Annotated in this window: 205 protein-coding genes, 3 tRNA genes, 1 other RNA gene, 8 pseudogenes and 1 riboswitch (2 of these 218 only partly in view); of the genes and pseudogenes, 109 read left to right on the top strand and 108 right to left on the bottom strand. The window is 57.1% G+C overall.

The genetic code is table 11. The features are described from left to right. Positions 1–2,043 carry the 5' portion of a DNA topoisomerase IV subunit A gene (gene parC, locus K5I40_RS12120; protein WP_223074615.1) on the bottom strand. Its footprint begins 216 nt before the window's first position, so 2,043 of the gene's 2,259 nt are visible here — the first part of the coding sequence; its start codon is at positions 2,041–2,043; the stop codon falls past the left edge of the window. 119 nt (positions 2,044–2,162) lie between these two features. Beyond that, a complete protein-coding gene (locus K5I40_RS12115; RefSeq protein WP_138370223.1) occupies positions 2,163–2,564 on the bottom strand; it encodes a YgiW/YdeI family stress tolerance OB fold protein in 402 nt (133 codons plus the stop codon). Positions 2,565–2,703: 139 nt separating this feature from the next. Between K5I40_RS12115 and qseB the strand changes: the two genes are divergently transcribed. From qseB to lysM, 5 genes are all read left to right on the top strand, one after another. Then, a complete protein-coding gene (gene qseB, locus K5I40_RS12110; RefSeq protein ID WP_138370224.1) occupies positions 2,704–3,363 on the top strand; it encodes a quorum sensing response regulator transcription factor QseB in 660 nt (219 codons plus the stop codon). Then, positions 3,360–4,709, top strand: coding sequence for a quorum sensing histidine kinase QseC (gene qseC, locus K5I40_RS12105; RefSeq protein WP_223074614.1), 1,350 nt, complete (start codon positions 3,360–3,362; stop codon positions 4,707–4,709). The genes qseB and qseC overlap by 4 nt, the downstream gene beginning before the upstream one ends. A 105-nt stretch (positions 4,710–4,814) precedes the next feature. Continuing rightward, complete coding sequence (locus tag K5I40_RS12100; RefSeq protein WP_138370226.1) at positions 4,815–5,396, top strand: NAD(P)H-dependent oxidoreductase; 582 nt, start codon at positions 4,815–4,817, stop codon at positions 5,394–5,396. A 29-nt stretch (positions 5,397–5,425) separates the two neighbouring features. Continuing rightward, positions 5,426–5,740: a putative quinol monooxygenase gene (locus K5I40_RS12095; protein ID WP_039031847.1), complete on the top strand. Its 315-nt coding sequence runs from the start codon at positions 5,426–5,428 to the stop codon at positions 5,738–5,740. Between the two features lie 138 nt (positions 5,741–5,878). Further along, positions 5,879–6,319, top strand: coding sequence for a peptidoglycan-binding protein LysM (gene lysM, locus K5I40_RS12090; RefSeq protein WP_138370227.1), 441 nt, complete (start codon positions 5,879–5,881; stop codon positions 6,317–6,319). A gap of 43 nt (positions 6,320–6,362) precedes the next feature. Here the strand turns inward: lysM and K5I40_RS12085 are convergent. From K5I40_RS12085 to K5I40_RS12075, 3 genes and pseudogenes are all read right to left on the bottom strand, one after another. Further along, positions 6,363–7,549, bottom strand: a pseudogene (locus K5I40_RS12085) (glycoside hydrolase family 88 protein). Between the two features lie 28 nt (positions 7,550–7,577). Then, the gene (locus tag K5I40_RS12080) at positions 7,578–8,822 is read right to left on the bottom strand and encodes an oligosaccharide MFS transporter (protein WP_171029962.1); all 1,245 of its coding nucleotides are present in this window, start codon (positions 8,820–8,822) and stop codon (positions 7,578–7,580) included. Positions 8,823–8,853: 31 nt separating this feature from the next. Then, positions 8,854–10,662, bottom strand: coding sequence for a DUF2264 domain-containing protein (locus K5I40_RS12075; RefSeq protein WP_223074613.1), 1,809 nt, complete (start codon positions 10,660–10,662; stop codon positions 8,854–8,856). Positions 10,663–10,828: 166 nt separating this feature from the next. Here K5I40_RS12075 and K5I40_RS12070 point away from each other — a divergent pair, with 166 nt between their 5' ends. After that, positions 10,829–11,665: an AraC family transcriptional regulator gene (locus tag K5I40_RS12070; protein WP_223074612.1), complete on the top strand. Its 837-nt coding sequence runs from the start codon at positions 10,829–10,831 to the stop codon at positions 11,663–11,665. 6 nt (positions 11,666–11,671) lie between these two features. On the opposite strand, the gene K5I40_RS12065 is transcribed toward K5I40_RS12070, so the two are convergent. After that, the gene (locus tag K5I40_RS12065) at positions 11,672–13,144 is read right to left on the bottom strand and encodes a Cu(+)/Ag(+) sensor histidine kinase (RefSeq protein ID WP_223074611.1); all 1,473 of its coding nucleotides are present in this window, start codon (positions 13,142–13,144) and stop codon (positions 11,672–11,674) included. After that, positions 13,134–13,817, bottom strand: a complete 684-nt coding sequence (gene cusR, locus K5I40_RS12060; RefSeq protein WP_039031778.1) for a copper response regulator transcription factor CusR — start codon at positions 13,815–13,817, stop codon at positions 13,134–13,136. Before cusR ends, K5I40_RS12065 begins: the two co-directional genes overlap by 11 nt. A gap of 189 nt (positions 13,818–14,006) precedes the next feature. Here cusR and K5I40_RS12055 point away from each other — a divergent pair, with 189 nt between their 5' ends. From K5I40_RS12055 to K5I40_RS12040, 4 genes and pseudogenes are all read left to right on the top strand, one after another. After that, positions 14,007–15,386, top strand: coding sequence for an efflux transporter outer membrane subunit (locus K5I40_RS12055; RefSeq protein WP_039031777.1), 1,380 nt, complete (start codon positions 14,007–14,009; stop codon positions 15,384–15,386). 30 nt (positions 15,387–15,416) lie between these two features. Then, positions 15,417–15,758, top strand: a complete 342-nt coding sequence (gene cusF, locus K5I40_RS12050; RefSeq protein WP_223074610.1) for a cation efflux system protein CusF — start codon at positions 15,417–15,419, stop codon at positions 15,756–15,758. Between the two features lie 175 nt (positions 15,759–15,933). Beyond that, a pseudogene (locus tag K5I40_RS12045) lies at positions 15,934–17,064 on the top strand (efflux RND transporter periplasmic adaptor subunit); the annotation flags it as partial. Further along, complete coding sequence (locus K5I40_RS12040; RefSeq protein ID WP_223074609.1) at positions 17,061–20,207, top strand: CusA/CzcA family heavy metal efflux RND transporter; 3,147 nt, start codon at positions 17,061–17,063, stop codon at positions 20,205–20,207. The pseudogene K5I40_RS12045 and the gene K5I40_RS12040, both read left to right, overlap by 4 nt. Here the strand turns inward: K5I40_RS12040 and rclR are convergent. Beyond that, on the bottom strand, positions 20,204–21,067 hold the full coding sequence (rclR, locus tag K5I40_RS12035; protein WP_223074608.1) for a reactive chlorine-specific transcriptional regulator RclR: 864 nt from the start codon (positions 21,065–21,067) through the stop codon (positions 20,204–20,206). The two genes, K5I40_RS12040 and rclR, sit on opposite strands and share 4 nt — an antisense overlap. A 159-nt stretch (positions 21,068–21,226) precedes the next feature. On the opposite strand from rclR, the gene rclA reads away from it, so the two are divergent. After that, the gene (rclA, locus tag K5I40_RS12030) at positions 21,227–22,558 is read left to right on the top strand and encodes a reactive chlorine resistance oxidoreductase RclA (RefSeq protein WP_223074607.1); all 1,332 of its coding nucleotides are present in this window, start codon (positions 21,227–21,229) and stop codon (positions 22,556–22,558) included. Between the two features lie 34 nt (positions 22,559–22,592). On the opposite strand, the gene parE is transcribed toward rclA, so the two are convergent. The 5 genes from parE to nudF are packed head-to-tail and all read right to left on the bottom strand — an operon-like array spanning position 22,593 to position 27,002. Then, positions 22,593–24,485, bottom strand: a complete 1,893-nt coding sequence (gene parE / locus K5I40_RS12025; protein ID WP_039031772.1) for a DNA topoisomerase IV subunit B — start codon at positions 24,483–24,485, stop codon at positions 22,593–22,595. 28 nt (positions 24,486–24,513) lie between these two features. Next, complete coding sequence (gene yqiA / locus K5I40_RS12020) at positions 24,514–25,095, bottom strand: esterase YqiA (protein ID WP_039031771.1); 582 nt, start codon at positions 25,093–25,095, stop codon at positions 24,514–24,516. Beyond that, complete coding sequence (cpdA, locus tag K5I40_RS12015; RefSeq protein ID WP_039031770.1) at positions 25,095–25,922, bottom strand: 3',5'-cyclic-AMP phosphodiesterase; 828 nt, start codon at positions 25,920–25,922, stop codon at positions 25,095–25,097. Before cpdA ends, yqiA begins: the two co-directional genes overlap by 1 nt. Before the next feature lie 28 nt (positions 25,923–25,950). Next, entirely contained in the window at positions 25,951–26,373 is a 423-nt protein-coding gene (locus tag K5I40_RS12010; RefSeq protein WP_003862516.1) for a DUF1249 family protein, read from the bottom strand. Then, positions 26,370–27,002, bottom strand: coding sequence for an ADP-ribose diphosphatase (gene nudF, locus K5I40_RS12005; protein WP_223074606.1), 633 nt, complete (start codon positions 27,000–27,002; stop codon positions 26,370–26,372). Before nudF ends, K5I40_RS12010 begins: the two co-directional genes overlap by 4 nt. 205 nt (positions 27,003–27,207) lie before the next feature. Here nudF and tolC point away from each other — a divergent pair, with 205 nt between their 5' ends. The 3 genes from tolC (at position 27,208) to K5I40_RS11990 (ending at position 30,638) form a co-directional block, all read left to right on the top strand. Then, a complete protein-coding gene (gene tolC, locus K5I40_RS12000) occupies positions 27,208–28,629 on the top strand; it encodes an outer membrane channel protein TolC (protein ID WP_039031768.1) in 1,422 nt (473 codons plus the stop codon). Between the two features lie 174 nt (positions 28,630–28,803). Beyond that, positions 28,804–29,475: a DUF1190 family protein gene (locus K5I40_RS11995; RefSeq protein WP_138370236.1), complete on the top strand. Its 672-nt coding sequence runs from the start codon at positions 28,804–28,806 to the stop codon at positions 29,473–29,475. Between the two features lie 2 nt (positions 29,476–29,477). Beyond that, positions 29,478–30,638: a glutathionylspermidine synthase family protein gene (locus K5I40_RS11990; protein ID WP_139563640.1), complete on the top strand. Its 1,161-nt coding sequence runs from the start codon at positions 29,478–29,480 to the stop codon at positions 30,636–30,638. Positions 30,639–30,732: 94 nt separating this feature from the next. Here the strand turns inward: K5I40_RS11990 and ygiD are convergent, their stop codons facing one another. Next, positions 30,733–31,521 carry a 4,5-DOPA dioxygenase extradiol gene (gene ygiD / locus K5I40_RS11985; RefSeq protein ID WP_223074605.1) on the bottom strand — a complete coding sequence of 263 codons (789 nt, stop codon included), beginning with the start codon at positions 31,519–31,521 and terminating at the stop codon, positions 30,733–30,735. A gap of 196 nt (positions 31,522–31,717) precedes the next feature. On the opposite strand from ygiD, the gene zupT reads away from it, so the two are divergent. After that, a complete protein-coding gene (gene zupT / locus K5I40_RS11980) occupies positions 31,718–32,491 on the top strand; it encodes a zinc transporter ZupT (protein WP_039031764.1) in 774 nt (257 codons plus the stop codon). A gap of 40 nt (positions 32,492–32,531) precedes the next feature. Here zupT and ribB read toward each other — a convergent pair whose 3' ends face one another. Beyond that, positions 32,532–33,185 (bottom strand): 3,4-dihydroxy-2-butanone-4-phosphate synthase, encoded by a 654-nt coding sequence (gene ribB / locus K5I40_RS11975; protein WP_139563642.1) that lies wholly within the window; start codon positions 33,183–33,185, stop codon positions 32,532–32,534. 103 nt (positions 33,186–33,288) lie between these two features. Further along, a riboswitch (FMN riboswitch) is annotated at positions 33,289–33,439 on the bottom strand. 120 nt (positions 33,440–33,559) lie between these two features. Here ribB and K5I40_RS11970 point away from each other — a divergent pair. Further along, positions 33,560–33,856: a ubiquinone biosynthesis accessory factor UbiK gene (locus tag K5I40_RS11970; RefSeq protein WP_138370240.1), complete on the top strand. Its 297-nt coding sequence runs from the start codon at positions 33,560–33,562 to the stop codon at positions 33,854–33,856. 85 nt (positions 33,857–33,941) lie between these two features. On the opposite strand, the gene hldE is transcribed toward K5I40_RS11970, so the two are convergent. From hldE to K5I40_RS11955, 3 genes are read right to left on the bottom strand one after another with little or no spacing between them, the layout of a single operon-like run. Next, positions 33,942–35,372 carry a bifunctional D-glycero-beta-D-manno-heptose-7-phosphate kinase/D-glycero-beta-D-manno-heptose 1-phosphate adenylyltransferase HldE gene (gene hldE / locus K5I40_RS11965; RefSeq protein WP_223074604.1) on the bottom strand — a complete coding sequence of 477 codons (1,431 nt, stop codon included), beginning with the start codon at positions 35,370–35,372 and terminating at the stop codon, positions 33,942–33,944. A 40-nt stretch (positions 35,373–35,412) separates the two neighbouring features. After that, entirely contained in the window at positions 35,413–38,271 is a 2,859-nt protein-coding gene (gene glnE, locus K5I40_RS11960) for a bifunctional [glutamate--ammonia ligase]-adenylyl-L-tyrosine phosphorylase/[glutamate--ammonia-ligase] adenylyltransferase (protein WP_223074603.1), read from the bottom strand. An 18-nt stretch (positions 38,272–38,289) separates the two neighbouring features. Further along, a complete protein-coding gene (locus tag K5I40_RS11955; protein ID WP_223074602.1) occupies positions 38,290–39,591 on the bottom strand; it encodes an inorganic triphosphatase in 1,302 nt (433 codons plus the stop codon). A 238-nt stretch (positions 39,592–39,829) separates the two neighbouring features. On the opposite strand from K5I40_RS11955, the gene K5I40_RS11950 reads away from it, so the two are divergent. After that, a complete protein-coding gene (locus tag K5I40_RS11950) occupies positions 39,830–40,450 on the top strand; it encodes a TIGR04211 family SH3 domain-containing protein (RefSeq protein ID WP_039031844.1) in 621 nt (206 codons plus the stop codon). Positions 40,451–40,511: 61 nt separating this feature from the next. Then, positions 40,512–41,753, top strand: a complete 1,242-nt coding sequence (locus K5I40_RS11945; protein ID WP_039031759.1) for a multifunctional CCA addition/repair protein — start codon at positions 40,512–40,514, stop codon at positions 41,751–41,753. Positions 41,754–41,763: 10 nt separating this feature from the next. Here the strand turns inward: K5I40_RS11945 and bacA are convergent, their stop codons facing one another. Both bacA and folB read right to left on the bottom strand, forming a co-directional pair. Next, positions 41,764–42,582, bottom strand: a complete 819-nt coding sequence (gene bacA, locus K5I40_RS11940; RefSeq protein WP_039031758.1) for an undecaprenyl-diphosphate phosphatase — start codon at positions 42,580–42,582, stop codon at positions 41,764–41,766. Between the two features lie 90 nt (positions 42,583–42,672). Then, a complete protein-coding gene (gene folB / locus K5I40_RS11935; protein WP_223074601.1) occupies positions 42,673–43,056 on the bottom strand; it encodes a bifunctional dihydroneopterin aldolase/7,8-dihydroneopterin epimerase in 384 nt (127 codons plus the stop codon). A gap of 107 nt (positions 43,057–43,163) precedes the next feature. Between folB and plsY the strand changes: the two genes are divergently transcribed. From plsY to ureG, 9 genes are all read left to right on the top strand, one after another. Beyond that, on the top strand, positions 43,164–43,778 hold the full coding sequence (gene plsY, locus K5I40_RS11930; protein WP_039031756.1) for a glycerol-3-phosphate 1-O-acyltransferase PlsY: 615 nt from the start codon (positions 43,164–43,166) through the stop codon (positions 43,776–43,778). A gap of 213 nt (positions 43,779–43,991) precedes the next feature. After that, positions 43,992–44,819 (top strand): urease accessory protein UreD, encoded by an 828-nt coding sequence (locus K5I40_RS11925; protein WP_223074600.1) that lies wholly within the window; start codon positions 43,992–43,994, stop codon positions 44,817–44,819. A gap of 10 nt (positions 44,820–44,829) precedes the next feature. Next, positions 44,830–45,132, top strand: a complete 303-nt coding sequence (locus K5I40_RS11920) for an urease subunit gamma (RefSeq protein ID WP_039031754.1) — start codon at positions 44,830–44,832, stop codon at positions 45,130–45,132. A 9-nt stretch (positions 45,133–45,141) separates the two neighbouring features. Next, complete coding sequence (locus tag K5I40_RS11915) at positions 45,142–45,456, top strand: urease subunit beta (RefSeq protein ID WP_039031753.1); 315 nt, start codon at positions 45,142–45,144, stop codon at positions 45,454–45,456. Next, complete coding sequence (gene ureC / locus K5I40_RS11910) at positions 45,449–47,152, top strand: urease subunit alpha (protein ID WP_223074599.1); 1,704 nt, start codon at positions 45,449–45,451, stop codon at positions 47,150–47,152. The genes K5I40_RS11915 and ureC overlap by 8 nt, the downstream gene beginning before the upstream one ends. Positions 47,153–47,161: 9 nt before the next feature. Continuing rightward, entirely contained in the window at positions 47,162–47,626 is a 465-nt protein-coding gene (gene ureE, locus K5I40_RS11905) for an urease accessory protein UreE (protein WP_223074598.1), read from the top strand. Positions 47,627–47,635: 9 nt separating this feature from the next. Then, the gene (locus tag K5I40_RS11900; protein ID WP_138370248.1) at positions 47,636–48,175 is read left to right on the top strand and encodes a HupE/UreJ family protein; all 540 of its coding nucleotides are present in this window, start codon (positions 47,636–47,638) and stop codon (positions 48,173–48,175) included. Beyond that, positions 48,175–48,849, top strand: coding sequence for an urease accessory protein UreF (locus tag K5I40_RS11895; RefSeq protein ID WP_223074597.1), 675 nt, complete (start codon positions 48,175–48,177; stop codon positions 48,847–48,849). Before K5I40_RS11900 ends, K5I40_RS11895 begins: the two co-directional genes overlap by 1 nt. Positions 48,850–48,858: 9 nt before the next feature. Continuing rightward, positions 48,859–49,476, top strand: coding sequence for an urease accessory protein UreG (ureG, locus tag K5I40_RS11890; protein WP_039031748.1), 618 nt, complete (start codon positions 48,859–48,861; stop codon positions 49,474–49,476). Between the two features lie 47 nt (positions 49,477–49,523). On the opposite strand, the gene K5I40_RS11885 is transcribed toward ureG, so the two are convergent. Beyond that, positions 49,524–51,506 (bottom strand): S8 family serine peptidase, encoded by a 1,983-nt coding sequence (locus K5I40_RS11885; RefSeq protein ID WP_223074596.1) that lies wholly within the window; start codon positions 51,504–51,506, stop codon positions 49,524–49,526. 332 nt (positions 51,507–51,838) lie between these two features. Here K5I40_RS11885 and K5I40_RS11880 point away from each other — a divergent pair, with 332 nt between their 5' ends. Further along, complete coding sequence (locus K5I40_RS11880; RefSeq protein WP_223074595.1) at positions 51,839–52,504, top strand: response regulator transcription factor; 666 nt, start codon at positions 51,839–51,841, stop codon at positions 52,502–52,504. Between the two features lie 19 nt (positions 52,505–52,523). Here the strand turns inward: K5I40_RS11880 and tsaD are convergent, their stop codons facing one another. Continuing rightward, positions 52,524–53,537, bottom strand: coding sequence for a tRNA (adenosine(37)-N6)-threonylcarbamoyltransferase complex transferase subunit TsaD (gene tsaD, locus K5I40_RS11875; RefSeq protein WP_039031745.1), 1,014 nt, complete (start codon positions 53,535–53,537; stop codon positions 52,524–52,526). A gap of 236 nt (positions 53,538–53,773) precedes the next feature. Between tsaD and rpsU the strand changes: the two genes are divergently transcribed. The 3 genes from rpsU (at position 53,774) to rpoD (ending at position 57,848) form a co-directional block, all read left to right on the top strand. Then, positions 53,774–53,989, top strand: coding sequence for a 30S ribosomal protein S21 (gene rpsU / locus K5I40_RS11870; RefSeq protein WP_001144069.1), 216 nt, complete (start codon positions 53,774–53,776; stop codon positions 53,987–53,989). A 116-nt stretch (positions 53,990–54,105) separates the two neighbouring features. Further along, positions 54,106–55,851 carry a DNA primase gene (gene dnaG / locus K5I40_RS11865; protein ID WP_138370252.1) on the top strand — a complete coding sequence of 582 codons (1,746 nt, stop codon included), beginning with the start codon at positions 54,106–54,108 and terminating at the stop codon, positions 55,849–55,851. 14 nt (positions 55,852–55,865) lie between these two features. Next, on the top strand, positions 55,866–57,848 hold the full coding sequence (gene rpoD / locus K5I40_RS11860) for an RNA polymerase sigma factor RpoD (RefSeq protein WP_072036725.1): 1,983 nt from the start codon (positions 55,866–55,868) through the stop codon (positions 57,846–57,848). A gap of 89 nt (positions 57,849–57,937) precedes the next feature. On the opposite strand, the gene mug is transcribed toward rpoD, so the two are convergent. Continuing rightward, a complete protein-coding gene (gene mug, locus K5I40_RS11855; RefSeq protein ID WP_223074594.1) occupies positions 57,938–58,444 on the bottom strand; it encodes a G/U mismatch-specific DNA glycosylase in 507 nt (168 codons plus the stop codon). A 125-nt stretch (positions 58,445–58,569) separates the two neighbouring features. Between mug and K5I40_RS11850 the strand changes: the two genes are divergently transcribed. Further along, positions 58,570–58,645 (top strand) — tRNA-Ile (locus tag K5I40_RS11850). 60 nt (positions 58,646–58,705) lie between these two features. Here the strand turns inward: K5I40_RS11850 and K5I40_RS11845 are convergent. The 3 genes from K5I40_RS11845 to K5I40_RS11835 all read right to left on the bottom strand — a co-directional run bounded on the left by K5I40_RS11845 (position 58,706) and on the right by K5I40_RS11835 (position 61,745). Further along, entirely contained in the window at positions 58,706–60,088 is a 1,383-nt protein-coding gene (locus tag K5I40_RS11845; RefSeq protein ID WP_223074593.1) for an APC family permease, read from the bottom strand. Beyond that, positions 60,078–60,254: a hypothetical protein gene (locus K5I40_RS11840; RefSeq protein WP_176556487.1), complete on the bottom strand. Its 177-nt coding sequence runs from the start codon at positions 60,252–60,254 to the stop codon at positions 60,078–60,080. The genes K5I40_RS11845 and K5I40_RS11840 overlap by 11 nt, the downstream gene beginning before the upstream one ends. Positions 60,255–60,326: 72 nt before the next feature. Beyond that, positions 60,327–61,745: a glutamine synthetase family protein gene (locus K5I40_RS11835; protein ID WP_223074592.1), complete on the bottom strand. Its 1,419-nt coding sequence runs from the start codon at positions 61,743–61,745 to the stop codon at positions 60,327–60,329. Between the two features lie 224 nt (positions 61,746–61,969). On the opposite strand from K5I40_RS11835, the gene puuD reads away from it, so the two are divergent. The 8 genes from puuD to K5I40_RS11795 all read left to right on the top strand — a co-directional run bounded on the left by puuD (position 61,970) and on the right by K5I40_RS11795 (position 69,273). Beyond that, positions 61,970–62,722: a gamma-glutamyl-gamma-aminobutyrate hydrolase gene (gene puuD, locus K5I40_RS11830; protein ID WP_197057144.1), complete on the top strand. Its 753-nt coding sequence runs from the start codon at positions 61,970–61,972 to the stop codon at positions 62,720–62,722. A 25-nt stretch (positions 62,723–62,747) separates the two neighbouring features. After that, on the top strand, positions 62,748–63,305 hold the full coding sequence (gene puuR, locus K5I40_RS11825; RefSeq protein WP_039031738.1) for an HTH-type transcriptional regulator PuuR: 558 nt from the start codon (positions 62,748–62,750) through the stop codon (positions 63,303–63,305). 257 nt (positions 63,306–63,562) lie between these two features. After that, the gene (gene puuC / locus K5I40_RS11820) at positions 63,563–65,050 is read left to right on the top strand and encodes an aldehyde dehydrogenase PuuC (RefSeq protein WP_223074591.1); all 1,488 of its coding nucleotides are present in this window, start codon (positions 63,563–63,565) and stop codon (positions 65,048–65,050) included. 2 nt (positions 65,051–65,052) lie between these two features. Beyond that, positions 65,053–66,333 carry an FAD-binding oxidoreductase gene (locus tag K5I40_RS11815; protein WP_039031736.1) on the top strand — a complete coding sequence of 427 codons (1,281 nt, stop codon included), beginning with the start codon at positions 65,053–65,055 and terminating at the stop codon, positions 66,331–66,333. 42 nt (positions 66,334–66,375) lie between these two features. Then, the gene (gene puuE, locus K5I40_RS11810) at positions 66,376–67,641 is read left to right on the top strand and encodes a 4-aminobutyrate transaminase (protein ID WP_223074590.1); all 1,266 of its coding nucleotides are present in this window, start codon (positions 66,376–66,378) and stop codon (positions 67,639–67,641) included. Positions 67,642–67,967: 326 nt separating this feature from the next. After that, a complete protein-coding gene (locus K5I40_RS11805) occupies positions 67,968–68,459 on the top strand; it encodes an Hcp family type VI secretion system effector (protein WP_138370254.1) in 492 nt (163 codons plus the stop codon). Positions 68,460–68,468: 9 nt separating this feature from the next. Next, entirely contained in the window at positions 68,469–68,864 is a 396-nt protein-coding gene (locus K5I40_RS11800; protein WP_139563654.1) for a polymorphic toxin type 44 domain-containing protein, read from the top strand. Continuing rightward, positions 68,842–69,273 (top strand): hypothetical protein, encoded by a 432-nt coding sequence (locus K5I40_RS11795; RefSeq protein WP_138370256.1) that lies wholly within the window; start codon positions 68,842–68,844, stop codon positions 69,271–69,273. The genes K5I40_RS11800 and K5I40_RS11795 overlap by 23 nt, the downstream gene beginning before the upstream one ends. A 42-nt stretch (positions 69,274–69,315) precedes the next feature. On the opposite strand, the gene K5I40_RS11790 is transcribed toward K5I40_RS11795, so the two are convergent. The 12 genes from K5I40_RS11790 to K5I40_RS11735 all read right to left on the bottom strand — a co-directional run bounded on the left by K5I40_RS11790 (position 69,316) and on the right by K5I40_RS11735 (position 85,053). Next, positions 69,316–69,768 carry a hypothetical protein gene (locus tag K5I40_RS11790; RefSeq protein ID WP_223074589.1) on the bottom strand — a complete coding sequence of 151 codons (453 nt, stop codon included), beginning with the start codon at positions 69,766–69,768 and terminating at the stop codon, positions 69,316–69,318. Between the two features lie 336 nt (positions 69,769–70,104). After that, entirely contained in the window at positions 70,105–71,094 is a 990-nt protein-coding gene (locus K5I40_RS11785) for a glycosyl hydrolase family 8 (RefSeq protein WP_223074588.1), read from the bottom strand. A 9-nt stretch (positions 71,095–71,103) separates the two neighbouring features. Beyond that, complete coding sequence (bcsD, locus tag K5I40_RS11780; protein ID WP_039031732.1) at positions 71,104–71,571, bottom strand: cellulose biosynthesis protein BcsD; 468 nt, start codon at positions 71,569–71,571, stop codon at positions 71,104–71,106. Then, positions 71,571–75,443: a cellulose biosynthesis protein BcsC gene (locus tag K5I40_RS11775; protein ID WP_039031731.1), complete on the bottom strand. Its 3,873-nt coding sequence runs from the start codon at positions 75,441–75,443 to the stop codon at positions 71,571–71,573. The genes bcsD and K5I40_RS11775 overlap by 1 nt, the downstream gene beginning before the upstream one ends. Positions 75,444–75,456: 13 nt before the next feature. Beyond that, positions 75,457–77,922 carry a cellulose biosynthesis cyclic di-GMP-binding regulatory protein BcsB gene (bcsB, locus tag K5I40_RS11770; RefSeq protein ID WP_223074587.1) on the bottom strand — a complete coding sequence of 822 codons (2,466 nt, stop codon included), beginning with the start codon at positions 77,920–77,922 and terminating at the stop codon, positions 75,457–75,459. Beyond that, the gene (gene bcsA / locus K5I40_RS11765; protein ID WP_052246239.1) at positions 77,919–80,039 is read right to left on the bottom strand and encodes a UDP-forming cellulose synthase catalytic subunit; all 2,121 of its coding nucleotides are present in this window, start codon (positions 80,037–80,039) and stop codon (positions 77,919–77,921) included. Before bcsA ends, bcsB begins: the two co-directional genes overlap by 4 nt. Before the next feature lie 21 nt (positions 80,040–80,060). Beyond that, positions 80,061–80,867 (bottom strand): cellulose biosynthesis protein BcsQ, encoded by an 807-nt coding sequence (gene bcsQ, locus K5I40_RS11760; RefSeq protein ID WP_039031729.1) that lies wholly within the window; start codon positions 80,865–80,867, stop codon positions 80,061–80,063. Next, positions 80,858–81,457, bottom strand: coding sequence for a cellulose biosynthesis protein BcsO (gene bcsO, locus K5I40_RS11755; protein ID WP_138370260.1), 600 nt, complete (start codon positions 81,455–81,457; stop codon positions 80,858–80,860). The genes bcsQ and bcsO overlap by 10 nt, the downstream gene beginning before the upstream one ends. A 461-nt stretch (positions 81,458–81,918) precedes the next feature. Next, complete coding sequence (locus K5I40_RS11750; RefSeq protein WP_223074586.1) at positions 81,919–82,581, bottom strand: DUF799 domain-containing protein; 663 nt, start codon at positions 82,579–82,581, stop codon at positions 81,919–81,921. Between the two features lie 11 nt (positions 82,582–82,592). Continuing rightward, complete coding sequence (locus K5I40_RS11745) at positions 82,593–82,937, bottom strand: DUF4810 domain-containing protein (RefSeq protein WP_039031726.1); 345 nt, start codon at positions 82,935–82,937, stop codon at positions 82,593–82,595. A 12-nt stretch (positions 82,938–82,949) separates the two neighbouring features. Further along, entirely contained in the window at positions 82,950–83,627 is a 678-nt protein-coding gene (locus K5I40_RS11740) for a CsgG/HfaB family protein (protein ID WP_039031725.1), read from the bottom strand. A 1,042-nt stretch (positions 83,628–84,669) separates the two neighbouring features. After that, positions 84,670–85,053, bottom strand: coding sequence for a hypothetical protein (locus K5I40_RS11735; RefSeq protein ID WP_223074585.1), 384 nt, complete (start codon positions 85,051–85,053; stop codon positions 84,670–84,672). Between the two features lie 248 nt (positions 85,054–85,301). Between K5I40_RS11735 and K5I40_RS11730 the strand changes: the two genes are divergently transcribed. Then, positions 85,302–85,439 (top strand): SymE family type I addiction module toxin, encoded by a 138-nt coding sequence (locus K5I40_RS11730; protein WP_223074584.1) that lies wholly within the window; start codon positions 85,302–85,304, stop codon positions 85,437–85,439. Positions 85,440–85,483: 44 nt separating this feature from the next. Here the strand turns inward: K5I40_RS11730 and K5I40_RS11725 are convergent, their stop codons facing one another. From K5I40_RS11725 to K5I40_RS11715, 3 genes and pseudogenes are all read right to left on the bottom strand, one after another. Then, positions 85,484–85,720 (bottom strand): hypothetical protein, encoded by a 237-nt coding sequence (locus tag K5I40_RS11725; protein WP_223074583.1) that lies wholly within the window; start codon positions 85,718–85,720, stop codon positions 85,484–85,486. After that, positions 85,717–85,974 carry a hypothetical protein gene (locus K5I40_RS11720; protein WP_223074640.1) on the bottom strand — a complete coding sequence of 86 codons (258 nt, stop codon included), beginning with the start codon at positions 85,972–85,974 and terminating at the stop codon, positions 85,717–85,719. The genes K5I40_RS11725 and K5I40_RS11720 overlap by 4 nt, the downstream gene beginning before the upstream one ends. 253 nt (positions 85,975–86,227) lie before the next feature. Then, a pseudogene (locus K5I40_RS11715) lies at positions 86,228–86,818 on the bottom strand (hypothetical protein); the annotation flags it as partial. Positions 86,819–86,852: 34 nt separating this feature from the next. Here K5I40_RS11715 and K5I40_RS11710 point away from each other — a divergent pair. Beyond that, entirely contained in the window at positions 86,853–86,990 is a 138-nt protein-coding gene (locus tag K5I40_RS11710; protein ID WP_223074582.1) for a SymE family type I addiction module toxin, read from the top strand. Positions 86,991–87,032: 42 nt separating this feature from the next. On the opposite strand, the gene K5I40_RS11705 is transcribed toward K5I40_RS11710, so the two are convergent. Genes K5I40_RS11705 through K5I40_RS11695 form a run of 4 tightly spaced genes read right to left on the bottom strand, consistent with a single transcriptional unit; the run spans position 87,033 to position 98,097 of the window. Further along, complete coding sequence (locus K5I40_RS11705; protein WP_039031723.1) at positions 87,033–87,347, bottom strand: hypothetical protein; 315 nt, start codon at positions 87,345–87,347, stop codon at positions 87,033–87,035. Beyond that, positions 87,344–90,598, bottom strand: a complete 3,255-nt coding sequence (locus K5I40_RS24135; protein ID WP_405023083.1) for a hemagglutinin repeat-containing protein — start codon at positions 90,596–90,598, stop codon at positions 87,344–87,346. Before K5I40_RS24135 ends, K5I40_RS11705 begins: the two co-directional genes overlap by 4 nt. Next, on the bottom strand, positions 90,532–96,417 hold the full coding sequence (locus tag K5I40_RS11700; protein ID WP_405023084.1) for a filamentous hemagglutinin N-terminal domain-containing protein: 5,886 nt from the start codon (positions 96,415–96,417) through the stop codon (positions 90,532–90,534). The genes K5I40_RS24135 and K5I40_RS11700 overlap by 67 nt, the downstream gene beginning before the upstream one ends. A gap of 12 nt (positions 96,418–96,429) precedes the next feature. After that, positions 96,430–98,097 carry a ShlB/FhaC/HecB family hemolysin secretion/activation protein gene (locus K5I40_RS11695; RefSeq protein WP_223074581.1) on the bottom strand — a complete coding sequence of 556 codons (1,668 nt, stop codon included), beginning with the start codon at positions 98,095–98,097 and terminating at the stop codon, positions 96,430–96,432. A 292-nt stretch (positions 98,098–98,389) separates the two neighbouring features. Here K5I40_RS11695 and K5I40_RS11690 point away from each other — a divergent pair, with 292 nt between their 5' ends. Continuing rightward, positions 98,390–99,559, top strand: a complete 1,170-nt coding sequence (locus K5I40_RS11690) for a DNA repair protein (RefSeq protein ID WP_223074580.1) — start codon at positions 98,390–98,392, stop codon at positions 99,557–99,559. On the opposite strand, the gene K5I40_RS11685 is transcribed toward K5I40_RS11690, so the two are convergent. Then, on the bottom strand, positions 99,560–100,324 hold the full coding sequence (locus K5I40_RS11685; protein WP_255588946.1) for a siderophore-interacting protein: 765 nt from the start codon (positions 100,322–100,324) through the stop codon (positions 99,560–99,562). It lies immediately after the preceding gene. A gap of 236 nt (positions 100,325–100,560) precedes the next feature. On the opposite strand from K5I40_RS11685, the gene K5I40_RS11680 reads away from it, so the two are divergent. Continuing rightward, the gene (locus K5I40_RS11680) at positions 100,561–101,106 is read left to right on the top strand and encodes a PadR family transcriptional regulator (RefSeq protein WP_223074579.1); all 546 of its coding nucleotides are present in this window, start codon (positions 100,561–100,563) and stop codon (positions 101,104–101,106) included. On the opposite strand, the pseudogene K5I40_RS11675 reads toward K5I40_RS11680, so the two are convergent. After that, positions 101,103–102,652 (bottom strand): annotated as a pseudogene (locus tag K5I40_RS11675) (methyl-accepting chemotaxis protein). The gene K5I40_RS11680 and the pseudogene K5I40_RS11675 sit on opposite strands and share 4 nt — an antisense overlap. Before the next feature lie 337 nt (positions 102,653–102,989). Beyond that, positions 102,990–104,510 (bottom strand): PAS domain-containing methyl-accepting chemotaxis protein, encoded by a 1,521-nt coding sequence (locus tag K5I40_RS11670; protein ID WP_039031718.1) that lies wholly within the window; start codon positions 104,508–104,510, stop codon positions 102,990–102,992. Positions 104,511–104,941: 431 nt separating this feature from the next. On the opposite strand from K5I40_RS11670, the gene ygjG reads away from it, so the two are divergent. Beyond that, positions 104,942–106,321 carry a putrescine aminotransferase gene (gene ygjG / locus K5I40_RS11665; RefSeq protein ID WP_223074578.1) on the top strand — a complete coding sequence of 460 codons (1,380 nt, stop codon included), beginning with the start codon at positions 104,942–104,944 and terminating at the stop codon, positions 106,319–106,321. A gap of 147 nt (positions 106,322–106,468) precedes the next feature. On the opposite strand, the gene K5I40_RS11660 is transcribed toward ygjG, so the two are convergent. After that, positions 106,469–107,071, bottom strand: a complete 603-nt coding sequence (locus K5I40_RS11660; protein ID WP_223074577.1) for a helix-turn-helix domain-containing protein — start codon at positions 107,069–107,071, stop codon at positions 106,469–106,471. Between the two features lie 42 nt (positions 107,072–107,113). On the opposite strand from K5I40_RS11660, the gene K5I40_RS11655 reads away from it, so the two are divergent. After that, positions 107,114–107,803 carry a B3/4 domain-containing protein gene (locus K5I40_RS11655; RefSeq protein ID WP_223074576.1) on the top strand — a complete coding sequence of 230 codons (690 nt, stop codon included), beginning with the start codon at positions 107,114–107,116 and terminating at the stop codon, positions 107,801–107,803. Between the two features lie 97 nt (positions 107,804–107,900). On the opposite strand, the gene lsrG is transcribed toward K5I40_RS11655, so the two are convergent. Genes lsrG through lsrA form a run of 6 tightly spaced genes read right to left on the bottom strand, consistent with a single transcriptional unit; the run spans position 107,901 to position 113,586 of the window. After that, positions 107,901–108,194: a (4S)-4-hydroxy-5-phosphonooxypentane-2,3-dione isomerase gene (lsrG, locus tag K5I40_RS11650; protein WP_039031714.1), complete on the bottom strand. Its 294-nt coding sequence runs from the start codon at positions 108,192–108,194 to the stop codon at positions 107,901–107,903. Continuing rightward, entirely contained in the window at positions 108,191–109,078 is an 888-nt protein-coding gene (lsrF, locus tag K5I40_RS11645) for a 3-hydroxy-5-phosphonooxypentane-2,4-dione thiolase (RefSeq protein WP_223074575.1), read from the bottom strand. Before lsrF ends, lsrG begins: the two co-directional genes overlap by 4 nt. Before the next feature lie 11 nt (positions 109,079–109,089). Next, entirely contained in the window at positions 109,090–110,091 is a 1,002-nt protein-coding gene (lsrB, locus tag K5I40_RS11640) for an autoinducer 2 ABC transporter substrate-binding protein LsrB (protein ID WP_039031712.1), read from the bottom strand. A gap of 1 nt (position 110,092) precedes the next feature. Continuing rightward, on the bottom strand, positions 110,093–111,070 hold the full coding sequence (gene lsrD, locus K5I40_RS11635) for an autoinducer 2 ABC transporter permease LsrD (RefSeq protein ID WP_039031711.1): 978 nt from the start codon (positions 111,068–111,070) through the stop codon (positions 110,093–110,095). After that, a complete protein-coding gene (gene lsrC / locus K5I40_RS11630) occupies positions 111,071–112,102 on the bottom strand; it encodes an autoinducer 2 ABC transporter permease LsrC (protein ID WP_223074574.1) in 1,032 nt (343 codons plus the stop codon). After that, positions 112,099–113,586, bottom strand: coding sequence for an autoinducer 2 ABC transporter ATP-binding protein LsrA (lsrA, locus tag K5I40_RS11625; RefSeq protein ID WP_223074573.1), 1,488 nt, complete (start codon positions 113,584–113,586; stop codon positions 112,099–112,101). The genes lsrC and lsrA overlap by 4 nt, the downstream gene beginning before the upstream one ends. Positions 113,587–113,800: 214 nt before the next feature. Between lsrA and lsrR the strand changes: the two genes are divergently transcribed. From lsrR to K5I40_RS11610, 3 genes and pseudogenes are all read left to right on the top strand, one after another. Beyond that, entirely contained in the window at positions 113,801–114,772 is a 972-nt protein-coding gene (lsrR, locus tag K5I40_RS11620) for a transcriptional regulator LsrR (RefSeq protein WP_039031708.1), read from the top strand. 33 nt (positions 114,773–114,805) lie between these two features. Next, a complete protein-coding gene (gene lsrK, locus K5I40_RS11615) occupies positions 114,806–116,440 on the top strand; it encodes an autoinducer-2 kinase (protein WP_223074572.1) in 1,635 nt (544 codons plus the stop codon). 217 nt (positions 116,441–116,657) lie between these two features. Next, positions 116,658–118,678 (top strand): annotated as a pseudogene (locus K5I40_RS11610) (FAD-dependent oxidoreductase). 92 nt (positions 118,679–118,770) lie between these two features. Here K5I40_RS11610 and rlmG read toward each other — a convergent pair. Next, positions 118,771–119,907 (bottom strand): 23S rRNA (guanine(1835)-N(2))-methyltransferase RlmG, encoded by a 1,137-nt coding sequence (gene rlmG, locus K5I40_RS11605; protein WP_039031706.1) that lies wholly within the window; start codon positions 119,905–119,907, stop codon positions 118,771–118,773. 85 nt (positions 119,908–119,992) lie between these two features. On the opposite strand from rlmG, the gene K5I40_RS11600 reads away from it, so the two are divergent. The 4 genes from K5I40_RS11600 to sstT all read left to right on the top strand — a co-directional run bounded on the left by K5I40_RS11600 (position 119,993) and on the right by sstT (position 124,331). Then, positions 119,993–120,496, top strand: coding sequence for a YgjP-like metallopeptidase domain-containing protein (locus K5I40_RS11600; RefSeq protein WP_138370282.1), 504 nt, complete (start codon positions 119,993–119,995; stop codon positions 120,494–120,496). A 69-nt stretch (positions 120,497–120,565) separates the two neighbouring features. Continuing rightward, entirely contained in the window at positions 120,566–121,564 is a 999-nt protein-coding gene (locus tag K5I40_RS11595) for a Gfo/Idh/MocA family protein (protein ID WP_138370283.1), read from the top strand. Positions 121,565–121,836: 272 nt separating this feature from the next. Continuing rightward, a complete protein-coding gene (locus tag K5I40_RS11590; RefSeq protein WP_223074570.1) occupies positions 121,837–122,805 on the top strand; it encodes a TerC family protein in 969 nt (322 codons plus the stop codon). Positions 122,806–123,089: 284 nt separating this feature from the next. Then, complete coding sequence (gene sstT, locus K5I40_RS11585; RefSeq protein WP_139563681.1) at positions 123,090–124,331, top strand: serine/threonine transporter SstT; 1,242 nt, start codon at positions 123,090–123,092, stop codon at positions 124,329–124,331. Between the two features lie 137 nt (positions 124,332–124,468). On the opposite strand, the gene K5I40_RS11580 is transcribed toward sstT, so the two are convergent. Further along, positions 124,469–125,956 (bottom strand): UxaA family hydrolase, encoded by a 1,488-nt coding sequence (locus tag K5I40_RS11580; RefSeq protein WP_223074569.1) that lies wholly within the window; start codon positions 125,954–125,956, stop codon positions 124,469–124,471. Positions 125,957–125,973: 17 nt separating this feature from the next. Further along, positions 125,974–127,386, bottom strand: a complete 1,413-nt coding sequence (uxaC, locus tag K5I40_RS11575) for a glucuronate isomerase (protein WP_223074568.1) — start codon at positions 127,384–127,386, stop codon at positions 125,974–125,976. 468 nt (positions 127,387–127,854) lie between these two features. Between uxaC and K5I40_RS11570 the strand changes: the two genes are divergently transcribed. From K5I40_RS11570 to K5I40_RS11520, 11 genes are all read left to right on the top strand, one after another. Beyond that, a complete protein-coding gene (locus K5I40_RS11570; RefSeq protein WP_039031699.1) occupies positions 127,855–129,153 on the top strand; it encodes an MFS transporter in 1,299 nt (432 codons plus the stop codon). A 121-nt stretch (positions 129,154–129,274) separates the two neighbouring features. Continuing rightward, on the top strand, positions 129,275–130,051 hold the full coding sequence (exuR, locus tag K5I40_RS11565) for a transcriptional regulator ExuR (protein WP_138370285.1): 777 nt from the start codon (positions 129,275–129,277) through the stop codon (positions 130,049–130,051). 351 nt (positions 130,052–130,402) lie between these two features. Beyond that, positions 130,403–131,065 (top strand): DedA family general envelope maintenance protein YqjA, encoded by a 663-nt coding sequence (gene yqjA / locus K5I40_RS11560; protein ID WP_039031697.1) that lies wholly within the window; start codon positions 130,403–130,405, stop codon positions 131,063–131,065. Positions 131,066–131,069: 4 nt separating this feature from the next. Then, the gene (gene mzrA / locus K5I40_RS11555) at positions 131,070–131,453 is read left to right on the top strand and encodes an EnvZ/OmpR regulon moderator MzrA (protein WP_039031696.1); all 384 of its coding nucleotides are present in this window, start codon (positions 131,070–131,072) and stop codon (positions 131,451–131,453) included. A gap of 154 nt (positions 131,454–131,607) precedes the next feature. After that, positions 131,608–131,976, top strand: a complete 369-nt coding sequence (locus K5I40_RS11550; protein ID WP_223074567.1) for a DUF1090 domain-containing protein — start codon at positions 131,608–131,610, stop codon at positions 131,974–131,976. Between the two features lie 29 nt (positions 131,977–132,005). Further along, complete coding sequence (locus K5I40_RS11545; protein ID WP_039031694.1) at positions 132,006–132,311, top strand: YqjD family protein; 306 nt, start codon at positions 132,006–132,008, stop codon at positions 132,309–132,311. Between the two features lie 2 nt (positions 132,312–132,313). After that, on the top strand, positions 132,314–132,712 hold the full coding sequence (locus K5I40_RS11540) for a phage holin family protein (RefSeq protein WP_039031693.1): 399 nt from the start codon (positions 132,314–132,316) through the stop codon (positions 132,710–132,712). Further along, complete coding sequence (locus K5I40_RS11535) at positions 132,709–133,023, top strand: YqjK-like family protein (RefSeq protein WP_039031692.1); 315 nt, start codon at positions 132,709–132,711, stop codon at positions 133,021–133,023. Before K5I40_RS11540 ends, K5I40_RS11535 begins: the two co-directional genes overlap by 4 nt. Before the next feature lie 221 nt (positions 133,024–133,244). Next, entirely contained in the window at positions 133,245–133,637 is a 393-nt protein-coding gene (locus tag K5I40_RS11530) for a DoxX family protein (RefSeq protein WP_176556488.1), read from the top strand. 65 nt (positions 133,638–133,702) lie between these two features. Next, a complete protein-coding gene (locus K5I40_RS11525; RefSeq protein ID WP_039031690.1) occupies positions 133,703–134,689 on the top strand; it encodes a glutathione S-transferase family protein in 987 nt (328 codons plus the stop codon). A 105-nt stretch (positions 134,690–134,794) separates the two neighbouring features. Next, positions 134,795–135,160: a DUF805 domain-containing protein gene (locus K5I40_RS11520; protein WP_039031689.1), complete on the top strand. Its 366-nt coding sequence runs from the start codon at positions 134,795–134,797 to the stop codon at positions 135,158–135,160. Positions 135,161–135,199: 39 nt separating this feature from the next. Here K5I40_RS11520 and K5I40_RS11515 read toward each other — a convergent pair whose 3' ends face one another. Next, a complete protein-coding gene (locus K5I40_RS11515) occupies positions 135,200–136,096 on the bottom strand; it encodes a LysR family transcriptional regulator (protein ID WP_039031688.1) in 897 nt (298 codons plus the stop codon). Between the two features lie 105 nt (positions 136,097–136,201). On the opposite strand from K5I40_RS11515, the gene K5I40_RS11510 reads away from it, so the two are divergent. Next, a complete protein-coding gene (locus tag K5I40_RS11510; RefSeq protein WP_039031687.1) occupies positions 136,202–136,903 on the top strand; it encodes a pirin family protein in 702 nt (233 codons plus the stop codon). Positions 136,904–136,951: 48 nt separating this feature from the next. Here K5I40_RS11510 and K5I40_RS11505 read toward each other — a convergent pair whose 3' ends face one another. Together K5I40_RS11505 and K5I40_RS11500 are read right to left on the bottom strand one after the other, a co-directional pair. Beyond that, positions 136,952–137,362 (bottom strand): Spy/CpxP family protein refolding chaperone, encoded by a 411-nt coding sequence (locus tag K5I40_RS11505; RefSeq protein ID WP_039031686.1) that lies wholly within the window; start codon positions 137,360–137,362, stop codon positions 136,952–136,954. Between the two features lie 141 nt (positions 137,363–137,503). Next, positions 137,504–138,145, bottom strand: a complete 642-nt coding sequence (locus K5I40_RS11500) for a helix-turn-helix domain-containing protein (RefSeq protein WP_223074566.1) — start codon at positions 138,143–138,145, stop codon at positions 137,504–137,506. Positions 138,146–138,459: 314 nt separating this feature from the next. On the opposite strand from K5I40_RS11500, the gene K5I40_RS11495 reads away from it, so the two are divergent. Further along, on the top strand, positions 138,460–139,923 hold the full coding sequence (locus K5I40_RS11495; RefSeq protein WP_223074565.1) for a DUF1254 domain-containing protein: 1,464 nt from the start codon (positions 138,460–138,462) through the stop codon (positions 139,921–139,923). Positions 139,924–139,973: 50 nt separating this feature from the next. Here the strand turns inward: K5I40_RS11495 and rnpB are convergent. The 5 genes from rnpB to garP all read right to left on the bottom strand — a co-directional run bounded on the left by rnpB (position 139,974) and on the right by garP (position 144,631). Further along, positions 139,974–140,350: RNase P RNA component class A (rnpB, locus tag K5I40_RS11490), an RNA gene on the bottom strand. A 32-nt stretch (positions 140,351–140,382) separates the two neighbouring features. Continuing rightward, positions 140,383–141,528 carry a glycerate 2-kinase gene (gene garK / locus K5I40_RS11485; protein WP_223074564.1) on the bottom strand — a complete coding sequence of 382 codons (1,146 nt, stop codon included), beginning with the start codon at positions 141,526–141,528 and terminating at the stop codon, positions 140,383–140,385. 60 nt (positions 141,529–141,588) lie between these two features. Further along, entirely contained in the window at positions 141,589–142,479 is an 891-nt protein-coding gene (gene garR / locus K5I40_RS11480; RefSeq protein WP_039031684.1) for a 2-hydroxy-3-oxopropionate reductase, read from the bottom strand. Between the two features lie 31 nt (positions 142,480–142,510). After that, a complete protein-coding gene (gene garL / locus K5I40_RS11475; protein ID WP_223074563.1) occupies positions 142,511–143,281 on the bottom strand; it encodes a 2-dehydro-3-deoxyglucarate aldolase in 771 nt (256 codons plus the stop codon). A 15-nt stretch (positions 143,282–143,296) separates the two neighbouring features. Then, on the bottom strand, positions 143,297–144,631 hold the full coding sequence (gene garP / locus K5I40_RS11470; RefSeq protein WP_039031682.1) for a galactarate/glucarate/glycerate transporter GarP: 1,335 nt from the start codon (positions 144,629–144,631) through the stop codon (positions 143,297–143,299). Positions 144,632–145,045: 414 nt separating this feature from the next. Here garP and garD point away from each other — a divergent pair, with 414 nt between their 5' ends. The 8 genes and pseudogenes from garD (at position 145,046) to K5I40_RS11430 (ending at position 153,083) form a co-directional block, all read left to right on the top strand. Beyond that, entirely contained in the window at positions 145,046–146,617 is a 1,572-nt protein-coding gene (gene garD, locus K5I40_RS11465; RefSeq protein WP_039031681.1) for a galactarate dehydratase, read from the top strand. Positions 146,618–146,796: 179 nt separating this feature from the next. Continuing rightward, positions 146,797–147,651, top strand: coding sequence for a tagatose bisphosphate family class II aldolase (locus K5I40_RS11460; protein ID WP_223074562.1), 855 nt, complete (start codon positions 146,797–146,799; stop codon positions 147,649–147,651). A gap of 22 nt (positions 147,652–147,673) precedes the next feature. Beyond that, a complete protein-coding gene (gene gatZ, locus K5I40_RS11455; protein ID WP_223074561.1) occupies positions 147,674–148,945 on the top strand; it encodes a tagatose-bisphosphate aldolase subunit GatZ in 1,272 nt (423 codons plus the stop codon). 14 nt (positions 148,946–148,959) lie between these two features. Beyond that, a complete protein-coding gene (gene gatA, locus K5I40_RS11450; protein WP_223074560.1) occupies positions 148,960–149,427 on the top strand; it encodes a PTS galactitol transporter subunit IIA in 468 nt (155 codons plus the stop codon). A 27-nt stretch (positions 149,428–149,454) separates the two neighbouring features. Continuing rightward, positions 149,455–149,738 (top strand): annotated as a pseudogene (gene gatB, locus K5I40_RS11445) (PTS galactitol transporter subunit IIB). 4 nt (positions 149,739–149,742) lie between these two features. Next, positions 149,743–151,113: a galactitol-specific PTS transporter subunit IIC gene (locus K5I40_RS11440; RefSeq protein WP_223074559.1), complete on the top strand. Its 1,371-nt coding sequence runs from the start codon at positions 149,743–149,745 to the stop codon at positions 151,111–151,113. 42 nt (positions 151,114–151,155) lie between these two features. Beyond that, entirely contained in the window at positions 151,156–152,199 is a 1,044-nt protein-coding gene (gatD, locus tag K5I40_RS11435) for a galactitol-1-phosphate 5-dehydrogenase (RefSeq protein WP_223074558.1), read from the top strand. 110 nt (positions 152,200–152,309) lie between these two features. Next, complete coding sequence (locus K5I40_RS11430; RefSeq protein ID WP_139563695.1) at positions 152,310–153,083, top strand: DeoR/GlpR family DNA-binding transcription regulator; 774 nt, start codon at positions 152,310–152,312, stop codon at positions 153,081–153,083. Between the two features lie 94 nt (positions 153,084–153,177). Here K5I40_RS11430 and rsmI read toward each other — a convergent pair whose 3' ends face one another. After that, complete coding sequence (gene rsmI, locus K5I40_RS11425) at positions 153,178–154,041, bottom strand: 16S rRNA (cytidine(1402)-2'-O)-methyltransferase (RefSeq protein WP_223074557.1); 864 nt, start codon at positions 154,039–154,041, stop codon at positions 153,178–153,180. A 62-nt stretch (positions 154,042–154,103) separates the two neighbouring features. Between rsmI and K5I40_RS11420 the strand changes: the two genes are divergently transcribed. The 4 genes from K5I40_RS11420 to dolP are packed head-to-tail and all read left to right on the top strand — an operon-like array spanning position 154,104 to position 157,756. Next, entirely contained in the window at positions 154,104–156,206 is a 2,103-nt protein-coding gene (locus K5I40_RS11420) for a penicillin-binding protein activator (RefSeq protein WP_223074556.1), read from the top strand. Further along, the gene (locus K5I40_RS11415) at positions 156,164–156,559 is read left to right on the top strand and encodes a YraN family protein (RefSeq protein ID WP_223074555.1); all 396 of its coding nucleotides are present in this window, start codon (positions 156,164–156,166) and stop codon (positions 156,557–156,559) included. Before K5I40_RS11420 ends, K5I40_RS11415 begins: the two co-directional genes overlap by 43 nt. A gap of 21 nt (positions 156,560–156,580) precedes the next feature. Beyond that, complete coding sequence (gene diaA, locus K5I40_RS11410) at positions 156,581–157,171, top strand: DnaA initiator-associating protein DiaA (RefSeq protein WP_032614385.1); 591 nt, start codon at positions 156,581–156,583, stop codon at positions 157,169–157,171. 9 nt (positions 157,172–157,180) lie between these two features. Next, complete coding sequence (gene dolP, locus K5I40_RS11405; protein WP_039031669.1) at positions 157,181–157,756, top strand: division/outer membrane stress-associated lipid-binding lipoprotein; 576 nt, start codon at positions 157,181–157,183, stop codon at positions 157,754–157,756. A gap of 33 nt (positions 157,757–157,789) precedes the next feature. On the opposite strand, the gene K5I40_RS11400 is transcribed toward dolP, so the two are convergent. Further along, positions 157,790–158,434: an NAD(P)H-binding protein gene (locus K5I40_RS11400; protein ID WP_039031668.1), complete on the bottom strand. Its 645-nt coding sequence runs from the start codon at positions 158,432–158,434 to the stop codon at positions 157,790–157,792. A gap of 126 nt (positions 158,435–158,560) precedes the next feature. Between K5I40_RS11400 and K5I40_RS11395 the strand changes: the two genes are divergently transcribed. Further along, on the top strand, positions 158,561–159,079 hold the full coding sequence (locus K5I40_RS11395; protein ID WP_039031667.1) for a type 1 glutamine amidotransferase domain-containing protein: 519 nt from the start codon (positions 158,561–158,563) through the stop codon (positions 159,077–159,079). Here the strand turns inward: K5I40_RS11395 and K5I40_RS11390 are convergent. Further along, positions 159,059–159,493 (bottom strand): YhbP family protein, encoded by a 435-nt coding sequence (locus K5I40_RS11390; RefSeq protein WP_223074554.1) that lies wholly within the window; start codon positions 159,491–159,493, stop codon positions 159,059–159,061. The two genes, K5I40_RS11395 and K5I40_RS11390, sit on opposite strands and share 21 nt — an antisense overlap. A gap of 14 nt (positions 159,494–159,507) precedes the next feature. Between K5I40_RS11390 and K5I40_RS11385 the strand changes: the two are divergent. Beyond that, a pseudogene (locus K5I40_RS11385) lies at positions 159,508–159,848 on the top strand (GIY-YIG nuclease family protein). Here the strand turns inward: K5I40_RS11385 and K5I40_RS11380 are convergent. Then, positions 159,835–160,338 (bottom strand): GNAT family N-acetyltransferase, encoded by a 504-nt coding sequence (locus K5I40_RS11380; protein ID WP_039031664.1) that lies wholly within the window; start codon positions 160,336–160,338, stop codon positions 159,835–159,837. The pseudogene K5I40_RS11385 and the gene K5I40_RS11380 overlap by 14 nt on opposite strands. Beyond that, on the bottom strand, positions 160,332–160,856 hold the full coding sequence (locus tag K5I40_RS11375) for an SCP2 domain-containing protein (RefSeq protein ID WP_223074553.1): 525 nt from the start codon (positions 160,854–160,856) through the stop codon (positions 160,332–160,334). Before K5I40_RS11375 ends, K5I40_RS11380 begins: the two co-directional genes overlap by 7 nt. Before the next feature lie 221 nt (positions 160,857–161,077). On the opposite strand from K5I40_RS11375, the gene K5I40_RS11370 reads away from it, so the two are divergent. The 3 genes from K5I40_RS11370 (at position 161,078) to K5I40_RS11360 (ending at position 164,046) form a co-directional block, all read left to right on the top strand. Beyond that, positions 161,078–162,073, top strand: coding sequence for a peptidase U32 family protein (locus K5I40_RS11370; protein WP_039031662.1), 996 nt, complete (start codon positions 161,078–161,080; stop codon positions 162,071–162,073). An 8-nt stretch (positions 162,074–162,081) separates the two neighbouring features. After that, complete coding sequence (locus tag K5I40_RS11365; protein ID WP_039031661.1) at positions 162,082–162,960, top strand: U32 family peptidase; 879 nt, start codon at positions 162,082–162,084, stop codon at positions 162,958–162,960. Between the two features lie 78 nt (positions 162,961–163,038). Then, complete coding sequence (locus K5I40_RS11360) at positions 163,039–164,046, top strand: luciferase-like monooxygenase (RefSeq protein ID WP_223074552.1); 1,008 nt, start codon at positions 163,039–163,041, stop codon at positions 164,044–164,046. Between the two features lie 85 nt (positions 164,047–164,131). Here the strand turns inward: K5I40_RS11360 and mtr are convergent, their stop codons facing one another. From mtr to K5I40_RS11305, 12 genes are all read right to left on the bottom strand, one after another. Beyond that, positions 164,132–165,376, bottom strand: coding sequence for a tryptophan permease (gene mtr / locus K5I40_RS11355; protein ID WP_223074551.1), 1,245 nt, complete (start codon positions 165,374–165,376; stop codon positions 164,132–164,134). A 142-nt stretch (positions 165,377–165,518) separates the two neighbouring features. Then, positions 165,519–167,426, bottom strand: coding sequence for a DEAD/DEAH family ATP-dependent RNA helicase (locus tag K5I40_RS11350; RefSeq protein ID WP_039031658.1), 1,908 nt, complete (start codon positions 167,424–167,426; stop codon positions 165,519–165,521). Further along, complete coding sequence (gene yrbN, locus K5I40_RS24130; RefSeq protein WP_138370335.1) at positions 167,419–167,499, bottom strand: protein YrbN; 81 nt, start codon at positions 167,497–167,499, stop codon at positions 167,419–167,421. The genes K5I40_RS11350 and yrbN overlap by 8 nt, the downstream gene beginning before the upstream one ends. Positions 167,500–167,608: 109 nt before the next feature. Beyond that, a complete protein-coding gene (nlpI, locus tag K5I40_RS11345) occupies positions 167,609–168,493 on the bottom strand; it encodes a lipoprotein NlpI (protein ID WP_039031657.1) in 885 nt (294 codons plus the stop codon). 110 nt (positions 168,494–168,603) lie between these two features. Continuing rightward, positions 168,604–170,736: a polyribonucleotide nucleotidyltransferase gene (pnp, locus tag K5I40_RS11340; RefSeq protein ID WP_039031656.1), complete on the bottom strand. Its 2,133-nt coding sequence runs from the start codon at positions 170,734–170,736 to the stop codon at positions 168,604–168,606. 240 nt (positions 170,737–170,976) lie between these two features. Continuing rightward, positions 170,977–171,246 carry a 30S ribosomal protein S15 gene (rpsO, locus tag K5I40_RS11335; protein ID WP_032614416.1) on the bottom strand — a complete coding sequence of 90 codons (270 nt, stop codon included), beginning with the start codon at positions 171,244–171,246 and terminating at the stop codon, positions 170,977–170,979. 152 nt (positions 171,247–171,398) lie between these two features. After that, entirely contained in the window at positions 171,399–172,337 is a 939-nt protein-coding gene (gene truB / locus K5I40_RS11330) for a tRNA pseudouridine(55) synthase TruB (protein ID WP_223074550.1), read from the bottom strand. Next, positions 172,337–172,738, bottom strand: a complete 402-nt coding sequence (gene rbfA / locus K5I40_RS11325; RefSeq protein WP_039031654.1) for a 30S ribosome-binding factor RbfA — start codon at positions 172,736–172,738, stop codon at positions 172,337–172,339. The genes truB and rbfA overlap by 1 nt, the downstream gene beginning before the upstream one ends. 108 nt (positions 172,739–172,846) lie before the next feature. After that, entirely contained in the window at positions 172,847–175,537 is a 2,691-nt protein-coding gene (gene infB / locus K5I40_RS11320) for a translation initiation factor IF-2 (protein ID WP_039031653.1), read from the bottom strand. A 24-nt stretch (positions 175,538–175,561) separates the two neighbouring features. Further along, on the bottom strand, positions 175,562–177,064 hold the full coding sequence (gene nusA, locus K5I40_RS11315; protein ID WP_039031652.1) for a transcription termination factor NusA: 1,503 nt from the start codon (positions 177,062–177,064) through the stop codon (positions 175,562–175,564). Positions 177,065–177,091: 27 nt separating this feature from the next. Then, positions 177,092–177,544, bottom strand: a complete 453-nt coding sequence (gene rimP, locus K5I40_RS11310) for a ribosome maturation factor RimP (RefSeq protein ID WP_032614627.1) — start codon at positions 177,542–177,544, stop codon at positions 177,092–177,094. Between the two features lie 207 nt (positions 177,545–177,751). Next, positions 177,752–177,828 (bottom strand) — tRNA-Met (locus K5I40_RS11305). 286 nt (positions 177,829–178,114) lie between these two features. On the opposite strand from K5I40_RS11305, the gene argG reads away from it, so the two are divergent. Then, positions 178,115–179,449 (top strand): argininosuccinate synthase, encoded by a 1,335-nt coding sequence (gene argG, locus K5I40_RS11300; protein WP_039031651.1) that lies wholly within the window; start codon positions 178,115–178,117, stop codon positions 179,447–179,449. A gap of 155 nt (positions 179,450–179,604) precedes the next feature. Here the strand turns inward: argG and K5I40_RS11295 are convergent. The 6 genes from K5I40_RS11295 to rlmE form a co-directional block, all read right to left on the bottom strand. Next, positions 179,605–179,691, bottom strand: a tRNA-Leu gene (locus tag K5I40_RS11295). Between the two features lie 13 nt (positions 179,692–179,704). Continuing rightward, a complete protein-coding gene (gene secG, locus K5I40_RS11290; protein ID WP_223074549.1) occupies positions 179,705–180,037 on the bottom strand; it encodes a preprotein translocase subunit SecG in 333 nt (110 codons plus the stop codon). 221 nt (positions 180,038–180,258) lie between these two features. Further along, a complete protein-coding gene (gene glmM / locus K5I40_RS11285) occupies positions 180,259–181,596 on the bottom strand; it encodes a phosphoglucosamine mutase (protein WP_114385673.1) in 1,338 nt (445 codons plus the stop codon). Then, positions 181,589–182,437, bottom strand: a complete 849-nt coding sequence (gene folP / locus K5I40_RS11280) for a dihydropteroate synthase (protein WP_223074548.1) — start codon at positions 182,435–182,437, stop codon at positions 181,589–181,591. The genes glmM and folP overlap by 8 nt, the downstream gene beginning before the upstream one ends. A 94-nt stretch (positions 182,438–182,531) precedes the next feature. After that, positions 182,532–184,466: an ATP-dependent zinc metalloprotease FtsH gene (gene ftsH / locus K5I40_RS11275; RefSeq protein ID WP_039031647.1), complete on the bottom strand. Its 1,935-nt coding sequence runs from the start codon at positions 184,464–184,466 to the stop codon at positions 182,532–182,534. Positions 184,467–184,568: 102 nt separating this feature from the next. Then, positions 184,569–185,195 (bottom strand): 23S rRNA (uridine(2552)-2'-O)-methyltransferase RlmE, encoded by a 627-nt coding sequence (gene rlmE / locus K5I40_RS11270; RefSeq protein WP_039031646.1) that lies wholly within the window; start codon positions 185,193–185,195, stop codon positions 184,569–184,571. Between the two features lie 122 nt (positions 185,196–185,317). Between rlmE and yhbY the strand changes: the two genes are divergently transcribed. Further along, entirely contained in the window at positions 185,318–185,611 is a 294-nt protein-coding gene (yhbY, locus tag K5I40_RS11265; RefSeq protein ID WP_032614629.1) for a ribosome assembly RNA-binding protein YhbY, read from the top strand. A 152-nt stretch (positions 185,612–185,763) separates the two neighbouring features. On the opposite strand, the gene greA is transcribed toward yhbY, so the two are convergent. Further along, the gene (gene greA / locus K5I40_RS11260; RefSeq protein WP_039031645.1) at positions 185,764–186,240 is read right to left on the bottom strand and encodes a transcription elongation factor GreA; all 477 of its coding nucleotides are present in this window, start codon (positions 186,238–186,240) and stop codon (positions 185,764–185,766) included. 246 nt (positions 186,241–186,486) lie between these two features. Between greA and dacB the strand changes: the two genes are divergently transcribed. Genes dacB through pmrB form a run of 3 tightly spaced genes read left to right on the top strand, consistent with a single transcriptional unit; the run spans position 186,487 to position 189,625 of the window. Beyond that, on the top strand, positions 186,487–187,920 hold the full coding sequence (gene dacB, locus K5I40_RS11255; RefSeq protein WP_039031644.1) for a serine-type D-Ala-D-Ala carboxypeptidase: 1,434 nt from the start codon (positions 186,487–186,489) through the stop codon (positions 187,918–187,920). A gap of 2 nt (positions 187,921–187,922) precedes the next feature. Then, positions 187,923–188,585, top strand: coding sequence for a two-component system response regulator PmrA (gene pmrA, locus K5I40_RS11250; RefSeq protein ID WP_223074547.1), 663 nt, complete (start codon positions 187,923–187,925; stop codon positions 188,583–188,585). Beyond that, positions 188,582–189,625: a two-component system sensor histidine kinase PmrB gene (gene pmrB, locus K5I40_RS11245; RefSeq protein ID WP_138370305.1), complete on the top strand. Its 1,044-nt coding sequence runs from the start codon at positions 188,582–188,584 to the stop codon at positions 189,623–189,625. The genes pmrA and pmrB overlap by 4 nt, the downstream gene beginning before the upstream one ends. Before the next feature lie 36 nt (positions 189,626–189,661). Here pmrB and cgtA read toward each other — a convergent pair whose 3' ends face one another. From cgtA to rplU, 4 genes are all read right to left on the bottom strand, one after another. Next, positions 189,662–190,837 (bottom strand): Obg family GTPase CgtA, encoded by a 1,176-nt coding sequence (gene cgtA / locus K5I40_RS11240; protein WP_039031641.1) that lies wholly within the window; start codon positions 190,835–190,837, stop codon positions 189,662–189,664. Then, complete coding sequence (locus tag K5I40_RS11235; protein ID WP_039031640.1) at positions 190,834–191,817, bottom strand: DMT family transporter; 984 nt, start codon at positions 191,815–191,817, stop codon at positions 190,834–190,836. Before K5I40_RS11235 ends, cgtA begins: the two co-directional genes overlap by 4 nt. 96 nt (positions 191,818–191,913) lie before the next feature. Then, a complete protein-coding gene (gene rpmA / locus K5I40_RS11230; RefSeq protein ID WP_007673187.1) occupies positions 191,914–192,171 on the bottom strand; it encodes a 50S ribosomal protein L27 in 258 nt (85 codons plus the stop codon). A 19-nt stretch (positions 192,172–192,190) separates the two neighbouring features. Next, a complete protein-coding gene (rplU, locus tag K5I40_RS11225; protein ID WP_003025032.1) occupies positions 192,191–192,502 on the bottom strand; it encodes a 50S ribosomal protein L21 in 312 nt (103 codons plus the stop codon). Positions 192,503–192,757: 255 nt separating this feature from the next. Here rplU and ispB point away from each other — a divergent pair, with 255 nt between their 5' ends. After that, positions 192,758–193,729: an octaprenyl diphosphate synthase gene (gene ispB / locus K5I40_RS11220; protein WP_039031639.1), complete on the top strand. Its 972-nt coding sequence runs from the start codon at positions 192,758–192,760 to the stop codon at positions 193,727–193,729. A 230-nt stretch (positions 193,730–193,959) separates the two neighbouring features. Further along, the gene (gene sfsB, locus K5I40_RS11215) at positions 193,960–194,247 is read left to right on the top strand and encodes a DNA-binding transcriptional regulator SfsB (protein WP_039031638.1); all 288 of its coding nucleotides are present in this window, start codon (positions 193,960–193,962) and stop codon (positions 194,245–194,247) included. A 60-nt stretch (positions 194,248–194,307) separates the two neighbouring features. Here the strand turns inward: sfsB and murA are convergent, their stop codons facing one another. The 7 genes from murA to mlaF all read right to left on the bottom strand — a co-directional run bounded on the left by murA (position 194,308) and on the right by mlaF (position 199,099). Further along, complete coding sequence (gene murA / locus K5I40_RS11210; protein WP_039031637.1) at positions 194,308–195,567, bottom strand: UDP-N-acetylglucosamine 1-carboxyvinyltransferase; 1,260 nt, start codon at positions 195,565–195,567, stop codon at positions 194,308–194,310. 52 nt (positions 195,568–195,619) lie between these two features. Then, a complete protein-coding gene (gene ibaG, locus K5I40_RS11205) occupies positions 195,620–195,874 on the bottom strand; it encodes a BolA family iron metabolism protein IbaG (protein ID WP_032614457.1) in 255 nt (84 codons plus the stop codon). Positions 195,875–196,000: 126 nt separating this feature from the next. Next, positions 196,001–196,291, bottom strand: coding sequence for a lipid asymmetry maintenance protein MlaB (gene mlaB / locus K5I40_RS11200; RefSeq protein WP_039031636.1), 291 nt, complete (start codon positions 196,289–196,291; stop codon positions 196,001–196,003). A gap of 1 nt (position 196,292) precedes the next feature. Then, positions 196,293–196,928 (bottom strand): phospholipid-binding protein MlaC, encoded by a 636-nt coding sequence (gene mlaC, locus K5I40_RS11195; protein ID WP_039031635.1) that lies wholly within the window; start codon positions 196,926–196,928, stop codon positions 196,293–196,295. A gap of 3 nt (positions 196,929–196,931) precedes the next feature. Continuing rightward, positions 196,932–197,492, bottom strand: a complete 561-nt coding sequence (mlaD, locus tag K5I40_RS11190) for an outer membrane lipid asymmetry maintenance protein MlaD (RefSeq protein WP_139563703.1) — start codon at positions 197,490–197,492, stop codon at positions 196,932–196,934. A 4-nt stretch (positions 197,493–197,496) separates the two neighbouring features. Next, the gene (mlaE, locus tag K5I40_RS11185; RefSeq protein WP_223074546.1) at positions 197,497–198,279 is read right to left on the bottom strand and encodes a lipid asymmetry maintenance ABC transporter permease subunit MlaE; all 783 of its coding nucleotides are present in this window, start codon (positions 198,277–198,279) and stop codon (positions 197,497–197,499) included. 7 nt (positions 198,280–198,286) lie between these two features. Beyond that, positions 198,287–199,099 (bottom strand): phospholipid ABC transporter ATP-binding protein MlaF, encoded by an 813-nt coding sequence (mlaF, locus tag K5I40_RS11180; RefSeq protein WP_039031633.1) that lies wholly within the window; start codon positions 199,097–199,099, stop codon positions 198,287–198,289. A 230-nt stretch (positions 199,100–199,329) separates the two neighbouring features. Between mlaF and K5I40_RS11175 the strand changes: the two genes are divergently transcribed. From K5I40_RS11175 to npr, 11 genes and pseudogenes are all read left to right on the top strand, one after another. Next, complete coding sequence (locus K5I40_RS11175) at positions 199,330–200,307, top strand: calcium/sodium antiporter (protein ID WP_039031632.1); 978 nt, start codon at positions 199,330–199,332, stop codon at positions 200,305–200,307. A 13-nt stretch (positions 200,308–200,320) separates the two neighbouring features. After that, positions 200,321–201,307, top strand: a complete 987-nt coding sequence (kdsD, locus tag K5I40_RS11170; RefSeq protein WP_223074545.1) for an arabinose-5-phosphate isomerase KdsD — start codon at positions 200,321–200,323, stop codon at positions 201,305–201,307. Positions 201,308–201,321: 14 nt separating this feature from the next. Then, positions 201,322–201,888, top strand: a complete 567-nt coding sequence (kdsC, locus tag K5I40_RS11165; RefSeq protein ID WP_039031836.1) for a 3-deoxy-manno-octulosonate-8-phosphatase KdsC — start codon at positions 201,322–201,324, stop codon at positions 201,886–201,888. Next, positions 201,885–202,460, top strand: coding sequence for an LPS export ABC transporter periplasmic protein LptC (gene lptC, locus K5I40_RS11160; RefSeq protein WP_039031630.1), 576 nt, complete (start codon positions 201,885–201,887; stop codon positions 202,458–202,460). The genes kdsC and lptC overlap by 4 nt, the downstream gene beginning before the upstream one ends. After that, positions 202,429–202,983, top strand: coding sequence for a lipopolysaccharide ABC transporter substrate-binding protein LptA (gene lptA / locus K5I40_RS11155; protein WP_039031629.1), 555 nt, complete (start codon positions 202,429–202,431; stop codon positions 202,981–202,983). The genes lptC and lptA overlap by 32 nt, the downstream gene beginning before the upstream one ends. A gap of 6 nt (positions 202,984–202,989) precedes the next feature. Beyond that, positions 202,990–203,715, top strand: a complete 726-nt coding sequence (gene lptB / locus K5I40_RS11150) for an LPS export ABC transporter ATP-binding protein (protein WP_039031628.1) — start codon at positions 202,990–202,992, stop codon at positions 203,713–203,715. 47 nt (positions 203,716–203,762) lie between these two features. Next, positions 203,763–205,195, top strand: a pseudogene (gene rpoN / locus K5I40_RS11145) (RNA polymerase factor sigma-54). 22 nt (positions 205,196–205,217) lie between these two features. Continuing rightward, the gene (hpf, locus tag K5I40_RS11140) at positions 205,218–205,505 is read left to right on the top strand and encodes a ribosome hibernation promoting factor (RefSeq protein ID WP_039031626.1); all 288 of its coding nucleotides are present in this window, start codon (positions 205,218–205,220) and stop codon (positions 205,503–205,505) included. Between the two features lie 82 nt (positions 205,506–205,587). Beyond that, entirely contained in the window at positions 205,588–206,079 is a 492-nt protein-coding gene (ptsN, locus tag K5I40_RS11135) for a PTS IIA-like nitrogen regulatory protein PtsN (protein WP_039031625.1), read from the top strand. Positions 206,080–206,124: 45 nt separating this feature from the next. Then, positions 206,125–206,979: an RNase adapter RapZ gene (rapZ, locus tag K5I40_RS11130; protein WP_039031624.1), complete on the top strand. Its 855-nt coding sequence runs from the start codon at positions 206,125–206,127 to the stop codon at positions 206,977–206,979. Beyond that, entirely contained in the window at positions 206,976–207,248 is a 273-nt protein-coding gene (gene npr / locus K5I40_RS11125; RefSeq protein ID WP_032614489.1) for a PTS phosphocarrier protein NPr, read from the top strand. The genes rapZ and npr overlap by 4 nt, the downstream gene beginning before the upstream one ends. Here npr and mtgA read toward each other — a convergent pair. The 5 genes from mtgA to lptF form a co-directional block, all read right to left on the bottom strand. After that, entirely contained in the window at positions 207,245–207,970 is a 726-nt protein-coding gene (gene mtgA, locus K5I40_RS11120) for a monofunctional biosynthetic peptidoglycan transglycosylase (RefSeq protein WP_139563704.1), read from the bottom strand. The genes npr and mtgA overlap by 4 nt on opposite strands. Beyond that, positions 207,967–208,620, bottom strand: coding sequence for an isoprenoid biosynthesis glyoxalase ElbB (gene elbB, locus K5I40_RS11115; RefSeq protein ID WP_039031835.1), 654 nt, complete (start codon positions 208,618–208,620; stop codon positions 207,967–207,969). Before elbB ends, mtgA begins: the two co-directional genes overlap by 4 nt. Positions 208,621–208,843: 223 nt before the next feature. Beyond that, on the bottom strand, positions 208,844–211,186 hold the full coding sequence (arcB, locus tag K5I40_RS11110) for an aerobic respiration two-component sensor histidine kinase ArcB (protein ID WP_251929708.1): 2,343 nt from the start codon (positions 211,184–211,186) through the stop codon (positions 208,844–208,846). A gap of 134 nt (positions 211,187–211,320) precedes the next feature. Beyond that, on the bottom strand, positions 211,321–212,403 hold the full coding sequence (lptG, locus tag K5I40_RS11105; RefSeq protein WP_039031621.1) for an LPS export ABC transporter permease LptG: 1,083 nt from the start codon (positions 212,401–212,403) through the stop codon (positions 211,321–211,323). Continuing rightward, a complete protein-coding gene (lptF, locus tag K5I40_RS11100) occupies positions 212,403–213,503 on the bottom strand; it encodes an LPS export ABC transporter permease LptF (protein ID WP_039031620.1) in 1,101 nt (366 codons plus the stop codon). Before lptF ends, lptG begins: the two co-directional genes overlap by 1 nt. A gap of 266 nt (positions 213,504–213,769) precedes the next feature. Between lptF and pepA the strand changes: the two genes are divergently transcribed. The 5 genes from pepA (at position 213,770) to K5I40_RS11075 (ending at position 220,319) form a co-directional block, all read left to right on the top strand. Continuing rightward, positions 213,770–215,281, top strand: coding sequence for a leucyl aminopeptidase (gene pepA, locus K5I40_RS11095; RefSeq protein WP_039031619.1), 1,512 nt, complete (start codon positions 213,770–213,772; stop codon positions 215,279–215,281). A gap of 121 nt (positions 215,282–215,402) precedes the next feature. Next, entirely contained in the window at positions 215,403–215,846 is a 444-nt protein-coding gene (gene holC / locus K5I40_RS11090; RefSeq protein ID WP_039031618.1) for a DNA polymerase III subunit chi, read from the top strand. Then, complete coding sequence (locus K5I40_RS11085) at positions 215,846–218,701, top strand: valine--tRNA ligase (protein WP_039031617.1); 2,856 nt, start codon at positions 215,846–215,848, stop codon at positions 218,699–218,701. The genes holC and K5I40_RS11085 overlap by 1 nt, the downstream gene beginning before the upstream one ends. An 11-nt stretch (positions 218,702–218,712) precedes the next feature. Then, positions 218,713–219,216, top strand: a complete 504-nt coding sequence (locus tag K5I40_RS11080; protein ID WP_039031834.1) for a GNAT family N-acetyltransferase — start codon at positions 218,713–218,715, stop codon at positions 219,214–219,216. Positions 219,217–219,299: 83 nt separating this feature from the next. Next, the gene (locus tag K5I40_RS11075; protein ID WP_039031616.1) at positions 219,300–220,319 is read left to right on the top strand and encodes an NAD(P)-dependent alcohol dehydrogenase; all 1,020 of its coding nucleotides are present in this window, start codon (positions 219,300–219,302) and stop codon (positions 220,317–220,319) included. Positions 220,320–220,408: 89 nt separating this feature from the next. Here the strand turns inward: K5I40_RS11075 and K5I40_RS11070 are convergent, their stop codons facing one another. Next, positions 220,409–222,046, bottom strand: a complete 1,638-nt coding sequence (locus tag K5I40_RS11070) for a dihydroxyacetone kinase subunit DhaK (protein WP_223074544.1) — start codon at positions 222,044–222,046, stop codon at positions 220,409–220,411. A gap of 137 nt (positions 222,047–222,183) precedes the next feature. On the opposite strand from K5I40_RS11070, the gene K5I40_RS11065 reads away from it, so the two are divergent. Then, the gene (locus K5I40_RS11065) at positions 222,184–223,686 is read left to right on the top strand and encodes a helicase HerA-like C-terminal domain-containing protein (protein ID WP_223074543.1); all 1,503 of its coding nucleotides are present in this window, start codon (positions 222,184–222,186) and stop codon (positions 223,684–223,686) included. Here the strand turns inward: K5I40_RS11065 and K5I40_RS11060 are convergent. Continuing rightward, entirely contained in the window at positions 223,663–224,607 is a 945-nt protein-coding gene (locus tag K5I40_RS11060) for a TIGR01212 family radical SAM protein (RefSeq protein WP_223074542.1), read from the bottom strand. The two genes, K5I40_RS11065 and K5I40_RS11060, sit on opposite strands and share 24 nt — an antisense overlap. A gap of 681 nt (positions 224,608–225,288) precedes the next feature. On the opposite strand from K5I40_RS11060, the gene gltB reads away from it, so the two are divergent. Together gltB and K5I40_RS11050 are read left to right on the top strand one after the other, a co-directional pair. After that, positions 225,289–229,749, top strand: coding sequence for a glutamate synthase large subunit (gltB, locus tag K5I40_RS11055; RefSeq protein ID WP_223074541.1), 4,461 nt, complete (start codon positions 225,289–225,291; stop codon positions 229,747–229,749). A gap of 9 nt (positions 229,750–229,758) precedes the next feature. Continuing rightward, positions 229,759–230,686, top strand: partial view of a glutamate synthase small subunit gene (locus tag K5I40_RS11050; RefSeq protein ID WP_039031611.1) — the 5' portion only. 491 nt of this gene lie beyond the right edge of the window; only the first 928 of its 1,419 coding nucleotides appear in the window; it begins with the start codon at positions 229,759–229,761; its stop codon lies beyond the right edge, outside the window.

Raw genomic sequence — 230,686 nt, 5'->3', positions numbered from 1 at the left:
CGCTGCCGCATCCGCCGCGGAGATGTTGATGATCTTATTGCCTTTGCCTTTCGACAGCTGCGGCAGATCGCTGAGCGGGAACATCAGCATGCGGCCGGCAGCGGTGATCGCCAGCAGCATGTCGCTCTCGTTTTCAATCACCAGCGGCGGCATGACCCGGGCATTGTCCGGCAGGCTGATCAACGCCTTGCCCGCACGGTTACGCGAGATCAGATCGTTAAAGGTACAGATGAAGCCGTAACCCGCATCGGAGGCCAGCAGCAGCTTCTGCTCATCGCCTTCCATCAGCATATGTTCGACGGTCGCCCCCGGCGGCAGCGTCAGCTTGCCGGTGAGCGGCTCGCCCTGCCCGCGCGCAGACGGCAGGGTAATAGGATCGATGGCATAGCTGCGCCCGGTGGTATCGATAAAGGCCACCGGCTGGTTGCTCTTGCCCTTCACCGCGGCTTTGAAGCTGTCGCCGGCTTTGTAACTTAAGCCCGGCGCGTCGATGTCGTGACCTTTGGCGCTGCGCACCCAGCCGCTCTGTGACAGCACAATGGTCACCGGCTCGGACGGCTGCATGTCATGCTCGCTCATCGCTTTGGCTTCTTCGCGCTCGTGCAGCGGTGAACGGCGATCGTCGCCGAAGGCGTCGGCATCGGCCTGCAGCTCTTTCTTCAGCAGGGTGTTCATCTTGCGCTCGGAGGCGAGGATCGCCTGGAGCTGATCGCGCTCTTTTTCCAGCTCGTTCTGCTCACCGCGGATCTTCATCTCTTCCAGTTTGGCGAGATGGCGCAGTTTCAGCTCGAGGATCGCTTCGGCCTGGGTTTCGCTGATGCCAAAGCGCGACATCAGGGCCGGCTTCGGCTCGTCCTCGGTGCGAATGATCTCAATCACTTCGTCGATGTTGAGGAACGCCACCAGCAAACCTTCAAGGATATGCAGGCGCTTAAGCACTTTCTCCAGACGGTGATTCAGACGACGGCGCACCGTATCGCGGCGGAACGTCAGCCACTCGGTGAGGATCTCCAGCAGGTTTTTCACCGCCGGACGGCCGTCCAGCCCGATCATGTTCAGGTTGATACGGTAGCTTTTTTCCAGATCGGTGGTGGCGAACAGGTGGTTCATCACCGGCTCCATGTCCACGCGGTTAGAGCGCGGCACGATCACCAGACGGGTCGGGTTCTCGTGGTCGGATTCGTCGCGCAGGTCATCAACCATCGGCAGCTTTTTATTGCGCATCTGGGCCGCGATCTGCTCCAGCACTTTCGCGCCCGAGACCTGGTGCGGCAGCGCGGTGATGACCACGGCGCCGTCCTCTTTGGTCCACACCGCGCGCATGCGCACGGAGCCGCGACCGTTCTGGTAGATTTTGCGGATTTCCGCGCGGGAGGTGATGATCTCCGCTTCGGTCGGGTAGTCCGGCCCCTGCACGATATCCAGCAGCTCGTCCAGCGAGGTCTTCGGCTGTTCAATCAGGGCGATCGCCGCTTTCGCCACTTCACGCAGGTTGTGCGGCGGGATATCCGTCGCCATCCCCACGGCAATGCCGGTGGTGCCGTTCAGCAGAATGTTCGGCAGACGCGCAGGCAGCATTTTCGGCTCCTGCATCGTACCGTCGAAGTTGGGTACCCACTCCGCGGTGCCCTGGCCCAGTTCGCTGAGCAGCAGTTCGGCATATTTAGAGAGACGGGATTCGGTGTAACGCATCGCCGCGAACGACTTAGGATCGTCCGGCGCGCCCCAGTTCCCCTGGCCGTCGACCAGCGGGTAACGGTAGGAGAACGGCTGGGCCATCAGCACCATCGCTTCATAACAGGCGCTGTCGCCGTGCGGATGGTATTTACCCAGAACGTCACCCACGGTACGGGCGGATTTTTTAAACTTGGCGCTGGCGTTCAGGCCCAGCTCAGACATCGCATAAACGATGCGGCGCTGAACGGGTTTCAGGCCATCTCCAATAAACGGCAACGCCCTGTCCATGATGACGTACATGGAGTAGTTCAGGTAGGCGTTTTCCGTAAATTCATGTAGCGCGAGGCGCTCTGCCATATCGCTCATTTAATGGGATTCCTCAACTCAGAAACCTGCTGGTTTCAGGCAATATTGCCGCAGATACTACCTCATCTGGCGAGTCGAGTCACAAAGAAAAAGGGCCGGAATACCGGCCCCTCGGTGGGTTATTTATTCAGCTTGATAACCTGTTTCACGTCGATTTCGAAATCGTTCCACTCTTTATCCACTTTGCCCTGCAGTTCAACCTTATCCTGCGGGGTAATGGTCTGGCCGTTCCAGTGCTTGTTGTCGATCTCCACGTTTACCGTGCCGCTCTCATCGCGGAAGGTGTAGCGGTCATCAGACAGCCGCTCGGTGATGTTTCCGCGCAGCTTCACCCAGCTGTCGTCCTTCATATCCTTGACCTTCTGCGCCGTGGTGAGGTTGGCGTCATTATCGACAAAACCACCCTGCTGGGTTTGCGTCTGGGTTGCCGTTGCGGATGGGCCGTTAAACCCGCCCTGCGCCGCAAAAACCGGCGCGGTGGTGATCATCATGATGGCAGCAATAGCAGCGAATTTTTTCATCTTAACTCTCCCTTTAATGTCGTTTCGCAGTCCATTAAACAGGGTAAACCTTAACGACTTCTTAAGCGGAAAATTTAAATTTTTTTACTGTACAGCCGGGCGTTACAGAGGGTTTACTGGCGGCATCAGGGAGGGAAATATGCGCATTTTACTGGTAGAAGACGACAAACTGATTGGCGATGGCATCAAGGCCGGGCTGACGAAAATGGGCTTCAGCCTGGACTGGTTCACCGACGGTGACACTGGCCGCGCGGCGCTCTACAGGGCCCCCTATGACGCGGTGGTGCTCGACCTGACGCTGCCGGGTCTTGACGGGCTGCAGATCCTGCGCGAGTGGCGGGAAAAGGGGCGCAGCGAGCCGGTGCTGATTTTAACCGCGCGGGATGCACTCGACCAGCGCGTCGAGGGGCTGCGTCTCGGGGCCGATGATTATCTCTGTAAACCCTTTGCCCTGATCGAGGTGGCCGCCCGCCTCGAAGCGCTGGTGCGCCGCAGCCACGGGCAGGCGCACAGCGAACTGCGCCACGGCAGCGTGACGCTCGATCCCTCCCGTCTGGTGGCCGCGCTCAATGGCGACACCCTGGTGCTGAAACCGAAAGAGTTCGCCCTGCTGGAGCTGTTAATGCGCAACGCTGGCCGCGTGCTGCCGCGCAAACTGATTGAAGAGAAGCTCTATACCTGGGATGACGACGTCTCCAGTAACGCCGTGGAAGTCCACGTTCACCATCTGCGCCGCAAGCTCGGCAGCGACTTTATCCGCACCGTGCACGGCATCGGTTATACCCTGGGTGATGCATGAAACTGACCCAACGCCTGAGCCTGAAGCTGCGCCTGACGCTGCTGTTCCTGGTGCTGTCGCTGGCGGCGTGGTTCGCCGCGAGTATCGTCGCCTGGCATCAGACCACCGATAAGCTCGATAAGCTATTCGACACCCAGCAGATGCTGTTTGCTAAACGGCTGCTGACGATGGATCTCGACGAGATTCGCGCCCCGGCGCGCATGCGCGAGGTGCCAAAAAAAGCGAAACACGGCCATCTGGATGACGACGCCCTGGCCTTCGCCATCTACACCCCCGACGGCAAAATGGTGCTGAACGACGGCGAGAACGGGCGCGACATTCCGTATCACTATCGCCGGGAGGGTTTCGACAACGGGCGGCTGGACGACGATAACGACGAATGGCGATTCCTGTGGCTCACCTCACCGGACGGCAAGTACCGGGTGGTGGTCGGCCAGGAGCGGGAGTACCGTCAGGAGATGGCGCTGGACGTGGTGCGCTCGCAGCTCACGCCGTGGCTGGTGGCGCTGCCGGTGATGCTGCTGTTGCTTATCGTGCTGCTGAGCCGTGAACTCTGGCCGCTGAAAAAGCTGGCGCACACCCTGCGCGCCCGCTCGCCGGATGCCACCGATCGGCTGGCGACGCACGGCGTGCCCGTTGAGGTTCGCCCGCTGCTCGACGCGCTGAATCATCTCTTCGCCCGCACCCAGGCCATGATGGCACGCGAGCGCCGCTTTACCTCGGATGCCGCCCACGAGCTGCGCAGCCCGCTTACCGCCCTGAAGGTGCAGACCGAGGTGGCGCAGCTGTCGCTGGACGATCCTGAGGCGCAGGCGAAAGCCCTGATCCAGCTGCATGCCGGTATCGACCGGGCAACGCGGCTGGTTGAGCAGCTCCTGACGCTGTCGCGCCTGGATTCGCTGGAGAGCCTCGAGGATGTGGGATCCCTGAACATGGCCGATCTGCTTCAGTCGGCGGTGATGGATAGCTATCATCCGGCGCAGCAGGCCGGGATCGAAATGCGCCTGAATATTAACGCTCCGCAGGTCACGCGTCCCGGCCAGCAGCTGCTGCTGAGCCTGCTGGTGCGCAACCTGCTGGATAACGCCGTGCGCTACAGCCCGCGCGGCAGCGTGGTGGATGTGACTCTTGATAGCCGCAGTTTTACCGTGCGTGACAACGGTCCGGGCATTGCCCCCGACGCGCTGGCGCGGATCGGCGAGCGTTTCTATCGCCCGCCCGGACAGGAGCAAACCGGCAGCGGGCTGGGGTTGTCCATCGTGAAGCGGATTGCCGCCCTGCACCGGATGACGGTCACGCTCAGCAATGCGCCGGACGGCGGATTTGCCGTTACCCTCGGCTGGTAGAGATTATTGCGTTTTTAGCAAAAGACTTTGCACATTTTGCTCATTTTACCGCACCGCTGTCGCGCGTAGAATGGCCCTCAGACTCGCTACTCTGAGGACAACTTAATGAGCAATATTCTGATTATCAACGGCGCGAAAAAATTCGCCCACTCCAATGGCCAACTGAATGACACCCTGACCGAGGTCGCGGACGGTTTCCTGCGCGACGCCGGACATGATGTTAAGGTCGTGCGCACCGACGGCGAATACGATATCCAGGCCGAAGTGCAGAACTTCCTCTGGGCTGACGTGGTTATCTGGCAGATGCCAGGCTGGTGGATGGGCGCGCCGTGGACCGTGAAAAAGTACATGGACGATGTCTTTACCGAAGGTCACGGCTCGCTGTACGCCAGCGACGGCCGCACCCGTTCCGACGCCTCGAAGAAGTACGGTTCCGGCGGTCTGATCCAGGGCAAAAAATACATGCTCTCCCTGACCTGGAACGCCCCGATGGAAGCCTTCACCGAAGAAGATCAGTTCTTCCACGGCGTGGGCGTTGACGGTGTTTATCTGCCGTTCCACAAAGCCAACCAGTTCCTGGGAATGGAGGCGCTGCCGACCTTTATCACTAACGACGTGATCAAAATGCCGGACGTGCCACGCTATATCGCAGAATATCGCAAGCATCTGGCTGAGATTTTTGCTTAACTGGTAGCATGTTATCAGGAGAAATGACCATGCTTACCGTTATTGCTGAAATCCGTACCCGTCCTGGACAACATCACCGTCAGGCGGTGCTGGATGAGTTCGCGAAGATTATCCCAACCGTTTTAGAAGAAGCCGGCTGCCACGGCTATGCGCCGATGGTGGACACCGCCGCAGGCGTCAGCTTCCAGACTACCGCCCCGGACTCCATCGTGATGGTTGAGCTGTGGGAAACCGTGGCGCACCTCGAAGCGCATCTGCAGACTCCGCACATGAAGGCGTGGAGCGAAGCGGTGAAAGGTGACGTTCTGGAAACGCATATCCGTATTCTGGAGAGCGGGGTTTAACCCTCACCCCAACCCTCTCCCAAGGAAGGAGGAGGAGAATCGTAGGCCCGGTAAGCGTAGCGCCACCGGGCTTTTTTTATCACCTTAAAGCGCACCTGCTATGCTTATTCCTGATTTCATTGTTATCTGGAGGAAGGAATGGGAATTTTTAACTTCGTTAAAGAAGCAGGTGAAAAGCTGTGGGACAACCTGACCGATCACAAAGGTCAGAGCGATAAAGTCTCGGAGCATCTTAAAAAGCTCAATATCCCGGGCGCCGAGAAGGTGCAGGTCAACGTCAACGACGGCAAGGCCGTGGTGACGGGCGACGGGTTGACCCAGGAGCAGAAAGAGAAAATCCAGGTCGCGGTGGGGAACATCGCCGGGGTCAGCGAGGTGGAAAACAGCATCACCGCCACCGACACCCAGCAGGAAGCCACCTACTACACGGTTAAATCGGGCGACACCCTGAGCGCCATCTCCAAAACCGTGTATGGCGATGCGTCGAAGTACAACAAAATCTTTGAAGCCAACCGCCCTATGCTCTCCAGCCCCGATAAAATTTATCCGGGCCAGACGCTGCGTATCCCTGAAGCCTGAGGATAAGCTATCCCCTCTCCTCTGTCAGGAGAGGGGAAAATGACTACCAGTACAGTTTCCAGCTCTGGGTAAAGCGCACCAGCGCTTCGACGTAGAAGTAATCTCCCCAGCTGGCACACTCATCCACGCCTTTATTGCTGGCGAGGTGGTACACCGAGTGCTTCAGCACGCCGTTGCCCTTCTCCTCTTTGCCCATCAGATAGTGCTTCGTCAGCGACGACATAATGCCTTTCGCCCACGCCAGATAGCGCGCCCGGTCGGGGTCGGTCACCGGCAGGTGCTTCACCAGCTCCAGCAGACCGCAGACCGCAATCGCCGCCGAGGAGGCGTCGCGCAGGGCGTCGGTGCCCACCAGGGCCAGATCCCAGTGGCAGACGTAATCTTCTGGCAGACGGTTAAGGAAGTAGTTCGCCAGCCGCTTCGACAGGGCGATCATCGTCTCGTCGCCGGTGTAGATATAGCTCAGCAGGAAGCCGTAAATCCCCCACGCCTGGCCGCGCGACCAGCAGGAGTCATCCGCATAGCCCTGCTGGGTATTGCCGTAGCGCGGCGCGCCGGTGACCACATCCATATAGTAGGTGTGGAAGGTGGAGGCATCTTCACGAATCAGCCAGGTCGCGGCCTGCATCACGTGGGCTTTAGCGGCCTCGGCAAAGCGCGGATCGCCGGTCTGCTCGGTTGCCCAGTAGAGCAGCGGCAGGTTCATGTTGCAGTCGATGATCATCCGTCCGGCCTGCTCCGGATCGGAGAGATCGCCCCACGCCTGGATGATCTTCGCCTTCTCGTGGAAGCGCTCCAGCAGGGCTTCCGCCGCCAGCAGCGAGAAGCCGCGCGCCTCGCGGTTACCGGTCAGTCGCCAGTCCGCCACGCAGGAGAGCGTATACAGGAAGCCGAGATCGTGGGTGTTGGTGTCGCTGCGCCCGGCAATGCGCAGGCCAAACGAGCGGGTGTGCTTGCGGGCCATCGCGCGAAACTTCTCGTCGCCGCTCATCTCCCACGCCAGCCACAGCTGCCCGGTCCAGAAGCTGGTGGTCCACTCGACGTTATCGGTCAGGGGATAGAACCCCTCCCGGCAGGTTTCTGCCGGGAACTTGTCGCCGAATTCCGTTAAATGACGGCTAATCAGGTCGAGGATGTGGCGCGCGCCGAGCTTAATTCATCGCTAAAGGCATGTTCATCCACGGGCACAGGAATATCGCCCAGGTGCTCCTCAGTGATACGACTTAACATAATTCGGTTCCTTCTTTGACGGCGTAAATTAGTGGTGTTCTGCAACGTTCAGCGTTTTTGCCCCGCGCCATTTGCTCTGGCAGGCGGATAACGTGAAGGCGGAAATAAGGGTAAAGGTCAGCGCCGTAGCGCCCATGATGATATAGGTCTGCTCAAAGCCGATGCGGTCATACATATATCCCGCAGGGGAAGAGACCACCACGTTGCCGACGTAGAGCATCGCCTGATAGCCCAGCAGGTACATGGTGGCGTTGACGCGTTTATCGAAATGCTCGGCGATATATTTAAAGACCGACACCAGCAGGAGACAGATTTCCAGGCCGTAGAGCGGCTTGAGAACGGAAATAAGCAGGTGCGAATCGCACATCCCGGAAATAATCAGCCGCGCCCCGACAATCAGGCCAACGATTAATAACCCGCGTTTGGCGCCAATAAAGTTCACGAACAGCGGGATCACCATATACATGACGAACTCCATCCCCGACTGCACGGTGCCCAGATAGCCAAACACCGCGTTGCCCTGGTGAACATCATCGAAGAAGGTGACGAAATAGCGGGAGAACTGCTGCTCGGCGATAAACATCATCCACGCCACGCCCGCCACGTAGAGGCAGAAGGCCCAGAACTTGCGGCTGCGCAGTAAGGCATAGACATCCGCCGGGGCGATTTTCTCTTTGGTCAGCACCTCACCGGCGTGCGCCGAGTTAGTGTTCACCTTCAGGCTCAGCAGGACAATCAGCATGATCACCGACGCCACGCTGCCCATAATGAAGTTGTACGCCGGAGAGAGGTTAAACAGCAGGCCGGAGAACGAAGATGCCACCGCCCAGCCGAGCGATCCCCACATGCGGATCTGACCAAACTCCATACCGTTGAGACGGCTGAAACGGTCGGAATAGGATTCGCACGCCGCCACGCCCGCATACCAGGCGAAACTTAAATAGAGCGCGCCGATAATAATCCCCAGCATGGTGTTGGACATTAACAGCGGCTGATAAACGTAAATAAAGAACGGCGCCATCAGGGCGGACATCGCCACCACGAAATAGAGCAGGTATTTGCTCATGCCGATCTTATCCAGAATATAGCCGTAGATCGGTTTGAGAATAACGGAGAAGACGCCGTTCACCGCAAATACGGTGCCGATGACCGAACCGCTCAGATTCGCTTTTTGCCCGAGCCAGATTGCCAGCAGGCCAATACTGGCCGACCAGGTAAAGAAATAGAGAAAAATAAAACTGCTGATTTTGTAATATTCAGTTTTGTTACTCATACCATCCTCGCCGATATCCAGGGTAAGGCGCTTATAAAATGAACGACAGCTTACGTTCGCTTCCGGACGCGCAAATCACGGCCCGGTTATCTTTTATTTCCAGTTGCGGAGTGTTTGCTTCCTGAATCTCTTCCCCGGTGGCGAGCACCGCGCTGCACAGCCAGCTCTCTCCAGGTAAAAGCGTGGTGGTGAGCACCGGAATGGCGGCACACTCCGCAAACATGATGCTGCTGTTCGGCGGCGTCACCACGCTGTCGGGCTGACGGGTGATGGCCGGCGAGAGATCGACAATCGCGCTGCTACCGTTCTTCGCATTCAGGAAACTGCCGCGTCCGATAAGCCGGGGGTCGGTTTTCATGACCGCAAACCCGCCCTCCACCGTCTGTAGGGTGCGCGCGCTGTTGATGCGGTGCAGGCGCAGATGCCACTCGCCGAACGGCACCAGCCAGCTCTCGATGTGGACGTCATGCCACGGCGACCAGCGCGAAAAGATGAAGTTCTCGTCGACGCGAACCTCCTCGCATTCGCGGCGACCGCGGAAGTAGTTATCGCCATCCGCCAGCAGCAGCATGGAGTCGCAGGCGGCATGCTTCAGCCCGAAGCGTCCGCGCTCGATGGTGAAACCAAAGCGGCTGGAGTAGGCAAATTTGGTGTATTTCGCCTCGGTGTTGACGTAGTTGTTCAGCTCCAGCTGCCCGGCGGTGAGCATCGTGACGTGATCCGCCTGCATCAGGATCTGCCCGGCATGGGGGATGACCCGTTTTTCGGCCAGCGCAGGCAAGGGCTGCTCTTGTGCCTGCCAGAACGGATGGCTCTTCGGCAGGGCCAGGATCAGGTAGGTTTTCAGCGCCCAGTAGGGCGAGCCCGGCGCGTTATAGTCCTCGCACATCGCCAGATTCGGGTAGGCAAAGCCGAGCGTCAGGATGCCGTCGCGATCGGTAATCGGCTGCTGCTGCCACCAGCGCAGATGACGCAGAACGATCCCTTTCACGATGCCCGGCGTGAAGACCTCCAGCCCGGAGAAGGCCACCGCGCTCCAGAAGGCGACCATCGCGAAGCGGTAGGTCAGGCTGCGGCCAAAGGGCACCGATGCGCCGTCGGCGGCCGACATATAGATAAAATCTTCCGCAAACAGCGCTGAGCGCTGGCGCAGCACCGCTGCCCGGGCGTCATCCCCGCTCAGAGTGGCGTAGATCAGGCCGTAAAAGTGAAATGCCATGGAGATGTAGTAGTCTTTTGGCCGACCCGGGCCGTCGGAGTACCAGCCATCCCCCAGATAGTAAGCGTCCATCATGGCGAAGCGGCGATCGATGGCCTGCTGGTCGTACGGCAGCCCGGCGCGCTTAAAGCCAAGCTGAACCATAATGGCGAAGTAGTTCCAGTTGCTGTCCGGCATGGTCGCGTCGGTGATCTGATTCAGCCAGGCGTGCAGGTTCATCACCTCGCGCTCGCTGAAGCGATCCGTGAGCCTCTCCTGCAGCAGCGCCAGCCCCAGGCCATAGGCCGCCATCTCCACCAGCCGCTGATCGTAAGGCGCGGTTTCGCCCCAGTAGCCTGCGCTTTGTGGGTCGGTGCCCTCTTTAATAGCGGTGATGTACTTGTCGCTGAACGGCGTGCTGTCCCCTGCGGCCATCAGCGGAAACAGCCCCCACAGCACCCGGGACAGCCCCTCCATCTCGGCAACATCCGTGGCGTAGTGGGCACAGGTATCGCCCAGTGAAAAACGGGAGCTGCCCGCCGGGAACTGCTTGTCCACAGCCGTCAGCAGCCTGTTCAGCGACGCCACCAGATCCTGGCGGGATGACAACGGATTTGATTTTTCTTTGTTTACCGCGCACATAGGCTCGTCCTCGTAATCAACTGCGGCAAAGCATAGTTAATCAGCAAGGTGCAGAAATGTTAGCCGGGTCACAGGAGTGAGAGATGAATAAACCCGCAGTTGAGGAAATTTAAAAAGGTGGTTTATAAAGGGGCAGGAAAAGGAAAAAGTTGAGTTTTATTGCACTATGCGCGAGACCCCGACGGCGGAACACCTTGAGCTGATTGCCCTGAACGATACCATCGTGTCGTTCAGTCGCCTGTTCGCCAACACCGTGCGCTATCACCACTGGCACCAGTGTCTGGAAATTCTCTATGTCGAAGAGGGCTTTGGCGTGGCGATTGTCGATAATCGCCACTACACCATGCGCCCCGGCAGGCTGTTTTTCTTCCCGCCGTTCACCCTGCATAAGGTGATGGTCGATCCCCAGGCTGAGGCGAACTATCGCCGGACCATTATTCATCTCGACCAGCATGCGGTGATGAAAGCCCTTCGCGATTTTCCCCAGACCCAGCAGCGGCTAAAGAAGCTGTCCCGGCGCGGGGGAGAGGCCTGGGTGGGGGACGTGGCGCACTGCCACAGCCATATCGATCATCTGTTCAGCTGCTACCCCCCGCCGCTGAACAGCGAGCGTGTCGCCAGCCTGCTGATCGGCCTGTTCGCCATGCTGCCGCACGATGACGAAGGCCAGCCCGGGAATAGTCAGGGTATCGCCAGCCAGGTGATGTTCTGGCTGGATGAGCACTATCGACAGAAATTCAGCCTTGATGCCCTGGCAGATGAGCTGGGGAAATCCCGCAGCTACGTATCACGGAAATTTCATGCCGAAACGGGCGAGAAAATTCACGATTATCTGAATACGTTAAGGTTACGCAAAGCCTGCGAGTGCCTGCTGCACTCGGATGCCAGCGTGCGGGAGATTGCCGCGCGGGTGGGGTTTTCGGACGTGACCTATTTTATCAGCGCGTTTAAAAAGGGCATCGGCGAGACGCCCTTACAGTACAGGAAGAATCACACCGGCTGAGAATGTTTATTGCACCGGGATCTGCTGGCGGTGCTTCGCGGGCAGGGTCAGAATAAAGCGCGTGGATTTTATATCTGACTCAACGGATACCCGGCCGTAATGGGCGGTAATAATGGACTTAACGATAGCCAGACCGATTCCGCTGCTGCTTTCATCCTTGCGCTGCCGGGAGGGATCGACCCGATAAAAACGATCGAACAGCCGGGGTAAATGCTCTGGCGCAATGGGGGGGCCGGGGTTCTCCACAATAATATGGACTTCCCCCTCCCCGGCGCGCAGGTGGACGGTAATGGTGCCCCCGCGCGGCGTGTAGCGGATGGCATTGGAGAGTAAATTGCTCAAAGCCCTGCGCAGCATCAGCGGGTCACCCTCCACCAGACTGGTGTGCCCTTCCAGCCTGAGCGCCACCCCGCGCTCCTCGGCCAGGGCCTCAAAGAAGTCGAATACCGTGGTGACCTCCGCCGCCAGGTCCAGCGTCTCTTTCTCGGGGATCAGCTGGTTGTTGTCTGCCTGAGCAAGGAACAGCATATCGCTGACCATTTTCGACATCCGCGAGAACTCCTCCAGACTGGAGTACATCACCTCCTCCAGCTCTCTGGCACTCCGCGGCTGGCTGAGGGCGATTTCGGTTTGCGTCACCAGGTTAGTGATCGGGGTGCGCATTTCGTGGGCAATATCGGCAGAAAAATTGGCCTGCCGGTTAAAGACATCCTCAATGCGCTCAATCATATGGTTAAAGGAGATCACCAGCCGTTCCAGCTCAATAGGGACATCTTCGTTATTTAACCGGACACCCAGATCTGCGGAGCTAATATTCTTGATCTGCTGACTTAAGCTGCGGATAGGTTTATGCCCCTGATAGACGGCAAACAGCACAATAAAGATCACGATAACGCTGATTATCGAGGCCATTATCATCAGCTTATTTTTGAGGTCGTTAATATAATGAAGATGAAAATTGATCGATAACGCCATCAGTAAATTATAGGCCTGGGTGCCATCGGCTTTTTTGCCGATGGGCAGCATCATTAAACGCCAGGTGCTGTTGTCCATCGGCTCGTTATTATGCATTCCCTGATGAGGAGAAGGATCGTGCCATGAGAGGACATTCCCGGCGCGTAACTCACGGGCAAGGGCGGGATCGCCGAGAATAGCGCTCAGATCGGGTCCGATCGCAGACTGGAAAACGGGTCGGTCATCGGTATCCAGCAGCATGACCGAGACGCTGGCGTAGCCTGCGACCACATTTTGCAGGATTTCCAGCCGCTGTTTTTCCGGCTCTTCCTGATGGCTCAGTACCGTCTCCAGCGTGGCGCCAATCTGCTTCATATCGTGAATATCACGCTCTTCAAAATGGGCCTTTACGGAGTGGATCATTATCCAGGTAAAGACAAAAAAAGAGGCGATAGTGGCAAGGCTAATAAAAAATGTCAGGCGCGTGGCCAGAGAAAATGGCCGGGAGGAGCGCTTAAAGATCATCCGGAACCTCAAGCATATAGCCTACGCCGCGCACCGTCTGAATTAACCGCGGCTCAAAGTCGTTATCAATTTTTGCCCGCAGCCTTTTCACTGCCACATCAATGGCGTTGGTGTCACTGTCAAAATTCATGTCCCACACCTGCGAGGCAATCAGCGAACGGGGCAGGACTTCGCCCTGGTGACGAATAAAGAACTCCAGCAGGGTAAACTCTTTGCTGGTCAGCGTAATGCGGGTGCCGCTGCGGGTGACTTTTCGGCTGACCAGGTCGAGGGTTAAATCGGCTACCTGAAACTGGCTTTCGACAATGACGGCAGCGCCACGGCGTAACAGCGTTTTTACCCGCGCCAGCAGTTCAGCAAAGGCGAAGGGTTTCACCAGATAGTCATCCGCCCCCAGCTCAAGCCCCTTAACCCGGTGCTCAATGGTGCCGAGCGCAGTCAGCAGCAGGATGGGCATGCCTTTGTTGGCTGCACGCAACATTCTGACAATGTCCCAGCCGTTCACATCCGGCAGCATGATATCGAGGATCAGCAGGTCATAGTCGGCGGTCATCGCCAGGTGGTAACCATTCAGTCCGTTATCTGTCAGATCGACGACGAACCCGGCCTCGGTCAATCCTTTGGTTAAATACTCACCCGTTTTTTTCTCATCTTCGACGATCAGCAGCTTCATGACACCCTTCTCCCTGCACCTTATTTGCGAGTTTTTGATTGTAGGGCAGAGGGATCGGATAGCAATGGCTTAATCGCAAAATGACAGCTTTGTCATTTTCCTGTCACCCGTCAAACAGAGTCCCTTTTGTAGAGTAAGCCCCACTGAGACATACCCATTATTAAGCGTCCTGTCCGGGCCATAAAAACTATGCACAATTTAAAATTACTGACGCTCAGCGGGATATTTGTTCTGACGGGCTGTATTTCCCTGGCACCGAATTATTCACGCCCTGATTCCCCGGTTCCACAGCAATTTTCCCTTAGCCAGAATCAGCTGGTGTCGACGCCTGCGAATTATCAGGATACGGGCTGGCGGAGGTTCTTTGGCGATCCGCAGGTGAAAAAGTTGATCGGTGAAGCCCTGCTGAATAACCGCGACCTGCGAATGGCAGCGCTGAAGGTGCAGGAAGCCAGAGCGCAATATGGCGTGACGGATGCCGACCGCTATCCGCAGCTCAACGCGACCGCGAGTAAAACCTGGAGCGGTAAACTTGCGGACGATAGCGGCACCCGGCAGCAATATCAGGCCGGGCTGGATCTCAATTACGATCTCGATTTCTTTGGCCGTTTAAAAAATCTGAGTGAAGCCGAACGGCAGAACTATTTTGCCAGCGAAGAAGCACGCCGTGCGGTCCATATTCTCCTCATCGCAAATGTGTCACAAGGTTATTTCAGGCAGCGACTGGCGTATGCGCAATTACAGGTTGCTCAGGAGACGTTAGCCAATTATACGCAGTCGTATGCCTTTATAGAGAAACAGCTGATCACCGGCAGCAGCAACGTGCTGGCGCTGGAGCAAGCGCGCGGGGTTATTGAAAGTACCCGCAGCGATATTGCGAAACGCAAAGGGGAACTGGCGCAGGCGAATAATGCGTTACAGCTGCTGCTGGGCACCTATAACACCCTGCCGGACGATACCGCGGTAAGCGAGGTGGATATCAACGGCGTAACGTTACCGCCATCGCTCTCTTCGCAGATCCTGTTGCAGCGTCCCGATATTATGCAGGCCGAACATGGTCTGCTGGCTGCCAATGCGAATATTGGCGCTGCCCGCGCGGCCTTTTTCCCCTCCATCACCCTGACCGGCTCGTTATCCGGCAGTAGTACCGATCTTTCAAGCCTGTTTTCAAACGGGATGTGGAATTTTATACCCAAAATCGAGCTGCCTATTTTTAACGCCGGGCGTAATCAATCCAGCCTGGATTTAGCGGAAATTCGCCAGCAACAGTCGGTGGTGAATTACGAGCAAAAAATAGAGTCCGCCTTTAAAGAGGTTGCCGACACCCTGGCGCTGCGCCAAAGCCTGGCGGATCAGCTCGCAGCCCAGAAGCGTTATCTGGCCTCGCTGCAGATTACCCTGCAGCGCGCTCAGACCCTCTATCAGCATGGCGCGGTCAGCTATATCGAAGTGCTGGATGCCGAACGCTCCCTGTTTGCCACCCGACAGACCTTACTCGACCTTAATTACGCCCGTCAGGTCAACGAAATTACCTTATTCACCGCCCTCGGCGGCGGCTGGATTGAATAACGACATCACCCAACTTAAGGAATAGTAATCATGAATATCGTCTCTAAAGCCGTTCTGTTCAGCCTTTTTTCTGCTGTCGCCTTTAGCGCGACAGCCAGTGAGATGAGCACAATGCATGCGGCGGCGCAGACTGCGCAGCAAGAGCAGATCGTACAGGCCACGGGTGAAGTCAAACTCATCGATCCGGACGCGAAAAAAATCACCATTGCCCACGGCCCCGTCGCCGCGCTGAACTGGCCAGCGATGACGATGCGTTTTACCTTCACCCAGGCATCGCAAATCCAGGGCATAACAGCGGGTGACCAGGTCGAATTTACGTTTATCCAGCAGGGCAATATCTCACTGTTGCAGGATATTCGCCGCCAGGATTAATCGTGGCGTACATCATCAATGGAACGTGCATGGGCAATAATATGACGTTTTTTACCCCTAAAAACACCGCGCTTCTGGTCAGCGGCGTAATACTCGGCGGGATACTTTCAGCGGGTGTGTCCTCTTATTTTCAGCAGCACATTCAACGGCTGATGTTCCTCATGATGCAGAACACGCCTCGCGGAAAGTGCTGTTCTGGTATGACCCGATGTATCCAAATACCCGTTTCGACAAGCCCGGCAAATCGCCGTTTATGGATATGGATCTGGTACCAAAATACGCCGATGGCGATGCGGACGCCGCCGCTGCGCCGGGGATCCGCATCGATCCCACTCAGACCCAGAATCTCGGCGTAAAGACAGAGCCCGTTCGCCGCGGGTCGCTGGAATATCGCCAGACTTACCCGGCAAACGTCAGCTACAACGATTACCAGATTGCGATTATCCAGGCGCGGTCGGCCGGTTTTATCGAGAAAGTGTACCCCCTCACCGTCGGGGATAAAGTGCAAAAAGGCGCGCCGCTGGTGGAGCTCACCATCCCGGAGTGGGTTGAAGCACAAAGTGAATATTTACTGCTGCGTGACACCGGCGGAACCGGCACCCAGACCGAAGGCATTCTTGAGCGCCTGCGGCTGGCGGGTATGCCTGATGAGGATATTCGTCGCCTGAAAACAAGCCGTAAAATCCAGACCCGGTTTACCCTGAAAGCGCCGATTGATGGCGTCATTACTGCCTTTGACCTGCGCGCCGGGATGAACATCGCCAAAGACAATATTGTCGCCAAAATCCAGGGAATGGATCCCGTGTGGATCAGCGCTGCGGTACCGGAATCCATAGCATGGATGATCACCGATGCGTCACAGCTGGCGATTTCGGTTCCGGCCTGGCCGGATAAATCCTTCGCCATCAGGAAATGGTCGCTGCTGCCAAGCGTTGATGCCACCACCCGGACGCTGCAACTGCGGCTGCTGGTGGATAACCCCGATGAGTCGTTGAAACCGGGCATGAATGCCTGGCTGAAGCTGAACAGCAAAAGTCAGCCCATGCTGTTGATCCCGTCTAAGGCGCTAATCGACAACGGTGACGAGCAGCGGGTGATCACCGTTAATGCCGACGGGCGCTTTGTACCGAAGCGGGTCCAGGTGTTCCATGAGTCGCAGGGGGTGACGGCGATCCGCAGCGGGATTGCTGAAGGGGAAAAAGTCGTGTCCAGCGGCCTGTTCCTGATCGACTCCGAGGCCAATATCGCCGGTGCCCTCGACAGGATGCGCGCGGCCGATACGTCAGCACAAGGACATGAACAATGATTGAATGGATTATTCGCCGTTCGGTAGCCAACCGTTTCCTGGTCGTGATGGGGGCGTTATTTCTCAGTATCTGGGGTACCTGGACCATTATTCACACCCCGGTTGATGCCCTGCCGGACCTGTCCGATGTTCAGGTGATTGTCAAAACACAGTATCCCGGACAGGCGCCACAGCTGGTGGAAAACCAGGTCACCTACCCGCTGAGCACCACCATGCTCTCGGTGCCGGGGGCGAAAACGGTGCGCGGCTTTTCACAGTTTGGTGATTCCTACGTGTACGTCATTTTTGAGGACGGCACCGATCAGTACTGGGCGCGTTCCCGTGTACTGGAGTACCTCAATCAGGTGCAGGGTAAACTGCCCGCAGGGGTCAGTGCCGAAATAGGCCCGGACGCCACCGGCGTGGGCTGGATCTTTGAGTATGCGCTGGTCGATCGCAGCGGCAAACACGATCTCGCCGAGCTGCGTTCATTACAGGACTGGTTCCTGAAGTATGAGCTGAAAACGATCCCTGACGTGGCGGAAGTGGCGTCGGTGGGCGGCGTGGTCAAAGAGTATCAGATCCTGGTCGATCCGCAGAAACTGACCCAGTTCGGCATCAGCCTGGCAGAGGTTAAATCGGCACTGAATGCCTCGAATCAGGAAGCAGGCGGCTCCTCGGTTGAGCTTTCCGAAGCGGAATATATGGTGCGGGCCAGCGGCTATCTGCAAAGCATTGATGATTTCAACAGCATCGTCTTAAAAGCCGGTGCCGAGGGTGTGCCGGTCTATCTGCGTGACGTCGCGCGGGTCCAGATTGGCCCCGAGATGCGCCGCGGCATTGCCGACCTCAATGGCGAAGGCGAAGTCGCCGGGGGCGTGGTGATCCTGCGTTCCGGTAAAAACGCCCGGGCGGTCATTTCAGCGGTAAAAGCGAAACTGGACACCCTCAGAAAGAGCCTGCCAGACGGGGTGGAGATCGTGACCACCTACGATCGCAGCCAGCTGATTGACCGGGCGATTGACAACCTGAGCCATAAGTTACTGGAAGAGTTCGTGGTGGTTGCGCTGGTCTGCGCCCTGTTTCTCTGGCATTTACGTTCGGCGCTGGTGGCGATTATTTCACTGCCGCTGGGCCTGTGCTTTGCCTTTATCATCATGCATTTTCAGGGGCTTAACGCCAATATCATGTCGCTGGGCGGGATTGCTATCGCCGTCGGGGCAATGGTCGATGCCGCCATCGTGATGATTGAAAATGCCCATAAACGCCTTGAGGAGTGGGACCACCAGCATCCAGGGCAGAAAATGTCCAACGCCACGCGCTGGCAGGTGATCACCAACGCCTCGGTAGAGGTAGGTCCGGCGCTGTTTATCAGCCTGCTGATCATCACCCTGTCATTTATTCCCATCTTTACCCTCGAAGGCCAGGAAGGTCGTCTGTTCGGCCCCCTGGCCTTTACCAAAACCTGGTCGATGGCCGGGGCCGCGCTGCTGGCTATTATGGTGATCCCGGTCCTGATGGGCTTCTGGATCCGGGGTAAAATCCCGGCAGAAAACCGTAATCCCTTGAGCCGCGTGCTGATCCGCCTGTACCACCCGCTGCTGCTGAAGGTGCTGCACTGGCCGAAAGCGACCCTGCTGGTGGCGATGCTGTCGATCCTGACGATTATCTGGCCGCTCAGTAAAGTTGGGGGTGAGTTTCTGCCGCAAATCAATGAAGGCGATCTGCTGTATATGCCCTCCACCCTGCCGGGCATATCGGCCGCGCAGGCGGCTCAAATGTTGCAAATTACCGACAAACTGATCATGACCGTGCCGGAAGTGGCCCGCGTCTTCGGCAAGACCGGGAAAGCCGAAACGGCGACCGACTCCGCGCCGCTGGAGATGGTGGAAACCACCATCCAGCTGAAACCTGAAGATCAGTGGCGACCGGGGATGACGATGGACAAAATCATCGCTGAACTGGATAAGACCGTACGTCTGCCAGGACTGGCGAACCTCTGGGTACCGCCCATCCGTAACCGCATTGATATGCTCTCGACCGGGATAAAAAGCCCGATTGGCATCAAAGTGTCAGGCACGGTGCTGGCGGATATCGACGCCCTGTCGGAACAGATCGAAGTGGTCGCCAGAACGGTACCCGGCGTGACGTCTGCCCTGGCCGAACGGCTGGTTGGCGGGCGTTACCTGAACGTCGATATTCAGCGTGAGAAAGCCGCTCGTTACGGCATGACCCCCGCTGACGTGCAGCTGTTTATCACCTCTGCGGTTGGCGGGGCGATGGTCGGCGAAACGGTGGAAGGCATCGAGCGCTATCCGATTAACATCCGCTATCCGCAACGTTATCGCGACAGCCTGGAGCAACTGCGCCAGCTGCCGATCCTGACCCCGATGAAACAGCAAATTACGCTGGCGGATGTCGCCGAGGTGAAGGTGACGTCCGGGCCGTCGATGCTGAAAAGTGAAAATGCCCGGCCCACAGGCTGGAACTATATCGATTCCCGCGATCGCGACATGCTGTCGGTCGTGAACGATCTCAAAAAAGCGATCGCCGAAAACGTGCAGCTCACGCCGGGCACCAGCGTGACCTTCTCCGGTCAGTTTGAGTATATGGAGCGCGCCAGCCAGAAGCTGAAACTGATGGTACCCATGACGCTGACGATCATCTTTATACTGCTGTATCTGGCCTTCCGCCGCGTTGGCGAAGCCTTGCTGATTATCACCAGCGTGCCTTTTGCGCTGGTGGGGGGGATCTGGTTCCTCTACTGGATGGGGTTTCATCTGTCGGTTGCCACCGGTACCGGGTTTATTGCGCTGGCCGGGGTCGCCGCAGAGTTTGGCGTGGTGATGCTGATGTATCTGCGCCATGCCATTGAGGCGGATCCTTCCCTGGACAATCCGCGCACCTTCAGCGCCGAAAAACTGGATGCGGCGCTGTATCAGGGTGCGGTTCTGCGCGTGCGGCCTAAGGCGATGACGGTAGCGGTGATCATTGCCGGGTTACTGCCCATTTTATGGGGCACCGGGGCCGGCTCAGAGGTCATGAGTCGGATTGCCGCCCCGATGATTGGCGGGATGATTACCGCTCCGCTGCTGTCGCTGTTTATCATCCCGGCGGCCTATAAACTGATGTGGCTGCGCCGATCCCGCCGCACCGGGGGTTAACCGGGTTGTCCCAGGGCCTGAACCCGTTTTCGGTATTCCCCAGGGGTGCAACCGAACGCCCGGGTGAAGGCCTTATGAAACGACGATTCACTGGCATAGCCCACCGACTCGGCAATCAGCAGGATTGATCGCGAATCGCGTGACAGGGCCTGGGCAGCAATCTGCATCCGCAGGGTTGTCAGCACCGCCAGGGGGGTTGAATCAGACACCTCGCGAAAAAGCTGGGCAAAGCTGGCGCGTGACATATGTACCCGACCTGCCAGCGCTTCAACGGTCCAGGGGTGGGAGGGCTGTTCCAGCATCTGGAAGATCACCGTGCCAAGCCGGGGATGCAGCAGCAGATTCAGCACGTTTTTCTCGGACGAGGCGTTGTGGGTCAGCCAGTCACGCACCGCGAGCGCAAACAGCGCCGCCCCCTGCTGGCTGCACAGCAGGTTAGAGCCGGGCCGATCCGCGCTGGACTCCTGCTGCATCAGGGCGATTGCCGCCTGCAACCAGCGAAACGTGGTGCTGTCAGCATCCGGCGCCAGCCACAAGGCTTCTGGCAGTGCCGTCAGGAAATAACGCGCCGAAGGCTGGAGCTGCAAACTGCCGCAGACGATAAAGGTCAGCGCCTCCCCTTTCTGGCTCAAACGATGGGCGGAATTCTGCGGCAGGATCACCACCCTTCCCGGGCGCAGGGTGTAAATCTCACCAGAAGGTAACTCCACCTCGGCACCGCCCTCGGTAACCGTATGCCAGCGAATGACCGCAAGATCGCCTGCGGCATGGGGCAGTTGCCAGTCGTGACTCAGATGGCAGTTTTTATCGATACTCCCTTCGGCTGCATTAAGGATCAGCAAACGGCTTAGCGCATCCATACCGGACTCCTGAACAGTAAATTAAGGCCTGGATTATACATTAAGAGCCAATTAAAAGACGATTGAACAGTATTACCAGCGTTACGGAGAAGCGGCTTTTTAACCCTCGTCGGTATACTTCTCACATCAAATATTCATCCAGACACGTGGAGAGACGCTGTGGAACAGTATCAGGCAATCATTATCGGATTTGGCAAGGCGGGGAAAACTCTGGCAGCAACCCTGGCAAAAGAGGGGTGGAAAGTGGCGATCGTTGAACAGTCCAGTTCAATGTACGGCGGAACCTGCATCAATATCGGCTGTATCCCAACCAAGACCCTGGTTCATGGTGCGCACCAGAAACACGGCTTTGCCGCAGCAATGGAACGTAAATCCTCTGTGGTGGAATTTTTACGTGAGAAAAATTACGTCAATCTGGCGCAGTCAGAGAACGTTGACATCATTGATGGGCGGGCTGAGTTTATCGATAACACCAGCGTTCGCGTGTATCAGGATGACGGGGTGATTGAACTTAAGGGTAACAAGATATTCATTAATACTGGCGCGCAATCTGTCGTCCCGGATATCGACGGGATCACCACCACGCCCGGCGTGTATGACAGCACCGGACTGCTCAATTTGACCACCCAGCCAGAGCACCTCGGCATTCTCGGTGGGGGGTACATCGGAGTGGAATTCGCGTCGATTTTTGCCAACTTTGGCAGCAAAGTGACCATCTACGAAGCGGCTCCCCTGTTCCTGCCGCGCGAAGATCGTGATGTCGCCGATGCCATAGCAGCCCTGCTGCGTGATGATGGCGTCAACATTATCCTCAATGCCCAGGTGCAGGCGCTTTCTTCCCGGGAGGGTCGCGTACTCATCCATACGCCAGAGGGGGTTGATGACGTTGACGCATTGCTGGTCGCTTCCGGGCGCAAACCGGCCACGGAACAGCTGCAGTTGCAGAATGCGGGTGTGGATGTCGATAGCCGCGGAGGCATCATCGTCAATAAATACCTGCGTACCTCTGCCGATAATATCTGGGCGATGGGGGATGTCACCGGAGGTTTGCAGTTTACCTATATTTCCCTCGATGACTTTCGCATCGTGCGCGATAGCTTGCTGGGTGAAGGGAAACGCACAACGGACGATCGCCAGAACGTGCCTTACTCGGTGTTTATGACGCCCCCGCTTTCACGGGTGGGTATGACGGAGGAGCAGGCGCGCGCCAGCGGATTAAACATCAAAGTTGCCACCCTGCCCGTTGCGGCTATCCCGCGTGCAAGAGTCATCGATGATACCCGTGGTGTGCTCAAAGCGGTGGTAGATGCGGACAGCCAGCGAATTTTAGGGGTCTCACTGCTCTGCCCTGATTCACATGAAATGGTCAATATCGTCAAAACGGCGATGGATGCCGGGCTGCCGTATACCGCTCTGCGGGATCAAATTTTCACCCATCCTACGATGAGTGAATCGCTGAACGATCTGTTTGCCGGCTTTATCTGCCCCTGAAAGCAAAAACCCTGCATCGCAGGGTTTTCAGGTATCAGCCCTCGATATCCGCCAGGTCGCCCTTCTCCTGCAGCCAGTTGCGGCGGTCTTCCGAGCGCTTCTTGGCCAGCAGCATATCCATCATCGCGTTGGTCTGCTGCTCGTCTTCATCGCTGATGGTGAGCTGCACCAGACGGCGGGTATTTGGATCGAGCGTGGTTTCGCGCAGCTGCAGCGGGTTCATCTCGCCCAGCCCTTTAAAGCGCTGCACGTTAGGTTTGCCCTTCTTGCGCTTGAGCTGCTCCAGTACGCCCGCTTTCTCTTCTTCCGTCAGGGCGTAATAGACCTCTTTACCGAGATCGATACGGTACAACGGCGGCAGCGCCACATACACATGGCCGTTTTTCACCAGCGTACGGAAGTGCTTCACGAACAGCGCGCACAGCAGGGTGGCGATGTGCAGACCATCGGAGTCCGCATCCGCAAGGATACAGATCTTGCCGTAACGCAGCTGGCTCAGATCCTCGCTGTCCGGATCGATACCGATCGCCACAGAGATGTCATGCACCTCCTGTGACGCCAGCACCTCATCGGAAGAGACTTCCCAGGTATTCAGGATCTTACCCTTCAGCGGCATGATCGCCTGATATTCACGATCGCGCGCCTGCTTGGCCGACCCGCCCGCGGAGTCCCCTTCGACGAGGAACAGCTCGGTGCGGTTCAGATCCTGCGCGGTACAGTCCGCCAGCTTGCCGGGCAGCGCAGGGCCGCTGGTGAGCTTTTTACGCACCACTTTCTTCGCGGCACGCAGACGGCGCTGGGCGCTGGAAATTGCCATTTCGGCCAGCATCTCTGCGGCCTGCACGTTCTGGTTCAGCCACAGGCTGAAGGCATCTTTTACCACGCCGGAGACAAACGCCGCGCACTGGCGCGAGGAGAGGCGCTCTTTGGTCTGCCCGGCAAACTGCGGATCCTGCATCTTCACGGAGAGGACGTAGGCGCAGCGCTCCCAGATATCTTCCGCCGACAGCTTCACGCCGCGCGGCAGAATATTGCGGTATTCGCAGAACTCACGCATCGCGTCCAGCAGGCCCTGGCGCAGGCCGTTAACGTGCGTTCCGCCCTGCATGGTCGGGATCAGGTTAACGTAGCTTTCGGTCAGCAGCTCGCCGCCTTCCGGCAGCCACAGCAGCGCCCAGTCCACCGCTTCCGTATCACCGGCAAAATTACCGATAAAGGGTTTTTCCGGCAGGGTCGGCAGGCCGTTAACCGCTTCGCCCAGGTAATCGTTCAGGCCGTCCTGGTAGCACCAGCGCTGTTCGCTGTTGTTGACCTCATCCTTGAAGGTGATCTCCACCCCAGGGCAAAGCACCGCTTTCGCTTTCAGAATGTGCGTTAAGCGTGAGACGGAGAAGCGCGGGCTGTCGAAGAAGCTCTCGTCCGGCCAGAAGTGGACGCTGGTGCCGGTATTGCGTTTGCCGCAGGTGCCGATCACCTTCAAATCCTGCACTTTATCGCCATTCTCGAAGGCGATGTTGTAGACCTGGCCGTCGCGCTTAACGGTCACTTCAACCCGTTTTGACAGGGCGTTGACCACGGAGATACCTACCCCGTGCAGACCACCCGAGAACTGGTAATTTTTGTTGGAGAACTTACCGCCCGCGTGCAGGCGGCAGAGGATCAGCTCAACGGCCGGCACACCCTCTTCCGGGTGGATATCGACAGGCATGCCGCGGCCGTCGTCGATCACTTCCAGCGACTGGTCGGCATGCAGGATAACGTCAACGCGTTTGGCATGACCCGCCAGCGCTTCGTCAACACTGTTATCAATAACTTCCTGGCCCAGATGGTTTGGGCGCGTAGTATCGGTGTACATCCCCGGACGGCGGCGAACCGGCTCAAGCCCGGTGAGTACCTCAATGGCATCAGCGTTATAGGTTTGCGTCATGATTTAAACTAGCAATTCGCAGCGATTGTCAGAGGCTGTGCAGACCAAGGAAATCGACAATCTGGGTGAAATGATCCTCAAAGCCCGTGAAGGCATGATTACCGCCCTCTTCTACAGTCTGGCGGCAGGAGGCGTAATACGCCACTGCCTGGCGATAATCCAGCACTTCATCACCCGTCTGTTGCAGCAGCCAGATGAGATCTGGCGCTTCCAGCGGATCAATCTGCATAACTTTGAGGTCGTAAATATGGCGAGACTCTAGCACATATTGCTGTCCGGTGTAGGGGTTCTCGTTGTGGCCGAGATAGCCCACCAGCAGCTCAAAAGGCCGCACCGCCGGGTTTACCACCACAGCAGGGACCATAAAGCACTGGGACAGCCAGGTGGCGTAGTAGCCGCCGAGGGAGGAGCCCACCACGCCAAAGGACTCGCCGCCGTGCGCCATGACGATGGCCTCCAGCATTTCGGCGGCGTCTGCCGGGTACGGCGGCAGTTGCGGGACGATCATCTCAACGTGGGGATGATGCACTTCCAGCCATTGGCGAAACAGCGTCGCTTTTGCCGAGCGCGGGGAGCTGTTGAACCCGTGCAGATAGAGGAGCGCAGACATCAGTATCCTTCTGAAGCGGTATCCGGGCGGAACTCGGTGCCTTGCAGGCGGCAGACTTCGGTCGTCAACGAGCCGTCGGCATGCAGTTCCAGCCAGCGCCAGCCTGGCGCAATGGTATCTAACGTGAAGTTCGCGCAGTGCGGTTTAAACTGCACGCAGGTAGAAGGCGTAGCCAGCAGGCGGCGACCGTTCCAGTCGAGATCCTGCTCCTGGTGAATATGGCCGCAGAGTAAGTGCTTCACCCGGGGGAATTTTTCCAGCACCTGATCCAGCGAGGCAGAGTTGCGCAGGCTGTGCTGATCGAGCCAGCTGCATCCTGCCGGCAGCGGATGATGATGCAGTAAAAGCAGGGTGTGACGCGCCGGCTCGGCCTCAAGTTTCGCTTCGAGCCACTCCAGCTGAAAATCGCTCAGCTCACCGTGCGGTACGCCGAAGACCTGGCTGTCGAGCAGCAGAATTTGCCAGTTGTCACCGGTGTAAACCCTTTTGGCTGGAGAAATGCCTGAATCCTGAAGCGCGCTGTACATCGCAGGTTGAAAATCGTGATTTCCGGGTAGCCAGACGCAGGGCGCGTTAAAGCTCGCGATACCTTCAGCGAAATGCTGATAAGCCGCGGCGGTTTGGTCCTGCGCCAAATCGCCCGTTGCGACTATCAGATCGCATTCGCGCTTCTGGGCATGAATGGCTTCCAGAACAGCCTGATAACTCTCCCAGGTGTTCACACCTAACAGGGTCTCATGCTTATTGGCAAACAGGTGAGTATCGGTAATTTGTAATACCCTGACTGGCGCCCCACCAGCAACAGTCAGGTTCAACAGGCTTTCCAAATGGTGTCCTTAGGTAGGTTTCACGACGCTAACAAACCGGAATCGCCATCGCTCCATGTGCTAAACAGTATCGTAGCCAGTCGGCCAAAAACTGATTAATTTGATGCTTTTCGTCACGTTGATGCAACTTTTTATTTGGGTAATCATATCGCGCTTTGAAGCGGAAGATCTGCTGACTTGAACACACTTCAGCGACCATCGCGTCGTGGTACAGCCGCACCGTCATCGACGGCAGGCTCCAGTAGCTGATGGAAGGCGCCGTTTGTTCAATTTCCACCAGCGTAGTGTAACGGGTTGATTCTGTAATCGTTAACCGATACTGCGCGTTGCTCACCTGATAGCTCACTGTTTCGCCGGGCGCGTCGTTACGCGGCAGCAATCGGCGCAGCTGGGCGAAATTGGTTTCGCACAGGCGCATCATTTCAGGGAAGTCAGGTGTATAACGCTTCATTTTTTCCACTCGTTTCGTAAGTCCTGATAATGCAGCTGGAGCCATTGCAAAGCGATGACAGAAGCCGCGTTGTCGATTTTCCCCTCTTCTACCCATTGATAAGCCTGCTCCCGACTTACCACATGAACACGAATATCTTCGTTTTCATCAACCAGACCGTGAATACCTTGTGCGGTCGTGGCGTCCACTTCGCCTACCAGAACCGATAAACGCTCGCTGGTGCCACCGGGGCTTGCCAGATAATTCGAAATCGGTTTTGTGCGCCCGACAATCAGCCCGGCCTCTTCCATCGCCTCACGACGCGCGACGTCATCCGGCGTCTCGCCCGCTTCAACCATCCCGGCCACCATCTCCAGCAGCCACGGGCTTTCGCTGGTATCCAGCGCGGCAATGCGAATCTGCTCTATCAGTACCACTTCGTCCCGCATTGGGTCAAAGGGTAGCAAGACTGCGGCATGCCCGCGCTCAAAAATTTCGCGCTTCACTTCGCCACTCATTTCGCCGTTAAACAGACGGTGGCGAAAACGGTACAATTCCAGTGAAAAAAATCCGCTGTAGAGCGTTTCTCGTGCAATAATTTCTACATCGTTTTTTGTGAAAGTCACTGGCATCTTTTCTGGTTTATGCATGTTTGCATCCTGTTATAAATGGTGACGTTAACGTGAAATTCAATTTTGCTTAACTGCGGTTTCTAACTCAGTATGGTAAATTGGTGCAAGTTACCGCCGCATGGCACGGAACGCCAACCTTTTGCAGTGGCGAAGTCTGCTAGAATCGGTAGATATTTTTTAATTAGATCAGCGCTAACAAAGAGCTTCACAACAAGGAAAGCAAATGAAGAAATTGCTCCCCATCCTCATCGGCCTGAGCCTGACGGGCTTCAGCGCGTTGAGTCAGGCAGAGGACCTGATGCAGGTTTATAAGCAGGCACGTCTGAGCAACCCGGAACTGCGTAAGTCCGCCGCCGATCGTGATGCTGCATTTGAAAAGATTAATGAAGCACGCAGCCCATTATTACCACAGCTGGGTTTAGGTGCAGATTATAGCTATAACAACGGTTACCGTGATGCTAACGGCGTCGATTCTAACGTAACCAGCGGTTCACTCCAGTTAACCCAGACGCTGTTTGATATGTCCAGATGGCGTAACCTGAGCCTGCAGGAAAAATCGGCCGGTATTCAGGATGTCACTTATCAGACCGACCAGCAAACGCTGATCCTCAATACCGCAACCGCCTACTTCAAAGTACTGAGCTCAATCGACACGCTCTCCTATATTGAAGCGCAGAAACAAGCCATCTACCGCCAGTTAGATCAGACCACCCAGCGTTTCAACGTGGGACTGGTAGCGATCACCGACGTGCAGAACGCCCGTTCACAGTACGATAGCGTACTGGCGAACGAAGTGACGGCGCGTAACGATCTGGATAACGCCGTAGAACAGCTGCGTCAGGTCACCGGCAACTACTATCCACAGCTGGCCTCGCTGAACGTTGATCGCTTCAAAGCCGAAAAGCCGCAGGCGGTGAATGCCCTGCTGAAAGAAGCTGAAAACCGTAACCTCAGCCTGCTGCAGGCGCGATTGAGCCAGGATCTGGCCCGCGAGCAGATCCGCCTGGCACAGGATGGTCATCTGCCAACCCTGAGCCTGAGCGCGTCTACCAGCGTGTCTAATACCAGCTACAGCGGTTCCAGAACCAGCGGTGCCCAGTACAACGACAGCGATGTCGGCCAGAATAAAATCGGCCTGAACTTCTCCCTGCCAATCTATCAGGGCGGCCAGGTTAATTCTCAGGTCAAACAGGCGCAGTACAACTTTGTGGGTGCCAGCGAGCAGCTTGAAAGCGCGCACCGCAGCGTGGTGCAGACCGTGCGTTCCTCCTTCAACAACGTGAACGCCTCTGTCAGCAGCATCAACGCCTACAAACAGGCCGTGGTTTCTGCCCAGAGCTCACTGGATGCTTCTGAAGCTGGCTACGCGGTAGGTACCCGTACCATCGTTGACGTGCTGGATGCGACCACCACGCTGTACAACGCCAAACAACAACTCTCCAACGCCCGTTACAACTACCTGATTAACCAGCTGAACATCAAGCAAGCGCTGGGTACGTTGAACGAGCAGGATCTTCTGGCACTGAACGGCTCTTTGGGTAAACCCATCTCCACTACCCCAGAAGTCGTGGCTCCGGAAAATCCACAGCAGGTTGCCTCTGCTGATGGCTTAACCGCAGCCGCTGCAAGCACCAACGCTAACTGATGCTTATACCCGGCCGGAGCTCTCCAGGCCGGGTAGTATCGCGCTGTCCGACAAAAAAACGTAAGCCAACGTAAAGATCCCCCAGATTCGCCCCCATCGCTTCAATTTCCACCACTCATCCTCTATTCTGAGCCTTATTTTCTGTGTTTTACCACTGGGTCCTGGAAGACAATCATGAAACGGACAAAATCCATTAATCACGCGACGTTCCGCAAAAGCTGGAGCGCTCGTCACCTCACTCCTGTCGCCCTGGCGCTGGGCGCTGTGTTTATGCTGGCAGGCTGTGAGAAAACCGACGAAACGGTATCCCTCTATCAGAATGCCGATGACTGTGCTGCAGCCACCGGTAAAAGCGCGGAGTGTACCGCTTCATACAACAACGCCCTGAAGGAAGCGGAACGTACCGCGCCGAAATACGCCAGCCGTGAAGACTGCGTGGCGGAATTTGGCGAAGGTCAATGCCAGCAGGCACCTGCTCCGGCTCAGGCGGGCACGGCACCTGAAAACCAGGCCCAGGCACAATCCAGCGGTAGCTTCTGGATGCCATTAATGGCCGGTTACATGATGGGTCGTCTGATGAGCGGCGGCGCAGGCTACCAGCAGCAGCCGTTGTTCAGTTCGAAAAACCCGGCCAGCCCGGCATACGGCCAGTACACCGATGCCAGCGGTAAAGGTTACGGCGCAGCCCAGCCAGGCCGCACCATGACCGTTCCGAAAACCGCCATGGCGCCAAAACCGGCTACCACCAGCACCGTCACCCGCGGCGGCTTTGGTGAGTCTGTTGCTAAACAGAGCACCATGCAGCGCAGCGCGGCCGGCACTTCAACACGCTCCATGGGCGGCTGATAATGGAACGAGTCAGTATTGTTGAGCGCCCGGACTGGCGCGAAAAAGCCACCGAATACGGTTTCAACTTCCACACCATGTACGGCGAGCCGTACTGGTGTGAAGATGCCTACTACAAGCTGACCCTCGCCCAGGTTGAAAAACTGGAGGAGGTCACGGCAGAGCTGCACCAGATGTGCCTGAAGGTGGTGGAGAAGGTGATTGCCAGCGATGAGCTGCTGACCAAATTCCGCATTCCGAAACACACCTGGGGCTTTGTGCGTCAGTCGTGGAAAACCAACCAGCCGTCGCTCTATTCCCGCCTCGATCTGGCGTGGGATGGTACCGGCGAGCCGAAGCTGCTTGAGAACAACGCCGATACGCCGACCTCCCTGTATGAGGCGGCCTTCTTCCAGTGGATCTGGCTGGAAGATCAGCAGAACGCAGGCAACCTGCCGGAGGGCAGCGACCAGTTCAACAGCCTGCAGGAGAAGCTGATTGAGCGCTTCGCTGAACTGCGCGAGCAGCACGGCTTCAATCTGCTGCACTTTGCCTGCTGTCGTGACACGGTTGAAGATCGCGGTACGGTACAGTACCTGCAGGACTGCGCCGCCGAGGCAGACGTTGCCAGCGAATTCCTCTACATGGAAGATATCGGGCTCGGTGAAAAAGGCCAGTTTACCGACCTGCAGGATCAGGTGATCAGCAACCTCTTCAAGCTCTACCCGTGGGAATACATGCTGCGCGAAATGTTCTCGACCAAGCTGGAAGACGCTGGCGTGCGCTGGCTGGAGCCGGCCTGGAAGAGCATCATCTCCAACAAAGCCCTGCTGCCAATGCTGTGGGAGATGTTCCCGGATCATCCGAATCTGCTGCCTGCCTACTTCGCGGAAGATGACTATCCGCAGATGGATAAGTATGTCAAAAAGCCGATTTTCTCCCGCGAAGGGGCTAACGTATCGATTATCGAAAACGGTAACACCGTGGAAGCGGTAGAAGGTCCGTATGGCGAAGAAGGGATGATCGTCCAGCAGTTCTGTCAGCTACCTAAGTATGGCGACAGTTACATGCTGATCGGCAGCTGGCTGATCAACGACCAGCCCGCCGGGATTGGCATTCGCGAAGATCGCGCGCTGATCACCCAGGATCTGTCGCGCTTCTATCCGCATATTTTTATTGAGTAGTTGATTTGCCGGGTGGCGCTGCGCTTACCCGGCCTACAAAACCATGCGAACCCGTAGGCCGGGTAAGGCGAAGCCGCCACCCGGCATTTATTGATTACCCCACCTGCACCGACAACATACTCAAACTGCCCATCTCGATGCCGTCCACCGGAGTCGTAATCGGTTCCTGACCATCCCACGCGCCTAAGATATAGAGCAGCGGCAGGAAATGTTCCGCCGTCGGGTTGGAGAGTGAACCGCCGTCGTGCGCGAGATAGTTCACCAGCGGATGTTCCTCTGCTGGCCCCTGCCAGGTCAGGTTTTCTTTTACGTAATCGTTGAACGATGTCGCCCACGGATATGGCGTGTTTTCACCATGCCAGCGGGCGGTGCGCAGGTTATGCACCACGTTGCCACTGGCCACCAGCATGATGCCCTCGTCACGCAGCGCCGCAAGCTTCTTGCCTGTCTCCAGGTGCCAGGCCGCGGGTTTGGTGCTGTCGATACTCAGCTGCACCATCGGGATATCGGCATCGGGATACATTTTTATCAGCACGCCCCAGGAGCCATGGTCAAAACCCCACGCCTCTTTATCCAGAGCGACCGGGACAGGTGCCAGCAGCTCCACCAGCTGCTGCGCCAGGGCCGGCGAACCCGGTGCCGGGTAGTGCGTGTCGTACAGCGCCTGCGGAAAACCACCAAAATCATGAATCGTTTTCGGTGCTTCCATCGCGGTGACGCCGGTACCATGGGTAAACCAGTGTGCAGAAATCACCACGATAGCTTTCGGACGCGGCAACGTCTCTCCCAGATGACGCCAGGTGCGGGTATAGACGTTATCCTCCAGCACGTTCATGGGGCTACCGTGGCCTAAAAACAGCGCTGGCATACGAGAAGATGTCATGATGATATCCTTACACAAGATGTCGATTTGATAGCTTTACCTTACCTGTTATCAGGATAAGATGAACTCAGATAACCATGATGAAGATCATCAGGAAATTTGAATGTAAGAGATCTGTAAAGGCGCCTGGACCCGCTCGCTTTACGCGCGTTTAGCCTTTAATATGAATGAGAATCATTATCATAAGGAGAGGTGAATGTCAGTTCCCCTGATTCTGACTATTCTTGCAGGCGCCGCCACTTTTATCGGTGCCATGCTCGGCGTGCTGGGCCAGAAGCCCTCAAACCGCGTGCTGGCATTTTCCCTCGGCTTCGCCGCCGGGATTATGCTGCTTATCTCCCTGATGGAGATGCTACCCGCCGCCCTTGGCACCGAAGGTATGTCGCCGGTGCTTGGCTACGGGATGTTTGTCTTTGGCCTGCTGGGCTATTTTGCGCTGGACAGAATGTTACCCCATGCGCACCCGCAGGATCTGATGCAAAAAGGAACTCAGCCGCTGCCGCGCAATCTGCGTCGTACCGCGCTGCTGCTGACCCTGGGTATCAGCCTGCATAATTTCCCGGAAGGCGTTGCCACTTACGTGACCGCCAGCAACAATCTGGAGTTAGGCTTTGGCATTGCCCTGGCGGTGGCGTTGCACAATATCCCTGAAGGGCTGGCGGTTGCCGGACCGGTCTATGCGGCCACCGGGTCAAAGCGTAAAGCGGTGTTCTGGGCAGGTATTTCCGGGATGGCGGAGATCGCAGGCGGCGTGCTGGCCTGGCTTATTCTCGGCAGCCTGATCTCGCCGATTGTGATGGCAGCCATTATGGCGGCAGTGGCGGGCATTATGGTGGCGCTGTCGGTAGATGAGCTGATGCCGCTCGCCAAAGAGATCGACCCGAATAATAACCCCAGCTACGGCGTGCTGTGCGGGATGTCGGTGATGGGACTCAGTCTGGTGCTGCTCCAGACGGCAGGAATAGGATAAAAAAACGCCGGGTTAACCCGGCGTTTTTTATGCTGCGTTATCAGCTGGCTTTGCGCTCGTTCGCCTGGCGATACGCCACCAGATCTTCGATAGTCACAACAGCCATGTTGTGTTTAACCGCAAAGTCGATGCACTCCGGCGCACGAGCCATAGAGCCATCATCATTGGTCAGTTCACACAGGACACCGGCGGGTTTGAAGCCTGCCAGCGTCACCAGATCGATAGTCGCTTCGGTGTGACCGCCGCGAGTCAGGACGCCGCCCGGCTGCGCGCGCAGCGGGAAGACATGGCCTGGGCGATTCAGGTCAGAAGGTTTTGCCCCATCGGCAATGGCGGCACGCACGGTGGTGACGCGGTCAGCGGCAGAGACGCCGGTGGTCACGCCGCTGGCGGCTTCGATGGTAACGGTAAAACCGGTACCGTAAGCGCTGGTGTTGTTCTCTACCATCATAGGCAGATCCAGCTGTTTACGGCGATCTTCGGTGATACACAGGCAAACAATACCGCTGCCGTGACGGATGGTCAGCGCCATCTGTTCAACGGTCATGGTTTCGGCGGCGAAAATCATATCGCCTTCGTTTTCACGATCTTCATCGTCAAGCACCATCACGCCGCGGCCTTCGCGAAGCGCAGCAAGCGCATGCTCAACACGGTCAGTAGAGGTACCGAAAGAGGAAAGGAGCGTCTGATTCATGGTAAAAAAACCTCATTAAAATTATGGTTACCAGAATCAGGGCAGTCTTAGGAGCGCCGTAGTACGGCAAAAAATAACGTGAGCGGGCCTCGCCCGGCTGGTTCGTTACTCTCTCCCATCCGGACTTTAACCGTCGGCCCCGGAATTACACCGGATCTGCTGACCTTTGAGTTTGCACCCAAAGCGCTCGCGGGCTTTCAACATGGTGTTGATTTACCGCCGGTGGGGAATTTCGCCCCGCCCTGAGAATAAGCGGGATAACTATAACGCTAATGATTATGTTCGGCAACGCATAAGCTTCACACAATTCTGGTTTAAGGATCCCCGTAACGCGCTACAATGGTTCTAAACACCTTTTCTTCAAGGGAACTATGATGATCGACCCAAAAAAAATTGAACAACTTGCCCGCCAGGTCCATGAATCCATGCCAAAAGGCGTGCGTGAGTTTGGTGATGATGTTGAGAAAAAGATCCGCCAGGTGCTGCAGGCGCAGTTGATGCGTCTGGATCTGGTCAGCCGTGAAGAATTTGACGTGCAGACGCAGGTGCTGTTGCGCACCCGCGAGAAGATTGCCCTGCTGGAGCAGCGCCTGACCGAGCTGGAAAACCGTAATGTTGTTGATGAAGTAAAACCGGCCCCGGCGATCCCACCGGTGGACGATCAGGCTTAAGCCTGTAACGCCCGGTGGCGCTTCGCTTACCGGGCCTACAAGCTTATGTTGGGGTGCGGGCATCAGCCCGCACGATCTGTAACGGCTACTTGCTGTCTTTCTGGATCTTCTTGATGATGTTGGTGGTTGAACACCCGTCCTCAAAGTTGAGCACCATCACTTCCCCGCCGTTAGCCCACACCTCTTCGCTACCCGCGATCTGTTCAGGCTTGTAGTCACCGCCCTTAACCAGCAGATCCGGCAGGATCCCGGCAATCAGACGCTGTGGGGTGTCTTCTTCGAACGAGACGACCCAGTCCACCGCTTCCAGCGCGCCCAGCACGATCATCCGCTGCTCAAGCGGGTTCACCGGACGGGTTTCGCCCTTCAGACGTTTGGTAGACGCATCGCTGTTCACCGCCACAATCAGGCGATCGCCCAGCTTGCGCGCGTTCGCCAGATAAGAGACGTGACCCGCGTGCAGAATGTCGAACACGCCGTTGGTCATCACCACTTTTTCACCACGCTTACGCGCGGCGGCAACGGCCACTTTCAGCTCGTCTTCGCTCATCACGCCAAAACCGGTATCGGCACGACCGCGCACCGCGTTTTCCAGCTCGATTGGCGAAACGGTAGAGGTACCCAATTTGCCCACCACAACGCCTGCAGCGGCGTTAGCAAAATAGCAGGCCTCTTCCAGGGTGTTGCCCGCCGCCAGGGTGGCCGCCAGCACGCCAATCACCGTATCGCCCGCACCGGTGACGTCATACACTTCCTGCGCCTGGGTTGGCATATGCAGCGGCGCTTTGCCCGGCTGCAGCAAGGTCATCCCCTGCTCGGAACGGGTCACCAGCAGGGCGGAGAAGTCAAAATCGGCGATGATCTTCATGCCGCGCTCGACAATCTCATCTTCGCTTTTGCATTTACCCGCCACCGCTTCAAATTCAGAGAGGTTAGGCGTCAGGAGCGTCGCCCCGCGATAGCGCTCGAAGTCGGTGCCTTTCGGGTCGATCAGCACCGGCACACCGGCAGCACGCGCCAGTTTGATCATCTGCTGAACGCTGGCCAGCGCCCCTTTCGCGTAGTCGGAGAGCACCAGCGCGCCGATGTTGCCCAGCGCCTGGTTGATGCGCTCGTGCAGCGGCTCAGGATCCACGCCTTCAAAGCCCTCTTCAAAATCGAGGCGGATCAGCTGCTGGTTGCGCGACAGCACGCGCAGCTTGGTGATGGTCGGGTGCGTCGGAACAGAAACGAAATCACATTTGACGTTCACATCCGCCAGCGTCTTGCTCAGCGCCCGTGCGGCGTCGTCGATGCCGGTTAAGCCCACCAGACGGGAATGCGCACCGAGAGACGCAATGTTCATCGCCACGTTTGCCGCGCCGCCGGGACGCTCTTCAATGGTATCCACCTTCACCACCGGGACCGGGGCTTCCGGGGAAATGCGGCTGGTTGGCCCATACCAGTAGCGATCCAGCATGACATCGCCAACAACCATAACTCCAGCACGTTCAAACTCTGGCAGTGTTACTTTCATTCCTGACTCCAGAAAGATTCACAATTTGCGCGCGATAATATCACACTTGTTTTGTTACGCACGGTTCCACCAGCCACTTCTGCCAGCAGGCGCGCACCAGCTCTCGCTCGGCGTTAAAGCAGTCGAGCGGCAGATGACCGGGCTGCTCCTGCAGCGCCAGATGGTGCAGCTCATCGCGCAGCGTGGTGTAAGCCCGGGTCAGCGCCAGCGCCTCGTGCTCGTCCATAATGTCGTTCTGCGCCAGCAGTTCCAGAATGCGCACGTTATCCGACCAGCGGGTCAGCTTCGGTTTGGCGTGGGCGTCGCGCAGCACCAGATACTGGGTAATAAACTCAATATCGGTGATACCGCCCTCATCGGCTTTAATATCAAAGCGATCCTTGTGTTTGTTCCCCAGGTGGGCGCGCATTTTCTCGCGCATCTCGCGCACCTCGGTTTGCAGCGTCTGGCCCTCTCGCGTGGCGGTGAGCACGTCACGACGAATGGCATCGAACTGCGCTTTCAGCTGCGGATCGCCGTATACCACCCGGGCGCGCACCAGGGCCTGATGTTCCCACGTCCAGGCCTCGTTCTTCTGATACTCGGCGAACGACTCGGTGGACGTCACCAGCATGCCCGCCGCCCCGGACGGACGCAGGCGGGCATCCACTTCATACAGAATGCCCGACGAGGTGCGGGTGCTGAACAGGTGCATGATGCGCTGGGCCAGGCGCAGGTAGAACTGACGCCCGTCGATGTCACGCTCGCCGTCGGTCATGACATCCACCGGGCAGTCGTGCAGGAAAATCAGGTCCAGATCGGAGCTGTAGCCCAGCTCCCAGCCGCCCAGCTTGCCGTATCCCACCACCGCAAAGCCGCGCCCTTCCCGATCGGCAAGGTGTTTCGGCTGGCCGTAACGCGCCACCATCTGCACCCACGCCTGATGGACCACGGCATCGATAATGGCTTCCGCCAGCCAGGTTAAGTGATCGCTCACTTTCATTACCGGCAGCGTTCCGGCGATATCGGCAGCGGCCACGCGCAGCAGCTGCGCCTGCTTAAACTGGCGCAGCGCCTCCAGCTGTTGCTCTTCGTCCTCTTCCGGCACGCGCAGCAGATACTGGCGCAGCTCGTCCCGGTAGGCGTCGGTCGCCGTCGGCTGATAGAGGGTGTTGGGATCGAGCAGCTCGTCCAGCAGCAGCGGATAGCGCGCCAGCTTGGTCGCCACCATCGGCGAGGCGGCACAGAGCGAAATCAGGTGCTTAAGCGCACCAGGGAACTCGCTCAACAGCTCCAGATAGGTGGTTCGGGTGATGATCCCGCTGAGCAGCGGGGTCAGGCGCGACAGCGGCACCGGGGCATCGGCGCGGGAGCAGACGTCGCTGAGCAGGTGCGGCATCAGGTGGTCGAGCACCTGCCGCCCGCGCGGGCCAATGGCGCGCTTGTTCAGCTCAAGGCGGAAGTCGGCAATCAGCGCCACCACCCGATGACGGTCGTCGTCACTTAAATGCGCCAGCACCGGGGTGGTGTCATCTTCCTGCAGCGCATCCTGCCACAGCTCGCGCCAGTGCTCGGACAGCTCATCATCCTGCGATTCGCTTTCATCGTCGCCGATCAGGTCGTTAAAAATACGTCGTACCGCTGCCATATGCGCATCCAGCGCGTCGGTCAGCGCCTGCCAGTCGTCCACGCGCATGCCCCAGGCGAGGCGGGCGCGATTGAGTTCATCCCCCGGCAGGGTCTGGGTTTGTTCGTCGTTAATGCTCTGCAGCAGGTTCTCCAGCCGACGCAAAAAGAGGTAGGCGTCACGCAGGATTTGCGCGTCGCCTTCCGCCAGCAGGTTAAGCTGCGCGATAGCCTCAAGCGTCGGCAGCAGCGAGCGGGACTGCAGCGACGGCTCGCGTCCGCCGCGGATCAGCTGGAATACCTGGACAATAAACTCGATCTCGCGGATGCCGCCCGCCCCCAGCTTGATATTGTCTTTCAGGCCGCGACGCCGTACTTCCCGGGCGATCATCCCTTTCATGTTGCGCAGCGACTGAATAACGCTGAAGTCAATGTAGCGACGGAACACGAACGGGCGCAGCATGGCGCGCAGCTCAGAGGCATAGGCGCCGTCGTTATCGCCCATGATCCGCGCCTTAACCATCGCGTAGCGCTCCCAGTCGCGCCCCTGCTCCTGGTAATAGTCTTCCAGCGCGGCAAAGCTCAGCACCAATGGGCCGCTGTCGCCGAACGGACGCAGGCGCATATCCACGCGATAGACAAAGCCGTCCTGGGTGGGTTGATCCAGAGCCTTAATCAGCCGCTGGCCCAGACGGGTAAAGAACTGGGCGTTATCCAGCTCACGGCGTCCGCCGCGGGTGGTGCCCTTCTCCGGCCAGGCGAAGATCAGGTCGATGTCCGACGAGAAATTGAGCTCGCCGCCGCCCAGCTTGCCCATCCCTAAAATCAGCAGCGGCTGCGGGGTGCCTTCATCGCTGCACGGCGTGCCCCACTCAAGGCAGCAAGCGTTGTACAGCCAGTCGCGCGCGGCGACGATCAGGGTTTCCGCCAGGTGACTTAACTGCTGCAACGTGCTCTCTTCACTCACCAGCATCAGCGCCTGCGCCCAGGCGATGCGCACCATCACCCGACGGCGGAAGTGGCGCAGCACGCGCATCAGCGCGGCTTCATCGCTGACCTCCGCCAGCGCGTCGCCTAACCACCGGGCGTAGTGCTGCCACTCATCCGCCTGGGGCGGCGCGGCCTCAAGTTCAGTCAGCCAGTCAGGATGGGCGGTGACACTCTCCTGGACAAAGTCGCTGAACGCCAGCATCTGCCGGGCCTGCTCGCTTAATGACGAGGCGGGTAGTGCTTCCGGCAGACGCTCACATACCGTCTGCCACTGCTGCTGTAAGGGTGAAGAAAGCGGCATCATGGGGGTTCCTTGCCTGCGTTAACGTTTTCCGCTGTGCAGCCAGAATGGCTCCTGCGAAATGGCTTCGTTACGGAAATGCTCAATTTCAATGTGCTGGCGGGTCTTGATGGCATACAGCAGCCCCTGCCAGTTTTCCAGCCAGGCGCGGGCCACCGGGCCGTCGTACGCCCCTGACAGAAGCAGCATGCTGTCGACGTTACGCGCCAGACGAATCAGCTGATCGCCATACTGGTCGCCCAGCGGATGGGCGAAAATGGTTTTCAGTTCCGCCGCGTGGCGGGAGAGCTGGATATCGGCGAAACGCTTGAAGTTATCGGCAATTTTGGCCTGCGCTTTTGCATCCAGGAAGGTACGCCAGCCGCGGGTCACCAGAAACTCGGTCAGCGCCAGTTTCGCGGTAGCGGTTTGCGGGCTGTAGACCGCCGTCTCGGCAGAGACATCCGACGCCATCAGGGTTTCGGTCTGGGTCAGCAGATCGCGTAAGTGAGCGCTCGCTTTACGTGGCACAATGCCGCCGAACAGCGTCAGGCTGTGACGCACCAGCGCCATCGCCGCCAGCACCTCGGCTTTCGCCCCTTTCACGCCGCGGACCCACAGCTCTTCGTGGTACTGCCACTGGCTCAGCGCCAGCTCCAGCGAGGCTTCAAACCCCTGCTCGATGGACGATTTAGGCGCGACACGCATAATCTCAAGCGGTTTCAGGGTGCGCGGCGCATTGCCCTGGGCCAGATGATAGCCACGGGCCGCCTTGCTCAGGCTCCCCTGACGCAGACCGCTCTGGGTCACCAGCTTGCGCGCCAGCTTCAGCACGTCATCGGCGTGGCCTTCCAGCAGCTCAAGCTCCAGCTCGCAGATGGGTTCCTGGAACTCACCCGCTTTCACCTCGCCCCGGTCGAGGGCGATTTCGATGCGGCTTTTCCCTTCGTTCACCAGCCACTTTTCGCGCCAGAAATCGGTGCTGAATAGCGGGCTGGCGCTCTCCTGCAGCCCTACAGGCAACTGGCCTTCCGGCCACACTTCCGCCGGGAAACGGGCCAGATCCAGCGCAGGCTGGTCGATTTCAATATTGTATTCCGGGCGCTGATGCAGGCCGCCGACCACGCGACCGGCGATTTTCATGGTCATCTCGTAGCGACCATCAACACCGCGAATGCGCAGCCCCATATCATGGCGACGCAGCCACAGGTCCTGGGTTTCGTAATAGATGTTGAGCAGTTGCACCGGCTCGTGATGTTCACCTGTCAGCTGGTGCAGATGGTTTTTCAGCGCGTCAACGCTGTCATTTTCAACGATAAACTTTAATTCGATTTCCTGAGCCATGGCCTTGTTCTTTTGATTGCAGCACTGCGGGGTAAATTTAGGCGAACTTACTCGCCAGTTTTTTGTCAGTAAATAGTATTTTGCGCCAGATTGCCACGCAATGAGCAATTTGACGGCCGTAGAGTTTGCGAAAGTGGCAAACAGTACACGGAGGATTCCGAATGCTGACGAATCCTTTGCGTGGAGAAGCCGTTACCACTACTATCGTTCCACTTTTTATGAAAATAACGACTGCCTGATGCTTAAATTACGCCTAATCGGACTGACATTACTTGCCTTTAGCGCCGCGACAGCGGTTCATGCTGAAGAGAAACGCTACGTTTCTGACGAACTGAATACCTGGGTACGCAGTGGACCGGGTGACAATTATCGCCTCGTGGGTACGATTAATGCCGGCGAGGAAGTGGTGCTGTTACAGAGCAACGCCGACTCCAGCTATGGCCAGGTGCGCGACAGCAGCGGCCGTACCGCGTGGATCCCGTTGAAAGAGCTTAGCACCAGCCCAAGCCTGCGCACCCGCGTGCCGGATCTGGAAAACCAGGTCAAAACCCTGACCGACAAACTCACCAACATCGACGCCACCTGGAATCAGCGCACGGCTGAAATGCAGCAGAAAGTGGCCCAGAGCGACGGGGTGATCAACGGTCTCAAAGACGAAAACCAGAAGCTGAAAAACGAGCTCATCGTCGCCCAGAAAAAGGTGAGCGCAGCCAACCTGCAGCTGGATGACAAACAGCGCACCATCATCATGCAGTGGTTTATGTATGGCGGCGGCGTGCTGGGTATGGGTCTGCTGCTGGGTCTGGTGCTGCCGCATCTGGTGCCGAGCCGTAAGCGTAAAGACCGCTGGATGAACTAAATCGCTATCTCTGCCACACTTACGTATTATTTTGCCAAATTTTGATACGGGAGAGTGTGGCGTGAAGATTTATCTGGTCGGTGGTGCGGTTCGTGATGCGTTGTTAGGTCTGCCGGTCAAAGATAAAGACTGGGTGGTGGTGGGAGCCACCCCTCAGGAGATGCTCGATGCGGGCTACCAGCAGGTAGGCCGCGATTTTCCTGTCTTTCTGCACCCCCAAAGCCGCCAGGAGTATGCTCTGGCGCGTACCGAGCGCAAATCCGGCGTCGGCTACACCGGTTTCACCTGCCATGCCGACCCGGACGTCACCCTCGAAGACGATTTACAGCGCCGCGACCTGACCATCAACGCCCTCGCGCAGGATGAAGACGGCCATATTATTGATGCCTACGGCGGTCAGACGGATCTGCAAAACCGCATTCTGCGCCATGTTTCCCCCGCTTTTTCCGAAGATCCGCTCCGCGTACTGCGCGTGGCGCGTTTTGCTGCCCGCTATGCCCATCTGAGCTTCCGCATCGCCGATGAAACCCTGGCGCTGATGACCGCGATGACCGAAGCAGGCGAGCTGGAACACCTTACCCCCGAACGCGTGTGGAAAGAGACCGAGAATGCGCTGACCACGCGCAATCCGCAGGTTTTCTTTCAGGTGCTGCGCGACTGCGGGGCGCTGAAGGTGCTGTTCCCGGAACTGGACGCGCTGTTTGGCGTACCGGCCCCGGCGAAGTGGCACCCCGAGATCGATACCGGTATCCATACCCTGATGACCCTGAGCATGGCGGCGATGCTCAGCCCGGAGGTGGATGTCCGCTTTGCCACCCTCTGCCACGACCTCGGCAAGGGATTAACCCCGCCGGAGTTATGGCCGCGCCACCACGGACACGGCCCGGCGGGCGTGCGTCTGGTGGAAAAGGTCTGCCAGCGGATGCGGGTGCCTAATGAGATCCGCGATCTGGCGAAGCTGGTCGCCGAGTTCCATGACCTGATCCACACCTTCCCGATCCTCAAACCGGCCACCATCGTTAAGCTGTTCGACAGCATTGACGCCTGGCGCAAGCCGCAGCGCGTGGAGCAGATCGCCTTAACCAGCGAAGCCGACGTGCGCGGGCGCACCGGGTTTGAAGCCTGCGATTATCCGCAGGGGCGGTTGCTGCGCGAAGCCTGGATCGTTGCGAAAGCCGTGCCGACGAAAGCGGTGGTCGAGGCCGGATTTAAAGGCCCGGAGATTCGGGAAGAGTTAACCAAACGGCGGATTAAGGCGGTAGCGGACTGGAAGGAAAAGCGTTGCCCCCAGCCTGAAGGCTGAGGGCGGGCAATCAGAAGAAGACCACGTAAACCGCGGCCGCCACGATAAAGCGATAGATGGCGAACGGGATAAACGAGATGCGCTTGATCAGCTGCAGGAAGGTTTTGATGGCGATCAGCGCCACAATAAAGGCGGTGATAAAGCCCACCGCAAACATCGGGATGTCGCCGGCGGTCAGGAAGTGGTAGCTCTTGTAGAGGTCGAGCGCGGTGGCGCCCATCATCATCGGCACCGCCAGCAGGAAGGAGAACTCAGAGGCCGCATAGCGGCTCACGCCCATCAGCATCCCGCCTGAAATCGTCGCCCCGGAGCGGGAGAAGCCCGGCCACAGCGCCAGACACTGGAAGCAGCCAATCATAAACGCCTGACGGTAGGTCATATCATCCAGACCCGGTGCGCGCGGCTCTTTCGGCTTCAGCAGCTCGGCGGCAATCAGCAGAACACCGCCGACCACCAGGGCATACATCACGTTAATCGGGTTAAACAGCGACTTGATGGTGTCGTGGAGCACCAGCCCCAGCACCACCGCCGGGATCATGCCGAGCAGAATGTGCAGCAGCGTCAGACGCCCTTTGCCGGAACCTTCATGCGGCGGATGACCAAAATGAATGCCAATCAGGCCGAACAGGCGACGCCAGAACATCACCACCACCGCCAGAATGGATCCTAACTGGATCACCACTTCAAAGGTTTTCGCCGTTTCGCCCTCGAACCCCAGCAGGTGACCGACAATGATCATGTGACCTGTACTGGAAACCGGCAAAAACTCTGTCAATCCTTCGACCACACCCAGTATTGCTGCCACCAGCAGGGAGTGCATATCGCTCATCAATAAACCCCTAAAAAGACAGAAAAAACGGGTTACCGCGAGGGTAACCGTAAAAGGAACAGCTGTAAGACTGATTTAACAGGAATTGGTTTAACGTTTATACCGTTTAATATTTCCTTTCAGATTTTGGCTACGCTCAATAATGACGCCGACGTTGGCGGCCCGCGCCACTGCGCCAGGCTTGCTGAGTTTGATGCGCACCCATGGGGAATTGAAGCGGCTCAGCAGCAGCTCCGCCACCTCTTCCGCCACGCGCTCCACCAGCGCAAAACGCTGGCCTTCTACGTGGCTGATGACCGCTTCACTCACGTCGGCATAGCTCAGACAGTCGTTCACATCATCGCTTTTTGCCGCGGCGACGTTATCCCAGCCCATTTCGATATCGAACACCAGTTTCTGTTCGATGGTCTGTTCCCAGTCATACACCCCGATAGTGGTGATTACCGAAAGTTGCTCTATAAATACTATATCCATCACGACCTGCCTGGTTTTTGGCTAAACCGGATACCACTCCCGGCGAATTATGCGTATTATCCACAGATGCTAAGTACAAAACGACATTTTCAAAACGGAACAGCGTTATGAGTGCAATCGCGCCTGGAATGATCCTCCTCGCCTACCTTTGCGGCTCAATTTCCAGCGCCATTCTGGTCTGCCGTATTGCCGGGTTACCCGACCCACGCGTAAGCGGTTCCGGGAATCCGGGGGCGACCAATGTACTACGAATTGGCGGCAAAGGAGCAGCCGTAGCGGTTTTGATTTTTGACGTTCTGAAAGGAATGCTTCCCGTCTGGGGCGCGTATGCGCTGGGCGTCACGCCGTTCTGGCTGGGGCTGATTGCGATTGCCGCCTGTCTGGGCCACATCTGGCCGGTATTCTTTGGTTTTAAAGGCGGAAAAGGCGTCGCCACTGCCTTCGGTGCCATTGCACCTATCGGCTGGGATCTGACCGGCGTGATGGCCGGCACCTGGCTGCTCAGCGTGTTGCTTAGCGGTTACTCTTCTCTTGGCGCCATCGTCAGCGCGCTGATTGCCCCGTTTTATGTCTGGTGGTTTAAGCCGCAGTTTACCTTTCCGGTGTCGATGCTCTCTTGTCTGATCCTGTTGCGTCATCATGACAATATTCAGCGGTTGTGGCGTCGCCAGGAGACGAAGATCTGGAGCAAGTTGAAGCGGAAGAAGAAAGAGCCGCAGTAGGGTTTTAGCGGCAACGGTGTTGAGCGACGGAGAAGCCGGGTGGCGGCTGCGCCTTACCCGGCCTACAAAATCCACAACATGCACTATCCGTAGGCCCGGCAAGCGCAGCGCCGCCGGGCATTGCGGCACCCCATCCATAAGCGACTCATATGACAGCCTTCATTTCCGCCAGGGCATACTAAAAAAACCCGACGGCGAGCAGATGGATGAAGCATGTCAGCAACTCAGGCGCATGAAAAAACAGCGAAAGGCTGGCAGGCATCCCTTGCGCTGCACTTTTCCCACACGCCTGAAAAAACCCTCCTTCACTCTGCCCGCCACGTCGGGCCGCTCACCGTGCAACGCCCGTTCTATCCCGAAGGCGAAACCTGCCATCTCTATCTGCTGCATCCCCCTGGCGGGATTGTCGGCGGGGACGAACTGGCGATCGGGATCCACCTTGAGGCCAGAAGCCATGCCCTGATCACCATGCCCGGCGCCAGCAAGTTCTATCGCAGCACGGGCGCGCTGGCGCGGCTGGATCAGCACTTCACCCTGGACGAGCAGGCAACCCTCGAGTGGCTGCCGCAGGACACGATTTTCTTCCCCGGCTGCAACGCCGCCCTGCGCTCGGTGTTTCATCTCCAGCGCAGCAGCACGCTGCTGGCCTGGGAACTGTTTTGCCTGGGCCGCCCGGTGATCAACGAAGCCTTTAGCCACGGTCGTATTGAGAGCCGCCTCGAAGTCTGGCTTGAGGGCGAGCCGCTGTTAATCGAACGCCAGCATCTGGCCGACGGCGATCTGACGCCGGTGGCGGAACATCCGTGGATCGGCACGCTGCTGTTTTATCCCGCCAGCGACGCGCAGCTGGAAGATGTCCGCGCGCTGCTGGCCCCGCTGCAACAGGTTGCCGGAGCCACCCTCACCGACGGCCTGCTGTCGGTGCGCTTTCTTGCCCATGACAACCTGATTTGCCAGCAGGCGATGCGTGAGATCTGGCAGCACCTGCGTCCGCAACTTACCGCCAGAGCTCCCTGCTCGCCCCGCATCTGGCACACCTGAGAGAAGCACGATGGAACTGACCCCCAGAGAAAAAGACAAGCTGTTGCTGTTTACCGCCGCGCTGGTGGCGGAGCGTCGCCTCGCCCGCGGCGTGAAGCTCAATTACCCGGAATCGGTGGCCCTGATCAGCGCCTTCATTATGGAAGGGGCGCGCGACGGGCAGACGGTTGCGGAACTGATGGAAGCGGGCCGCCATGTCCTGACCCGCGCGCAGGTGATGGAGGGCGTGCCGGAGATGATCCCGGACATTCAGGTGGAGGCCACCTTCCCGGACGGCTCCAAGCTCGTCACCGTCCACAACCCGATCCTCTGAGGGGGCAGCATGATCCCAGGTGAATATCAGATACAACCCGGCCAGATTGTTATTAATGCGGATCGCAAAACCCAGACGGTGATCGTCGAGAACCACGGCGACCGCCCGATCCAGGTGGGATCCCACTACCACTTTTATGAGGTGAACCCGGCGCTGAAGTTCGATCGTGAGGCGACCCGAGGCTACCGGCTGAACATTGCCGCAGGCACCGCCGTGCGCTTTGAGCCGGGCCAGAAGCGTGCCGTCACGCTGGTCGAGGTCTCTGGCGCGCAGCGTATTGTCGGCTTTCGCGGCGAGGTGATGGGCGAGGTTAACCATGGCTGAAATTTCGCGTCAGGCGTATGCCGACATGTTTGGTCCCACCACCGGAGATAAGGTTCGTCTGGCCGACACCGAACTGTGGATCGAGGTGGAAAACGATCTGACGATCTACGGCGAAGAGGTGAAGTTCGGCGGCGGAAAAGTGATCCGCGACGGCATGGGCCAGGGGCAGATGCTGGCGCAGGAGTGCGTGGATCTGGTGCTGACCAACGCCCTGATCGTCGATCACTGGGGGATCGTTAAAGCCGATATCGGCGTGAAAGACGGCAGGATCTTCGCCATTGGCAAAGCGGGCAACCCGGACATTCAGCCCGGCGTGACGATCCCGATTGGCGCGGCCACGGAAGTGATTGCCGCCGAAGGGAAGATCGTCACCGCAGGCGGGGTCGATACCCACATCCACTGGATCTGCCCGCAGCAGGCGGAGGAGGCACTGGTCTCCGGCGTCACCACCATGATCGGCGGCGGCACCGGCCCTGCCGCAGGCACCAACGCCACCACCTGCACGCCGGGCCCCTGGTATATCGCACGCATGCTGCAGGCCATTGATACCCTGCCGGTGAACGTCGGCCTGCTGGGTAAAGGCAACGCCTCAAACCCGGATGCCCTGCGCGAACAGGTTGCAGCCGGGGCGATTGGCCTTAAAATCCACGAGGACTGGGGCTCAACGCCTGCCGCCATTGACTGTTCCCTGACCGTCGCAGACGAGATGGATATTCAGGTGGCGCTGCACAGCGACACCCTCAACGAGGGCGGATTCGTGGAAGACACCCTGGCGGCCATCGCCGGGCGCACTATCCACACTTTCCACACCGAAGGGGCGGGAGGCGGCCACGCGCCGGATATTATTACCGCCTGCGCGCACCCGAATATTCTGCCCTCCTCCACCAACCCGACGCTCCCCTACACCGTCAACACCATCGACGAACATCTGGACATGCTGATGGTCTGCCACCATCTCGACCCGGACATCGCCGAGGACGTGGCCTTTGCCGAATCGCGCATTCGCCGGGAGACTATCGCGGCAGAAGACGTGCTGCACGATATCGGCGCATTCTCGCTCACCTCGTCAGACTCGCAGGCGATGGGCCGGGTGGGAGAAGTGATTATCCGCACCTGGCAGGTGGCGCACCGCATGAAGGTCCAGCGCGGCCCGCTGGCGGAGGAAACCGGCGATAACGATAACCTGCGCGTGAAGCGCTATATCGCCAAGTACACCATCAACCCGGCGCTGACCCACGGTATCGCCCATGAAGTCGGATCGGTTGAGGCCGGAAAACTGGCGGACCTGGTGGTCTGGTCCCCGGCCTTCTTCGGCGTGAAGCCCGCCACCATCGTCAAAGGCGGGATGATCGCCTGCGCGCCGATGGGCGACATTAACGCCTCGATCCCGACGCCGCAGCCGGTGCACTACCGGCCGATGTTTGGCGCGCTGGGTGCCGCCCGTCACGCCACCCGCCTGACGTTTCTCTCCCGGGCCGCCGCCGATAACGGCATTGCGCAGCAGCTGAACCTGCAGAGCGCCATCGCCGTGGTTAAAGGCTGCCGGACGGTGAAAAAGGCCGACATGATCCACAACGGCCTGCAGCCGAATATTACCGTGGATGCGCAAACCTACGAGGTGCGCATTGACGGGGAACTGATTACAAGCGAACCGGCAGAAATCCTGCCGATGGCGCAACGCTATTTCCTGTTCTGAGGAGCCTTTATGATCACCTTAACCCAACGCCTCGATCATCCCCATCCCGTGACCGCGCAGGTGACGCTGCCCATTGATGTGCGGGTAAAAAGCCGCGCCCGCGTGGTGCTTAACGATGGCCGCGACGCCGGTCTGATGCTGCCGCGTGGTCTGCTGCTGCGGGGCGGCGACCTGCTTGCCAGTGACGATGGTCATGAAGTGGTGGAAGTCATCGCCGCACCGGAGCCGCTGTCGGTGGTGCACTGCGCCGATCCGTTCCTGCTGGCCCGCGCCTGCTATCACCTGGGCAACCGCCACGTCCCGCTGCAGATCATGCCCGGCGAGCTGCGCTATCACCACGATCACGTGCTCGACGAAATGCTGCACCTGCTGGGTCTGGACGTGGCCTTCGCCACCCTGCCCTTTGAGCCGGAAGCGGGCGCTTATGCCAGCGAAGGGCACTCACATTCGCACTCACACGCTCATTCACATTAAGGACTCACCATGCGCAAGTTGTTACCCCTGCTTCTGCTGGCCTTCTCTCTGCCCGCGCTGGCCCATCCGGGACACGGCACCGACAGTTTTCAGGCGGGCTTTTTCCATCCCCTGACCGGGCTTGATCATCTCCTGATGTTGACCGGTGCGGGCGTGCTCGCTGCCCTGAGCGGCCGCAGGCTGCTGATGCCCTTTGCCACCCTCGGCATGATGCTGACCGGTGCCGTTGCGGGCAGCCTGTTGGGCGGCTTTAGCGGCATGGAGATGCTGATCATCGCCTCGCTGGCGGTGTGTGGCGCCATGATGTTCAGAACCGAAAACCGCCTGCTGCTGGCCGTGCCTCTGCTTGCCATGTTCCACGGCTGGGCGCACGGCGTGGAGATGGCGGGCCACAGCTTCTGGTTGTTCACCAGCGGCTTTATGCTCGCCAGCGCCGCGGTGCTGTGCGCAAGTTTTGCCGCGGGCATGCTGCTGCGTCGTCACGACGGGCTGCGTAAAATCTTCGGCGGCGGGCTTATTGCCTCTGCCCTGCTGGCGCTGATGAGCTGATGGAGTCGTCCCGCCAGTGGCTGCGCCTGATGCAGCTCTCCAGCAGCAGCCTGCCGGTGGGCTCTTTTACCTGGTCCCAGGGGCTGGAGTGGGCGGTGGAAGCGGGCTGGGTCACGACGGCCGACGCCTTTAAGCGCTGGCAGTGCCAGCAGATGGATCAGGGCTTTTTCTGCGTCGATCTGCCGCTGTTTTACCGTCTGTACCACGCCTGCGAGCTGCACGATATCGCTGCCGCCTCGCACTGGACGGCGTACCTGCTCGCCTGCCGGGAGACCCGGGAGCTGCGCGAAGAAGAGCGCAACCGCGGGGCGGCGTTCACCCGGCTGATAAAGCACTGGGAGCCGGACTGCCCGCCCGAATGGCTGTCGCTCTTTGCCCGCAGCCAGCTGTGCGGGATGGCGTGGCTCGGCGTTCGCTGGGGTATCGGCATGCGCGAGATGGCGCTGAGCCTCGGCTACAGCTGGATCGAGAGCGCGGTGATGGCGGGCGTGAAGCTGGTGCCGTTTGGGCAGCAGGCCGCCCAGCAACTGATTATCGAGCTCTGCGATCGCTATGCCGACGGGCTGGAGCAGGCGCTGCTGCGCAGCGATGACGAGCTGGGCGCGGCCACCCCGCTCGCCGCCATCGCCTCGGCGCGACACGAAACACAATATTCACGGTTATTCCGTTCCTGAGGAGTCTCTATGTCTGAGTACAAACACCCCCTGCGCGTGGGCGTCGGCGGCCCGGTGGGTTCGGGTAAAACTGCCCTGCTGGAAGCGCTGTGTAAAGCGATGCGCGACACCTGGCACCTGGCGGTGGTCACCAACGATATCTACACCAAAGAGGATCAGCGCATCCTCACCGAAGCGGGGGCGCTTGAGCCGGAACGCATCGTGGGGGTGGAGACCGGCGGCTGTCCGCATACCGCGATCCGCGAAGATGCCTCGATGAACCTGGCGGCGGTGGAAGCGTTAAGCGAGAAGTTCGGCAATCTGGATCTGATCTTTGTGGAGAGCGGCGGCGACAACCTCAGCGCCACCTTCAGCCCGGAGCTGGCAGATCTGACGATCTACGTGATCGACGTGGCGGAAGGGGAGAAGATCCCGCGCAAAGGCGGGCCGGGGATCACCAAATCCGATTTTCTGGTGATCAACAAAACGGATCTCGCCCCCTACGTCGGTGCCTCGCTGGAGGTGATGGAGCGCGACACCAACCGCATGCGCGGCGACCGCCCGTGGACCTTTACCAACCTGAAGGCGGGTGACGGGCTGGCGACCATCATTAGCTTCCTGGAAGAGAAAGGAATGCTGAAGGTGTAATAAAAAAGCCTGGCATTACGCCAGGCTGCTTCCGTTATTAACAGCTGTTATTTACAGCTGTTTCCTGATGCGCCCTGCTCGCGCCATGCGCCCCAGGTACCGCCCTTGCCCGGCTCTTCCTGGCCCGGGTTCACGTACCACTGGTTAAACCAGATTTTGCCGTTATGCGACACTTTGGTGCATTTTTTCGGATAGGCGATTTTCGGATTATAGGCCGCCACATCGCTGGCGGGCGCCGCCGGTTTGCTCACCTTGATGGTCATGCTGTCCTGGGCGGTACGCCCGTCTTCACCGGTGGTGGTGAGGGTGTAGGTGACCTCGCCTTCCGTATTAGCCGGGATGACCGCATAAGCGTGAGCATTGTTCACGCTGCTGACCAGGCTGCCGTTCAGCTTCTCCTGCAGCCAGAACGTACCGGAACCTTTGGTCACGCTCCAGGTAAAGGACTTCGCGTTCAGGCTCTGGCTGCCGTCCAGCGGATAAGTGCTTACGCCGGTGGTGGGGGAAACCATGGTGTGATCGGCACCTGCCGCTGCGGTTGGTGCTGGCAGGACTTTATCGCCGTCCTTCAGCGCCAGAATGCGGGCTACGGCACGTTCCATATCAGGCTGGGTACCAATTTTTGACGAATTATCCCCTGCCAGCGGCGTGCCAGTTTCCTGCAGGATCTGGCGCATCTGTACCGGCGTCACGGTAATGCCGTGCGCCTGGGCAATACCAGAAAGACTTGCCACTACGCCTGCAATAATAGGGTTAGCGGAAGAGGTGCCGGAGAAGGTAGCGGTGTATTCCGCATTGGTGCTTTTGTACAGATCGCCGCCGCCCGTGGTCGCGACGTCCCAGCATCCCCAGGATGAACTGGTGACGCGGGAGCCGTAGGTGGTGAAGTAGGCTTTCTTACCGTCTTTGGCGCAGAATGCCCCGGCAATGATGGCCCCGGAATCGCGCGTATTCACATCAAATTTGCCGTTGAATGCCGGATGGTCAAGGTTAACGCTGCCGTTGCCTGCCGCTTCGATCACGTACACGCCTTTGTCGGTCAGCGCCTTGATGATGTCGTAATAGCTCTGAACGTTTTCCTGCGGGACATAGCAGGCATTAGTGTTACAGCCCGTGATTTCGCCACCGCCGGTCTGCATCCCCATCTGCACCACGTCGCCCGCTTTCAGCAGGGGGATCATGTTGTAGAGGTTGTTATATTGCCATGCGGAGAAACCTACCCGGCTTTTCCAGCTCAGACCGCGCACGCCTGCGCCGATGTCTTTCGCCGCCATGATGCCGACGGACGCAGTATCGTGGTCGTCACCGACACGATAGCGGCTGTCGCCCTTGGTCAGGGCCGGGGTTGGCAGGTTAATATGGCTGGTATTCCAGATATAGTTCTCCATGGAAATAATCGTCACACCGTCGCCAGCATTACCCGCATATTGGTTCACGCTGTCGCGGTTAACGCCCCCCATATAATAACCCTGGCGTTTATCAGTTGGCGATTTTGCATAATCCTGCAGCTGACGAAAATCGGGTACAGCGGCATCACCGACGTTATTTTGCAATGAGGATGTCAGTAACGGCTGCGTTTGCCCTTCATCTTTATTGTATTTATCAAGCGAGACCGGCAGCGTTTCGGGATAAACAAGTTCGATATTCTGGTTTTGCTCCAGTTCAGCGATCACGCTATTAATATAGGCTTTATCGGTGCTTTTGTTTTCCGGCAACTCGATACGCAGATAACGATCGAAGCCATATCGTGCATTAAGCTCTGATAATTCATCAGACTGGCTGCTGCGTAAATTATTGGACCGGAACATGGTGGTAGGCACCAGCGTAGGGTCGCTAAGGGTTAATTTGCTCGCTGTCGTGGTGGCAGGCGTGCTGGTCGATTTCAGCAGTGGCTTGCTGGGCTTAAGCTTCACCACAATCGCTACATAGGATTCACCTGTCTGAGCCAGTTCAGCCTGCGGTGCCGTTTCGGCCCAGGCTGAAGAGGTGACTGCTGCGCAAATTAACAGTGAGAGAATACTTTTTTTCATTTTAGCCAACGTTCCTTTATGACATATAATTAATAACTTTCCTGATTTTCAGCATGAATGAAAAATACCCCATGGCCAATGAGAGCCTTCTTTTAAAAAATAAGAATACTCTCGCCATGAAATTTTCAGCCGCTAATAACAGCCTGCCAGAATATGTCAACGTGAGGCGAGGATAAAAATAACCAAATTCGTTGTGCGGAGTTTAAAAAAAGATAAAGCAAGTCCAGTTTACGCTATTAATGTTTTTACATCACCAGCAAGTTACTATTCTCTTCCTGTAAAATATCTGCCTGCTATATCCATTAATGTCGCGTGAATACATCAGGAATCCAATGACTATTAAAATTGCAATTGCGGATGAACATACCCTTATCCGCCGGGGACTTCACGCTATGATCATGAACCGCACCACGCACGGTGACGATACCGTCCCTGGGATCTTTTCCATCTCGGGTGAAGCGGCGGCGACGAGCGAGTTACTCACCCTGCTTGCCCGGCATCCAACAGATATTTTACTGCTGGGGTATACGCTCACCCGTTCACTAAATGATATGGAGGGGCTGACGCTGGTGAAATGGTTAGGGCATCACTATCCGACGCTTAAAATCATTATGCTTTCGCCCGACACCAACCCGCTGATCATCCGCCTGGCGCTGGAGGCGGGAGCCAGCGCCTATCTGAGCCAGCATATCAATGAGACCATCCTCCGCCAGGCGATTCAGTCGGTAATAAGCGGCGAAGTCTTTGTTGAGCACTCGCTGATGAACACGCTATTCCACAAAAGAGCGGCCAACGAAGCCCTTTCGCCGCGGGAGACGGAAGTGCTGCGTTTGATCTGCAAGGGGCTTAGCCTGACGGATATCTCACGGCGTCTGCATCTGAGCATCAAAACCGTGAGCGCACATAAAATGCGGGCAATGGAGAAGTTGGGGGTCAGTAACAGCTGCCAGCTTTACTGCCTGCTCGCTAAAACCCGGATGTTTGATATCGCTCTCTGACATCCGGGTAAGGCTGACATCAGGCGGCGGGTAACTCCGCCAGCGGCCAGCGCGGACGCACTGAGACACTAAGATCTGCCGTGGCGTTCGATTTCAGGCGCACCATTCCGGCATAAGCGATCATCGCCCCGTTATCGGTGCAAAATTCCGGGCGGGCATAGAACACTTCACCGCGGCGTTTTTGCATCATCTCTGCCAGTTTCGCGCGCAGCGTACGGTTGGCGCTCACGCCGCCCGCCATCACCAGGCGCTTAAAGCCGGTCTGATCCAGCGCGCGCTTGCACTTGATCATCAGCGTATCCACCACCGCATCTTCAAAGGCGCGGGCGATGTCGGCGCGAGTCTGATCGTCGCCTTCATTATTACGGATGGTATTTGCCGCGAAGGTTTTCAGCCCCGAGAAGCTGAAATCCAGCCCTGGCCGGTCGGTCATCGGACGCGGGAAGACAAAGCGCCCTTCCGTGCCCTGGGCCGCCATCTTCGACAGCATCGGGCCGCCCGGGTAATCGAGTCCCAGCAGTTTGGCGGTTTTGTCGAAGGCTTCACCCGCCGCATCGTCAATGGATTCGCCCAGCAGTTCATACTGACCAATACCGGTCACGCTAATCAGCTGGGTATGGCCGCCGGAAACCAGCAGCGCCACGAACGGAAATTCAGGCGGATTATCTTCCAGCATCGGCGCCAGCAGATGCCCTTCCATATGGTGAACCGCAATAGCCGGTACATCCCACGCGAACGCCAGCGAACGCCCGATGGTGGCGCCCACCAGCAGCGCGCCCACCAGACCCGGGCCGGCGGTATAGGCCACGGCGTCGATATCTTTCGCCGTAAAGCCTGCCTCTTTCAGCGCCGCCTGGATCAGGGGCACCGTTTTACGCACATGGTCGCGGGACGCCAGTTCCGGCACCACGCCGCCGTAGTCGGCATGTAATTTTACCTGACTATACAGTTGGTTGGCGACCAGCCCTTTTTCATCGTCGTAGATCGCGATGCCGGTTTCATCGCAGGATGTTTCAATACCCAGTACACGCATGACTTGTTTTACCTCACTCAGATACCGCGCAGTGTAGAGCCTGGGCGGGTTGATGTAAAACTTTCCTCACCCCTGGAGTTCTCTTCGTGTATACTCCTCACCCTTATAAAAGTCCCTTTCAAAAACGGCCGCGGTGCTTTACAAAGCAGCAGCAATTGCAGTAAAATTCCGCACCATTTTGAAATAAGCTGGCGTTGATGCCAGCGGCAAACCGAATTTATAAAGGTGAGAGTTACATGCCGGTAATTAAAGTACGTGAAAACGAGCCGTTCGACGTAGCACTGCGTCGCTTCAAACGTTCATGCGAGAAAGCAGGTGTTCTGGCTGAAGTTCGTCGTCGTGAGTTCTATGAAAAACCAACGACTGAACGTAAGCGCGCTAAAGCTTCTGCTGTGAAACGTCACGCGAAGAAACTGGCTCGCGAAAACGCACGCCGTACTCGTCTGTACTAATCTATTGAGGACGCACGTCCTCAATTGTCAGACAGAGTAGTAGTCGTAAGGCCGTGCTTCCGGAAGGAATGCGCGGCTTGTTTTCGTTTATGAGTCACTAAAAATTCATGGGGCCTATGGCTGGACGAATCCCACGCGTTTTCATTAATGATCTGCTGGCAAGAACCGACATCGTCGATCTCATCGACGCGCGGGTAAAGCTGAAAAAGCAGGGCAAGAACTATCACGCGTGCTGTCCATTCCATAACGAAAAAACCCCCTCTTTCACCGTGAACGGTGAAAAACAGTTCTACCACTGCTTCGGCTGTGGCGCGCACGGCAACGCCGTCGACTTTTTGATGAACTATGACAAGCTCGAGTTTGTTGAAACCGTCGAAGAGCTCGCTGCCATGCACAACCTTGAAGTGCCGTATGAAGCAGGCAGTGGGCCAAGTCAGATAGAGCGTCATCAGCGACAAACGCTGTATCAGCTGATGGACGGCCTGAATTCGTTTTACCAACAGTCTCTTAAGCAACCTGCTGCTGAGCCTGCGCGTCAGTATCTGAACAAGCGCGGACTGAGCGACGATGTTATTGCGCGTTTCGCTATTGGTTTCGCCCCTCCCGGCTGGGATAACGTGTTAAAGCGTTTTGGCGGCAATAGCGAAGATCGTAAATCCCTCATCGACGCGGGCATGCTGGTCACCAACGACCAGGGACGTAGCTATGACCGCTTCCGCGAGCGGGTGATGTTCCCCATTCGCGACAAGCGTGGCCGGGTAATTGGTTTTGGTGGCCGCGTGCTGGGTGATGCCCTGCCGAAATACCTCAACTCCCCGGAAACCGATATTTTCCATAAAGGCCGCCAGCTGTATGGCCTGTATGAAGCCCAGCAGAATAACGCTGAACCGCAGCGGCTGTTGGTGGTCGAAGGCTATATGGATGTGGTGGCACTGGCGCAGTTCGACATTAACTATGCCGTTGCGTCGCTGGGTACCTCCACCACCGCTGACCATATTCAGCTGCTGTTCCGGGTGACCAATACGGTCGTCTGCTGTTATGACGGCGACCGGGCCGGACGCGAAGCCGCCTGGCGAGCACTGGAAACTGCATTACCTTATATGACCGACGGGCGCCAGTTGCGCTTTATGTTCCTGCCCGACGGCGAAGACCCGGATACGCTGGTGCGTAAAGAGGGCAAAGCGGCATTTGAAGCGCGGATGGAGCAGGCTCAGCCGCTCTCCACGTTTCTGTTTAACAGCCTGATGCCGCAGGTGGATTTGAGCACCCCGGATGGCCGTGCGCAGCTCAGTACGCTGGCGCTGCCGTTAATCACTCAGGTGCCCGGCGAAACGTTACGCATCTACCTGCGCCAGGAGCTGGGTAAGAAACTCGGCATCCTTGATGACAGCCAGCTTGAACGTTTAATGCCAAAACAGGCTGAAAGCGGAGCGGTTCGCCCTGCCCCTCAGCTAAAACGCACAACCATGCGTATACTGATAGGACTATTGGTACAAAACCCCGAACTGGCCCCACGCGTGCCGTCTCTTGAGGGTTTGAACCATGAAAAGCTGCCCGGACTTGGCTTATTTGCAGAACTGGTCAACACTTGTTTGTCACAGCCAGGTCTGACCACCGGACAACTTTTAGAGCACTATCGCGGAACAAAAGCGTCCGCAACCCTTGAAAAACTGTCGATGTGGGACGATATAGCAGATAAAGAGATTGCTGAAGAGACCTTCACCGACTCGCTCAACCATATGTTTGATTCGATGCTTGAACTGCGCCAGGAAGAGTTGATTGCTCGCGAGCGCACACAGGGTTTAAGCAGCGAAGAACGCCGGGAGCTCTGGATGATTAACCAGGAACTGGCGAAGAAATAAATTTAACGGCTTAAGTGCCGAATATCGTTCGGGTAGATCCCGACAGCCGCACTGAGAGGCAGCGGCAAAAATACAAGTACGCCCTCGCTTTAAAGGTTGGCTGCAGCACCGCCGACACCAATCAAACGAATAAGTGTGGATACCGTCTTATGGAGCAAAACCCGCAGTCACAGCTGAAACTTCTTGTCCAACGTGGTAAGGAGCAAGGCTATCTGACCTATGCCGAGGTCAATGACCATCTGCCGGAAGATATCGTCGACTCCGATCAGATCGAAGACATCATCCAAATGATCAACGACATGGGTATTCAGGTGATGGAAGAAGCCCCTGATGCCGATGATCTGTTACTTGCTGAAAACTCAAACAACACCGACGAAGATGCAGAAGAAGCTGCTGCACAGGTTCTGTCGAGCGTTGAATCTGAAATCGGCCGCACCACCGACCCGGTTCGCATGTACATGCGCGAAATGGGTACCGTTGAACTGTTGACCCGCGAAGGCGAAATTGACATCGCAAAACGCATCGAAGACGGGATCAACCAGGTTCAGTGTTCCGTTGCCGAATACCCGGAAGCGATCACCTATCTGCTCGAGCAGTACGATCGTGTGGAAGCGGAAGAGGCTCGCCTGTCCGATCTGATCACCGGTTTTGTCGATCCGAACGCAGAAGAAGACATGGCCCCTACGGCGACGCACGTCGGTTCTGAACTGTCTCAGGAAGAGATGGATGATGACGAAGACGAAGAAGACGAAGATGGCGATGACGACAGCAGCGATGACGACAACAGCATCGACCCTGAACTGGCTCGCGAGAAGTTCGGTGAACTGCGCACGCAGTATGAAGTCACCCGCGACACCATCAAAGCTAAAGGCCGCAGCCACGCAGCCGCTCAGGAAGAGATCCTGAAGCTGTCTGAAGTGTTCAAGCAGTTCCGTCTGGTGCCAAAACAGTTCGATTACCTGGTTAACAGCATGCGCGTGATGATGGATCGCGTACGTACCCAGGAACGCATCATCATGAAAGTGTGCGTTGAACAGTGCAAAATGCCGAAGAAGAACTTCATCACCCTGTTCACCGGCAACGAAACCAGCGAAACCTGGTTCAACGCGGCTATCGCGATGAACAAGCCGTGGTCTGAAAAACTGCGCGACGTGGCTGACGACGTACATCGTGGCCTGCAGAAGCTGCAGCAGATTGAAGAAGAGACCGGCCTGACCATCGAGCAGGTTAAAGACATCAATCGTCGTATGTCCATCGGTGAAGCGAAAGCCCGCCGTGCGAAGAAAGAGATGGTTGAAGCGAACTTGCGTCTGGTTATCTCCATCGCCAAGAAGTACACCAACCGCGGTCTGCAGTTCCTGGATCTGATTCAGGAAGGCAACATCGGTCTGATGAAAGCGGTTGATAAGTTCGAATACCGTCGTGGCTACAAGTTCTCCACCTACGCAACCTGGTGGATCCGTCAGGCTATCACCCGCTCTATCGCGGATCAGGCGCGCACCATCCGTATTCCGGTGCATATGATTGAGACCATCAACAAGCTCAACCGTATTTCTCGCCAGATGCTGCAGGAGATGGGTCGCGAGCCGACGCCGGAAGAGCTGGCCGAGCGCATGCTGATGCCGGAAGACAAGATCCGTAAGGTGCTGAAAATCGCTAAAGAGCCAATCTCCATGGAAACGCCAATCGGCGACGATGAAGATTCGCATCTGGGTGATTTCATCGAGGATACCACCCTCGAGCTGCCGCTGGACTCTGCCACCACCGAGAGCCTGCGTGCCGCCACCCACGACGTTCTGGCTGGCCTGACCGCCCGTGAAGCTAAAGTCCTGCGTATGCGTTTCGGTATCGATATGAACACCGACCACACGCTGGAAGAAGTGGGTAAACAGTTCGACGTTACCCGCGAACGTATCCGTCAGATCGAAGCGAAGGCGCTGCGTAAACTGCGCCACCCAAGCCGCTCTGAAGTGCTGCGTAGCTTCCTGGACGACTAATCCAGGTAAACAGCAAAAAGCTCCCAGCCGGGAGCTTTTTTTTTGTTTGTTCCCTCTCCCCTATGGGGAGAGGGCCAGGGTGAGGGGACTTAAAGCCCCCGCGTCACCAGCGCCTGGTCCAGCTCCCGGTACGCCTCCACCAGCTTCTCCAGCGTCGCCCGGTTAAGCCCGCTCGGATTCGGCAGCACCCACACCTGTGTCACGCCGATAGTGATCTTCTGCTTCCCCCACTGCACCCCACGCTGGCTGAACGCCTGCTCGTACGCCTGCTTGCCGAGGATCGCCAGCGCCGCGGGCTGATAGTCCTCAATCTTCTTAATTAACTCCCGTCCGCCGCTGCGCAGTTCATGCAGGTCCACCTCGCTCGCCTGCACTGTCGGCCGCTCCACCAGCATGGTGATACCGCAACGGGTATCCAGCAGCTGCTGCTCCTCTTCCGGCTTGAGTAACTTATCGGTAAAGCCAGCCTGGTAGATCACCTTCCAGAAGCGATTACCGGGGTGCGCAAAGTGAAAACCGGTGTGGGCAGAGGACTTGCCCAGATTGATGCCGCAGAACACAACCCGCAGGCCAGGCGCAAGGATATCGCTGATCATTTTTACTCCCGATGAATAGATCACTTTGAAAGTATAAAAGATTGAAAATGCGTTGTTTATAAAAACAGCAGGCAGGTGCGTATGGCTGGATTGCCGCGAGGAGTTACTTTATAATCCTCCGCCACGGCCCCTTAGCTCAGTGGTTAGAGCAGGCGACTCATAATCGCTTGGTCGCTGGTTCAAGTCCAGCAGGGGCCACCAAATATCAAGGGCTTAGATAAGCAATTATCTAAGCCCTTTTTTATGGGTTCAGGTAAGCCATCACCCCTGCTCAACGTTCCTCGCCTCATACTGCGGCGGCGGTTTACGGAAACGCTGAGTCAGATACGCCAGATACAGCATGCCCAGCGCAGCCCATATCAGCCCCAGCGTCAGGGACGTTGCTTCAAGGTTGACCCACAGCACCCCTACCGTCACCGCACCAATCAACGGTAGCAGTAGATAATGGAAGCGATCTTTCCAGGTTTTGTTATAGCCCTTACGCCGCCAGAAGTGGTTGTAAACCGACAGGTTAACGAAGGTAAAGGCCACCAGCGCGCCAAAGTTAATCAGCGCCGTGGCGGTCACCAGATCAAAGAACAGAGCCGACAGCGCCACAATGCCCACCATGATCACGTTCAGCGCCGGGGTACGCCATTTGGGATGGATATAACCAAACACACGCTCCGGGAAAACGTTGTCACGTCCCATCACGTACAGCAGGCGCGATACGCTGGCGTGTGATGCCAGCCCGGAGGCCAGGGTATTAACGAAAGTCGTGCACAGGAAGATTGACTGGAACAGCTTGCCGCCCACGTAGAGGGCAATCTCCGGCAGCGCAGCATCAGGATCTTTAAAGCGGCTGATGTCCGGGAAAAAGAGCTGCATTGCGAAAGAGGCGACGATAAAAATTAGCCCGCCGTACAGTGCCGTCAGAAATATCGCTTTCGGGATCACCCGTGCGGCATCCGGCGTCTCTTCGGAAAGCGTAGTTACGGCGTCGAAACCCAGGAACGAGAAGCAGACGATGGTCGCCCCGGTGATGATCGGGATCAGATGCGCATTCTCGCTGATAAAAGGCCTGAGCGACCAGACGGTCCCGACTCCTTCCCCTTTGTGCAGCCCCTGAACCACCAGCACCACAAACACCACCATGATGGAGACCTGCACCAGCACAAACAGGGTATTAAAGTTCGCCACCAGGCTGACGCTCTTCAGATTCGCGGCGGTCAGAATGGCGACAAAAGAGACCACCCAGATCCACGGCGGAACTTCGGGAAACATCGCTGAGAGGTAAATTTTGGCCAACAGCACGTTAATCATCGGCAGGAAGAGATAATCCAGCAGCGATGACCATCCCACCATAAAGCCAACGTGGGGGCTGATCGATTTTTGCGCATAGGTATAGGCGGAGCCCGCCTCCGGGAACTGGCGCACCAGCTTACCGTAGCTGATGGCCGTAAACAGCACCCCCGCCAGCGCCAGCAGATAAGAGGCCGGAACATGACCGTTGCTGATGCCGGACACAATGCCGAAGGTATCAAACACGGTCATCGGCGTCAGATAGGCCAATCCCATCATGACCACCTGCCACAGCTTGAGCGATTTACGCAGCCGGGGCTTACTCGCTTCTGAGGCGATATTTAATGAGGTGTTAATAGCCATAGAGGTTCACCCCCATGCTGGCGGGGATCTGTCGGCGCGTCGTCCTGACAACAAACCTGCTTAGCAAGGGGGTAAAGCATAAATAGAAGGAGACAGCGTACCGGCGGGCGGCGCGTTCGCACTCATGGCCCCCCTCTCCCTGCGGATAGACAGATATCTGCATCATCTCAATTCCTCATCACACAATGTGTCGTTAACAGAACCCCGCAGCGCCATATGCAGACCGCGGGGCGCTTTTTCAGGCGTTTTTAAGCATCCACTCGATTTCGGTTTCGGTGATCAGCCGTTCGAATTGCAGCAGTTCGTCGTTCTTACAGGCGTGGTACACATGGCAGAAACGTTCTCCCAGGCGCTCGCGCAGGGTGTCGTTTTGCATAAACTCCCACAGGGCATCGCTCTGGCGGATCGGGAATGGCAGGCCTTCCTGCTCCAGCCCGTTGCCTTCCACCTCTTCATGCAGCGGCAGCGTATTGTCGAGCCCGTGTAAAATACCGGCGAAAATCGCCGCCATAACCAGATAAGGGTTGGCGTCCGCGCCTGCCACCCGGTATTCGACGCGGTGGTTATGGCGATCGCCGCAGGGAATACGCAGCGCCACGGTGCGGTTGTTATGGCCCCATGAAGCCTGGGTCGGCACATACATGCCCGGCTGGAAGCGACGGTAAGAGTTAACGTTCGGGGCCAGCAGCGCCATGGACGCCGGCATCAGGTCGATCATTCCCGCCAGCACCCGCTTCAGCAGGGCAGAATCTTCCCCATCCTCATCCGCCAGGATATTTTCCCCTTTGCTGTTCTGCATGCTGATGTGGATATGCATCCCGCTGCCCGCATGCTCCTCATAGGGTTTGGCCATAAAGGTGGCGTGCATCTTATGCTTCTCGGCCATCAGACGCACCAGGCGTTTCAAGGCCAGCGCATCGTCGCAGGCGTCCAGCACATTATCGGTATGGTGGAGGTTGATTTCGAACTGGCCAGGCGAGGCCTCCGCCACCGCCCCGTCCGCCGGGATGAGCTGGAGCTGCGCCAGTTCATCAATGTCGTTCAGCACGTCGGCAAAGTGGTTAAGATTATCAACGGAGTAAACCTGGCTCTGGGTGTTGCGATCGTCAGTGCCCGGTGCGCACGGCGGTTGCAGATAGCCTTCAGCATCGCGTTGACGATCGAGTAAATAGAACTCCAGCTCTACCGCTACCACCGGGAACACGCCGCGCTCGCGAAGCTGCAGCCAGAGGCGGTTCAGCACGTTCCGGGGCTCAACGTCAAAGGGAGCGCCATCTTCATCAACCATGGTCAGTAACACCTGACCGATATACTCCGGGTCAGCCGCGGAGGGCGTTAAGGTCCCCAGTACAGGAACGCAGGTGCAGTCCGGTTCACCCATATCCTGCCCAAGCCCGGCCTCTTCAACCACATTCCCCAGAATATCCATGGCAAACACCGACGCCGGGAAGTAGCACCCTTTTTCCAGCTTGTTCAGTCCGGCGACGGGAATACGTTTACCCCGGAAGCAGCCATTCAGATCGGTCAGCAGCACATCGACATACTGCGTGTTTGGATAACGCTCCAGATAGCGCCTCACCTCATGGCTAAAGGCGCTAACCCATCGCTCTTCCGACTTCTGCACAAAATTCTCTACTTCCAGGATACTGGTTTCCATCATTCACCGCCGTTGTGTTGAGTTTGGACTCTGACTTTCACTGTTAAATATAATGTCCATGACCCAACTTAGTATGCAAATAAATTGTTTGTCAAATGTTAAATTAAGTTTGCAAAGGGCAGATCTCACTGCTAGATTGAGAAAATATTGAACGAAATGGCCGCTTTTACGGCTAGCGCGGTCATAATTTAGTCCACTTTGTGAAGGCGATCATGGAAAATATAATGTACAAACCCGTCATCGGCGTGGTGATGTGTCGAAACAGGCTGAAGGGTCACGAGACCCAGACCCTGCAAGAAAAGTATCTGAATGCCATTATTCATGCAGGCGGACTGCCCATCGCCCTGCCGCATGCCCTGGCGGAACCCGAGCTGCTTGAAGCTCTGCTCCCTACTCTGGACGGCATCTATCTGCCGGGCAGTCCAAGCAACGTACAGCCGCACCTTTATGGTGAAAACGGCGATGAGCCTTACGCCGATCCCGGGCGAGATCTTCTGAGCATGGCGCTGATTGGCGCGGCGCTGGAAAGGCGCATCCCCATTTTCGCCATCTGCCGTGGGTTGCAGGAATTGGTTGTCGCCACGGGTGGGACTCTGTATCGTCGTCTCTTCGAGCAGGCCGACCTGCTTGAACACCGCGAGGATCCTGAGCTGCCGGTGGAATTGCAGTACGCCCCGTCTCATGAAGTTCAGGTCAATGAGGGGGGATTGATTTCTCAGCTGATACCGGGCTGCAACACGTTTTGGGTAAACTCTCTTCATGGACAAGGAGCCAAAACCCTGAGCGATCGCCTGCGCGTAGAGGCCAGTTCTCCGGACGGGCTGGTAGAGGCGATTAGCGTACATCAGCATCCGTTCGCCCTGGGTGTGCAATGGCATCCCGAATGGAACAGCAGCGAATATGCCCTGTCTCGCCTGCTGTTCGAAGGATTTATCACCGCCTGTCAGCGCTACGCCGCCGAAAAGCAGCGGCTCTGACCACTACCGTTAAGGAAATGCAAATATGAGCGATGACGGCCTGGCGCCAGGAAAACGTCTGTCAGAGATCCGCCAGCAACTGGGTCTTTCACAGCGTCGTGCCGCCGAACTGTCTGGTTTAACACATAGTGCCATCAGCACCATAGAGCAGGACAAAGTCAGTCCTGCCATCAGTACGCTGCAAAAGCTGCTGAAGGTTTATGGGCTGTCGCTCTCGGAATTCTTTTCTGAGCCAGAAAAACCTGATGCACCGCAGGTGGTGATCGATCAGGACGATCTTATCGAAATGGGCAGTCAGGGTGTTTCGATGAAGCTGGTTCATAACGGGGATCCGAACCGTACGCTGGCAATGATTTTTGAAACGTACCAGCCAGGAACCACAACCGGAGAGAGGATCAAGCATCAGGGTGAAGAGATAGGCACCGTACTGGAGGGTGAAATCATGCTGACGTTTAACGGTCAGACTTATCACCTGGTTGCCGGACAAAGCTATGCCATTAACACCGGCATACCGCACAGCTTCAGCAACACCTCGGCAGGGATTTGCCGAATTATCAGTGCCCACACCCCTACCACATTCTGATTTCTGGCCTGAGATATTCTCAGGCTTTCTTCAGGCCAACGCCGCCGGGTTTATTATTTCCGGCGGCGTGAAGAAAACGCAAATAAACACGTTCTCGCGGCGGGAAATGTATTTCCCGGCGGCCCCGAATAATACGCGCAAATAACTTAGCGCTTAATCCGGCACAGACAGGTTATTCATCCTGGGACGCCCCACGGCTGTGTATTGCCTGAACAGGCCGAATTTACTTTATCTGGTTACGCTACGAAGGAGTTTATATGGATTTTCAGCACCTGAGTTACTGGCAGAATAAAGCCAAAAGTCTGGAAATAGAGACCCGGCTTTTTATTAACGGCGACTACTGCGACGCCGCCGATAATAGCACCTTTGAGACCCTCAACCCGGCGGCGGCGCACCCCCTGGCGCAGGTCGCCCGGGGTAAAAAGGCCGATGTCGATCGGGCGGTGCAGGCTGCCCGCCAGGCCTTTGATGACGGCGCATGGTCCCAGGCCTCGCCGGCAAAACGCAAAGCGGTGCTCTACGCCTTCGCCGGGCTGATGGAGCAACACCGGGAAGAGTTAGCCCTGCTGGAGACCCTCGATACCGGCAAGCCCATCCGCCACAGCCTGCGCGACGACGTTCCCGGCGCGGCGCGGGCCATCCGCTGGTACGCCGAAGCGCTGGATAAAGTCTACGGCGAAGTGGCCCCTACCGGTGCCGGTGAACTGGCGATGATCGTCCGGGAGCCCATCGGCGTGGTGGCCGCCGTGGTGCCGTGGAACTTCCCTCTGCTGCTGGCCTGCTGGAAGCTCGGCCCGGCGCTGGCGGCGGGTAACAGCATCATCCTGAAGCCTTCCGAAAAATCCCCCCTCACCGCCCTGCGCCTCGCCGCACTGGCAAAAGAGGCCGGCTTGCCCGACGGGGTATTCAACGTTATCAGCGGCTTTGGTCATGAGGCGGGCCAGGCGCTGTCGCAGCACCCGGAAGTGGACGTGATGACCTTTACCGGCTCCACGCGCACCGGCAAGCAGCTGTTAAAAGATGCGGGCGAGAGCAACATGAAGCGCGTCTGGCTGGAGGCGGGTGGCAAAAGCGCCAACATCGTCTTTGCCGACTGCCCGGATCTGGACCAGGCGGTGAGCGCCACGGCGGCAGGCATTTTCTACAACCAGGGGCAGGTCTGCATTGCCGGAACGCGCCTGCTGCTGGAGGAGAGCATCGCCGACGCATTCCTGGAAAAGCTCAAACAGCAGGCCCTCAACTGGCAGCCAGGCGACCCGCTCGATCCCAACACCACGCTCGGAACGCTGATCGACGCCAGCCATGCAGATACGGTCCACGGCTACATCCGGGCGGGCAGCGAGCACGGCACGCTGCTGCTGGACGGGCGCAACACGTCCTTGTCTGCCGCCGTCGGCCCGACCGTATTTGTCGATCTCCCTGCGAATTCCCCTCTGCATAAAGAGGAGATCTTTGGCCCGGTGCTGGTGGTCACACGCTTTAAAGATGAAGACCAAGCCCTGGCACTTGCCAACGACAGCCAGTACGGCCTGGGTGCCGCGGTCTGGACCCGGGATCTCTCCCGCGCCCACCGCCTCAGCCGCCGCCTGAAGGCCGGGTCCGTCTTCGTGAATAACTACAACGACGGCGACATGACCGTGCCTTTTGGTGGCTACAAACAGAGCGGCAACGGGCGGGATAAGTCGCTGCACGCGCTGGAAAAATTCACCGAACTGAAAACCATCTGGATTGCTCTGGAGCTTTGATCATGACCGAACATACCACCAGTTATTACGCAGACAGCGCCAACCCGCATGAGCCCTATCCGACGCTGAGCGAATCCATCACCTGCGACGTCTGCGTCGTTGGCGGCGGCTACACCGGCCTCTCTTCCGCCCTGCATCTGGCGGAAATGGGCTTTGACGTTGTCGTGCTGGAGGCGGCGCGGATCGGCTATGGTGCCAGCGGGCGCAACGGCGGCCAGCTGGTTAACTCCTACAGCCGCGACATCGACGTGATAGAGCGAACCTACGGCCCGGACACCGCCAGAATGCTCGGCGACATGATGTTCGAAGGCGGGAATATCATTCGCGAACGCATTAAACGCTACCAGATCCAGTGCGACTACCGCCCCGGCGGCCTGTTCGTGGCGCTCAACAACAAGCAGCTGGATACGCTGGAAGAGCAAAAGGAGAACTGGGAGCGCTACGGCAACAACCAGCTGGAGCTGCTGGATGCCCGCGCAATCCGTCGCGAAGTGGACAGCGATCGCTACGCGGGTGCCCTGCTGGATCACAGCGGCGGCCATATTCATCCCCTGAACCTGGCCCTCGGTGAAGCCGACGCTATCCGTCTGAACGGCGGAAGGGTGTTTGAACAATCCCCGGTGACCCGCATTCAGCACACCAGCCCGGCGGTGGTCAGTACCGCCCAGGGCCAGGTGACGGCGCGCTATGTGATCGTCGCCGGCAATGCCTATCTGGGCGATAAGCTGGAGCCTGAGCTGGCGAAGCGCAGCATGCCCTGCGGGACCCAGGTGGTCACTACCGCGCCGCTCTCTGAGGATCTTGCCCGCTCGCTGATCCCGAAAAACTACTGCGTCGAAGACTGTAACTATCTGCTGGATTACTACCGACTGACCGCCGACAACCGCCTGCTCTACGGTGGCGGAGTGGTGTATGGCGCCCGCGATCCTGCCGACGTGGAGCGGCTGGTGATGCCCAAGCTGCTGAAAACCTTCCCGCAGCTGCAGGGGGTGAAAATTGACTATCGCTGGACCGGCAACTTCCTGCTGACGCTGTCGCGGATGCCGCAGTTTGGCCGCCTCGATAACAACATCTATTACATGCAGGGCTACAGCGGTCACGGCGTGACCTGTACCCATCTGGCGGGGCGGCTGATTGCCGAGCTGCTGAGCGGGGATGCGCAGCGCTTTGACGCCTTCGCGAATCTGCCGCACTACCCCTTCCCGGGTGGCCGGAGCCTGCGTATTCCCTTCACCGCGATGGGGGCGGCTTACTACAGCCTGCGCGATCGTCTCGGTATGTAATCACACCATTCCAGTAAACCATTTTCAGCAAGGGGACAGATCATGAGTAACAATGAATTCCATCAGCGTCGTCTTTCCGCCACCCCACGTGGCGTGGGCGTGATGTGTAACTTCTTCGCCCGTTCAGCGGAAAACGCCACGCTGACCGACGTGGAGGGGAATGACTATATCGACTTCGCCGCCGGGATCGCGGTGCTGAACACCGGCCATCGCCACCCGGAAATGGTGGCGGCGGTTGAAGAACAACTGCACCACTTCACCCACACGGCCTACCAGATCGTCCCTTACGAGAGCTACGTGACGCTGGCGGAGAAGCTGAACGAACTGGCCCCGGTACGCGGCCCAACCAAAACGGCGTTCTTTACGACCGGCGCCGAAGCGGTTGAAAATGCAGTCAAAATCGCCCGCGCCCACACCGGTCGTCCTGGGGTTATCGCCTTCAGCGGCGGGTTCCATGGCCGTACCTACATGACCATGGCCCTGACCGGCAAAGTCGCTCCGTACAAAATCGGATTTGGTCCTTTCCCGGGCTCGGTCTATCACGTGCCTTACCCGTCAGCGCTGCATGGCATCACCACGCAGGATGCCGTCGCGGCCATCGAACGTCTGTTTAAAGCGGATATCGAGGCGACGCAGGTAGCAGCCATTATTTTCGAACCGGTGCAGGGCGAAGGCGGGTTCAACGTCGCGCCACCTGAGCTGGTGGCGGCCATCCGCCGCATCTGCGATGAGCACGGTATCGTAATGATTGCCGATGAGGTGCAAAGCGGCTTCGCCCGCACCGGCAAGCTGTTCGCGATGGATCATTACGCTGACAAACCCGACCTGATGACCATGGCGAAAAGTCTGGCGGGCGGGATGCCGCTCTCCGGCGTGGTGGGTAACGCGCAGATCATGGATGCGCCAGCCCCGGGCGGACTGGGGGGAACCTACGCCGGTAATCCGCTGGCCGTAGCCGCCGCGCACGCGGTGCTGAAGATCATCGACAGTGAGGGGTTGTGCGCCCGTGCCCAGCAGCTGGGTGAACGCCTCGCCGCTATGCTCGAGGAGAGCAAAGCCTGGTGCCCTGGACTTGTGGCGGTACGCGGAGTGGGCTCGATGATCGCCGCGGAGTTTAACGATCCCGACAGCGGCCAGCCCTCTGCCGCACTGGCGCAAGCCATCCAGAAGAAAGCGCTGGAGCAGGGTCTGCTGCTGCTGACCTGCGGTCAGTATGGCAACGTGATCCGCTTCCTCTATCCGCTGACCATCCCGGAGGCGCAGTTCAACCAGGCGCTGACGATTTTACAGCAGGTCACGCGCGGTTAAGCCATTGTGTGCCGACGTCATAGGGACGTCGGCATTACCGCCAGCCTCCTTCCCTACGCTCAGTGCGTCCGGTACGGCTCCCTTACATAGTCCCGCAAGATATACACCATGTCGTGCAGTAGCCCGGTCAGGTCCTGCGCCACCTTATCCGGCAGCGTATTGCCCGGTAACGCCAGAAAAAATAAAACATATAAAAATTAAATTTCTTAGATTTAATTATTACAGGGATCTATTAAGGTAACTGCTGAGATATAAAAAATTACATTCTGTAAAATCGTGTCATCGTATTGTCTGGATAATTTCTTACCTGAATGGAGTTAACCGGAATGGCTATACCCGCGTACTTATTTTTAAAGGATGATGGCGGTGCGTTAATCAAAGGATCGTCTGACGTACGGGATCGTGAAGGCAGTGTGGAGGTTATTGGTTTTAGTCACCGATTATATACCCCAACCGATAACAATACGGGAAGGATTACAGGCAATCGTATCCACGGTTCTTTTATCATCGAAAAAGAGTTTGATAGCTCATCAACGTACCTGTATAAAGCGGTCGCCACCGGACAAACATTAAAATCCGCAGAATTAAAATGGTACAAAATCAATGATGGCGGGCAGGAGGTTGAGTACTTCAATATGTTACTTGAGAATGTCAAAGTTGTCTCCGTTGCTCCCATAATGCATGACTGTAAAGATCCTGCCACTCTCCACCAAAACCATATCGAGCAAGTCGAATTTCGTTACGAAAAAATCACGTGGAAGCACTGTGATGGTAATCTTATTTTTTCAGATTCATGGAATGAACGTAAAACGGCATAAGGATATGCAATGGCTATTATTCCAATCATGCCTCCCGGTGGTTTTTCCCTGTTGCGCAAAAATATAATGGAAGCCAAAGCACTGGGAATGTGCAGAGGCATGGCGACGCCAACCACTTATTACTGGTTTTATAATAAAGTCAGAAATGGCGGTCCGTGGGATTACAAACAGAAAAACAGGTTATGGGCAGATTTCGGCAATTTTAATTATGGTGCTACAGGCTATGTAAGCGGCATACCCCCTGCAATTTTATTAAAGGGTGCGGGATTTGCGCAGTCCAGAGCAGGCACATCCAATGTAGAAGAGTGGGGGCACTGGTGGGAAATACCTCCCTACGGAGACGATCCAGAAGATCAGAAATGGATAAAGCAAGGTATTGATTATGCGATACAGCACGGTTATTAAATACGGGCACCGTACATTAACTCTCGTACTGCTCCTGCTGGTGGTCTGTTTTGCGTTCTACCATTACAGCCAGAGTAATGCTTATGACGATCGCTTGTACGCATCAAAGCAGCTGAATGAAAATACCTGGCTTTATATCACACAATACCAGGGTGGTAATGCGACCGTTTCTGATGTCTTCCGTTACTATTTATCGGGCGAATATTCTGAAGATCCCCTTAAAGCCGTGAAGGAAATGAAACCCTTTTTAACGGCGGATACGGGTACAGCCACCGTGACAAAAATTGGGCGGCTGCTGACGGTTCGCGTGAAAGGTAAAGTCTACAACTTCACCAACTCGGTAATGTATTTATCAAAGGGTAACGCTGTATTCCCGGTTATCGAACTGTATGCCAGCGGTACAGAGTGACTTAATCCCGGCTGGCGTCGCCGCCAGCCTCCTTCCCTACGCTCAGTGCGTCCGGTACGGCTCCCTTACATAGTCCCGCAAGATATACACCATGTCGTGCAGCAGCCCGGTCAGGTCCTGCGCCACCTTATCCGGCAGCGTATTGCCCAGTAACGCCAGGTTCAGCGACTGGAGATACTCCACCATCCGGTAGGTTTCCTGCCAGCAGTGCGGCATGGCGAAATTCAGCACGTCATCAATGGTGAGCTCGGCGATAAGGTGCGAGGGCAAGTCTTCATCGCACAGGTGCGCCAGCCGGGTGAGCACGTGCGACAGCTGTCCGCATAACGCCAGACGCGGGGCAGTCTCTTTTGTTTCCAGCAGGACGGTCACCAGGGCCGCGCAACGATCCGTGACCTCAAACAGGTCAGCAGAGACGGGCAGCGGTGCGGTGAGCAGATGGTGGATAATGCTTTCGTCAGATTCAGGGTAAGACAGGGTTGGGATCGTAGCCATAAGGCATCCTCCTTGTACGAAAAATGAGATCACTACCAGAGTTCCTACGCTCAGGGGGTGACGCTGACGGAGGTAGGAATGCCGACGTACAAGGGGATCGGCCAGCCTTTCGACTGCTCCGCCCGCGCCACCGTAATCATATCGGCATACGCGCTGGCAGCACACCGGATCGTAAATCCGGGTCACCTTATACTAAAGCGGGTTCCTACGCCCGGTTGCAGCTTCTACCGCAACGAGGAGACTCTATGCCTTGTTTTGCCCCACAGAAAGAAAAAAGCGCCACCGCAAGTCATTCTTGCGAGGCGCTTTCCAGAATCCCACGATAAGAGGGGAAAATTATCGTGCCAGCGACACCAGCATCTTCAGACTCGCAGAATAATAATCCTCCTGCGCCGTGATCTGCGGCTCGCCCGCCGGGAGTTGGCCCATCGCCAGATCACGCACCGCCAGTAACCCGCCCGCCATCATATAGGGTGCCGGATCGCCTGTGGTGACATTCACCCACGCCGGGGTCTGGGTCCGGGAGAAACGTCCCCAGTACGCGGTATACGGTGCCATCAGCGGGCTGGTTGGCTGATACCACTTCACGTACAGCGGCACGCGGATCGCGTCGTAGCTGAAGCGCGCAGGCCACTCTTTGGCCGGGGTGACGCGACCGTCGGCGGAGAGTGAAACCCAGTCCGCCGGGAGCTGGGTGTTGCCGAAGCGCATTTTCACCAGTAGCTTCTGCCCGTCGTTAATCAGGTCACGCCACACCGTCAGATGGCTGCGCTTCGCGAAATCTTCCCACGCCGGGAAGATAAAGTACGACGGGTTCAGATTCACATGGCTGTTGAGGTTAAAGCCTTTCGCTCCAGGCAACATCACGCGATAGCCGGCAAAGCTGATGACGTTGCGGGCCACCAGCTCTTTGGTAATAGCGTCCGACGCGTTCAGATAGCTGCTGTCGTTCCACTGGGTGCCCGCCTTTAACAGCGCCCAGGCGATAAAAGTATCGCCGTCGGTGGCGTTGTTTTTATCCATAACCGGATCGGCGGCCACCGGGTTAAAGCGCCAGTAGAACAGCCCCGTCTGCGGGTTTTGCAGGTTCTTTTTGGTCCAGGTCCAGATTTTGTCAAAACCGGCGCGATCGTTGTTGCGCACCGCCATCATCATGGCGAAGCCCTGCCCCTCGGTGTGGCTCACGCTGTTGTTGCCGGTATCAATGATGCGACCGTCCGGCATCAAAAACCGCGCCTTGTAACTGTCCCATGCGCTTGTGGCAAAGACCTGCTGGCTGACTATCAGCCCCAGCGCCAGAACCACGATTTTAGCTCGCTGCCACATGGCCAATCCTTATTGATTATTTTGGTATCTGAAATGGATAACCGTAGCCGAGGGGGATGCCTCCCGCCACAGCGATACGTGTGATTTTCCGCCCTGCTCGCGCAGCCAGCGGGCGTAGAGCCCTTCCAGCACCGCGCTGAAGGCGTGGTTCCAGGCCATCTGTTTTGCCTCTTCCGGCGGCACCGGGAGCGCAGTGTGGCAGATGCGCAGCGCCGTGTCGCTGGCGTCGATATCAATATAGCCCCAGTTAAAGGCCGCGAGCCGGGCATTGATCTGCCCTTCGAGCTCGCCCACCGTGTGCGCCAGCCCCAGCGGGAAGCGCTCGCCCAGCGAGTCGCCCATCTGCACGAGGAACGAGCGGCTCTGCGCCTCGCCGACGTTGGCCACCATACTCTCAATCATCACGTGGATCAGCGCAAACCAGCCCGACTGCGACTGTTGATGCTGGTAATACTGCAAAAGCTGTTGATCATTCATCACTTGTTCCCCAGAAGGTAGCGGAAGTAGATATTGGCGCTACTTTCGTTGTAATCACCGAAGGTGTCATACCCGATCTGCCCGCCGATGGTCATATCTTTGTTCAGCTTGTAGTCCGTCGACGCGCGCAGGTTGTAGCCCAGACCGTTCTCGCTCTTGCCGCTGTAAAACGCCTCTTTGGCAAAACCGCGTGAGACGTAATCTTCCAGCTGGCGCTGCATCGCGGAATCCGTCGGGAAGTACGGGCTCTCGTCCTGAGAGTAGGACTGATAACCAATCGACGCCCCTAACCCCAGCTTCCAGTTGTCGTATTTCTGGGTGTAATCCACCGGGAAGGAGACGCTGATGTAGTCCTGCGGGCTGAAGTAGCCCCCCTGCCCGTAGCTGAAGTAGCTCAGGTTTTTGTCGAAGTTCATGTAGTTCATGTTGATGCCGGCTTTCAGCTCGCGATCGGCGGCGTAGTAAGGGCGGAAATAGACCCCCGCTGAGCCGTTGACGCTGGTGTTGCTCGGCACGTTCTCCCCGACGTAGTCATACACGCCAACTCCGGCGTAGAAGCCCGCATCGGTATTGTCATAGCTCAGCTGCGCGCTGCCGCCGTTTTTGGTGACCTGACCCCACTTCTTGCCGCTGTATTTATCTTCCACACCAACATACGACAGCAGGCTGTCCACCACCGCGCGACGCTCGCCGGTGAGCACCAGCTTGAGGTAGTCCGTCAGCTGCGGCGACCACTGGATCCCACCGACAACGGTATTCAGATCCTGGCCCAGCGGCGTGGAGCCGACATCAATTTTGTACTGATCCCCGGTGAGGGCCATCGCCACTTCCACACCCTGGGCGCTTTGCGAGCCCTGGGACGGCACCTTGATCTTGTCGATGTTCGGCAGCTCAGGCGGCGTGGTGGTGGAGGCGTTGTACAGCTCCTCGGCAACCCCACCCTGGATCAGCGCCCCGGTACCAAACCGGCGGCTGGATTCGTCGGACGAGGTGCCCGCATCGAGGCTGATCGGCGTGACGTTCACGTCCAGGCGGGAATCGCCGAACGGCACGGTGGACCACTGCAGCGGCGCCTTGATTTCGGTCAGCTTGCTGAGCCCCTCTTCACCGTCACGCGCGCGCAGGGCGGTTGAACCACGGGCCCAGGTGGCGGTTTTATCCACCAGCATCTCCATCATGTTATCCACCTGGCGCAGCGTCCCGGCCTGAGCGGTTTCTACCGGCAGGTCGGTGCGCACGGTGCCCGGCGGCGCGGTCTGTGGATTACGCGCCAGCTGGGCCACCTGCCACGGCATCGCCTGGCCGTAGAGCGACGGGGAATCCGCCACCGCGCCGGTACTGGAGGTGCCGACAAACGGGTTGTCGGCTAAGGCCAGACCGCCCAGCATCGGGGCGGTTTCACCGCTGTTATCCTGCAGGCCGAGCAGCTTGCCGCGCGCGGTGCGCAGATAGCTCATCGCCTGCTGATGGTTGCCTTCGGCCTCGGAGACCCGGGCCAGCAGCAGCAGGCGTTCCGGCGTGCCGTCGTTGGTCAGCCCGGTGCTGAGCTGCTTCGCCTTATCGACGTTTTTGCTGGCAAGGGCCACGTCGATTGCCCCGGCGCGCGCATCCTGCTGCGGCGTGTCGCGGGTCATCAGGTAGTCGTAGACCACCCCCGCCTCTTTGTTCATCTTCCCGGACTGATAGACGCGCGCCATGGCAAACATCAGATCGGTGTTCTGCGGATCGTTCTGCATGGCGCGGATCAGCTTGTCGTAGGCCGCGGCGTAGTTGCCCTGGGTGCGCAGACGATCGGCCTCGTTGATCACGTAGCCGTTACGAATGCTCGCCAGCTGGGTTGGGGTACTGCGCGACTGCAGCTCCGGGTTGGCAAGCCAGGCCTGGGCTTCGCCGCCGAGTCCCGCCTGGTTGAGCACCGCCACCTGATCGGCATAATCCCCGGCGTTACCCTGCACGCCACGGCGCATGTTGTCGTGGACCACGCTCACCGCGGTGGTGACGTCCCCGCTCTGGGCCAGCATCCGCGCCAGCTTGCCGGCATCCGCCGGGCTCTGCGGTGGACGCGCCGCCAGCGCTTTCAGGGTGTTGGCCGCCGCAGTACGATCCCCCGACGCCAGATAGCGCTCGGCGACGTTCATCTGCAGGTTGTAGTTCACCCGCTGGGACAGCTCGCGCATATCGCTGTTCTGGCTGGAGGCCGGAATGCGCGACAGCAGCGTCTGCGACTGCTGCCAGGCGTTATTTTCGCTGGCGAACAGCGCGGCGGCATAGAGTTCGCTGTTGCTGGCGTTCGGACGGAACGCCGGAGCCATGGCGTTGGCCGCCTCCGCGCTGCGCCCCTGCTTCTGCAGGAGACGGGCTAAATCCAGGCGCAGCCAGGGATCGGACGGATAGCGGGCCGTTCCCTGCTGCAACAGGGCGATGGCGCGCATCTGATCGCCGCTGGCCGCCGCCTGCTGAGCCTGACGACGCAGCGGATCGGTCGGATTGCCGCCGGAGACGCGCGGCTGGAGCCTCGCCTGCAGGCTGGCCGGCAGGGTCTGCAACATCGCCTGGGCTTCGGCGGTTTTGTTCTGCTCGCGCAGGACGTAGTAGAGGTTTTCCCGGGCAGAGCCGTTGTTTGGCTGCTCGTTCAGCAGGCCGCGCAGGGTCTGTTCCGCCGAGGTGTAATCTTTGTTATGCCGCTGGACATCGGCGCGGAACAGCTTCGCCGCCGCCCCCTGCTCGCCGCTGCGCTGGGCCAGCGGCGCGCTCAGGGCCAGCGCCTGGCTGACGTTGCCCTGCTTGTAGGCCGCCTGGGCCTGTGCCAGCTGGCCGTAGAACTCGGCATCCTGCGCCTGCTGCTTGCGTTCCTCAGAGGCCGCGCCGCCGAGGCTTGCCGCACGGTTCAGGTACTGCGCCCCTGCGGCGTAGTCGCCCTTGCGCAGGGCAACGTAGCCCATCCCGGCCAGCGCGTCGGCATCTTCCGGGTTCGCTTTCAGCACCTGCTCAAACTGGCTGCGGGCGGTGTCGGTGTTGCCGCTGTTCAGCGCCACATAGCCTTCGCCTTTTGCCGCTCCGCCGATGCTTTTACGGAAATAGTCCTGCACCGCGGTATCGGTGGGATGGCGTTGCAGATAGGTCTGGTAGTACGCTTCGTCGCCCGCCTGCGGCCCCAGCCACAGCAGGGCCTGACGCAGGGATTTATCCGCATCCTGGCTGCCGCTCGCCAGATCCTGCAGGATGTTCATCCCTTCACGGCGGGTGTTCTCCTGATAGGTCAGCACTTTGCCCAGCGCAATTTTGACGTTGTTATCCTGCGGATACTGCACGCGCAGCTGACGCAGCTCGCTCACCGCCTGCGGATAGAGGGATTTGTCCCCGGCCATGGTCAGATAGTATTCCGGGGCCAGGCTCGGCGGCGGCTGGTTGCCGGTAAACAGGCTCTGCCAGGTGGCAAGGGCGGCAGGAATGTTGCCGCTGCGCGCCTGCTGACGGGCCAGCTCCAGCTGCCCGCGCGGCACCTGCTGCATCTGCTTCGCGTTATCCAGCGCCTGCAGATTTGCATCCTGCGGCGAGACCGCCGTTAAGCGCTCGCGCCATTGGGCCGCCCCCTTCACGTCACCGGCCTGCTGTGACCATAAGGCCATCAGGTACAGCGCCTGGGTGTTGTTGGGATCCACCATCAGCACTTTTTTCAGCGATTCCATCGCCAGGTTATCGTGAGACTTTTCGTGCCAGTAGTTCGCCTGGTCGAACAGGGCTTTCAGCGCCGGGTTATTGGCCGACTGCGCGGCATCCGCCGCCTGGGCACCCTGAATTCCCCCGAGCGCCAGCCCGCTGAACAGGCACAGCACAGGCAGATGTCTGGCGGTTTTGTTTTTATTTTCCATAGTGTTACCACCCTTACTCACGATCTGAATCCTGTGGGTTAAGACGTTTATGCGCGCGTTTTTTCAGTAACGAGTAGAGGCTCAGGCCAATAATCGTCGCAAACAGCAGGCCAAAGATTGCCAGCATGGCGGAGTGCTGCGTGGCATACCACACCACCATCATGTACCAGGGCATCTGGCCGCTCGGGAACTGCGGGCCGACGCGGAAGCTGCGCACGCCGTTTTCATCGGTGATGATCGCCGTGTCGCCCCTGATCCCGGCGTTAATCCGGGCGGAGTTCAGGTCGTTATGCAGACGCGAAAGCTGCGTGTCGTCGCTGCCAATCGCCATCACCACCAGACGTTGCGGGTTCCACTGGGAGCGGAAGCTGACAAAGCCGCGCCAGGACTCGTTCGACGAGAAGTAGCGGTCGGCATCGACGGCGGTCGTGTTCCAGTTTCCTTCCAGCAGGTTCTGCACTCTGTCCAGCATCTTCGGCTCGCGCACGCCAAAGGTGTGCTCGTTGCTGATAAAGGGTGACTGGGCCAGCAGGGCGCGGTTGAAGGCGGTCTGATTCAGCGAAGAAACCGCCAGCACGTCGCTTTCACCGAGGCGCAGCAGGTTCGCCCCGCCGGACGGCAGACCGAACATCACGCGGTTGTTGTTCAGCGCGGTACCGGTGGCGTTACCGGAGCGGGCGGAGAGATCCAGCAGGGTGCTAATCTCGCTTTCGCTCGGGTTTTCCGGCAGAAGTAATACCGTCTGCGAGAAGTCCGCCAGGCGGGTAAACGGGAACGAAGCCCCCACGAAGTAAGAGAGATTCGGCAGCAGCGTGAAGTGGCGCGAATTGCTCAGATCGATGCTTGACTCTTCGTCGATACGGCTCTTGATGTTGTTATTGAGCAGCACGCTGCACGGCGCGTTCTCCTGGGTCTGGATGTTGAAATAGAGCTGCAGCTGGTTGTCGCCGTAAATCAGATACGGCTCCAGCGGCATAACAAAATTCTCCTGACGCGCATCGCCGCCGAGCTTGTGCCACAGCCCTTCCAGCAGCCCCTGTTTGTTGACCGGCAGATTACGCAGGAAGGTGCCGTTGAAGGTCATCGACAGATACGAACGCTGCTCGTCGATCCAGCTTTCGGACGGGAAACGGTAGGCAATTTTCAGCGGAATGGTGTCGCCATCCCACATAAACAGATCCGGCGCGGCGCGGAATGCCAGGGTCAGCGGCTCGTGCCAGATGCCGGTCACCGTCAGGCTCTGATCTTTACGCATCAGCTCGCTCAGCAGCACCGGGCGGTCGGTGGCGATCCAGCGCGGCGCATCGTAGGGTTTGCTGACCGGGATGTTCTGGGCTTCCACCGGCAGGCTGGTGGTCTGGCCGTTGAACTGGCCGCGGGTCAGACGCCATGCCGCACTCCTGAGCTGTTGCTCGTTATTGCCCACTACCAGCAGCAGCTTGTAGATCGGGTTGGCCGGGTTATCCACCACCTGCAGCATCGCCCCGTTCGAGGCGGGCAGGGTTAAGCCGCCAATCGACTCGCCCGGCTTGCCGAGCAGGATGCCGTTTTTCTCCGGCAGCTGGTCATGCAGGGCATCAAACGAAATACCGCGGTAGTCCGCTTCGATCCCCAGCCACGAGGCGATCAGCGCCGCCGCCCCCACCTGCTCCGGCAGGGTTTTGGCCGGGAAAGCGAAGGTCAGCGTGGTCGGCGTCATCTGCATTTCGTCGAGGAACGGACGCGGGAAATGGCTCAGATCCGCGCCAATGTTCAGCTGCTGCGCCTCCAGATCGAGCCGCGTGTTCGGCATGATGGTGACCTGGTAGCTGTCGGACAGATCCCGCTGGCACAGCAGCGCGTCACCGTCGTTGATTTTGAAGCTGATGTTGTTGCGTGACACCACCATCGCCGCCGGAATGTCCAGCTGATAGTTGGACACGTTGCTGTCGGCGGAGCCCAGCGGCACCGTGCCCAGCGGCTGGCCGTTGAGCATCAGCTGCAGCGTGGTGTTGCGCGCCGCCATCGCCGGAGAAACCTTCAGGTTCAGCTCCAGCTGGGCGTTGGTGATCACCTGGTCCGCCGAGAGGGTAAAGTCGATCCCGCCCTGAAGCTGCCCACCGCTCAGCACCACGCCATTCGGCTGCCCCATCTGGGCAACGGTAATGCTGCTGGTGGTGCCGGGGGTGATCCCCATCGGCACAGGAGAAGCAGGCGCGGCATCGGGTGCCGGGGTCGCAGGCACCGCATCCGGCATCGGGCTGGCAGGCTCTGCGGCCGCCTCAGCCGCAGACGGGGTCTGGAACGCGGGCAGCGTATCGGGAGCTGGCAGTGAAGCCGGCGCCGTGTCCGCAGCGGGCTGCGCCGCCTCCGTCACCGGGGGCGGGAGATCTGTCGGCAGCAGCGATTCCACGGTGGTCGGCTCTTCCGCCGTCACCGGCTGCGCCAGTACGCCAAATATAAACAGCAACTGCAGGGCTTTGCGGGTCATCCCTTTCATACAGCGGTATCCTCGGTGGCGTTATTCCTGCGCCCTGCATCCTCATGGCGTTGACGACGCTTGTTACGACGGTCTTTCCAGGTCAGCCAGAACAGATCAAATACGCTGCGAATAATGATAAACAACGAGCGGAACGGGTTGTCCTGGCGTTTAGGCGGGTTGATCCACGCATCGGCGCGGGCCAGCACCACGCGCACCAGTTCGCGGCGGCGGTCCAGCGGGATCTCGTCAAACATCAGGCGAATGTACTGCTCATCGTGGGCAATCACATTCACCGGGATGCTGATCGCCCCCGACTGCAGCTGCAGCTCAATCTCTTCGATCTCGTCGGTAAGGTGGCGGTCATCCACCACCGCAATACGGCAGCCGCCCATGGATAAATCCAGGGTATGGCTGCGCGAGGAGATGCCGCTGGCGTAGTGGATCACCACCGGCACGCTGGCATCGATACGGATGGTTTTACGCGTCTGGCGGGTTTCCCGCGCTACGGCGATGGCGGCCAGCAGGAAGATCAGGCTGTAGACGCCCCAGCCGACGTTAAGGGCGATAACCATCGGGTCGACGCTGAAGTAGTCATGGGCGACGGCACGCACGATACCGGCGATCACCCCCGCCGCCAGCAGCACCGCGATAATCAGGTGCGGACGGACAATGCTGAAGTCGAAGTAGCCCACATCCAGCAGCGCGCCTTTATCGGTCACGTTGAACTTGCCGCGTTTCGGGAAGATCAGGGTGATTACCGTCGGCAGCACCAGGTGGAAGGCCAGCACCAGATCGTAAATCTCACCCCAGAAGCTGTAGCGGAAGCGCCCGTTGACCCGCGAGTTCACATAGATACAGAGGAACAGGTGCGGCAGCATATAGGCGAAAATCAGGCTCGCCGAGGAGTGGATAATGTTCAGGTTAAACAGCAGGTAAGCCAGCGGCGCGGTGAGAAACGCCACGCGCGGCAGGGCAAACTGGAAAGACAGCATGGCGTTGAGATAGCACAGACGCTGCTGCCACTTCAGGCCCCGGCCCAGCAGCGGGTTATCGACGCGCAAAATCTGGGTCATGCCGCGCGCCCAGCGGGTACGCTGGATCACGTGCACCACCAGACGTTCCGTCGCCAGCCCTGCCGCCAGCGGAATATCCAGATAGGCCGACTTCCAGCCCAGGCGCTGCATCTTCAGCGCGGTGTGGGCATCTTCGGTCACGGTTTCTACCGCAAAGCCGCCAATCTCTTCCAGGGCGCTGCGGCGGATCACCGCGCAGGAGCCGCAGAAGAAGGTGGCGTTCCAGTTGTCGTTTCCGCGCTGGATCTGCCCGTAGAATAGCTGGCCTTCGTTAGGAATATCGCGGCCCGCAGAGAGGTTACGCTCGAACGGATCCGGCGAGTAGAAGTAGTGCGGCGTCTGCATCAGCGCCAGCTTCGGATCCTGCAGGAAGGCACCCACCGTCGCCTGCAGGAAGATACGCGTCGCCACGTGGTCGCAGTCAAAGACGCAGATCAGCTCGCCTTTGGTGAGCTTCATGGCGTGGTTGAGGTTGCCCGCTTTGGCGTGGGAGTTATCGTTACGCGTGATGTACCCTACCCCGACGTTGGCGGCAAACACCGCAAACTCGCTGCGCTTGCCGTCATCCAGCAGGTAGATTTTCAGTTTATCCGCCGGATAATCCAGGCACTGCGCCGCCAGCACGGTATCGCGCACCACGTCCAGGCTCTCGTTATACGACGGGATATAGATATCCACCGTCGGCCACTGGGCCATATCATCGGGCAGCGGGACGATCTTGCGCTGTAACGGAAAGAGGTTTTGCAGATAACTTAAAATAATGGTTATCCAGATATAGAGTTCGGCGAGAAATAACCCGATCCCCAGTATGGCCTCTATTTCGGAATTAAAATGCAGCGTCTGCGTGGCCCGAAACCAGATATATCGTGTGGACATTAACACCGCCACAATCATCATGATTACCGACACGCGGTGGTGTTTGCTAAAACCAAGCAGCATTAGCGCCCCGATGCTGATTAAGCCGAAGATATACTGCTTCTGGCTGTCCATCGGGGTAATAATAATAAGCACTGCAATAGGTGCTAAGACCAATAGCAGTAAATAAAACAGCGCCTTTTTCATAGGACGTCCTGGAAATTGTCGTCAGAAACTGGAGGTTCTCAGACTGGCGTGCACGGCGCCGTCACCGACCTGAATACCCAAAATAGCCGCGATACGCTTACTCACCAGCTCGATATCGAACGCCGCCGCCGAGGTGGCGCTGAAATCCAGTATCGACTGCTGTGAGGCATTGGCCTCAGGCACACTTTCATCCCGGTTGATCACACCAAGCAGGCGATCGCCGAGGCGTTGCTGTAAGAAGGCGGTGACGTCACGGCTGATATGGCGCCGGTTATCACTCTGGTTCACCAGGAAATAGTATCCGGCCTTGTTATCTGGCGGTGCGCCGCCGGTCAGCCGGTGGTTTTCAATGTGGGGCAGCAGCGACAGCGATGCGGTGTCGGCCAGCAGGGTCACGAGGTGCAAATCGGCCAGCGGGGAGATCGCCTTCAGCGCCGGGTTCGGCCCTGGCGGGAAGTCGGCCAGAATAACCAGCCCCGGGTAGCTCAGCAGAGAACTTAACCCGCGCGCGAGGAAATTGCTGTCGCTGGTGAGGTTGTGTTCAAAGATCAGGCGCTGCTCTTCCGTCACTTCGCCATAGGGCAGGACGAACATATTGTTGCCCGCCGTCAGCACCGACTGGCTCCAGTCTGCCGACTCATTGGCACGGGCAACGTAGCCGCGGCCGTCGGACAACGGTACGCCAAAATGCAGACGCAGCGCGTTCTGTACATCGAAGTCAATGGCCAGAACTTTATTGCCGGAACGAGCCAGAGCATAAGCGAGGTTGGCCGTGACCGTGGTTTTCCCTACTCCGCCTTTTGGCGAGCAAATACACACTAACGGCATGAAGCGATTTTCTCCAGGAGCGGTTGTAACGGAAGATCTTTCACCGGATGGCTGGCGCGTTCGGACGTTTTGGTCGCGAACAGCTGTTCAAAGCGCACCGGCTCCGCCGGTTTCGGCGCAGGGACGGCCTCAGCAATGGGCACCACGGGCGCAGGCGTTGCCCGCAGCTCAGCCTGCGGCACCAGGGCTGGCACCTCTTTCACCGGCGGCGGGCTTGTCGGCTCGGGTTTTAGCTGGTCAAAGAACGAAGGTGCAGCCGGGTTAATCGGCGATTGTTCCCCTTTTTCTGCGCTAACGGCATTCATGCTTTGCATGATCGACGGCGCAGCACCCGCGGGCCCGGCCACAGGAGCTTTCGTCAGGCTGGCAAGGGCAACATCCAGTTCACCGGGTTTCACCGCCTGTGGAACAGGAACGGCGACGCTGCCGGCTTTCGCCAGCGCCGAATCGTTATCCACACCTGCCAGCTGGTTGATGATCGCCCAGCCGCTGGCGGAAGCCTGCTTGTTTTGCGCAGACAAGTCCTTGAAATTGATGTCACCGGTGCGCGTTTTATCCTTGAAACGCTGCAAATCATCATAATTTTTCATGGCATTACTCGTGATTCACAAGTCAGTATTTTTTGTTTCCTGCATGACTTTGCCAGGGACAACAGTTTTATGGGAATACGAACATGTAAAGGGGATGAGTGATTAACAACCGTCATAAAGTACTTCCCTTTACGCGTGGTCATATTTGTTTAGTAAATGTTCTAATGCATATTACGTAGAGCTAATACTATGTACAAGCTTATCGACAGATCGCGTAATTTCTCCACTATCCGCCAGCAGAACCCATAACATAAAGATAAAATCTTGCTCTTCGTTATCCCTACAACAGATTAATCCAGCGAAAATATAACATGTGACGTTTAATATCGACAGGTAACTATAAACATGAGTTATGAAAAACAGGATATATCGGTGAGCGCTCCGGGTTAACCGGTGTTTGCGGGCAGGTTAAAAAGAGGGGCAATAAATTAATCCCGGCACAGGGGCCGGGATTGAAGAGGTTACTGAGCAGTCTGCCCGTATTTCGGCGAACGCGGGCCATATAACAGACCCCGCGGCCCTGGGCTAAACAGACGTGCGCTGGCGATGCGGGCAACGTCATAGGCTTTGTCCGTAGCCGAATGCGCAATCTGGGTGATCGCCGCGTTGATTACCATTCCCAGCAGGCCACCGTTGTTATTGGTCTGGCCTTCATTACTTGAAGCCGAGGCAGCGCCTGTCCACAGCTCTTTTCCGGTGCGCAAATCCACCAGACGCGCCGAGGCAATAACCCGCGTATCGCTGCTGATCACCTGGTAAGAGGTGCCGTAATCGGTGATGGTGATATACATCACCGCATCCGCGCTGAAGATATCGTGCAGTTTTTTCAGCGGGATCGCGCTGATGTCGTCAGGATGGGTCGCGCCGTTTTGTTTAAACGTCTCTTCCACCACTGCCACCGGGAACACATAGTAACCGGACTCGGCAAGCGGCTGGGTTACGTTGCTCAAAAAGCCGTGGGTCGCGTTGATGTCCGGCGACTTATTTACTGGCGGCAGCACCAGAATGCTGCGCGGTTTACTTTCTTTAAAAGCGGAATAATCGGCCGGGGGCGTCTTATTGGTTGTGCAACCCGTTACGACCAGCGTCAATGCCAGGGTCAGAAGAGCGGAGATTCCTTTCATTTTAGGTTCCGTTATTTTTTCGTGGTGAGGAAATCAATATAAGAAGCCGATTCCGGGTACTGTTTTTTCTCAGCGTTAAATTCGGCCATCGCCAGATCTCTGTTCCCGGTATTGCTGTAGAGCATCCCCAGTTGGGCATGCACGCCAGGCGGCACAGGTTTGCTGCTGGCCTGCGATGCCGTAATCAGTTTCTGCAGTGAGGCGATCTGCTCCTGCGGGCTGGTTTTACTGGTGTAGTAGTCATAAACAGTGTCCTGATAATCACCCCAGGTATAGATCTGCTGCGGTGATTTTGTTGCACACCCGGCCAGCAGCAGCACAGCTGCGCCGGAAAGCAGGCTTTTTATCTTTGCCATCATTAATTCCTTTTAATGTGTATTTGACGGGTCCCAGCTGCCGTTTTCAGTACCGGCAACCAGGTTATTTACCGCTTCGCGGATCGCGAGATCGAGAACTTTGCCGTTCAGCGTGGCGTCGTAGCTGGCCGTGCCGCCAAAGCCGAGCACTTCACGGTTAGACAGCGTGTATTCACCCGCTCCCTGGGATGAATAAACCACTTCGGAGGTGCTGACGTTAACCACGTTGAGAGCCACTTTCGCATACGCCACCTGCGACTTGCCGCGCCCCAGAATGCCAAACAGCGCCCTGTCGCCGGTCTCTTTGCGACCAAACTCCGTCACATCGCCCGTGATGACGTACGACGCCCCTTTCAACTGCTGACGCTTTCCGCTGATGCCGGACTCGTTTTTAATCTCTTCCATATTTGCGCGATCCAGCACGTTGAAGCGGCCAGTTTGCTGCAAATGGGTGATCAAAATGGTTTTTGACTGATTACCCAGATGGTCGACGCCATCTGAAAAGATGCCATTCATGTAGCTGGAGCGGTTATCAAATTTCCCGACCGATATCGGGCTGCGCTGTCCCTGCCACGAGGTGTTATAAGTGGCAACTTTCGCCACTTCAACGGATCGGGAGGATTCCGTTGCACAGCCTGAGAGTAATAACGCGCTTAAGCAGAGCGAAGTGGCAATAAATTTATTGACCATGATATTTAAATTTCCTTTTAGAAAAAATGGTGTTAGCACCATTCTCCTTATTGATATTATTCGAAGGTTTTTGGGTTTTTTAAGAGGTAATTAATTATAAATAAAACTTTATTAAACACACAGCGTTAGCGATTGCATTATGACAGACAGCGATTCATTTTGTTCGTGTTTATATATTTTTCAGATTTTATCTTGCCTGCGTTTGATTAACGCAATAATCACCCTCCTGTCAGTAATCAAAAACCATTCAAATTACATATACAAACCTTACAAAAATGCACACCATGAATAATAAACATAAGATTTAAAATAAAATAAAAACAATCCTTATAAACATTAGCGCGCTATGAAAAAGTTTACCCTATGTTAGGGTAATAATGTTAAGTTAATCGAAATGCCATATCTGATTTCTTTCAATAAATCTTGAGAATTAACCAATGAGCATCTGGCCTTTTTTAGAGGAAGAGTTAATACTTTACAGGGATACCTCTAACGCAATTAACGATTTGTTAGTTACCTATGAAAACGAATGCTTTAATCTCATGCAACAAATCAAAGGTTCTTCATTTTCGGAGGCTCAAAGGCATTTTGACCGGCTTTATGAGATTAAGAATAAGCTATGTACCATTCAATATCAGTACGGGTTTGAGTTAAACGAAAAACTACAGAATTTGATATTTTATCTTAATCATGATGACATCGATTTTCGGCAATTTGTGTATATAAATATCTGCAATGGATTGTACTGGTCAGATGTAAGCAGAACGGATACTTGACATTCCCGGCGTTAGAACGGTTATAAATATTCAGGAGGCTGTTTAAGCGCCCGACATTTTAGCTACCGCGCCTGTGTGTTTAATTATATTAGTGTTGTTAAAGAGCCTGTATCTGTATGACCAATTGCTATTCCCGCAGCCTGCGCCTGAACGACAACAGCCAGGCAGAAGCAACCGATACGTCGCTCATGGTCAGTCTGGGGCCAGGGAGACTGATGCTCCGGGCTGACGAGTAAAAAATCCCGACACAGTAGCCGGGATTATTGTTAATAATGGATTGATATTGAAGGACTAATAGATGCTAAAATATCTATAACATCGTCCGTAGTTGAGAACATATAATGAACGACTCCATCATGTATATTACCGTTTTGCTCATTAAACCATTCTAGATACTTAGATTTTTCAACGCGATAAAGTCCTGTAAGCATCATTCCTTTCTGCTCTTCCTGCATTTTCAATAGGTCACCTTCATCAGTCACTCGGAAGGAATAAATCCAATCGAACAGTACTTTAACTTTGCTGCCTTCAGCGTTATCCCCTGAAGACAAAATCAACTCAAGGGAACCTGAGGAATATCGCAAATCCTCTAGTTGACTATTATGAAGAGAACCCTCAGCAAGCGGGATTTTAATCAATTTTTCAGTCATATATGATTACTCATCATACCTAAATTTGATCCTATTCTTCCCTGATTGGATCTCCAATGTTGGACGCTCTTCGGCGCTACGCTCACGTACTATAACCGTTCACCCATCGGGTAGTTTACCGACCCTACCACTTGGTATGTCTTTAATTTTTGCTGGTGCCGACGGTGAAGCCGATGCAGCCGGTGCCCATCAGACCGGACTTTTTGGTCTCTTTTTATCTCCAGTGCTGTTAAAGAGTCTGTACTTGCATGACCACCTGGTATTCCCACAGCCCCAGCCTGCGCCTGAACGGCAACTGCCCGGCAGAGGCGGGATTCTGCACCGACACGCCGGTCACGGCCAGCGTTACACAGGGAAGACTGGTGATCGAGCCGGCTAAGGGCTGACGCGTAAAAAGAAGATCCCGGCGCTAAGGCCGGGATCCTGACGACTATCCAATCAGTTCGTCTTTTGTTTGCATTAATATCTTTAAAAAATCGTCAACTGGGAATTTCATTTCTACAGTTTCGGGCAAGATTCGGCTATCTGAAAAAAATTCTATTTCGATAGAATCAACACCCTTATCTTTGTTCAACTGGCAAAGTATCTGTCCTCTATAGGATATTTCCGCAGTCAGTTCCTCGTAACGAGAATCACTAAAAAAGTCTACTTCAAATTCGTTACTCATTTACCATACCTTCTTGGATCTAAAAAACCAGAAAACGAACCATCAGCGTTGTAACGAATACCTTGACCACTTGGTAAACGATATTCAACCCCACCACGAGACAATTCCCTTTTAACTGTGCCCGGATGACTCAAAACGTCGTTTACAAACTTACTTGCCGATTCATTTTTCTGAGCCACATTTCCTTTTAAAGGTTCAAAAGTTCCACTATCTCTGCCTGCATGCTTTTCCCAAGCCCTTGCAGCGGCAGACATACCTTGCCCATTTATCGGTTTATTTGCTGACGAAATTAGGTTGTCCTTCGCACTAGGGCTGACTTTGCCACCTTTAGCTATCCCACCGCCTGCGCCAAGAGGATCTCCATCCTCATCTATAATCCCCGGTTTCAGCCAGCCCGGACGGATATCAAGAATCGGAAACTTCTTGTCCTTATCATTTAGTGCATTATTCTCAACCGCATTTTTCCCGGCCCCGGCACCCGCTGCCGCAGCCGCCGTGCTGTCACCCGCCAGCCCCCCCCGCCATCCCCGCCGATGTTTCGCTCCGCATGTGCGAGGAGGATTTTGACGACTGGGACCCCAGCGAGGCGTTGATGCCGACGGTGCTGGTGTTGCCGCTGTCAGAGGCACCCTTCGCCTGGTCCATCGCCACCGCCTGGTCGGACTGCACCAGGGATAACGCCGCCTTCGTCGCCTTCGTCGCCTTCGGGGCCGCCAGCCGGTCGTCGCTCTCGTTTGCCGCATCCCGCGCCGTGGTGACCGCGCTGTTCAGCGCGCTTCCCGCCGTGCCGGACAGGGCCACCGTCAGGCCGCTGCTCTTCTGCTCGTACTTTTCATCGCGGGTGCGTCTGTCGTGGCCCGGTTCAATCACCACGCTGTCGCCCTGAACCGCAATATCCTTCCGGGCGATGATATCCGCCCCGGCAATGTGCGCCTGCTTCCCTGCCGTGATGCTGACGTCCCCGCCCGTCGAGCCGACGGTGCTGAAGCTCCCGCTCTGGGTGGTGCCCTGCTCGCGCATGTCGTGGGTGGATTTGCTGGTGCCGACGGTGAAGCCGATGCCGCCGGTGCCCATCAGGCCGGACTTTTTGGTCTCCTTTTATCTCCAGCGCTGTTAAAGAGCCTGTACCTGTATGACCAATTGCTATTCCCACAGCCTCAGCCTGCGCCTGAACGGCAACTGGCTGGCTGAAGCGGGATTCAGCACCGACACCCCAGTCATTGTCAGCGTGGAGCAGGGAAGACTGGTGATCGAGCCGGTTAAGGGCTGACGGGTAAAAAGATCCCAGCTCGGTGGCCGGGATCTATGATGATTAATAAAAATCTGGATCAACCAGACCTTCAGCCTTCACGATTTCAAGGAAGCGCTTATAGGCATCTTCATCTCGTTCTAATATATCATCCAGCAACTTTTCTTTAATCAGTGCCCAATGATGAATGCTCTTCGCATTATTTTCAAAATACATTGCCTTAAAATCCATTTCTGATTCAATTACAGTCACTTGACTCGCTCTATATGCAATCAAGCCTCCATAGTTTTTGGGAAACCCATAAAAATATGTTTCGTCACCAAACCAATAAATTGAAAACACATTTATAACTGTTCCATCTTTCTCTCTGATTTTCATTTAATTAGCCCTTTAATATTTTCGAACACATCTGCCGGATTAGAGCTAATCCTTTGTGGAGTATCAATTTTAATATCATAAGCTTTACCAGTAGTAGAGTTGTACTGATAATGAATAGTTATTGATTCTCCCTTGGCATTTTTCTGGACTGCCTGCATCTTCTGGAAACCTGCACTTGCAGGGAAACGCGGATCATTATTCATGCCGAGCAGTTTTTCTCCTGCTGCCGGATTTTCCTGCACGTGTTTCCATACTATTTGTTCATTCAAATCCCTTGGTACTGCCGATTGTTTACCCGGTTTCGCCGTCGATATTTTCTCCGCCGCACTAATCAGGATTTTGTTATCAATAATACCGGCTGCTTTACCCGCTAATGATAACGCTTTTTCTGCCGGGATTGACGTCAACAGAGCCAGCGCGTAGTCCTTCGCCTCTTCCGCTGTCAGCAGAGCCATTACCGTATCAGAGCCTGGATTGTTACTCAGGATGGCTTTGATAATATCCGCGCTTTCCGGCAAATCACCGCGCACAATATCCTGTAATCCGGCCTGCACCTGCTCCGGCGAGAGATTGTTGTCCTGCGCATATTTCACCCAGGATGTAGCTGCCTGTCCGGTTTCTGTCATCCCTTTCGGCAGACTCAAAGCATTATTCTCAACCGCATTCTTCCCGGACCCCGCTCCCGCTGCCGCACCCGCCGTGCTGTCCCCCGCAAGACCACCCGCCATTCCCGCCGAAATCGTGGCCAGGGCGCTGACCGTCTGCTTCTGCTCCTCGCTCAGCTTCGACAGGTCTTTCACGTCCGGATACAGCACACCCGCGATGGCCTTCGCCGCAAGCTCGCCTGCTGCCGCGCCCGCGGCACCTGCTGCTGCGCTGTTCCCCTGCAGGGCCGCTACCGCGCCGCCCAGAATGGCGTGGGCAATGGCTTTGCCCGCGACGTCATCCTCCCTGAGACCCGACTTATGACCGATGGCGTAGGCCAGCTCCGGGGCCGCTGCACCTGCCAGCGCCCCGGCCATATTCCCGCCTGCCAGCCCCGACAGCGCGGCCGTGGCCGCCTGGATACCCCGCTGGATCGGGCTGCCGGTGCCGTACTGCGCCATCGCGTTCCCGTAGGCCCGCTCCGCCACCGCTTTGTCCGTCACCGGTTTCCCTTCCCGGGCCAGTTGCTGGCGGGCTTCATCCAGCGCCTGCGGATCTTTAGCCGCTTCCCGGCCAGCCAGCTCGCCCTGCGTCCTGGCGATGTCCATGGCCTGGCTGCCAATCTCGCCGATGAGACTCACCATCTGCAGCCGCTTCTGCTCCTTCTCCTTGTCGAAGATCGGGCTGATGCTGCCGTTGGCATGCTCCGTATCGCGGCTCAGGTCCGCCATGTCCTGCTGCTGGTTTGCCTGGTCGCGGACGGTGATGGTCCCCTCGCTCACCGCCGCCCGGGTGGTGCCTTCCGCGTGGCCGCTGCTACCGCCCGCGACTATCATCCCGCCCGGCATATTGCCCCTGAACTGGTCGCCGCCGAAGTCACCGCCGCCGCTCATGCTGATGCCGCTGTGGCTGACCTTATAGTCAGCTTCGTTATGGATATCGCTGAAGCCCAGGGTACCCGTATCCAGGCGGTTTTTACCCGCCTCAGCGGTGGAGGCTATCGCGGCGCCGTCCAGCTGGGTGTGGCGGCCGACCGTGATGTCGAAACCACCGTCACCGGCATACAGCCCGGTCTGCTCCTGCACCGAGTCAAAGGTGCTCTTCATTTTGTCCTGGCTGGCGCTGACATAGGCCGAGCCGGTCATGCTGCCGAAGTTAAAGCTGCCCCCCGCCGCCACGCTGGTCTGCTTCGACTTATAATCGTTGCTGTCCTGCTGGCTGCGCATCAGGAGGTCGCGCCCGATGTCGGCCACGATTTTGTCACCGCTAACCTGCGCACCGTCAAGAATGGCATCGCGTCCGCTGGTCATCGAGACCGTGCCACCGCTGTCGAGGGTGGTCTCCGTCCATGCGGTGCCGTTACCCTTCTCTTTTCCGTTGGCCGCATTCACGCTGGCAAAGACGCCGATACCGTAGCCCGATGTGCCACCACCGACGCTGACCCCGACGCTACCGCCGCTGCTGCTGTTTTTACCCGTCGTTTTTTCGGTATTCGCGGCACCGCCCAGAACAATGTCATTTGCGGCTGCAAGGGCAGTATCCCCTCCGGCCTTCAGCTGGCTGCCGGCAATCAGGATATCGCCGCTGTTTTTACCCTGCCCCTGGCCCGTGGCGGTGATCGCCATGTGACCGCCCGCATTCAGCGTGCTGCCTGCAACGGCATCGCTCTGCGCATGCTGTTCCGATTTCGACTTCTGCGACGACAGGGAAAGGCTGACCCCGAGCCCGTTGTTCGGATCCCCGTCAGACTTCGCCAGAGCCGCGCCCTGGTCAGCCTGCACGCCTGACAACGCCGCCTTCGTCGCCTTCAGGGCCGCCAGCCGGTCGTCGCTCTCGTTTGCCGCATCCCGCGCCGTGGTGACCGCGCTGTTCAGCGCACTTCCCGCCGTGCCGGACAGGGCCACCGTCAGGCCGCTGCTCTTCTGCTCGTATTTCTCATCGCGGGTGCGTCTGTCGTGGCCCGGGTCAATCACCACGCTGTCGCCCTGAACCGCAATATCCTTCCGGGCGATGATATCCGCCCCGGCAATGTGCGCCTGCTTCCCTGCCGTGATGCTGACGTCCCCGCCCGTCGAGCCGACGGTGCTGAAGCTTCCGCTCTGGCTGGTGCCCTGCTCGCGCATGTCATGGGTGGATTTGCTGGTGCCGACGGTGAAGCCGATGCCGCCCGTTCCCATCAGGCCGGATTTTTTGGTCTCCTTAAAGCGCCAGGAGGTGTCGGTGTTGGTGGCCGCCACGATGTCGACGTTGTTCGCCGCCGACAATGCAACGTCACCGTCGCCCGCCACCGCCGAGCCTAACACCCGCAAGTTGTTGCCCGCCTGCACCGTCACGTTATCGCCGCTCAGCAGGGAACCTTTCTCCCGCGTCGCGCTGTCTTCCTGAATGGTGTGGGTTTTCTTTTTACTCAGGAACCCGCCGCTGGTTTTGGTTTTCTCCCGGTAGCTGTAGTCGCTCTCGGTGGCCGTGGTGAGACTGACGTCGCGACCCGCCGCCACGCCGATATCGCCCTGCGCAGTCACCTCTGCCGCCTGCGCGTTCATGTCGCGCCCGGCGATGATGACCGTGTTGCCGCCGCTGGCGATCTCCGTGCCCTGCTGACGCACGGACTCATCGATAGCGGTTTTTTCTTCGTTTTGCTGCTGGCGCTTTCGGTGCTGGCCTCTGCCAGCAGGTTTACATCGCGACCGGCCCGGATGCCCACATCCCCTTCGGCGGCGATCCCTGCGGCTCGCGCGTTGAGATCGTTGCCAGCGAGCAGGGTCAGATCGCCCCCTGCCGTCAGCGTGCTGCGCTGCTGCGTAACGGAAGCCGTCTCTGTCGTTGCGCTGTTGCGCTCATACCGGCTCTCGCTAATCTCATTCGCGGAGACATTAATATCGTTGCCCGCTGCCATGCCGAGGCCGCCACCCGCCGCCACGCTGGCGCCGGTGATATTGATATCCTGCCCGGCACGCATCGTCAGTCCGTCCGTTGCCGCAATGGAAGAGGTGACGCCCACATCCGTACCGCTTAAGCGCACGCGGCCCGCATCCACATTCCACGTCTGTGCACGGGTGATGTTGTTAATGCTGCCCGTCACACTCTCCAGCCCCACGGTTTTACCGCTGATGGTGGAGCTGATGTTGTTGATATCACCGAGCGCGGTCAGGTTCAGCCCGCCGCCTGCGCTGATAAGCCCGGCGTTAAGGTTGTTGATGCTGTTGCTGCTGTCGATGGACAGCCCCTTCTGCGCCAGCAGCGAACTTCCGCTGTTGGTGACATTGCCGCCCGCCAGCTGCACGTTATTGCCGGAAATGACGCTGCCGCTCTGCACCCTGACGTCTTTTGGCGACAGGTACACCTTCGGGATCATCAGGGTCTGGCCGTTAACGGTGGCGGCTTCCCACCACAGAATACTGTGGTCGAGAGTGGCTATCTGGTCTGCCGTCAGCGCTACCCCGAACTTCAGCCCCAGCGAGGTTTGTGCGTCGGCGGCCTTGTCCATCAGATAGCGCATCTGATCGAGATCGGAGCCCAGACCGCTGATATAGCGTGTTCCGGTCTGGTTCAGCACGTAGTTACTGACGTACCGCGTATCAAAGGCGGCATCGCCAAGGAAGCGGTAATTTTTCTCCGGATTCAGCCCAAGGCGGTCGAGCATGTACGCGGAACCCAGGAACTGATTGCTGTCGGTATACTGGCTGCCCGTTTCACGCGGGGCGGCGCCTGGATTGACACCCAGCAGCTTCCACAGGTCGCCAAACAGGGAGGGATCGAGCTGCCCCAGCCCGTCGAGTTTCGGATTGACGGTGATGAGGTACGGGCTGTCAGGATCGGTAGAGGTGACAAAATAGCCGTTCTTACCGGAAGGCAGAGGATAATTGCCTTCAAGGCCGCCAGGTACGAGGTTTACGCCATCGGCAATTGCCTGGCCCTCAGCAGCGTTCTGCCAGTCCGGTGCGGTGATGGCCGTTGTGCTGGCATCAGCCAGTGACTGCTGATTCGCGCCACCTGCGATGCTCTGTGTTGATGGCGTATTCAGGTCCGGCGCAACAAGGGTATTGCTGATGGTTCCCGCGTTTGACGTGGTGTTTGTGTTGCTGATGTCATTGTCGAACCTGGCGGTGACAATGCCGCCCGCCTGAATGACTGCCCGGATAATTGGCCCTGAATTGTCCGTTTCGGTATCACGTCCGGCTAAGGTGTACGTGATGCCATCCTTACTGATGCCTGTAGCGGTATAGATGAGATACTCAGTGCTGTAACCTGCCTGCCAGCTCTGGTTATTGAGGCTGTCACCATGGAGACTCATATCCCCGTTCGACAGAATATGGCTACCGTTGTTTTCCAGCGATCCGGCACCGATATCCATATTTCCACCGGAGGCAATCCGCCCGGCCCCAGCTGAATCACTGACATCCACTTCAGTACGCCTTATGGCAAAGCGCTTAGTGGAACCAGTATCGCTTAACCTGTAAGAAGTCCTGAAAAAGGGTTCATCCATGGTGCATGCACCCGGATATGCCGGGAAGCTTGAGCAGCTTCCTACCCAGACATCGGTCCTGGTTTTCACTATCTTGTAGCTGTCTTTGTCAGCATCCTCCAGGCTTACCTGGAAATCGGGCTTACCGACATATCCGGGATTATCAATATCAACCGTGTTGCTGGAAGAACCTGAACCGTCCCGCTGGTTAATCAGATGCCCGGTTCTGAGCGTGATATCCCCCTTCGTGGTTTCGATATTGCCGGAGATATTGATGATTTCTGTATTCGCCGCCCCGGAGGCATCTTTTTGCATCACCAGGTCTTCGCCCGCCAGCATATCGCCCCGCAGGTTCGCAATACGATCCGCGAACAGCGACAGGTTATTTCCGGCATAGAGCAGCGCGGTATTGATCACCGACCCGGCGGCGGTGAGCGCCATATTTCCGGCGGTGCCGGTAAAGCCATCAAGCGTGATATCGCCCTGGCTGGAGAGGCTGACATCGCCGCCGGCCTGCAGCGAGCCGCTGCTGTTCATGGCAATCTCACTGCCGGAGAGCGAAGTCGTGCCGCCTCCTGCGGTAATCAGGCCATTATTGGTCACCTTGCCCGCGGCGTTCAGCGTGATGCCGTTGCCCTGCAGAGTGCTCTGGTTGCTGATGTCGCCCTGGCTGGTAATGGTTAGCTGGTCGTTTGCCGCCACCACGCCCTGCGCCGTCCAGCTGTTTACCAGCTTCAGCGTCAGGTTGCCGAGCGCCACAATCTGGCCCACGCCGCTGAGGGAGGCCGCTTCGGTAAGCAGATCGCCCCCGCTGAACAGGTTCCCGTTATCGTTGCTGATACTGTCACTGTTCAGCGTCAGGCTGCTGTTGCCGAGCAGCGTGCCGCTGTTGGTCAGCGTCTGCGCATTCACCGCCAGCTGTGCCGCCTGCAGAGTACCGGCGTTAGTCAGGCTGTTGCCGGTATAGGTGGCGCGTTGCGTCGCCATCATCGTGCCGCTGTTAGCGAGTTTCGCCACCTTCATCAGCAGGTTCGTCGCCTGCAGCCAGCCCGCGCCGTTGTAATCCGCCGTGGAGAGCGTCAGGTCGCTACCGGAGAGGATGTTGCCGTTATTGCGGACCTGCGTGATGCTGGTGAGCGTGGCGATCCCGTTCCCCTGAATCGTACCGTTATTGCTCACCACCGGGGCGGTCACGCTGAGCGCATTCTGGCTGAGAAGGACGCCGTTGGTCTGGTTAGTCAATGCATCCAGCAGCGTAAGCGTCAGGCCGCTGTCGCCCTGTAAACGTCCGTCGTTGTTAAGCGTGCGGGCATCAAGCCGGGTGTTATCCCCCTGCATCTGGCCGCTGTTGCTGATGTTGCCCGCCCGGACGGTAAGGCCTGCCCCGCTCAGCATTTTCCCTGCCTGCATCAGGTCGCCTGTCAGGTGCAGATTAAGTCCGCTGACGCCGCTGATTTCCCCGCTGTTGCTGAGCGAGTCTCCGTCAATATTCAGGTTTTTCGCGCTCAACAGCCCCTGGTTGTCGAGGGCTTTTCCACTGATCCGGACACTGTTCAGGGCAGTAATTTTGCTGCCGGTGACGGCGGCCATGTCGCCGCTTAACGTCAGCGCCAGATCCTGGGCACTCCGGATGGCACCGCTGTTGGTCAGATTTGTGCCTGCAAGGGAGAGGTTCTGCCCCTGCAACCGGCCGCTGTTGGTGATGTCCCGGGCGTTCACCGTCAGGGCATGCTGGCTCAACAGATCTCCCCGGTTGTACAGGGAGCCGGTGGTCTCCAGCCCCAGTCCGTTCAGACCAATGACTGTTCCGGCGTTTTCGATGCTGCCCTGCGTCAGGCTGAGGGTATTCCCCTGCAGCGTGGCGTTGTTCGTGAGCCGCACGCCCGTCAGCTGCATGTCGCCTGCGGCGAGCAAATTACCGTTGTTGGTCAGGTGCGGTACGTGGAACCTCAGATTGCCCTGACTCATCAGGTCGCCGTTGTTCAGCAGCGAGCCGGTTAAGCGGGTATCAAACTGGCCTGCAGCAAGCGCGGAGCCATCATGCTGCCAGTCGCCAGCATTAACGCTGAGATCCTGCCCCTGAATGATGCCTGCGGTAGCGAGCTGTCCGGCGGTGATCGCCAGCGAGCCTGCGGTCAGCCAGCGTCCCGCCGCTCCCTGGGAAAGGTTATCCCCGGAAAGGGTCAGCGCATCGGTGCCCTGTAACAGCCCTTCGCCGCTGAGGGTGCTGGCCGCAACCGCCAGCGCACCGTCACTGGCGATCAGGCCGTGGTTAGTGATATTCGGGATAGCCAGGGTCAGATTCGCGGCGCTGTAAAGGGTGCCGTTGTGCTGGTTGTCCAGCGTCCCGGTATTCAGCAGCAGGGACGTGTCGCCCTGCAACAGCCCGGCGTTGATAAGCGTCTGCGACTGCGTATTAAGTGCTGACGCGATGGCGACGCCGCTGTTTTCCAGCGTCGGCGCGCTCAGGGTCAGGGTATTCGCGCTGCTTTTGCCGCTGTGGGATAACGTCTCGCTGGCGTTAACGGTCAGGGCCTCTCTGGCGGCCTGCGTCCCCTTCAGATCTGCCTGTCTGGCGGTAATGCTCAGGTTACGGCCCTGAATTTGCGAGGCCCCGGTGGTGGCGATCAGCTGTCCGGCCACGCTGAGATCGCCGGTGGCGTTCATCGCTCCGTTAAGCGTCTGGCTGGCGGCATTGAGAGAGAGCGTATTCCCCGCCACCAGCTCGCCGTTATGCGTCAGGGTAGTGGCGTTGAGCGACAGGTTTTGCCCGGCCGTCATGCGCCCGTTGAGGGTGGCGCTGTCGCGGGCAGTTACGCTGATATGCCGGGCGGCATCCGTTTCGCTGCGGGCGTCCTGGCTGAGGTGTTGCGCCGTGAGGGAGACATCCTGCCCGGCGGTCAGTTTTGCATTACCGTGCGACAGCGTACCCCTGGCGTCGAGCACGAGGTCACGGTCGCTGTTCAGCGAGCCATCCTGCAACGCCAGTTCGCTCTGGCTGTTCAGGGTAATGTTGCCCCCGGCTTTATGGTCGCCGGTCAGCGCCATACTTTCGCCCTTCGCGGTAATCCCGCCGCTGGCCAGGCTGTTATGCATCGTCAACCTGCCGCTGGCATCAAGGGTGATATCCCCCTCGCGGGCATTCAGGTTGCCGAGGTTAACGCCCACCCCTTTTTCGCTGGAGACCAGGCGAATACGGTTAGCGTACATCCCGCCCAGCGCCCCGGTGTCCACCGCCACTTTCGGCGCAGGGCCTTCGCCCGGGATGGCGCTGATGCTGCCGTCGGCCGCAACCCGGTTCGCCCCTGCCACTACCGTCAGGGATTTGGCGTGCAGCTGGGCGTTGATGTCGGTCGCGCGGGAGATGATCGACACCGCATCGCTCTGGCTTGCGTCCAGGCCCTGGCCTTCAATCAGGATGCTGCCCTTGCTGACGTCCAGCGACTGCAGTTTGCCGCTGGCGTCGAGCACCGGTTTGCCGGTGGTCAGCGTCGCGTTAGGAGTGTTGATGAACCCGCAGCCGTTACAGGTGATGCCGTAGGGGTTGGCGACCATTACGTTAGCGGCTTTGCCCGCCACTTCGGTATAGCCCTGCAGCTGCGACCGGTTGGTGCCGGTGACTTCGTTGATAATGCCCGTCGCTTCCCTGCCCGCCGTCAGGTTGGGGTTGCCCTGAATCAGCCCGCCAAGCTGGGTCTGATTCATCTTGCCGGTGGCATTGTTGAGGATCAACCCCTCTTTACCAACGTTGTAATCCTGATACTGGTTATGCGATATACCTGCGCCGTTCGGGGTGGCGATATTGACCACCGGCACGCCGTTAGCGGCCTGATCCTGCTGGGTGTTGCCGGTTGGCGTCAGCGTTGCCGCCACGGCAGGCAGCATCGGCTGCGTGGCGAGCAGCACGCTCAGTAAGGCGCTGAGTACGCGCCGGGGTAAACTCACCTGTTCCTTGTCCATCATCCCTGTCCCTTAAAACGCCACCGACACGCGGTAATAAATATTCAGACGATCCGGCCCCAGCCAGTCCGGATACGCAAGCGGTGTGCCCGCCGTTAACTGGCTTGAGAAGACGCGGTTCACGCTGTTCAACCCCACCGCCGCGCCCCACAGGGTGCCGGAGGCGTAGCGGTCGAAACCGTCTTTTTTCAGCCAGCCGCCGTCCAGCGCCGCCAGAGCGCCGATCTGCCCGATCCACGGCAGGGTGAAGAGCGAATAGTTGATCTCATTTCGCCAGTAGCCGCCGTTATCGCCGGAAAGATACTGCTCCTTAAAGCCGCGTACCGAGGTCTCGCCCCCCAGAGTTAAGCGCTCGCTGCCGTAGAGCCGGTCGGGGGACCACTGAAAATAGGCGCTGGAGAGCCACCACAGCCGGTCGGCCAGCGGTTGCTGATAGCTGGCGTTCAGGCTCCATTTGCGAAACTCCGCTTTTGGCACATCGCCGTGCTTGTCGTTGTCATCCTCAGCCCCCAGCCAGGGCACGCCCTGGGTGAAGGTCGGGTTAAAGGTCGCCACGCCGGTCGCGATTTTTTGCGTGTGGTTGATGCCCAGCGAAAAGCTCGAAAGCTTGCGGCTGCTTGTGGCGAGCAGGACATCGTCGAGGTAGTTATGGTTGATACGGTGGGTCAGGCCCACCGCGGCGCTGGTCTTGATATCGCCGTTACGGAACAGCACCCAGGAGCCGTTCAGCCGGTGAGTTTCGTTATCGCCGGTCGAGCGCCAGCGATAGCCATTGTTATCGATGGTGCTGAGGTAGTTGCTCCAGCTGTAGCTGTAATCGAGCAGGCCATAGCCGTAGGGCACGCTGACGCCTGCGGCAAAATTCTGCGCATCCTTACTGCTGGAAAAATCGCTGCTGCGCCCGCCGCTGATAAACCACTTATCGGCGATCCCCAGCAGGTTGTTGCCGGTGAGCGCACCGCTGAGCTGGCCGGTGCCGGTGCTCTTTTGCCCGCTGTTATCGAAGCTGATCGAGCCGTTAAGCGGGAATTCCGGGTCGGCGGTGAGATTAACGATCGAGTATCCCTGGCGCTCGCCGGGCAGGATCTCTATCTGAACAGGGGTCTGACGCACCCGGTTCAGCTGCTCCATCCCCTGTTCGATATCGCGCAGGTTGAGGATCTTGCCCACCCGTCCGGGGAAGGTCATATCCAGCGTGCGTTCCGGCACGCCTTCCAGGCGGATCTGCTCGAGCTTGCCTTCCAGCACCGCGATATGCAGCGTGCCGCGGCTCAGATCCTGCTCGGTCAGAAAGGCGCGGCTGGTGATGTACCCCCGGCTGATATACCAGTCTGAGACCGCGTGCGTCAGGGCGCTGAGGCCCGCCATATTCAGGCACTGGTTGCGCCAGGGCGCGGTGAGGCGGCGCTCGGCAACGTCCGGCATGGCAGTGGCACCGTCCAGCACGATCTGGTTGATAACAAAACAGGGGCCGCCAGCGGCAGGTTGTACGGGGGATGAAGAGGCCGCGGGCAGGACCGTGCTGCGTTCCAGCTCGTCGCGCTGGCGCTGGTTTTGATCCAGCAGCTGCTGTTGCTGCTGTTGAACGGCGCTGCGATCCGCTGGCGACAGCAACGCCGCGTGGACGCTACCGAGTGGCCATAAAATGAGAGTGACAAAAAGCCCTGTTAATCTGGTCATCCTTACCTTCACTACATCCCTGCCTTCTGTCCGTTTTCAGACTGGCGTACAAAAAAGGAGCAAAATATGTCAAAAAGTAACCTGTGTAAATGCACGTAAAAGGTCGACAGGGTTTTTTTCAGACTTTTTTTGCTCTTTTAGGAATTTATTCAGGAAATGAATGCGAAATGCGCCCGCGCAAATTTAACGCACGTCGTCGTCGCGCCATTCATCAGACATGTGTATTATTCCCTGTTGTTTTCCTGACAACTATCCTTAACTCAAATACTTAAGCGCCAAAGCGAAAAGCATCATGAGCACACCGATCAAACGGCTGGAAATCATTAAAAACGCCATTGAGCTTGAAGATGACGACATCATCGAGAGCCAGCTGGCACGGTTAAAAAGCGAAGCCTTTGACGATGAGCTTCGGGCGATCGTCGTGGCGCTTGAGCAGAAAAACTACACTGCGGCGTTAACCGCTATCGCCAGCTGGTTACAGAGCCAGCGCGCCGTCGCCCCGTGGCGCGACCCGCAGCTTGCCGCCAGCAAGCTGGAGCTGAAGGCGCTGGAGGAGCGCCTGCGTGATTTAATCGATCGCCGCAACGCCCGCGTCCAGCAGCTGGATGAATTTAACGACCTCTACCTCACACGCCTCGGCCCGCTGATGAGCCAGATCCTCGCCCTGCGCAAAACCCTGGCGGAGCTCAATCTGCGCCGCCAGCAGGCGGAAACCCGCCGTCGGGAAGCGGACTATCGCCGCTGCCAGCAGTACGTTGCCCAGGCGGTGGAGGTGCTGACCACCCTGACCCAACACTGGCGCGATCTGCCCGCCGACTCGGTGCAGGCCGCCGCCGCGCGCAAGCATCTTCAGCAGCAAAGCAACCTGATTGCCAACCTGCTGGCCGAAGCCCAGGAACTGGAAACCGGCTTAACCCGCGAAGAGGAGCCCGCCCGCCAGGCGCGGGATGAAGCCAACGACGAGTATGAAAAATACCGCGAGCAGCAGCACGAGGCGGAAATCCGCCTGCGCAAGGGCCAGGATCTCTCAGAAGAGGATCAGAACGAGTTAAAACGGCTCTGGCGTCAGGCGAGCAAGCTCTGTCATCCGGATCTGGTGGCGGATGAGCTGAAAGAAGAGGCGAACGCCATGATGGTGCAGCTGAACCAGGCGAAGCAGCGTGGCGACGTGAAGGCGATCCGCTCCCTGGTGGCCCGCCTGCATCAGGGGCTGGAGCCGCTGATGGCCAGCGACAGGCTGAACGATCTGACGCGTATCCGCAAAAAGATGGCCCAGGTGCGCGAACAGATCGACACCCTGGTGAGCGAACTGGCGGAGCTGGAAAAAGAGGAGTCCTGGCTGCTGGTCTCCTCGCTGAGCAATATGGAAACTTATTTTGCCCAGCAGGAGAAAGCCTTACGTGAGGTGCGCGCCTCGCTGGAACATCAGGTCAGCGAAGCGCAGCTCGACGACGTGGCCTGACTATTTGGCGTGCCAGTAAGCGCTGGCACGCACCAGCTTCTGATCGATGGCGTCGGTTTCAAACAGGCGACTCAGGTTTTTCACCACCTTCCCTTCCCCGGTCAGCCAGATGAAGTAATCCTCCGCCGGCACGCTGAGCGCTGCCAGACGATCCGCCACCGCCTGCTCGTTATGCCCCACCACCCAGGTGATGTTGAACTCGCTCAGGTGCGCCAGATAGTCCTGACAGGCGGCATCCCCGACGGTCACCACGGCATGCACTTCCGGGCGCACCGGCAGGGCGCGCAGCGCCTCGAGACGGCGGCGCAGGGCGGGCATTCCTGACTCATCGCAGACGTAGAGCTGCCAGGCGTAATCTTCCGGCACCACCAGGGAACCGCGCGGGCCGCCGATGGAGAGCGTATCCCCCGGCTTTGCCTCTACCGCCCACTGGCTTGCCACCCCGCCGTCGTGGATAAAGAAGTCGAGCGCCAGCTCGTGACGGGCCGCGTCATACAGCGGAGTGTAATCCCGCGCCTGCGGACGCACGTCGTCGCCCCAGTTAACGCCCTCGTCCGTCACCACCGGCGGCACAAAGGTCGTGCCCGGTTCCGGGAAAAAGACTTTGGAATGGTCGTCGAAGCCGCGGGAGCTGAAGCCCTCCAGCGCCTCGCCGCCTAACACGATGCGCTGAAAACCGGCACTGACGCGCTCAACGCGAAGCACGTTCAGCTCGCGAAAACGCAGGTCGTTGCGGACACGTTGTGGGTAGCGGGTAGTAGTCATAATTTGCCTTCGTGATGTGAAAACGATATATCGAAAATGAAAGTTAAATGATAATGATTGCTAACAAAGCGGATTGCAAGAATTTTTTTGATATAGTCAGCGATCGCGAACGCAAATTTGAAAGAACAAATTAAAAATCATATAAATCAATATAATAAATTAAATATCAAACAGGGTGTTGCCAGTTTTAAAGTTTTAGATATAAATTAGATATATCAAAAATACGGAGAAAGACGATGCGACACTCACATGGCCACGACAATCGTGAGCACCACCACCGCGGACGCGGCGGCGAACACCATCACGGCGGCGGCCGCCGCCAGCGCTTCTTTGGTCACGGCGAATTACGTCTGGTGATCCTGGATATTCTGACCCGCAACGCCAGCCACGGCTACGAGCTGATTAAGGCGATTGAGACCCTGACCCAGGGCAACTACACCCCAAGCCCGGGCGTAATTTATCCGACGCTGGATTTCCTGCAGGATCAGCAGTTCATCACCCTCACCGAGGAGGAGAACGGGCGTAAAAAGATTGAGATTACCGTTGCCGGGCAGCAGTGGCTGGAGGAAAACATTGAACATCTGGAGCACATTCAGGAGCGCGTCAAAGCGCGCTGCGTGGGCTTCCAGCTGCGCAAAAACCCGCAGATGAAGCGGGCGCTGGATAACTTTAAAGCGGTACTGGATCTAAAGGTAAACCAGGAAGAGACCAGCGACGCGCAGATCAAACAGATTATCGGCGTAATTGACCGCGCGGCGCTGGAGATCTCCCAGCTCGATTAAGCGGTCGCCACGCGGAACACCTTCACCAGCTCTTTCAGGTTCATCGCCTGATCGTTAAGGGAGGATGCCGCCGCCACGGACTCTTCCACCAGCGCGGAGTTCTGCTGGGTGGTGGCATCAATCAGGCCAATGGCGCTGTTGATCTGCGAAATGCCTTCCGTCTGCTCATGGCTCGCCTGACGAATTTCGCGCAGGATGACGTCCATCTCCTGCACGTTCCCCACCATGCCATTGATCAGCCCGCTGGCTTTTTCAACCAGCGCCATCCCGTCCTGCGTCTGGCTGGTTGAGCTCTCAATCAGCTGGCGAATTTCGCTGGCCGAAGTGGCGCTCTTCTGCGCCAGCTGGCGAACCTCACCGGCCACCACCGCAAAGCCGCGACCATGCTCACCGCGCGGGCCGCTTCTACCGCCGCGTTCAGCGCCAGAATGTTGGTCTGGAAGGCAATGGAGTCGATCAGGTTGATGATGTCGGACATCCGGTTGGAGGTCTCGTTGATCAGGCGCATTTTGCTGGTGACCTGCAGCATCATCTCGCCGTTGTTTTTCACCACCCGGGCCGCATCGGCCGAGAGGGTCGTCGCTTCCCCGGTATGTGACGCGGTGTTTTTCACCGTCGCGGTGATCTGCTCCATCGACGCCGCCGTTTGCTCAACGGAGCTGGCCTGCTCTTCGGTTCGCGCAGCCAGATCCTGGTTGCCCGCTACAATCTGCGCCGCAGCGCTGGAGATACTCTCCGAACCGGTCTGCACCTGCTGAACAATCTCCAGCAGACGAACTTTCATCTCCATCAGCGCCGTCAGCAGCTGGCCGGTTTCGTCTTTCCCGTGGGAGGCCATGCTGCGGGTCAGATCGCCTTCGGCAATGGCCTGGGCAAAATCCACCGCCTCGCCCAGCGGACGGGTAATCGAGCGCACGATAAACCACCCCATCAGGCTGCCCACAGCCACGCTAAACAGGGTGATGAGGATCAGCAGCAGGCGGTTGCTTTTGAAATCGCCGTCCACCTCCACGCCCGCGCGCTGCATCTCGGCGTCCTGGATCGCAATCAGCTCCTGCACCTTCGCCTTATAGGCCTGCTGCAGGGTGAGGGTGTTGGTCATCATCTCCTGAATCGCCCCGGCCCGATCGTTGCTCTGTACCGCCTGCAGGATGCGGTAGCGGGAGTCGAGATACTGCTGGCGGACCCCGCGGATATCGCTCAGCACCTGCTGGGATTTAGCATCCTGCAGGGCCGTGTTCAGCTCGCCCAGGATCAGGGTGATACGCTCGCTGATCTCTTTCAGATGCTGCTCTGATTGCGCCGTGTACTTGCCCTGGTCGTCCAGCAGCATCAGCTGTTGAGTGCTAATAAATTCCTGGAAGTTTTCGATTAACTGGTTGGCTTTTACCGTGGTGGGATAATCGCTGGTGATGATGGATTGCATCCCGTTATTTGCCCGGTTAAGGCTCATCAGAGATAAACTCGCACTTATCCCCATCAGGACAATAAAGAATCCAAACGCCAGAAATAATTTCGTGCCGATTTTTACGTCATGTAAGAACATATTTACTCCATCGATGTGATTATTTCTCAGACGATCAGCGTTATCGGTAACTTCATCGCTAACTTTATGACTTTGATCGCTTTTTTATTTCATAACCACCTTAATAGATAGGCACTGGCTATTAATTCTGGCTCATCGATCGTTACGTAACCACCGGAACAGGCTTTTTTGACACCGCATTAGGGAAAACAGACTCAGGCAGGAAGAATAAACTGAGGCGATTTTTTTTAGTTATTTAATATTCAATTAACAACTAACGATAAAAAGAAATACAGCTCATAAATAAAAAGCCGTTTGCTCCTCGCAGAGCAAACGGCTTTTTTGGAACACGACTGACTCAGTGCAGGACGGTGACCGCATCTTCCAGACGTTTCGCCCGATGCTTCACCATCGCCGACACCTGCGCGCTGGTTTCGACCAGCGCCGCGTTTTTCTGGGTAATCGAATCCAGTTCAGCGACCGCCCGGGTCAGCTCCGACAGGCCTGACGCCTGCTCGGAGGTGGACTGGCTGATCTCGGCGATCAGTCGGGTGACGTTCTGCACTTTCTCGACGATGTCGTCCATGGTGCGTCCGGCGGCATGAACCTGCTCGGAGCCGGACAGCACTTTGCTGGCGCTGGCGTCGATCAGCTTGCGGATATCGTTGGCGGCATTGGCGCTGCGGCTGGCCAGATGACGTACTTCTCCGGCCACCACCGCGAAGCCTTTGCCCTGCTCCCCTGCCCTGGCCGCTTCTACCGCCGCATTCAGCGCCAGAATATTGGTCTGGAAGGCGATGTCGTTAATCAGCTTGGTGATGGAGCCGATACGCTGGGTGCTGTCGGCAATCTCATCCATGGTTTTGACCACCGTCTGCATCGCGTGTCCGCCTTCGGTGGCGGCGTCGCTGGCGGCGATAGAGAGTTTATCGGCATCGACGGCGGTTCGGGTGTTGCTCTGCACGGTCATCGCCAGCTGGTTCATGGTCTCGACGGTCTGCTTCACGTTGGAGACGGTCTGGTGCGTGCGATCGTTGAGGTCGTCGTTGCCCCGCGCCAGCTGGTCGCTGCCGTCGCGCACGTTAACCACCTGGCTTGAGACGTCGTTGATCAGCCAGCGGCACATCAGGCCGAGCTGCCCGACCGCCCGCAGGGTCAGCCCCAGCTCGTCGCTGCGGTTAAGGTGCTCCACGCTGTTGCGCTCGCCCGTCGCCACCTTCAGCGCCTGGCGCGCCACGTTTTCAACCGGACGCACGATCTGCTGTTCAAACAGCAGGGTTCCCAGCAGCATCACCAGCGCGCTGGCGCCCAGTGCCGCCCAGCCCGCCCCGGTGGCGAACAGGGTCGCCGCCAGCACGGCAAACAGCGCCGTCATCACGCTGCGCACCCGCCAGCGCAGCGGCATCGCCGGGAGTTTACCGGCCCAGCCTCTGGCAACCACCAGCCCCTTATGCACCCGCTTTTTGCTGCGCCCTTCGTTCAGGGCTTTATACAGCGGCTCCACGGCGGCAATCTCCTCCGGCGTGGCCTTCACGCGAATGGACATATACCCGGTAGTCTGGCCGTTGCGCACCATCGGCACCGCGTTGGCGCGCACCCAGTAGTGATCGCCATTTTTACGGCGGTTTTTGACGATGCCGCTCCAGGGCTCACCCTGTTGCAGGGTGGACCACATGTCGGCAAAGGCCGCTTTTGGCATGTCCGGGTGGCGAACGAGGTTGTGCGGCTGCCCGACGAGTTCGGCCAGCGTGTAGCCACTCACCTGAACAAAGGTGTCATTGGCCTGGGTAATGTAGCTGTGCAGATCGGTGGTGGACATCAGGGTGGTGTCATCTTGCAGCGGATATTCACACTGCGTGACAAACGGTTGAGGCGACATAGGCATCCCTTGCAGGTTACTTGAATGTTATTTTTGTGGCGTAAATATTTTACGGCGGTAACGAACATATCTTTAGATGTTAAACATGCCTGAGATCGCAAAACGCAACTAAACCGCATTTTTTGTGTGTTTTTTTAATTTATTGATATCTAATGATTTCAATTCGCAACTACTCCTGAAGGAGGATCCCTGCCTGCCCCCAATACAGCCTATATCCGCCCTAAAACAGGGCAAATGCACTGCCAGCGGGCATCTCTGCATCTGAAAGTTCTATGTCGTAGCGGCCGCGCTGCCGCTTTGCATGATTAAATATTGTGTAACATTATTTTAACCTGGCGTTTATCCCGATTTTTGTTAAGTCCCCGGATGTGGCGTAAAGCCTGCAATACTTAATCCAGTATCATGTGATACGCCATACCCGGGAGCATATTTTGAACAGGTTACCTTCCAGCGCGTCGGCCCTTGCCTGTACCGCGCACGCCCTGAATCTCATTGAGAAGCGAACGCTTGATCATGAGGAGATGAAACAACTTAACCGCGAGGTGATTGATTACTTCAAAGAGCATGTAAATCCCGGGTTTTTGGAATACAGAAAATCTGTTACTGCAGGCGGGGATTACGGAGCCGTAGAGTGGCAAGCAGGAAGTCTCAATACGCTTGTCGACACCCAGGGACAGGAGTTTATAGATTGCCTGGGTGGATTTGGTATTTTCAACGTGGGGCACCGTAATCCAGTAGTGGTTTCCGCCGTACAAAATCAGCTTGCAAAACAACCCCTTCATAGCCAGGAACTGCTTGACCCTTTACGGGCGATGCTGGCAAAAACGCTGGCGGCACTGACGCCGGGGAAACTGAAATACAGCTTCTTCTGTAACAGCGGCACGGAATCGGTCGAAGCGGCGATCAAACTCGCCAAAGCGTACCAGTCGCCGCGCGGGAAATTCACCTTTATCGCCACCAGCGGTGCTTTCCACGGCAAGTCGCTGGGGGCCCTCTCTGCCACGGCGAAATCCACCTTCCGCAAACCCTTTATGCCGCTGCTGCCGGGCTTCCGCCATGTGCCGTTCGGCGATATCAGCGCCATGCGCACCATGCTGAGCGAATGCCGTAAAACCGGCGATGACGTGGCGGCGGTGATCCTCGAGCCTATCCAGGGCGAAGGGGGCGTGATCCTGCCTCCGCAGGGCTACCTGCCCGCGGTGCGTCAGCTGTGCGATGAGTTTGGCGCGCTGCTGATCCTGGACGAAGTGCAGACCGGCATGGGCCGCACCGGCAAGATGTTCGCCTGCGAGCATGAGAACGTGCAGCCGGACATCCTGTGTCTCGCCAAAGCGCTGGGCGGCGGCGTGATGCCGATTGGCGCCACGGTCGCCACCGAAGAGGTGTTCTCGGTGCTGTTCGACAACCCTTTCCTGCACACCACCACCTTTGGCGGCAACCCGCTGGCCTGTGCCGCGGCGCTGGCGACCATCAACGTGCTGCTGGAGCAGAACCTGCCCGCCCAGGCGGAGCAGAAAGGCGACATGCTTCTGGACGGCTTCCGCCAGCTCGGGCGTGAGTACCCGGACCTGGTGCAGGATGCGCGCGGTAAAGGGATGCTGATGGCGATTGAGTTTGTCGATAACGAAACCGGCTACAGCTTCGCGAGCGAGATGTTCCGCCAGCGGGTGCTGGTTGCAGGCACGCTGAACAACTCGAAAACGATCCGCATCGAACCGCCGCTGACGCTGACCATTGAGCAGTGTGAGCTGGTGCTGAAAGCGGCCCGCAAGGCGCTGGCAGCGCTGCGGGTGAGCGTGACTGAAGCGTAAAAAACGCCGGGCGGCGCGATGCTTGCCCGGCCTACGAGTCTGTGCCTGTTGTTGCCCGGTGGCGCTTCGCTTACCGGGCCTACAACTGCCACAACGACGTTGGTTTTTGTAGGCCGGGCAAGCGTAGCGCCCCCGGCATGTCAAATTTTACCGGTGAAACTCCGCCACGGTCATGGTGAACCGCAGCACGCTCTCCCCGTCGTTCGCATAGCTATGCGCCGCGTCGGTTTTCGCCACCGCCGACGCGCCAGTGCTTACCCGCGTCACGCTCTCCTCCACCTTCAGGGTTAATACTCCCGCCTCCACGTGAAGCAGTTCAAATGTCCCTGCCGGATGGCCTGGCGAGCTGAAGCTTTCTCCCGGCTGCATCTCCCAGCGCCAGAGTTCAATCATGTCCGGGCCGGTGGTGCCCGCCAGCAGTCGGGCGCTACCGCCCTTCTCACCCTGCCAGAGCACCGGGATCGCCGCTTCCTCGATGATGTGCACCTGCGGCTCGCTGGCGACGTTGACGATGTCCGCCACCGAGATGCCCAGCGCCGCCGCCAGTTTGCAGAGGATCGCAATGCTGGGGTTGGCCGCCCCTTTCTCGATCTCCACCAGCATCCCTTTGCTGACGCTGGCCCGGCGCGACAGCTCATCCAGCGACAGCTTTTTCTCTTTCCGCCAGTTGCGGATACGGTTTGCCACCGCCAGGCTTACCTGGGCGACATCGGCACCCGTTGCAGTCATTATATTGACTTTATCAGTCATTGGTCATTACCATGGTATAAAACAGTCAATACAGGATTATTTATGTCCCTTCTCACGCCGTCAATAGACCCGCGCCTTGCCGGGATCGCGCCGGGGTTCCGTGCGTTGAGCATTGTGGTAGAAGCTGCGCCGATTACCGCGCCGGAGGTTGCGCCTGCGGTGTTAGCCCAGGCCTGCCAGCAGGTATTAAACGATGACGTGGCCTGGGCTGATGCCCATCTCGCCGCCTGGGATGAGGTGTTCAAGGCCTTTGGCGCTAAACCGAAACGCACGCCCTGCTCCGCCAGCGCCCTGCGCAAGCGGGTCCTGAAAGACGGCACATTGCCGCCGCTCGATCCGGTGGTGGATATCTACAATGCCATCAGCATCCGCTACGCCATTCCGGTGGGCGGGGAGAATCTCGCCGCGTATACCGGGGCCCCGCGCCTGACGCTGGCCGACGGCAGCGAACCTTTTGATACCTTCAAAGAGGGGCAGCCGAGCGTGGAACATCCCGATGCGGGAGAGGTTATCTGGCGCGATGACCTGGGAGTGACCTGCCGCCGCTGGAACTGGCGACAAGGGGTGCGCACCCGGCTGGATAGCAAGGCGCAGACCATGTGGTTTATTCTCGAAAGCCTGCCCGAGATGCCGTTAACGGCGCTGGAAGCGGCGGGGGATGAGCTGGTCAGCCATCTGCAAAAATTAATGCCGGGGGCAACGGCGCAGGTGCAGCTGCTGGAGCTGGCCTGAAAACGCCGGGCGGCGCTGCGCTTGCCCGGCCTACGATTTTCGATGCTTTTGTAGGCCCGGTAAGCGCAGCGCCACCGGGCAACAAACCGCACAACCCTTACTCTGGCATCAACCCAACGAAACACCGTTTTTTACGCGGCTCCGACATCAAATCCTCAAGCTGTTCCACGCATGCCAGGTAATGCGGGGTCTTTTTATGCGCCGCCACCGCCTCTTCATCCTTATAGGCTTCGTAGATAAAGAACCGGGTTTTCACCCGCGGATCCTGCAGCACGTCGAAGCGCAAATTGCCCGGCTCCTGGATCGCTCCTTCGTGGTTGGCGCGAAACACCTGCAAAAACTCGTCTACCTTATCCGGCTTAATGTTGATCTCCACTAACGTCACGTTCATTGTCCTTCTCCCTGTTTTTCTTCCTGCCAGAACTGATACGCCTCGCGGGCGCTCATCTTCTCGTGTACCACTTTCTTCACCGCCTTCAGCATCGCCAGCGGCGCGCTGGACTGGAAGATATTGCGTCCCATATCGACGCCCGACGCGCCCTGGTCGATGGCGCGGAAGCACATATCCAGCGCCTCCTGCTCCGGCAGCTTTTTCCCCCCGGCGATCACAATCGGCACCGGGCAGCTGGCGGTCACTTTTTCGAATCCCTCTTCCACAAAGTAGGTTTTGACGAACTGGGCCCCCATTTCGGCGGCGATACGGCTGGCGAGAGAGAAGTAGCGCGCATCCCGGGCCATCTCTTTGCCCACCCCGGTCACCGCCAGGGTCGGCATGCCGTAGCGACTGCCTGCATCCACCAGCTTGATGATGTTGTTGATCGACTGATGCTCATACTCGCTGCCGATATAGACTTGCGCCGCCACCGCGCAGACGTTGAGGCGCAGGGCATCCTCCATCGCTACCGCCACGCACTCATTGGAGAGCTCGCCGAGCATCGAGTTGCCCCCGGAGGCGCGCAGCACCACCGGTTTATTGGTGGCGGGCGGCACGGTGCTCCTGAGGATCCCGCGGGTACACATCAGCACGTCGGTTTCACCGAACAGCGGCGCGATGGAGAGATCGATACGCTCAAGCCCGGTGGTCGGCCCCTGGAAATAGCCGTGATCGAAGGCCAGCATCACCGTGCGGTTGCTGTTGGGATTGAAGATCCGCGCCATGCGGGACTGCATCCCCCAGTCCAGCGCCCCGCACCCTTTCAGGGTGAAAGGCACGTTCTGCTGCGGTCGGTCGATGCCAAAGTTCTTACCCTCTTTGATGTCGTCTAAATCAGCCATGTTCTCTCCCGTCAGAAGTCGTAGTTGTTGATGTTCTCTTTGGTGAACACCACCCGCTCCGGCAGCAGCACAATGCCGTTGCCTTTCGCTTCATACTGATAGCCCTGCACGCTGTTCGGCTCGACCTTCAGGGCGCCGATATCTTTGATCTCCACGCTGTCGCCCACGTTAAGATCGCCTTTTTTCAGCAAACGATCGGCGACATTGACCGCAATTTTGCCCTGTTGCACCACGTCCCACAGGCCAAAGGCTTTTACCGTCCCGCGCTCCACGTACGGACGCATCACGTTTGGCGTGCTGAAGCCGACAATCGCCACCCCTTCACGCTTCAGGTTTTCTGCCGCCTGGGCGGCCGCTGGCAGGGCGTTGGCGTCCGGGGCGATGATCGCATCCAGATCCGGATAGGCTTTTAAGATCCCTTCGGCGGTCTGCAGGGATTTGGTGGCATCGTTATAGCCAAACTGGGTGGTGACGATCTGCCACTGGGGATGATCTTTGGCGATTTTGGCTTTCGCCTCTTTCACCCACTGGTTCTGATCGGTGACGGTGGGGCTGGAGTAGAAGAACGCCACTTTGGCATCCGGTTTGGTCACCTGCTTCGAGGCCATCTCCACCAGCAGGCCACCGAGTTGTTCCGGGGTGCCCTGGTTGATGTAGATGCTGCGGCACTCCGGTTTGGTGTCGGAGTCCCAGGTCAGCACTTTTACCCCGCGCTGCATGGCGCGCTTCAGCGCCGGGCAGAGCCCGTCCGGCGACACCGCCGAGACGATAATGGCGTTGTAGCCCTGGTTGACGAAGTTATTGATCAGCTGCACCTGCCCGGAGACGCTCGGCTCGGTCGGGCCATCGTAGGTGACGTCCGTTCCCAGCGCTTTACCCGCCTCTTTCGCGCCGTTGCCACCGCTGGTAAAGAAGCCGACGCCCACCAGTTTCGGGATAAACGCGATGCGATCCGCCGCCTGGGCCGTTGCCACGCTTAACGCCACTGCCAGCACCATCAGTTTTATTTTCATCTTACGCTCCGGGTAGTTTTGTGAAGAGAGATCGCACCCATTCACGGTGCAGACTCAGTGAACGTCCCATCACCACCACAACCAACAGCGCCCCTGACAGCGCGCTCGACACCTGGTTGGGGATGCCGACCATCTGTAACCCCTGTTGCAGATACCCCACCAGCAATGCCGCCAGCGCAGTACCTAATACCGAACCTGAACCGCCATAAATATTCGCCCCACCCAGCACCGCGGCGGTGAGCGCCGGCATCAGCAGATCGCGCCCTAAATCGGAGCGCGCCGAGCCGAAATAGGAGACCATCACCAGCGCGGCAATCGCCGACGCTATCCCCACCAGACCATACAGGGCGTAGGGCATGCCGTTGACCGACAGCGCCGCATAGCGCGCCGCGCGCGGGTTCTGCCCAATCAGAAACAGATGTCGGCCAAAGCGCCCGCGATGGGTAATAAGCCAGAAGAAGAAGGTAATCACCGCGAACAGCACCAGCGGGATCGGCAGCCCCAGCACGGTGAGGTTAGCAAAGGCCGTGAAGCTCTCCGGGAAGCCGCCAATGCCTTCATACCCGGTGGCCCCGGCCATGCCCGAGAGCAGCAGCGCCCCGCCGCCGTACAGGTAGAGCGTACCGAGGGTGATCACCAGCGGGCTGATCCCAGTGTAGTGAATCAACGCCGCGTTAAACAGCCCGCACAGCAGCCCGAGCAGCAGGGTGAGCGGGATCGCCGCCACCATCGGCACGCCGGACTGCATCATCACCCCCAGCGCGATGGCGCACAGGCCAATGGTGGAGCCGAGCGAGATGTCGATCCCGCCGCTGATGATCACTAATGTCAGCGGCAGAGCCACGATGCCGATACAGATAAAGTCGCTGGTGCTGAACAGCAGCATGTTGATGTCGAGCATCCGCGGATTGAGGGTGCCGAACAGCAGGATCTCCAGCACCAGTAAAAGCAGCAGCGCCCACTCCCAGTTAAGCTTCATTTACGCCACCTCTTTTTTGCGTTTGGGAAACGGGGTGACGTGCTTTCCCCCTTTGTTGCCCGGCTGGAAACGGCTGTACTTCAGCGCCCGCTGATGACGCGCCAGCGCCTGGCGCAGCCGTCCGTCGAGCACCAGCACCCCCAGCAGCACCAGCCCGGCGATAAAGTCGTTCCACCAGGCAGGAAGGCGGAACAGCACCAGCACGGTGTCGATCTGGGTCAGGAAGAAGGCCCCCAGCAGGGCGCCGATTAAGGTGCCGGTGCCGCCGAGCAGGGAGATCCCCCCCAGCACGCAGGCGGCGATGGCTTTCATCTCCAGCCCGCTGCCGGTCTGGTTCGGTACGAAGCCGATCTGCGCGGCAAAGACGATCCCGGCGCAGGCCGCCAGCACGCCGTTAAGGGTGAAGGCCGCCATCCGGGTGCGGTTGACCGCCACGCCCAGCTGACGGGCGGCGGCGAGGTTATCCCCGACGGCGTAAAAATCCCGGCCAAAGGCGGTGCGCGACAGCGTCCAGGCCCCAACGGCGGCAAAGGCCAGCACCACCATCCCCAGCGGGGATATCCCGAGCGCCACCGGCTCCGACAGCGATTTCAGGCTCACCGGCAGGCCCTCGATCCACTTCCCGTCGGTCCAGAGCAGCATCGCCCCGCGATAGAGTCCCAGCGTGCCGAGGGTGGCGACAATCGCCGGAATACGCAGCCCCACCACCAGCAGGCCGTTGAAGGCCCCGGCCAGCGCGCCGATAGTCAGCGCAAACAGGATCGCCACCGGCAGGCCGTAGCCGTTGTTCAGCGCCACGCCCACGGCAATGGCGCACAGCCCGACAATCGAGCCGACCGACACATCGATATTGCGGGTCAGCATCACCAGCCCCGCCCCGAGAGCCAGCAGGATCAGAATTTGCGAGCTGGCGAAGATCATCCCCAGGGTCTGCAAACTGAGGTAGGCCGGGTTGAGCGCCACCAGCACCACAAACAGGGCGAGGATCGCCAGCAGCGCGCTGAGCTCGCGGTTTTTCAGGAGTGTTTTCATGCCTGCCCTCCGAAGGCCAGGGCCATCATGCGATCGAGGCTGACGGCGTGGCGCGGCAGTTCCCCGCTGAGCACCCCCTGATGCATCACCAGCACCCGATCCGCGAGACCCGGGAACTCGTCCATGTCGCTGGAGATCATCAGCACCGCCACGTTTTGCGCCGCCACGCTTTTAATCAGCTGGTAGATATCGGCCCGGGCGGAGACGTCCACCCCGCGGGTCGGTTCATCGACGATCAGCAGCAGCGGATTGGCTTCCAGACAGCGCGCCAGCAGCACCTTCTGCTGATTGCCTCCCGACAGGGTGCGCACGGTCTGATCGGGACTATTGAGTTTGATCCCCAGCGCCCGGTGATAGCGCTCCACCACCGCCGCCTCACGTTTGCGCTGCTGCCAGAGGGAGGGTTCGTTCAGCGCCACCGTGTTCCAGCGAACCGGTGCATCCAGGAACAGGCCGGACACCTGCCTGTCTTCCGGGAGATAGACCAGCCCCTTCTCCAGCCGGGCGCTGACCGGATCCTTATCGATCTGCTGGTTCTCGAGCCAGATCTTCCCGCCACGGGGCGGGCGCAGGCCGTACAGCGTTTCGGCGAACTCGGTGCGCCCGGAGCCCACTAATCCGGCGAGGCCGACAATCTCCCCGGCGTAGATCTCCAGGCTCAGGTCGATAAACCCCTCCCCGGTGAGCGCCTCCACCCGCAGCACCGGGAAATCCTGGGCCTGAGTGCGGCGATTGCCCGGCAGCGCCAGCCACAGCTTTTGCGTGTCGCTTAAGCTCCTGTCACGGCTGACCGGAGTCATGGCGGCGATCAGCGCGTTGTCGTCGTAGTCTGCGGTTTCGCCGCTCAGTACGATGGCCCCGTCGCGCATCACCGAGACGTGGCTGGCGAGCTGGCGGATCTCGGGCAGCTTGTGGGAGATAAAGACAATCCCGACGCCCGTCCCCTGTAGCGCGCGGATCTGGCGGAACAGGCGCTCCGTCTCCCCCGGCGTCAGCGAGGCGGTGGGTTCATCGAGGATCAATATCTTCGCCTCGCGCATCAGCCCGCGCAGGATCTCCACCATCTGCTGATCCGCCACCTCCAGGGTGCTGGCGGCGGCATCTAAGTTGAGCTGGCACTGAAGCTGCGCCAGCTTCTCGGCCAGACGCTGGGCGGTGGCCTGCCCGCGCGGCAGGCGGAAGAGAATGTTCTCGCGCACGCTGAGGTTGGGAAACAGCATCGGCTCCTGCGGCACCAGGTAGATGCCAAGGGCATGCGCCTGACCTGGTTTGAGACGAGCAAAAGGACGGCCGGCAATAGAAAGTTCACCGCTGTCGGGCGTTTCGACCCCGGCGACAATCTTCATCAGGGTGGATTTCCCGGCCCCGTTGCCGCCCATCAGGGCGTGCACCTGACCTGCAAGCAGAGTGAAATCAATGTTTTTCAATACTGGAACGCCGGAGAACTGCTTCTGGATCCTGCGCGCCTCGATAAGTGCTGTCATTATCGCTCCGCTATTGAACAAATGATTTTTGAAATTAATAATGTTCAAAAGCGTAGACGGTGAACTATATTTACAACCGTGCAGGGATCACAGTTTTATCGATAGGATTCCGATAAAGCTGAAACATTCCGGAATATCCGTTTTGCCGTGTGGCTCACAGATTCAAGCCGCGGCAAAGCGAACATATGATCTAAATTTTGATAAGAGTTCAAATATGGGCGAGAAACGCGTTGCCGAAGAGGGACGATTTGCCGGACTGGCGCTATCGGAAGAAGAACTGGTGGCGCGCGTGGCGTGGTGCTACTACCACGACGGCCTGACGCAGAACGATATCGGCGAGCGGCTGGGTCTGCCGCGGCTCAAGATTTCGCGTCTGCTGGAGAAGGGCCGACAGTCCGGGGTGATCCGGGTGCAGATTAACTCCCGCTACGAAGGATGCCTGGGGCTGGAGACCGAGCTTCAACAGCGTTTTGGCCTGAAGCTGGTGCGCGTGCTGCCTGCGCTGAATACCCCGGCGATGAGCGTGCGCTTAGGCATTGGCGCCGCACAGTCGTTAATGGGCGTGCTGGAACCCGGTCAGCTGCTGGCAGTGGGATTTGGTGAAACCACCATGAGCTGTATTCAGCACTTAAGCGGCTTTATCAGCTCCCAGCAGGTGCGGCTGGTGACGCTTTCCGGCGGCGTCGGGCCCTATATGACCGGCATTGGCCAGCTGGATGCCGCCTGCAGCGTCAGCATGATCCCCGCCCCGCTGCGGGTGTCGTCTGCGGAAGTGGCCGGGATCCTGAAACGGGAAACCAGCGTGCGGGATGTGATCCTCGCCGCCACCGCCGCCGATGCGGCGGTCGTCGGGATTGGCGCCGTGAACCAGCGCCGGGATGCCACCATCCTGCGCTCCGGCTATATCAGCGAAGGGGAACAGCTGATGTTTGCCCGCCGGGGGGCGGTGGGCGACATCCTGGGCTATTTCCTTAATGCCGAGGGCGAACGGGTCCCTGAACTGGAGATCCACCGTGAATTACTGGGCGTCACCCTCGATGAACTGGCGCAGTTGCCCACCATCGTTGGCGTCGCCGGAGGAGAAGAGAAAGCCGATGCGATTTATGCCGCACTGAAGGGTCGCCGTATCAATGGCCTGGTGACGGAAGAGACGACAGCCCGCGCGGTGCTGGCTCTGGCGAGTTAAGGCCCGGCCCTGCGCTAACATTGAGGCAAGCTCATGAGTTACCTTTTAGCGTTAGATGCAGGGACAGGCAGCGTTCGCGCCGTTATTTTCGATCTGCAGGGCAACCAGATAGCCGTCGGCCAGGCCGAGTGGAAGCACCTGAGCGTGGAGAACGTCCCCGGCTCGATGGAGTTCGACCTCGACACCAACTGGCGGCTGGCCTGCCAGTGTATCCATCAGGCGCTGGAGCGGGCGCACCTTGGCGCGGCGGATATCCAGTCCGTCGCCTGCTGCTCAATGCGCGAGGGGATTGTCCTGTACGACCGCAACGGCGAAGCCATCTGGGCCTGCGCCAACGTCGATGCCCGCGCCAGCCGCGAAGTGGCTGAACTCAAAGAGATCCACGACTACCGCTTTGAATCCGAAGTCTATGACGTCTCCGGCCAGACCCTGGCCCTGAGCGCCATGCCCCGCCTGCTGTGGCTGGCGCACCATCGCCCGGACATCTACCGCAAAGCCGCAACCATCACCATGATCAGCGACTGGCTGGCGGCAAAGCTCTCTGGCGAGCTTGCCGTTGACCCTTCCAACGCGGGCACCACCGGCATGTTAGATCTGTTCTCCCGCGACTGGCGTCCGGCGCTGCTGGATATGGCCGGGCTAAGGGCCGATATTCTCTCCCCGGTAAAAGAGACCGGCACCCTGCTCGGCGCTGTCACCCACGAAGCCGCGCAACAGTCGGGCCTGCGGGAGGGCACCCCGGTGGTGATGGGCGGCGGCGACGTGCAGCTGGGCTGTCTGGGGCTGGGCGTGGTGCGCGCCGGGCAAACCGCGGTGCTGGGGGGCACCTTCTGGCAGCAGGTGGTTAACCTGCCGCAGGTGCGCACCGATCCGCAGATGAACATCCGCGTGAACCCGCACGTGATCCCGGGGATGGCGCAGGCGGAGTCGATCAGCTTCTTTACCGGGCTGACCATGCGCTGGTTCCGCGACGCCTTCTGCGCCGAAGAGAAACTGATTGCCGAGCGGATGGGGATGGACACTTATGCCCTGATGGAGGAGATGGCCAGCCGGGTGCCGGCGGGCTCTCACGGGGTGATGCCGATCTTCTCCGACGCCATGCACTTTAAGCAGTGGTATCACGCTGCGCCGTCGTTTATTAACCTCTCTATCGACCCGGAAAAATGCAACAAGGCCACCCTGTTCCGCGCCCTGGAGGAGAACGCGGCGATTGTCTCCGCCTGCAACCTGGCGCAGATTTCGCAGTTCTCCGGCGTGGTCTTTGACGGTCTGGTGTTTGCCGGCGGTGGTGCGAAAGGGACGCTGTGGAGCCAGATCTTAAGCGATGTCACCGGCCTGCCGGTGCGCGTGCCGGAAGTGAAAGAGGCTACCGCGCTCGGCTGCGCCATTGCCGCCGGAACCGGCGCCGGGCTGTATAGCGATATGGCCGCCACCGGGGAGAAGCTGGTGAAATGGAGCCGGGAGTTCACCCCGAATCCGGCGCACCGGGAGCTGTACGACGGCATGATGCAGAAATGGCAGGCGGTATATGCCGATCAGCTCGGACTGGTGGACAGCGGGCTGACCACTTCGATGTGGCAGGCGCCGGGGCTGGTGCGGACATCCCCCTCACCCCGGCCCTCTCCCCAAAGGGGCGAGGGAGAAATGCCGACCGAGCCCACTCTGTAAGACCGCACCCGCTTGTCAGAGGGAGAAATACCGACCGGGCCCATTCTGTAAGACCGCACCCGCCTGTTCCCTCTCCCCTATGGGGAGAGGGCTAGGGTGAGGGGTAATCTTTGAATCCCATCACAATCACCGCATTCCCCTTTTCCCTTTTACTCCGTGCTGGCTAAATTACTAACTCATCCGACCACATAACAATAATTTTACACTGGAAGAGACTATGAGCCGCTACCCGTCGTTATTCGCCCCCCTCGATCTGGGGTTCACCACGCTCAAAAACCGCGTGTTAATGGGCTCAATGCATACCGGGCTGGAGGAGCGGCCGGACGGCGCACAGCGGCTGGCCGCGTTCTACGCCGAGCGCGCCCGTCACGGCGTGGCGCTGATCGTCACCGGCGGCGTGGCCCCTGCCCCCTCCGGCGTCGGGATGGAGGGCGGCGCGGTGCTAAACGATGCGGCGCAGCTGCCCCACCACCGGATCGTCACCGATGCTGTCCACCAGCAGGGCGGCAAAATCGCCCTGCAAATTCTGCATACCGGGCGCTACAGCTATCAGCCAAAACCGGTGGCCCCGTCGGCGATCCAGGCTCCGATCAACCGCTTTAAGCCCCACGCCCTGACTCACGATGAGATCCTGACCCTGATCGACGACTTTGCCCGCTGCGCGGCCCTGGCGCGGGAAGCGGGCTACGACGGCGTGGAAGTGATGGGCTCCGAAGGCTATCTGATTAACGAATTCCTCGCCGCCCGCACCAACCAGCGCGACGACGAATGGGGCGGCGACTACGCTCGTCGGATGCGCTTCGCCGTCGAAGTGGTGCGTGCCGTGCGCGAGCGCGCCGGGAGCGATTTTATTATTATCTTCCGCCTGTCGATGCTCGACCTGGTGGAGGGCGGCGGCACCTTCGACGAAACCGTCCAGCTGGCGCAGGCCATTGAGGCGGCAGGGGCAACCATCATCAACACCGGGATCGGCTGGCACGAGGCGCGCATCCCGACCATCGCCACCCCGGTGCGCGCGCGGCGTTCAGCTGGGTCACCCGCAGGCTGAAGGGCAAGGTGTCGATCCCGCTGGTGACCACCAACCGCATTAACGATCCTCAGGTGGCAGACGATGTGATCTCACGCGGCGATGCCGATATGGTGTCGATGGCGCGACCGTTCCTTGCCGACGCCGAGCTGCTGTCGAAAGCGCAGAGCGGTCGGGCGGATGAGATCAACACCTGTATTGGCTGCAACCAGGCCTGCCTGGATCAGATTTTCGTCGGCAAAGTCACCTCCTGCCTGGTCAACCCGCGCGCCTGTCACGAAACCCGCATGCCGATCGTGCCTGCTGTGAATAAGAAGCGGCTGGCGGTGGTGGGCGCAGGTCCGGCGGGGCTGGCGTTTGCGGTGAATGCCGCGTCGCGCGGCCACAGCGTGACGCTGTTTGACGCGCTTCCTGAGATCGGCGGGCAGTTTAATATCGCCAAGCAGATCCCCGGCAAAGAGGAGTTCTACGAGACGCTGCGCTACTACCGGCGGATGATCGACATTACCGGCGTGGATCTGCGGCTCAACCAGTGGGTGGGCGCGGAAGATCTGCTCGACTTTGACGAGACGATCCTCGCCAGCGGGATCGCCCCGCGAACGCCTGAGATCGAAGGCGTCTCACACCCGAAAGTGCTGAGCTATCTCGACGTGCTGCGCGACAAGACGCCGGTGGGAGATCGCGTGGCGATTATCGGCTGCGGCGGGATCGGCTTTGATACCGCCATGTACCTGAGCCAGACGGGCGAGTCCACCAGCCAGAATATCGCGGAGTTCTGCGCGGAATGGGGCATCGACACCAGCCTGAACCAGGTGGGCGGTTTGCGCCCGGAAGGACCGCAACTGCCGAAAAGCCCGCGCCAGATCGTGATGCTGCAGCGCAAGGCCAGCAAGCCGGGCGAAGGGCTGGGTAAAACCACCGGCTGGATCCACCGCGCCACCCTTCTCGCCCGCGGCGTGAAGATGATCCCGGCGGTGAGTTACCAGAAGATCGACGACGAAGGATTGCATGTGCTGATCGGCGGTGAACCGCAGCTGTTGCGCGTGGATAATGTGATTTTGTGCGCCGGTCAGGAGCCGAAGCGCGATCTGGCGGAGCCGCTGCGCGACGCGGGCAAAACGGTGCATTTGATTGGCGGGTGCGACGTGGCGATGGAGCTCGATGCCAGGCGGGCGATTGCCCAGGGGACGAAATTAGCGTTGGAGATCTAGAACATTGCCGGGCGGCGCTGCGCTTGCACCGGCCTACAAGACCGTAGGCCCGGTAAGCGAAGCGCCACCGGGCATCAGACCGCACAACAATCTTAACGACGGCGACCCAGCTTAACCGCCTTCAACACCACGAACTTGTTGTTGGTCGCCACCGTGGTGCAGTTACCGAAGATCTTCTTCAGCTTGTGGAAGTAGTCCAGATGACGGTTAGCCACGATGTACAGCTCACCGTTGATTTTCAGGCAGCGGCGCGCATGGTGGAACATCTCCCAGGCGACGTTATCCGTCAGGGCGTGTTTCTGGTGGAACGGCGGGTTGCACAGCACCGCGTTAAAGCGGAACGGCTCCACGCCCGACAGCGCGTTGTTGATCATAAACTCGCAGCGATCCAGCGCTTCCGGCATGTTGGTTTCCACGTTGAGACGGCTGGAGGCCACCGCCATCGGCGACTCATCGCTGAAGACCACGCTGGCTTCCGGGTTCTTCGCCAGCAGCGTCAGACCGATCACCCCGTTACCACAGCCGAGATCGACGATCTCCCCTTCCAGATTTTCCGGCAGATGCTCGATAAAGAAGCGCGCGCCGATATCCAGCCCGGTACGGGAGAAGACGTTCGCGTGGTTATGGATGGTCCAGTCGGTGCCTTCCAGCTTCCAGCTCAGGGTCTCCGGCGCGTCGGCCAGCTCGGGTGCCGTGAAAGTACAGTTGATCAGACGGGCTTTTTTCCACGCCAGCGTAGTGGTGGTTGGCCCCAGCACTTTCTCGAACAGCTCCAGCGTGGAGGTATGGATATCACGGGCTTTGGCACCGGCGATAATGCGTGTCTCTGGCGTCACCACCTTGCGCAGCGCGCGGAGCTGCTGCTCCAGCAGGGCCATTGTTTTTGGCACTTTGATCAGCACCACGCCCGGCGCCTGCGGGTAATCCGCGGTGCTGTCGAGGAACTTGACGCTGGACTCGGCGATGTCGTTGTGACGCAGGTTCTCGCGCGTCGCCAGCTCGCTCAGGTATGAATCCCCGATGCTGTAAGGCGTATGTTCGGCCAGTGCGCAAGCCAGGGCGCCGAAAGCATCATTCAGGATCAGAACCGGGCCGCTGATTTCAGTGTCATCCAACTGCTGCAGCAGATATTCATCCGCCGCTTCCCACGCCTGAAGCGGGTTAACGTCGTCCGTTTCCGGGAAACGTTTTAAGTCGAGTGAACGGAAACCGTTGTCTAAGTGGCTCATCGGCCCTCCTGAGTGGTAAAATTTCGGCGTTATCCCTGAAAAGGGTGCGTGAGTATACCCGTTTTCAAATTATTTTGGGGTTTTGATGAACCAGCTGACTTACCTCCAGGGCTACCCGGAGCATCTGCTTTCCCAGGTCCGCACCTTAATTGCCGAGCAAAAGCTGGGGGCGGTACTGGAAAAACGCTACCCGGGCACCCACGATTTCGCCACCGATAAAGCCCTCTGGCAGTATACGCAGGATATGAAAAACCGGTATTTACGCAGCGCGCCGCCCATCAATAAGGTGATGTACGACAACAAGATCCACGTCCTGAAGAATGCGCTCGGCCTGCACACCGCCATCTCGCGCGTGCAGGGCGGCAAGCTCAAGGCCAAGGCCGAGATCCGCGTGGCAACCGTGTTTCGCAACGCGCCGGAAGCCTTCCTGCGCATGATCGTGGTGCATGAGCTGGCGCACCTGAAAGAGAAAGAGCACGACAAAGCATTCTACTCCCTGTGCTGCCATATGGAGCCGCAGTACCACCAGCTGGAGTTTGATACCCGGCTGTGGCTGACGCATTTATCGTTAAAGAGTAATGAGAATTAGCGCACTCGATTTGTCATCATGACATGCTACAGTGGCATCAGGTTCCCTTAACGGAGTTCGTGAACGTTTATGATACGTTTCGCAGTCATTGGGACGAACTGGATCACCCGTCAGTTCGTCGATGCCGCCCATGAGACCGGCAAATATAAACTTACCGCAGTCTATTCCCGCAGCCTTGAACAGGCGCAGACCTTTGCGAACGACTACCTCGTCGAACATCTGTTTACCTCGCTCGAGGAGATGGCGCAGAGCGATGCCATTGACGCGGTTTATATTGCCAGCCCCAACTCCCTGCACTTCCCGCAAACGAAGCTGTTCCTCAGCCATAAAAAGCATGTGATCTGCGAGAAGCCGCTGGCCTCGAATATCGATGAGGTCGAAGCCGCCATTGCCCTTGCGCGGGAAAACCAGGTGGTGCTGTTCGAAGCGTTCAAAACCGCCAGCCTGCCGAATTTCCTGCTGCTGCAGCAGTCGCTGTCGAAAGTGGGCCGCGTCCGCAAAGCCTTCATCAACTACTGTCAGTATTCGTCACGCTATCAGCGCTATCTGGACGGCGAGAACCCAAACACCTTTAATCCGCAGTTCTCTAACGGCTCGATTATGGATATCGGTTTCTACTGCCTGGCCTCGGCGGTGGCGCTGTGGGGCGAGCCGCACCGGGTTCAGGCAACCGCCAGCCTGCTGGAGAGCGGCGTCGATGCCCACGGTCTGGTGGTGCTGGATTACGGCGATTTCAGCGTGACGCTGCAGCACTCTAAAGTCAGTGACTCGGTGCTGCCGAGCGAAATCCAGGGTGAGAACGGCGCGCTGGTTATCGAGAAGATCTCTGAGTGCCAGAAGCTGAGCTTCGTGCCGCGCGGCGGCAAGCCTCAGGAGCTGACGCAGCCTCAGCATATCAACACTATGCTTTATGAGGCAGAGGTGTTCGCGCGTCTGGTCGAAACCCAGGAAGTTAACCATCCGGGCCTTGCGGTGAGCCGTACCACGGCGAAGCTGCAAACCGAAATCCGTCGCCAGACGGGGGTGGTTTTCCCGGCGGACGGCCTTAACGCAGAAGTTACCGCGTAAAGCTGTGTAATGAATGAGTGCAGGTCATTGACGAAACCAATGACCTGACATATTTTGTTACCTGCAAAGGGGAGTAACTTCCTGGTCGGTGGATCGTCATTACGATGCGTGTAATACCGCATCCGGTCGCCGGGCAACGAAAAAGGAATACGATGAGCGTATTCCTTTCTTGTTGTAAGTGAGACCTTGCCGGAAGGCGAGGTCTATGCACAAAAAACGCAACGACTATCGTCTTCTGACGTTAGTCGTTTTTTTTGTGGAAGGAAAATTGTATGAATACTGTCGGTACTCCGCTGCTGTGGGGTGGATTCGCAGTCGTGGTGGTCATCATGTTGGCGATCGACCTCTTCTTGCAGGGTCGACGCGGCGCACATGGCATGACCATGAAGCAGGCGGCCGCCTGGTCGCTGGTGTGGGTCACCCTCTCCCTGCTCTTCTGTGCCGCCTTCTGGTGGTATCTCTCCGTTACACAAGGCCGCGCGGTGGCCGATCCCCAGGCGCTGGCGTTCCTGACGGGTTATCTGATCGAAAAAGCCCTGGCGGTGGATAACGTCTTTGTCTGGCTGATGCTGTTCAGCTATTTTGCGGTGCCTGCGGCGTTGCAGCGTCGGGTGCTGGTGTATGGCGTGCTGGGCGCGATCGTGCTGCGTACCATCATGATCTTCGCCGGTAGCTGGCTGATTACCCAGTTCGAATGGCTGTTGTACGTCTTCGGTGCCTTCCTGCTCTTTACCGGCGTGAAGATGGCGCTGGCGAAAGAAGATGAAACCGGTATTGGCGAAAAGCCGCTGGTGCGCTGGCTGCGCGGTCATCTGCGCATGACCGACACCATCGAAAACGAGCACTTCTTCGTACGTAAGAACGGCCTGCTGTTCGCCACGCCGCTGCTGCTGGTGCTGATCATGGTGGAGCTGAGCGACGTGATCTTTGCGGTCGACAGTATTCCGGCGATTTTCGCGGTGACCACCGACCCGTTCATCGTCCTGACCTCAAACCTGTTTGCGATCCTCGGCCTGCGTGCCATGTACTTCCTGCTGGCGGGCGTGGCGGAGCGCTTCTCAATGCTGAAGTACGGTCTGTCGGTGATCCTGGTGTTTATCGGTATCAAGATGATGATTGTCGATTTCTACCATATCCCGATCGCCATCTCGCTGGGCGTGGTGTTTGGTATCCTGGTTCTGACTCTGGTCATCAACGCCTGGGTGAATCACCAGAACGATAAGAAACGGCAGATCGGGTAACAATCGCCCGGCGGCGCTATGCTTGCCGGGCCTACGGTTTTGTAGGCCGGGTAAGCGTAGCGCCACCCGGCACTACCTTGCGCAGAGGGGTTTAAGCGAACCACCCAGCAAAAATGTAAACGCACAGTTAAAAAATATGACGCAACACGTAAATTCCAGCATTTTGCTCTTCCCAGGCTTCGCGCATTCAATATACTCATCCTGACAAACACACACCTCTAACCGGAATATAAGTGCCTCAGAGCATCTCCGGGACGGAACGCAATCTCACTGAAGGAATTTTTATGACCATGCAATCCCCTGGTCTGCTCGCGCGCCTGGCGCAGGGCAGCCTCGTTAAACAAATACTGGTAGGTCTGGTGCTGGGTATTTTACTGGCCCTGGTCTCTAAACCCGCCGCCATCGCCACCGGCCTGCTCGGCACCCTGTTCGTTGGCGCGTTAAAGGCCGTCGCACCGGTCCTGGTGCTGATGCTGGTGATGGCCTCCATTGCCAACCACCAACACGGACAAAAAACCAACATTCGTCCGATTTTGTTCCTTTATCTGCTGGGCACCTTCTCTGCCGCGCTGACGGCGGTAGTGTTTAGCTTCCTGTTCCCGTCCACGCTGCATCTCACCTCTGCCGCAGGCGATATCACCCCGCCATCGGGCATCGTGGAAGTGCTTCGCGGCCTGCTGATGAGCATGGTCTCTAACCCGATTGACGCCCTGCTGAATGCCAACTACATCGGCATTCTGGTGTGGGCCGTTGGACTGGGCTTTGCCCTGCGCCACGGTAACGACACCACTAAAAATCTGGTGAATGACGTTTCCAACGCCGTGACCTTTATGGTGAAAGTGGTTATTCGCTTTGCGCCAATCGGTATCTTCGGTCTGGTCTCCTCCACCCTGGCGACCACCGGTTTTGAAACCCTGTGGGGCTATGCCCAGCTGCTGGTGGTGCTGGTGGGCTGTATGCTGCTGGTGGCGCTGGTGATCAACCCGCTGCTGGTGTTCTGGCAGATCCGCCGTAACCCGTATCCGCTGGTGCTGACCTGCCTGCGTGAGAGCGGCGTCTACGCCTTCTTCACCCGCAGCTCTGCGGCGAACATTCCGGTTAACATGGCGCTGGCCGAGAAGCTGAACCTGGATCGTGATACCTATTCCGTCTCCATCCCGCTGGGTGCGACGGTGAACATGGCGGGCGCGGCGATCACCATCACCGTGCTGACCCTGGCCGCCGTACATACTCTGGGTGTGCCGGTCGATCTGCCAACCGCGCTGCTGCTGAGCGTCGTGGCCTCGCTGTGTGCCTGTGGTGCATCGGGTGTGGCGGGCGGTTCTCTGCTGCTGATCCCGCTGGCCTGTAATATGTTCGGCATCCCGAACGAAGTGGCGATGCAGGTTGTGGCGGTAGGCTTCATCATTGGCGTGCTGCAGGACTCCTGCGAAACCGCGCTGAACTCCTCCACCGACGTGCTGTTTACCGCTGCGGCCTGTCAGGCTGAAGACGCGCGTCTGGCTAAGAACGCCTTACGTAATTAATAAAAAAGCCCGGTGGCGGCTACGCCTTACCGGGCCTACAGGATAAAAGCAAAACGGCAACCCTGAGGTTGCCGTTTTTAGTGTTGTACCCTCTCCCCGTGGGAGAGGGTCAGGGTGAGGGCATCAGGCCGCACCGCTTACAGCGTCACACCACTCTTAAAGATCGCCAGCTCGCGGAAGTCGTTTTTCTCGTTGCAGGCCTGCTTGCCGTTGGCGATATCCACAATTACATCCACGAATTCCGTTAACAGCTGCGGCATCGCTTTGCCGTGGATCAGCTGACCGGCATCGAAATCAATCCAGTGCTTTTTCTTCGCCGCCAGCTCGCTGTTGGTGGCGATTTTCACCGTTGGCACAAAGCCGCCGTACGGCGTACCGCGACCAGTGCTGAACAGCACCATATGGCAGCCCGCACCCGCCAGGGCGCTGGTGGCGACGGCGTCGTTGCCCGGCGCGCTTAACAGGTTCAGACCCGGCGTGTTCAACCGCTCGCCGTAGCGCAGAACATCCACCACCTGGCTGGCACCCGCTTTCTGGGTACAGCCGAGGGATTTCTCTTCCAGCGTGGTGATCCCGCCCGCCTTGTTGCCCGGGGATGGGTTCTCGTAAATCGGCTGGTTGTGGGCGATAAAGTACTGCTTGAAGTCGTTCACCATGGTGACGGTTTTTTCAAAGGTCGCTTCATCGCGGCAGTGGCTCATCAGAATGCGCTCGGCACCGAACATCTCCGGCACTTCGGTCAGCACGGTAGTGCCGCCGTTGCCGATGACGTAATCGGAGAACTGGCCCAGCATCGGGTTCGCGGTGATGCCGGACAGGCCGTCCGAACCGCCGCACTCCAGACCAAACTTCAGCTCGCTCAGCTTGCCCGCTTCGCGCTGGTCGTGGCGCATCACCTCATACAGCTGATGCAGGTGTTCCAGACCGGCTTCCACTTCGTCGTCCTGGTGCTGGCACACCATAAAGTGAACGCGGGATGAGTCGAAATCGCCCAGCGTTTCACGGAAGGCATCCACCTGGTTGTTCTCACAGCCGAGGCCGATCACCAGCACCGCCCCGGCGTTCGGGTGGCGGACCATGTTTTGCAGCATGGTACGGGTGTTGATGTGGTCGTCGCCCAGCTGGGAACAGCCGTAGGTGTGGCTGAAGAGGAACACGCCGTCGGTGCCTTCTGCTTCATTGGTCTCTTTCAGGAAACGGCTCTGGATCTGACGGGCGATGCCGTTAACGCAGCCGACGGTGGGCAGGATCCACAGTTCATTGCGAATACCCACCTCACCGCTGGCGCGGCGGTAGATCTGGACGTCACGATCTGCCGCCTGGCTGCTCTCAGCCTGCAACTCAGGTTGATAGCTGTACTCATCCAGATCGCTCAGATTGGTGCGGGTATTGTGGGAGTGAATGAATTCACCCGCCGCGATATCCGCCAGCGCATGGCCAATAGGCAGACCGTATTTAACAACGTTCTCCCCTTTGGCAATGGGCTGCAGGGCAAATTTGTGCCCGCGCGCCATGTCCTGGCGCAGCGTGACGGTCTGGTTACCAAACGTCACGTCCAGCCCTTCGCTCAGGTCGGCCAGCGCGACCGCAACGTTGTCCAGCGAATGGATTTTGATGTATTGCATATCAACCTCAGACGGCCTTAGTTCAGTTCAATAGCGAAGTAGTCGCGCGCGTTGTTAAAGCAGATGTTTCTCACCATTTCGCCCAGCAGTTGAATATCGGCCGGCGCTTCGCCCGCGGTGACCCAGCGGCCAATCATCTGGCACAGAATGCGGCGGAAGTATTCATGGCGAGTATAAGAAAGGAAGCTGCGGCTGTCGGTCAGCATCCCGACAAAGCGGCTCAGCAGACCAAGCTGCGCCAGCTGTGTCATCTGACGCTCCATGCCGTCTTTCTGATCGTTGAACCACCAGCCGGAACCGAACTGCATCTTGCCCGGCATCCCTTCGCCCTGGAAGTTGCCGATCATGGTGCCCAGCACTTCGTTATCGCGCGGGTTCAGGCAGTAAAGAATGGTTTTTGGCAGCAGGTTCTCTTCGTTCTGTTTGCTCAGCAGTTTGGACAGCTCTTCCGCCAGCGGACGGTCGTTGATGGAGTCGAAACCGACGTCGGCGCCCAGCAGTTTGAACTGACGCTGGTTGTTATTGCGCAGCGCGCCGATGTGGTACTGCTGCACCCAGCCGCGACGGGCATATTCGGCCGCCAGCCAGACCAGTACCGCAGTTTTAAACTGCGCCACTTCGTGCTCGCTCAGGCTTTCACCCGCCAGACGACGCGCCAGAATGCTGTCCAGCTCGCCTTCGTTGGCGTCGGCAAACAGCACTACGTCCAGCGCATGGTCAGAAACCTTACAGCCGTGAGCCGCAAAGTGGTCCAGACGTTTGGTCAGCGCAGCCTGCAGATCGCTGAAGCGGCGGATGTCGGTGTCGGAGACTTCGGCCAGTTTCGCCATGTAGTCGGCAAAGGTCGCCTGCTCAATGTTGAAGGCTTTATCCGGGCGCCAGCTTGGCAGCACTTTGACGTCAAAAGAGGCGTCTTTGGCGACAACGGCGTGATGCTCCAGGGAGTCAATCGGATCGTCGGTGGTGCCGACCATCTTCACATTCATCTGCTTCATGATGCCGCGGGCAGAGAATTTGTCCTGGGCCAGCAGCTCGTTGCATTCGTTCCAGATCTCATCCGCCGTTGACGGCGAGAGCAGCTTGCCGGTGATGCCAAACGGACGGCGCAGCTCCAGGTGGGTCCAGTGGTACAGCGGGTTACCGATGGTGTGCGGCACGGTCGCGGCCCAGGCGTCGAATTTTTCACGGTCGGACGCGTCGCCGGTACACAGGCGTTCCGCTACGCCGTTGGTGCGCATGGCGCGCCACTTATAGTGGTCACCTTTCAGCCAGATGTCATACAGGTTTTTGAAACGGTAATTTTCGGCAACCTGCTGCGGCGGAAGGTGGCAGTGGTAGTCGAAAATCGGCTGGTCTTTCGCGTAATCATGGTACAGGCGGCGGGCGAATTCAGTATCTAACAGGAAATCTTCAGTCATAAACGGAGTCATGTCGTTATCCTCTTAACGGGCACGTCAGAAAGCAATGTTCAGATGCTGCAAAGTTATCACACCAATTTCCAGAGGCCGATGATTTTTTCGTGAGTTAGATCAATAAACGTCGACAAATAATCTACATCTAAAGTGTTAAATAACGCCTCACCCCGCGCCAGCTCTGGCCTGACAGAGCCTCGACATTACCCTTACAATTATTGACACTTTTGTGATGTCACTCACCTTTTAAAGTTGTATGACAAGTTATCGTTCTGCCGTCGCAAATTATAAGCCGACGGAATGCATTACCGGTGCCTCAGGCGTCGGACTCAGCGGTAAGGATACCGAATTATGCAAGTTACTTATGGCAAGGTTCGGGCCGTACCGGGAGTATTTCCGGTTACGCCCTCCCGTTAAAAACATCTCACGCCATGCGTAGAGATGCCCGTACTCCGGTGCGGAAATAACATAACGATGAGGTTTTACATGCGTAAAATTAAAGGGTTACGTTGGTACATGATCGCACTGGTGACGCTTGGCACCGTGCTGGGCTACCTGACGCGTAACACCATAGCGGCGGCTGCGCCAACGCTGATGGAAGAGCTCCACATCTCCACACAGCAATACTCCTATATCATCGCGGCCTATTCCGCGGCTTATACCATCATGCAGCCGGTAGCGGGCTACGTGCTGGATATCCTGGGAACTAAAGTTGGCTACGCGGTGTTTGCCGTCACCTGGGCAATCTTCTGCGGCGCAACCGCGCTGGCAGGGAGCTGGGGTGGCCTGGCGCTGGCACGTGGCGCGGTCGGTGCAGCTGAAGCTGCGATGATCCCGGCGGGCCTGAAAGCGGCCTCCGAGTGGTTCCCGGCGAAAGAGCGTTCCATTGCGGTAGGCTACTTCAACGTGGGTTCCTCTATTGGCGCGATGATTGCTCCGCCGCTGGTGGTGTGGGCTATCGTGATGCACAGCTGGCAGCTGGCGTTTATTCTCTCCGGCGTGCTGAGCTTCGCCTGGGCGATGTCCTGGCTCATCTTCTACAAACACCCGCGCGATCAGAAGAAGCTCTCTGACGAAGAACGCGACTACATCATTAACGGCCAGGAATCCCAGCACCAGACCAATAACGGCAAGAAAATGTCCGTGCTGCAGATCCTCGGCACCCGTCAGTTCTGGGGTATCGCCCTGCCGCGTTTCCTGGCTGAGCCAGCATGGGGGACCTTCAACGCCTGGATCCCGCTGTTCATGTTTAAAGTGTACGGCTTTAACCTGAAAGAGATCGCCATGTTCGCCTGGATGCCAATGCTGTTCGCAGACCTGGGCTGTATCGTCGGCGGCTACCTGCCACCGCTGTTCCAGCGCTGGTTTGGCGTGAACCTGATTGTCTCCCGTAAAATGGTTGTCACCATGGGCGCCCTGCTGATGATTGGCCCGGGCATGATCGGCCTGTTCACCAGCCCGTATATTGCTATTGCCCTGCTGTGCGTCGGTGGTTTTGCTCATCAGTCTCTGTCCGGTGCGCTGATCACCCTCTCTTCCGACGTCTTCGGTCGTAATGAAGTGGCGACAGCGAACGGCCTGACCGGGATGGCTGCCTGGACCGCAAGCACCCTGTTTGCCCTGGTCGTCGGTGCGCTGGCTGACACCATCGGCTTTAGCCCGCTGTTCGCGGTTCTGGCTGTCTTCGACCTGATGGGCGCGGTGCTTATCTGGACGGTGCTGAAAAGCAAATCCGCTGAAGAGCTGCAGAAAGAGTCCCTCGGAAGGCCGGCGACGCAAAGTTAGATTTATTGCCGCCATACAGCTAAAAAGCCGCTTCCGGGCGGCTTTTTTGCGAGCCAAATCTGGAGACAAATGGGTAAAAGTGGTATAACAAATAATTCGCCGTACCCTGCCTGGAGCGCATATGGAAATCAACGAACCCCGTCGTCTTTATCAGCAACTTGCCGCTGAGCTGAAAACTCGCATCGAGCAAGGCGTTTATCTGGTGGGTGACAAATTGCCTGCCGAGCGCTTTATTGCTGATGAAAAAAGCGTCAGCCGCACCGTGGTTCGTGAAGCCATCATCATGCTGGAAGTGGAAGGCTATGTTGAGGTACGTAAAGGGTCCGGCATTCATGTGATCTCCAGCCAGGCAAAACACTCCCCGGCCCCGGATGAAAATCTGGAATTTGCTAACTACGGCCCGTTCGAGCTGCTCCAGGCTCGTCAGCTTATTGAGAGCAATATCGCCGAGTTTGCGGCGACCCAGGTGACCAAGCAGGACATCATGAAGCTGATGGAGATCCAGGATAACGCGCGCAAAGAGAAATGCTTCCGCGACTCCGAATGGGACCTGCAGTTTCACGTTCAGGTGGCTTTAGCGACGCAGAATACCGCCCTGGCTGCAATCGTGGAAAAAATGTGGACTCAGCGCGTTCATAACCCGTACTGGAAAAAACTGCACGATCACATCGATTCCCGTACCGTGGATAACTGGTGCGACGATCATGACCAAATTCTTAAAGCGCTGATTCGTAAAGACCCTCATGCGGCAAAACTGGCAATGTGGCAACATCTCGAGAACACCAAACAGATGCTGTTCAATGAAACCAGTGACGACTTCGAATTTAATGCCGACCGCTATCTTTTTGCTGAGAATCCGGTCGTTCACCTCGATAGCGCCGTCAGTCACGCAAAATAGTTTCCTTCTTCCTCCGGCAGGCGCTTCGCTGCGCCTTCCGCACCCGGTGGGTAAGTAAACATCTATAGTGTCAGCCTTTGTAAATAGCCTCGCGTCCTCTCCCTGGGTTAAGACAAAATCACTCTTCGACATACGCAATTTCTGTGACGGATCCCATTGGGGTTTGTTACAATTAGATGCAAATTGCCGTTTAGCTTGTTAGTTAGTGCTTGCTTACCTAGCCATTTAACAGGGAACAGTTCTGGCCACACACTGTGTCCGCGAGCGACCATAATGAAATCATAAAAAATGTCGCCGTGCTGTTTGACCCGGTTGACAGGTGCGTCGTTAACCGATTTCCAGGAACACTGAATGGAACTTTTGACCCAACTACTTAATGCCTTATGGGCTCAGGATTTCGAAACGCTGGCCAATCCTTCCATGATTGGCATGCTCTATTTTGTCCTGTTTATGATTCTGTTTCTTGAAAACGGTCTGCTGCCGGCCGCTTTCCTGCCAGGCGATAGTCTGCTGGTGCTGGTTGGCGTGCTCTGTGCAAAAGGGGCAATGCAGTTTCCGCAAACCGTGCTGCTGCTGACTATCGCGGCCAGCCTCGGCTGCTGGTTGAGCTATATCCAGGGGCGATGGCTTGGCAATACGCGCATCGTGCAGAACTGGCTGTCGCATTTACCGGCGCACTATCACCAGCGGGCGCATCACCTGTTCCACAAACATGGGCTCTCTGCGCTGCTGGTTGGCCGTTTTATCGCCTTTGTCCGCACCCTTTTGCCAACGATTGCCGGTCTTTCCGGTCTCAGCAGCGCGCGTTTCCAGTTCTTTAACTGGATGAGCGGCCTGCTGTGGGTGCTGATCCTCACAACGCTTGGGTATCTGCTCGGCAAGACGCCGGTGTTCCTGAAGTATGAAGATCAATTGATGTCCTGCCTGATGCTGCTGCCGGTTGTGCTGCTGGTGTTCGGGCTGATTGGTTCGCTGGTTGTTCTCTGGAAGAAAAAACATGGAAGTCAGGGCTAACGTAATGGCCAGTTCAAACGCGTCACTGCGTCGTCTCTCTTATGCCATGATCGCGCTGGTGATGTTCAGCGCGCTCTTGCTGGCCTGGTCTGCTCTGCAAAAGCAGGAGTCGACGCTCGCTATCCGCGCCGTCAGTCAGGGCGTCAGCATGCCGGATGGTTTCTCCATCTGGCATCATCTGGATGCCAACGGCATTCAGTTCAAAAGCATTACTCCGCAGAACGACGTGCTGCTGATCACCTTCGACTCCAGCGTAGAGAGCGCTGCCGCGAAGAAGGTGCTCGATCGCAGCCTGCCGCATGGCTACATCATTGCTCAGCAGGATGACAACAGTCAGACGGCAGCATGGCTGACGCGTCTGCGAGATACGTCGCGCCTGTTAGGTTAAATTTCCACTATTCTGAATCTTTTCACTCACTTTGGTGATATCACCGTTTACTTACTATGCTTAAGTACGCGGAGCACCTCTCATTCGTACTCCGCACGACCCTGGAAATCGACATTCCCGCAGGTTATGTCGAAAACAATGGAAGGTTTCAACAATGAAATACCGCATCGCCCTGGGCCTCGCCCTTTTTTCTTTGAGCACAGCATCGTTCGCTTCATCTCTTTGTCAGGAGAAGGAACAGGATATCCAACGCGAGATCAGTTACGCTGAAAAGCATAACAATCAGAGCAGAATCAATGGATTGAAAAAAGCTCTGAGCGAAGTCAAAGCTAACTGCTCCGACAGTAAATTGCGCGCCGATCATCAGCGCAAGATTGACGAGCAGAAAGAGGAGATTGCTGAACGCCGTCGGGATCTGGCGGAAGCAAAAGAGAAAGGCGATGCGGATAAAGTTGCCAAACGTGAGCATAAACTGCAAGAAGCGCAGAACGAACTGAAAGCGCTTGAGTCTCGCGACTACTGATCTAATGGACATCGTAACAGGAGAGAATCATGTCAAAAGATACCACGTCAGACCATTTACGCGCTGAACTGAAGTCCCTGGCGGATACCCTGGAAGAGGTGCTGAGCTCCTCAAGCGACAAGTCGAAAGAAGAGCTGAGCAAACTGCGCAATAAAGCGGAGAAGGCCCTGCACGAGAGCCGCTATCGCCTGGGTGAAACCAGCGACGTGCTGGCGAAACAGACCCGTGAGGCCGCCGCGCGCGCTGATGAGTACGTGCGTGAGAATCCTTGGGCCGGCGTAGGCATTGGTGCTGCGGTGGGCGTTGTCATCGGCATGCTGCTTACGCGACGTTAATTATGGAAGATTCACGTCAACCACAAGGGCCCGCAAAAAACGTCCTCGGTATCGGACAGCGGATTTTAACCACACTTGTCGGCATCGCTGAGACGCGAATCCGGCTGGCAGTGGTTGAACTGGAAGAAGAGAAAGCTAACCTCTTCCAGCTGCTACTGATGTTGGGGTTGACCATGCTCTTCGCCGCCTTTGGCCTGATGAGCCTGATGGTATTGATTATCTGGGCAGTCGATCCGCAGTATCGTCTTAATGTGATGATTGGCACCACCGTGGTGCTGCTGCTTGCCGCCCTGATTGGGGGAATATGGACGATGCGCAAAGTGCGCCACTCCACCCTGTTACATCATACCCGTAAGGAACTGGCCAACGATCGGTCGTTGCTGGAGGATGACAAAAAGTGAGCAGAAGCCGATCGGAACGTGAGCGAGAAAAAGCATTTTTGCTGAGCCAGATCCAGCAGCAAAGGCTGGATCTGTCGGCCGGCAGCCGTGACTGGCTGGAAGCGACGCACAGTTACGATCGCGGATGGACGATGTTCCTCAACCTGCGCGCCTGGGCGCTGGTAGGGAGCAGTATCCTGGCGGTGAAAGCTGTCCGCCATCCGAACAGGCTGATCCGCTGGGCGCGTCGTGGCTTTGGTATCTGGAGCGCCTGGAAGCTGGTTAAAACCACACTTACCCAGCAACAGCTTCGCAAATCCGAAACGCACTGACGTTTAGCCTGCTCCACTCGTAAAGCGCCTGAGGGCGCTTTATTTTTATCCCCTCCCCCTCTGCTTGCTCAATATCTTTGATAAAGATTGACAGTTTTCCTTGCTAACAATCGGCATTCGCCCCGTTTATGATTCTCTCCATCGACAGCGAGACCGCGGCATCCGCCCGATTTTGCACATTAAATAGGTTTCACAGCCCAAATGGTTCCCTGGAGAGTAAGATGAAAAAATTAGAAGATGTTGGTGTACTGGTAGCGCGCGTTCTGATGCCAATCCTGTTTATTACTGCAGGCTGGGGCAAAATCGGTGGTTATGCCGGTACGCAGCAGTATATGGAAGCAATGGGCGTTCCGGGGTTCCTGCTGCCGTTGACCATTCTGCTTGAACTGGGTGGTGGTCTGGCAATCCTGTTCGGTTTCCTGACCCGTACGACCGCGCTGTTCACCGCAGGCTTCACTCTGCTGACCGCGTTCCTGTTCCACAGCAACTTTGCGGAAGGCGTGAACTCTCTGATGTTCATGAAAAACCTGACCATCGCGGGCGGTTACCTGCTGCTGGCTATCACCGGTCCGGGTGCGTTCAGTATCGACCGCGTCCTGAATAAGAAATGGTAAGCACGCTATACTGAATCAAAAAGCGAGGAGATCTCTCCTCGCTTTTGCTATCTAAGGAGGAATAAATGGGACAACTCGTAGACGGCGTCTGGCAGGATACCTGGTATGACACCAAATCAACCGGGGGACGTTTCAAACGTTCTGTTTCGGCCTTCCGTAACTGGCTCACCGCCGACGGTGCGCCTGGCCCGAGCGGCGAAGGCGGCTTTGCGGCCGAGAAAGATCGTTATCACCTCTATGTTTCTCTGGCCTGTCCGTGGGCGCACCGTACCCTGATCGTCCGTGCCCTGAAGGGGCTGGACTCGCTGATCCCCGTCTCGGTGGTGCATCCGCTGATGCTGGAGAACGGCTGGACCTTTGGCGATGACTTCCCGGCGGCCACCGGCGACTCGCTCTATCACCATGATTTTCTTTACCAGCTCTACCTGCGCGCCGATCCGCACTACACCGGCCGCGTTACCGTTCCGGTACTGTGGGACAAGAAAAATCAGACCATCGTCAGCAATGAGTCCGCCGAAATCATCCGCATGTTTAACACCGCGTTTGATGCCCACGGAGCCCGGGCGGGCGATTATTATCCGCCTGCGCTGCGCGATAAGATTGATGACCTGAATAGCTGGATCTACGACAACGTCAATAACGGCGTCTATAAGGCCGGTTTTGCCACCAGTCAGGAAGCCTATGATGAAGCCGTGACTAACGTCTTTAAGTCGCTGGAGCGTCTGGAGCAGATCCTGGGCCAGCACCGCTATCTGACCGGCAACCAGCTGACCGAAGCGGATATTCGTCTGTGGACCACGCTGGTGCGCTTTGACCCGGTTTACGTCACCCATTTTAAGTGCGACAAACACCGGATCAGCGATTACCTCAACCTGTACGGTTTCCTGCGCGACATTTATCAGATGCCGGGGATCGCGGAGACGGTCGATTTTGACCACATCCGTAACCACTACTATCGCAGCCATAAAACCATCAATCCGACGGGCATTATTTCCATTGGCCCGTGGCAGGATCTGAACGAACCGCACGGGCGCGACGTCCGCTTCGGCTAAGCCTCAGGGGCGCTATTCCGGCGCCCTTTACACCCCTTTATTCCCGTCTATGCTTTAGTGGATCGCTTAAAAAACAAGTGATTAATTGCTATTGAGGTCAAAAACATGGACTGGTATCTGAAAGTACTGCGGAATTATATTGGGTTTAAAGGTCGCGCCCGGCGCAAAGAGTTCTGGATGTTCACCCTGGTGAACTTCATTCTGATTTGCGTGCTGGGGCTGATCGACAAGATGCTGGGCTGGGAACGGGCTGGCGGCGAAGGCATTCTGACCACCCTGTATGGCTTGCTGGTGCTGCTGCCCTCATGGGCCGTGCTGTTTCGCCGGCTGCATGATACCGACCGAACGGCGTGGTGGCTGCTGCTGGCGCTCATTCCGATTATCGGCTGGTTGATCATTGTGATCTTCAACTGCCAGCGCGGTACGGAAGGTGAAAACCGCTTTGGGCCGGATCCGTTGCTGAACAAATGACAGGTTGCCCGGCGGCGCTGCGCTTGCCGGGCCAACAGGTTACTTCTGGGTAAAGAGTTTCTGGATCTCACGCAGACACCAGGATTTGGCTTCGCCCATGCTGTCACGACGCCACGCCATAATGATATCCACTTCGCTTGTGTACTCCGGGCTGACAACCCGCAGACGCCCTTCGGCAATATCTTTTTCGACAAACGGATACGGCATGGTGGCCACGCCCAATCCGGCCAGCAGCGCCTGACGCTTATCTTCCAGCGTACTGACGGTGAGGCGCGGCTGCTTATCAAGCAGCTGAACGGTTAACACCGGACGCTCGCGGGCGGTATCGGCCACCGCCACGCCGCGGTATTTAACGCGGGTTACTTCAGACAGCGGCTCGGGCTCCTGATGAATCGGGTGATCCGGCGCGGCAACGTACACGTTCATTACGGTATAGAGCTTGCGGGAATTGATCTCCGACGAAGAGCGGAAGTGCATGTCCGGCGCAATCACAATATCCGCCCGGCCCTGCTCCAGACGCTCCCACGCCCCGGCGAGCACTTCGGTGATAATGGAAAGCTGGGTATTGGCTTTATCCGCCAGACGCTCCACCAGCGGGTAGAGTGCCGCAGTAGGTACCAGCGCTTCGGTGACCAGCGTCAGGTGCGTTTCCCAGCCGCGGGCCAGCGCTTCGGCGTCGGTGGTCAGCTTATCCGCCGCTTCCAGCAACACGCGCCCGCGCTCCAGCAGCATTCGCCCGACGTTGGTGAATTTTGTTCGGTGACCGGAGCGGTCAAACAGCACCACATCCAGCTCTTCTTCCAGCTTCTGCATGGTGTAGCTCAGGGCAGATGGCACGCGCCCCAGTTCATCTGCTGCTGCAGCGAAGCTACCGCGACGATCGATGGCGTCCATCACGCGCAGCGCTTCAAGGGTCAATGCTCTCTCTTTAGCCATGGCGTTCTCATTCAGGAAATTTGAACATACCGGGCAGAATATCTGGCTAACAATGCAGCGTCCATACCTTTACCATTGTTTTAGTGTAAAGAGAGGTCAAGTTTTATGATTACGACAAGAACAGCTAAACAGTGCGGACAAGCCGATTTCGGTTGGCTGCAGGCCCGCTACACCTTTTCCTTTGGACACTACTTTGACCCGAAACTGCTGGGCTATGCCTCTTTGCGTGTACTGAACCAGGAAGTTCTCGCACCGGGGGCCTCGTTCCAGCCGCGTACCTATCCAAAAGTGGATATCCTGAACCTGATCCTTGAAGGCGAAGCAGAGTACCGCGACAGCGAGGGCAACCATGTCCAGGCGAAAGCCGGTGAAGCATTGTTGATAGCCACCCAGCCCGGCATCAGCTATAGCGAACATAACCTCAGCAAAGACAAGACGCTGACGCGTCTGCAGCTGTGGCTGGATGCCTGCCCGGAGCGGGAAAACCCGCTGCTGCAGAAGATCGACCTGCTGGATGCGAAACAGCAGCTGCTGGCCTCGCCGGATGGCAGTTCAGGCAGCCTGCAACTTCGCCAGCAGGTGTGGCTGCACCATATCGAGCTGGATAAAGGGGAGCGTCTGAGTTTTCAGCTGCACGGCCCGCGCGCCTACCTGCAATCTATTCACGGCACGGTACATGCGCAGACCCCAGCAGAGGAGCGTGAAGCGTTAACCTGCGGGGATGGGGCGTTTATCCGCGACGAGGCGAATATCACGCTGGTAGCCGACACGCCTTTGCGTGCGCTGCTGATTGATTTGCCTGTCTGAGTCCATGCTGCCGGGTTTGCGCATGCTTACCCGGCCTGCACGAATGGCTTACTGGCTCATGGCCTGGGCGATCTGTGAGCGTACCTCGGCGCGCTGTTCCGGAGTCAGAACCTGGCTCACATCGAAGTAATATTTCACGCGATAGTAACGCGCCTGCTCCTCAATGTGGCCGATCGCAGCCAGCTGGCCCTTCACCGCTTTCTCATCCCATTTACCAGACTGGATCACGTCGATCAGCGTGCCATTTTTCACGTCGTTGGTCGGGATCTTATTGACGTTTTCTTCCAGCTGCTGGTGCAGAGCCTTAATCTTCGCGGTCTGCTCACTGCTGAGTTTCAATTGCTGAACGACAGGATCCTGGGCAGGCTGCGGCGCAGTTGTCACCTCTGCCGCCTGTGCCACGCCAGCAAAACCTGTCAGCGATGCCGTCAGCAGCGCGATACGGAAAATCTTTTTCATCTCACAATCCTTAATTATCTGTCAGGGAAGAACCCGGGGAGTATTTTTCAATTACGGATGAGGATCTGTGAGGAAGTATATAAACAATTTTGTATGTAAGCACAGGGATCTTACGAGCCTTACGCCTGATAGTTGCCAGTACTAAAAATCATGTGGCAGGGTCCTGTCGATTGAAATCAGTTTCCCTTTTTTAACGGTGATATATTGCCCTTCCTTTAATTCTGCAAGCACCCGAAAAACATAACTTCTGGAGAGATTGGTTCTGCGAATGATAAAGTTCGCAATCCCCTCATTTTCCTTGGTATTCACGCTTCTTCGGTAAAGATAGCGCCGTAACATGGCTTTGATAGTGTGATAGCCAGAATCTGTTCTTCTCTCGACATGAACATCTAAAGCCACAATGAGCATATAGGAAAGAATTGTCGTCAGCTCTTTCATATAACTCTTAGATGTGTCGTAAAATATCCGTTCAAAATCATCCACACTTATTTGTAATATTGTTGCAGCAGTAAGCGTCATATAGTTGAAGGAGATGACCGGGCACATCCACTCCAGTAGGCCGACGGGCATAAATTCGATAGTAGTGCCAATGATTCTGGGATCTTCATCCATTGCGATTGATAATACGCCTTCCGAAACATAATAAATTGAACCTGGCTCTATAATAAGTGGTTCATTTGCGTTGAGTGAAAAAGTTTTTGCACAAGCAATAACGTCCTCCTGGTGCTTATTAAGGTCAAGAGTCCGGTAGTGCTCATGAATTTTTTCAAAGACAAACTGCATCGAACTCTCCGTTAGTAATAATGCAAATTGACATTATAGCCCTCAGGGCAACACCGGGCGTCAATTTCGGCATAAGTCCCGGCATGGACTATCGCAAACAAAAAATGCGCGTAAACTAATAAACCAGATTAAGCAACACGCATTCAAATACCTTAACCGTTTTTATTGTTAAAAACGAGAGCGCCGCTATGCCTTTCTTTGACAAAAGTGAGGCGTGCTCATTATCGACCTTAACCCATTGCTTAATTGAATTTTAATGAAGATATCCGGCCCCCTGACGACCTGGTACAAACAAATAAGTAAGGTGTTCAATTATGAAGCTTAAATATCTGACAGTAGCGACCGCCCTGATATTCAGCGCTGGCGTAACGGCACAGTCCGCTCCTTTAACCATTCCTCAGGCGACAAAGTTTGATGAACTGGCAACCACACCGGCAGAAGTGACGATGCCGGAATCTTATGTCAAAGCCATCGCGCAGCAGGCCTATATCTGGGGCTGGCCGATGGTAAACCAGTTTAACCGTCGCGAGACGATCACCAAAGCGCCGTATCCTGCGCTGAATGGCGGCATGGTACCCGTCGCGCCGATGGGTCAGCTGAGCATGCTGACCGACTATATCAAGCCGCAGGAGACCTTTGTGACCTGTCCAAACCAGGATGTGGCTTACGGCCTGGGCTTCTTTGAACTGGATAAAGAGCCGGCGGTCATTCAGGTTCCTGATTTTGGCGAGCGCTTCTGGGTCTATGCTATCTATGACGCGCGTACGAATCAGATTGGTAATGTGGGCAAACCCTACGGGACCAAACCGGGCTTTTACCTTTTGGTTGGGCCTAACTGGAAAGGGGAGACGCCAAAAGGCTTCGCAGGCGTAATACATTCATCCACTGAGATGGCGAACGTTATCCCGCGCATTCAGATGGATGATACCCCAGAGGATCGCGCCGCAATTCAGGCCCCCATCAAAGAGGTGATGACGTACCCGCTCAGCGAATTCACGGGCAAAATGAAGTCATATGAATACTCTACAATCCCGGCGATTGGTGATAAACCGGATCCAAATTCCGGTGAAACCCGGTGGGTTGTTCCAGAAAAATTCTTTGACCAGTTTGCTAACGTGTTGAATAAAGTTCCGCCACTGCCGGGTGAAGAGGCCATGTATACCCAGTATCGTCATCTGGTTGAGGCCGGTAAAAAGGATCCGCAAATTCGTAAATGGATGGACGAAGCCGCAGTTCAAACGGATAAAACCGTCATCGCCGATTTCTTTAAATGGAAAAATAATGGCGTACCGGCGGGCAACGGCTGGAACCGTTCGAAGAATAATGCCCAGTTCGGGGTCGATTATTACAACCGTACCGGGACGTCAAAATCGAATATGTTCGATAATAAGCCTGATGAAACCCAATATTTCTACACCGACAATGCGGGTAACGGCAGCCAGCTTTCAGGCGATCATGATTACACGGTGACATTCCCGCAAGGGGGTCTTCCGCCTGTTAAGGGATTCTGGTCATTGACGCTGTACAACAGTAAGCATCTGTTCAGCCCGAACGAACTGAATCGTTATTCGCTGGGGACAAAAAATCAGAACCTCAAATATAACGCCGATGGTTCGCTGACGCTGTATGTGAGTAAAACCAATCCGGGTGAGGCAAAAGTGAATAACTGGCTTCCGGCGCCTGACGGAGTTTTCTCACTCTATATCCGCGCCTACTGGGGTGAAAAAGCCATTCTTGATGGCACCTGGCAGCCACCAAAAATTGAAATGACGAAGTAACTCCTGCCGGCCACAAAGCAAAAACCCCGCCGAAGCGGGGTTTTATAAAGAGTTGAAGCTGACCGATAAGCCGGGTTCTGTCGTGGACAGTCATTCATCTAGGCCAGCAATCGCTCACTGGCTCAAGCAGCCTACCCGGGTTCAGTACGGGCCGTACCATGTGAACCCCTATTTGGCCTTGCTCCGGGTGGAGTTTACCGTGCCACGGACTGTTACCAGCCGCGCGGTGCGCTCTTACCGCACCCTTTCACCCTTACCTGATCCCACTTGCGTGGGCCATCGGCGGTTTGCTCTCTGTTGCACTGGTCGTGGGTTTCCCCCCCAGGCGTTACCTGGCACCCTGCCCTATGGAGCCCGGACTTTCCTCCCCTCCGCCCGTCTCCCCCGAAAGGGACGACGACGAAGCGGCGACTGTCTGGTCAGCTTCGGCGCGCAGTATAGAGGGTTTGTACGTCGCTGTCACCCTTCCGTGCGCATCCCCACCTGCAGGGTGGCGGCAATATTGCGCGAGGCGCGATAAATATTGTCAAACGCGCCGCGGAACGCCTCCTCCAGGGTGCTGATGCTGGTCAGGACGCTGAACACCGCGTCGATGCCGTACTGATGCACAATGCCGACATCCGTGGTCAGGCTGCCGGCAATGCCGATCACCGGCTTGCGGTATTTGCTGGCGACGCGCGCCACGCCCACCGGCACTTTGCCGTGAATACTTTGACTGTCCAGGCGCCCTTCACCGGTCACCACCCAGGTACAGTCGTGAATATGCTCTTCGAGATTGAGCGCCTGGGTGACGATTTCGATGCCGCTTTTCAGCTCCGCACCGAGAAACGCCATTAGCGCGGCGCCCATGCCGCCTGCCGCGCCTGCGCCAGGGACATTTTTGACATCAATACGCAGTGCGGTATTAATCACATCGGCGTAGTGGGAAAGATTGTTGTCGAGCTCCAGGATGTTGGCTTCTGTCGCCCCTTTCTGCGGGCCAAAGATGCGGGATGCGCCCTGCTCGCCGATTAGCGGATTGCTCACGTCGCAGGCCACGCGGATCGCGCAGGATTTAAGGCGCGGATCGAGAGCCGAAATATCAATGTTGTTCAGCGCCATCAGGCTGCCGCCGCCGTGGCCGATCTCGGTGCCGTTGGCATCCGTCAGTTTTGCGCCGAGGGCCTGAACCATCCCCGCGCCGCCGTCGTTGGTCGCGCTGCCGCCAATCCCGATAATGATATTGCGCGCGCCTTTATCGAGCGCCGCGAGGATCAGCTCCCCCGTCCCGCGGGTGGTGGTGATTAACGGGTTGCGCTGTGCCGGTGGAACCAGTGCCAGACCGCTGGCAGACGCCATCTCGATAAATGCCGTCACGCCATCGCCGGAGATCCCCCAGCAGGCCTTGACGCTTTCGCCCAGTGGGCCCGTCACAACTGCGTGCTGCATTGTGCCGTTGGTGGCGGCAATCATCGCTTCAACCGTTCCCTCCCCGCCATCCGCCACGGGAACCGAAACATACTCTGCATCGGGAAAGATCTCCCGAAAGCCTTTTTCTATCGCCCGCGCTACCTCGGTGGCAGACAGGCTTTCTTTATAAGAGTCAGGGGCGATTACGATTTTCATAGTTATAGCCTGTTACCGCTTAAGGCAAAAATAGCGGGCGCGTTCCCGCGCCCGTCTTTGTTAGCGAGTGACTTCCACTTTCGCCAGTTTTTCGTAATAGCAGGCGATGGCGCTGTGGTCCGCCGTGCCCAGCCCGTCGGCACGCAGGGCCTGCATCATCTCCATCACCGCCGCGGTCAGGGGCAGCTGCGCACCCACGCCGTGAGACGTGTCCAGCGCGTTGGCCAGATCCTTGATGTGCAGATCGATACGGAAGCCCGGCTTGAAGTTACGATCCATCACCATTGGCGCTTTGGCATCCAGCACGGTGCTGCCTGCCAGGCCGCCGCGAATGGCCTGATAAACCAGATCCGGGTTCACGCCCGCTTTGGTCGCCAGGGTCAGCGCTTCGGACATCGCCGCAATGTTCAGGGCCACAATCACCTGGTTTGCCAGCTTGGTTACGTTACCCGCGCCAATCTCACCGGTATGCACCACAGAACCGGCCATCGCTTTCAGCAGGTCATAGTACTTGTCGAAAATCGCCTTATCGCCGCCCACCATCACCGAGAGGGTGCCGTCGATGGCTTTCGGCTCGCCGCCGCTCACCGGCGCATCCAGCATGTCGATACCTTTCGCTTTCAACGCTTCGCTGATTTCACGGCTGGCCAGCGGTGCGATGGAGCTCATGTCGATCACCACGGTGCCCGGTTTGGCTCCTTCAATGATGCCGCCTTCACCCAGCGCCACCTCTTTGACGTGCGGGGAGTTTGGCAGCATGGTGATGATCACATCGCACTGCTCGGCAATGGCTTTTGCCGTGGCGGCGGTTTCTGCGCCTGCGGCAATCACGTCGGCAATGGCTTCCGGGTTACGGTCTGCAACCACCAGTGAGTAACCTGCTTTGATGAGGTTTTTACTCATTGGTTTACCCATGATACCCAGGCCAATAAAACCAACTTTCAGTGTCATATTTGCGTCTCTCTTTATTCAGTGGTGGTGGTTATTTCTTGAAGGAATCAGCTAACTTCTGGGTGGCGGAGCGGAACACGCCAAGGTCGCTGCCAACGGCAACAAAGGTCGCGCCCCATTCCAGGTAACGGCGGGCATCGGCCTCAACCGGCGCCAGAATGCCGGACGGCTTACCGTGCGCTTTGGCGCGGGCAAAGATGTGCTGAATGGCGCGCTGCACTTCCGGATGATTAGCGTTACCCAGGTGGCCAAAGGCCGCCGCCAGATCGCTTGGGCCGACGAAGATGCCATCTACGCCATCAGTGGCGGCAATCGCATCGACGTTGTCCACGCCCTGCTGGCTCTCAATCTGTACCAGGATAGTGATGTTCTTGTTCGACTGGGCCAGGTAGTCCGGCACGGTGCCAAACATATTGGCGCGATGGGAGACCGACACGCCGCGAATACCCTCCGGCGGATAGCGGGTAGAGGCCACCGCCTGCACCGCCTCTTCGACGTTCTCTACAAACGGGATCAGGAAGTTGTAGAAACCGATATCCAGCAGGCGCTTGATAATCACCGGATCGTTGGTCGGGACGCGCACAACCGGCGCGCTGTGGCTGCCTTTCAGCGCCATCAGCTGCGGGATAAACGTGGTGACGTCGTTCGGCGCATGTTCACCGTCCAGCACCAGCCAGTCAAAGCCTGCCAGCCCCAGCACTTCGGTGCTGATTGGGCTTGCCAGCGCGGACCAGCAGCCGATCTGAATCTGATGCGCCGCGAGGGCCGCTTTAAATTTGTTCGGGAAAATATCGTTACTCATCGCTTATACCTTTGCTTATTTCTGCAATTCCATACGTTTGATGTCACCCACTACGAACAGGTAGCAGAACATCGCCATCAGCGCCGAACACCCGACGAATACCAGGGCCGCGTTGAACGAATGCAGTTCACTGACCAGATAGCCAATCACCAGCGGAGTGACGATTGACGCTACGTTGCCAAAGACGTTAAACACACCACCGCACAGGCCGACAATCTCTTTTGGCGCAGTATCGGAAATAACCGGCCAGCCCAGAGCGCCAAACCCTTTACCGAAGAAGGCCAGCGCCATCAGCCCTACCACCAGCGCGGTGTTGTTGGTGTAGTTGCACAGAATGATTGAGGAGGCCAGCAGCATACCCAGCACAATCGGCAGCTTACGCGCCAGGGTAATCGACTTCCCTTTCTTAATCAGGTGATCCGAGAAGACGCCGCCCAGTACGCCACCGGCAAAACCGCACAGCGCCGGGATGGAGGCCACCAGACCCACCTTCAGAATCGACATCCCCTTCTCCTGCACCAGGTAAATCGGGAACCAGGTGAGGAAGAACCAGGTGATGGTGTTGATAAAGTATTGCCCGAAAAACACGCCCAGCATCATGCGGTTGGACAATAACTGTTTGATGTAATGCAGCTTCGGACCGCTGGCCGCTTTGTCGCCCGGCTTTTTGTGGTCCATGTCGACCACCGCGCCGCCGTCCTTGATGAACTTCAGCTCCTCAGCGCTCATGCGTGGGTGGTCGGTTGGGTTGTGAATCAGCTTCACCCACAGGCCGGTCAGCACAAAGCCAATCACGCCCATCACGGTAAAGACATGTTCCCAGCCCCAGGCGAAGGTCAGCCAGCCGAGCAGTGGGGAGAACAGCGCCAGCGAGAAATACTGGGCGGAGTTAAAAATCGCCGATGCGGTACCGCGCTCTTTGGTCGGGAACCAGGCCGCCACGATGCGGGCGTTAGCCGGGAAGGACGGTGCCTCGGAGAAGCCGAGCATAAAGCGCATAAAGAACATTGAAACGCCTGCCCACGCCAGCGGGAAGAGATCCACAAAGCCCTGCAGGAAGGTGAACAGCGACCAGAAGAACAGGCTGTAGGTATAAACCTTTTTCGAACCGAACTTATCCAGCAGCCAGCCGCCGGGGATCTGCATCAGCAGGTAGGCCCAGCCGAAGGCGGAGAAGATGTAGCCCATCGACACGGCGCTTAACTGGAGCTCTTTGGCGACTTCCGTTCCGGCAATAGAGAGCGTGGCGCGGTCAGCGTAATTGACTGCGGTAACAATAAAGATAATGAGCAATATTAAATAACGGGTAGGGGCACCCTTTTTTGTTTCAACGGTAGTATCCAGCAACATATTTATTTCCTCTGGTACATCAATGAAAGTGTTTTTATTATTTTTAGAGCGAGGCATTCCTGATTATTTTGCTAATAACAGGTAATCACGGTTAATTAACCGAATCCATGAAAGCGTTAATGAGTATAATCAAGCGCCCTGCACCGCGCATTGTGGCAACGCTCAATTATCGGCGGCGTGATGAATATTATTTTGAGCATATGCACAACCCCCTGGGCGCTGATGCACAGATTTCACCATTGCCCCCCTTATGCGCAGGCGAAGGTCAAAAATGAGTGATCGCGATCACATTATTAATTCCCAGCGCCTGACATTCTTTATTCCACTGAGCAGAGTCTTTATTTCCTATAACAAGAAAATAGACGTACTCTTTTACCCATTAATTATCCCCCACTCGCTGGAGAATACTGGACAATGGCCGACATTGAAATTCGACAAACGTCGCCGACCGCGTTTTATATTAAGGTGCACGACACCGATAACGTGGCGATTATTGTTAACGATCAGGGGTTAAAAGCCGGAACGCGTTTCCCGGACGGGCTTGAGCTGATCGAGCATATTCCGCAGGGCCATAAAGTGGCGCTGGTCGATATCCCGGCGCAGGGCGAAATCGTGCGTTACGGCGAAGTCATCGGCTATGCCGTGCGGGCGATCCCGCAGGGCAGCTGGATTGATGAATCGCTGGTCGCCCTGCCGGAAGCCCCGCCGCTGAATACCCTGCCGCTGGCAACCCGCGTACCGGAGCCAATGCCAGCCCTGGAAGGATACACCTTTGAAGGCTATCGCAATGCGGACGGCAGCGTGGGCACCAAAAACCTGCTTGGCATCAGCACCAGCGTGCACTGCGTGGCGGGGGTGGTCGATTTCGTGGTGAAGATCATCGAGCGCGATCTGCTGCCAAAATACCCGAACGTCGACGGCGTGGTGGGTCTGAACCACCTTTACGGCTGCGGCGTGGCGATCAACGCCCCGGCGGCCATCGTGCCGATCCGTACCGTCCACAATATCGCCCTGAACCCGAACTTTGGCGGTGAAGTGATGGTGGTCGGCCTCGGCTGCGAAAAACTCGTGCCTGAGAAACTGCTGCAGGGGACCGAAGATACCCAGGCCATTCCTGTCGACAGCGCCAGCATCGTGCGTCTGCAGGACGAGCAGCACGTCGGCTTCCGCTCCATGGTGGATGACATTCTGCAGGTCGCGGAGCGCCATCTGACAAAACTCAATCAGCGCAAGCGTGAAACCTGCCCGGCTTCCGAGCTGGTGGTAGGCATGCAGTGCGGGGGCAGCGACGCCTTCTCCGGCGTGACCGCTAACCCGGCCGTGGGCTATGCCTCGGACCTGCTGGTGCGCTGCGGCGCCACGGTGATGTTCTCCGAAGTGACCGAAGTGCGCGATGCGATCCACCTACTGACGCCACGCGCCATCAACGAAGAGGTGGGTAAACGCCTGCTGGAAGAGATGGCCTGGTACGATAACTATCTCGATATGGGTAAAACCGACCGCAGCGCCAACCCCTCTCCGGGCAACAAGAAAGGCGGCCTGGCGAACGTGGTGGAAAAAGCGCTGGGCTCTATCGCCAAATCGGGCCAGAGCGCCATCGTTGAGGTGCTCTCCCCGGGCCAGCGTCCAACCAAACGCGGCCTGATCTACGCCGCCACGCCTGCCAGCGATTTCGTCTGCGGCACCCAGCAGGTGGCCTCCGGGATCACCGTTCAGGTGTTCACCACCGGGCGCGGCACGCCGTACGGCCTGATGGCGGTTCCGGTGATCAAAATGGCAACCCGCACCGAGCTGGCTAATCGCTGGTTCGATCTGATGGATATTAACGCGGGCACCATCGCCACCGGGGAAGAGAGCATTGAGGACGTGGGCTGGAAGCTGTTCCATTTCATCCTCGACGTGGCGAGCGGCCGTAAGAAGACGTTCTCCGATCAATGGGGATTACATAACCAGCTGGCGGTATTCAACCCGGCACCGGTGACCTGAGTTTTGCAGTAAACCTCACTTTAGCATGGCTTCGGCCATGCTTTTTTTTTGCCTTTCGTTCTTTCGCAACCTTCCTTTCGCTTTCGCTTCTTTCGTTTTTACGATATCAATCACAAAAAAGCATTCCGAAACACTATATCTTCTTTCGAAGAAAACAAACGAAAGGTTTCGGAGGAAGGATGTACACCATTTCGACCAAAGCGATGCTCACCAAAGCCCAGCGGGGAGGTTATGCGGTGCCAGCTTTCAATATTCATAACCTCGAAACGCTGCAGGTGGTTGTCGAGACGGCTGCCGAGATGCGCTCGCCGCTGATCGTCGCCGGTACGCCCGGCACCTTCAGCTACGCCGGGATCGGCAACATCGTGGCCATCGCGGACGCGCTGGCAAAAACCTGGAACCAGCCGCTGGCGATCCACCTCGATCATCATGAAACGCTCGATGATATTGCACAGAAAGTGCAGGCCGGTGTGCGCTCGGCGATGATCGACGGCTCGCACCTACCCTTTGCCGACAACGTGGCGCTGGTGAAGCAGGTCACCGACTACTGCCACCGGTATGACGTCAGCGTGGAGGCGGAGCTGGGCCGTCTGGGCGGGCAGGAAGATGACCTGGTGGTCGACAGCAAAGACGCCCTCTACACCCATCCGCAGCAGGCCCGCGAGTTCGTGGCGCTGACCGGTATCGACTCCCTCGCGGTCGCCATCGGCACCGCCCACGGCCTGTACACCGCCACGCCAAAACTCGATTTTGAGCGCCTGGCAGAGATCCGCAGTCAGGTGGAGGTGCCGCTGGTGCTGCACGGTGCCTCTGGCCTTTCAGCCGCTGATATCCGCCGGGCAATCGATCTCGGCATCTGCAAAGTGAACGTCGCCACCGAGCTGAAAATTGCCTTTTCCGACGCCCTGAAAACCTGGCTGGCCGAACACCCCGAGGCCAGCGATCCCCGTCACTACATGATCCCCGCCAAAGCCGCCATGAAAGAGGTGGTGCGCAAAGTCATTAACGACTGTGGCTGCGAAGGCAAACTGTAAACCACGCGAACCGGAGGAAACGGTGAAAAATATTATTGCCCGCCACAAGGCGGGAGAGCATCTCGGCATCTGTTCAGTCTGCTCAGCGCACCCGCTGGTGATCGAGGCGGCCCTGCGCTTCGATCTGGACACTGACAACAGCGTGCTGATTGAAGCCACGTCCAATCAGGTGAATCAGTACGGCGGCTATACCGGCATGAAACCGGCTGATTTCCGCGATTTTGTGCTCAACATAGCCGAAAAAGTCGGGTTCCCGCAGCAGCGGTTGATCCTCGGCGGCGACCATCTGGGCCCCAACTGCTGGCAGAACGAGCCCGCAGAGACGGCGATGGAGAAAGCCGTCGCGCTGATTAAGGCTTATGTGGCCGCGGGCTTCAGCAAAATCCATCTCGACGCGTCGATGTCCTGCGCCGACGATCCGGTGCCGTTAGATCCGGTGGTGGTGGCGCAGCGTGCGGCGCGGCTGTGCCGGGCGGCGGAAGAGACCGCCACCGACGCGCAGAAGGCGGCGTTGACCTACGTGATTGGCACCGAAGTGCCGGTGCCGGGCGGGGAGGCCAGCAGCATCGACAGCGTGCACGTCACCCGCGTAGAAGATGCCGCCCGCACTCTCGAAACGCACCAGACCGCGTTCCACGCCCTGGGGCTGGATGAGGCGATGACCCGCGTGATTGCCATCGTGGTACAGCCCGGCGTGGAGTTCGACCATACCCAGATCATCCACTATCAGCCGCAGGCCGCCAAAGCGCTCTCGGGCTGGATCCGCCAGACGCCGATGGTCTATGAAGCCCACTCTACAGATTATCAGTCCCGTCAGGCCTACCAGGAGCTGGTGCGGGATCACTTTGCGATCCTGAAGGTCGGCCCGGCCCTCACCTTCGCCCTGCGCGAGGCGATTTTTGCCCTGGCGCAGATGGAAGCGGCGCTGATCGCCCCGGAAAACCGCAGCCGGGTGCTGGAGGTGATCGACGAGGTGATGCTGAACGAGCCGGATTACTGGAAAAAATACTATCGCCCGACCTGGAGCCAGGCGATGGTGGACATTCACTTTAGCCTGTCCGACCGCATTCGCTACTACTGGCCGCACCCGCGTATTCGTCAGAGCGTGGAGAAACTGCTCGCGAATCTCGACACCCAGACTTTGCCGCTGGGGCTGATCAGCCAGTATCTGCCCGTGCAGTTTGAACGCGTCACGGCCCGCACTATCGCCACGACGCCACAGGATCTTGTCATCGACAAAATACAGGACGTGTTACGCGCGTACCGCTACGGCTGCGCCCCTGACGCCGTCTGAAATCCGGAGACCCTATGAGCAAACTGTTTGTCCGTACCGGCATTGATTTTGCCACCTGCCAGCAGGCGCTGGCCCATATTGGCGAGGAGATGCTGGCAAAAGGGGTGGTGCATGCCACCTATCCCGCCGCGCTGGTAGAACGGGAAGCGGTATTCCCGACCGGCATCGCCCTTGAAAAACATGCCGTGGCGATCCCGCACTGTGAGGCGGTCCACGCCAGAGAAGCGGCTATCTACCTGATTCGACCGGACAAGCCGGTGAATTTTCAACAGGCGGACGACGATGCAGAGATCGCCGTGTCGCTGATTATCGCCCTGATCGTTGAAAACCCTGCGGCGCAGCTCGTTCTCCTGCGCCGGTTATTTAGTGAGCTGCAAAACCCAACCACGCTGGAAGCGCTGCTTAACGCGCCGGATCACCAGCTGGGGGCGCTGTTTGAAGAGGCCATCATGATGGCGGAACCCTGCAAGCAGGCCTCATAACATACTGATAATAAGAAGGAGTACCCTATGAAACGCAAAGTTATCGTTGCCTGTGGCGGTGCCGTCGCGACCTCCACCATGGCCGCAGAAGAGATTAAAGAGCTGTGTGAGGCCCACAACATCACGCTGGATCTGGTCCAGTGTCGGGTCACCGAAATTGAGACCTATATGGACGGGGCGGATCTGATCTGCACCACCGCGAAAGTCGATCGCACCTTTGGCGACATCCCGGTGGTCCACGCATGCCGTTTGTGTCGGGCGTCGGCATTGAAGCCCTGCAGCAAAAAATCCTGACCATCCTCGAGGGGTAAGATCATGTTTACCGAAATCATGCGGTATATCCTCGATCTTGGGCCGACGGTCATGCTGCCCATCGTCATCATCATCTTCTCGAAGCTGCTGGGGATGAAGCTGGGCGACTGCTTTAAATCCGGCCTGCATATCGGGATTGGCTTTGTCGGGATCGGGCTGGTTATCGGCCTGATGCTCGACTCCATCGGCCCGGCGGCCAAAGCGATGGCCGAGCAGTTCCAGATCAACCTTCACGTGGTGGACGTCGGCTGGCCGGGCTCATCCCCCATGACCTGGGCCTCGCAGATTGCGCTGGTGGCGATCCCGGTGGCGATTGGCGTTAACGTGCTGATGCTGGTCACCCGCATGACCCGCGTGGTGAACGTCGATATCTGGAACATCTGGCACATGACCTTTACCGGGGCGATGCTGCACCTGGCGACCGGCTCTTACTGGCTCGGCATTCTCGGCGTGGTGGTTCACGCGGCCTTTGTTTACAAGCTGGGCGACTGGTTTGCGAAGGACACGCGGGACTTCTTTGGTCTCGACGGGATCGCCATTCCGCACGGGTCATCCGCTTACCTTGGCCCCATCGCGGTGCTGGTCGACACCCTTATCGAGAAGATCCCGGGGCTCAGGAACATTCACTTCAGCGCCGACGATGTGCAAAAACGCTTTGGCCCGTTTGGTGAGCCGGTCACCGTCGGGTTCGTGATGGGGCTGGTCATCGGCCTGCTGGCCGGATACGACGCGAAAAACGTCCTGCAGCTGGCGGTGAAAACCGCCGCCGTGATGCTGCTGATGCCGCGCGTCATCAAGCCCATCATGGATGGTCTAACGCCGATTGCCAAACATGCCCGTAAACGTCTGCAGGCGAAGTTTGGCGGCCAGGAGTTCCTGATCGGCCTCGATCCGGCGCTGCTGCTGGGGCACACCTCGGTGGTCTCCGCCAGCCTGATCTTTATCCCGCTCACCATCCTGATTGCGGTACTGGTGCCGGGTAACCAGGTCCTGCCGTTTGGCGACCTCGCGACCATCGGCTTCTTCGTCGCCATGGCCGTGGCGGTGCATCAGGGCAACCTGTTCCGCACCCTGATCTCAGGCGTCATCATCATGGGCATCACCCTGTGGATCGCCACCCAGACCATCGGCCTGCACACGCAGCTTGCGGAGAATGCCGGGGCGCTGAAAGCGGGCGGGATGGTGGCCTCCATGGACCAGGGCGGCTCGCCCGTCACCTGGCTGCTGATCCAGCTCTTCACCTGGCAAAACATCGTGGGATTCGTGGTGATTGGCGCCATCTACGCCAGCGGCGTGCTGCTCACCTGGCGTCGCGCCCGGGCCTTTACGGCGGCCGAAAAAGCACGGGCGCTACAAAGCCAGACGGCTTCTTAATATCCGGGGAGCGCTGCTCCCCTCTTTTTTCTGGAGTGAATCATGAAATCAGTGGTAATTCATGCTGAGGGGCGCGTGCGCGTAGAAGAGCGCCCTGTCCCGTACATTCAGGCTGAGGACGACGTGCTGGTGCGGGTCGTCTGCTCGGGGCTTTGCGGGTCGGACATCCCGCGTATTTTCGCCAAAGGGGCGCACTACTATCCCATCACCCTGGGCCATGAATTTAGCGGCTATGTCGAAGCCTGCGGTACGGGGGTTAACGATCTGCAGGCTGGCGATGCGGTAGCCTGCGTGCCGCTGCTGCCCTGCTTTACCTGCCCGGAGTGTGAAAAAGGCTTCTTCTCGCTCTGTAAGCAGTATCAGTTTGTCGGCTCGCGCAGCGAAGGGGGCAACGCGGAGTACATCGTGGTGAAGCGCGCCAACCTGTTCCGCCTGCCCGCAGAGATGACCATTGAAGACGGCGCGTTTATCGAGCCCATCACCGTGGGGCTGCATGCGTTCCATCTTGCCCAGGGCTGCGAAGGTAAAAACGTGATTATCGTCGGGGCGGGCACCATTGGCCTGCTGGCCATGCAGTGCGCCCGGGCGTTAGGTGCGGCAAGCGTTACCGCCATTGATATCAATGACGACAAGCTGGCTCTGGCGACAGCCCTGGGGGCGACGCAGGTCTACAACAGCAAAACCCTGAGCGCGGAAGAGATACTGGCAGCCCTTCACGACACCCGTTTCGATCAGCTGGTGCTGGAGACGGCCGGTACGCCGCAAACCGTCGCCCTTGCTATCGACATTGCCGGGCCCCGCGCCCAGGTGGCGCTGGTAGGCACCCTGCATCACGACCTGACGCTATCCTCCGCAACCTTTGGCAGGATCCTGCGTAAAGAGCTGACCCTGCTGGGCAGCTGGATGAACTACTCCGCGCCCTGGCCGGGTGAAGAGTGGGAAACCGCGGCCCGTCTTCTCAAAGAGAAAAAATTGCAGCTCGCGCCCCTGATCGCCCATACCGGCAACAGCGAAAGTTTTGCCAGCGCCATTCAGGCACTGAATGGATCCCCGATGCAGGGCAAAATCCTGCTGCGGCTGGACTGAACCCACGAGCCAGCAACCGGAGCTGGCTCACATTTACTTTCGAACGCTAGCGTTCACCTTTCGCATCCCTTCGATTAAACTGGAGCGAGTTAATTATCAGGCAAAACAAAATGAACTCATTTGAGCGAAGGAACAAAATCGTCGATCTGGTGAATGCCAACGGCAGCGTATTGGTGCTCGACCTTTCGAATTCTTTTGGCATCTCCGAGGTGACCATCCGCGCCGACCTGCGTCTGCTGGAAGAGAAAGGTCTGGTGACCCGTTTTCACGGCGGAGCCGCCAGGCCGGGCAGCAATCTGGCCGAGAACGAAAGCCAGGAGGTGCTGCTGGAAGATCGCTACAGCCTGGCCAGCGACCCGAAAAAACGCATCGCCCTTGCCGCCGTGGCAATGATTGAAGAGGGGATGACGGTGATTTTAGACAGCGGCAGCACCACTATGCTGATCGCTGAAGCGCTGGCGAAGAAGGCCAATATCACGGTGATCACCAACAGCCTGCCCGCCGCCTTTGCGCTCTCCGACAATAAAGATATCACCCTGGTGGTGTGCGGCGGCACGGTGCGCCACAAGACCCACTCCATGCACGGCACCATCGCCGAACGCTCGCTGGCGGGCATCAGCGCCGACCTGATGTTTGTTGGCGCCGACGGGATCGACACCACTAACGGTATCACCACCTTCAACGAAGGCTATTCGATCAGCAGCGTAATGGCGGCAGCCGCGCATAAGGTAGTTGCGGTGCTGGACGCGAGCAAATTCAACCGTCGCGGGTTTAACCAGGTGCTGCCGATGGAGAAGATTGACTGCGTGATTACCGACGAAGGGATCGGTGAGAAAGAGCTGAAGAACCTGAAACAAACGTCAGTTGAGCTCATTGTGGTTTAACTGCGCGCGGTGAAAATGCCCGATGGCGCTTCGCTTATCGGGCCTACGATTATTCTGTAGGCCGGGTAAGCGCAGCGCCACCCGGCAAAGCCACTTACTCCTCCTGCTGCTCCAGGGCGTATTTATACAGCGCGTTCTTTTTCACGCCGTGGATCTCCGCCGCCAGCGCCGCCGCTTTCTTCAGCGGCAGTTCGGCCTGCAGCAGCGCGAGGGTGCGCAGGGCATCGGCAGGCAGGGCGTCCTCCTCGGCTTTGTGCCCTTCGACAATCAGCACCATCTCGCCCTTGCGGCGGTTTTCGTCCTCTTTTACCCATGCCAGCAGCTCGCCCACTGGCAGGCCGTGAATAGTCTCCCAGGTTTTGGTCAGCTCGCGGGCCAGGACCACGTAACGCGCTTCGCCCCAGACGGCGACCATGTCTTCCAGGCTCTCCAGCAGACGGTGGGTGGATTCGTAGAAGATCAGCGTGCGCGGCTCGGCTTCCAGCGCCTTGAGCACGTCGCGACGGCCCTTGGATTTAGCGGGCAGGAAGCCTTCGTAGCAGAAGCGATCCGACGGCAGGCCCGCCGCGCTCAGGGCGGCAATGGCGGCGCACGGCCCCGGCAACGGCACCACACGGATGCCCGCCTCGCGGCAGGTGCGCACCAGGTGATAGCCCGGGTCGTTAATCAGCGGCGTTCCGGCATCGGATACAAGGGCGATGTTCTGCCCCTCTTTCAGCTTCGCCACCAGCATGGCCGCTTTTTGCTGCTCGTTATGATCGTGCAGAGCAAACATTCGGGCGTTGATGGCGAAATGTTGCAGCAGCAGGCCAGTATGGCGGGTATCTTCAGCCGCAATAAGATCAACGCTTTGCAAGACGGTGAGGGCACGTTGGGTAATATCAGATAAATTCCCGATAGGAGTAGGTACAATATAAAGCTGACCCTGAGAATTATCTGCCGTTTCGTGTTGTTTCATTGTTTCATCCGTATTGCCGATTTAATATTGAGCATTGCGTAAAAAATATCACTGGATACAGTATGGTACCCTTAACGTTTCTTCATAATAAAGTCGCGCGCAGCCTTCCGCTGGTGCTGGCAGCCCTGTTCTTTGCAGGCTGTGGCACACAGGCGCCCGATCAAAGTGCTGCCCATATGGAGGGTACAGCGCAGGCTGACTCCGGCTTCTATCTGCACCAGATGGAGCAGAGCTCGAATGATACCCGGATCAACTGGCAATTACTCGCCATTCGTGCACTGCTTAAAGAAGGTAAAACCCAGCACGCCGCCGATCTCTTTAACCAGCTGCCGCAGGATTTGAACGATACCCAGCGCCGCGAGCAGTCGCTGCTGGCCGCCGAGCTGAAAATTGCCCAGAACGACGTTGCCGGCGCGAAAAAGATCCTCGGCAGTATCGACATCGGTACGCTGGATAAAAACCAGCAGGCGCGTTTCTGGCAGGCCGGTATCGCCGCGGAACAGGGGCGCCCTTCCCTGACGCTGCTGCGGGCGCTGATTGCCCAGGAGCCGCTGCTCTCCGCTGCGGAAAAACAGAAAAATATCGACGCCACATGGCAGACGCTCTCTGCCATGAATCCGGATCAGGCCAATGCGCTGGTGATCAACGCTGACGAAAATGTCCTCCAGGGCTGGCTGGATCTGCAGCGCGTCTGGTTCGATAACCGCAACGATCCGAACATGCTGAAAGCCGGGATCAAAGACTGGCAGACCCGCTACCCGAACAATCCGGGTGCCACCATGCTGCCCACGCAGCTGGTTAACGTGCAGAACTTCAAGCCTGCCTCCACCAGCAAAATCGCCCTGCTGCTGCCGTTAGGTGGCCAGGCCGCCGTCTTTGGCCGCACTATCCAGCAAGGTTTTGAAGCCGCGAGAAACGGTACCGCCGCCGTCGCGGGCAGCGCGGTTCCTGCCCAGGTCGCCCAGGCAGCTAATGCCGGTGATGTGGTGAGCCCGTCCGCCGCTGAAACCACCGATCTGACCACCACCCAGCCTGTCGCCGCGCCGGAAGGCACAATGCAGAACCCGGTTCAGGCACCTGCCACTCCGCAGCCTGTCACCGCGCCGGAAAGCAGTGTGCAGGAGCCGGTACAGACTCCGGCGACGACAGAAACAACGCAGCCCGTCGCACAGCCACAGGCCGCGGCTAATCCGTCTGCCGAGATAAAAGTGTATGACACCAGCACCCAGCCGCTCGATCAGGTGCTGAATCAGGTGCAGCAGGATGGCGCCAGCATCGTGGTCGGCCCGCTGCTGAAAAATAATGTGGAAGAGCTGGTGAGAAGTAACACCCCGTTGAACGTGCTGGCGCTGAACCAGCCGGAGCAGGTGCAGAATCGCCCGAACGTCTGCTACTTCGCCCTGTCACCGGAAGACGAAGCCCGTGATGCGGCGCGCCATATCCACGAGCAGGGCAAGCAGGCACCCCTGCTGCTGACCCCGCGTAGCCAGCTGGGCGATCGCGTTGCGACCGCCTTTGCCCAGGAGTGGCAACAGCTGGGCGGCGGCATTGTCCTGCAGCAGAAATTTGGCTCAACCTCAGAACTTCGCGCGGGCGTTAACGGCGGAGCGGGTATTGCCCTCAGCGGCAGCCCGGTTACGGCCAGCCTGCCACAGCAGCAGGGCGTGACCATCGGCGGCCTGACCATTCCGGCACCGCCAACGGATGCGCAGATTAGCGGCGGCGGAAACGTGGATGCGGCCTACATCGTCGCCACCCCGGAAGAGATCGCCTTTATCAAGCCGATGATCGCCATGCGTAACGGCAGCCAGGCGGGCGTGTCGCTGTATGCCAGCTCCCGCAGCGCGCAGGGCACCGCCGGTCCGGACTTCCGTCTCGAAATGGAAGGGCTGCAGTACAGCGAAATCCCGATGCTCGCCGGGGCGAATCCTGAGCTGATGCAGCAGGCGCTCAGCAGCGTGCGTAACGACTACTCCCTGGCGCGCCTGTATGCCATGGGCGTGGATGCCTGGGCGCTGGCGAACCATTTCACCCAGATGCGCCAGGTGCCGGGCTTTACCCTTAACGGCAACACCGGCGATCTCACCGCCACCCAGGACTGCGTGATTAACAGGAAGTTATCATGGCTCAAATACCAGCAGGGGCAGATCGTTCCTGCCAGTTAACCCGCAAACAGACCGGCGACGCGCGTGAATTACAGGCGCGTCGCTGGCTTGAGAGCAAAGGACTGCGCTTTATCGCCGCCAACGTCCGCGGACGCGGCGGCGAAATTGACCTTATCATGCAGGATGGTCCGGCTATCGTCTTCATTGAGGTGCGTTACCGCCAGTCATCCCGTTACGGCGGTGCCGCCGCCAGCGTGACCCGGGCCAAGCAACATAAATTATTACACACCGCCCAGTTGTGGCTTGCCCGGCATAATGGCAGCTTTGACACTGTGGATTGCCGGTTCGATGTGGTAGCCTTCACCGGAAACGCCATCGAATGGTTCAAAAACGCCTTCGGCGCAGACGCGTAAATCAGATCGTTAAGGGATACCGTGCTCGAAAGAATTAAGGTTTGCTTCACGGAAAGCATTCAGACTCAGATTGCAGCAGCAGAAGCGCTGCCGGACGCCATCTCCCGCGCGGCGATGACCCTGGTTCAGTCCCTGCTTAACGGCAACAAAATCCTCTGTTGTGGCAACGGCACCTCAGCCGCCAACGCACAGCATTTTGCTGCCAGTATGATCAATCGTTTTGAGACAGAGCGTCCAAGTTTACCTGCCATTGCACTCAACACCGATAACGTGGTCTTAACGGCGATTGCCAACGATCGTCTTCATGATGAGATCTACGCCAAACAGGTGCGCGCGTTAGGGCATGCCGGTGATGTATTGCTGGCGATCTCCACGCGCGGCAACAGCCGCGACATCGTCAAAGCCGTTGAAGCGGCGGTGACACGCGATATGACCATCGTGGCGCTGACCGGCTACGATGGCGGCGAACTGGCGGGGCTGTTGGGTCCGCATGATGTTGAGATCCGTATTCCTTCCCACCGCAGCGCGCGCATTCAGGAGATGCATATGCTGACGGTGAACTGTTTATGCGATCTGATCGATAACACGCTTTTCCCTCACCAGGATGATTAAGGAGTATACATGAAGGCACTTTCGCCCCTCGCAGTCCTTATTTCTGCGCTGCTGCTTCAGGGATGTGTCGCTGCAGCGGTAGTGGGTACCGCCGCTGTGAGCACCAAGGCCGCGACTGACCCGCGTACCGTGGGCACACAGGTGGATGACAGCACCCTGGAACTGCGCGTGAACAGCGCATTGTCCAAAGACCAACAGATTAAGAAAGAAGCGCGCATTAACGTCACGGCTTATCAGGGCAAAGTTCTGCTGGCCGGACAGGCACCGAATACCGAACTTGCCTCCCGCGCGAAGCAGATCGCGATGGGCGTAGACGGCGCGACCGAAGTGTTTAACGAAGTGCGTCAGGGCCAGCCGATTGGCCTGGGCGAGGCCTCAAACGACACCTGGATCACCACCAAAGTGCGCTCCCAGCTGCTGGGCAGCGATCAGGTGAAATCCTCTAACGTGAAGGTGACTACCGAGAACGGCGAAGTGTTCCTGCTCGGCCTGGTGACCGATCGCGAAGGCAAAGCGGCGGCGGATATCGCCAGCCGGGTGAGCGGCGTGAAACACGTCACCACCGCCTTTACCTACATCAAGTAAGCTCCCCCGCCCCCTGCCATCGGCAGGGGGCTGTTATCCCTCTCCCTTTGCCCTCTCCCTGATCTTCGCTGAGGGAATAATGTTAACCCCAGCCGGTGACGCGCTGAGCGCCTCCTGCAGCATTACCTCCGCCACATCCCGCGCTTCGACAGACTTCCAGTTACCAGGCAAAAAGCTAAACAGCGGCGCAAACAGCGACTCGCTGAAGCGATGCTTTTCCCGCTCGCCAAGCAGCATTGACGGGCGCACGATGGTCAGCCGCTCCCACTTCTGGGCGATCAGCGCCTCTTCCATTTTGCCTTTTACCTTGTTGTAGAAGAACGGCGAGTGCGCGTTGGCACCCATGGCGCTCACCACCAGCAGATGCTTCGCCCCGAGCCGTTTCCCGGTCAGCGCCGTGTCCACCACCAGGGTGTAATCGGCATGAATAAAGGCCTCTTTGCTGCCCGCCTCACGCCGGGTGGTGCCCAGACAGCAAAAGACGGTATCGACCGGATCCTGGACCTGCGCCAGGGCATCGGTCAGCTGTGGATCGTGAGGATTAAACACCCCTTCGATATCCCCAAGCGGACGACGCGTCGGGGCGGCGATATAGTTAATTTTCCGCTCCTGGATGAGCATACGCAGCAGGTGTCCGCCCACCAGGCCGGTCGCGCCGGTAATTAAAACCTGACTCATTACTCCTCCTTTGCAGATTAGTCCGTATGCGATTTCACGCTGCTCTACCACACTTAGTGGTCTGAACGTTAAGTATTTACCACAAGCTGAGAAAAAGCTGTCTGAAGCCAAAACAACGGAGGAAGCATGAGCAAGAAAATTGCGGTCTTGATCACCGACGAGTTTGAAGATTCAGAATTTACCTCGCCCGCCGAGGCGTTTCGTAAAGCGGGACACGAGGTGATTACAATCGAGAAAGAAGCGGGCAAAACGGTAAAAGGCCATAAGGGCGAAGCCAGCGTCACCATCGATAAAACCATCGATGAGGTGAGTCCGTCGGACTTTGACGCCCTGCTGCTGCCGGGTGGCCACTCCCCGGACTCCCTGCGCGGCGACGATCGTTTCGTTACCTTTACCCGCGATTTTGTCTCCAGCGGGAAACCGGTGTTTGCCATCTGCCACGGCCCACAGCTGCTGATCAGCGCTGAGGTTGTACGCGGGCGTAAGCTCACCGCCGTGAAACCGATCGTTATCGATCTGAAAAACGCCGGGGCCGAATTCTTCGATCAGGAAGTGGTGGTCGATAAGGATCAGCTGGTCACCAGCCGGACGCCGGACGATCTGCCCGCCTTTAACCGCGAGGCATTACGCCTGCTCGGCGCGTAGCCAGTGAAGTTTTTTACCAAAGCCCAGCGTGTTGTCAGTGAACTTCAGTTCATCCAGACGGATTTCCCAGACCGGGACTGACATCGCGGCGGCAACCGGAAAGCGGCGAATGTAGTGCTTACGCATCGCGTCGCTTTCCTCCCCTTCCAGACGACGGATCTCTCCTTTGAACTGCAGACCGCGGATCAACGCCACGGTTTTGGGCTGGCCGTTGACCGTGCCTGCGACCTTCGCCTGCTGGCCTGTCATCTGCGCGTGACGGGTTTTATCTTCGCTTAACACGTAAAACGCGACGCGCTGCGGATCGTAATAGTAAAAGGCGTTGGCGCACCACAGCTCATCGTCATGATGCACACACCAGGTGACCACGTGCTGCTTCGCCAGCCAGCGATTGATGGCGGCCAGAGTTTCCATTTCGCTTCTCTCTCATGCTAAGGTGCGTTCACCTTAACATACTGAATCTGTCGCCGTGTGCTGGTTTCTCTATCTGGTTCGAACCGCTGATAATGCGCTCTATACGGGCATCACAACCGATGTGCCGCGCCGCTTCCTGCAACATCAAACGGGAAAAGGGGCGAAGGCGTTACGTGGCAAAGGGGAGCTGACGCTGGCGTTTTCCGCGATCGTCGGGGATCGCTCGCTGGCACTCCGGCTGGAGTACCGCATAAAACAGCTGACGAAGCGCCAGAAAGAGCGCCTCGTCAGCGGAGACGGGTCGTTTGAGGCGCTACGTGAGAGCCTGCAAACGTCGCTGATTAAAAGCGATTAAAGTGGTCGTGGTAATCCACCAGGCCGCTGACGCCGTTAAGCGCGTCGTCGGCAAGACGGTGGAGCTGGAACGCCGACTCGGTGCCCGGCCAGCGGCAGCGCAAATCGTAGTGCGCCGCTTTCTCGAAGCCCAGACGGCTGTAGAATTCCGGATCGCCCAGCGTTACCACGGCGGCATAGCCGAACTCATTGAGTGAATCCAGTCCTTCGTAAACCAGCTGGCGCGCCAGACCTTGTCCACGATAGTTTTCATCCACCGCCAGCGGTGCCATGCCAACCCACTGCAGATCTTCACCCTGCACGATGACCGGGCTGAAGGCGACATAACCGATAACCTGCCCTTCATCATCGGTGGCGACCAGGCCCAGCGTAATCAGGCCGTCTTCACGAAGATCGCGAACCAGTTGCGCTTCAGCCTCACTTTCGAACGACCGGCGTAATAAGGCATCAATACCCGGGGCATCGATCCCAATTTCTACTCGAATCAACATGGCTCACCTACAGAAGTGTGTTTACTTTCCGGCGGCGTTTTCAGACCCGCCTCGACAAAATCGGCCAGTTGCATCAGCGCTACACGCAGCGTCTTCGGCATCTGTTCCAGTTCAATCGCATCCATCAGGTTTTTGACATACAGACCTAACTCGGTATCGCCTTCAATCACCAGACGACGCTGGAAGAAGAGCGTGTCGGGATCCTGCTTGCGTGCCGCGATCATCAGCAGGTCGCTGGCGTCAGCGCTGAAGCTGACGTCTGCCTCAGCGGATTCGCGCACCACCAGCTGCTCATTTTCAACGGAGGTGTACCAGCGCAGACCAATGTCCCGCACCTCGATACTTAACCAGCGCCCTTCCAGAAATTCCAGCTCGCCATCCGCCAGCGTCTGGCGGAACTGCCAGCTTAGCACCTGCTCCAGCACCTGGCACTTCAGCGCAAAGGGCGCCAGCTTAACCGGCACGCTCAGCAGCGACGGGCCAAATTGTACGAGACGTGAACGCAGTTTATCCAGCACGAGCAATACTCCCTGATATCTATAGTCCTGATATTTTGCCATATCCAGTCGTCGGTATAGCGGCGTAAATCAACAAACCGACTTTCGATGTAACCCATTATTGGTGCCATCAATACGCCATTAGCTGCCTTAAATCAAAAATTGTCGCCGGATGGTTAACTAAAATCCCTGTTCGATAACAATTTTGCATCCCCGTGGGGCTGCGAACGTCAGGATAAATTATGGAGCTGCTCTGCCCTGCCGGGAACTTACCGGCGCTTAAGGCGGCCATCGAAAACGGCGCCGATGCGGTCTATATCGGGCTGAAGGACGATACCAATGCCCGTCACTTCGCTGGTCTCAATTTTACCGAGAAAAAGCTGCAGGAAGCGGTGAGCTTCGTACATCAACACCGCCGTAAGCTGCATATCGCTATTAATACCTTTGCCCACCCCGACGGCTATCAACGCTGGCAGCGCGCGGTGGATATGGCGGCCCAGCTGGGTGCCGACGCGCTGATTCTGGCGGATCTCGCCATGCTGGAGTACGCCGCGGAACGCTATCCGCACATTGAGCGCCATGTCTCCGTGCAGGCCTCAGCCACCAACGAAGAGGCCATTCGTTTTTACCATCGCCATTTCGACGTGTCGCGCGTGGTGCTGCCGCGCGTGCTCTCTATTCATCAGGTTAAGCAACTCGCGCGGGTCACGCCAGTTCCGCTGGAGGTTTTTGCCTTTGGCAGCCTGTGCATTATGGCTGAAGGGCGCTGCTACCTCTCCTCTTATCTCACCGGCGAATCCCCCAATACGGTGGGTGCCTGCTCCCCTGCGCGCTACGTGCGCTGGCAGCAGACGCCGCAGGGGCTGGAATCGCGTCTGAACGAGGTGCTGATCGACCGCTATCAGGACGGTGAAAACGCCGGCTATCCAACCCTGTGCAAAGGCCGCTATCTGGTGGATGGGGAGCGCTATCATGCCCTGGAAGAACCCACCAGCCTCAACACCCTCGAGCTGCTGCCGGAGCTGCTGGCCGCCAACATCGCATCGGTGAAAATCGAAGGCCGCCAGCGCAGCCCGGCGTACGTCAGCCAGGTGGCAAAAGTGTGGCGTCAGGCGATCGACCGCTGCATGGCAAACCCGCAGAACTATGCCCCGCAAACGGCGTGGATGGAGACCCTCGGCGCGATGTCCGAAGGCACGCAAACCACGCTGGGTGCGTATCACCGTAAATGGCAGTGAGATAAAGCATGAAATATTCATTAGGACCGGTGCTCTACTACTGGTCAAAAGAGACGCTGGAAGACTTCTATCAGCAGGCGGCAACCAGCCAGGCCGATGTGATTTACCTCGGCGAGGCGGTGTGCAGTAAGCGTCGTGCCACCAAAGTAGGCGACTGGCTGGAGATGGCGAAAACCCTGGCCGACAGCGGCAAGCAGGTGGTGCTGTCAACGCTGGCGCTGGTGCAGGCCTCATCGGAACTGAACGAGCTGAAGCGCTACGTGGACAACGGCGAATTTCTGCTGGAAGCGAGCGATTTGGGCGTAGTGAACCTGTGCGCCGAGCGCAAGCTGCCATTTGTCGCCGGGCATGCGCTGAACTGCTATAACGCCGTGACCCTGCGCCTGCTGCTCAAACAGGGCATGACGCGCTGGTGCATGCCGGTGGAGCTTTCCCGCGACTGGCTGGTGAACATTCTGGCGCAGTGTGACGAACTGGGGATCCGCAATCAGTTCGAGGTGGAGGTGCTCAGCTACGGGCATCTGCCGCTGGCCTACTCCGCCCGCTGCTTTACCGCGCGTTCAGAGGATCTGCCGAAAGACGAGTGCGAAACCTGCTGCATCAAATACCCGAACGGGCGCAGCATGCTGTCCCAGGAGAACCAGCAGGTGTTTGTCCTGAACGGTATTCAGACCATGAGCGGCTACGTTTACAACCTCGGCAACGAGCTGGCCTCAATGAAAGGGCTGGTAGATATGGTGCGTCTGTCGCCGCTCGGCACTGACACCTTTGCGATGATTGATGCCTTCCGCGCCAATGAAAATGGTACTGCCCCGCTGCCGCTGACTGCGAACAACGAATGTAACGGCTACTGGCGACGTCTGGCCGGGCTGGAGCTGCAGGACTAAAAAAAGCTCACTTTGTTAACAATGACTGTGAAATTTTAATGCACTATTAAAGATTCACCGTCGACAAAGTGAGCTGTTATGACTGATAAATCCATTCCGTTTTCGGTGCTGGACCTGGCGCCGATCCCTGAAGGCTCCTCGGCACGGGAAGCCTTTTCACACTCTCTTGATCTCGCCCGCCTGGCTGAACAGCGCGGCTACCATCGCTACTGGCTGGCGGAGCATCACAATATGGTCGGTATCGCCAGTGCGGCCACCTCGGTGCTGCTCGGCTATCTGGCGGCGAATACCACCACGCTGCATTTAGGCTCTGGCGGCGTGATGCTGCCTAATCACTCCCCGCTGGTGATTGCCGAGCAGTTTGGCACCCTCAACACCCTTTACCCGGGCCGCATCGATTTGGGTCTGGGCCGTGCGCCGGGCAGCGATCAGCCGACCATGCGCGCGCTGCGTCGCCATATGAGCGGGGATATCGATAACTTCCCGCGCGACGTGGCAGAGCTGGTGGACTGGTTTGACGCCCACGACCCGAACCCGCAGGTGCGTCCGGTGCCGGGCTACGGCGAGCAGATCCCGGTCTGGCTTTTAGGCTCCAGCCTCTACAGCGCGCAACTGGCCGCACAGCTGGGCCTGCCGTTTGCTTTCGCCTCACACTTTGCGCCGGACATGCTGCATCAGGCGCTGCATCTTTATCGCACGAACTTTAAGCCCTCGGCGCGGCTGGAAAAACCGTACGCGATGGTGTGCATCAACATCATTGCGGCCGACAGCAATCGCGATGCGGAATTCCTGTTTACCTCCATGCAGCAGGCCTTTATGAAGCTGCGTCGCGGCGAGACGGGCCAGCTGCCACCACCGGTGGAGAATATCCATCAGCTGTGGTCGGCCTCAGAGCAGTATGGCGTCCAGCAGGCGTTAAGCATGTCGCTGGTAGGGGACAAAGCGAAGGTGCGTCACGGGCTTGAAGCGGTGCTGCGCGAGACGCAGGCCGATGAGATCATGGTGAACGGGCAGATTTTCGATCATCAGGCGCGCCTGCATTCGTTCGATCTGGCAATGCAGGTGAAAGAAGAGTTGGTGGGGTAGCCTTTTTGCCGGATGGCGGCTTCGCCTTATCCGGCCTACGCGCTCCATGTAGGCCCGGTAAGCGAAGCGCCACCGGGCAATGTGTTTACTGGTAAACAGGCAACAGATTAAAGGTCGACAGCACGTGGACCACTGCGTTGCCAATGCCGAACACCAGAATCAGCGCAATCATCGGCTTACCGCCCCAGACGCGGAATTTTGGGCTACCGAAGCGCTTACGAGATTTGCGTGCCAGCAGCGCCGGGACAATCGCCGCCCAGACGGTCGCCGCCAGCCCGGCATAGCCAATGGCATACAGGAAACCGTTTGGCCACAGCAGGCCACCGATCACCGGCGGCAGGAAGGTCAGCAGCGCGGTTTTCAGACGCCCCAGGGCTGAATCATCAAAACCACACAGGTCGGCCAGATAGTCAAACAGGCCCAGGGTCACGCCGAGGAATGAGCTCGCCACGGCGAAGTTGGAGAAGATCACCAGCAGCAGATCCAGGCTACGGCTGTTCAGCACCCCGCTCAGCGCCTGCACCAGCACATCAATGTTACCGCCCTTCTGCGCAATGCCGATGAATTCCGGACGTGGGATGTTGCCCATTGTCCCCAGCAGCCAAATCACATACAGCCCCAGCGCCAGCAGCGTGCCATAGACCAGGCAGCGGGTGATGGTGCGCGGATCTTTGCCGTAATACTTCATCAGGCTTGGGACGTTTCCGTGGTAGCCAAACGAGGCCAGACAGAACGGCAGGGTCATCAGCAGATACGGGGAGTATGAGGTGTTGCTCTGTGCCACGTTAAACAGGGTCGCTGGCGTAACGTGTCCCAGCAGGCTGCCAAAGGTCAGGAAAAAGGTGATGACCTTCGCGCCCAGCACAATGGCCGTCATCCGGCTCACCGCTTTGGTGCTCATCCAGACGATAAACGCCACGCCAAGGGCAAAGCACAACCCCGCCACGCGCGCCGGCACATCCAGCGACATCTCTGAGAAGGTGTGATGCAGAATCGAACCGCTCGCCGAGATATAGGCGTAGGTCAGGATATAAAGCACGAAGGCAATGGAGATGCCGTTGACGACATTCCAGCGTTTGCCCAGCAGGTCGCGGGTGATGGTGTCGAAGCTCGAACCAATGCGGTAGTTGAGGTTAGCCTCAAGGATCATCAGGCCGGAGTGCAGCATGCAGAACCAGGTGAAGACCAGCGCTGCCAGCGACCAGAAGAACCACGCCCCGGACATGACCACCGGCAGAGAGAACATCCCCGCGCCTATGATGGTGCCGCCGATAATCACCACACCGCCGAGCAGTGAGGGTGACGTTTGGGTGGTGGTTAGTGTCGCCATACAGCCTTTTCTCCAGTCAATAATTTGGGACCTGCATTTTAATGTGCTGCACTGTACCAGTACAATAGTACAAAGGGAATAAAAAAAGCCCCGATAAGAATATCGGGGCTGTATATTTTACTTTACGACTGAAGCGTAAGGCTTACGCGTCACGGCGACGGCTTGGGCCATCTTCGCGACGTGGGCCACGGCTTTCGCGACGCTCACCGCTGAAACGACCTGCTCCCGGTGCAGCGCCTTCACGACGAGGACCACGGCCGCCTTCACGACGCTCACCGCCGAAACCACGGCCAGCAGGACGATCGCCATCACGACGCGGACCACGGTCCGGACGCGGCTGAGCATCACCCAGCAGCTGCATGTTCATCGGCTTGTTCAGGATGCGGGTACGGGTAAAGTGCTGCAGAACCTCGCCCGGCATGCCTTTTGGCAGCTCGATGGTAGAGTGAGTACCGAACAGCTTGATGTTACCGATGTAACGGCTGCTGATGTCGCCTTCGTTAGCGATCGCGCCAACGATATGACGAACTTCAACACCATCATCACGGCCCACTTCAATGCGGTACAGTTCCATTTCGCCAGCATCACGACGTTCGCGACGTGGACGGTCTTCACCACCACGCTCTGGGCGGTCGCCACGCGGGCCACGATCGTTACGGTCGCCACGACGTTCGAAACGATCGTCACGGTCACGGAATTCACGCTTAGGACGCATCGGTGCATCTGGCGGTACGATCAGAGAACGTTCGCCCTGCGCCATCTTCAGCAGTGCAGCGGCCAGCGTTTCGACATCCAGCTCTTCGCCTTCGGCGGTCGGCTGAATCTGCGCCAGCAGCGCACGGTACTGATCCAGATCGCTGCTTTCCAGCTGCTGCTGTACTTTAGCGGCGAATTTTTCCAGACGGCGTTTGCCCAGCAGATCTGCGTTTGGCAGGTCAGCTTCTGGAATGGTCAGTTTCATGGTGCGTTCGATGTTACGCAGCAGACGACGCTCACGGTTCTCAACGAACAGCAGCGCACGGCCCGCACGACCTGCACGACCGGTACGGCCGATACGGTGAACGTAAGACTCGGAGTCCATTGGGATGTCGTAGTTAACAACCAGGCTGATACGTTCTACGTCCAGACCACGTGCTGCCACGTCGGTTGCAATCAGGATATCCAGACGACCGTCTTTCAGACGCTCCAGAGTCTGCTCACGCAGGGCCTGGTTCATGTCGCCGTTCAGCGCGGCGCTGTTGTAGCCACTACGTTCCAGGGCTTCAGCCACTTCCAGGGTCGCATTTTTGGTACGAACGAAGATAATCGCCGCATCAAAATCTTCTGCTTCCAGGAAACGCACCAGCGCTTCGTTTTTACGCATACCGTATACAGACCAGTAGCTCTGGCTGATGTCCGGGCGAGTAGTTACGCTGGACTGGATGCGCACTTCCTGCGGCTCTTTCATGAAGCGGCGGGTAATGCGACGGATCGCTTCCGGCATGGTTGCAGAGAACAGAGCGGTCTGATGACCTTCCGGGATCTGCGCCATAATCGTTTCTACGTCTTCGATGAAGCCCATGCGGAGCATTTCGTCAGCTTCATCCAGAACCAGACCGCTCAGTTTAGAGAGATCCAGCGTACCGCGCTTCAGGTGATCCAGCAGACGACCCGGCGTACCGACGACGATCTGTGGGCCCTGACGCAGGGCGCGTAACTGCACGTCGTAACGCTGGCCGCCGTACAGGGCAACCACGTTTACGCCACGCATATGTTTAGAGAATTCAGTCATAGCTTCCGCAACCTGAACAGCCAGTTCACGGGTCGGAGCCAGTACAAGGATCTGCGGTGCGCGCAGGTCCGGATCGATGTTGTTAAGCAGCGGCAGCGAGAATGCTGCAGTTTTACCGCTACCAGTCTGGGCCATGCCCAGCACGTCACGACCAGAGAGCAGATGTGGGATACATTCTGCCTGGATCGGAGATGGTTTTTCGTAACCCAGATCGTTAAGGGCTTCAAGGATAGGAGCCTTCAGGCCCAGATCTGCAAAAGTGGTTTCGAATTCAGCCATGTAGTACGAGTGCCTCAATGTCAATGGCGGCCAGTCTACATAACTCGTCGTGAAAATTTTCGGTAATTTTCATTAAAAGTGTGAACCGGCTCAAAGTAGGTGTATTGACGAACAACAACGCCCTCACCCGTTAAGATGATGGCAATCAAAAAATGATTACGGGCTGATGTTTATGTCGTCAGCTATTGCTGGTCCGATTCTGCCAGGTCGTCATGCTCCTGGCCCAAGAGCGATAATTCCAACAATGCATAACGGTGCTCAACGTAGTTGTGTACGTTATTAGCGACCGCTAATTTGAACAGTGCCGTGGCGCTGTCCATATCCCCCAGACTTAGGTAGTACTTACCTAAATAGAAGTTGGTTTCACTGAGATGCTCAGCGAGCGAGGTGTTATCCGTTGCGTCTGCCTTGAGCCTTTCCATCAGCGTTGCTTCGCTGATGTTGCCCAGGTAGAACTCGACAATATTCCATCCCCACTGTTCCTTGTCCGATTTTTCGAAGCGTTGCTTTAACGCGTCTTTAGCCTGCTTTTCGTCGAGCTTCTGCTCAACAATGAAAAGCCACAGGCTACGGAAAGGATCGTTAGGATCGTCTTGATAAAACGCCAGCAGATCATCTTGCGCTAACTTGTCACGACCGCCGTAATACAGGGCGATCCCGCGATTCAAGTGCGCGTAGTTGTAAGTTGGATCAAGCTCAAGTACAGAATCAAACGCTTCATAGGCAGCATCAAAATTGCCTGCCTGCGTTAAATAAATGCCTAAGTAATTGAATACTTCAGGCATATCCGGTCGGATTGCCAACGCTTGTGAAAAATCATTTCGCGCCAGTGCCCTCAGACCGAGACTATCATACAACACTCCGCGCTCATATAAAAGCTGTGCGCGTTCGTCATCGGTTAAAGCCCGACTGGCAAGAATTTGTTCCATGCGTGCCAGAATCACTTCCTGCTGCAAAGTCGGTTGCAGTGGCACTGCGAGGACTTCACTTTTACGCCAGGCAGAGTTGCTGCATCCTGCCAGCGTCAAAGCTGTCGCAACGAAACACCAGCGCAGAAAAGGCTTCATTTCCCACTCCCGAAGACAACTATTGGATGAACGTCCTGTCCCCCGGCGGCTCAACAAGGCGTCCTGCCTGATAACAAGCCCCCCGCTTGCGCGGAGGGCAAAAGGCAACCTTACTCGCCCTGTTCTGCTGCCGGAGCTTCCGGCGCAGCGGCAGAGGATTGCTCGGTCGCTTCTTTAATGCTCAGACGGATACGGCCCTGGCGGTCAACTTCCAGAACTTTAACCGGAACTTCCTGACCCATCTGCAGGTAATCGGTCACTTTCTCAACGCGCTTGTCAGCGATCTGAGAGATGTGAACCAGACCTTCTTTACCGCCACCGATGGCAACGAATGCGCCAAAGTCAACGATACGGGTCACTTTACCGCTGTAGATACGGCCCACTTCGATCTCTGCAGTGATCTCTTCGATACGACGAATAGCGAATTTCGCTTTCTCGCCGTCGGTCGCTGCGATCTTCACAGTACCGTCATCTTCGATTTCGATGGTGGTGCCGGTCTCTTCGGTCAGAGCACGGATAACAGAACCGCCTTTACCGATAACGTCTTTAATCTTGTCCGGGCTGATCTTGATAGTGTGGATACGTGGTGCGAACTGAGAAATGTCGCCACGCGGCGCGTTAATCGCCTGTTCCATCACGCTCAGGATGTGCAGACGTGCACCTTTCGCCTGGTTCAGCGCAGCATGCATGATCTCTTTGGTGATGCCTTCAATTTTGATATCCATCTGCAGGGCAGAGATACCTTCGCGGGAACCCGCAACTTTGAAGTCCATATCACCCAGGTGATCTTCGTCGCCCAGGATGTCAGACAGAACAACGTAGTTGTCGCCTTCTTTCACCAGACCCATCGCGATACCCGCAACGGCTGCTTTCACAGGAACACCCGCGTCCATCAGTGCCAGAGAAGCACCACACACGGAAGCCATGGAAGAAGAACCGTTAGATTCGGTGATTTCAGAAACCACGCGAACGGTGTACGGGAATTTATCAGCATCTGGCATTACAGCCAGCACGCCGCGCTTCGCCAGACGACCGTGACCAATTTCACGACGCTTCGGCGAACCAACCATACCGGTTTCACCTACGGAGTACGGAGGGAAGTTGTAGTGGAACAGGAAGCTGTCAGTGCGCTCGCCCATCAGTTCATCGATGTTCTGTGCGTCACGGGCAGTACCCAGGGTCGCGGTAACCAGTGCCTGCGTTTCACCACGGGTGAACAGTGCGGAACCGTGAGTACGTGGCAGAACGCCAGTACGCACATCCAGACCACGGATCATGTCTTTTTCACGGCCATCGATACGCGGCTCGCCTGCCAGAACGCGGCTACGAACAACGTTTTTCTCGATAGCGTGCAGAATTTCGCTCAGCTCGTTAGCGTCCAGGGATTCATCTTCTGCAACCAGCGTAGCGATGGTTTCAGATTTGATGACGTCAACCTGAGCATAACGTTCCTGCTTGTCGGTGATGCGGTAAGCATCGCTCAGACGTGCTTCTGCCAGGGCTGCAACACGTGCATTCAGCGCGTCGTTTACTGCTTCTGGCTGCCAGTCCCAACGTGGTTTACCGGCTTCTTTCACCAGGTCGTTGATGTTCTGGATAACGATCTGCTGCTGGTCGTGGCCAAATACCACAGCGCCCAGCATCTGGTCTTCGCTCAGCAGTTCTGCTTCGGATTCAACCATCAGTACCGCAGCTTCTGTACCGGCAACTACCAGATCCAGCTTGCTCTCTTTCAGCTCGTCCTGAGTTGGGTTCAGAACGTACTGGTCATTGATGTAACCAACGCGCGCAGCACCGATAGGACCGTTGAATGGAATACCAGACAGGGACAGGGCTGCAGATGCGCCGATCATCGCAACGATGTCCGGGTTAACCTGTGGGTTAACGGAAACAACGGTGGCGATAACCTGGACTTCGTTCACGAAGCCTTCCGGGAACAGCGGACGAACCGGGCGGTCAATCAGACGCGCAATCAGGGTTTCGCCTTCGCTTGGACGGCCTTCACGACGGAAGAAACCACCCGGGATTTTACCGGCAGCGTAGGTACGCTCCTGGTAGTTTACGGTCAGTGGGAAGAAGTCCTGACCTGGTTTTGCTTTTTTCTGGCCAACTACGGTTACGAATACCGCGGTGTCATCCATGCTTACCATAACGGCAGCAGTAGCCTGACGTGCCATCATGCCGGTTTCCAGCGTAACGGTATGTTGACCGTACTGGAATTTACGAACGATCGGATTCAGCAAGATTCTGTCCTTTCTTAAATGAATGACAGCACACCAGAGGCGTGCTGACTTTTACCGGACCTTCTTCGCATCCTCGCGACTAATGACAACCGACACCCTCATGGGTGAAGCCTCTCATTAGCCGCGCGAACCTCTGCAATGAAGATCATTTATAGCAACAATACATTAGTTTCCAGTGAATTGCTGCGGTCTGGTTGAAAAAAGGGGCCATAAGGCCCCCTTTTCTGAAACTCGCAAGACTTAGCGACGCAGACCCAGACGCTCGATCAGCGCGGTGTAGCGTGCAACATCTTTACGTTTCAGGTAGTCGAGCAGTTTACGACGCTGAGAAACCATACGCAGCAGACCACGACGGCTGTGGTGATCTTTTTTGTGCTCTGCAAAGTGACCCTGCAGGTGGTTAATCTGTGCAGTCAGCAGTGCAACCTGAACTTCGGTAGAACCGCTGTCGTTAGCATCACGACCAAACTCAGAAACGATTTTAGCTTTAGCTTCAACGCTTAGAGACATTTTAAAACTCCAAAATATAAAGAATGAAAGGAAGCCGATCTCTAATTCAGCTTTCCCATGTATAACGCATGTCAATTGTTAAACAATTTTCCAGACGTTAAGCCGCAATATTCTACCCGCCTCCCCTGCTTATCGCAAGGTGAGGCGTCAGCTTATGCCGGATATTCAACCACCAGACGACGTGGTGCGACGCGACCTTCGTCGTCGATTTCACCCATACCGATAAAGGTGTTCTCATCCCCTTCCGTTACGCGTACCAGTCCCTGCGCAGGCACACTCGCCGTACGCACCGGGTTGCCGTTTTTAAAGTAAACGGAGGAGGTTAACGGCAGATTCACCACCGGATAGTCCGAAGCAGGACTGTCCATCGGCATCAGTAAAGGGTCCAGCAAATCCGCGACTTCAGCGCCCTGCGCCTGATCTACCAGCGCCTGCAGCTGCTCCAGCGTCACCATCCGCTCAGCCGGGTATTTGCTGACCGCCAGACGACGTAGATAAATGACGTGTGCGCCACAGCCCAACTTTTCACCCAGATCGTCGATGATGGTGCGGATGTAGGTGCCTTTTGAGCAGTGCACTTCCAGCTCCAGCTCATCGCCTTCGTGACGGATGAACAGCAGCTCATACACCGTAATCGGACGGGCCTCGCGAGGTACTTCAATCCCCTGACGCGCATATTCATAGAGCTTTTTGCCCTGGTACTTCAGCGCCGAATACATTGACGGCACCTGCTGGGTATCGCCACGGAAGCTCTCCAGCGCAGCCTCAAGCTGCTCAGCGCTGAACGTCACCGGACGCTCTTCAACTACCTGACCATCCGCATCGGAGGTGTCCGTACGCTGGCCCAGCTTTGCAATCACGCGGTAGCGTTTGTCCGAATCCAGCAGATACTGGGAAAACTTCGTCGCTTCACCCAGGCAAATCGGCAGCATACCGGTCGCCAGCGGATCCAGCGCACCGGTATGTCCAGCACGGTTAGCATTGTAGAGACGTTTTACTTTTTGCAGCACGTCGTTGCTGGAAGCCCCCTGAGGTTTATCCAGCAGCAGCACGCCGTGCACGTCGCGACCGCGACGACGAGGACGACTCATCAGTCCTCCTTTTTATCGTCCGGGTTCACACGACGCTCATCATCCTGCTTCACCACGCTGGTGACCAGGTTTGACATGCGCATCCCTTCAACCAGTGAGTTGTCGTAGAAGAAGGTCAGTTCCGGCACGATACGCAGACGCATAGCTTTGCCCAACAGGGAACGGATAAAACCGGATGCATCCTGCAGTGCTTTGATACCCAGCTTAACCGCCGCTTCATCCTGATCGTTCAGGAAGGTGACAAACACTTTGGCATAGGCAAGATCGCGGGAGACTTCGACACCGGATACGGTGGTCATCATGCCAAGACGTGGGTCTTTAATTTCGCGCTGCAGGATGATTGCGATCTCTTTTTGCATTTCCTGCGCTACGCGCTGAGGGCGACCAAATTCTTTCGCCATAATAAATTCTCCAGACAAAAAAGGGGCTAAAGCCCCTTTTTAAAATTATTGCCGGGTGGCGCTTCGCTTACCCGGCCTACGCAGTTGCGGCCCAAAAGCCCACAAAGATTACGCGATGGTACGCTGAATTTCGATGATCTCGAACACTTCGATCATATCGCCAACGCGAACGTCGTTGTAGTTCTTCACGCCGATACCACATTCCATACCGTTACGGACTTCGTTAACGTCATCTTTGAAGCGGCGCAGGGATTCCAGCTCGCCTTCGTAGATAACCACATTGTCACGCAATACGCGGATTGGGTTGTGACGCTTGATGTTACCTTCGGTAACCATACAGCCCGCGATCGCACCGAATTTCGGTGATTTGAACACGTCACGAACTTCAGCCAGACCGATGATCTGCTGTTTCAGTTCCGGAGACAGCATACCGCTCATCGCTGCTTTCACTTCGTCGATCAGGTGATAGATGACGGAGTAGTAACGCAGATCCAGGCTTTCCGCTTCGATCACGCGACGCGCAGAAGCATCGGCACGAACGTTGAAGCCAACCAGAATTGCGTTGGACGCTGCTGCCAGGGTTGCGTCGGTTTCGGTGATACCACCTACGCCGGAACCGATGATCTTCACTTTCACTTCGTCGGTAGACAATTTCAGTAAAGAGTCGGAGATCGCTTCCACAGAACCCTGAACGTCTGCCTTCAGAACGACGTTCACTTCGTGAACTTCGCCTTCGGTCATGTTGGCGAACATGTTCTCGAGTTTAGATTTCTGCTGACGAGCCAGTTTAACTTCACGGAATTTGCCCTGACGGTACAGCGCAACTTCACGCGCTTTCTTCTCGTCACGAACAACGGTCACTTCATCACCGGCAGCCGGAACACCGGACAGACCGAGGATTTCCACAGGAATGGATGGACCCGCTTCCAGCACTTCACGACCCAGTTCGTCACGCATTGCACGAACACGGCCATATTCGAAGCCACACAGAACGATGTCGCCTTTGTTCAGGGTACCTTCACGGACCAGAACGGTAGCCACCGGGCCACGGCCTTTATCCAGGAAGGATTCAATTACCGCGCCGCTCGCCATACCGTTGCGAATCGCTTTCAGCTCCAGAACTTCAGCCTGCAGCAGGATTGCGTTCAGCAGGTCATCGATACCGGTACCGACTTTTGCAGAAACCGGGATAAACTGAGACTCACCGCCCCACTCTTCCGGCATAACACCGTACTGGGACAGTTCGTTTTTAACGCGATCCATGTCCGCTTCTGGCTTATCGATTTTGTTCACAGCAACAACCAGAGGCACCTGCGCCGCTTTCGCGTGCTGGATAGCTTCGATGGTCTGTGGCATCACGCCATCGTCTGCCGCAACCACCAGAACAACGATATCCGTTGCCTGAGCACCACGAGCACGCATAGAGGTAAACGCGGCGTGGCCCGGGGTATCCAGGAAGGTGATCATCCCGTTATCGGTTTCTACATGGTATGCACCGATGTGCTGGGTAATGCCGCCTGCTTCGCCAGAGGCGACTTTGGTGGAACGAATGTAGTCCAGCAGAGAGGTTTTACCGTGGTCAACGTGACCCATGATGGTCACAACTGGAGCACGCGGCTCAGCTGCTGCGCCGGTGTCACGGTCGCTCATTACCGCTTCTTCCAGCTCGTTTTCACGACGCAGGATAACTTTGTGGCCCATCTCTTCGGCAACCAGCTGTGCGGTTTCCTGGTCGATGACCTGGTTGATGGTCGCCATAGCGCCCAGCTTCATCATTGCTTTGATGACCTGAGAGCCTTTAACGGCCATCTTGTTCGCCAGATCGCCAACGGTGATGGTTTCGCCGATGATAACGTCACGGTTAACGGCCTGAGCTGGCTTCTGGAAGCCCTGCTGCAGCGCGGAACCTTTACGCTTGCCACCTTTACCACCGCGACCCGCTGCACGCGCTTCTTCGCGATCGGCTTTGGATTCAGCGTGCTTGTTGCCTTTCTTCTGAGGACGCGCAGTTTTGGATGCGGTGCGGGTACGGCCACGGCCACCTTCAACCTCACGGTCGTTTTCGTCTTCTGCCTGACGCGCGTGCTGAGAAGTGGTTACGTGGTAATCGCTGTTGTCTTCAGACGGTTCAGCGGTATTCACGCCGTTCTTCTCGTTTTCTTCTGCCATACGGCGCGCTTCTTCAGCAACACGACGTGCGTCTTCTTCCAGCTTACGGCGTGCTTCTTCTTCCGCTTTACGCTTCAGTTCGGCAGCTTCATTTTCACGACGGGCTTTTTCCGTCTGGGCTGTTTTGGTCATTTCGTCAGTCTGTTGATTGCTCACTTTGTCTTTTTCCGCCGCGTCACGCTTCGCTTTATCACTGGCATCGCGCTTCGCTTTTTCTGCGGCCTCACGTTCAGCTTTTAATTCTGCCTCACGTTTGGCGGCTAATTCCGCCTCACGCTGAGCTTGTTCTTCCGCTTCACGCTGTGCCTGCTCTTCCGCTGCAAGGCGTTCAGCCTCTTGCGGATCACGTTTTACAAAGGTGCGCGTCTTGCGGACTTCGATTTGTACCGATTTGCTTTTTCCACCGGTACCTGGAACATTTAACGTACTACGCGTTTTACGCTGTAACGTCAGTTTATCAGGCGCTGAGCCGTGCTCACGGTTCAGGTGCGATAATAAGGTTTGTTTTTCTTGCGCGGTCACTGAGTCATCAGCAGACTTAGGGATCCCTGCATCAGCAAATTGCTGTACCAGGCGGTCCACGGAAGTCTGAATCTCAGCAGCCAGCGTTTTTACAGTTACATCAGTCATGCTGTTCCTTCCTGCTACAGTTTATTACGCTTCGTCGCCGAACCAGCAGATATTACGTGCGGCCATGATGAGCTCGCCGGCTTTCTCGTCGGTTAAACCGTCGATATCAGCCAGGTCATCAACGCCTTGTTCAGCGAGATCTTCCAGCGTACAAACACCACGGGCAGCCAGCTTGAACGCGATCGCACGATCAAGACCTTCCAGATTCAGCAGGTCATCAGCCGGCTTGTTATCACCAAGGCTTTCTTCCTGAGCCAGTGCCAGGGTGGTCAGTGCGTTTTTAGCGCGGTCACGCAGGGCTTCAACGGTTGCTTCGTCCAGACCGTCAATTTCCAGCAGTTCTTTCATTGGCACGTAGGCCAGTTCTTCCAGCGTTGAGAAACCTTCTTCAACCAGAACGGTGGCGAAGTCTTCGTCAATGTCCAGGTATTTGGTGAAGGTATCAATGGCTGCATGGGCTTCAGCCTGGTGCTTAGCCTGCAGGTCGTCAACAGTCATTACGTTGAGTTCCCAGCCGCTCAGCTGCGAAGCCAGACGGACGTTCTGACCGTTACGGCCGATAGCCTGCGCCAGGTTACCTGCTTCGACGGCGATATCCATGGTGTGCTTGTCTTCGTCTACAACGATAGAGGCAACGTCAGCCGGAGCCATCGCGTTAATCACGAACTGCGCCGGGTTGTCGTCCCACAGAACGATATCAATACGCTCGCCACCGAGTTCAGTCGAAACGGCCTGAACACGCGCGCCACGCATACCGACGCAAGCACCGACAGGATCGATACGCTTGTCGTTGGTTTTCACCGCAATTTTCGCACGAGAACCCGGATCGCGGGCAGCGGCTTTAATCTCGATCACTTCTTCGCCAATTTCTGGCACTTCAATGCGGAACAGTTCGATCAGCATTTCAGGTTTAGAACGGGTCACGAACAGCTGAGCACCACGCGCTTCTGGACGCACAGCGTACAGAACGCCGCGGATACGGTCGCCCGGACGGAAGTTTTCACGCGGCAGCATGTCTTCACGCAGGATAACGGCTTCAGCGTTACCGGCCAGCCCTTCGGATTTGATCTCCAGAGAGATGTTGTCGCGGTTAACTTTTTTCACCACACCAGTGACGATTTCGCCTTCCTGATCGCGGAACTGGTCAACGACCATGGCGCGCTCAGCTTCACGTACTTTCTGGACGATAACCTGTTTAGCAGTCTGGGTGGTGATACGGTCGAAGGTGACGGATTCGATCTGATCTTCAACGTAATCGTCAACGTTCAGGCTCTCATCTTCGAAACGTGCCGCTTCCAGAGTGATCTCTTTCGTTGGCTGAGTTACTTCTTCAACGATAACCCAACGACGGAAAGTATCGAAATCGCCGCTCTTACGATCGATGCTTACGCGAACATCAATCTCTTGTTCGTATTTTTTCTTGGTTGCCGTAGCCAGTGCACTTTCCAGCGCTTCAAAAATCTTCTCGCGCGGCAGTGATTTTTCGTTGGAGACGGCTTCAACAACAGCCAAAATTTCTTTGTTCATCGCGGGCTTTTCACCTCATCCAGACTGTTAAAAGTGGGGAACCAGGTTCGCCTTCTGGATATTACTCAGCGCGAACACTTCATCTTTGCCTTCGACTGTTACTGTGATCATCTCACCATCAACGGCCTTAATAACGCCCTGCCATTTACGGCGGTTTTGTACAGCCATGCGCAGAACGATAGCCGCTTCTTCACCAATGTAGTGCGTGTAGTGTTCAGCAGTGAACAGCGGGCGATGCAGACCAGGCGAGGAAACTTCCAGGTTATAGGCGACGGTAATAGGATCTTCAACATCAAGAACCGCACTCACCTGGTGGCTAACATCAGCACAATCATCAACATTGATGCCATCTTCACTATCAATATAGATGCGCAGCGTGGATGTACGGCTGCGAATGAATTCGATGCCGACCAGTTCGTAGCCCAGTGCTTCGACTGGTGCTTTAATCATCTCTGTTAATTTTTGGTCTAATGTGGACAAGCCCACCCCCAAGACGTAAAAAAAGGGCATAAAGCCCAGTTATTCTGTAGTCAGATAACAAAAAACCCCGATAAATCGGGGCTTTAGATAACTGAACCCTATAGCCACAACTGTGGCCTGGAGCACTTTCAAAAAGAATTTTTTCAAATCCAGCTACGAAGGCGCTAAGTCTTCACAGTATATTTGAAAAAGGACTTTATAGGAAAGTGGTTGCGGGGGCCGGATTTGAACCGACGACCTTCGGGTTATGAGCCCGACGAGCTACCAGGCTGCTCCACCCCGCGCCTGAAACGTGGCAAATTCTACTCGCTGTGGGTAAAAAATGCAAATAATGCTGGGATTTGGTACCGAGGACGGGACGTAAAATCGGCATACAGTATATTGATAGCGTAGGGCCCCTGTCAACCCTGTGAACCGCAGCGATCCAGACGGGAAATTTTTACAAAAAATACACGAATCTCTTTCGGTACTTGCCAAAAGATGATTAAATGAAAACTCACTTATTCTGCATAAAAATGCATTTTAGGGTGAAGCGATCACTCATCAGTCAATCAAGCAGGGTTTTATTTTATGACGACGATTCTCAAGCATCTTCCGCAAGGACAACGTATTGGCATCGCTTTTTCAGGCGGCCTGGATACCAGCGCTGCACTGCTGTGGATGCGCCAGAAGGGAGCGGTTCCGTATGCATATACTGCGAACCTGGGTCAGCCGGATGAGGACGATTATGACGCGATCCCTCGTCGTGCCATGGAGTATGGTGCAGAGAATGCTCGCCTGATTGACTGCCGTAAGCAGCTGGTTGCCGAAGGTATCGCTGCCATTCAGTGCGGTGCTTTCCACAACACCACCGGTGGCCTGACCTATTTCAACACCACTCCGCTCGGCCGCGCAGTTACCGGCACCATGCTGGTTGCCGCCATGAAAGAAGATGGTGTTAACATCTGGGGCGATGGCAGTACCTATAAAGGCAACGACATCGAACGTTTCTACCGTTACGGTCTGCTGACCAACGCTGAACTGCAGATCTACAAGCCGTGGCTGGATACTGACTTCATCGATGAACTCGGCGGCCGTCATGAAATGTCTGAATTTATGATTGCCTGTGGCTTTGACTACAAAATGTCAGTCGAGAAAGCCTACTCCACCGACTCCAACATGCTGGGTGCCACGCACGAAGCAAAAGACCTCGAGTTCCTGAACTCCAGCGTGAAGATCGTAAACCCGATCATGGGCGTGAAGTTCTGGGACGAAAACGTCAAAATCCAGGCAGAAGAAGTGACCGTACGTTTCGAGCGCGGCCACCCGGTTGCCCTGAACGGCCAGACCTTCTCTGACGACGTGGAGCTGATGCTGGAAGCTAACCGCATCGGCGGCCGTCACGGCCTGGGTATGAGCGATCAGATTGAAAACCGTATCATCGAAGCGAAAAGCCGTGGCATCTACGAAGCTCCGGGGATGGCGCTGCTGCACATCGCTTACGAGCGCCTGCTGACCGGTATCCATAACGAAGATACCATCGAGCAGTATCACTCTCACGGTCGTCAGTTGGGTAAACTGCTGTATCAGGGCCGTTGGTTCGACCCGCAGGCGCTGATGCTGCGTGATGCCCTCCAGCGTTGGGTGGCAAGCGCCATTACCGGTGAAGTGACCCTGGAACTGCGTCGCGGCAACGACTACTCGATCCTGAATACCGTCTCTGACAACCTGACCTACCAGGCAGAACGTCTGACCATGGAAAAAGGCGAGTCCGTCTTCTCCCCGGACGATCGTATTGGTCAGCTGACCATGCGTAACCTGGATATCACCGATACCCGCGCCAAGCTGTTCACCTATACCGAGAACGGTCTGCTTTCCGTATCCACCGGCAATGGTCTGCCGCAGGTTGAGAATCTGGAAAAGTAATCGCGAATTAACAAAGACAAAAGGCGCCTGAGGGCGCCTTTTTTAATGTCTGCTATTTCTGTTTTCGTAGGCCCGGCAAGCATCGTGCCGCCGGACAAAACCATAAACTTCAGACGAAAAAAAAGACGTCTTTCGACGTCTTTCTTTCGGAATATTGGTACTGAGGATGGGACTCGAACCCACAAGCCCGTTAGGGCACTACCACCTCAAGGTAGCGTGTCTACCAATTCCACCACCTCAGCACGGATACTTCTCTTACTGCGGGATATCGCTGGTCGGCTTAGCCGGTGCAGTTGGCTGAGTCTGCTCAGATTTCGCTGGCGCGCTCAGATTATCCCACTCGCTTCCTTTGTTGATCTTGTTGCTATTGATATTGCCAAGCGCCAGACTGATGATGAAAAACAGCGTTGCCAGAATCGCCGTTGCGCGGGTCATGAAGTTACCAGAACCACTTGAACCGAACAGCGTACCAGAAGCGCCTGCTCCAAAGGAGGCCCCCATATCAGCGCCTTTACCTTGCTGCAGCATGATCAGCGCTACCAGAGCGATGGCTACAATAAGGAAAACTACCAAAAGAGCTTCGTACATAATCAACCTGTTCCTTGCGGATTTGCCGCATACCAATGCTTCAACCAATAAGCAGGAAATTTGCTTTCCCACTGAAGCGGGTGTGAATACTAACCAAAGCGAATGACCTTCGCAAGGGCAATTTCGGCTCATTGTATCAAGTGCGGAAAAAAACAGCAAAACCGCCACAACTGTACAAAACAAAGGCGGCACAGGCCGCCTTTTTAAGCACTTAACCGGATTTACGCTGCTTTGACCGCATCAGCGATACGATGGGCAAATTCGGTGACCTGCGCTTCGTCTTCCCCTTCCACCATTACGCGGATCAGCGGTTCTGTACCTGACTTACGCAGCAGGACGCGCCCACGGGAGCCCAGCGCCGCTTCCACCTCGGCCATTACCGCTTTCACATTCTCGTTTTCCAGCGGGTCGCCCTTACCTGCGGTAAAGCGGACGTTAACCAGGATCTGCGGAAACATTTTCATACCGCTGCACAGATCGTGCAGGGACATATGGTTACGCACCATCGCCGCTACTACCTGCAGGCTTGCCACAATACCGTCACCGGTAGTGGTTTTGTCGAGCAGGATCACGTGGCCGGAGTTTTCGGCCCCAATGCGCCAGCCTTTTTCCTGAAGTTTTTCCAGTACGTAGCGATCGCCCACTTTCGCGCGCACAAACGGGATGCCCAGCTGCTTGAGCGCCAGCTCGAGGCCCATGTTGCTCATCAGGGTACCGACGGCGCCGCCGCGCAGTTGCCCCTGGCGCAGACCTTCGCGAGCAATGATATAGAGGATCTGATCGCCGTCGACTTTATTGCCTTCGTGGTCGACCATGATGACACGGTCGCCGTCGCCGTCGTAAGCGATACCCAGATCGGCCTTTTCTGCCAGCACGCGCGCCTGCAGGGCGCGGACATCCGTCGCCCCCACTTCGGCATTGATGTTCAGCCCGTTTGGTTCGCAACCGATAGCCACAACCTGCGCGCCCAGCTCACGGAACACATTAGGCGCGATGTGGTAGGTGGCACCGTTCGCGCAATCGACCACAATTTTCAGATGACCCAGGCTCAGCTCGTTCGGGAAGGTACCTTTGCAGAATTCAATGTAGCGACCCGCAGCATCGACGATACGGCTGGCTTTACCCAGCTCAGCGGAGTCAACGCAGGTAAGCTCTTTTTCCATTTCCGCTTCAATCGCTTCTTCAACATCATCCGGCAGCTTGGTGCCGTCAATGGAGAAGAACTTAATGCCGTTATCGTAGAACGGGTTATGTGACGCAGAGATAACAATGCCCGCTTCCGCACGGAAAGCGCGGGTGAGGTAAGCAACTGCCGGCGTTGGCATTGGGCCGGTGAAAGAGGCCGACAGCCCGGCAGCTGACAGACCCGCTTCCAGCGCAGATTCGAGCATATAGCCGGAAATACGGGTGTCTTTACCGATAATGATTTTGCGCGAGCCGTGGCTTGCCAGCACCTTGCCAGCCGCCCAGCCTAACTTCAGCACAAACTCAGGCGTGATTGGCGCATCGCCCACGCGTCCACGAATGCCGTCGGTACCAAAAAATTTACGATTACTCATAGCGGGAGTTTTCCTTAGCTGCCAGTGTGGCTTCCACCACTCGCATGGCTTCTGCTGTTTCTTTTACGTCATGAACGCGAATTATATTTGCTCCCTGCATCGCTGCAATCACCGCACAGGCCAGACTGCCACTCAGGCGCTCTGATGGCCCAACGTTAAGCAGTTGCCCTATCATGGATTTTCTCGACATTCCGACCAGCAGCGGCAGGCCAAAATGGTGAAACTGAGATAAGCGAGCAAGAAGTTCGTAGTTATGAGAGAGATTTTTACCGAAACCGAAGCCCGGGTCGAGCAGCAATTTCTCTTTTGCGATACCGGCACGTTCACAGCGCGCAATATGCTCTTTGAAGTAGCGGTTCACGTCTGCAAACACGTCACTGTATTTCGGTGCATCCTGCATGGTTTTCGGCTGACCCTGCATATGCATCAGGCAGACCGGTAACCCGGTCTCGGCAGCCGCCTCAAGCGCGCCGGGTTCGGTAAGAGAGCGAATGTCATTAATAATGTGAGCACCCACTCTGGCCGATTCGCGGATCACCTCTGGCTTTGAGGTATCTACCGAGATCCAGACTTCGAAACGCTGGGCAATTGCCTCCACCACCGGAATGACGCGCGACAGCTCTTCGTCAACGCTGACATCCGCCGCCCCTGGACGCGTCGACTCTCCACCTACATCGATAATCGTCGCGCCGGCATTGATCATCAGATTCGCATGCCTGACCGCATCAATAAGCGAGTTATGCGTGCCGCCATCGGAAAAAGAGTCTGGCGTGACGTTCAGGATCCCCATCACATGCGGATGAGAAAGATCGAGATAAGAATCCTGGGCGAAGAGTTTCATGGCAAGTCCCTGATTTTTTGGTTAAGCAGACATGAAAAACCCCGGGGCAAGCCCCAGGGTTTCAGGTAAAGAGAACTTCATTTACAGCGGTGACTTATTTGTCGCCCAACTGTTCTGACATGGTGTTGCCCGGGTTCGGCGTACGCGGTTCATCGACCGGACGCGGCGCACGTGGCGTACCGTTGTTGTCAGAGTTGTTGGAAGCGCCTGGATCTTCCCAGCCCGCTGGTGGACGAACATCACGGCGTGCCATCAGGTCGTCGATCTGCGGCGCATCGATGGTCTCATATTTCATGAGCGCATCTTTCATGGCGTGCAGGATATCCATATTGTCATTCAGGATCTGGCGGGCGCGACCGTAGTTACGTTCAATCAGCGCTTTCACTTCCTGGTCGATGATACGTGCTGTTTCATCGGACATATGTTTCGCTTTCGCCACGCTGCGGCCGAGGAACACTTCGCCTTCTTCTTCCGCATACAGCAGCGGACCAAGTTTGTCGGAGAAGCCCCACTGGGTCACCATGTTACGCGCCAGGTTTGTCGCGACTTTAATATCGTTAGACGCACCGGTCGAAACATGTTCCACACCGTAGATAATCTCTTCTGCCAGACGACCACCGTAAAGGGTCGAAATCTGGCTTTCCAGTTTCTGGCGGCTGGCGCTGATAGCATCGCCTTCCGGCAGGAAGAACGTCACGCCAAGCGCACGGCCACGTGGGATAATCGTCACTTTATGCACCGGATCGTGCTCCGGTACCAGGCGACCGATAATCGCATGACCTGCTTCGTGGTAAGCCGTGGACTCTTTCTGCGCTTCCGTCATCACCATGGAGCGACGTTCCGCACCCATCATGATTTTGTCTTTCGCTTTCTCGAACTCCACCATGGAAACCACACGCTTGTTGCCACGGGCAGCAAACAGCGCAGCTTCGTTCACCAGGTTAGCCAGATCGGCACCGGAGAAGCCCGGTGTACCGCGCGCAATGATTGCCGCATCGATGTCCGGAGACAGCGGTACGCGACGCATATGCACTTTCAGGATCTGCTCACGACCACGAACGTCTGGCAGACCCACTACAACCTGACGGTCAAAACGGCCTGGACGCAGCAGCGCAGGGTCAAGAACGTCCGGACGGTTAGTCGCCGCGATAACGATGATACCTTCGTTACCTTCGAAGCCATCCATCTCAACCAGCATCTGGTTCAGCGTCTGTTCACGTTCATCGTGACCGCCACCCAGACCTGCGCCACGCTGGCGGCCTACGGCGTCGATTTCATCGATAAAGATGATGCACGGTGCTGCTTTCTTGGCCTGTTCGAACATGTCACGCACACGAGATGCACCGACACCCACGAACATTTCCACGAAGTCAGAACCTGAAATGGTAAAGAATGGCACCTTCGCTTCACCTGCGATGGCTTTCGCCAGCAGGGTTTTACCGGTACCCGGAGGGCCGACCATCAGGACGCCTTTCGGGATCTTACCGCCCAGTTTCTGGAAGCGGCTCGGCTCGCGCAGGTACTCGACCAGTTCACCTACCTCTTCTTTTGCTTCGTCGCAACCTGCCACGTCAGCAAAAGTGGTTTTGATCTGGTCTTCCGTCAACATACGCGCCTTGCTCTTACCGAACGACATGGCACCTTTGCCACCGCCGCCCTGCATCTGACGCATAAAGAAGATCCAGACGCCGATAAGCAGCAGCATCGGGAACCAGGAAATGAAGATAGAAGCCAGCAGGCTTGGCTCTTCCGGCGGCTCACCGACCACCTTGACGTTTTTAGTCAGAAGGTTATCAAGCAGCTTAGGATCGTTCACCGGAATGTAAGTCGTGTAACGGTTACTATCTTTCTTGGTAACGTTGATCTCACGTCCGTTGATACGCGCTTCGCGAACCTGATCCTGGTTGACCTCTTGCAGGAAGGTAGAGTAGTCCACCTTGCGGCCATTAGACTCGCTGGGCCCAAAGCTCTGGAATACTGACATCAGCACAACGGCAATGACCAGCCAGAGTATTAGGTTTTTCGCCATGTCACTCAAGGGATTAACCTCTTATTACAACTGTGTTAAAAACAGCGTCAGGATACTCTGTATCCGATTTATTTCAAACTTTCGCCTGAAATTCACCGGCTATCATTTTCGCCCGGTCGCTACAATATACACTTCACGTGAACGCGCACGCGAAGAGTCCGGCTTACGAACTTTAACCTTCGTAAACAGGGAGCGAATTTCCTTCAGATACTCCTCGAAACCTTCGCCCTGGAACACCTTCACTAAAAAACTACCACCCGGCGCTAATACATCACGACACATTTCTAACGCCAGTTCTACCAGATACATGGAGCGAGGGATATCCACCGCCGGTGTTCCGCACATATTTGGCGCCATATCGGACATGACAACCTGAACTTTACTGTCACCTACCCGTTCAAGTAACGCTTTCAGTACTAATTCATCACGAAAATCGCCCTGAAGGAAGTCCACACCAACGATGGGATCCATAGGTAAAAGATCGCAGGCGATAATTCGGCCAGTTCCGCCGATTTGTGTTACCGCATACTGCGACCATCCACCGGGCGCTGCACCGAGGTCGACAATCGTCATCCCCGGCTTAAAGAGTTTGTCACTTTGCTGTATTTCATCAAGTTTAAACCAGGCACGGGAACGTAACCCCTTTTTCTGTGCCTGTTGAACATATTTATCGCTAAAGTGTTCCTGGAGCCAGCGGCTCGAGCTAGCAGAACGCTTTTTACCTGTCATTTAACTTTCCGTCCTGGTTCATCGTAGCCTGTGGTGTAAATTTCCACTCAGCAATTTGGCGATATTAGGGAGATGGCGGTAGAATGAACCGTTTTCAATCCCAACGTAAGCAAAAATATACGATGAATCTGAGTACTAAACAAAAACAGCACCTTAAAGGTCTGGCACATCCGCTCAAGCCTGTAGTTATGCTTGGCAACAATGGTTTGACCGAAGGGGTACTGGCCGAGATTGAACAAGCGCTGGAGCACCACGAATTAATCAAGGTGAAAATTGCCTCTGAAGACAGAGACACCAAAACCTTGATCGTGGAAGCAATCGTGCGCGAGACCGGCGCCTGTAATGTACAGGTCATCGGTAAAACGCTGGTGCTCTACCGCCCATCTAAAGAGCGTAAAATCTCGCTGCCACGCTAAGATTATCCTGAATTGAACACAGTTACTGTGTAAAACGAGGGGTTTTTCTTTAGCAGGTGAGCAAAATGCCATGCTCCTTGAGTTGATAAAAGGCCGCTATGCGGCCTTTTTCCTATCTTTACAATGTATCAACATCTGCCCGTGGATGCGAATTACAGGTAATCAACCTTGGTAATTTCGAATTCCACTTCGCCACCTGGGGTGCGGATGGTGACAACATCGTCCTGCTCTTTACCCACCAGGCCGCGTGCGATTGGTGAGTTTACCGAGATCAGATTCTGCTTAAAGTCAGCTTCGTCATCACCCACGATGCGGTAGGAGACCTCTTCATCGGTATCCAGATTGATCACGGTGACGGTTGAACCAAAAATCACACGCCCGTTATTTGGCATTTTTGTGATATCAATCACCTGTGCATTCGACAGCTTGGCTTCGATATCTTTAATACGCCCTTCGCAGAACCCCTGCTGTTCACGCGCAGCGTGATACTCAGCATTCTCTTTCAGATCGCCATGCTCACGCGCATCAGCGATCGCAGCAATGATTTCAGGGCGGCGAACAGATTTCAGGAAATCCAGTTCTTCACGCAGTTTTTCAGCGCCACGTAAGGTCATCGGAATAGCTTGCATTTGTTATACCTCTTTGACATTCCTGTTGGGTACGGGTGACCGACCCGACGACTGGCCCCGCAGGCATCACAGCCTGGCACAGGTCAGAAGCAAAAGAAAACTGACCCGGAAGCAAACTCCCAGGTCAGCAGCAATTTTTCAATTTGATACGCATTTTACCGCGAAGTTCAGTATGGGTCATCGTTTACTTTACAGGGCGTTGGGCCGTAGTATGGCGGTTTGTTTCCGGGTTGTTAGCGCGAGATTATGCGATTTTCCAGATTTATCATCGGATTGACCACCACTATAGCGTTCACTGTCCAGGCAGCGAACGTCGACGAGTATATTAATCAACTGCCCGATGGCGCCAATCTTGCTCTGGTCGTGCAAAAGGTGGGGGCCCAGGCGCCTGAGATTGATTATCACAGCCAGCAGATGGCCCTGCCCGCCAGTACGCAAAAGGTGATCACGGCGCTGGCTGCCCTGCTGCAGCTGGGACCTGATTTTCGTTTCACGACCACGCTTGAAAGCAAAGGCAACATCGAGAGTGGCGTACTGAAAGGCGATCTTATCGCCCGCTTTGGCGGCGATCCGACCTTTAAGCGTCAGGATATTCGCAACATGGTCGCCGTGTTGAAGAAGTCTGGCGTCCAGCGCATTGAAGGTAATGTGCTCATTGATACGTCCATTTTCGCCAGCCATGATAAAGCGCCCGGCTGGCCGTGGAATGATATGACCCAGTGCTTCAGCGCCCCGCCTGCGGCAGCGATTGTCGATCGCAACTGCTTCTCCATTTCGTTGTACAGCGCACCAAAACCCAACGATTTAGCCTTTATTCGGGTGGCGTCTTACTATCCGGTCAACATGTTCAGCCAGGTGCGTACGCTGGCGAAAGGCTCACCGGAAGCGCAGTACTGCGAACTGGATGTGGTCCCGGGCGATCTGAACCGCTTTACCCTGACCGGTTGCCTGTCGCAGCGCGCCGATCCGCTGCCGCTGGCCTTCGCTATTCAGGACGGCGCAAGCTATGCGGGGGCGATCCTCAAAGATGAGCTGAAGCAGGCCAACATTACCTACAGCGGTACCCTGCTGCGCCAGACGCAGAGCAACGAGCCCGGCACCGTGATTGCCAGTAAGCAATCGGCACCGCTGCACGATCTGCTCAAAATCATGCTGAAAAAATCGGACAACATGATCGCCGATACCGTATTTCGTATGATTGGCCATGCACGCTTCGGCGTACCTGGCACCTGGCGTGCCGGTTCAGATGCGGTGCGTCAGATCCTCCGCCAGCAGGCCGGCATCGATCTTGGCAACACCATCGCGGTGGATGGTTCAGGTCTGTCGCGTCATAACCTGATCTCCCCTGCCACCATGATGCAGGTGCTACAGTACATTGCTCAGCACGACACTGAACTAAACTTCATCTCAATGTTGCCGCTTGCCGGTTATGACGGCTCATTGCAGTACCGTGCGGGGCTGCACGCTGCGGGCGTCGATGGCAAAGTCTCTGCCAAAACGGGTTCCCTGCAAGGGGTGTATAACCTGGCCGGGTTTATCACCACCGCCAGCGGACAGCGAATGGCATTTGTGCAGTACCTTTCTGGCTATGCGGTTGAACCTGCTGACCAACGTAACCGCCGTATCCCGCTGGTGCGCTTTGAAAGCCGGCTTTACAAGGACATTTATCAGAATAACTAGCGATGAAATTACTCATTGTTGAAGACGATCTGCTGCTACAGGAAGGGCTGGCCCTGGCGCTCTCGGCCGAGGGCTACACGCTTGATTGTGCGGGTACTGCCGCCGAGGCTGATGGTCTTATCCAGAGCGGCAAGTACAGCCTGGTGATCCTCGATCTTGGCCTGCCGGATAAAGACGGGGCGACCCTGCTGAGCCAGTGGCGCCGCCGGGGGTTCGATAATCCCGTGCTGATCCTGACCGCCCGCGACGCGCTGGAAGACCGGATTAACGGCCTGGACTCCGGCGCCGACGACTATCTGGTTAAGCCCTTTGCGCTGGCAGAACTCCAGGCGCGCGCCAGAGCGTTGATCCGCCGCTATCAGGGGCACAGTGATAATCTGCTCAGCGACGGCGATCTCACGCTGAATCTGCAAACGCAGCAGGTTTTACAGCACTCCCGGCCGGTTGAAGTCACCCCAAAAGAGTTCGCCCTGCTGACGCGGCTGATCATGCGTACCGGCCAGACCGTCCACCGGGAGACCTTGCAGCAGGATATCTACTCCTGGCAGGACGATCCGGGCTCCAACACGCTGGAGGTTCACATCCATAATCTGCGGCGTAAGCTGGGTAAAGACCGGATCAAAACGGTGCGCGGCGTGGGATATCGCCTTGAGAGTCAAAAATGAACAGCATGCGCCGTCGTCTGATGGTGCTGTTGGCAGTGATTCTGCTGTTCTTTCAACTGGTCAGCGTCATCTGGCTGTGGCATGAGAGCCGGGAGCAGATCAGCTTCCTGGTGAGCGAGACGCTCTCCGCAAAAGCCCGTAATCAGCATGTCGAGAAAGAGATCCGGGAGGCGATCGCCTCGTTGCTGGTCCCTTCGCTGGTGATGGTCGGCTTTACGCTGCTGTTCTCCTTCTGGGCCGTCAGCTGGATCACCCGTCCGCTCAATCAGCTACGCACCAGCCTGGCAAACCGATCTGCCGACAATCTCACCCCGCTACCGATGTACTCCGACATGGAAGAGATTGGTGCCGTCACCACCTCCCTGAATCAGCTCCTTGCCCGGCTGGATCAAACCATTCAGCAGGAGCGCCTGTTCACCGCTGATGCCGCGCACGAGCTCCGTACACCGCTGGCGGGCATTCGCCTGCATCTGGAACTGATGGCGCAGTCAGGCTCGCCTCAGGCGACGACGCTGGTTGCCCGCATCGACCAGTTGATGCATACCGTGGAGCAGTTGCTGATGCTCGCCCGCGCAGGCCAGGCTCTGGCCAGTGGGCACTACGACACGGTTAACTGGAGCGAAGCAATTTTTGCACCGCTGGCGCTGGAGAATGAGGCGAAAAGCCATACCCTCATCTGGCCGCAGGCGGGCCCGCAGAGCGTGCAGGGTGACGCCACCTTGCTGCGACTGATGCTGCGCAATTTGCTGGAAAATGCGGTGCGATACAGCCCGGCAGGAACCACCATTGAAGTGGGAATGCAGGAAGTCGACGGCGGTACGTGGGTCAGTGTCTGCGATCAGGGGCCTGGCATTGAGGAAGCCCATCGCCAGTCAATTACCGAGCCGTTCCGTCGTATCGATCAACGCTATGGCGGTAGCGGACTGGGATTGAGCATTGTTCAGCGTATCGTGCAGCTGCACCGCGGCAGGCTGACGCTGGAGAACCGACCTGAAGGTGGATTAATTGTCGCCTGCTGGCTACCGGAAAAACTGAACTAAAAAAAAGCCCCCTTGATAAGGGGGCTGATGACCGTCTTAACGCTTATAGATGAACTCGACGCCTTCTTCGTCGTCTTCATCCCAGTCGTCATCCCAGTCTTCGTCGTCTTCTGCTTCCGCCTGCTCTTCGAGCTGCTCGCGGTGGTAGTCATCCCACATGAATTCGACTTTTTCAGGCTGTTTCGCTTCTTCTGCCTGGGTAACCGGGTTCTCGATGATAAAGGTCATCACATCCCAGCACAGGTCTTTTACGCCCATCTGGCTTGCCGCAGAGATGAGATAGTACTTATCTTCCCAGCCCATCGCTTCAGCAATGGCTTTCGCCTTCGCTTCGGCTTCAGCTTTGTCCATCAGGTCAATCTTGTTGAAGACCAGCCAGCGCGGCTTGGCAGCCAGTTTATCGCTGTATTTTTCCAGCTCGCCAATAATGATACGGGCGTTTTCTACCGGATCGGAACCGTCGATCGGATCGATATCGATGAGATGCAGCAGAACGCGGCAACGCTCAAGGTGCTTCAGGAAGCGAATACCTAAGCCCGCCCCTTCGGCAGCGCCTTCGATCAGGCCCGGGATGTCGGCCACCACGAAGCTCTTCTCGTTGTCCATACGCACCACGCCGAGGCTTGGTACCAGGGTCGTAAACGGATAGTCAGCCACTTTCGGTTTAGCTGCAGAGACGGCGCGGATGAAGGTAGATTTACCCGCATTCGGCATCCCCAGCATACCGACGTCAGCCAGCAGCATCAGCTCCAGCTGCAGATCGCGCTTATCGCCCGGTGTACCCATCGTTTTCTGACGCGGAGTACGGTTAACGGAAGATTTGAAACGGGTATTGCCCAGACCGTGCCAGCCGCCTTTAGCAACCATCAGGCGCTGACCGTGTTTGGTCATGTCACCCATGGTTTCGCCAGTGCCCTGATCGATGACGCGCGTACCGACAGGAACTTTAACCGTAACGTCTTTACCACGTTTACCGGTACAGTCACGACTCTGGCCGTTCTGGCCACGCTCAGCACGGAAAGATTTTTCAAAACGATAATCGATCAGGGTGTTGAGGTTCTCGTCGGCTTCAAGCCATACGTCACCGCCGTCACCGCCGTCGCCGCCGTCAGGGCCGCCACGCGGAATGTATTTTTCACGGCGGAAGCTAACGCAACCATTACCGCCATCACCTGCCACGACCAGGATCGTTGCTTCATCAACAAACTTCATTTTACTCTCCGTAAATCATTCGCCTGAGCGGGGGACACTACGACCGCTTCACTTTTGCGCCAACGTCCCCAAAGACGATGACCAATGGCGGAATACATCGCGCCCGCAACCACGACAAACGCACCGAGATAAGCCAACAGGTTTAACATCGGTTTGACGAAGAAATCGGGCCAGGCCATTGATAATAAATCTGAAAATAACAGTGTAAACAGTGGCGTCAGGGTAATCAGCGCGCTCACCTGCGCTGCCTGCCAGCGCGCCATCGCTTCTGCCAGGGCACCATAGCCCACTAACGTGTTAAGACCACAGAAGATCAGACACGCCAGCTGCCAGTCGCTAAGCTGGGTAATCACACCCGGCTTCGCCAGCGGCAACAGTGCAATTGTACATAAAGTGTACAGCAAAAACAGGATCTGCTGTGACGCCAGACGGCGCAATAACACCTTTTGCGCGACGCCATAACTCACCCACACCGCCGCCGCACCCACTCCGAAAATCACACCCCAGGTGTAATCCGTCAGACGGGTAAAAATCTCTATCAGGCTGGTATTGAAGAACAACACCAGACCGCAGAGAAGCATCAGCGCCCCGATAATCTGCGTGCCGCGCATCTTCTCTTTAAGGATGAAGACGCTGGCAACCATCATGCCTACCGGTGAAAGCTGGCCAATAACCTGCGAGGCCGTGGGACTGAGGTACTGCAGGGAAGAGCTGAACAAAATGAAGTTGCCAAACAGGCCACCTGTCGCAATCGCCAGCATTACCAGCCAGCGCGGCTTACGAAAGATGCGCAGTGGAGGGAGTTTACCTTTTATCGCCAGGATAATCCCCAACCCAATACCGGCCATCAGGAAGCGGTAGAACACCACCGTTGGCGGCTCCATCACTTCCAGTACCTGCTTCATTGCAATTGGCAGCGCACCCCAGCACATTGCGGTCGTGAGCGCCAAAAGAATACCAATGCCGGCCTGCTGCTTCATGCCCGTTTTCCCTACAGAAAAAATTACCGGGTTTCCAATGTAAAAAGCCCCGCAACAGGTTGCGGGGCTTTAATCCGTTACCGGACCGAGAAAACCTTACTCAGCAACAATGCTGATGTATTTACGGTTGTTCGGGCCTTTAACTTCAAATTTCACTTTACCGTCTGCTTTAGCAAACAGAGTGTGGTCACGACCGCAACCTACGTTGTTACCAGCGTGGAATTTGGTGCCACGCTGACGAACGATGATGCTACCCGCCAGAACGGTTTCGCCACCGAAACGCTTAACGCCAAGGCGTTTAGCTTCTGAATCGCGACCGTTACGTGTGGAGCCGCCAGCCTTTTTATGTGCCATTTAAATCTCTCCTCAGGTCTTAGGCGCTGATGCCAGTAATTTTCACATCAGTGAACCACTGACGGTGGCCCTGCTGCTTACGGTAGTGTTTACGACGACGAAACTTAACGATTTTAACTTTCTCGCCACGACCATGAGCAACAACTTCAGCTTTGATAACGCCGCCATCAACGAAAGGAACGCCGATTTTGACTTCTTCACCGTTTGCGATCATCAGAACTTCAGCGAATTCAACAGATTCGCCAGTTGCGATGTCCAGCTTTTCCAGGCGAACGGTCTGACCTTCGCTTACTCGGTGTTGTTTACCACCACTTTGGAAAACCGCGTACATATAAACTCCGCTTCCGCGCACATCCTCGTGTGATTCAGAGTGCGCTATAAATATTCACAATAGGGCGCGAATATTACGCAAAACGCGAGCCTTTGACAAGTGCTACAGTCAATACATGAAGAAAAAAACACAACGCGTACGGTAACGTTTATCTGCCGCGTTTTTTCAGTACAATCAGCGCTACTATTGATAAACCGAACCCTTCGTTAGCCCATTTGATATGTGGTAAACAGGACTACAAGCCCGGCTTTTGCGATGAATTTAGAAAAAATCAATGAGTTAACCGCGCAAGATATGGCGGGTGTGAATGCAGCAATCCTGGAACAGCTCGATTCTGACGTTTCCCTAATCAATCAGTTGGGCTATTACATCGTCAGCGGCGGGGGCAAACGCATCCGTCCGATGATCGCTGTGCTGGCCGCTCGCGCGGTCGGCTATCAGGACAATGCCCACGTCACGATCGCGGCGCTGATCGAATTTATTCATACCGCCACGTTGCTGCATGATGACGTCGTCGATGAGTCCGACATGCGTCGTGGCAAGGCCACCGCCAACGCCGCGTTTGGTAATGCCGCCAGCGTGCTGGTAGGCGATTTTATCTATACGCGTGCCTTCCAGATGATGACCAGCCTGGGATCGTTGAAGATCCTTGAAGTGATGTCCAAAGCGGTGAACGTTATCGCGGAAGGCGAAGTTCTGCAGCTGATGAACGTCAACGATCCGGACATCACCGAAGAGAACTACATGCGGGTGATCTACAGCAAAACCGCGCGTCTGTTCGAGGCCGCTGCGCAGTGCTCCGGTATTCTTGCTGGCTGTACTGACGAGCAGGAACGTGGGCTGCAGGATTACGGGCGCTACCTTGGCACCGCCTTCCAGCTGATTGACGATCTGCTCGACTACAGCGCCGATGGCGAGACGCTCGGCAAAAACGTTGGTGATGACCTCAACGAAGGTAAACCGACGCTGCCGCTGCTGCATGCCATGCGTAACGGCACCCCTGAGCAGGCAAAGCTCATCCGCGAAGCCATTGAGCAAGGAAACGGCAGACACCTTCTGGAACCTGTACTGGAAGCAATGGCAACCTGTGGTTCTCTGGAGTGGACGCGCCAGCGTGCAGAGGAAGAGGCTGATAAAGCCATTGCCGCCCTTCAGGTTATCCCTGACAGTCCATGGCGAGATGCCCTGATTGGCCTCGCGCATATCGCTGTTCAGCGCGATCGATAATTACCCATGAACTCTCTTTTACGTGAAAAGAGAGTTCTAATAAGTTCCAAATCTTATTCCGGTAAATTGTTAAATAATTCGCTTACAGACCGCATGAATAAAGCCCTGGCAAAATCCGAATGTGGCTTCGTGTAATGCGAACTTTTTAGAACCGATGTTCGAAGTAGGTATAGTAACACTGTCATTTAAGAGGAAATGACGTACTCATACCAGAACAGAGGGATTGCTGAATGGATAAGAAATTTACCGACTGGCACTCGGCTGATATTATCGCCGCGCTGCGTAAAAAGGGAACATCACTGGCTGCAGAATCCCGCCGAAATGGGCTTAGTTCTTCTACCCTGGCTAATGCGCTGACGCGTCCCTGGCCGAAGGGAGAACTGATCATTGCCACGGCACTCGGCACCGACCCCTGGATCATCTGGCCATCGCGCTACCACGATCCGCTCACCCACGAATTTGTCGACAGAACGCGCATGATGCGGCAGAAAAGAGAAGGCAAAGAGCGCCAGGAGTGACGCTCTGTTAGACGGGAATAGCAACCCCCCGGTCGATACGGCAGGGGGCTGCCAGGACGATTACTCGCCCTTCACACGCTCAATGTTGGCACCCAGTGCGCGCAGTTTATCTTCGATGCGTTCATAGCCGCGATCGATGTGATAAATACGATCCACCAGCGTAGTACCTTCCGCAATACAACCCGCCAGCACCAGGCTCGCAGATGCACGCAGATCCGTTGCCATCACCTGAGCACCGGACAGTTTTTCAACGCCATGACAAATCACGGTGTTGCTTTCGATCTCAGCGTGCGCGCCCATACGGATCAGTTCCGGCACGTGCATAAAGCGGTTTTCAAAGATCGTTTCGGTGATCACACCCGTGCCTTCCGCCACCAGGTTCAGCAGAGTGAACTGCGCCTGCATATCGGTTGGGAATGCCGGATGCGGAGAAGTACGCACGTTGACGGCCTTCGGACGCTTACCGTGCATATCCAGGCTGATCCAGTCTTCGCCGGTTTCAACATCGGCACCCGCTTCACGCAGCTTGGCCAGAACCGCATCAAGAGTATCAGGCTGGGCGTTACGGCAGACGATTTTACCGCCGGAGATAGCTGCAGCGACCAGGAAGGTCCCGGTTTCGATACGGTCAGGCAGGACGCGATACACGCCGCCACCCAGGCGTGCGACGCCTTCAATGGTGATACGGTCGGTGCCCTGGCCGGTGATCTTCGCCCCGAGCGTGTTCAGGAAGTTCGCGGTATCCACGATCTCCGGCTCGCGCGCGGCGTTCTCGATGATGGTGGTACCTTCAGCCAGCGTGGCCGCAGACATGATGGTGACGGTAGCGCCAACGCTTACCTTGTCCATCACGATGTGCGCGCCCTTCAGACGGCCGTTCACGGACGCCTTAACGTAGCCCTCTTCCAGCTTAATTTCTGCGCCCAGCTTCTCCAGGCCAAAAATGTGCAGATCGACCGGACGCGCGCCAATAGCGCAACCGCCCGGCAGAGAGACCTGACCCTGGCCAAAACGTGCCACCAGCGGGCCCAGCGCCCAGATAGAGGCGCGCATGGTCTTCACCAGGTCGTACGGCGCAGAGAAATTGTTCACGTTGCTGGCATCGATCCACACGGATCCATTACGCTCAACCTTGGTACCCAGCTGGCCGAGCAGCTTCATGGTGGTATCAATGTCTTTCAGCTTGGGTACGTTCTGGATCTCTACCGGCTCTTCCGCGAGCAGTGCGGCGAAGAGGATTGGCAGCGCGGCGTTTTTGGCGCCGGAAATTGTGACTTCGCCCTGGAGGCGCGTAGGCCCCTGAACACGAAATTTGTCCATGTGATTACTCTCTGTATGAATTCAACCGTGCTGCGGGCAAACCACCCTCAGCTCAAAAACCGTTTAGTTTGCGATCGCGTGCCCACTCAGTCGGGGTGAACGCTTTGATCGACAGGGCATGGATACGATTATCCGCGATATATTCCATCAGCGGCGCATAGACAGCCTGCTGCTTCTTCACGCGGCTCATGCCGTCAAAAATCTCACCCACAGCAATAACCTGAAAATGGCTGCCGTCGCCGGAGACGTGGGCTTCCTGAAGGGCGAGTGCGTTCATCAGCACTGTCTGGATTTCATGATTTTCCATGGGTTCTATATCATCTGGTAGTGAAAACAAGCCCAACATCTTAGAGCAAAGTGACGCGGTCTTAAACAAGCAAAAAGCCCCGACGATGAAACTGTCAGGGCTTTTGATAGTAACGTACTGAAAAAATTAGCGAGGCAATACGTCTTCCGGCAGATTATAGAGCTGGGCCAGCGTGACGACGTTGTCGCTGACGCCCGAAAGCGTCACCTGTGCGCCCTGCCGCTTGCCCGTTGACACCAGGTGAACCAGCAGCGCCACACCCGCCGTATCCACGCGAGAGATACCGCTCAGGTCGATACGGGAAACACCCTTCATGGCATCTTCACGCGCATCCCAGAGAGGATTCAGATAATCCTGATCCAGCTCGCCTGAGAGGAGTAATGTCTCACCCTCACGGGTCCAGCTCAGCTGCGACATATTACTTGTTCCCTTCCAGGGTAATTTTCTGACGTGCGATGCTGTTCAGCTGTGCAGTCAGACCATCGATACCCTTGGTACGCAGCAGATCGCTCCATTCGTTCTGCTTGGTGGTAATCATGCTGACGCCTTCTGCAATCATGTCGTAGGCCTGCCAGTTACCGGTCTGGGTGTTCTTACGCCACTGGAAATCCAGACGCACTGGCGGACGACCGTTCGGATCGACGATGGTCACACGGATAGGCAGGATAGTAGCGGAACCCAGCGGCTGTTCCGGCGCGATCTGATACGTCTGGCCGTGGTACATCGCCAGTGCCTGGCCGTAAGCCTGCTTCAGATATTCACGGAATGCAGTAAAATAGGCTTCACGCTGTGCTGGCGTGGCGTCTTTGTAGTAACGGCCCAGCACCAGTGCACCGGCATATTTCACCTGCACATACGGCAGCAGCTCCTGATCGACCACGTCACGCAGGTAATCGGGATTGGAACGGATCTTCGGCTGCTCGTTTTTGAGGCGATCGAAGGTTTTCTTTGCTGCCTCATTCATCTGTTGATAAGGATTGCTCTGATCGGCTGCGTTAGCTGCAGTCAGAGGGGCAATCATCAACATGGCAACCATTAACAGTCGTTTAATCATGAATTACTTCTCCTGAGATGAATTCGTCGTGCCAACAGGCGGCGTAATGTCACTCTGCGCAGGGGTTTGCGCAGCCTGATTCTCGTCACCCCCTTTACTGTTACTGTTGTAAAGGAACTGACCAATCATATCTTCCAGCACCATGGCTGATTTCGTATCCTGAATGACACCACCGTCTTTCAGGATAGTCGTTCCCAGCTCGGGATCTTCAAAACCGATGTTCAGGGCCAGATATTGTTCACCTAACAGGCCGGATGTACGGATAGAAAGGGAGCTGGTATCCGGGATATGGTTGTAGCGCTCTTCGATATCCAGCGCGACGCGCGGCAGGTAGGTTTTCTCATCCAGCGTGATATCGGCAACGCGCCCTACTACCACCCCGCCAATACGCACCGGTGAACGGCTCTTCAGGCCACCGATATTATCGAAAGTGGCATAAACGCGGTATGTCGGCTCGGTACGGATGGTCGTCACATCGGCCACTTTAAAGCTTAAAAACAGCGCTGCCAGCAGTGCCAGCAACACAAATACGCCTACCCAAATTTCTACTTTTTTCGTTTGCATGAACTCATTTCCCAAACATCAGTGCGGTGAGCACAAAATCCAGTGCCAGTATGGCCAGCGACGAATGAACAACGGTGCGAGTGGTTGCCCGGCTGATCCCGGCAGACGTCGGGATCGCATCGTAGCCGTTGAACAGCGCAATCCAGGTGATCGTCACGGCAAATACCGCGCTTTTAATCATGCAGTTAACCAGGTCCAGACGCCAGTCAACGGCACCCTGCATCGCTGACCAGAAGAAACCGGCATCAATCCCTTTCCACTGGACGCCAACCATCGAACCGCCCCAGATCCCGACCGCGACAAAGAGGATAGTCAACAACGGCAGGGAGATCATGCCCGCCCAGAAGCGCGGTGAGATCACCCGGCGCAGCGGATCCACGGCCATCATCTCCATACTGGAGAGCTGCTCGGTGGCCCGCATCAGGCCGATTTCCGCCGTCAGCGCCGAACCGGCACGCCCTGCGAACAGCAGCGCAGCGACCACCGGCCCCAGCTCACGCAGCAGGGAGAGCGCCACCAGCATACCGAGGCTGGTTTCTGCGCTGTAGGTGGTGAGAACCAGATAGCCCTGCAGCCCCAGCACCATGCCGATGAAGACCCCGGAAACAATGATAATGAGCATCGACAGCACGCCGACATTATACAGCTGGCGTACCAGCAAAGGGGCATGTTTGCGGAATTCCGGTTTCCCGACCAGCGCATTGAATAACATCAACCCGGCACGCCCGAACGTCCTGATGGTTTTTATGCCACGGTGTCCGAGAGAGGCCAACGCATTTAACAGCATGAGTGGCTTAACTCCCTATTCCCAATAAATCTTTATGATAATCACCCGCCGGATAACGGAACGGCACCGGGCCATCTGCAATGCCGTCAAGGAACTGACGGACTCGCGCATCGCTGTTGGTCTGCAATGACTGGGCGCTACCGTGCGCCACTATTTTCTTATCCGCTACGATATAGGCGTAGTCGGCAATGCTCAGCACTTCGGGTACGTCGTGAGAGACCACGATACAGGTTACACCCAGCGCGCTGTTCAGCTCAGAGATCAGTTTGACCAGCACGCCCATGGTGATGGGATCTTGCCCGACGAACGGCTCGTCGAACATGATCAAATCGGGTTCCAGCGCAATGGCGCGCGCCAGGGCCGCACGACGGGCCATCCCGCCAGAGAGTTCGGAAGGCATCAGTTTCGCCGCGCCGCGCAGTCCTACGGCCTCGAGCTTCATCATGACGGTGCTTTTTAACAGCTCCGGCGGCAGGTGCGTATGTTCACGCAGCGGATAGGCGACATTATCGAAGACGTTCATGTCAGTAAATAGCGCGCCGGACTGAAACAGCATGCTCATACGTTTACGCACGGTATAGAGCCGTGAGCGCGACATCGCGGGGATATTTTCGCCATCAAAGAGGATTTCGCCCTGCGCTGGCGGGATCTGACCACCAATCAGGCGCAACAATGTCGTTTTACCAATGCCGGACGGGCCCATGATGGCGGTAATTTTACCGCGTGGCACGGTGAGAGAGATATTGTCAAAAATGACCCGGCTGCTGCGCGTGAAGCTGACGCCACGGACATCGACTAAATTCGCCTCATTCAGGCTCATGTACATTTCCTTTCTGTTGCCGGTTCAGGATCGGCTTGATGCCTGATTTCGCCGCAAACCCAACATTTTTACAGAATATTACCTCTGGGGGTAAGCGAAAGCTGGCATTTGTTTTACTTTTACAGCGCATAAAGTCAAAATTAGGAATTCGTTACGCCCACAGACAGTATGCAGCGGCAGAGATTTTTTTCTCGGTGGACCGGCGAGTATACCTGAAGAAAGGACTTTTGATGCTTCTTGCAACGGCACTGTTAATAATTGGTTTACTTTTGGTGGTCTACAGTGCCGACCGTCTGGTGTTCTCCGCATCAATACTCTGTCGTTTATTGGGCGTTCCCCCGCTAATTATTGGGATGACGGTGGTCAGCGTCGGCACCTCCCTGCCGGAGATCATTGTCTCTGCTGCCGCCTCGATGCACGATCAGGTCGATCTTGCCGTGGGAACGGCTATTGGCTCCAATATCGTCAACATTTTGCTCATTCTGGGCCTTGCTGCGCTACTGCATCCATTTCGCGTGCATTCTGATGTTCTGCGGCGTGAATTGCCGCTAATGTTAATTGTCAGCCTGCTGGCGGGTTACGTGTTATATGACGGGCAGTTAACCTTTAGCGACGGCATTTTCTTGCTGGCGCTGGCGGTCATCTGGCTGTTGTATATCGTCAAGCTTGCCCGGGCGGCAGAAAAGCAAGGCAGTGACACCTTAACCCGCGAACAGGTAGCAGAGTTGCCGCGTGAGGGAAATTTACCCGTCGCGCTGCTCTGGCTGGGCGTGGCATTAATCATCATGCCCATGGCGACGCAGATGATTGTTGATAACGCCACGGTGCTGGCCAACTATTTCGCCATGAGCGAATTGACTATCGGCCTGACGGTGATTGCCATTGGCACCAGTCTCCCCGAACTCGCGACGGCTATCGCCGGGGCGCGTAAGGGCGAGGACGACATGGCGATTGGCAATATCATCGGCGCCAATATTTTCAATATTGCCATTGTGCTTGGCCTGCCTGCCCTGATTGCCCCTGGCGCGTTCAATCCGCTCGCGTTCAGCCGAGACTACGGGGTAATGGTGGTCGTCAGCGCAATCTTCGCCCTGCTCTGCTGGCGGCGAAAAAGGCAGATTGGTCAGGGTGCTGGCGCGCTGCTGACGGTGGGATTTGTCGTATGGATGGCGATGCTGTACTGGCTCTCGCCGCTTCTCTCTGGGTAAACGGAAACGCATTATGTCGCAAATAGAATTGCAGCCGGGTTTTGACTTTCAGAAAGCAGGAAAACAGGTTCTGGAGATTGAACGTGAAGGTCTGGCGCAGTTAGATCAATATATTAATCATGACTTTAGCCTGGCGTGTGAGAAGCTTTTTCACTGCACCGGCAAAGTTGTGGTGATGGGGATGGGCAAATCCGGCCACATTGGCCGTAAAATGGCCGCTACCTTAGCCAGTACCGGTACGACCGCGTTTTTCGTTCACCCTGGCGAAGCGGCGCACGGCGATCTGGGCATGGTTTCATCCCAGGATATCGTCATTGCGTTATCCAACTCGGGCGAATCGAATGAGATCCTGGCGCTGATCCCGGTGCTGAAGCGCCTGCAGGTCCCGCTGATCTGCATCACCAGCCGCCCCGAGAGCAGCATGGCGCGCGCCGCGGATATTCACCTGTGCGTCAAAGTGCCAAAAGAAGCCTGCCCCCTGGGGCTGGCGCCGACCTCCAGCACCACTGCCGCGCTGGTCATGGGTGATGCGCTGGCCGTCGCCCTGCTTGAAGCGCGCGGCTTTACCGCTGAAGATTTCGCCCTCTCCCACCCCGGCGGTGCGCTGGGGCGTAAGTTGCTGCTGCGCGTGAATGACATCATGCATACTGGCGATGAAATCCCACACGTCAGTAAAGATGCCTCCCTGCGCGATGCGCTGCTGGAAATTACCCGCAAAAACCTGGGCATGACCGTCATCTGCAATGACCAGTGGAAGATTGACGGGATCTTCACCGACGGGGATTTGCGTCGGGTATTTGATATGGGCGTGGATGTACGCAAGCTGGGTATCGCCGATGTCATGACCACAGGCGGCATTCGGGTGCGTTCCGGCACGCTTGCCGTCGAAGTGCTGAACCTGATGCAGTCCCGCCATATCACCTCCGTTATGGTTGCTGATGGCGACCAGCTGCTGGGTGTGGTACATATGCATGATCTTCTGCGCGCAGGCGTAGTGTAATGAAGGATAAGACAATGATTAATACGGGTGCTTCCCTTGCAACCTGTTATGGCCCGGTAAGCGCGCAAATGATGTCGCAGGCTGAAAAGATTCGCCTGCTGATCCTGGATGTGGATGGCGTGCTCTCTGATGGTCTGGTTTATATGGGCAATGATGGCGAAGAGCTGAAAGCGTTCAACGTACGTGATGGCTACGGCATTCGCTGTGCCCTGACGTCTGGCATAGAAGTTGCCATCATTACCGGACGTAAGGCTAAACTGGTAGAAGATCGGTGCGAAACGCTGGGCATTACGCATCTCTATCAGGGGCAATCCGATAAGATGGTAGCTTTCAGGGACTTACTTGGTAAACTTGCCATTGCGCCGGAAAATATCGCCTATGTCGGAGACGATCTTATTGACTGGCCAGTAATGGCAGAAGTGGGACTCAGCATCGCCGTGGCCGATGCCCATCCGCTTTTGATCCCGCGCGCTGACTATGTCACCCGTATCAACGGTGGCCGTGGCGCAGTACGAGAAGTCTGCGACCTGTTGCTGCTGGCGCAAGGTAAGCTTGATGAGGCCAAAGGGCAATCGATATGAGTAAAACCAGACGTTGGGTTATTATTCTGCTAACGCTTGTTGCACTGGTACTGATTGGCGTGAATCTCGCTGACCGGGACGACGAACAAGCGCCGACGGTCAACACGAACGATCCGACGTATAAAAGCGATCACAGCGATACCGTCGTTTACAGCCCCGAAGGGGCGCTGAATTACCGCCTTATCGCTCAGCACGTTGAGTATTTTTCCGAACAGGGCGTCTCGTGGTTTACCCAACCGGTGATGACCACGTTTGATACCAATAAGATCCCGACGTGGTCGATTAAATCAGACCGGGCAAAACTGACGAATGACCGTATGCTTTATCTGTATGGTCATGTTGAAGTGAATGCGCTGACCGCCGATTCGCAGCTGCGCAAAATCACAACCGATAACGCACAGATAAACCTTGTGACGCAGGATGTAACCTCGCAGGATCTGGTTACGTTATACGGCACAACATTTAATTCCAGCGGTCTGAGAATGCGCGGGAACTTACGCAGCAAGAACGCAGAGCTGATTGAAAAGGTTAGAACCTCCTATGAAATTCCAAGCAAACAAACTCAGCCTTAATAGTGTTATAGCCGGCGCGCTGCTGGCCCTCAGCCTTCCTGCGCTTGCTGTGACGGGTGATACCGAGCAGCCGATCCATATCGAATCTGACACGCAATCACTCGATATGCAGGGCAACGTGGTGACCTTTACCGGCAATGTGGTCGTGACTCAGGGCACCATCAAAATCAACGCCGATAAAGTCGTGGTGACGCGTCCTGGCGGTGAGGACGGAAAAGAGATTATCGATGGCTACGGCAACCCGGCCACCTTCTACCAGATGCAGGATAACGGTAAGCCGGTGAAAGGCCACGCTTCCCAGATGCACTACGAGCTGGCGAAAGATTTTGTGATTCTTACCGGTAATGCGTACCTGGAGCAGCTCGACAGCAACATCACGGGCGACAAGATCACTTACCTGGTTAAAGAACAAAAAATGCAGGCCTTCAGTGAAAAAGGCAAACGCGTGACTACCGTACTGGTTCCATCGCAGCTGCAGGACAAAAACAGCACTCAGGCCCCGGCACAGAAAAAGAGTAACTAATTCGTTATGGCAACATTAACTGCAAAGAATCTCGCCAAAGCCTATAAGGGCCGCCGCGTAGTGGAAGATGTCAGTTTGACCGTTAACTCCGGCGAGATTGTCGGCCTGTTGGGTCCTAACGGTGCGGGTAAAACCACCACGTTTTACATGGTTGTGGGCATTGTGCCGCGCGATGCGGGTAACATCATCATTGATGATGAAGATATCAGCCTGCTGCCCCTGCACGCGCGTGCGCGTCGCGGCATCGGCTATCTGCCGCAGGAAGCCTCGATTTTTCGCCGTCTGAGCGTTTACGACAACCTGATGGCCGTACTGCAGATCCGCGATGATTTGACCTCTGAGCAGCGTCAGGATCGCGCCAACGAGCTGATGGAAGAGTTCCATATTGAGCACCTGCGCGACAGCCTGGGTCAGGCGCTTTCCGGTGGTGAACGCCGCCGTGTGGAAATTGCCCGCGCGCTGGCAGCCAATCCGAAATTTATTCTGCTCGATGAACCTTTTGCCGGTGTAGACCCGATTTCGGTTATTGATATCAAACGTATTATTGAGCATCTGCGGGACAGTGGTCTTGGCGTTCTTATCACCGACCACAACGTGCGCGAAACGCTGGCGGTGTGTGAGCGTGCTTATATCGTCAGCCAGGGCCATCTTATCGCCCACGGTACCCCGCAGCAGATCCTCGAAGACGATCATGTTAAGCGCGTGTACCTTGGGGAAGACTTCAGACTCTGATAGGGTAGAAGCTAAGTCTCGCGTAAACGGAGAAAAATGCTCTGAACATGAAGCAAGGTTTGCAATTAAGGCTCAGCCAACAGCTGGCCATGACGCCGCAGTTACAACAGGCCATTCGTCTGTTGCAGCTGTCGACGCTGGAACTTCAGCAGGAGCTCCAGCAAGCGCTGGACAGTAACCCCCTCCTCGAGCAAACCGATCTTCACGACGAGGTAGAAACTCAGCAAACCCAGGATAACGAAACCCTCGACACGGTTGATGCGTTAGAGCAGAAAGAGATGCCTGACGAACTCCCGCTCGATGCCAGTTGGGATGAGATCTACACCGCCGGAACGCCATCCGGCACGCGGGCAGACTATCAGGATGACGAGTTACCTGTGTATCAGGGTGAAACCACCCAGTCGCTGCAGGATTACCTGATGTGGCAGGTGGAGCTGACGCCGTTTTCCGATACCGATCGTGCCATCGCCACCTCCATTGTGGATGCCGTCGATGAGACCGGCTATTTGACCGTGTCGCTGGACGATATCCTGGAGAGCATCGGCGACGATGATATTGAGATTGAAGAGGTCGAAGCGGTTCTGAAACGCGTGCAGCGTTTTGACCCGATCGGCGTCGCCGCGCGCGATTTGCGCGATTGTCTGCTGATTCAGCTTTCGCAGTTTGTGAAAGAGACCCCGTGGCTGGAAGAGGCCCGGCTTATCATCAGCGAACATCTGGATCTGCTGGCCAACCACGACTTCCGTTCACTGATGCGTGTGACGCGACTGAAAGAAGAGGTGCTGAAAGAAGCGGTCAATCTGATTCAGTCGCTGGATCCGCGCCCGGGGCAGTCCATCCAGACCAGCGAGCCCGAGTATGTCATTCCTGATGTGCTGGTGCGTAAGCATAACGGTCTGTGGACCGTGGAGCTGAATTCCGACAGCATCCCCCGCCTGCAAATTAATCAGCAGTACGCCTCAATGTGCACCAGCTCCCGCAACGACTCGGATAACCAGTTTATCCGCAGCAATCTGCAGGAGGCACGCTGGCTGATCAAAAGCCTGGAGAGCCGCAATGATACCCTGCTGCGCGTCAGCCGCTGCATCGTCGAGCAGCAGCAGGCGTTTTTGAGCAGGGTGAAGAGTTTATGAAGCCGATGGTGCTGGCCGATATCGCCCAGGCCGTCGAGATGCACGAATCGACAATTTCACGCGTGACGACGCAGAAGTATCTGCACAGCCCGCGCGGTATTTTTGAGCTTAAGTATTTTTTCTCCAGCCATGTCAACACCGAAGGCGGCGGCGAAGCCTCGTCGACGGCGATCCGGGCGCTGGTGAAAAAGTTAATCGCCGCGGAAAACCCCGCGAAACCACTGAGTGACAGTAAGTTGACCACCATGCTGTCCGAGCAAGGTATCATGGTGGCACGCCGCACTGTTGCGAAGTATCGAGAGTCTTTATCCATTCCGCCGTCAAACCAGCGTAAACAACTGGTCTGACACAACCGATAAGGAAGACACTATGCAGCTCAACATCACTGGACATAACGTCGAGATCACTGAGGCCCTGCGCGATTTTGTGAATACTAAATTCGCCAAGCTTGAGCAGTATTTTGAGAGGATCAACCAGGTCTACGTTGTGTTAAAAGTGGAAAAAGTGACTCATATCTCGGATGCTACCCTGCACGTCAACGGGGGCGAAATCCATGCCAGTGCGGAAGGGCAGGACATGTACGCGGCTATCGACGGCTTGATCGACAAGCTGGCACGACAGCTAAACAAACATAAAGATAAACTGAAACAACACTAATTGTCCGGGCAGTTAACGGGTGCAGGTCGGCCTGTTGTGAAACACAACGGGCCCTTTGTACAGTTAGCGCTTAGGTGAAATTATGATGAATAACGATTCCACTCTACAACTGAGCAGTGTCCTTAATCAGGAATGTACCCGCAGTGCCGTTCACTGCCAGAGCAAAAAACGTGCGCTGGAGATCATCAGTGAACTGGCCGCAAAACAGCTGAGCCTGCCGCCACAAGTGGTCTTTGAAGCGATCCTGACCCGTGAGAAAATGGGCAGTACCGGCATCGGCAACGGCATCGCCATTCCCCATGGCAAACTGGAAGAGGATACTCTGCGTGCTGTAGGGGTGTTTGTTCAACTGGAAACACCTATCGCCTTTGATGCCATTGATAACCAGCCTGTCGATCTGCTGTTTGCCCTGCTGGTGCCAGCCGATCAGACTAAAACGCATCTGCATACGCTTTCGCTGGTGGCCAAACGTCTGGCGGATAAAACCATCTGTCGCCGTCTGCGTGCGGCACAGAGCGACGAAGAGCTCTATCAAATTATTACGGAAACGGAAGGCAATCAGGATGATGCGTAATCGGGTGATGGCTTTGACATCTGTAGTCCTGAGGAGAAACGGTACATGGTGCTGATGATCGTCAGCGGGCGTTCGGGGTCCGGGAAATCGGTCGCCCTGCGCGCGCTGGAAGATATGGGCTTTTACTGCGTGGATAACCTGCCGGTGGTGCTGCTGCCCGACCTGGCGCGTTCGCTGGCGGATCGGCAGATTTCTGCCGCGGTCAGCATCGACGTTCGTAATATGCCTGAATCGCCGGAGATCTTTGAGCAGGCGATGAGCAGCTTGCCGGAAGCATTTTCACCTCAGCTTCTGTTCCTTGACGCCGATCGCAACACGTTGATCCGTCGCTACAGCGATACCCGCCGCCTGCATCCGCTCTCCAGTAAAAACCTGTCGCTGGAAAGCGCCATCGACCAGGAGAGCGATCTGCTGGAGCCGCTACGTTCACGCGCCGATCTGATCGTCGACACCTCTGAAATGTCGGTCCATGAACTGGCGGAGATGCTGCGTACCCGTCTGCTGGGCAAACGCGAGCGCGAACTGACGATGGTCTTTGAATCGTTCGGCTTTAAGCACGGCATTCCAATCGATGCAGACTACGTGTTCGACGTGCGCTTCTTACCGAACCCGCACTGGGATCCGAAGCTGCGTCCGATGACCGGCCTCGATAAGCCCGTCGCCGCGTTCCTTGACAGACATACGGAAGTGCATAACTTTATCTATCAGACGCGCAGCTATCTTGAACTCTGGTTGCCGATGCTGGAGACAAACAATCGCAGCTACTTAACGGTGGCGATTGGCTGTACCGGGGGCAAACACCGTTCGGTCTATATTGCTGAGCAACTGGCTGACTATTTCCGCTCGCGCGGTAAAAACGTGCAGTCCCGTCATCGTACGCTGGAAAAACGTAAAACATGACCGTAAAGCAGACCGTTGAAATCACCAACAAGCTGGGCATGCACGCACGCCCGGCGATGAAGTTATTTGAACTGATGCAGGGGTTTGACGCGGAAGTTCTGCTGCGTAATGACGAAGGCACCGAAGCCGAAGCCAACAGCGTAATTGCTCTGCTGATGCTGGATTCGGCGAAGGGCCGTCAGATTGAAATCGAAGCCACCGGCCCGCAGGAAGTCGAGGCGCTGGCGGCGGTGATTGCGTTGTTCAACGCCGGATTTGATGAAGATTAATGCAGCTTATTAGCCTGCATAAAGCCTTCGCCACCCAACTGGCGCATCTGGCGCAGGATCCACGCCTGACGGCTGCGTACATAGCCTGATGGCGCGCTGGCCTTAAAGCGGATCGGATTCGGTAACACAGCCGCCAGCAGCGCGGCCTCCGACGCCGTCAGACGGCTGGCTGGTTTGTTGAAATAGCGCTGCGACGCGGCTTCAACGCCAAACACACCCTCGCCAAACTCCGCGATATTCAGATAGACCGTCAGGATCCGTTTTTTACTCCACACCGTTTCGATACCCAGCGTCAGCCCGGCTTCAAAGCCCTTTCTTATCCAGCTGCGCCCGTCCCATAGAAACAGGTTTTTCGCCGTCTGCTGAGAAAGCGTCGATGCCCCCCGAATGCGGCTCTCGTTGCGCTCGTTATGCGCTAACGCCTTCTCTATCGCCCCGACGTCGAATCCCCAGTGTTCAGGGAATTTTTGATCTTCGGCGGCAATCACGGCCAGCCCCATCCAGGGAGAGATCTCATCCATACTCACCCAGTCAGAGTGGGCGATGTAGCTGAAATTGCCGCTCAGCCAGTTACCCAGCTGACGTTCAACCATCACCGCTGAAAACGGCACTGGCAGGAAGCTAAACAAGGCGATACCCCCGCCCCAGAAAACCGCCATGACCAGCAGAATGCGAATGACGATCCGTCTTAACCAGCCAGCTTTAGGACGCTTTAACCTCATTCAGCAAGCACCAGCACGCGGGTGACCAGCTTCTCGATACCCGTCGCGGCTTCCGCGATGGTTTGCGCCAGCATGTAAGCGGGCGTGGTCACGATCCTGTTCTCTTCATCGACCACGATATCGTCCACCGGACAAGGGATATGCTCACCGCCCATATCCTCAATGACCTCGGCGGTATCGATATCAGTCCCGATGGTCAGGCGCAGCGGTTTATCAAAAATGGCCGGCAGCATCGCGGGAGCGATACAGATAAAGCCCAGCGGCTTGCCTGCCTCATGCATCTGCAGGGCCAGCGCTTTTAAATCGTTATCTACCTGGCAGGCACTGCCCTGCCGGGCAAAATCACTCAGATTTTTGGCCGCACCAAAACCGCCCGGTACAATCAGCGCATCCAGTTCAGCGGCCAGGGCCTCGCTGAGCGGGCGAACCTCTCCACGTGCGATCCGTGCTGCCTCAACGAGGACGTTACGGCTTTCGGCCATCGTTTCGCCGGTCAGGTGGTTGATCACGTCTGACTGGGCTTTATCCGGAGCAAAACAGACCGCTTCGGCACCATTACGCACCAGGGCCAGCAGCGTCAAAACGGCCTCATGAATTTCTGAACCGTCGTAAACTCCACAGCCGCTCAGGACTACACCAACCTTTTTCATCATGCGATCCCTCTCGAAAAATGTTAAATACGCATTAAAAATTCTGATTAAAACGGTGTGCTTCACACATTTAACTGATTCATGTAACAAAGTATTTAAGATTTGCTATCTTAACTGCGTGCGGCCTAAATTTTCCGGCTACGCCATCTACGACAAAAACATCTTTATATTCAGGCGCAGCCAAGATTTCCCTGGTGTTGGCGCAGTATTCGCGCACCCCGGTTTAGCCGGGGTCATTTTTTCTGCTCTCCACCCAGGCTTTCAGCACGGCCACATCGTTCTGCCACTCCTGCTTCATCTCTTCAACCCATTCACCTACGTTGTCTTCCCACGCTGGTAAATCCGGGGACTGAATCTGTTGGCCAAGCTGTTGCAGATGACGCAAACCCACCGACCCGGCCGCGCCTTTGATCTTATGGCCTTCTTCCACGATGCCTTTCTGATCCCGCGCCGTCAGGTTGGACTCCAGCACGTTCAAATAACCCGGCATCATCTTCTCGAAGATCGCCAGGCCGTCGGTGATCAACTTCGGACCAACCAGATCGATGTACTGCTCAAGCATGTCGATATCCAGCAAAGACTTCGCTTTCTCTGTATCTACCGTCGTCATGGTGCTCTCCTCTTCGTCACAGGTGTCCCAGAACTTCTTAATCATGGCGGTTAAGGCAGGTACCGCCAGCGGTTTGCTCAGCACATCGTCCATACCCGCGTCCAGGTACTCTTTTTTGTCTTTCAGCACGTTGGCGGTCAGCGCCACCAGCGGCGGCAGTTCGTCGCTGGCGTAACGGCTCGTCAGCTCACGCGAGATGTCCAGCCCGGTCATGTCCGGCAGCTGAATGTCCAGCAGCACCAGGTCGTACTCGCCCGGCGTGAACATCTCCAGCGCGGCTTTACCGGTCATGGCAACGTCGACGCTGCTGCCGAGTTTCTCCAGCACCGAGCGCGCCACAATTACGTTCAGCTCGATATCTTCAACCAGCAGCACGTGCAGGGCGGGCAGCGGCATATCGTCGTGGGCAAAAGTATCTTCAACCTCTTCCGCCACGGCCGGGGCACGCACGCTCAGCTTAAACACGGAGCCGTGCCCTGGGTTGCTGGAGACCGTAATGTCGCCCCCCATGCTCTTCGCCAAGCGGCGCGATACCGCCAGGCCAATGCCGGTGCCGGTGGCAGGCTTGCCCCCCTGGCTGTCTTTGACCTGATAATACATGGCGAAGATTTTGTCCTGCTCCTCCTGCGGAATACCGATCCCGGAATCTTCCACCTCGAAGTGCAGCATCTCGCCCTCGCCGTAGCGCACGCGAACCGCCACCTGACCGTTCTGAGTAAATTTGACCGCGTTGCTGATCAGGTTCCACAGGATCTGACGCAGGCGCGTGCCGTCGGTGACCACCTTGTGCGGCAACGGCAGGGTCGGTTCCATCACAAAGCGTAGCCCTTTCTGCTGCGCCTGCAGGCCAGAGAGGTTTTCCAGATCTGCGAGGAAACTGGTGAAGTCCACCGGCTGGTTATCCAGCTGGACTTTACGTCGCTCCATCTTATCCATATCAATAATATCGTTGAAGATATTGCCGAGCGTCACCGCCGAAACATGGATGGTTTTAAGATATTTCTCCTGCTCGCTGGTCAGTTCGGTGTCGAGCAGAATGCGGCTTAAGCCGACGATGCCGTTAAGCGGAGTACGCAGCTCATGGCTGATGGTGGAGATAAAGGTGGTTTTATCCCGGCTGGCGCGCTCCAGCGCATCCTGATAGCGTTTCCGCTCGGTAATATCACGCCCGAAGCCCATCAGCCCGTGGCGTTTCCCGACGCGGTCGTAGTACGGCACTTTACGGATTTCGAAGCAGGCTTTACGCCCGTCCGGGTAGTCGAGCCACTGCTCATACGTCAGGGAGACGTTATGGCGGAAGACCTTCTCATCGGTTTCGATAACTTTGGCGGCCGCTTCAGGGGAGTAGACGTCCTGCGGGCGCAGGCTGACGAGCTGTTTTTCACTTTTGCCGGTCAGGAGTTCCATCGCCCGGTTACAGCCGGAGAACTCTTTGTCTTCGTTGCGATAGAAGACCAGATCCGGTGAGGCATCCAGGAAAGAGCGCAGGAAAGAAGATTGCTGCTCGAGCTGGATTTGCGTCTGTTCGCGCTCTTTCATCTCGATTTTCAGCTGTTCCAGCGTGGTCTGGCGCTCGGCCTCCGCTTTCACACGGTCTGAGATCTCCTGGTTCAGCTGGGCAATGTTGTCTTTAAGCTGGACGTTGAGCTTCAGGTCGCGCTCGCGCATCTCCTCCAGCTTCTCCACTACCCGGGTCAGCCGCTGGCGGGACTCTTCCAGCTGTTCAACCACCACCGAGAGAAAATAGACCGCCCACGGGGTAATCAGCAGGCCAAAGAAAATGGAACGAATCAGGTCGATGCTTTCCACCTGGCCATGCAGCACCATGGTAATGGCCATCTGCACCACAATCGCCAGCACCACCAGCGCCAGCGCCAGCAACAGGGAGAAGCGCACCAGGCCAAGCTTCATCATCAGATCGACATAGTATTGCGCCAGTAACCGAATTTGCTTCATAGGGGATCTCTTCACGACGTCATCGCACAATAATACTCAAATTCCAGGCAAGACGTTGAAGGTTGTGCAAAAAAGTGAGGGGTAAAACAGAGGATGCGCCTCACTTCCCGGGCGGGGAAGCGAGGCGAGAAGGGTCAGGAGCGCTTCAGTAACAGCCAGAGGCTGATCAGGAAGAAAGAGGCGCTCGGCAGCAGCGCGCCGATCACCGGCGGTATGCCGTACACCAGGGTCAGCGGACCGAAAATCTGATCGAGGACGTAGAAGACAAAGCCGAAGCTGATGCCCGTCACGACCCGCACGCCCATAGGAACGCTACGCAGCGGACCGAAGATAAACGACAGCGCCATCAGCATCATCACCGCCACCGAGAGCGGCTGGAAGACCTTGCTCCACATGTTGAGCTGATACCGTCCGGCATCCTGGCCGCTCGACTTCAGGTACTTCACGTAGTTATGCAGACCGCTGATGGAGAGCGCATCCGGGTCCAGCGCCACCACACCGAGCTTGTCTGGCGTCAGGTTGGTTTTCCAGGTGCCGGAGACGGTTTGCGACCCGGTGATCTGTTTTGGATCCTGCAGGTTTGACTCATCCACCTGCGACAGACGCCAGACCTTTTTATCGGCATCAAAGGCGGCCGTCGCAGCGTAACGCACCGCCTGCAGACGACGCTGGTCGTTAAAGCTGTAGATGCTCACGCCGCCAAGGGTACTGTCGCCGGTGACGCGTTCGATATAGACAAAGTTATTCCCGTCTTTTGCCCACAGCCCCTGCTGGGTAGAGAGCAGCGAGCCGCCGTACATCTGCTGGGCGCGGTAGTTACGCGCCATCTGTTCGCCCTGTGGCGCAACCCACTCGCCCATCGCCATGGTCAACAGCACCAGCGGGATCGCGGTTTTCATGACGGACAGCGCCACCTGCATGCGGGTAAAGCCGGAGGCCTGCATCACCACCAGCTCACTGCGCTGGGCCAGCATCCCCAGCCCCAGCAGCGCCCCTAACAGCGCCGCCATCGGGAAGAAGATCTGCACGTCTTTTGGAATGCTGAGCAGGGTATACATCCCCGCGCCCATGGCATCGTAGCTCCCCTGCCCGGCCTTTTTCAGCTGGTCGACAAACTTAATGATGCCGGAGAGCGACACCAGCATGAACAACGTCATCATGATGGTGGTAAAGATGGTTTTACCGATATAGCGGTCAAGAACGCCAAACGCCTGCATTACACCGCTCCTTTACGCGTAAACCGGGCCCGTACACGGCGCATCGGCACGGTGTCCCACATGTTGAGGGCGACGGCCAACAGCAGATAGAGTCCGTTAATCACCCAGGTCCAGATAACCGGGTCAATTTTTCCTTTACCACCGTTCGATTTGATCGAGGTCTGCAGCAGGAAGAACACCAGATAAAGCAGCATCGCAGGCAACATGGAGAGCACGCGGCCCTGACGTGGATTCACCACGCTGAGCGGCACTACCATCAACGCCATCATAAATACGGTGAATACCAGCGTGATGCGCCAGTGCAGCTCCGCACGGGCGCGATTGGTATCGGTATTGATCAGCGTGCGCATGCTCATCTGTTCAGTATCGGTAGGATCCAGCGCAACCGCCTGATGGCCAATAATCGCCTGATAGTTCTGGAAATCGGTGATGCGGAAATCACGCAGCATCGCCGTTCCTTCGAAGCGGGTACCTTTGTTCAGGGTCACAATCTGCGAACCGTCTTTACCCTGGGCGAGCTGACCGGAGTCGGCCACCACCACGGAGGGACGGGCGTTGCCCTTGGTGCGGATCTGCGCGAGGAACACTTCGTTGAAACGGCTGCCATCCACGCTTTCGATAAACAGCACGGAGTTACCGTCAGTCGCCTGCTGGAACTGGCCCTGGGCCAGTGCGGCCATGCCGGGGTTGGCTTTCGCTTCGGCCAGCACTTCGTCCTGATGACGAGAAGAGACAGGACCGGCCCACATGACGTTCACGGCGGCCACGATGCCGGTAAACAGCGCCAGGATCATGGCGGCTTTAACCAGCACCGCTTTGCTCAGACCGCAGGCATGCATGACCGTGATTTCGCTTTCGGTATAGAGTTTACCGAGCGTCATCAGCAGTCCGAGGAAAAGGCTAAGTGGCAGGATAAGCTGCGCCATTTCAGGCACGCCCAACCCAAGCAGAGAAAGCACCAGATTTGTGGGAATTTCGCCATCGACAGCCGCGCCGAGGATCCTCACCAGTTTCTGACAGAAAAAGATCAGAAGCAGGATGAAGAGTATCGCCAGCTGGCTTTTGAGCGTCTCCCGCACCAGATATCTTATGATTATCACATTAAATACGCCCGTAAAAACCCGTCTCTTTGCAGGAAAATCGCTTGTTTCATGGCTTAAACGTCATTTATTCTCTTGAGTCGTCGAAATCATCGCTAAGATTAGAACACCCGACGGATTCGCGCTTCAGGAGTTATTATGACGTGCCGAAACCGTAATAACGTAAGATTAACACGAAGTCACCGCAACAGCGGGTACGAGTTACGAAAGGTTTCAATTCTATCCGTAGCTGCCGCTGTTGTCTTTAAGATTCAGGAGCGTAGTTCATGGAGTTCAGTGTAAAAAGCGGTAGCCCGGAGAAACAGCGGAGTGCCTGCATCGTCGTCGGCGTGTTTGAACCCCGCAGACTCTCTCCGATCGCCGAACAACTCGATAAAATCAGTGACGGCTACATCAGCGCCCTGCTGCGCCGCGGCGAGCTGGAAGGCAAGCCGGGACAGACATTGCTGCTGCATCACGTGCCTAACGTCCTGTCCGAGCGCATCCTGCTGATTGGCTGTGGCAAGGAGCGCGAGCTGGATGAGCGCCAGTACAAACAGGTTATTCAGAAAACGATTAATACGCTGAATGATACTGGCTCAATGGAGGCCGTGTGCTTCCTGACCGAACTGCACGTCAAAGGCCGCAACACCTACTGGAAAGTACGTCAGGCGGTAGAGACAGCCAAAGAGACTCTGTACAGCTTCGATCAGCTGAAAACTACCAAAAGCGAACCCCGTCGCCCGCTGCGTAAGATGGTCTTTAACGTCCCTACCCGCCGTGAGCTGACCAGCGGTGAACGCGCCATTCAACATGGTCTGGCGATCGCTGCCGGTATCAAGGCCGCGAAAGACCTGGGCAACATGCCGCCAAATATCTGTAACGCAGGCTACCTTGCGTCACAGGCGCGTCAGCTGGCTGACTCCTACAGCAAAAACGTCGTCACCCGCGTGATTGGCGAACAGCAGATGAAAGAGCTGGGAATGCACTCCTACCTGGCCGTCGGCAACGGTTCACAAAATGAATCCCTGATGTCGGTCATTGAGTACAAAGGCAACCCGGCTGAAGACGTGCGTCCGATTGTGCTGGTGGGTAAAGGCCTGACCTTCGACTCCGGCGGTATCTCCATCAAGCCTGCCGAAGGCATGGATGAGATGAAGTACGACATGTGCGGCGCGGCGGCGGTTTACGGCGTGATGCGCATGGTGGCCGAGCTGCAGCTGCCGATCAACGTGATCGGCGTGCTGGCGGGCTGTGAAAACATGCCGGGTGGCCGTGCCTATCGTCCGGGCGATGTCCTCACCACCATGTCAGGCCAGACCGTTGAAGTGCTGAACACCGATGCCGAAGGCCGCCTGGTGCTGTGCGACGTGCTGACCTACGTTGAGCGCTTCGATCCAGAAGCGGTTATCGACGTGGCAACCCTGACCGGCGCCTGCGTGATTGCCCTGGGCCATCACATCACCGGCCTGATGTCGAACCACAACCCGCTGGCGCACGAGCTGATCGGTGCGTCCGAACAGGCGGGTGACCGCGCATGGCGTCTGCCAATGGCCGATGAGTACCAGGAGCAGCTGGAGTCTAACTTTGCGGATATGGCTAACATCGGTGGGCGTCCTGGCGGTGCCATTACCGCGGCCTGCTTCCTGGCGCGCTTTACCCGCAAGTACAACTGGGCTCACCTGGACATCGCGGGCACCGCATGGCGCTCTGGTAAAGCCAAAGGCGCAACCGGCCGTCCTGTTGCCCTGCTGTCACAGTTCCTGCTGAATCGTGCGGGTTTTAACGGCGAAGAGTAATTGCCGTCTGATGCCCGGTGGCGCTACGCTTACCGGGCCTACGGAAAGATGCCGTTTGTAGGCCGGGTAAGCGCAGCGCCACCCGGTTTTGCATTTAAATCCACAACAAGAAACCCCATATATGAAAAACGCAACGTTCTATCTTCTGGACAATGACACTCAACAGGATGGCTTAAGCGCCGTTGAACAGCTGGTGTGTGAAATTGCCGCAGAACGTTGGCGCGCGGGTCTTCGCGTGCTGATTGCCTGCGAAGATGAGCAGCAGGCCATCCGTCTGGACGAAGCGCTGTGGGCCCGACCGGCGGAAAGTTTTGTTCCGCATAATCTGGCGGGAGAAGGACCGCGCGGCGGTGCTCCGGTGGAGATCGCCTGGCCGCAAAAGCGTAACAGCAGCCCACGCGATATTCTGATTAGCCTGCGTACCGGCTTTGCAGATTTTGCCACCGCTTTCACAGAAGTGGTAGACTTTGTCCCTTACGAAGACTCCTTAAAACAACTGGCGCGCGAACGCTATAAAGCGTATCGCCTGGCTGGTTTTAACCTGAATACGGCAACCTGGAAATAATGGAAAAGACATACAACCCACGCGATATCGAACAGCCGCTTTACGAGCACTGGGAACAGCAGGGCTATTTCAAGCCTAACGGCGATGAAAGCAAAGAGTCCTTCTGCATCATGATCCCGCCGCCGAACGTCACCGGCAGTTTGCATATGGGGCATGCCTTCCAGCAGACCATCATGGACACCATGATCCGTTACCAGCGCATGCAGGGCAAAAACACCCTGTGGCAGGCCGGTACTGACCACGCGGGTATCGCTACCCAGATGGTGGTTGAGCGTAAGATTGCCGCTGAAGAAGGTAAAACCCGTCACGACTACGGCCGCGACGCCTTTATCGACAAAATCTGGCAGTGGAAAGCAGAATCTGGCGGCACCATTACCCGTCAGATGCGCCGCCTCGGCAACTCCGTGGACTGGGAGCGCGAGCGCTTCACCATGGACGAAGGTCTTTCCAACGCCGTTAAAGAAGTCTTCGTCCGTCTGTATAAAGAAGACCTGATTTACCGTGGCAAGCGCCTGGTAAACTGGGACCCAAAACTGCGCACCGCTATTTCTGACCTGGAAGTGGAAAACCGCGAGTCTAAAGGCTCCATGTGGCATATCCGCTATCCGCTGGCCGACGGCGAGAAAACCGCAGACGGTAAAGATTACCTGGTTGTCGCCACCACCCGTCCGGAAACCCTGCTGGGCGATACCGGGGTGGCCGTTAACCCGGAAGATCCGCGTTACAAAGATCTGATTGGCAAATTTGTGGTTCTGCCGCTGGTGAACCGCCGTATTCCGATTGTGGGCGACGAACACGCCGACATGGAAAAAGGCACCGGCTGCGTGAAGATCACCCCGGCACACGACTTCAACGACTACGAAGTAGGTCGTCGCCACGCCCTGCCAATGATCAACATCCTGACCTTTGACGGCGATATCCGTGAAAGCGCAGAGGTCTACGACACCAAAGGCGAAGAGTCTGACGTTTACTCAAGCGATATCCCGGCAGAGTTCCAGAAGCTGGAGCGTTTTGCCGCGCGTAAAGCGGTCGTTGCCGCTGTCGACGCCCTGGGCCTGCTCGAAGAGATCAAACCGCACGATCTGACCGTCCCTTATGGCGACCGTGGCGGCGTGGTGATCGAGCCGATGCTGACCGACCAGTGGTACGTTCGTGCCGACGTGCTGGCGAAACCTGCGGTGGAAGCCGTCGAAAACGGCGACATCCAGTTCGTACCAAAACAGTACGAAAACATGTACTTCTCCTGGATGCGCGATATTCAGGACTGGTGTATCTCCCGTCAGCTGTGGTGGGGTCACCGTATCCCGGCATGGTATGACAACGAAGGCAACGTCTACGTTGGCCGTACGGAAGACGAAGTGCGTCAGGAAAACAACCTGAGCGCCGACGTTGCCCTGCGCCAGGACGAAGACGTGCTGGACACCTGGTTCTCCTCCGCGCTGTGGACCTTCTCCACCCTCGGCTGGCCGGAAAACACCGACGCGCTGCGTCAGTTCCACCCAACCAGCGTGATGGTGTCCGGCTTCGACATTATCTTCTTCTGGATCGCCCGCATGATCATGATGACCATGCACTTCATCAAAGATGAAAACGGCAAGCCGCAGGTTCCGTTCCATACCGTCTACATGACCGGTCTGATCCGTGACGACGAAGGCCAGAAGATGTCCAAGTCCAAGGGTAACGTTATTGACCCGCTGGACATGGTTGACGGTATCTCCCTGGAAGAGCTGCTGGAGAAACGTACCGGCAACATGATGCAGCCGCAGCTGGCTGAGAAGATCCGCAAGCGCACCGAGAAGCAGTTCCCGGACGGCATCGAGCCGCACGGCACCGACGCCCTGCGTTTCACCCTGGCGGCGCTGGCTTCAACCGGTCGCGACATCAACTGGGACATGAAACGTCTGGAAGGTTACCGCAACTTCTGTAACAAGCTGTGGAACGCCAGCCGCTTCGTACTGATGAACACCGAAGATCAGGATTGCGGCTTTAACGGCGGCGAAATGACCCTGTCCCTGGCAGACCGCTGGATCCTGGCTGAATTCAACCAGACCACCAAAGCGTTCCGCGAGGCGCTGGATAACTACCGCTTCGATATCGCGGCAGGCATCCTGTACGAATTCACCTGGAACCAGTTCTGCGACTGGTACCTGGAGCTGACCAAGCCGGTCATGAACGGCGGTACTGAAGCGGAGCTGCGCGGCACGCGTAATACGCTGATCACCGTTCTGGAAGGTCTGCTGCGCCTGGCGCACCCGATCATCCCGTTCATCACCGAAACCATCTGGCAGCGCGTGAAGGTCATCGCTGGCATCAACGCTGACACCATCATGCTGCAGCCGTTCCCGGCATTCGACGCCGCGCAGATTGACGAAGCTGCTGCATCCGATACCGAGTGGCTGAAGCAGGCGATTATCGCCGTGCGTAACATCCGTGCCGAAATGAACATCGCGCCGGGCAAACCGCTGGAACTGCTGCTGCGCGGTTGCAGCGAAGCGGCACAGCGTCGCGTGAACGAAAACAGCACCTTCCTGCAGACCATGGCGCGTCTGGAGAGCATCACCGTGCTGCCTGCTGATGATAAAGGTCCGGTATCCGTGACCAAAATCATCGACGGCGCCGAGCTGCTGATCCCGATGGCTGGTCTGATCGACAAAGATGCTGAGCTGGCACGTCTGGCGAAAGAAGTGGCTAAAGTTGACGATGAGATTGGCCGCATCGAAAACAAACTGTCCAACGAAGGCTTTGTTGCCCGCGCGCCAGAAGCGGTGATCGCCAAAGAGCGTGAAAAGCTGACCGGTTACGCGGAAGCGAAAGCGAAGCTGATTGAGCAGCAGGCCATTATTAGTGCGTTGTAATGAGTGAAGCAATGCGTGTAAATGCTCCTGTAACGGCGCACCTGCGCCGTATCACCGCCACGGATAACCCGGCCATTGCCGGCGTTATCCGCCGGGTATCAGCCGAATACGGCCTCACGGCCGATAAAGGTTATACCGTTGCGGATCCCAATCTCGACGAACTGTACGCTCTGTACAGCCAGCCGGGGCATGCCTATTGGGTTGTAGAGCAGAACGGGCAGGTTGTGGGTGGCGGTGGCGTTGCACCGCTCGCCTGCAGCGAGCCGGACATCTGCGAACTGCAAAAAATGTATTTCCTTCCCGTCGTCCGCGGACAAGGCTTAGCGAAGAAACTGGCGCTACAGGCGCTGGATCACGCCCGTGCTCAGGGCTTTAAGCGCTGCTACCTTGAAACCACCGCCTTCCTGACCGAAGCCATCAGGCTGTATGAGCATCTCGGCTTTGAGCACATCGACCAGCCGCTGGGCTGTACCGGCCACGTCGATTGCGAAGTGCGGATGCTGAAAACGCTGTAATTCCCCTTCCCGCCCCCTTCTGTTAAGCGGCTGTAAACTGAATGCTCTACACTCTCAGTTCAACACCACGAGGGGGAATACTGATGTCAAAGATAAAAAGCTACGCCGCACCGCAGGCGGGTGCAGAGCTTGAGCTGTACGAATACGATGCGGGCGAGCTGCTAGCAGAAGACGTCGAAGTGCAGGTGGATTACTGCGGGATTTGCCATTCCGACCTGTCAATGATCGATAACGAATGGGGCTTCTCACAATATCCGTTGATTGCCGGTCACGAAGTTATCGGCCGCGTGGTTGCCCTGGGCGATGCCGCGCAGGATAAAGGCCTGAAGATAGGTCAGCGCGTGGGCATCGGCTGGACCGCTCGTAGCTGCGGTCACTGCGACGCCTGTATCAGCGGCAACCAGATCAACTGTCTGGAAGGTTCAACGCCAACCATTCTGAATAAAGGCGGTTTCGCCGATAAACTGCGCGCCGACTGGCAGTGGGTCATTCCTCTCCCTGAGCAGATGGATATTGAATCCGCCGGTCCGCTGCTGTGCGGCGGGATCACCGTCTTTAAACCGCTGCTGATGCACCATATCACCGCCACCAGCCGTGTGGGCGTGATTGGTATCGGTGGTCTGGGCCATATTGCCATCAAGCTGCTGCATGCGATGGGCTGTGAAGTCACCGCGTTTAGTTCAAACCCTGCCAAAGAGAAAGAAGTGCTGGCGATGGGTGCGGATAAAGTGGTGAACAGCCGCGATCCTGAAGCACTGAACGCACTGGCGGGGCAATTCGATCTGATCATCAACACGGTAAACGTCGATCTCGACTGGCAGCCCTATTTTGAAGCGCTGGCTTACGGCGGCAACTTCCATACCGTGGGTGCCGTGATGAAGCCGCTGCCGGTCCCTGCCTTTACGCTGATTGGCGGCGATCGCAGCATCTCTGGTTCCGCCACGGGTACACCGTACGAACTGCGCAAACTGATGAAGTTTGCCGGACGCACCGGTGTCGCCCCGACCATCGAGACGTACCCGATGTCGAAAATCAACGAAGCCATTCAACACGTTCGTGACGGCAAGGCCCGTTACCGCGTGGTATTGAAAGCAGATTTTTAAGCCGTTATTGCCCGGTGGCGGCTGCGCCTTACCGGGCCTACGCGTGCTTTGTAGGCCCGGTAAGCGTAGCGCCACCGGGCGTTTCTCCACTACCGCACTAACGCGCCAAACACCTCTGCAACCGCCACCGCGCCCGGATCGGTCACCCCAGCCAGATTCTCTTTATTGACGTACGATGAACGCCCTGCTCCGGCTTTTTGCATACTGGCTGTCGCTTGTTCACCCTTTTTCGCGGCCTCTGACGCGGCCTGGATACCCCCTCTTTGCAACGCTTCCAGCGCCGGCTGGAGGGCATCGATCAGGGTACGATCCCCCAGATCGGCCCCGCCATAGTGTTTCATTTGCGCAAGCCCGGTCAGCAAGGCATCCGGCAACGGCTTGCCGCTACGCAGCGCCTGCCCGGCAGCGGTAAAGAAGATCGACATTAATACGCCGCTCGACCCGCCCATTACCGTCGCCAGCCGTTCGCCCACCACCAGCAACAGCTGCGGCAGATCGTTCAGCGGCAGGCGATCCTCCTCCAGCCATTGCGCAATATCCCGCGCCCCTTGCGCAAAGGTCGAACCGGTATCGCCATCCCCGACTTTCGCATCCAGGGCGTTAAGGCGGTTTTCAAGGGCGATTAACCGCTCCGTCACCGCAGCGACGTGCTGCGCAACCTGCGCATTTGCCGACGGGGTAAATTCCACGCTGTCATGTAGCGGGGTATGCTTCAGCGTACGCAGCGGCGCAAAGGCCACGGGCTTTTGCCAGCCCAGCGTCTCTACCGGCGCGTTGAGCGCCTGCTCAAACGTCTTGTTCAGCTTCAGCAGGGATAACGAAAAACCTTTCATGTCCAGCGAGCTCACCAGCGGCGCCGGACCAATCAGATACGCAATCCGATCCTTCAGGGCGGAATGCGCCAGTTCTTTGGTCAGCAGCGCCATCTCCAGGGCCGACACGCCGCCAAGGTTATTGATGAGCACCGCCAGCCGTCCCTCGCCCGCCAGCGCCAGCAACGGTTGCACCAGGGTATCGATAATCTCCCTGCTGTTTTGCGTATACACCACCGATGCCCCGGGCTCGCCGTGGATACCCAACCCCAGCTCAACATGGCCTTTTTTGATGCGCCCCTCTTCATCGTCGCTGCCCGGCAGGTTGCAGGTCTGCATCGCCACACCCAGGCTCCAGAGGTTGTCGCAGGCCTCGCGTGCCATATCGCGCACCTCGTTTAACGACTTACCCTGTTCGGCGGCATATCCGGCGACCTTATGTACCAGCGCGGTTCCGGCGATGCCGCGCGGCTGCTTGTTATCCGGCAGGGCGATATCATCGGCCACGATCACCATCTCCACTTTGAGCCCGTAGCGCTTGGCTTTTTCTGCCGCGAGGCCAAAGTTGAGACGATCCCCGGTGTAGTTTTTGACAATCAGCAGACAGCCACGATCCCCCGTCACCGCCACAATGGCGCTGAGCACCGCCTCAACGCTCGGTGAGGCGAACAGATCGCCGCAGACGGCTGCGGTCAGCATCCCTTTACCAATAAAACCCGCATGGGCCGGTTCATGGCCGGAGCCACCGCCGGAAATGACCGCGACGCGACTTTTATCCCAGTCGGCACGCACCACCACGCGGATAGCCGGATCGATATCCAGCCTGGCGAGATTGCCGTGTGGAGCGGAGATCAGCATACCTTCAATGGCATCATTGACCAGCTGTTTGCGGTCGTTAAAGAAGAATCTGGACATAGCTTTCCAATATGTTGTTTACCGTATGCAAAAGCATAGCCCGCGTTGCGTAATGCGCTGCAAAGTAAGAAATTGACACATTCAATTTGCCGTCAGGTTGCCTATACTCCACGCAGGATCCCACGAGGAAATGCATCATGAGTACACCCCTGCTGATTGCCCGCACGCCGGATACTGAGCTGTTTTTACTGCCCGCGATGGCGAACCGTCATGGCCTAATCACAGGCGCAACGGGTACGGGTAAAACGGTGACGTTGCAAAAGCTGGCCGAGTCATTTTCGAACACTGGCGTGCCGGTGTTTATGGCTGACGTAAAAGGCGATCTCAGCGGCGTAGCCCGGGAGGGGGTCGCATCGGATAAATTACTCGAACGGCTGAAAAACATCGGCGTCACCGACTGGCAGCCGCAAAGCAATCCGGTGGTGTTGTGGGATATTTTCGGCGAGAAGGGGCATCCGGTGCGGGCGACCGTTTCCGATCTCGGCCCGCTGCTGCTGGCGCGTCTGCTCGATCTGAACGAGGTGCAGTCTGGCGTGCTGAACATTATCTTCCGCATTGCCGACGACCAGGGGCTGCTGCTGCTCGATTTCAAAGACTTACGGGCCATTACGCAGTACATCGGCGATAACGCCAAAGCCTTCCAGACGCAGTACGGCAATATCAGCTCCGCCTCCATTGGCGCCATCCAGCGTGGATTACTCTCCCTTGAGCAGCAGGGAGCCGAACACTTCTTTGGCGAGCCGATGCTGGATATCAAGGACTGGATGCGTACCGACAGTAGCGGTAAAGGCATCATCAACATCCTGAGTGCGGAAAAGCTCTACCAGATGCCGAAGCTCTACGCGGCCAGCCTGCTGTGGATGCTCTCTGAGCTCTTTGAACAGCTGCCGGAAGCAGGCGATCTGGAAAAACCGAAGCTGGTCTTCTTCTTTGACGAAGCCCATCTCCTGTTCAGCGATGCGCCGCAGGTGCTGCTGGATAAGATCGAACAGGTGATCCGCCTGATCCGCTCTAAAGGCGTGGGCGTCTGGTTCGTTTCGCAAAACCCGGCTGATATTCCCGACAACGTGCTGGGCCAACTGGGTAATCGCGTCCAGCATGCCCTGCGCGCCTTTACGCCTAAAGATCAGAAGGCCGTGAAAGCCGCGGCCCAGACCATGCGCGCCAATCCGGCGTTTGATACCGAAGCGGCCATTCAGGCGCTGGGCACCGGCGAGGCGCTGATCTCTTTTCTCGATGCCAAAGGCAGTCCATCCATGGTCGAGCGCGCGATGGTCATTGCGCCCAACTCCAGAATGGGGCCAGTCAGCGACGACGAGCGTAACGGGCTGATCAACCACTCTCCGGTCTACGGTAAGTACGAAGATGAGGTGGACCGGGAGTCGGCGTTTGAGATGCTGCAGAAAGGGGTGCAGGCCACCACGGAACAGCAGCAGGCGCCTGCCGCTAAAGGCCAGACCGTGGCGGTCGATGACGGCATCCTCGGCGGCTTAAAAGACATTCTGTTTGGCAGCACCGGGCCGCGCGGCGGTAAACGCGACGGCGTGGTGCAAACCATGGCGAAAAGCGCGGCGCGTCAGGTGACGAATCAGATTATACGCGGTGTGCTGGGCAGCTTATTGGGCGGACGCCGCCGGTAACGTCGGCCCCCAGGGTGTACCCAGCGCCGAGCCCTGCACACCCTGCTCATTCAGATAGCGGTCCAGCTCCACCATCCCCGTCCAGCGGTTCTCGCACCACAGCGGTGCCAGCAGCGTTGGACGGCGGGCGCTGGCAGAGATGCGGTGATACACCACCTCCGGCGGCGTGTGGCGAATCATCTCCCCGGCGGTGAGGACATACTCATCCAGTTCAATGCCGTTCAGTCGCCCGGCCTCCCACGCTTTCGCCATAATACTGCCCGTGACGATATGCAGCGGGTGCAGCTTGATGCCATCCACCCCGGTCTCGACTACCTTATTCAGGGTTTCCAGGGCGTGATGCTGCCCTTCTCCCGGCAGGCCGACGATAAGATGGGTACAGACTTTCAGCCCGCGCTCCCGCGCCAGCCGGGTTGTGCGTTGATAGCAGGCAAAATCGTGTCCACGGTTGATGCGATGCAGAGTTTTATCGTGCGCGGTCTGCAATCCCAGCTCCAGCCAGATCTCATATCCCTGCTCTTTATACTCGCTGAGCAGATCGAGTACCGCCTCGGGCACGCAGTCCGGGCGCGTGCCGACGCAGAGCCCGACAATATTCGCCTGGCTCACCGCCTGCTGATACATCGAGCGCAGCACCTGCACTTCAGCCCAGGTGCTGGTATAAGCCTGGAAATAGGCCAGATACTGCTTCGCACGGTTCACCCGCGTGGACTGATGAGCAAGCTGGGCGGCAATGGACTGATGCTGCTGCGCTTCGTCAGCAAAGGAGGCTACATTACAGAAGGTGCAGCCGCCGCGTCCGATAGTGCCGTCGCGATTCGGGCAGCTAAACCCCCCGTGGAGCGACAGCTTATGGACCTTTTGCCCGTACCGGCGTGAAAGATCCCCACCAAACATATTGACTAATTTCTGTAACTGCATAATCTGTTAGACCGCCCCGTAGAAAGGGGACAAGCCTGCCATTTTTAACCGCCGTCGGCGATGACCTGGATCAATCGCCACGGTGCGCTTTTATCCTTTGCATAAATAACCAAGATAATTGCAATTTCATTCATCGCCTGCTTAATTACTTTTCCTTATGTTCTGATGGTTTTTTTCATTTATATCGTCCGCGCTAAAAAACAGTGACATCATGCGGGTTATTCCCATGCGGCGGCATTATATCCTGCTTAAATCGCACTATTTAGCATGCTACAGCGATAATACCGCTTTCATATAGTGAGTCAGATCACACTACCCCAAAGCCCACAGCAAGGTTACAGGGATGTGAAAGAGGTTAAATATCCATACAAATCAAATCACTAACCTTTCTTTAGCACATTTTTGTATAAATAAGATTGCCATTTGACCTGTGTACCGATTCCCGATAAGTTGGAAATCCGCTGGAAGCTTTCTGGATGAGCAGCCTGCTCATCATATTTATGCAGTAATTGAGATTCCCTCTGAAGCAAGTCCTCAAACTTGTTTACCTGCGCGAAAAGGATATTAAGAGGGCGAATGCGAGGTACGCGTATGAAACGCAAACCCCGTCGCCATGCTCTTTCTGTGCCTGTGCGCCACGGTTCAGTGGGAAGCCCGACGAGCCTGGGGAGGTTCACTGATATGTTGTACGATAAATCCCTTGAGAAGGATAACTGTGGTTTCGGCCTGATCGCCCACATAGAAGGCGAACCTAGCCACAAGGTAGTGCGTACCGCTATACACGCACTGGCCCGTATGCAGCACCGTGGCGCTATCCTCGCGGATGGTAAAACCGGCGACGGTTGCGGTCTGCTGCTGCAAAAACCGGATCGTTTCTTCCGCATCGTGGCGGAAGAGCGCGGCTGGCGTTTAGCTAAAAACTACGCCGTCGGCATGCTGTTCCTGAATCAGGACGCTGAAAAAGCAGCCGTATCACGCCGCATCGTCGAAGAAGAACTTCAACGCGAAACCCTGTCTATTGTCGGCTGGCGCGATGTGCCAACCAACGAAGGGGTCCTCGGTGAAATCGCCCTCTCCTCGCTGCCTCGTATCGAGCAAATCTTTGTCAACGCGCCTGCGGGCTGGCGTCCGCGTGATATGGAACGCCGCCTGTTCATCGCCCGCCGCCGCATTGAAAAACGCCTGCAGGACGATAAAGAGTTCTACGTTTGTAGCCTCTCGAACCTGGTGAACATCTATAAAGGTCTGTGTATGCCGGCTGACCTGCCGCGCTTCTACCTGGACCTGGCGGACCTGCGTCTGGAATCGGCCATTTGCCTGTTCCACCAGCGCTTCTCCACCAACACCGTACCACGCTGGCCGCTGGCGCAGCCGTTCCGCTACCTGGCGCACAACGGCGAAATCAATACCATTACCGGTAACCGCCAGTGGGCACGCGCCCGTACCTATAAATTCCAGACCCCGCTGATCCCGGATCTGCACGATGCCGCGCCGTTCGTGAACGAAACCGGCTCTGACTCCAGCTCCATGGATAACATGCTGGAACTGCTGCTTGCCGGCGGGATGGATATCGTCCGCGCCATGCGTCTGCTCGTTCCGCCAGCCTGGCAGAACAACCCGGATATGGATCCGGAGCTGCGTTCCTTCTTCGACTTTAACTCCATGCACATGGAGCCGTGGGATGGCCCGGCCGGTATCGTCATGTCCGACGGCCGCTTTGCCGCCTGTAACCTGGACCGTAACGGCCTGCGCCCTGCGCGCTACGTCATCACTAAAGACAAGCTGATTACCTGTGCCTCTGAAGTGGGTATCTGGGATTACCAGCCTGACGAAGTGGTGGAAAAAGGCCGCGTTGGGCCTGGCGAGCTGATGGTTATCGATACCCGTGTCGGTCGCATTCTGCACTCTGCGGAAACCGATAACGATCTGAAGAGCCGTCATCCGTATAAAGAGTGGATGGAGAAAAACGTCCGCCGTCTGGTGCCGTTCGAAGATCTGTCGGATCAGGACGTGGGCAGCCGCGAGCTGGATGATGATACTCTTGCCAGCTACCAGAAACAGTTTAACTACAGCGCGGAAGAGCTGGACTCCGTTATCCGCGTGCTCGGTGAAAACGGCCAGGAAGCGGTCGGCTCCATGGGCGACGACACCCCATTCGCCGTGCTCTCCAGCCAGCCGCGTATCATTTACGACTACTTCCGTCAGCAGTTTGCGCAGGTTACCAACCCGCCAATCGATCCGCTGCGTGAAGCACACGTGATGTCGCTGGCCACCAGCATCGGCCGTGAGATGAACGTCTTCTGCGAAGCCGAAGGCCAGGCCCACCGTCTGACCTTTAAATCGCCGATTCTGCTCTACTCCGATTTCACCCAGCTGACCACCATGAAAGAGGAACACTATCGCGCCGACACGCTCGATATTACCTTTGACGTGACCGAAGCGAGCCTCGAAGAGACGGTGAAAGCGCTGTGTGATAAGGCCGAACAGATGGTGCGTAACGGTACCGTCCTGCTGGTCCTCTCCGACCGTAACATTGCGAAGAACCGCCTGCCGGTTCCGGCGCCAATGGCGGTGGGTGCAATCCAGACTCGCCTGGTGGACAAGAGCCTGCGCTGCGACGCCAACATCATTGTTGAGACCGCAAGCGCCCGCGATCCGCACCACTTTGCCGTGCTGCTTGGCTTTGGCGCGACGGCGATCTACCCGTACCTTGCCTACGAAACGCTGGCAAAACTGGTCGACACCAACGCCATCGAAAAAGACTACCGTACCGTGATGCTGAACTACCGTAACGGCATCAACAAAGGTCTGTACAAGATCATGTCCAAAATGGGCATCTCGACCATCGCCTCTTACCGCTGCTCGAAGCTGTTCGAAGCCGTGGGCCTGCATGATGACGTCGCGGATCTGTGCTTCCAGGGCGTGATCAGCCGTATCGGCGGAGCGGACTTCAGCGACTTCCAGCAGGATCTGCTGAACCTCTCCAAACGTGCCTGGCTGGCGCGTAAGCCGCTGGATCAGGGCGGACAGCTGAAGTACGTGCACGGCGGCGAATACCACGCCTATAACCCGGACGTGGTGCGCACCCTGCAGCAGGCCGTTCAGAGCGGCGAGTACAGCGATTATCAACAGTATGCTGAGCTGGTAAACAACCGTCCGGCGGCCACGCTGCGTGATTTGCTGGCGCTGAACCCGGGTGATACCGCCGTCAGCATCAACGACGTTGAACCAGCAACCGAGCTGTTCAAGCGCTTTGATACCGCCGCGATGTCTATCGGCGCGTTAAGTCCGGAAGCCCACGAGGCGCTGGCAGAAGCGATGAACAGCATCGGCGGGAACTCTAACTCCGGCGAAGGCGGTGAAGATCCGGCGCGCTACGGCACCAATAAAGTGTCGCGCATTAAGCAGGTTGCTTCCGGTCGCTTCGGTGTGACGCCTGCCTACCTGGTCAACGCTGACGTAATTCAGATTAAAGTCGCTCAGGGTGCAAAACCGGGCGAAGGCGGTCAGCTGCCGGGTGACAAAGTGACCCCGTACATCGCCAAACTGCGCTACTCGGTACCGGGCGTGACGCTGATCTCCCCGCCGCCGCACCACGATATCTACTCTATCGAGGATCTGGCGCAGCTGATTTTCGACCTGAAACAGGTCAACCCGAAAGCGATGATCTCCGTGAAGCTGGTTTCCGAGCCGGGCGTGGGCACTATCGCCACCGGCGTGGCGAAAGCCTATGCCGACCTGATTACCATCGCCGGTTACGACGGTGGTACTGGCGCAAGCCCGCTCTCCTCCGTGAAATATGCGGGATGTCCGTGGGAGCTGGGTCTGGTTGAAACCCAGCAGGCCCTGGTGGCTAACGGTCTGCGTCACAAGATCCGCCTGCAGGTGGACGGTGGCCTGAAAACCGGCCTCGACATCATTAAAGCGGCGATTCTGGGTGCAGAGAGCTTCGGTTTCGGTACCGGTCCGATGGTCGCGCTGGGCTGTAAATACCTGCGTATTTGCCACCTGAACAACTGCGCAACCGGTGTTGCGACCCAGGACGAGAAGCTGCGTAAGAACCACTACCACGGCCTGCCGTTCAAAGTGACTAACTACTTTGACTTCATCGCCCGCGAAACCCGCGAGCTGATGGCGCAGCTGGGCGTGACGCGTCTGGTGGATCTGATTGGCCGTACCGACCTGCTGAAAGAGCTGGACGGGTTCACCGCCAAACAGCAGAACCTGAAGCTGTCCCGTCTGCTGGAAACGGCTGAGCCTAAGGCAGGCAAAGCGGTGTACTGCACCGAGAACAACCCGCCGTTCGACAATGGCGTGCTGAACGCTCAACTGTTGCAGCAGGCGAAGTCGTTTGTGGATGAAAAGCAGAGCAAAACCTTCTGGTTTGATATTCGCAACACCGACCGTTCCGTGGGCGCAAGCCTCTCGGGTTATATCGCACAGACGCACGGCGACCAGGGTCTGGCTGCCGATCCGATTACCGCGCACTTCAGCGGCACCGCGGGCCAGAGCTTCGGCGTCTGGAACGCAGGCGGCGTTGAGCTCTACCTGACCGGCGATGCCAACGACTACGTCGGCAAAGGCATGGCGGGCGGTCTGCTGGCGGTACGTCCTCCGGTGGGTTCAGCCTTCCGCAGCTGTGATGCCAGCATCATCGGCAACACCTGTCTGTACGGTGCAACCGGTGGTCGTCTGTTCGCCGCAGGTCGTGCGGGCGAGCGTTTCGCGGTGCGTAACTCCGGTGCTATCACCGTGGTTGAAGGCATCGGCGATAACGGCTGTGAATACATGACCGGCGGGATTATCTGCGTACTGGGTAAAACCGGCGTTAACTTCGGTGCGGGTATGACCGGTGGTTTCGCCTATGTCCTGGACGAAAGCGGTGACTTCCGTAAACGCGTGAACCCGGAGCTGGTGGAAGTGCTGGATGTTGAAAGCCTGGCGATCCACGAGGAGCACCTGCGTGGGTTGATTACCGAGCACGTACATCATACCGGTTCCGTGCGTGGCGAAGAGATCCTGGCGAACTGGCCGGCGTTCTCTGCGAAATTCGCGCTGGTTAAACCGAAGTCCAGCGATGTTAAAGCCCTGTTGGGTCACCGTAGTCGTAGCGCAGCAGAGCTGCGTGTGCAGGCGCAGTAAGGAATTCAGATGAGCCAGAATGTTTACCAGTTTATCGACTTGCAGCGCGTTGATCCGCCGAAGAAACCGCTGAAGATCCGTAAAATTGAATTTGTTGAAATCTACGAGCCGTTTTCCGAAGGCCAGGCCAAAGCACAGGCAGACCGCTGCCTGTCCTGCGGTAACCCGTACTGCGAGTGGAAATGTCCGGTCCATAACTACATCCCGAACTGGCTAAAGCTGGCCAACGAAGGGCGTATTTTTGAGGCAGCCGAGCTGTCTCACCAGACCAACACCCTGCCGGAAGTGTGCGGCCGCGTGTGTCCTCAGGACCGTCTTTGTGAAGGCTCCTGCACCCTGAACGACGAGTTCGGTGCGGTGACTATCGGCAATATCGAACGCTACATCAACGATAAAGCGTTCGAGATGGGCTGGCGCCCGGATATGACCGGCGTGCGTCAGACCGACAAACGCGTGGCGATTATCGGTGCCGGTCCGGCGGGCCTGGCCTGTGCCGACGTGCTGACCCGCAACGGCGTGAAAGCCGTGGTGTTTGACCGTCACCCGGAGATCGGCGGTCTGCTCACCTTCGGCATCCCGGCCTTCAAGCTGGAAAAAGAGGTGATGACCCGCCGCCGTGAAATCTTCACCGGCATGGGCATTGAGTTCAAACTCAACACCGAAGTGGGCCGTGACGTACAGCTCGACGATCTGCTGAAAGATTACGACTCGGTATTCCTGGGCGTGGGCACCTATCAGTCGATGCGCGGTGGGCTGGAAAACGAAGACGCGTCGGGCGTATATGACGCGCTGCCGTTCCTGATTGCCAATACCAAGCAGATGATGGGCTACGGCGAAACTGCTGATGAGCCATACGTCAGCATGGAAGGCAAACGCGTGGTGGTTCTGGGCGGTGGTGATACCGCGATGGACTGCGTGCGTACCTCCATTCGTCAGA

This window comes from Leclercia sp. LTM14 (assembly GCF_023736175.1).
Classification (GTDB): Bacteria; Pseudomonadota; Gammaproteobacteria; order Enterobacterales; family Enterobacteriaceae; genus Enterobacter; species Enterobacter barmai.
Note: the sequence above shows the minus strand (reverse complement) of the source record. Positions and strands in the feature narration are given on the sequence as shown.

Coding starts and splice junctions, on each gene's coding strand:
- dnaG (WP_138370252.1), top strand. CDS start 54,106: ATGGCTGGACGAATCCCACGCGTTTTCATTAATGATCTGCTGGCAAGA.
- glmM (WP_114385673.1), bottom strand. CDS start 181,596: ATGAGTAATCGTAAATTTTTTGGTACCGACGGCATTCGTGGACGCGTG.
- K5I40_RS11660 (WP_223074577.1), bottom strand. CDS start 107,071: ATGACTGATAAAGTCAATATAATGACTGCAACGGGTGCCGATGTCGCC.
- rpsU (WP_001144069.1), top strand. CDS start 53,774: ATGCCGGTAATTAAAGTACGTGAAAACGAGCCGTTCGACGTAGCACTG.
- K5I40_RS11370 (WP_039031662.1), top strand. CDS start 161,078: ATGGAGCTGCTCTGCCCTGCCGGGAACTTACCGGCGCTTAAGGCGGCC.
- dacB (WP_039031644.1), top strand. CDS start 186,487: ATGCGATTTTCCAGATTTATCATCGGATTGACCACCACTATAGCGTTC.
- lysM (WP_138370227.1), top strand. CDS start 5,879: ATGGGAATTTTTAACTTCGTTAAAGAAGCAGGTGAAAAGCTGTGGGAC.
- K5I40_RS11350 (WP_039031658.1), bottom strand. CDS start 167,426: ATGGCTGAATTCGAAACCACTTTTGCAGATCTGGGCCTGAAGGCTCCT.
- lsrF (WP_223074575.1), bottom strand. CDS start 109,078: ATGGCTGATTTAGACGACATCAAAGAGGGTAAGAACTTTGGCATCGAC.
- rpmA (WP_007673187.1), bottom strand. CDS start 192,171: ATGGCACATAAAAAGGCTGGCGGCTCCACACGTAACGGTCGCGATTCA.
- qseC (WP_223074614.1), top strand. CDS start 3,360: ATGAAACTGACCCAACGCCTGAGCCTGAAGCTGCGCCTGACGCTGCTG.
- lptC (WP_039031630.1), top strand. CDS start 201,885: ATGAGTAAAACCAGACGTTGGGTTATTATTCTGCTAACGCTTGTTGCA.
- garL (WP_223074563.1), bottom strand. CDS start 143,281: ATGAGTAACGATATTTTCCCGAACAAATTTAAAGCGGCCCTCGCGGCG.
- K5I40_RS11880 (WP_223074595.1), top strand. CDS start 51,839: ATGACTATTAAAATTGCAATTGCGGATGAACATACCCTTATCCGCCGG.
- K5I40_RS11915 (WP_039031753.1), top strand. CDS start 45,142: ATGATCCCAGGTGAATATCAGATACAACCCGGCCAGATTGTTATTAAT.
- lsrK (WP_223074572.1), top strand. CDS start 114,806: ATGAGTTACCTTTTAGCGTTAGATGCAGGGACAGGCAGCGTTCGCGCC.
- ureC (WP_223074599.1), top strand. CDS start 45,449: ATGGCTGAAATTTCGCGTCAGGCGTATGCCGACATGTTTGGTCCCACC.
- K5I40_RS11600 (WP_138370282.1), top strand. CDS start 119,993: ATGAACCAGCTGACTTACCTCCAGGGCTACCCGGAGCATCTGCTTTCC.
- K5I40_RS11885 (WP_223074596.1), bottom strand. CDS start 51,506: ATGAAAAAAAGTATTCTCTCACTGTTAATTTGCGCAGCAGTCACCTCT.
- bcsD (WP_039031732.1), bottom strand. CDS start 71,571: ATGAATGATCAACAGCTTTTGCAGTATTACCAGCATCAACAGTCGCAG.
- K5I40_RS11070 (WP_223074544.1), bottom strand. CDS start 222,046: ATGTCCAGATTCTTCTTTAACGACCGCAAACAGCTGGTCAATGATGCC.
- hpf (WP_039031626.1), top strand. CDS start 205,218: ATGCAGCTCAACATCACTGGACATAACGTCGAGATCACTGAGGCCCTG.
- mlaB (WP_039031636.1), bottom strand. CDS start 196,291: ATGTCGCAGCTGAGCTGGACCCGTGAGGGTGAGACATTACTCCTCTCA.
- K5I40_RS11235 (WP_039031640.1), bottom strand. CDS start 191,817: ATGAAGCAGCAGGCCGGCATTGGTATTCTTTTGGCGCTCACGACCGCA.
- argG (WP_039031651.1), top strand. CDS start 178,115: ATGACGACGATTCTCAAGCATCTTCCGCAAGGACAACGTATTGGCATC.
- K5I40_RS11595 (WP_138370283.1), top strand. CDS start 120,566: ATGATACGTTTCGCAGTCATTGGGACGAACTGGATCACCCGTCAGTTC.
- gatA (WP_223074560.1), top strand. CDS start 148,960: ATGAGCAAACTGTTTGTCCGTACCGGCATTGATTTTGCCACCTGCCAG.
- K5I40_RS12040 (WP_223074609.1), top strand. CDS start 17,061: ATGATTGAATGGATTATTCGCCGTTCGGTAGCCAACCGTTTCCTGGTC.
- nlpI (WP_039031657.1), bottom strand. CDS start 168,493: ATGAAGCCTTTTCTGCGCTGGTGTTTCGTTGCGACAGCTTTGACGCTG.
- lptG (WP_039031621.1), bottom strand. CDS start 212,403: ATGCAGGCGTTTGGCGTTCTTGACCGCTATATCGGTAAAACCATCTTT.
- K5I40_RS11950 (WP_039031844.1), top strand. CDS start 39,830: ATGCTTAAATTACGCCTAATCGGACTGACATTACTTGCCTTTAGCGCC.
- mlaC (WP_039031635.1), bottom strand. CDS start 196,928: ATGATTAAACGACTGTTAATGGTTGCCATGTTGATGATTGCCCCTCTG.
- greA (WP_039031645.1), bottom strand. CDS start 186,240: ATGCAAGCTATTCCGATGACCTTACGTGGCGCTGAAAAACTGCGTGAA.
- yrbN (WP_138370335.1), bottom strand. CDS start 167,499: ATGAAAATTACCGAAAATTTTCACGACGAGTTATGTAGACTGGCCGCC.
- K5I40_RS11360 (WP_223074552.1), top strand. CDS start 163,039: ATGACTGATAAATCCATTCCGTTTTCGGTGCTGGACCTGGCGCCGATC.
- garD (WP_039031681.1), top strand. CDS start 145,046: ATGGCCGACATTGAAATTCGACAAACGTCGCCGACCGCGTTTTATATT.
- bcsB (WP_223074587.1), bottom strand. CDS start 77,922: ATGAAAGGGATGACCCGCAAAGCCCTGCAGTTGCTGTTTATATTTGGC.
- pmrB (WP_138370305.1), top strand. CDS start 188,582: ATGAACAGCATGCGCCGTCGTCTGATGGTGCTGTTGGCAGTGATTCTG.
- K5I40_RS11925 (WP_223074600.1), top strand. CDS start 43,992: ATGTCAGCAACTCAGGCGCATGAAAAAACAGCGAAAGGCTGGCAGGCA.
- K5I40_RS11415 (WP_223074555.1), top strand. CDS start 156,164: ATGGCTCAAATACCAGCAGGGGCAGATCGTTCCTGCCAGTTAACCCGC.
- K5I40_RS11845 (WP_223074593.1), bottom strand. CDS start 60,088: ATGGCTATTAACACCTCATTAAATATCGCCTCAGAAGCGAGTAAGCCC.
- K5I40_RS11085 (WP_039031617.1), top strand. CDS start 215,846: ATGGAAAAGACATACAACCCACGCGATATCGAACAGCCGCTTTACGAG.
- K5I40_RS11955 (WP_223074602.1), bottom strand. CDS start 39,591: ATGGCTCAGGAAATCGAATTAAAGTTTATCGTTGAAAATGACAGCGTT.
- yhbY (WP_032614629.1), top strand. CDS start 185,318: ATGAATCTGAGTACTAAACAAAAACAGCACCTTAAAGGTCTGGCACAT.
- garK (WP_223074564.1), bottom strand. CDS start 141,528: ATGAAAATCGTAATCGCCCCTGACTCTTATAAAGAAAGCCTGTCTGCC.
- bcsQ (WP_039031729.1), bottom strand. CDS start 80,867: ATGCCGTTAGTGTGTATTTGCTCGCCAAAAGGCGGAGTAGGGAAAACC.
- truB (WP_223074550.1), bottom strand. CDS start 172,337: ATGAGTCGTCCTCGTCGTCGCGGTCGCGACGTGCACGGCGTGCTGCTG.
- mtr (WP_223074551.1), bottom strand. CDS start 165,376: ATGGCGACACTAACCACCACCCAAACGTCACCCTCACTGCTCGGCGGT.
- K5I40_RS11750 (WP_223074586.1), bottom strand. CDS start 82,581: ATGAAAGGAATCTCCGCTCTTCTGACCCTGGCATTGACGCTGGTCGTA.
- cgtA (WP_039031641.1), bottom strand. CDS start 190,837: ATGAAGTTTGTTGATGAAGCAACGATCCTGGTCGTGGCAGGTGATGGC.
- K5I40_RS11840 (WP_176556487.1), bottom strand. CDS start 60,254: ATGATGCAGATATCTGTCTATCCGCAGGGAGAGGGGGGCCATGAGTGC.
- K5I40_RS11725 (WP_223074583.1), bottom strand. CDS start 85,720: ATGAGTAACGAATTTGAAGTAGACTTTTTTAGTGATTCTCGTTACGAG.
- K5I40_RS11460 (WP_223074562.1), top strand. CDS start 146,797: ATGTACACCATTTCGACCAAAGCGATGCTCACCAAAGCCCAGCGGGGA.
- K5I40_RS11895 (WP_223074597.1), top strand. CDS start 48,175: ATGGAGTCGTCCCGCCAGTGGCTGCGCCTGATGCAGCTCTCCAGCAGC.
- rclR (WP_223074608.1), bottom strand. CDS start 21,067: ATGGATGCGCTAAGCCGTTTGCTGATCCTTAATGCAGCCGAAGGGAGT.
- K5I40_RS11730 (WP_223074584.1), top strand. CDS start 85,302: ATGACCACCTGGTATTCCCACAGCCCCAGCCTGCGCCTGAACGGCAAC.
- rplU (WP_003025032.1), bottom strand. CDS start 192,502: ATGTACGCGGTTTTCCAAAGTGGTGGTAAACAACACCGAGTAAGCGAA.
- exuR (WP_138370285.1), top strand. CDS start 129,275: ATGGAAATCAACGAACCCCGTCGTCTTTATCAGCAACTTGCCGCTGAG.
- garR (WP_039031684.1), bottom strand. CDS start 142,479: ATGACACTGAAAGTTGGTTTTATTGGCCTGGGTATCATGGGTAAACCA.
- yqjA (WP_039031697.1), top strand. CDS start 130,403: ATGGAACTTTTGACCCAACTACTTAATGCCTTATGGGCTCAGGATTTC.
- rlmG (WP_039031706.1), bottom strand. CDS start 119,907: ATGAGCCACTTAGACAACGGTTTCCGTTCACTCGACTTAAAACGTTTC.
- infB (WP_039031653.1), bottom strand. CDS start 175,537: ATGACTGATGTAACTGTAAAAACGCTGGCTGCTGAGATTCAGACTTCC.
- sfsB (WP_039031638.1), top strand. CDS start 193,960: ATGGATAAGAAATTTACCGACTGGCACTCGGCTGATATTATCGCCGCG.
- lptB (WP_039031628.1), top strand. CDS start 202,990: ATGGCAACATTAACTGCAAAGAATCTCGCCAAAGCCTATAAGGGCCGC.
- K5I40_RS12055 (WP_039031777.1), top strand. CDS start 14,007: ATGCACAATTTAAAATTACTGACGCTCAGCGGGATATTTGTTCTGACG.
- K5I40_RS11430 (WP_139563695.1), top strand. CDS start 152,310: ATGAACTCATTTGAGCGAAGGAACAAAATCGTCGATCTGGTGAATGCC.
- K5I40_RS11735 (WP_223074585.1), bottom strand. CDS start 85,053: ATGACTGAAAAATTGATTAAAATCCCGCTTGCTGAGGGTTCTCTTCAT.
- secG (WP_223074549.1), bottom strand. CDS start 180,037: ATGTACGAAGCTCTTTTGGTAGTTTTCCTTATTGTAGCCATCGCTCTG.
- tsaD (WP_039031745.1), bottom strand. CDS start 53,537: ATGCGTGTACTGGGTATTGAAACATCCTGCGATGAAACCGGCATCGCG.
- K5I40_RS11530 (WP_176556488.1), top strand. CDS start 133,245: ATGAAAAAATTAGAAGATGTTGGTGTACTGGTAGCGCGCGTTCTGATG.
- K5I40_RS11500 (WP_223074566.1), bottom strand. CDS start 138,145: ATGCAGTTTGTCTTTGAAAAAATTCATGAGCACTACCGGACTCTTGAC.
- K5I40_RS11795 (WP_138370256.1), top strand. CDS start 68,842: ATGCGATACAGCACGGTTATTAAATACGGGCACCGTACATTAACTCTC.
- K5I40_RS11900 (WP_138370248.1), top strand. CDS start 47,636: ATGCGCAAGTTGTTACCCCTGCTTCTGCTGGCCTTCTCTCTGCCCGCG.
- K5I40_RS11720 (WP_223074640.1), bottom strand. CDS start 85,974: ATGTCTGCCGCTGCAAGGGCTTGGGAAAAGCATGCAGGCAGAGATAGT.
- sstT (WP_139563681.1), top strand. CDS start 123,090: ATGACCATGCAATCCCCTGGTCTGCTCGCGCGCCTGGCGCAGGGCAGC.
- bcsA (WP_052246239.1), bottom strand. CDS start 80,039: ATGAAAAAGGCGCTGTTTTATTTACTGCTATTGGTCTTAGCACCTATT.
- K5I40_RS11440 (WP_223074559.1), top strand. CDS start 149,743: ATGTTTACCGAAATCATGCGGTATATCCTCGATCTTGGGCCGACGGTC.
- K5I40_RS11075 (WP_039031616.1), top strand. CDS start 219,300: ATGTCAAAGATAAAAAGCTACGCCGCACCGCAGGCGGGTGCAGAGCTT.
- ptsN (WP_039031625.1), top strand. CDS start 205,588: ATGATGAATAACGATTCCACTCTACAACTGAGCAGTGTCCTTAATCAG.
- K5I40_RS11745 (WP_039031726.1), bottom strand. CDS start 82,937: ATGGCAAAGATAAAAAGCCTGCTTTCCGGCGCAGCTGTGCTGCTGCTG.
- K5I40_RS11920 (WP_039031754.1), top strand. CDS start 44,830: ATGGAACTGACCCCCAGAGAAAAAGACAAGCTGTTGCTGTTTACCGCC.
- glnE (WP_223074603.1), bottom strand. CDS start 38,271: ATGATGCCGCTTTCTTCACCCTTACAGCAGCAGTGGCAGACGGTATGT.
- kdsD (WP_223074545.1), top strand. CDS start 200,321: ATGTCGCAAATAGAATTGCAGCCGGGTTTTGACTTTCAGAAAGCAGGA.
- lsrA (WP_223074573.1), bottom strand. CDS start 113,586: ATGACAGCACTTATCGAGGCGCGCAGGATCCAGAAGCAGTTCTCCGGC.
- K5I40_RS12100 (WP_138370226.1), top strand. CDS start 4,815: ATGAGCAATATTCTGATTATCAACGGCGCGAAAAAATTCGCCCACTCC.
- cusF (WP_223074610.1), top strand. CDS start 15,417: ATGAATATCGTCTCTAAAGCCGTTCTGTTCAGCCTTTTTTCTGCTGTC.
- puuR (WP_039031738.1), top strand. CDS start 62,748: ATGAGCGATGACGGCCTGGCGCCAGGAAAACGTCTGTCAGAGATCCGC.
- pmrA (WP_223074547.1), top strand. CDS start 187,923: ATGAAATTACTCATTGTTGAAGACGATCTGCTGCTACAGGAAGGGCTG.
- yqiA (WP_039031771.1), bottom strand. CDS start 25,095: ATGTCTGCGCTCCTCTATCTGCACGGGTTCAACAGCTCCCCGCGCTCG.
- pepA (WP_039031619.1), top strand. CDS start 213,770: ATGGAGTTCAGTGTAAAAAGCGGTAGCCCGGAGAAACAGCGGAGTGCC.
- K5I40_RS11395 (WP_039031667.1), top strand. CDS start 158,561: ATGAGCAAGAAAATTGCGGTCTTGATCACCGACGAGTTTGAAGATTCA.
- rbfA (WP_039031654.1), bottom strand. CDS start 172,738: ATGGCGAAAGAATTTGGTCGCCCTCAGCGCGTAGCGCAGGAAATGCAA.
- K5I40_RS11835 (WP_223074592.1), bottom strand. CDS start 61,745: ATGGAAACCAGTATCCTGGAAGTAGAGAATTTTGTGCAGAAGTCGGAA.
- K5I40_RS11705 (WP_039031723.1), bottom strand. CDS start 87,347: ATGAAAATCAGAGAGAAAGATGGAACAGTTATAAATGTGTTTTCAATT.
- K5I40_RS11525 (WP_039031690.1), top strand. CDS start 133,703: ATGGGACAACTCGTAGACGGCGTCTGGCAGGATACCTGGTATGACACC.
- lsrC (WP_223074574.1), bottom strand. CDS start 112,102: ATGAAAACACTCCTGAAAAACCGCGAGCTCAGCGCGCTGCTGGCGATC.
- nudF (WP_223074606.1), bottom strand. CDS start 27,002: ATGCATAAACCAGAAAAGATGCCAGTGACTTTCACAAAAAACGATGTA.
- K5I40_RS11700 (WP_405023084.1), bottom strand. CDS start 96,417: ATGGACAAGGAACAGGTGAGTTTACCCCGGCGCGTACTCAGCGCCTTA.
- K5I40_RS11495 (WP_223074565.1), top strand. CDS start 138,460: ATGAAGCTTAAATATCTGACAGTAGCGACCGCCCTGATATTCAGCGCT.
- K5I40_RS11550 (WP_223074567.1), top strand. CDS start 131,608: ATGAAATACCGCATCGCCCTGGGCCTCGCCCTTTTTTCTTTGAGCACA.
- ureG (WP_039031748.1), top strand. CDS start 48,859: ATGTCTGAGTACAAACACCCCCTGCGCGTGGGCGTCGGCGGCCCGGTG.
- folP (WP_223074548.1), bottom strand. CDS start 182,437: ATGAAACTCTTCGCCCAGGATTCTTATCTCGATCTTTCTCATCCGCAT.
- lsrB (WP_039031712.1), bottom strand. CDS start 110,091: ATGAAAATAAAACTGATGGTGCTGGCAGTGGCGTTAAGCGTGGCAACG.
- hldE (WP_223074604.1), bottom strand. CDS start 35,372: ATGAAAGTAACACTGCCAGAGTTTGAACGTGCTGGAGTTATGGTTGTT.
- K5I40_RS11390 (WP_223074554.1), bottom strand. CDS start 159,493: ATGGAAACTCTGGCCGCCATCAATCGCTGGCTGGCGAAGCAGCACGTG.
- K5I40_RS11775 (WP_039031731.1), bottom strand. CDS start 75,443: ATGGAAAATAAAAACAAAACCGCCAGACATCTGCCTGTGCTGTGCCTG.
- K5I40_RS11655 (WP_223074576.1), top strand. CDS start 107,114: ATGTCCCTTCTCACGCCGTCAATAGACCCGCGCCTTGCCGGGATCGCG.
- lsrR (WP_039031708.1), top strand. CDS start 113,801: ATGGGCGAGAAACGCGTTGCCGAAGAGGGACGATTTGCCGGACTGGCG.
- bcsO (WP_138370260.1), bottom strand. CDS start 81,457: ATGAAAAATTATGATGATTTGCAGCGTTTCAAGGATAAAACGCGCACC.
- K5I40_RS11695 (WP_223074581.1), bottom strand. CDS start 98,097: ATGACCAGATTAACAGGGCTTTTTGTCACTCTCATTTTATGGCCACTC.
- puuE (WP_223074590.1), top strand. CDS start 66,376: ATGAGTAACAATGAATTCCATCAGCGTCGTCTTTCCGCCACCCCACGT.
- K5I40_RS11790 (WP_223074589.1), bottom strand. CDS start 69,768: ATGGCTACGATCCCAACCCTGTCTTACCCTGAATCTGACGAAAGCATT.
- tolC (WP_039031768.1), top strand. CDS start 27,208: ATGAAGAAATTGCTCCCCATCCTCATCGGCCTGAGCCTGACGGGCTTC.
- K5I40_RS11365 (WP_039031661.1), top strand. CDS start 162,082: ATGAAATATTCATTAGGACCGGTGCTCTACTACTGGTCAAAAGAGACG.
- uxaC (WP_223074568.1), bottom strand. CDS start 127,386: ATGACTCCGTTTATGACTGAAGATTTCCTGTTAGATACTGAATTCGCC.
- mlaD (WP_139563703.1), bottom strand. CDS start 197,492: ATGCAAACGAAAAAAGTAGAAATTTGGGTAGGCGTATTTGTGTTGCTG.
- puuD (WP_197057144.1), top strand. CDS start 61,970: ATGTACAAACCCGTCATCGGCGTGGTGATGTGTCGAAACAGGCTGAAG.
- rapZ (WP_039031624.1), top strand. CDS start 206,125: ATGGTGCTGATGATCGTCAGCGGGCGTTCGGGGTCCGGGAAATCGGTC.
- K5I40_RS11060 (WP_223074542.1), bottom strand. CDS start 224,607: ATGCAGTTACAGAAATTAGTCAATATGTTTGGTGGGGATCTTTCACGC.
- K5I40_RS11520 (WP_039031689.1), top strand. CDS start 134,795: ATGGACTGGTATCTGAAAGTACTGCGGAATTATATTGGGTTTAAAGGT.
- ygiD (WP_223074605.1), bottom strand. CDS start 31,521: ATGACATCTTCTCGTATGCCAGCGCTGTTTTTAGGCCACGGTAGCCCC.
- ibaG (WP_032614457.1), bottom strand. CDS start 195,874: ATGGAAAATCATGAAATCCAGACAGTGCTGATGAACGCACTCGCCCTT.
- plsY (WP_039031756.1), top strand. CDS start 43,164: ATGAGTGCAATCGCGCCTGGAATGATCCTCCTCGCCTACCTTTGCGGC.
- ribB (WP_139563642.1), bottom strand. CDS start 33,185: ATGAATCAGACGCTCCTTTCCTCTTTCGGTACCTCTACTGACCGTGTT.
- elbB (WP_039031835.1), bottom strand. CDS start 208,620: ATGAAAAAGGTTGGTGTAGTCCTGAGCGGCTGTGGAGTTTACGACGGT.
- K5I40_RS12075 (WP_223074613.1), bottom strand. CDS start 10,662: ATGTGCGCGGTAAACAAAGAAAAATCAAATCCGTTGTCATCCCGCCAG.
- K5I40_RS11710 (WP_223074582.1), top strand. CDS start 86,853: ATGACCAATTGCTATTCCCACAGCCTCAGCCTGCGCCTGAACGGCAAC.
- bacA (WP_039031758.1), bottom strand. CDS start 42,582: ATGAGCGATATGCACTCCCTGCTGGTGGCAGCAATACTGGGTGTGGTC.
- K5I40_RS11690 (WP_223074580.1), top strand. CDS start 98,390: ATGAGCACACCGATCAAACGGCTGGAAATCATTAAAAACGCCATTGAG.
- nusA (WP_039031652.1), bottom strand. CDS start 177,064: ATGAACAAAGAAATTTTGGCTGTTGTTGAAGCCGTCTCCAACGAAAAA.
- murA (WP_039031637.1), bottom strand. CDS start 195,567: ATGGACAAATTTCGTGTTCAGGGGCCTACGCGCCTCCAGGGCGAAGTC.
- K5I40_RS11805 (WP_138370254.1), top strand. CDS start 67,968: ATGGCTATACCCGCGTACTTATTTTTAAAGGATGATGGCGGTGCGTTA.
- K5I40_RS11545 (WP_039031694.1), top strand. CDS start 132,006: ATGTCAAAAGATACCACGTCAGACCATTTACGCGCTGAACTGAAGTCC.
- arcB (WP_251929708.1), bottom strand. CDS start 211,186: ATGAAGCAAATTCGGTTACTGGCGCAATACTATGTCGATCTGATGATG.
- K5I40_RS11540 (WP_039031693.1), top strand. CDS start 132,314: ATGGAAGATTCACGTCAACCACAAGGGCCCGCAAAAAACGTCCTCGGT.
- K5I40_RS11400 (WP_039031668.1), bottom strand. CDS start 158,434: ATGAGTCAGGTTTTAATTACCGGCGCGACCGGCCTGGTGGGCGGACAC.
- rpsO (WP_032614416.1), bottom strand. CDS start 171,246: ATGTCTCTAAGCGTTGAAGCTAAAGCTAAAATCGTTTCTGAGTTTGGT.
- K5I40_RS11175 (WP_039031632.1), top strand. CDS start 199,330: ATGCTTCTTGCAACGGCACTGTTAATAATTGGTTTACTTTTGGTGGTC.
- mug (WP_223074594.1), bottom strand. CDS start 58,444: ATGATCAGCGATATCCTTGCGCCTGGCCTGCGGGTTGTGTTCTGCGGC.
- K5I40_RS11515 (WP_039031688.1), bottom strand. CDS start 136,096: ATGGCTAAAGAGAGAGCATTGACCCTTGAAGCGCTGCGCGTGATGGAC.
- K5I40_RS11800 (WP_139563654.1), top strand. CDS start 68,469: ATGGCTATTATTCCAATCATGCCTCCCGGTGGTTTTTCCCTGTTGCGC.
- K5I40_RS12095 (WP_039031847.1), top strand. CDS start 5,426: ATGCTTACCGTTATTGCTGAAATCCGTACCCGTCCTGGACAACATCAC.
- ispB (WP_039031639.1), top strand. CDS start 192,758: ATGAATTTAGAAAAAATCAATGAGTTAACCGCGCAAGATATGGCGGGT.
- folB (WP_223074601.1), bottom strand. CDS start 43,056: ATGGATATAGTATTTATAGAGCAACTTTCGGTAATCACCACTATCGGG.
- K5I40_RS11580 (WP_223074569.1), bottom strand. CDS start 125,956: ATGCAATACATCAAAATCCATTCGCTGGACAACGTTGCGGTCGCGCTG.
- K5I40_RS11380 (WP_039031664.1), bottom strand. CDS start 160,338: ATGTTGATTCGAGTAGAAATTGGGATCGATGCCCCGGGTATTGATGCC.
- dolP (WP_039031669.1), top strand. CDS start 157,181: ATGAAGGCACTTTCGCCCCTCGCAGTCCTTATTTCTGCGCTGCTGCTT.
- gltB (WP_223074541.1), top strand. CDS start 225,289: ATGTTGTACGATAAATCCCTTGAGAAGGATAACTGTGGTTTCGGCCTG.
- mlaF (WP_039031633.1), bottom strand. CDS start 199,099: ATGAGCCTGAATGAGGCGAATTTAGTCGATGTCCGTGGCGTCAGCTTC.
- kdsC (WP_039031836.1), top strand. CDS start 201,322: ATGATTAATACGGGTGCTTCCCTTGCAACCTGTTATGGCCCGGTAAGC.
- K5I40_RS12070 (WP_223074612.1), top strand. CDS start 10,829: ATGCGCGAGACCCCGACGGCGGAACACCTTGAGCTGATTGCCCTGAAC.
- mtgA (WP_139563704.1), bottom strand. CDS start 207,970: ATGAGGTTAAAGCGTCCTAAAGCTGGCTGGTTAAGACGGATCGTCATT.
- gatD (WP_223074558.1), top strand. CDS start 151,156: ATGAAATCAGTGGTAATTCATGCTGAGGGGCGCGTGCGCGTAGAAGAG.
- npr (WP_032614489.1), top strand. CDS start 206,976: ATGACCGTAAAGCAGACCGTTGAAATCACCAACAAGCTGGGCATGCAC.
- K5I40_RS11990 (WP_139563640.1), top strand. CDS start 29,478: ATGGAACGAGTCAGTATTGTTGAGCGCCCGGACTGGCGCGAAAAAGCC.
- lptA (WP_039031629.1), top strand. CDS start 202,429: ATGAAATTCCAAGCAAACAAACTCAGCCTTAATAGTGTTATAGCCGGC.
- zupT (WP_039031764.1), top strand. CDS start 31,718: ATGTCAGTTCCCCTGATTCTGACTATTCTTGCAGGCGCCGCCACTTTT.
- lsrD (WP_039031711.1), bottom strand. CDS start 111,070: ATGAAGCTTAACTGGGAGTGGGCGCTGCTGCTTTTACTGGTGCTGGAG.
- K5I40_RS11080 (WP_039031834.1), top strand. CDS start 218,713: ATGCGTGTAAATGCTCCTGTAACGGCGCACCTGCGCCGTATCACCGCC.
- K5I40_RS11680 (WP_223074579.1), top strand. CDS start 100,561: ATGCGACACTCACATGGCCACGACAATCGTGAGCACCACCACCGCGGA.
- K5I40_RS11785 (WP_223074588.1), bottom strand. CDS start 71,094: ATGTGGCAGCGAGCTAAAATCGTGGTTCTGGCGCTGGGGCTGATAGTC.
- K5I40_RS11505 (WP_039031686.1), bottom strand. CDS start 137,362: ATGAAAAAGATTTTCCGTATCGCGCTGCTGACGGCATCGCTGACAGGT.
- garP (WP_039031682.1), bottom strand. CDS start 144,631: ATGTTGCTGGATACTACCGTTGAAACAAAAAAGGGTGCCCCTACCCGT.
- K5I40_RS11065 (WP_223074543.1), top strand. CDS start 222,184: ATGAGTACACCCCTGCTGATTGCCCGCACGCCGGATACTGAGCTGTTT.
- cusR (WP_039031778.1), bottom strand. CDS start 13,817: ATGAAGCTGCTGATCGTCGAAGATGAGAAAAAAACGGGTGAGTATTTA.
- K5I40_RS11670 (WP_039031718.1), bottom strand. CDS start 104,510: ATGTCGCCTCAACCGTTTGTCACGCAGTGTGAATATCCGCTGCAAGAT.
- puuC (WP_223074591.1), top strand. CDS start 63,563: ATGGATTTTCAGCACCTGAGTTACTGGCAGAATAAAGCCAAAAGTCTG.
- ftsH (WP_039031647.1), bottom strand. CDS start 184,466: ATGGCGAAAAACCTAATACTCTGGCTGGTCATTGCCGTTGTGCTGATG.
- K5I40_RS11570 (WP_039031699.1), top strand. CDS start 127,855: ATGCGTAAAATTAAAGGGTTACGTTGGTACATGATCGCACTGGTGACG.
- qseB (WP_138370224.1), top strand. CDS start 2,704: ATGCGCATTTTACTGGTAGAAGACGACAAACTGATTGGCGATGGCATC.
- holC (WP_039031618.1), top strand. CDS start 215,403: ATGAAAAACGCAACGTTCTATCTTCTGGACAATGACACTCAACAGGAT.
- rlmE (WP_039031646.1), bottom strand. CDS start 185,195: ATGACAGGTAAAAAGCGTTCTGCTAGCTCGAGCCGCTGGCTCCAGGAA.
- K5I40_RS11815 (WP_039031736.1), top strand. CDS start 65,053: ATGACCGAACATACCACCAGTTATTACGCAGACAGCGCCAACCCGCAT.
- lsrG (WP_039031714.1), bottom strand. CDS start 108,194: ATGAACGTGACGTTAGTGGAGATCAACATTAAGCCGGATAAGGTAGAC.
- K5I40_RS11510 (WP_039031687.1), top strand. CDS start 136,202: ATGATTACGACAAGAACAGCTAAACAGTGCGGACAAGCCGATTTCGGT.
- parE (WP_039031772.1), bottom strand. CDS start 24,485: ATGACGCAAACCTATAACGCTGATGCCATTGAGGTACTCACCGGGCTT.
- K5I40_RS11685 (WP_255588946.1), bottom strand. CDS start 100,324: ATGACTACTACCCGCTACCCACAACGTGTCCGCAACGACCTGCGTTTT.
- K5I40_RS12065 (WP_223074611.1), bottom strand. CDS start 13,144: ATGATCTTTAAGCGCTCCTCCCGGCCATTTTCTCTGGCCACGCGCCTG.
- mzrA (WP_039031696.1), top strand. CDS start 131,070: ATGGCCAGTTCAAACGCGTCACTGCGTCGTCTCTCTTATGCCATGATC.
- K5I40_RS11740 (WP_039031725.1), bottom strand. CDS start 83,627: ATGGTCAATAAATTTATTGCCACTTCGCTCTGCTTAAGCGCGTTATTA.
- K5I40_RS11590 (WP_223074570.1), top strand. CDS start 121,837: ATGAATACTGTCGGTACTCCGCTGCTGTGGGGTGGATTCGCAGTCGTG.
- K5I40_RS11970 (WP_138370240.1), top strand. CDS start 33,560: ATGATCGACCCAAAAAAAATTGAACAACTTGCCCGCCAGGTCCATGAA.
- K5I40_RS12115 (WP_138370223.1), bottom strand. CDS start 2,564: ATGAAAAAATTCGCTGCTATTGCTGCCATCATGATGATCACCACCGCG.
- rsmI (WP_223074557.1), bottom strand. CDS start 154,041: ATGAAACAACACGAAACGGCAGATAATTCTCAGGGTCAGCTTTATATT.
- K5I40_RS12010 (WP_003862516.1), bottom strand. CDS start 26,373: ATGAAGCGTTATACACCTGACTTCCCTGAAATGATGCGCCTGTGCGAA.
- K5I40_RS11420 (WP_223074556.1), top strand. CDS start 154,104: ATGGTACCCTTAACGTTTCTTCATAATAAAGTCGCGCGCAGCCTTCCG.
- ureE (WP_223074598.1), top strand. CDS start 47,162: ATGATCACCTTAACCCAACGCCTCGATCATCCCCATCCCGTGACCGCG.
- K5I40_RS12080 (WP_171029962.1), bottom strand. CDS start 8,822: ATGAGTAACAAAACTGAATATTACAAAATCAGCAGTTTTATTTTTCTC.
- K5I40_RS11995 (WP_138370236.1), top strand. CDS start 28,804: ATGAAACGGACAAAATCCATTAATCACGCGACGTTCCGCAAAAGCTGG.
- mlaE (WP_223074546.1), bottom strand. CDS start 198,279: ATGCTGTTAAATGCGTTGGCCTCTCTCGGACACCGTGGCATAAAAACC.